Source organism: Mucilaginibacter sp. GW822-FHT03E02 (assembly GCF_058801545.1).
Genome location: NZ_JBXANJ010000001.1, coordinates 5,995,079 through 6,225,764, shown reverse-complemented (window position 1 = coordinate 6,225,764; position 230,686 = coordinate 5,995,079). Strand labels below are relative to the sequence as shown.

The 230,686-nt window shown below is 43.2% G+C and carries 210 protein-coding genes, 1 tRNA gene, 1 pseudogene and 1 riboswitch (1 of these 213 only partly in view); of the genes and pseudogenes, 103 read left to right on the top strand and 109 right to left on the bottom strand.

Annotation, left to right across the window (positions count from 1 at the left end):
- Positions 1 to 203, top strand: partial view of a C1 family peptidase gene (locus AC1RM2_RS26075; protein WP_492988040.1) — the 3' portion only. It extends 922 nt beyond the left edge of the window; 203 of the gene's 1,125 nt are visible here — the last part of the coding sequence; its start codon lies off the left edge, out of view; its stop codon occupies positions 201 to 203.
- A 45-nt stretch (positions 204 to 248) separates the two neighbouring features.
- On the opposite strand, the gene AC1RM2_RS26070 is transcribed toward AC1RM2_RS26075, so the two are convergent.
- Together AC1RM2_RS26070 and AC1RM2_RS26065 are read right to left on the bottom strand one after the other, a co-directional pair.
- Positions 249 to 623: a DUF779 domain-containing protein gene (locus AC1RM2_RS26070; protein ID WP_492988039.1), complete on the bottom strand. Its 375-nt coding sequence runs from the start codon at positions 621 to 623 to the stop codon at positions 249 to 251.
- A gap of 372 nt (positions 624 to 995) precedes the next feature.
- Entirely contained in the window at positions 996 to 2,498 is a 1,503-nt protein-coding gene (locus tag AC1RM2_RS26065; protein WP_492988038.1) for an aldehyde dehydrogenase family protein, read from the bottom strand.
- Between the two features lie 156 nt (positions 2,499 to 2,654).
- Here AC1RM2_RS26065 and AC1RM2_RS26060 point away from each other — a divergent pair, with 156 nt between their 5' ends.
- Positions 2,655 to 3,581 (top strand): AraC family transcriptional regulator, encoded by a 927-nt coding sequence (locus tag AC1RM2_RS26060; protein WP_492988037.1) that lies wholly within the window; start codon positions 2,655 to 2,657, stop codon positions 3,579 to 3,581.
- A gap of 100 nt (positions 3,582 to 3,681) precedes the next feature.
- On the opposite strand, the gene AC1RM2_RS26055 is transcribed toward AC1RM2_RS26060, so the two are convergent.
- Entirely contained in the window at positions 3,682 to 3,918 is a 237-nt protein-coding gene (locus AC1RM2_RS26055) for a helix-turn-helix domain-containing protein (RefSeq protein WP_492988036.1), read from the bottom strand.
- A 311-nt stretch (positions 3,919 to 4,229) separates the two neighbouring features.
- On the opposite strand from AC1RM2_RS26055, the gene AC1RM2_RS26050 reads away from it, so the two are divergent.
- Positions 4,230 to 4,547, top strand: coding sequence for a hypothetical protein (locus tag AC1RM2_RS26050; protein WP_492988034.1), 318 nt, complete (start codon positions 4,230 to 4,232; stop codon positions 4,545 to 4,547).
- 127 nt (positions 4,548 to 4,674) lie between these two features.
- Here AC1RM2_RS26050 and AC1RM2_RS26045 read toward each other — a convergent pair whose 3' ends face one another.
- The 6 genes from AC1RM2_RS26045 to AC1RM2_RS26020 all read right to left on the bottom strand — a co-directional run bounded on the left by AC1RM2_RS26045 (position 4,675) and on the right by AC1RM2_RS26020 (position 13,442).
- The gene (locus tag AC1RM2_RS26045) at positions 4,675 to 7,035 is read right to left on the bottom strand and encodes an ABC transporter permease (protein WP_492988033.1); all 2,361 of its coding nucleotides are present in this window, start codon (positions 7,033 to 7,035) and stop codon (positions 4,675 to 4,677) included.
- Between the two features lie 157 nt (positions 7,036 to 7,192).
- Positions 7,193 to 8,005 carry a DUF4097 family beta strand repeat-containing protein gene (locus tag AC1RM2_RS26040; RefSeq protein WP_492988032.1) on the bottom strand — a complete coding sequence of 271 codons (813 nt, stop codon included), beginning with the start codon at positions 8,003 to 8,005 and terminating at the stop codon, positions 7,193 to 7,195.
- An 11-nt stretch (positions 8,006 to 8,016) separates the two neighbouring features.
- Entirely contained in the window at positions 8,017 to 8,868 is an 852-nt protein-coding gene (locus tag AC1RM2_RS26035; protein WP_492988031.1) for a DUF4097 family beta strand repeat-containing protein, read from the bottom strand.
- Positions 8,869 to 8,879: 11 nt separating this feature from the next.
- The gene (locus tag AC1RM2_RS26030) at positions 8,880 to 9,698 is read right to left on the bottom strand and encodes a zf-HC2 domain-containing protein (RefSeq protein WP_492988030.1); all 819 of its coding nucleotides are present in this window, start codon (positions 9,696 to 9,698) and stop codon (positions 8,880 to 8,882) included.
- A gap of 4 nt (positions 9,699 to 9,702) precedes the next feature.
- Positions 9,703 to 10,254, bottom strand: a complete 552-nt coding sequence (locus tag AC1RM2_RS26025; protein ID WP_492988029.1) for an RNA polymerase sigma factor — start codon at positions 10,252 to 10,254, stop codon at positions 9,703 to 9,705.
- Between the two features lie 602 nt (positions 10,255 to 10,856).
- Entirely contained in the window at positions 10,857 to 13,442 is a 2,586-nt protein-coding gene (locus tag AC1RM2_RS26020) for an ATP-binding protein (protein ID WP_492988028.1), read from the bottom strand.
- Positions 13,443 to 13,612: 170 nt separating this feature from the next.
- On the opposite strand from AC1RM2_RS26020, the gene AC1RM2_RS26015 reads away from it, so the two are divergent.
- On the top strand, positions 13,613 to 14,035 hold the full coding sequence (locus AC1RM2_RS26015) for a secondary thiamine-phosphate synthase enzyme YjbQ (protein ID WP_274209034.1): 423 nt from the start codon (positions 13,613 to 13,615) through the stop codon (positions 14,033 to 14,035).
- Between the two features lie 182 nt (positions 14,036 to 14,217).
- Positions 14,218 to 14,919 (top strand): NUDIX hydrolase, encoded by a 702-nt coding sequence (locus AC1RM2_RS26010; protein WP_492988027.1) that lies wholly within the window; start codon positions 14,218 to 14,220, stop codon positions 14,917 to 14,919.
- A 94-nt stretch (positions 14,920 to 15,013) separates the two neighbouring features.
- On the opposite strand, the gene AC1RM2_RS26005 is transcribed toward AC1RM2_RS26010, so the two are convergent.
- Positions 15,014 to 15,952, bottom strand: a complete 939-nt coding sequence (locus tag AC1RM2_RS26005) for a TolB family protein (protein ID WP_492988026.1) — start codon at positions 15,950 to 15,952, stop codon at positions 15,014 to 15,016.
- A 114-nt stretch (positions 15,953 to 16,066) separates the two neighbouring features.
- On the opposite strand from AC1RM2_RS26005, the gene AC1RM2_RS26000 reads away from it, so the two are divergent.
- Positions 16,067 to 17,356: a DUF885 domain-containing protein gene (locus AC1RM2_RS26000; RefSeq protein ID WP_492988025.1), complete on the top strand. Its 1,290-nt coding sequence runs from the start codon at positions 16,067 to 16,069 to the stop codon at positions 17,354 to 17,356.
- A 50-nt stretch (positions 17,357 to 17,406) separates the two neighbouring features.
- Here AC1RM2_RS26000 and AC1RM2_RS25995 read toward each other — a convergent pair whose 3' ends face one another.
- A complete protein-coding gene (locus tag AC1RM2_RS25995; RefSeq protein ID WP_492988024.1) occupies positions 17,407 to 18,354 on the bottom strand; it encodes a Smr/MutS family protein in 948 nt (315 codons plus the stop codon).
- Between the two features lie 132 nt (positions 18,355 to 18,486).
- On the opposite strand from AC1RM2_RS25995, the gene AC1RM2_RS25990 reads away from it, so the two are divergent.
- Positions 18,487 to 18,993: a DUF892 family protein gene (locus tag AC1RM2_RS25990; protein ID WP_492988023.1), complete on the top strand. Its 507-nt coding sequence runs from the start codon at positions 18,487 to 18,489 to the stop codon at positions 18,991 to 18,993.
- Positions 18,994 to 19,269: 276 nt separating this feature from the next.
- Entirely contained in the window at positions 19,270 to 21,150 is a 1,881-nt protein-coding gene (locus AC1RM2_RS25985; protein ID WP_492988022.1) for a M1 family metallopeptidase, read from the top strand.
- A 76-nt stretch (positions 21,151 to 21,226) separates the two neighbouring features.
- Here AC1RM2_RS25985 and AC1RM2_RS25980 read toward each other — a convergent pair whose 3' ends face one another.
- Entirely contained in the window at positions 21,227 to 21,625 is a 399-nt protein-coding gene (locus AC1RM2_RS25980; RefSeq protein ID WP_492988021.1) for a YtxH domain-containing protein, read from the bottom strand.
- A gap of 244 nt (positions 21,626 to 21,869) precedes the next feature.
- A complete protein-coding gene (locus tag AC1RM2_RS25975) occupies positions 21,870 to 22,064 on the bottom strand; it encodes a cold-shock protein (protein WP_090644815.1) in 195 nt (64 codons plus the stop codon).
- Between the two features lie 393 nt (positions 22,065 to 22,457).
- Between AC1RM2_RS25975 and AC1RM2_RS25970 the strand changes: the two genes are divergently transcribed.
- From AC1RM2_RS25970 to AC1RM2_RS25955, 4 genes are all read left to right on the top strand, one after another.
- On the top strand, positions 22,458 to 22,886 hold the full coding sequence (locus AC1RM2_RS25970; RefSeq protein ID WP_492988020.1) for a hypothetical protein: 429 nt from the start codon (positions 22,458 to 22,460) through the stop codon (positions 22,884 to 22,886).
- 164 nt (positions 22,887 to 23,050) lie between these two features.
- Positions 23,051 to 23,947, top strand: a complete 897-nt coding sequence (locus AC1RM2_RS25965) for a hypothetical protein (protein ID WP_492988019.1) — start codon at positions 23,051 to 23,053, stop codon at positions 23,945 to 23,947.
- A gap of 253 nt (positions 23,948 to 24,200) precedes the next feature.
- Positions 24,201 to 24,854, top strand: a complete 654-nt coding sequence (locus AC1RM2_RS25960; protein ID WP_492988018.1) for an HAD family hydrolase — start codon at positions 24,201 to 24,203, stop codon at positions 24,852 to 24,854.
- 102 nt (positions 24,855 to 24,956) lie between these two features.
- Entirely contained in the window at positions 24,957 to 25,721 is a 765-nt protein-coding gene (locus AC1RM2_RS25955; protein WP_492988017.1) for a hypothetical protein, read from the top strand.
- A 96-nt stretch (positions 25,722 to 25,817) separates the two neighbouring features.
- Here the strand turns inward: AC1RM2_RS25955 and lysA are convergent, their stop codons facing one another.
- Both lysA and AC1RM2_RS25945 read right to left on the bottom strand, forming a co-directional pair.
- Positions 25,818 to 27,023, bottom strand: coding sequence for a diaminopimelate decarboxylase (gene lysA, locus AC1RM2_RS25950; protein ID WP_492988016.1), 1,206 nt, complete (start codon positions 27,021 to 27,023; stop codon positions 25,818 to 25,820).
- A gap of 223 nt (positions 27,024 to 27,246) precedes the next feature.
- Complete coding sequence (locus AC1RM2_RS25945) at positions 27,247 to 28,557, bottom strand: aspartate kinase (RefSeq protein ID WP_492988015.1); 1,311 nt, start codon at positions 28,555 to 28,557, stop codon at positions 27,247 to 27,249.
- Positions 28,558 to 28,740: 183 nt separating this feature from the next.
- Here AC1RM2_RS25945 and AC1RM2_RS25940 point away from each other — a divergent pair, with 183 nt between their 5' ends.
- The gene (locus AC1RM2_RS25940; protein ID WP_492988014.1) at positions 28,741 to 29,835 is read left to right on the top strand and encodes a hypothetical protein; all 1,095 of its coding nucleotides are present in this window, start codon (positions 28,741 to 28,743) and stop codon (positions 29,833 to 29,835) included.
- Positions 29,836 to 29,905: 70 nt separating this feature from the next.
- Here AC1RM2_RS25940 and AC1RM2_RS25935 read toward each other — a convergent pair whose 3' ends face one another.
- The 7 genes from AC1RM2_RS25935 to AC1RM2_RS25905 all read right to left on the bottom strand — a co-directional run bounded on the left by AC1RM2_RS25935 (position 29,906) and on the right by AC1RM2_RS25905 (position 38,141).
- Positions 29,906 to 30,115 carry a hypothetical protein gene (locus tag AC1RM2_RS25935; protein WP_492988013.1) on the bottom strand — a complete coding sequence of 70 codons (210 nt, stop codon included), beginning with the start codon at positions 30,113 to 30,115 and terminating at the stop codon, positions 29,906 to 29,908.
- On the bottom strand, positions 30,115 to 31,011 hold the full coding sequence (locus AC1RM2_RS25930) for an Rpn family recombination-promoting nuclease/putative transposase (protein WP_492988274.1): 897 nt from the start codon (positions 31,009 to 31,011) through the stop codon (positions 30,115 to 30,117). The genes AC1RM2_RS25935 and AC1RM2_RS25930 overlap by 1 nt, the downstream gene beginning before the upstream one ends.
- Before the next feature lie 222 nt (positions 31,012 to 31,233).
- Complete coding sequence (locus AC1RM2_RS25925) at positions 31,234 to 32,505, bottom strand: glycoside hydrolase family 27 protein (RefSeq protein WP_492988012.1); 1,272 nt, start codon at positions 32,503 to 32,505, stop codon at positions 31,234 to 31,236.
- The gene (locus AC1RM2_RS25920; RefSeq protein WP_492988011.1) at positions 32,502 to 33,728 is read right to left on the bottom strand and encodes an AGE family epimerase/isomerase; all 1,227 of its coding nucleotides are present in this window, start codon (positions 33,726 to 33,728) and stop codon (positions 32,502 to 32,504) included. The genes AC1RM2_RS25925 and AC1RM2_RS25920 overlap by 4 nt, the downstream gene beginning before the upstream one ends.
- A gap of 51 nt (positions 33,729 to 33,779) precedes the next feature.
- Entirely contained in the window at positions 33,780 to 34,955 is a 1,176-nt protein-coding gene (locus AC1RM2_RS25915) for a glycoside hydrolase family 130 protein (protein ID WP_492988010.1), read from the bottom strand.
- A gap of 13 nt (positions 34,956 to 34,968) precedes the next feature.
- The gene (locus AC1RM2_RS25910) at positions 34,969 to 36,801 is read right to left on the bottom strand and encodes a sodium:solute symporter family protein (protein WP_492988009.1); all 1,833 of its coding nucleotides are present in this window, start codon (positions 36,799 to 36,801) and stop codon (positions 34,969 to 34,971) included.
- 461 nt (positions 36,802 to 37,262) lie between these two features.
- Positions 37,263 to 38,141, bottom strand: coding sequence for an AraC family transcriptional regulator (locus AC1RM2_RS25905; RefSeq protein ID WP_492988008.1), 879 nt, complete (start codon positions 38,139 to 38,141; stop codon positions 37,263 to 37,265).
- Between the two features lie 576 nt (positions 38,142 to 38,717).
- On the opposite strand from AC1RM2_RS25905, the gene AC1RM2_RS25900 reads away from it, so the two are divergent.
- From AC1RM2_RS25900 to AC1RM2_RS25880, 5 genes are all read left to right on the top strand, one after another.
- Positions 38,718 to 39,527: an MlaE family ABC transporter permease gene (locus AC1RM2_RS25900; protein ID WP_492988007.1), complete on the top strand. Its 810-nt coding sequence runs from the start codon at positions 38,718 to 38,720 to the stop codon at positions 39,525 to 39,527.
- A gap of 10 nt (positions 39,528 to 39,537) precedes the next feature.
- Positions 39,538 to 40,311, top strand: a complete 774-nt coding sequence (locus tag AC1RM2_RS25895; RefSeq protein WP_492988006.1) for an ABC transporter ATP-binding protein — start codon at positions 39,538 to 39,540, stop codon at positions 40,309 to 40,311.
- Positions 40,312 to 40,335: 24 nt separating this feature from the next.
- Complete coding sequence (locus AC1RM2_RS25890) at positions 40,336 to 41,331, top strand: MlaD family protein (protein ID WP_492988005.1); 996 nt, start codon at positions 40,336 to 40,338, stop codon at positions 41,329 to 41,331.
- A gap of 449 nt (positions 41,332 to 41,780) precedes the next feature.
- Positions 41,781 to 42,275, top strand: a complete 495-nt coding sequence (locus AC1RM2_RS25885; protein WP_492988004.1) for a hypothetical protein — start codon at positions 41,781 to 41,783, stop codon at positions 42,273 to 42,275.
- 97 nt (positions 42,276 to 42,372) lie between these two features.
- Positions 42,373 to 42,648: a hypothetical protein gene (locus AC1RM2_RS25880; RefSeq protein WP_477450833.1), complete on the top strand. Its 276-nt coding sequence runs from the start codon at positions 42,373 to 42,375 to the stop codon at positions 42,646 to 42,648.
- Between the two features lie 186 nt (positions 42,649 to 42,834).
- Here AC1RM2_RS25880 and AC1RM2_RS25875 read toward each other — a convergent pair whose 3' ends face one another.
- Entirely contained in the window at positions 42,835 to 43,761 is a 927-nt protein-coding gene (locus AC1RM2_RS25875; protein WP_492988003.1) for a DUF6268 family outer membrane beta-barrel protein, read from the bottom strand.
- Between the two features lie 39 nt (positions 43,762 to 43,800).
- Complete coding sequence (locus tag AC1RM2_RS25870) at positions 43,801 to 44,250, bottom strand: MarR family winged helix-turn-helix transcriptional regulator (RefSeq protein ID WP_492988002.1); 450 nt, start codon at positions 44,248 to 44,250, stop codon at positions 43,801 to 43,803.
- 481 nt (positions 44,251 to 44,731) lie between these two features.
- Here AC1RM2_RS25870 and AC1RM2_RS25865 point away from each other — a divergent pair, with 481 nt between their 5' ends.
- Entirely contained in the window at positions 44,732 to 46,282 is a 1,551-nt protein-coding gene (locus AC1RM2_RS25865) for an LA2681 family HEPN domain-containing protein (protein WP_492988001.1), read from the top strand.
- 1 nt (position 46,283) lies between these two features.
- Entirely contained in the window at positions 46,284 to 47,228 is a 945-nt protein-coding gene (locus AC1RM2_RS25860) for a hypothetical protein (RefSeq protein ID WP_492988000.1), read from the top strand.
- 20 nt (positions 47,229 to 47,248) lie between these two features.
- Here the strand turns inward: AC1RM2_RS25860 and AC1RM2_RS25855 are convergent, their stop codons facing one another.
- Positions 47,249 to 48,586 (bottom strand): hypothetical protein, encoded by a 1,338-nt coding sequence (locus AC1RM2_RS25855; protein ID WP_492987999.1) that lies wholly within the window; start codon positions 48,584 to 48,586, stop codon positions 47,249 to 47,251.
- Between the two features lie 381 nt (positions 48,587 to 48,967).
- On the opposite strand from AC1RM2_RS25855, the gene AC1RM2_RS25850 reads away from it, so the two are divergent.
- Positions 48,968 to 49,792 (top strand): hypothetical protein, encoded by an 825-nt coding sequence (locus AC1RM2_RS25850; RefSeq protein WP_492987998.1) that lies wholly within the window; start codon positions 48,968 to 48,970, stop codon positions 49,790 to 49,792.
- A 226-nt stretch (positions 49,793 to 50,018) separates the two neighbouring features.
- Here the strand turns inward: AC1RM2_RS25850 and AC1RM2_RS25845 are convergent, their stop codons facing one another.
- Positions 50,019 to 50,963, bottom strand: coding sequence for a prolyl oligopeptidase family serine peptidase (locus AC1RM2_RS25845; RefSeq protein ID WP_492987997.1), 945 nt, complete (start codon positions 50,961 to 50,963; stop codon positions 50,019 to 50,021).
- Positions 50,964 to 51,417: 454 nt separating this feature from the next.
- On the opposite strand from AC1RM2_RS25845, the gene AC1RM2_RS25840 reads away from it, so the two are divergent.
- The gene (locus AC1RM2_RS25840; RefSeq protein WP_492987996.1) at positions 51,418 to 52,575 is read left to right on the top strand and encodes an acetyltransferase domain-containing protein; all 1,158 of its coding nucleotides are present in this window, start codon (positions 51,418 to 51,420) and stop codon (positions 52,573 to 52,575) included.
- A 134-nt stretch (positions 52,576 to 52,709) separates the two neighbouring features.
- Here AC1RM2_RS25840 and AC1RM2_RS25835 read toward each other — a convergent pair whose 3' ends face one another.
- On the bottom strand, positions 52,710 to 53,603 hold the full coding sequence (locus tag AC1RM2_RS25835) for a flavin reductase family protein (protein ID WP_492987995.1): 894 nt from the start codon (positions 53,601 to 53,603) through the stop codon (positions 52,710 to 52,712).
- A 54-nt stretch (positions 53,604 to 53,657) separates the two neighbouring features.
- Complete coding sequence (locus tag AC1RM2_RS25830) at positions 53,658 to 54,902, bottom strand: sensor histidine kinase (RefSeq protein WP_492987994.1); 1,245 nt, start codon at positions 54,900 to 54,902, stop codon at positions 53,658 to 53,660.
- A gap of 416 nt (positions 54,903 to 55,318) precedes the next feature.
- Between AC1RM2_RS25830 and AC1RM2_RS25825 the strand changes: the two genes are divergently transcribed.
- Together AC1RM2_RS25825 and AC1RM2_RS25820 are read left to right on the top strand one after the other, a co-directional pair.
- The gene (locus AC1RM2_RS25825; protein ID WP_492987993.1) at positions 55,319 to 55,495 is read left to right on the top strand and encodes a hypothetical protein; all 177 of its coding nucleotides are present in this window, start codon (positions 55,319 to 55,321) and stop codon (positions 55,493 to 55,495) included.
- Complete coding sequence (locus AC1RM2_RS25820; protein WP_492987992.1) at positions 55,479 to 55,952, top strand: DUF6169 family protein; 474 nt, start codon at positions 55,479 to 55,481, stop codon at positions 55,950 to 55,952. Before AC1RM2_RS25825 ends, AC1RM2_RS25820 begins: the two co-directional genes overlap by 17 nt.
- 263 nt (positions 55,953 to 56,215) lie before the next feature.
- On the opposite strand, the gene AC1RM2_RS25815 is transcribed toward AC1RM2_RS25820, so the two are convergent.
- The 4 genes from AC1RM2_RS25815 to AC1RM2_RS25800 form a co-directional block, all read right to left on the bottom strand.
- Positions 56,216 to 57,859, bottom strand: a complete 1,644-nt coding sequence (locus tag AC1RM2_RS25815) for a SusD/RagB family nutrient-binding outer membrane lipoprotein (protein WP_492987991.1) — start codon at positions 57,857 to 57,859, stop codon at positions 56,216 to 56,218.
- Positions 57,860 to 57,889: 30 nt separating this feature from the next.
- Positions 57,890 to 61,651, bottom strand: coding sequence for a SusC/RagA family TonB-linked outer membrane protein (locus AC1RM2_RS25810; protein WP_492987990.1), 3,762 nt, complete (start codon positions 61,649 to 61,651; stop codon positions 57,890 to 57,892).
- Between the two features lie 200 nt (positions 61,652 to 61,851).
- Positions 61,852 to 63,009, bottom strand: coding sequence for a FecR family protein (locus AC1RM2_RS25805; RefSeq protein WP_492987989.1), 1,158 nt, complete (start codon positions 63,007 to 63,009; stop codon positions 61,852 to 61,854).
- A 233-nt stretch (positions 63,010 to 63,242) separates the two neighbouring features.
- A complete protein-coding gene (locus AC1RM2_RS25800) occupies positions 63,243 to 63,869 on the bottom strand; it encodes a winged helix-turn-helix domain-containing protein (RefSeq protein ID WP_492987988.1) in 627 nt (208 codons plus the stop codon).
- A 109-nt stretch (positions 63,870 to 63,978) separates the two neighbouring features.
- Between AC1RM2_RS25800 and AC1RM2_RS25795 the strand changes: the two genes are divergently transcribed.
- Entirely contained in the window at positions 63,979 to 65,400 is a 1,422-nt protein-coding gene (locus tag AC1RM2_RS25795; RefSeq protein ID WP_492987987.1) for a serine hydrolase, read from the top strand.
- 3 nt (positions 65,401 to 65,403) lie between these two features.
- On the top strand, positions 65,404 to 66,876 hold the full coding sequence (locus tag AC1RM2_RS25790) for a serine hydrolase domain-containing protein (protein WP_492987986.1): 1,473 nt from the start codon (positions 65,404 to 65,406) through the stop codon (positions 66,874 to 66,876).
- A gap of 176 nt (positions 66,877 to 67,052) precedes the next feature.
- Here AC1RM2_RS25790 and AC1RM2_RS25785 read toward each other — a convergent pair whose 3' ends face one another.
- Positions 67,053 to 67,640, bottom strand: a complete 588-nt coding sequence (locus AC1RM2_RS25785; RefSeq protein ID WP_492987985.1) for an RNA polymerase sigma factor — start codon at positions 67,638 to 67,640, stop codon at positions 67,053 to 67,055.
- 333 nt (positions 67,641 to 67,973) lie between these two features.
- Positions 67,974 to 69,704: an SWIM zinc finger family protein gene (locus tag AC1RM2_RS25780; protein ID WP_492987984.1), complete on the bottom strand. Its 1,731-nt coding sequence runs from the start codon at positions 69,702 to 69,704 to the stop codon at positions 67,974 to 67,976.
- Positions 69,705 to 69,813: 109 nt separating this feature from the next.
- On the opposite strand from AC1RM2_RS25780, the gene AC1RM2_RS25775 reads away from it, so the two are divergent.
- A complete protein-coding gene (locus tag AC1RM2_RS25775; RefSeq protein ID WP_492987983.1) occupies positions 69,814 to 70,236 on the top strand; it encodes a UPF0158 family protein in 423 nt (140 codons plus the stop codon).
- A 42-nt stretch (positions 70,237 to 70,278) separates the two neighbouring features.
- Here the strand turns inward: AC1RM2_RS25775 and AC1RM2_RS25770 are convergent, their stop codons facing one another.
- On the bottom strand, positions 70,279 to 71,025 hold the full coding sequence (locus AC1RM2_RS25770; RefSeq protein WP_492987982.1) for a DUF434 domain-containing protein: 747 nt from the start codon (positions 71,023 to 71,025) through the stop codon (positions 70,279 to 70,281).
- Between the two features lie 136 nt (positions 71,026 to 71,161).
- Complete coding sequence (locus tag AC1RM2_RS25765; protein WP_492987981.1) at positions 71,162 to 71,503, bottom strand: HopJ type III effector protein; 342 nt, start codon at positions 71,501 to 71,503, stop codon at positions 71,162 to 71,164.
- A gap of 168 nt (positions 71,504 to 71,671) precedes the next feature.
- Here AC1RM2_RS25765 and AC1RM2_RS25760 point away from each other — a divergent pair, with 168 nt between their 5' ends.
- From AC1RM2_RS25760 to AC1RM2_RS25750, 3 genes are all read left to right on the top strand, one after another.
- Entirely contained in the window at positions 71,672 to 75,601 is a 3,930-nt protein-coding gene (locus tag AC1RM2_RS25760; RefSeq protein WP_492987980.1) for a response regulator, read from the top strand.
- Positions 75,602 to 75,759: 158 nt separating this feature from the next.
- Positions 75,760 to 76,719, top strand: a complete 960-nt coding sequence (locus tag AC1RM2_RS25755; RefSeq protein ID WP_492987979.1) for a bifunctional helix-turn-helix transcriptional regulator/GNAT family N-acetyltransferase — start codon at positions 75,760 to 75,762, stop codon at positions 76,717 to 76,719.
- Positions 76,720 to 76,771: 52 nt separating this feature from the next.
- Complete coding sequence (locus AC1RM2_RS25750; RefSeq protein WP_492987978.1) at positions 76,772 to 76,966, top strand: hypothetical protein; 195 nt, start codon at positions 76,772 to 76,774, stop codon at positions 76,964 to 76,966.
- Between the two features lie 149 nt (positions 76,967 to 77,115).
- On the opposite strand, the gene AC1RM2_RS25745 is transcribed toward AC1RM2_RS25750, so the two are convergent.
- Positions 77,116 to 77,361, bottom strand: coding sequence for a hypothetical protein (locus AC1RM2_RS25745; protein WP_492987977.1), 246 nt, complete (start codon positions 77,359 to 77,361; stop codon positions 77,116 to 77,118).
- 4 nt (positions 77,362 to 77,365) lie between these two features.
- Here AC1RM2_RS25745 and AC1RM2_RS25740 point away from each other — a divergent pair, with 4 nt between their 5' ends.
- The 3 genes from AC1RM2_RS25740 (at position 77,366) to AC1RM2_RS25730 (ending at position 79,244) form a co-directional block, all read left to right on the top strand.
- Positions 77,366 to 77,719: a ketopantoate reductase family protein gene (locus AC1RM2_RS25740; RefSeq protein WP_492987976.1), complete on the top strand. Its 354-nt coding sequence runs from the start codon at positions 77,366 to 77,368 to the stop codon at positions 77,717 to 77,719.
- 82 nt (positions 77,720 to 77,801) lie between these two features.
- A complete protein-coding gene (locus tag AC1RM2_RS25735; protein WP_492987975.1) occupies positions 77,802 to 78,677 on the top strand; it encodes a diacylglycerol/lipid kinase family protein in 876 nt (291 codons plus the stop codon).
- Positions 78,678 to 78,692: 15 nt separating this feature from the next.
- Positions 78,693 to 79,244: a protein-tyrosine phosphatase family protein gene (locus tag AC1RM2_RS25730; RefSeq protein WP_492987974.1), complete on the top strand. Its 552-nt coding sequence runs from the start codon at positions 78,693 to 78,695 to the stop codon at positions 79,242 to 79,244.
- Between the two features lie 106 nt (positions 79,245 to 79,350).
- Here AC1RM2_RS25730 and galA read toward each other — a convergent pair whose 3' ends face one another.
- Together galA and AC1RM2_RS25720 are read right to left on the bottom strand one after the other, a co-directional pair.
- A complete protein-coding gene (gene galA, locus AC1RM2_RS25725; protein WP_492987973.1) occupies positions 79,351 to 82,203 on the bottom strand; it encodes a beta-galactosidase GalA in 2,853 nt (950 codons plus the stop codon).
- A 200-nt stretch (positions 82,204 to 82,403) separates the two neighbouring features.
- The gene (locus AC1RM2_RS25720) at positions 82,404 to 82,688 is read right to left on the bottom strand and encodes a DUF6958 family protein (protein ID WP_492987972.1); all 285 of its coding nucleotides are present in this window, start codon (positions 82,686 to 82,688) and stop codon (positions 82,404 to 82,406) included.
- A 230-nt stretch (positions 82,689 to 82,918) separates the two neighbouring features.
- Between AC1RM2_RS25720 and AC1RM2_RS25715 the strand changes: the two genes are divergently transcribed.
- The 4 genes from AC1RM2_RS25715 to AC1RM2_RS25700 all read left to right on the top strand — a co-directional run bounded on the left by AC1RM2_RS25715 (position 82,919) and on the right by AC1RM2_RS25700 (position 85,436).
- The gene (locus AC1RM2_RS25715; RefSeq protein ID WP_492987971.1) at positions 82,919 to 83,488 is read left to right on the top strand and encodes a hypothetical protein; all 570 of its coding nucleotides are present in this window, start codon (positions 82,919 to 82,921) and stop codon (positions 83,486 to 83,488) included.
- A 38-nt stretch (positions 83,489 to 83,526) separates the two neighbouring features.
- A complete protein-coding gene (locus AC1RM2_RS25710; RefSeq protein ID WP_492987970.1) occupies positions 83,527 to 83,979 on the top strand; it encodes a hypothetical protein in 453 nt (150 codons plus the stop codon).
- A 457-nt stretch (positions 83,980 to 84,436) separates the two neighbouring features.
- Complete coding sequence (locus tag AC1RM2_RS25705; protein ID WP_492987969.1) at positions 84,437 to 84,862, top strand: hypothetical protein; 426 nt, start codon at positions 84,437 to 84,439, stop codon at positions 84,860 to 84,862.
- A gap of 13 nt (positions 84,863 to 84,875) precedes the next feature.
- Positions 84,876 to 85,436: a globin family protein gene (locus tag AC1RM2_RS25700; protein ID WP_492987968.1), complete on the top strand. Its 561-nt coding sequence runs from the start codon at positions 84,876 to 84,878 to the stop codon at positions 85,434 to 85,436.
- Between the two features lie 52 nt (positions 85,437 to 85,488).
- On the opposite strand, the gene AC1RM2_RS25695 is transcribed toward AC1RM2_RS25700, so the two are convergent.
- The 10 genes from AC1RM2_RS25695 to AC1RM2_RS25650 form a co-directional block, all read right to left on the bottom strand.
- Positions 85,489 to 85,845 carry a hypothetical protein gene (locus AC1RM2_RS25695; protein ID WP_492987967.1) on the bottom strand — a complete coding sequence of 119 codons (357 nt, stop codon included), beginning with the start codon at positions 85,843 to 85,845 and terminating at the stop codon, positions 85,489 to 85,491.
- Positions 85,846 to 86,389: 544 nt separating this feature from the next.
- Entirely contained in the window at positions 86,390 to 87,079 is a 690-nt protein-coding gene (locus tag AC1RM2_RS25690) for a response regulator transcription factor (protein ID WP_147057003.1), read from the bottom strand.
- A gap of 106 nt (positions 87,080 to 87,185) precedes the next feature.
- A complete protein-coding gene (locus AC1RM2_RS25685) occupies positions 87,186 to 88,337 on the bottom strand; it encodes a redoxin domain-containing protein (protein ID WP_492987966.1) in 1,152 nt (383 codons plus the stop codon).
- A gap of 2 nt (positions 88,338 to 88,339) precedes the next feature.
- A complete protein-coding gene (gene gatB / locus AC1RM2_RS25680) occupies positions 88,340 to 89,806 on the bottom strand; it encodes an Asp-tRNA(Asn)/Glu-tRNA(Gln) amidotransferase subunit GatB (RefSeq protein WP_492987965.1) in 1,467 nt (488 codons plus the stop codon).
- An 827-nt stretch (positions 89,807 to 90,633) separates the two neighbouring features.
- Positions 90,634 to 90,987 carry a hypothetical protein gene (locus tag AC1RM2_RS25675; RefSeq protein WP_492987964.1) on the bottom strand — a complete coding sequence of 118 codons (354 nt, stop codon included), beginning with the start codon at positions 90,985 to 90,987 and terminating at the stop codon, positions 90,634 to 90,636.
- A complete protein-coding gene (locus AC1RM2_RS25670; protein WP_492987963.1) occupies positions 90,987 to 91,541 on the bottom strand; it encodes an ADP-ribosyltransferase in 555 nt (184 codons plus the stop codon). Before AC1RM2_RS25670 ends, AC1RM2_RS25675 begins: the two co-directional genes overlap by 1 nt.
- 8 nt (positions 91,542 to 91,549) lie before the next feature.
- A complete protein-coding gene (gene alaS, locus AC1RM2_RS25665; RefSeq protein ID WP_492987962.1) occupies positions 91,550 to 94,375 on the bottom strand; it encodes an alanine--tRNA ligase in 2,826 nt (941 codons plus the stop codon).
- 295 nt (positions 94,376 to 94,670) lie between these two features.
- On the bottom strand, positions 94,671 to 96,857 hold the full coding sequence (locus AC1RM2_RS25660; protein WP_492987961.1) for a DUF3858 domain-containing protein: 2,187 nt from the start codon (positions 96,855 to 96,857) through the stop codon (positions 94,671 to 94,673).
- Positions 96,858 to 96,865: 8 nt separating this feature from the next.
- The gene (locus tag AC1RM2_RS25655) at positions 96,866 to 98,743 is read right to left on the bottom strand and encodes a transglutaminase-like domain-containing protein (RefSeq protein WP_492987960.1); all 1,878 of its coding nucleotides are present in this window, start codon (positions 98,741 to 98,743) and stop codon (positions 96,866 to 96,868) included.
- A 94-nt stretch (positions 98,744 to 98,837) separates the two neighbouring features.
- A complete protein-coding gene (locus tag AC1RM2_RS25650) occupies positions 98,838 to 99,563 on the bottom strand; it encodes a hypothetical protein (RefSeq protein ID WP_492987959.1) in 726 nt (241 codons plus the stop codon).
- A 303-nt stretch (positions 99,564 to 99,866) separates the two neighbouring features.
- Here AC1RM2_RS25650 and AC1RM2_RS25645 point away from each other — a divergent pair, with 303 nt between their 5' ends.
- The 5 genes from AC1RM2_RS25645 (at position 99,867) to AC1RM2_RS25625 (ending at position 105,691) form a co-directional block, all read left to right on the top strand.
- On the top strand, positions 99,867 to 100,202 hold the full coding sequence (locus AC1RM2_RS25645; RefSeq protein WP_090653238.1) for a MerR family transcriptional regulator: 336 nt from the start codon (positions 99,867 to 99,869) through the stop codon (positions 100,200 to 100,202).
- Positions 100,203 to 100,606: 404 nt separating this feature from the next.
- Positions 100,607 to 102,709 carry a ComEC/Rec2 family competence protein gene (locus tag AC1RM2_RS25640; protein WP_492987958.1) on the top strand — a complete coding sequence of 701 codons (2,103 nt, stop codon included), beginning with the start codon at positions 100,607 to 100,609 and terminating at the stop codon, positions 102,707 to 102,709.
- 74 nt (positions 102,710 to 102,783) lie between these two features.
- Positions 102,784 to 103,428: a hypothetical protein gene (locus AC1RM2_RS25635; protein WP_492987957.1), complete on the top strand. Its 645-nt coding sequence runs from the start codon at positions 102,784 to 102,786 to the stop codon at positions 103,426 to 103,428.
- A gap of 68 nt (positions 103,429 to 103,496) precedes the next feature.
- A complete protein-coding gene (locus tag AC1RM2_RS25630) occupies positions 103,497 to 105,377 on the top strand; it encodes an LTA synthase family protein (RefSeq protein ID WP_492987956.1) in 1,881 nt (626 codons plus the stop codon).
- Positions 105,378 to 105,526: 149 nt separating this feature from the next.
- Complete coding sequence (locus tag AC1RM2_RS25625; RefSeq protein ID WP_177183959.1) at positions 105,527 to 105,691, top strand: hypothetical protein; 165 nt, start codon at positions 105,527 to 105,529, stop codon at positions 105,689 to 105,691.
- Positions 105,692 to 105,728: 37 nt separating this feature from the next.
- On the opposite strand, the gene AC1RM2_RS25620 is transcribed toward AC1RM2_RS25625, so the two are convergent.
- From AC1RM2_RS25620 to AC1RM2_RS25605, 4 genes are read right to left on the bottom strand one after another with little or no spacing between them, the layout of a single operon-like run.
- Entirely contained in the window at positions 105,729 to 106,349 is a 621-nt protein-coding gene (locus AC1RM2_RS25620) for a hypothetical protein (RefSeq protein WP_274209536.1), read from the bottom strand.
- Between the two features lies 1 nt (position 106,350).
- Positions 106,351 to 107,616, bottom strand: coding sequence for an adenosylmethionine--8-amino-7-oxononanoate transaminase (gene bioA, locus AC1RM2_RS25615; RefSeq protein ID WP_492987955.1), 1,266 nt, complete (start codon positions 107,614 to 107,616; stop codon positions 106,351 to 106,353).
- A complete protein-coding gene (locus tag AC1RM2_RS25610; protein ID WP_492987954.1) occupies positions 107,613 to 108,053 on the bottom strand; it encodes an NUDIX domain-containing protein in 441 nt (146 codons plus the stop codon). Before AC1RM2_RS25610 ends, bioA begins: the two co-directional genes overlap by 4 nt.
- Entirely contained in the window at positions 108,053 to 109,027 is a 975-nt protein-coding gene (locus AC1RM2_RS25605; RefSeq protein ID WP_492987953.1) for a cation diffusion facilitator family transporter, read from the bottom strand. Before AC1RM2_RS25605 ends, AC1RM2_RS25610 begins: the two co-directional genes overlap by 1 nt.
- A 90-nt stretch (positions 109,028 to 109,117) precedes the next feature.
- On the opposite strand from AC1RM2_RS25605, the gene AC1RM2_RS25600 reads away from it, so the two are divergent.
- Complete coding sequence (locus AC1RM2_RS25600) at positions 109,118 to 110,311, top strand: pyridoxal phosphate-dependent aminotransferase (protein WP_492987952.1); 1,194 nt, start codon at positions 109,118 to 109,120, stop codon at positions 110,309 to 110,311.
- A 195-nt stretch (positions 110,312 to 110,506) separates the two neighbouring features.
- Here the strand turns inward: AC1RM2_RS25600 and AC1RM2_RS25595 are convergent, their stop codons facing one another.
- A complete protein-coding gene (locus tag AC1RM2_RS25595; RefSeq protein WP_492987951.1) occupies positions 110,507 to 111,079 on the bottom strand; it encodes a hypothetical protein in 573 nt (190 codons plus the stop codon).
- A 400-nt stretch (positions 111,080 to 111,479) separates the two neighbouring features.
- Positions 111,480 to 111,833 (bottom strand): winged helix-turn-helix transcriptional regulator, encoded by a 354-nt coding sequence (locus AC1RM2_RS25590; RefSeq protein ID WP_492987950.1) that lies wholly within the window; start codon positions 111,831 to 111,833, stop codon positions 111,480 to 111,482.
- Between the two features lie 104 nt (positions 111,834 to 111,937).
- Here AC1RM2_RS25590 and AC1RM2_RS25585 point away from each other — a divergent pair, with 104 nt between their 5' ends.
- Entirely contained in the window at positions 111,938 to 112,681 is a 744-nt protein-coding gene (locus AC1RM2_RS25585; RefSeq protein ID WP_492987949.1) for an SDR family oxidoreductase, read from the top strand.
- Positions 112,682 to 112,805: 124 nt separating this feature from the next.
- Here AC1RM2_RS25585 and AC1RM2_RS25580 read toward each other — a convergent pair whose 3' ends face one another.
- The 3 genes from AC1RM2_RS25580 to AC1RM2_RS25570 all read right to left on the bottom strand — a co-directional run bounded on the left by AC1RM2_RS25580 (position 112,806) and on the right by AC1RM2_RS25570 (position 118,638).
- Positions 112,806 to 115,985, bottom strand: a complete 3,180-nt coding sequence (locus AC1RM2_RS25580) for an efflux RND transporter permease subunit (RefSeq protein ID WP_492987948.1) — start codon at positions 115,983 to 115,985, stop codon at positions 112,806 to 112,808.
- Between the two features lie 69 nt (positions 115,986 to 116,054).
- A complete protein-coding gene (locus AC1RM2_RS25575) occupies positions 116,055 to 117,233 on the bottom strand; it encodes an efflux RND transporter periplasmic adaptor subunit (RefSeq protein ID WP_492987947.1) in 1,179 nt (392 codons plus the stop codon).
- 58 nt (positions 117,234 to 117,291) lie between these two features.
- On the bottom strand, positions 117,292 to 118,638 hold the full coding sequence (locus AC1RM2_RS25570; protein ID WP_492987946.1) for a TolC family protein: 1,347 nt from the start codon (positions 118,636 to 118,638) through the stop codon (positions 117,292 to 117,294).
- A gap of 365 nt (positions 118,639 to 119,003) precedes the next feature.
- On the opposite strand from AC1RM2_RS25570, the gene spt reads away from it, so the two are divergent.
- The 10 genes from spt (at position 119,004) to AC1RM2_RS25520 (ending at position 131,559) form a co-directional block, all read left to right on the top strand.
- A complete protein-coding gene (gene spt / locus AC1RM2_RS25565) occupies positions 119,004 to 120,209 on the top strand; it encodes a serine palmitoyltransferase (protein ID WP_492987945.1) in 1,206 nt (401 codons plus the stop codon).
- A gap of 113 nt (positions 120,210 to 120,322) precedes the next feature.
- Positions 120,323 to 121,441, top strand: coding sequence for a GNAT family N-acetyltransferase (locus AC1RM2_RS25560; RefSeq protein WP_492987944.1), 1,119 nt, complete (start codon positions 120,323 to 120,325; stop codon positions 121,439 to 121,441).
- On the top strand, positions 121,438 to 122,424 hold the full coding sequence (locus tag AC1RM2_RS25555) for an NAD-dependent epimerase/dehydratase family protein (RefSeq protein WP_492987943.1): 987 nt from the start codon (positions 121,438 to 121,440) through the stop codon (positions 122,422 to 122,424). Before AC1RM2_RS25560 ends, AC1RM2_RS25555 begins: the two co-directional genes overlap by 4 nt.
- Before the next feature lie 201 nt (positions 122,425 to 122,625).
- Positions 122,626 to 123,951, top strand: coding sequence for an inositol-3-phosphate synthase (locus AC1RM2_RS25550; protein ID WP_492987942.1), 1,326 nt, complete (start codon positions 122,626 to 122,628; stop codon positions 123,949 to 123,951).
- A gap of 624 nt (positions 123,952 to 124,575) precedes the next feature.
- Entirely contained in the window at positions 124,576 to 127,134 is a 2,559-nt protein-coding gene (locus AC1RM2_RS25545; protein ID WP_492987941.1) for a DUF5686 family protein, read from the top strand.
- Between the two features lie 25 nt (positions 127,135 to 127,159).
- Positions 127,160 to 127,882: a CDP-alcohol phosphatidyltransferase family protein gene (locus tag AC1RM2_RS25540; RefSeq protein ID WP_492987940.1), complete on the top strand. Its 723-nt coding sequence runs from the start codon at positions 127,160 to 127,162 to the stop codon at positions 127,880 to 127,882.
- A gap of 319 nt (positions 127,883 to 128,201) precedes the next feature.
- Positions 128,202 to 128,828 carry a sterol desaturase family protein gene (locus tag AC1RM2_RS25535; protein ID WP_492987939.1) on the top strand — a complete coding sequence of 209 codons (627 nt, stop codon included), beginning with the start codon at positions 128,202 to 128,204 and terminating at the stop codon, positions 128,826 to 128,828.
- A gap of 1 nt (position 128,829) precedes the next feature.
- Positions 128,830 to 129,768, top strand: a complete 939-nt coding sequence (locus AC1RM2_RS25530) for a phosphatase PAP2 family protein (protein WP_492987938.1) — start codon at positions 128,830 to 128,832, stop codon at positions 129,766 to 129,768.
- Between the two features lie 242 nt (positions 129,769 to 130,010).
- Positions 130,011 to 130,778 (top strand): hypothetical protein, encoded by a 768-nt coding sequence (locus AC1RM2_RS25525; protein WP_492987937.1) that lies wholly within the window; start codon positions 130,011 to 130,013, stop codon positions 130,776 to 130,778.
- 232 nt (positions 130,779 to 131,010) lie between these two features.
- Complete coding sequence (locus AC1RM2_RS25520; protein WP_492987936.1) at positions 131,011 to 131,559, top strand: CAP domain-containing protein; 549 nt, start codon at positions 131,011 to 131,013, stop codon at positions 131,557 to 131,559.
- A gap of 198 nt (positions 131,560 to 131,757) precedes the next feature.
- Here the strand turns inward: AC1RM2_RS25520 and AC1RM2_RS25515 are convergent, their stop codons facing one another.
- Positions 131,758 to 132,819, bottom strand: coding sequence for a polysaccharide deacetylase family protein (locus AC1RM2_RS25515; protein WP_492987935.1), 1,062 nt, complete (start codon positions 132,817 to 132,819; stop codon positions 131,758 to 131,760).
- A 115-nt stretch (positions 132,820 to 132,934) separates the two neighbouring features.
- Between AC1RM2_RS25515 and AC1RM2_RS25510 the strand changes: the two genes are divergently transcribed.
- Together AC1RM2_RS25510 and AC1RM2_RS25505 are read left to right on the top strand one after the other, a co-directional pair.
- A complete protein-coding gene (locus AC1RM2_RS25510) occupies positions 132,935 to 133,207 on the top strand; it encodes a hypothetical protein (RefSeq protein WP_090653283.1) in 273 nt (90 codons plus the stop codon).
- Entirely contained in the window at positions 133,204 to 133,965 is a 762-nt protein-coding gene (locus AC1RM2_RS25505; RefSeq protein ID WP_492987934.1) for an MBL fold metallo-hydrolase, read from the top strand. The genes AC1RM2_RS25510 and AC1RM2_RS25505 overlap by 4 nt, the downstream gene beginning before the upstream one ends.
- Positions 133,966 to 134,012: 47 nt before the next feature.
- Here AC1RM2_RS25505 and AC1RM2_RS25500 read toward each other — a convergent pair whose 3' ends face one another.
- Complete coding sequence (locus AC1RM2_RS25500) at positions 134,013 to 134,483, bottom strand: hypothetical protein (RefSeq protein ID WP_492987933.1); 471 nt, start codon at positions 134,481 to 134,483, stop codon at positions 134,013 to 134,015.
- Positions 134,484 to 134,759: 276 nt separating this feature from the next.
- On the opposite strand from AC1RM2_RS25500, the gene AC1RM2_RS25495 reads away from it, so the two are divergent.
- The 5 genes from AC1RM2_RS25495 (at position 134,760) to AC1RM2_RS25475 (ending at position 139,903) form a co-directional block, all read left to right on the top strand.
- A complete protein-coding gene (locus AC1RM2_RS25495) occupies positions 134,760 to 135,266 on the top strand; it encodes a hypothetical protein (RefSeq protein WP_492987932.1) in 507 nt (168 codons plus the stop codon).
- Positions 135,267 to 135,316: 50 nt separating this feature from the next.
- Positions 135,317 to 136,171, top strand: a complete 855-nt coding sequence (locus tag AC1RM2_RS25490; protein ID WP_492987931.1) for a helix-turn-helix domain-containing protein — start codon at positions 135,317 to 135,319, stop codon at positions 136,169 to 136,171.
- 88 nt (positions 136,172 to 136,259) lie between these two features.
- Positions 136,260 to 136,802, top strand: a complete 543-nt coding sequence (locus AC1RM2_RS25485; RefSeq protein ID WP_492987930.1) for a YbhB/YbcL family Raf kinase inhibitor-like protein — start codon at positions 136,260 to 136,262, stop codon at positions 136,800 to 136,802.
- 118 nt (positions 136,803 to 136,920) lie between these two features.
- Positions 136,921 to 138,552, top strand: coding sequence for an amidase (locus AC1RM2_RS25480; RefSeq protein WP_492987929.1), 1,632 nt, complete (start codon positions 136,921 to 136,923; stop codon positions 138,550 to 138,552).
- A 421-nt stretch (positions 138,553 to 138,973) separates the two neighbouring features.
- On the top strand, positions 138,974 to 139,903 hold the full coding sequence (locus AC1RM2_RS25475) for a DUF72 domain-containing protein (RefSeq protein ID WP_492987928.1): 930 nt from the start codon (positions 138,974 to 138,976) through the stop codon (positions 139,901 to 139,903).
- Here AC1RM2_RS25475 and AC1RM2_RS25470 read toward each other — a convergent pair.
- From AC1RM2_RS25470 to AC1RM2_RS25450, 5 genes are all read right to left on the bottom strand, one after another.
- Entirely contained in the window at positions 139,900 to 140,604 is a 705-nt protein-coding gene (locus tag AC1RM2_RS25470) for a DUF1345 domain-containing protein (RefSeq protein WP_492987927.1), read from the bottom strand. The two genes, AC1RM2_RS25475 and AC1RM2_RS25470, sit on opposite strands and share 4 nt — an antisense overlap.
- A 62-nt stretch (positions 140,605 to 140,666) precedes the next feature.
- Entirely contained in the window at positions 140,667 to 140,870 is a 204-nt protein-coding gene (locus tag AC1RM2_RS25465) for a YwbE family protein (protein WP_492987926.1), read from the bottom strand.
- Between the two features lie 33 nt (positions 140,871 to 140,903).
- Positions 140,904 to 141,368, bottom strand: a complete 465-nt coding sequence (locus tag AC1RM2_RS25460) for an HAD domain-containing protein (protein WP_492987925.1) — start codon at positions 141,366 to 141,368, stop codon at positions 140,904 to 140,906.
- Between the two features lie 4 nt (positions 141,369 to 141,372).
- On the bottom strand, positions 141,373 to 142,707 hold the full coding sequence (argH, locus tag AC1RM2_RS25455; RefSeq protein WP_492987924.1) for an argininosuccinate lyase: 1,335 nt from the start codon (positions 142,705 to 142,707) through the stop codon (positions 141,373 to 141,375).
- Between the two features lie 904 nt (positions 142,708 to 143,611).
- Positions 143,612 to 144,853, bottom strand: a complete 1,242-nt coding sequence (locus AC1RM2_RS25450) for a glycoside hydrolase family 76 protein (protein ID WP_492987923.1) — start codon at positions 144,851 to 144,853, stop codon at positions 143,612 to 143,614.
- Between the two features lie 1,366 nt (positions 144,854 to 146,219).
- Between AC1RM2_RS25450 and AC1RM2_RS25445 the strand changes: the two genes are divergently transcribed.
- Positions 146,220 to 146,408 (top strand): hypothetical protein, encoded by a 189-nt coding sequence (locus AC1RM2_RS25445; protein WP_492987922.1) that lies wholly within the window; start codon positions 146,220 to 146,222, stop codon positions 146,406 to 146,408.
- A 51-nt stretch (positions 146,409 to 146,459) separates the two neighbouring features.
- Positions 146,460 to 146,771: a dihydrofolate reductase family protein gene (locus AC1RM2_RS25440; RefSeq protein ID WP_492988273.1), complete on the top strand. Its 312-nt coding sequence runs from the start codon at positions 146,460 to 146,462 to the stop codon at positions 146,769 to 146,771.
- An 82-nt stretch (positions 146,772 to 146,853) separates the two neighbouring features.
- Here the strand turns inward: AC1RM2_RS25440 and AC1RM2_RS25435 are convergent, their stop codons facing one another.
- Positions 146,854 to 147,069 (bottom strand): hypothetical protein, encoded by a 216-nt coding sequence (locus AC1RM2_RS25435; protein ID WP_492987921.1) that lies wholly within the window; start codon positions 147,067 to 147,069, stop codon positions 146,854 to 146,856.
- A 724-nt stretch (positions 147,070 to 147,793) separates the two neighbouring features.
- On the opposite strand from AC1RM2_RS25435, the gene AC1RM2_RS25430 reads away from it, so the two are divergent.
- Positions 147,794 to 148,678, top strand: a complete 885-nt coding sequence (locus AC1RM2_RS25430; protein ID WP_492987920.1) for an AbiTii domain-containing protein — start codon at positions 147,794 to 147,796, stop codon at positions 148,676 to 148,678.
- Between the two features lie 264 nt (positions 148,679 to 148,942).
- Here the strand turns inward: AC1RM2_RS25430 and AC1RM2_RS25425 are convergent, their stop codons facing one another.
- The 6 genes and pseudogenes from AC1RM2_RS25425 to AC1RM2_RS25400 all read right to left on the bottom strand — a co-directional run bounded on the left by AC1RM2_RS25425 (position 148,943) and on the right by AC1RM2_RS25400 (position 152,179).
- Positions 148,943 to 149,545, bottom strand: coding sequence for a restriction endonuclease (locus AC1RM2_RS25425; protein ID WP_492987919.1), 603 nt, complete (start codon positions 149,543 to 149,545; stop codon positions 148,943 to 148,945).
- A gap of 54 nt (positions 149,546 to 149,599) precedes the next feature.
- Positions 149,600 to 150,574, bottom strand: a complete 975-nt coding sequence (locus AC1RM2_RS25420) for a phage exclusion protein Lit family protein (RefSeq protein WP_492987918.1) — start codon at positions 150,572 to 150,574, stop codon at positions 149,600 to 149,602.
- Positions 150,571 to 150,789, bottom strand: a pseudogene (locus tag AC1RM2_RS25415) (Shedu anti-phage system protein SduA domain-containing protein); the annotation flags it as partial. The pseudogene AC1RM2_RS25415 and the gene AC1RM2_RS25420, both read right to left, overlap by 4 nt.
- A gap of 153 nt (positions 150,790 to 150,942) precedes the next feature.
- Positions 150,943 to 151,173 carry a hypothetical protein gene (locus AC1RM2_RS25410; RefSeq protein WP_492987917.1) on the bottom strand — a complete coding sequence of 77 codons (231 nt, stop codon included), beginning with the start codon at positions 151,171 to 151,173 and terminating at the stop codon, positions 150,943 to 150,945.
- Between the two features lie 11 nt (positions 151,174 to 151,184).
- The gene (locus AC1RM2_RS25405; protein WP_492987916.1) at positions 151,185 to 151,868 is read right to left on the bottom strand and encodes a hypothetical protein; all 684 of its coding nucleotides are present in this window, start codon (positions 151,866 to 151,868) and stop codon (positions 151,185 to 151,187) included.
- 158 nt (positions 151,869 to 152,026) lie between these two features.
- Complete coding sequence (locus tag AC1RM2_RS25400) at positions 152,027 to 152,179, bottom strand: hypothetical protein (protein ID WP_492987915.1); 153 nt, start codon at positions 152,177 to 152,179, stop codon at positions 152,027 to 152,029.
- A 54-nt stretch (positions 152,180 to 152,233) separates the two neighbouring features.
- Between AC1RM2_RS25400 and AC1RM2_RS25395 the strand changes: the two genes are divergently transcribed.
- Positions 152,234 to 153,232 carry a hypothetical protein gene (locus AC1RM2_RS25395; RefSeq protein ID WP_492987914.1) on the top strand — a complete coding sequence of 333 codons (999 nt, stop codon included), beginning with the start codon at positions 152,234 to 152,236 and terminating at the stop codon, positions 153,230 to 153,232.
- Between the two features lie 469 nt (positions 153,233 to 153,701).
- On the opposite strand, the gene AC1RM2_RS25390 is transcribed toward AC1RM2_RS25395, so the two are convergent.
- Both AC1RM2_RS25390 and AC1RM2_RS25385 read right to left on the bottom strand, forming a co-directional pair.
- A complete protein-coding gene (locus tag AC1RM2_RS25390) occupies positions 153,702 to 156,416 on the bottom strand; it encodes a glycoside hydrolase family 38 N-terminal domain-containing protein (RefSeq protein ID WP_492987913.1) in 2,715 nt (904 codons plus the stop codon).
- Between the two features lie 351 nt (positions 156,417 to 156,767).
- Entirely contained in the window at positions 156,768 to 157,460 is a 693-nt protein-coding gene (locus AC1RM2_RS25385; protein ID WP_492987912.1) for an MBL fold metallo-hydrolase, read from the bottom strand.
- Between the two features lie 146 nt (positions 157,461 to 157,606).
- On the opposite strand from AC1RM2_RS25385, the gene AC1RM2_RS25380 reads away from it, so the two are divergent.
- Positions 157,607 to 157,987 (top strand): winged helix-turn-helix transcriptional regulator, encoded by a 381-nt coding sequence (locus AC1RM2_RS25380; protein WP_492987911.1) that lies wholly within the window; start codon positions 157,607 to 157,609, stop codon positions 157,985 to 157,987.
- A gap of 244 nt (positions 157,988 to 158,231) precedes the next feature.
- Here the strand turns inward: AC1RM2_RS25380 and AC1RM2_RS25375 are convergent, their stop codons facing one another.
- From AC1RM2_RS25375 to AC1RM2_RS25355, 5 genes are all read right to left on the bottom strand, one after another.
- Positions 158,232 to 158,606, bottom strand: a complete 375-nt coding sequence (locus AC1RM2_RS25375; protein WP_492987910.1) for a hypothetical protein — start codon at positions 158,604 to 158,606, stop codon at positions 158,232 to 158,234.
- Between the two features lie 76 nt (positions 158,607 to 158,682).
- On the bottom strand, positions 158,683 to 158,952 hold the full coding sequence (locus AC1RM2_RS25370) for a hypothetical protein (protein WP_492987909.1): 270 nt from the start codon (positions 158,950 to 158,952) through the stop codon (positions 158,683 to 158,685).
- Positions 158,953 to 159,054: 102 nt separating this feature from the next.
- Positions 159,055 to 160,095 carry a type IV toxin-antitoxin system AbiEi family antitoxin gene (locus tag AC1RM2_RS25365; RefSeq protein WP_492987908.1) on the bottom strand — a complete coding sequence of 347 codons (1,041 nt, stop codon included), beginning with the start codon at positions 160,093 to 160,095 and terminating at the stop codon, positions 159,055 to 159,057.
- A 209-nt stretch (positions 160,096 to 160,304) separates the two neighbouring features.
- Positions 160,305 to 161,201: a slipin family protein gene (locus AC1RM2_RS25360; RefSeq protein WP_492987907.1), complete on the bottom strand. Its 897-nt coding sequence runs from the start codon at positions 161,199 to 161,201 to the stop codon at positions 160,305 to 160,307.
- Position 161,202: 1 nt separating this feature from the next.
- Positions 161,203 to 161,568, bottom strand: coding sequence for a GntR family transcriptional regulator (locus AC1RM2_RS25355; protein WP_090643767.1), 366 nt, complete (start codon positions 161,566 to 161,568; stop codon positions 161,203 to 161,205).
- Positions 161,569 to 161,853: 285 nt separating this feature from the next.
- On the opposite strand from AC1RM2_RS25355, the gene AC1RM2_RS25350 reads away from it, so the two are divergent.
- The 7 genes from AC1RM2_RS25350 (at position 161,854) to AC1RM2_RS25320 (ending at position 169,405) form a co-directional block, all read left to right on the top strand.
- Complete coding sequence (locus AC1RM2_RS25350) at positions 161,854 to 163,686, top strand: PQQ-dependent sugar dehydrogenase (RefSeq protein WP_492987906.1); 1,833 nt, start codon at positions 161,854 to 161,856, stop codon at positions 163,684 to 163,686.
- Positions 163,676 to 164,122, top strand: coding sequence for a c-type cytochrome (locus AC1RM2_RS25345; RefSeq protein ID WP_492987905.1), 447 nt, complete (start codon positions 163,676 to 163,678; stop codon positions 164,120 to 164,122). The genes AC1RM2_RS25350 and AC1RM2_RS25345 overlap by 11 nt, the downstream gene beginning before the upstream one ends.
- A 47-nt stretch (positions 164,123 to 164,169) precedes the next feature.
- The gene (locus AC1RM2_RS25340; RefSeq protein WP_492987904.1) at positions 164,170 to 164,631 is read left to right on the top strand and encodes a RidA family protein; all 462 of its coding nucleotides are present in this window, start codon (positions 164,170 to 164,172) and stop codon (positions 164,629 to 164,631) included.
- Between the two features lie 10 nt (positions 164,632 to 164,641).
- Positions 164,642 to 165,847: an aminotransferase class V-fold PLP-dependent enzyme gene (locus AC1RM2_RS25335; protein WP_492987903.1), complete on the top strand. Its 1,206-nt coding sequence runs from the start codon at positions 164,642 to 164,644 to the stop codon at positions 165,845 to 165,847.
- 81 nt (positions 165,848 to 165,928) lie between these two features.
- A complete protein-coding gene (locus tag AC1RM2_RS25330) occupies positions 165,929 to 167,221 on the top strand; it encodes an amidohydrolase/deacetylase family metallohydrolase (RefSeq protein WP_492987902.1) in 1,293 nt (430 codons plus the stop codon).
- A 28-nt stretch (positions 167,222 to 167,249) separates the two neighbouring features.
- Positions 167,250 to 168,179: an RraA family protein gene (locus tag AC1RM2_RS25325; protein WP_492987901.1), complete on the top strand. Its 930-nt coding sequence runs from the start codon at positions 167,250 to 167,252 to the stop codon at positions 168,177 to 168,179.
- A gap of 134 nt (positions 168,180 to 168,313) precedes the next feature.
- On the top strand, positions 168,314 to 169,405 hold the full coding sequence (locus tag AC1RM2_RS25320) for a bile acid:sodium symporter family protein (RefSeq protein ID WP_492987900.1): 1,092 nt from the start codon (positions 168,314 to 168,316) through the stop codon (positions 169,403 to 169,405).
- Positions 169,406 to 170,004: 599 nt separating this feature from the next.
- Here AC1RM2_RS25320 and AC1RM2_RS25315 read toward each other — a convergent pair.
- The gene (locus AC1RM2_RS25315) at positions 170,005 to 170,157 is read right to left on the bottom strand and encodes a hypothetical protein (protein ID WP_492987899.1); all 153 of its coding nucleotides are present in this window, start codon (positions 170,155 to 170,157) and stop codon (positions 170,005 to 170,007) included.
- A 743-nt stretch (positions 170,158 to 170,900) separates the two neighbouring features.
- Between AC1RM2_RS25315 and map the strand changes: the two genes are divergently transcribed.
- From map to AC1RM2_RS25300, 3 genes are all read left to right on the top strand, one after another.
- Complete coding sequence (gene map / locus AC1RM2_RS25310; protein WP_492987898.1) at positions 170,901 to 171,665, top strand: type I methionyl aminopeptidase; 765 nt, start codon at positions 170,901 to 170,903, stop codon at positions 171,663 to 171,665.
- A gap of 169 nt (positions 171,666 to 171,834) precedes the next feature.
- On the top strand, positions 171,835 to 172,446 hold the full coding sequence (locus AC1RM2_RS25305; protein ID WP_492987897.1) for a methyltransferase domain-containing protein: 612 nt from the start codon (positions 171,835 to 171,837) through the stop codon (positions 172,444 to 172,446).
- 164 nt (positions 172,447 to 172,610) lie between these two features.
- On the top strand, positions 172,611 to 172,772 hold the full coding sequence (locus AC1RM2_RS25300) for a hypothetical protein (RefSeq protein ID WP_492987896.1): 162 nt from the start codon (positions 172,611 to 172,613) through the stop codon (positions 172,770 to 172,772).
- A gap of 83 nt (positions 172,773 to 172,855) precedes the next feature.
- Here the strand turns inward: AC1RM2_RS25300 and AC1RM2_RS25295 are convergent, their stop codons facing one another.
- Genes AC1RM2_RS25295 through AC1RM2_RS25280 form a run of 4 tightly spaced genes read right to left on the bottom strand, consistent with a single transcriptional unit; the run spans position 172,856 to position 175,600 of the window.
- Positions 172,856 to 173,509, bottom strand: coding sequence for a response regulator (locus AC1RM2_RS25295; RefSeq protein WP_492987895.1), 654 nt, complete (start codon positions 173,507 to 173,509; stop codon positions 172,856 to 172,858).
- Positions 173,510 to 173,568: 59 nt separating this feature from the next.
- Positions 173,569 to 174,378: a sensor histidine kinase gene (locus AC1RM2_RS25290; protein WP_492987894.1), complete on the bottom strand. Its 810-nt coding sequence runs from the start codon at positions 174,376 to 174,378 to the stop codon at positions 173,569 to 173,571.
- Positions 174,362 to 175,027 (bottom strand): hypothetical protein, encoded by a 666-nt coding sequence (locus tag AC1RM2_RS25285; RefSeq protein ID WP_492987893.1) that lies wholly within the window; start codon positions 175,025 to 175,027, stop codon positions 174,362 to 174,364. The genes AC1RM2_RS25290 and AC1RM2_RS25285 overlap by 17 nt, the downstream gene beginning before the upstream one ends.
- 15 nt (positions 175,028 to 175,042) lie before the next feature.
- Positions 175,043 to 175,600 (bottom strand): hypothetical protein, encoded by a 558-nt coding sequence (locus AC1RM2_RS25280; RefSeq protein WP_492987892.1) that lies wholly within the window; start codon positions 175,598 to 175,600, stop codon positions 175,043 to 175,045.
- Between the two features lie 340 nt (positions 175,601 to 175,940).
- Here AC1RM2_RS25280 and AC1RM2_RS25275 point away from each other — a divergent pair, with 340 nt between their 5' ends.
- Complete coding sequence (locus tag AC1RM2_RS25275) at positions 175,941 to 176,492, top strand: inclusion body family protein (RefSeq protein ID WP_492987891.1); 552 nt, start codon at positions 175,941 to 175,943, stop codon at positions 176,490 to 176,492.
- A 217-nt stretch (positions 176,493 to 176,709) separates the two neighbouring features.
- On the opposite strand, the gene AC1RM2_RS25270 is transcribed toward AC1RM2_RS25275, so the two are convergent.
- Both AC1RM2_RS25270 and AC1RM2_RS25265 read right to left on the bottom strand, forming a co-directional pair.
- Positions 176,710 to 177,069 (bottom strand): hypothetical protein, encoded by a 360-nt coding sequence (locus AC1RM2_RS25270; protein ID WP_492987890.1) that lies wholly within the window; start codon positions 177,067 to 177,069, stop codon positions 176,710 to 176,712.
- Complete coding sequence (locus AC1RM2_RS25265; protein WP_492987889.1) at positions 177,066 to 177,707, bottom strand: TNT domain-containing protein; 642 nt, start codon at positions 177,705 to 177,707, stop codon at positions 177,066 to 177,068. The genes AC1RM2_RS25270 and AC1RM2_RS25265 overlap by 4 nt, the downstream gene beginning before the upstream one ends.
- Before the next feature lie 240 nt (positions 177,708 to 177,947).
- On the opposite strand from AC1RM2_RS25265, the gene AC1RM2_RS25260 reads away from it, so the two are divergent.
- Positions 177,948 to 178,517 (top strand): C40 family peptidase, encoded by a 570-nt coding sequence (locus AC1RM2_RS25260; protein ID WP_492987888.1) that lies wholly within the window; start codon positions 177,948 to 177,950, stop codon positions 178,515 to 178,517.
- Positions 178,518 to 178,751: 234 nt separating this feature from the next.
- Here the strand turns inward: AC1RM2_RS25260 and AC1RM2_RS25255 are convergent, their stop codons facing one another.
- From AC1RM2_RS25255 to AC1RM2_RS25235, 5 genes are all read right to left on the bottom strand, one after another.
- The gene (locus AC1RM2_RS25255; RefSeq protein WP_492987887.1) at positions 178,752 to 179,396 is read right to left on the bottom strand and encodes an START domain-containing protein; all 645 of its coding nucleotides are present in this window, start codon (positions 179,394 to 179,396) and stop codon (positions 178,752 to 178,754) included.
- Between the two features lie 285 nt (positions 179,397 to 179,681).
- The gene (locus AC1RM2_RS25250; RefSeq protein ID WP_492987886.1) at positions 179,682 to 180,326 is read right to left on the bottom strand and encodes an START domain-containing protein; all 645 of its coding nucleotides are present in this window, start codon (positions 180,324 to 180,326) and stop codon (positions 179,682 to 179,684) included.
- A gap of 140 nt (positions 180,327 to 180,466) precedes the next feature.
- Positions 180,467 to 183,151 carry an alpha-L-rhamnosidase gene (locus tag AC1RM2_RS25245; protein WP_492987885.1) on the bottom strand — a complete coding sequence of 895 codons (2,685 nt, stop codon included), beginning with the start codon at positions 183,149 to 183,151 and terminating at the stop codon, positions 180,467 to 180,469.
- Between the two features lie 186 nt (positions 183,152 to 183,337).
- The gene (locus AC1RM2_RS25240; RefSeq protein WP_492987884.1) at positions 183,338 to 183,901 is read right to left on the bottom strand and encodes an arylesterase; all 564 of its coding nucleotides are present in this window, start codon (positions 183,899 to 183,901) and stop codon (positions 183,338 to 183,340) included.
- A gap of 87 nt (positions 183,902 to 183,988) precedes the next feature.
- On the bottom strand, positions 183,989 to 184,225 hold the full coding sequence (locus AC1RM2_RS25235; RefSeq protein ID WP_492987883.1) for a YtxH domain-containing protein: 237 nt from the start codon (positions 184,223 to 184,225) through the stop codon (positions 183,989 to 183,991).
- A 149-nt stretch (positions 184,226 to 184,374) separates the two neighbouring features.
- Here AC1RM2_RS25235 and AC1RM2_RS25230 point away from each other — a divergent pair, with 149 nt between their 5' ends.
- A complete protein-coding gene (locus tag AC1RM2_RS25230; RefSeq protein ID WP_492987882.1) occupies positions 184,375 to 185,130 on the top strand; it encodes a YdcF family protein in 756 nt (251 codons plus the stop codon).
- Here AC1RM2_RS25230 and AC1RM2_RS25225 read toward each other — a convergent pair.
- Positions 185,127 to 185,351, bottom strand: coding sequence for a hypothetical protein (locus AC1RM2_RS25225; protein ID WP_492987881.1), 225 nt, complete (start codon positions 185,349 to 185,351; stop codon positions 185,127 to 185,129). The two genes, AC1RM2_RS25230 and AC1RM2_RS25225, sit on opposite strands and share 4 nt — an antisense overlap.
- A gap of 229 nt (positions 185,352 to 185,580) precedes the next feature.
- Between AC1RM2_RS25225 and AC1RM2_RS25220 the strand changes: the two genes are divergently transcribed.
- From AC1RM2_RS25220 to AC1RM2_RS25195, 6 genes are all read left to right on the top strand, one after another.
- Complete coding sequence (locus AC1RM2_RS25220) at positions 185,581 to 186,279, top strand: response regulator transcription factor (RefSeq protein ID WP_492987880.1); 699 nt, start codon at positions 185,581 to 185,583, stop codon at positions 186,277 to 186,279.
- Positions 186,263 to 187,645 carry a sensor histidine kinase gene (locus AC1RM2_RS25215; RefSeq protein ID WP_492987879.1) on the top strand — a complete coding sequence of 461 codons (1,383 nt, stop codon included), beginning with the start codon at positions 186,263 to 186,265 and terminating at the stop codon, positions 187,643 to 187,645. Before AC1RM2_RS25220 ends, AC1RM2_RS25215 begins: the two co-directional genes overlap by 17 nt.
- 237 nt (positions 187,646 to 187,882) lie before the next feature.
- On the top strand, positions 187,883 to 188,365 hold the full coding sequence (locus tag AC1RM2_RS25210) for a hypothetical protein (protein WP_492987878.1): 483 nt from the start codon (positions 187,883 to 187,885) through the stop codon (positions 188,363 to 188,365).
- Between the two features lie 18 nt (positions 188,366 to 188,383).
- Entirely contained in the window at positions 188,384 to 189,316 is a 933-nt protein-coding gene (locus AC1RM2_RS25205) for a bestrophin family protein (protein WP_090652851.1), read from the top strand.
- A 555-nt stretch (positions 189,317 to 189,871) separates the two neighbouring features.
- Positions 189,872 to 190,609, top strand: coding sequence for a proteasome-type protease (locus AC1RM2_RS25200; RefSeq protein ID WP_492987877.1), 738 nt, complete (start codon positions 189,872 to 189,874; stop codon positions 190,607 to 190,609).
- Between the two features lie 3 nt (positions 190,610 to 190,612).
- Positions 190,613 to 191,464, top strand: coding sequence for a transglutaminase-like domain-containing protein (locus tag AC1RM2_RS25195; protein WP_274209379.1), 852 nt, complete (start codon positions 190,613 to 190,615; stop codon positions 191,462 to 191,464).
- Between the two features lie 41 nt (positions 191,465 to 191,505).
- Here the strand turns inward: AC1RM2_RS25195 and AC1RM2_RS25190 are convergent, their stop codons facing one another.
- Positions 191,506 to 191,886: a transmembrane 220 family protein gene (locus AC1RM2_RS25190; protein ID WP_492987876.1), complete on the bottom strand. Its 381-nt coding sequence runs from the start codon at positions 191,884 to 191,886 to the stop codon at positions 191,506 to 191,508.
- A 479-nt stretch (positions 191,887 to 192,365) separates the two neighbouring features.
- Here AC1RM2_RS25190 and AC1RM2_RS25185 point away from each other — a divergent pair, with 479 nt between their 5' ends.
- Complete coding sequence (locus AC1RM2_RS25185) at positions 192,366 to 193,796, top strand: DUF3943 domain-containing protein (RefSeq protein ID WP_492987875.1); 1,431 nt, start codon at positions 192,366 to 192,368, stop codon at positions 193,794 to 193,796.
- A 116-nt stretch (positions 193,797 to 193,912) separates the two neighbouring features.
- On the opposite strand, the gene AC1RM2_RS25180 is transcribed toward AC1RM2_RS25185, so the two are convergent.
- Positions 193,913 to 193,983: transfer RNA gene (locus AC1RM2_RS25180), tRNA-Cys, on the bottom strand.
- 51 nt (positions 193,984 to 194,034) lie between these two features.
- Positions 194,035 to 194,145, bottom strand: a riboswitch (SAM riboswitch).
- 482 nt (positions 194,146 to 194,627) lie between these two features.
- Here AC1RM2_RS25180 and AC1RM2_RS25175 point away from each other — a divergent pair.
- The 3 genes from AC1RM2_RS25175 to AC1RM2_RS25165 are packed head-to-tail and all read left to right on the top strand — an operon-like array spanning position 194,628 to position 197,343.
- Complete coding sequence (locus tag AC1RM2_RS25175) at positions 194,628 to 195,368, top strand: (Fe-S)-binding protein (RefSeq protein ID WP_492987874.1); 741 nt, start codon at positions 194,628 to 194,630, stop codon at positions 195,366 to 195,368.
- Positions 195,365 to 196,750 (top strand): lactate utilization protein B, encoded by a 1,386-nt coding sequence (locus AC1RM2_RS25170; protein WP_492987873.1) that lies wholly within the window; start codon positions 195,365 to 195,367, stop codon positions 196,748 to 196,750. Before AC1RM2_RS25175 ends, AC1RM2_RS25170 begins: the two co-directional genes overlap by 4 nt.
- Entirely contained in the window at positions 196,747 to 197,343 is a 597-nt protein-coding gene (locus tag AC1RM2_RS25165) for a LutC/YkgG family protein (RefSeq protein WP_492987872.1), read from the top strand. The genes AC1RM2_RS25170 and AC1RM2_RS25165 overlap by 4 nt, the downstream gene beginning before the upstream one ends.
- 373 nt (positions 197,344 to 197,716) lie before the next feature.
- Here the strand turns inward: AC1RM2_RS25165 and AC1RM2_RS25160 are convergent, their stop codons facing one another.
- A complete protein-coding gene (locus AC1RM2_RS25160; RefSeq protein WP_492987870.1) occupies positions 197,717 to 198,184 on the bottom strand; it encodes a rhodanese-like domain-containing protein in 468 nt (155 codons plus the stop codon).
- A gap of 54 nt (positions 198,185 to 198,238) precedes the next feature.
- Here AC1RM2_RS25160 and AC1RM2_RS25155 point away from each other — a divergent pair, with 54 nt between their 5' ends.
- The 5 genes from AC1RM2_RS25155 to AC1RM2_RS25135 all read left to right on the top strand — a co-directional run bounded on the left by AC1RM2_RS25155 (position 198,239) and on the right by AC1RM2_RS25135 (position 202,977).
- Positions 198,239 to 198,856: a class I SAM-dependent methyltransferase gene (locus AC1RM2_RS25155; protein WP_492987869.1), complete on the top strand. Its 618-nt coding sequence runs from the start codon at positions 198,239 to 198,241 to the stop codon at positions 198,854 to 198,856.
- Positions 198,857 to 198,967: 111 nt separating this feature from the next.
- Positions 198,968 to 199,708 (top strand): SDR family oxidoreductase, encoded by a 741-nt coding sequence (locus AC1RM2_RS25150; RefSeq protein ID WP_492987868.1) that lies wholly within the window; start codon positions 198,968 to 198,970, stop codon positions 199,706 to 199,708.
- Between the two features lie 70 nt (positions 199,709 to 199,778).
- Complete coding sequence (locus tag AC1RM2_RS25145; RefSeq protein WP_492987867.1) at positions 199,779 to 201,320, top strand: DHA2 family efflux MFS transporter permease subunit; 1,542 nt, start codon at positions 199,779 to 199,781, stop codon at positions 201,318 to 201,320.
- Between the two features lie 481 nt (positions 201,321 to 201,801).
- The gene (locus AC1RM2_RS25140) at positions 201,802 to 202,407 is read left to right on the top strand and encodes a TetR/AcrR family transcriptional regulator (RefSeq protein WP_492987866.1); all 606 of its coding nucleotides are present in this window, start codon (positions 201,802 to 201,804) and stop codon (positions 202,405 to 202,407) included.
- A 180-nt stretch (positions 202,408 to 202,587) separates the two neighbouring features.
- On the top strand, positions 202,588 to 202,977 hold the full coding sequence (locus tag AC1RM2_RS25135; RefSeq protein ID WP_492987865.1) for a response regulator: 390 nt from the start codon (positions 202,588 to 202,590) through the stop codon (positions 202,975 to 202,977).
- Positions 202,978 to 203,070: 93 nt separating this feature from the next.
- Here AC1RM2_RS25135 and AC1RM2_RS25130 read toward each other — a convergent pair whose 3' ends face one another.
- A complete protein-coding gene (locus tag AC1RM2_RS25130; protein ID WP_492987864.1) occupies positions 203,071 to 203,367 on the bottom strand; it encodes a hypothetical protein in 297 nt (98 codons plus the stop codon).
- Between the two features lie 86 nt (positions 203,368 to 203,453).
- Positions 203,454 to 204,131 carry a pseudouridine synthase gene (locus AC1RM2_RS25125; RefSeq protein WP_492987863.1) on the bottom strand — a complete coding sequence of 226 codons (678 nt, stop codon included), beginning with the start codon at positions 204,129 to 204,131 and terminating at the stop codon, positions 203,454 to 203,456.
- 215 nt (positions 204,132 to 204,346) lie between these two features.
- Here AC1RM2_RS25125 and AC1RM2_RS25120 point away from each other — a divergent pair, with 215 nt between their 5' ends.
- Positions 204,347 to 205,498 carry an acyltransferase family protein gene (locus tag AC1RM2_RS25120; protein WP_492987862.1) on the top strand — a complete coding sequence of 384 codons (1,152 nt, stop codon included), beginning with the start codon at positions 204,347 to 204,349 and terminating at the stop codon, positions 205,496 to 205,498.
- Between the two features lie 157 nt (positions 205,499 to 205,655).
- Here the strand turns inward: AC1RM2_RS25120 and AC1RM2_RS25115 are convergent, their stop codons facing one another.
- The 4 genes from AC1RM2_RS25115 to AC1RM2_RS25100 all read right to left on the bottom strand — a co-directional run bounded on the left by AC1RM2_RS25115 (position 205,656) and on the right by AC1RM2_RS25100 (position 210,894).
- Entirely contained in the window at positions 205,656 to 206,528 is an 873-nt protein-coding gene (locus AC1RM2_RS25115) for a 3-keto-disaccharide hydrolase (protein WP_492987861.1), read from the bottom strand.
- Between the two features lie 535 nt (positions 206,529 to 207,063).
- Positions 207,064 to 209,133: a M13 family metallopeptidase gene (locus tag AC1RM2_RS25110; RefSeq protein ID WP_492987860.1), complete on the bottom strand. Its 2,070-nt coding sequence runs from the start codon at positions 209,131 to 209,133 to the stop codon at positions 207,064 to 207,066.
- Positions 209,134 to 209,411: 278 nt separating this feature from the next.
- Entirely contained in the window at positions 209,412 to 210,371 is a 960-nt protein-coding gene (gene rlmF / locus AC1RM2_RS25105; RefSeq protein WP_492987859.1) for a 23S rRNA (adenine(1618)-N(6))-methyltransferase RlmF, read from the bottom strand.
- 49 nt (positions 210,372 to 210,420) lie between these two features.
- A complete protein-coding gene (locus AC1RM2_RS25100) occupies positions 210,421 to 210,894 on the bottom strand; it encodes a pyrophosphohydrolase domain-containing protein (protein WP_492987858.1) in 474 nt (157 codons plus the stop codon).
- 322 nt (positions 210,895 to 211,216) lie between these two features.
- Here AC1RM2_RS25100 and AC1RM2_RS25095 point away from each other — a divergent pair, with 322 nt between their 5' ends.
- From AC1RM2_RS25095 to AC1RM2_RS25080, 4 genes are all read left to right on the top strand, one after another.
- Positions 211,217 to 211,597, top strand: coding sequence for a hypothetical protein (locus tag AC1RM2_RS25095; protein WP_492987857.1), 381 nt, complete (start codon positions 211,217 to 211,219; stop codon positions 211,595 to 211,597).
- A 158-nt stretch (positions 211,598 to 211,755) separates the two neighbouring features.
- On the top strand, positions 211,756 to 213,366 hold the full coding sequence (locus AC1RM2_RS25090) for a sensor histidine kinase (RefSeq protein WP_492987856.1): 1,611 nt from the start codon (positions 211,756 to 211,758) through the stop codon (positions 213,364 to 213,366).
- Positions 213,353 to 213,754, top strand: coding sequence for a response regulator (locus tag AC1RM2_RS25085; RefSeq protein ID WP_492987855.1), 402 nt, complete (start codon positions 213,353 to 213,355; stop codon positions 213,752 to 213,754). The genes AC1RM2_RS25090 and AC1RM2_RS25085 overlap by 14 nt, the downstream gene beginning before the upstream one ends.
- Positions 213,755 to 213,873: 119 nt before the next feature.
- The gene (locus AC1RM2_RS25080; protein WP_492987854.1) at positions 213,874 to 215,301 is read left to right on the top strand and encodes a DUF2142 domain-containing protein; all 1,428 of its coding nucleotides are present in this window, start codon (positions 213,874 to 213,876) and stop codon (positions 215,299 to 215,301) included.
- 120 nt (positions 215,302 to 215,421) lie between these two features.
- Here AC1RM2_RS25080 and AC1RM2_RS25075 read toward each other — a convergent pair whose 3' ends face one another.
- The 3 genes from AC1RM2_RS25075 to AC1RM2_RS25065 form a co-directional block, all read right to left on the bottom strand.
- Positions 215,422 to 215,835 (bottom strand): VOC family protein, encoded by a 414-nt coding sequence (locus AC1RM2_RS25075; RefSeq protein WP_492987853.1) that lies wholly within the window; start codon positions 215,833 to 215,835, stop codon positions 215,422 to 215,424.
- A gap of 69 nt (positions 215,836 to 215,904) precedes the next feature.
- Positions 215,905 to 216,330 (bottom strand): helix-turn-helix domain-containing protein, encoded by a 426-nt coding sequence (locus tag AC1RM2_RS25070; protein ID WP_492987852.1) that lies wholly within the window; start codon positions 216,328 to 216,330, stop codon positions 215,905 to 215,907.
- 247 nt (positions 216,331 to 216,577) lie between these two features.
- Positions 216,578 to 216,934 carry a VOC family protein gene (locus AC1RM2_RS25065; protein ID WP_492987851.1) on the bottom strand — a complete coding sequence of 119 codons (357 nt, stop codon included), beginning with the start codon at positions 216,932 to 216,934 and terminating at the stop codon, positions 216,578 to 216,580.
- Between the two features lie 212 nt (positions 216,935 to 217,146).
- Here AC1RM2_RS25065 and AC1RM2_RS25060 point away from each other — a divergent pair, with 212 nt between their 5' ends.
- Complete coding sequence (locus AC1RM2_RS25060) at positions 217,147 to 218,295, top strand: DUF3095 family protein (RefSeq protein WP_492987850.1); 1,149 nt, start codon at positions 217,147 to 217,149, stop codon at positions 218,293 to 218,295.
- A gap of 107 nt (positions 218,296 to 218,402) precedes the next feature.
- On the opposite strand, the gene AC1RM2_RS25055 is transcribed toward AC1RM2_RS25060, so the two are convergent.
- The 3 genes from AC1RM2_RS25055 to AC1RM2_RS25045 form a co-directional block, all read right to left on the bottom strand.
- Positions 218,403 to 221,519, bottom strand: a complete 3,117-nt coding sequence (locus tag AC1RM2_RS25055; RefSeq protein WP_492987849.1) for an AsmA family protein — start codon at positions 221,517 to 221,519, stop codon at positions 218,403 to 218,405.
- 118 nt (positions 221,520 to 221,637) lie between these two features.
- Positions 221,638 to 222,528 (bottom strand): ankyrin repeat domain-containing protein, encoded by an 891-nt coding sequence (locus AC1RM2_RS25050; protein WP_492987848.1) that lies wholly within the window; start codon positions 222,526 to 222,528, stop codon positions 221,638 to 221,640.
- A gap of 79 nt (positions 222,529 to 222,607) precedes the next feature.
- Positions 222,608 to 225,076, bottom strand: a complete 2,469-nt coding sequence (locus AC1RM2_RS25045) for a TonB-dependent receptor (RefSeq protein WP_492987847.1) — start codon at positions 225,074 to 225,076, stop codon at positions 222,608 to 222,610.
- 496 nt (positions 225,077 to 225,572) lie between these two features.
- On the opposite strand from AC1RM2_RS25045, the gene AC1RM2_RS25040 reads away from it, so the two are divergent.
- Complete coding sequence (locus tag AC1RM2_RS25040; protein WP_492987846.1) at positions 225,573 to 225,983, top strand: response regulator; 411 nt, start codon at positions 225,573 to 225,575, stop codon at positions 225,981 to 225,983.
- A 50-nt stretch (positions 225,984 to 226,033) separates the two neighbouring features.
- Positions 226,034 to 226,393, top strand: a complete 360-nt coding sequence (locus AC1RM2_RS25035) for a response regulator (protein ID WP_492987845.1) — start codon at positions 226,034 to 226,036, stop codon at positions 226,391 to 226,393.
- 125 nt (positions 226,394 to 226,518) lie between these two features.
- On the opposite strand, the gene AC1RM2_RS25030 is transcribed toward AC1RM2_RS25035, so the two are convergent.
- Both AC1RM2_RS25030 and AC1RM2_RS25025 read right to left on the bottom strand, forming a co-directional pair.
- Positions 226,519 to 228,342, bottom strand: coding sequence for a PAS domain S-box protein (locus tag AC1RM2_RS25030; RefSeq protein ID WP_492987844.1), 1,824 nt, complete (start codon positions 228,340 to 228,342; stop codon positions 226,519 to 226,521).
- A gap of 20 nt (positions 228,343 to 228,362) precedes the next feature.
- Positions 228,363 to 229,928 carry an ATP-binding protein gene (locus tag AC1RM2_RS25025; protein WP_492987843.1) on the bottom strand — a complete coding sequence of 522 codons (1,566 nt, stop codon included), beginning with the start codon at positions 229,926 to 229,928 and terminating at the stop codon, positions 228,363 to 228,365.
- A gap of 298 nt (positions 229,929 to 230,226) precedes the next feature.
- Here AC1RM2_RS25025 and AC1RM2_RS25020 point away from each other — a divergent pair, with 298 nt between their 5' ends.
- Positions 230,227 to 230,664, top strand: a complete 438-nt coding sequence (locus tag AC1RM2_RS25020) for a hypothetical protein (RefSeq protein WP_492987842.1) — start codon at positions 230,227 to 230,229, stop codon at positions 230,662 to 230,664.
- Positions 230,665 to 230,686 lie beyond the last annotated feature (22 nt).

Sequence of the window (230,686 nt, the reverse complement as noted above, 5' to 3'; positions counted from 1 at the left end):
TAGGTATCGCCAAAAGCAAAGCCGGCAAATTATTTTTTATCCTAAAAGATTCTGGAGGCGATCATTACGGGCCGTTTAAAGGGTACGACTATGTATCGGTAAATTACTTTGCCATTAATGCGCTAAGTATTACTGTGCCGGTAAATTCCCTGGATGAAAAGTACGCTAAACTGGTAAAGGCCCCGGTACCGCTTATTAATTAAAAACGGGAGACAACGCAATAGACAGAAAGCCGGTAAAAAGCCGGATCAGGATTCAAAATATTCCACCGGCTCCAAATCGCCCAGTTCTTCATCGGTAAATAACCTGGAGCGGATAATGAACCTGATGCCCATAGGAATTTCGATAGAAAAGCTGCTGCCGCGGCCAGGGGTAACATCCAGTGTAAGATGCGTATGCTTCCAGTATTCAAACTGATCAATACTCATGAAAAATTCGCAGCCTGCAACTTCTCCTATTTTCACATCACTGCTTCCAATTTTAAAGTCGCCCTTTTCAAAACACATGGGCGATGAGCCATCGCAGCAGCCGCCACTTTGATGAAACATCAATTCGCCAAACCGGGCTTTTAGCTCAGCTATTACTTTTTCGGCTTCGGGGGTAATGGATACTCTTTTGGTCATGGTGGGATGGTTGTTTTCAATTCCCGTCTTGAGGGCTATTGTGTATACACAGTTTTTTTGGAAACGTATCAATAAACAAAAAACGGTGTCATTTCGAACGAATCAGAGGTGGATTTAAGCGATGGGGTGAGGAGAAATCCTGTACGCCCTGCATTCCGAGTGAATAACGGTGCTGCAGGGCGTACAAGATTTCTCTTTCGCACTCCACGCCACCCCTCGCTTGCTCCATCGAAATGACATTTTCTTTTTGCTGAAAAAAGGTGTCCCCACAGTAGTTCTATCCTACTTTCTGTCACTTTTTGATTTGAAATAAACTAATAAAAGGCGCCGCAAAATCCCAAACATTTTGCGGTCGCCTTTAACATTACGGGGCTAAAAGAAACCCAGTTTGTTCTTATTATAGGAGATCAGCATATTTTTGGTTTGCCGGTAGTAGTTCAGCATCATTTTATGATTTTCGCGACCAAAGCCCGATTTTTTGTAACCACCAAAGGGCGCATGAGCAGGGTAAGCATGATAATTGTTAACCCAAACCCGGCCTGCCTGTATGGCGCGGGGCACCTGGTAAATTTCGTGGGCATCACGTGTCCATACACCGGCACCTAATCCGTAAAGGGTATCGTTGGCAATTTCAATAGCCTCTTCAGTAGTTTTAAAGGTAGTAACCGATACTACCGGACCAAAAATTTCTTCCTGGAAAATGCGCATCTTATTGTGGCCTTTAAAGATGGTTGGCTGTATGTAATAGCCCCCACCCAACTCCTCAGGAAGCTTTTGGGCATTGCCGCCGGCCAATACTTCTGCCCCTTCCTTTTTGCCAATATCCAGGTAGCTCAGAATTTTCTCATATTGATCGTTGGAAGCCTGCGCGCCCATCATCGTTTCAGAATCAAGCGGGCTTCCCATTTTTATAGCTTTTGTACGTTCGATAACACGCTCTATAAATTTATCGTAAATATTCTCGTGCACCAGCATACGCGATGGGCAGGTACAAACTTCACCCTGGTTTAAGGCAAATAATACGGCGCCCTCAACTGCTTTATCAAAAAACTCGTCGTCGGCATCGCCTACAGACTCGAAGAAGATATTTGGCGATTTACCGCCCAACTCCATGGTGACGGGAATTAAATTTTCTGAGGCGTATTGCATAATCAGCCTGCCGGTTGTGGTTTCGCCGGTGAAGGCCACCTTGCTGATACGTGGATTAGTAGCCAGCGGCTTACCAGCCTCGGGGCCAAAACCTGTAACAATGTTTAAAACACCGGGAGGCAAAACATCGCCAATGAGTTCCATTAGCACCATAATACTGGTTGGGGTTTGCTCGGCGGGCTTTACAACCACACAACAGCCGGCTGCTAAAGCAGGTGCTATTTTCCATGTGGCCATTAATAATGGAAAATTCCATGGAATAATCTGGCCCACTACGCCAAGGGGCTCCTGCAGGTTAATACTTACAGTAAACTCGTCATGCTCAGATATGCTGCTTTCCTCGGCGCGAATGGCACCCGCGAAATAACGAAAGTGGTCAACACATAGCGGCAAATCGGCCGCCATGGTTTCGCGGATGGCTTTACCGTTATCAATGGTTTCTACGGTAGCCAGGTAGCTTAGGTTATCTTCAATTATCTGCGCAATTTTAAGTAATAAGTTGCTGCGGGTAGTTGCTGCGGTTTTGCTCCAGGTTTTAAATGCTTCTGTAGCGGCATCAACAGCTGCTTCAATATCTTCTTTGGTTGATCGGGCGGCTTTGGTAAAAACTTTGCCATCAATAGGCGAAATATTATCAAAATACTCGCCTTTAACGGGCGGAACAAATTTACCGCCAATAAAATTGTCGTACTTATCCTTAAAGGATGGTCTTTGGGCTAAACTCATGATGGTTTTATTTTTTAATTGGTTAAGCTAAGTTAGCGGCCGCCTGCATCGGGCATTTGCACTATACTCTCAATTGGGTGCATTATAATTTCAATTTTAAAATGAATTATAAACTACGGATTAGTATGTCTAATTTTATTTATTAATAAACCAATTATGAACGAGAGAAACCTGGTATCTCCGTTTGCCCTTAGCGGCAAACGCGAGTTGCAAACGCTGGTAGAAAATCGCCGTGCATATACGTTAAACCATTGCGAACTAAATATTTACGAAACCTATCAGCGCAGCGAACTGGTTCCGCTTACTTTTGATGACCTGGTAATTACCAGTATGCTGCGCGGTAAAAAAGTAATGCACCTGTTTGATAAGCCCGGCTTTGATTACCTGCCCGGCGAAACAGTGATAGTGCCACCCAATGTTACCATGACTATTGATTTTCCCGAGGCATCTGAGCTTAACCCCTCGCAATGCACAGCCCTGGCCATTAATCACCACGAAATAAAAAGCACGCTTGATTTTTTGAACGAGAATTATCCCCGTGCCGATGACGTTTGGAAGCTAAACTACCAGCAATTTCACTTCTTTAATAACCATGAACTGGCCCAGCTAATTAATAAGCTCATCAGCATAAGCACGGGCGATGTGTTAACCAAAGATGTACTGGCCAATTTAACGCTAAAAGAACTTTTGATACGTATAATGCAAATGCAAAACCTGCATATTGTACAAGATAATATGCAGCAACTATCAACAGGGAACCGCTTTGCTTATATTTTACAATACATTAAAAACCACCTTACCGAAAAGCTGAACATTGATGCCCTGAGCCAAATGGCTTATATGAGCAAGGCCAGCTTTTTCAGGGCATTTAAGCATGAAATGGGAATTTCGCCGGTTGATTATATTATTAAAGAGCGGATACAGTTTGCTAAACAGCTATTGCATAATCCTTATTGCAGCATTGCCGATGCCTGTTTTAAAGCCGGATTTAACAACCAACATTATTTCAGCCGGGCATTCCGTAAAATTGCCGGTACAACACCAAGTTTTTATAAGGCGGGTATTGTAAGGGAGATGAATTAGACTTTGCGCTACCTAAGCCTCGGGCTTTCGGGATCCCACACATAAGACGGCAGACTTTTTCACAACCTAACCCACTGTTATGGATGACAAGGATAACAGCTTAGGCCGCTACGCCATCAGCATTAATAACGTCGGCCGGATCGATTTCTAATATGCGGCAAATCTTAAAAAACCGCTCTAAGGTTAGTTTAACATAGCCTAATTCAATTTTACTGTAGGTATTTTGCGATACATTCAACTTGGCAGCAAGATATTCCTGCGAGTAAGCCAGCCGTATCCTGGTATTACGGATGTTTTCGGCTATGGCTTTCACGCTGTGGTTTACTAAGGCACTCATTGGTTATGGCTTATTATTTATTATATAAACGTAATAAACAATAAGTTGGATTTATAAATTGTGCACTTAATCAATAAAAAGTAGCCGCATAGTTGTACCTCTTTTAGGAGTATTCATGGGGTGCGACGGTAGTTATAACGAGCAATTACCCATTTTGAATTCCACAGCAGGCAGGCACTGCGCGAAAGCGTACATCTGCTGTATCAAAAGTGAACGAAGCCGAACACACATATAACATAACACACTGATATACAATAAAATAAAAGCATGGCATTTGGTTTGCTTTGTACTTTTTACTAAGGGGAAGCACCATGAAGCACCATAAACAACTGGAACGGCGCACATTTTTACAAGACCGTTTTGACATTTTAATTAAACGACAAAAAAATGGTACAGCCACCTTTAACGAGCTTACCGAACTTGACGATATTGTAAACCGCGACCCCGCCATCCGCGAAAGTATCCTTGTAGAAATGCAGGAAGGAGATGCATCTGATGATCATGCACTGCCTGTTGAAAAAGCAGCTATTGAGCCGGTAAAAAAACAGGGGCTGCTTGATTTGATCCGCGGATTTATTAACAGATGGTTTGTGGCAGAACCTGTTGGAATGAAAACGGTATTGATTTAGAGCGATATTACAGGCCACAGCTGTTTTAGCATGGCCAATTTTAACTACCGCTTATCGGGAGAGCAAAATAAAGGGTAAAAAGCATAGCAATACCTTTTGCCTTTCACCCTTTACCTTTCACCTTCGCCTATTCGCTCCTCAAACTTTTTACGGGGTTCATTAATGCGGCTTTAACCGCCTGGAAGCTTACGGTAGCAAAGGCAATAAGTATGGCCATAAAACCCGCAGTTACAAATACCAGCCAGCTTACATTTATTTTGTAGGCAAAATCCTGCAGCCATTTATACATGGCGTACCACGCCAGCGGCGACGCAATGGTGATAGCAATGAGCACCAGTTTGATAAAATCGCGCGCCAGCAAACTTACTATCCCGCTTACACTTGCACCTAATACCTTGCGCACGCCAATTTCGCGGGTGCGTACCTGGGCCGTATATGCTGCCAAACCTAATAAACCAAGACAGGATATAAAAACAGCAATGCCCGCGAAATAGCTGAAGAGCTTACCCTCCTGCTGCTCGCTTTGGTACATTTTATTGAAAATATCATCCAGGAAATTAAAAGTGAAGGGATACTCGCCGTTATATTGCTTAAACTGTTTTTCGGCGGCCTTAATAGCTTTTTGGGCGTCGCGGCGGGTGGTTTTAATATAGATGGTGTTGAGGTATCGGGGCTTATACCAAAACATAGCAGGCGCAATTTTCACTTTCATTGATGCGTAGTGAAAATCTTTTACCACACCTATAATGGTGCCCTTAACACCTTCCATAGTAAAACTTTTGCCTATGGGATTTGCAATACCCATTTCTTTTATAGCAGCTTCATTTAACACATAATGCGAAGTATCAGTTATCGAACCGGTAAATGTGGAGCCCTCTTTCATGTTCATTTTAAAAAAGGATACCATGTCTTTATCCACAACAATGGGATGAATCATCATATTTTGTTTAGGGTCTTTACCATCCCAATCCAGCCAGCCTGTAAAACCGCCAAAACGCACTATATTCTGGTTCGACCGGGTGACAGCCAATACGCCGGGTTGTTTCAACAGTTCGGCTTTCACCGCATCATAGTGCGACGCCATATCGCGCATCCAGAAGCTGATCACATTCTCTTTATCATAGCCCAAATTCTTCTGCCGGATGTAGTTTAACTGGCCCGTAATAACCATGGTGCCGATGATGAGCACTATCGAAAACACAAACTGGGTTACCACCAATATTTTGCGGAATAGCGCATCGCCAAGACCTGCGGAGATCTTCCCTTTTAAAGCCTTCAAAGGCTCAAAAGATGACAACAGCAAAGCCGGGTAAATGCTGGATAAAGCAAGCGTACCTGCTATAGCGCCAAGCAATATCAGCCATATATGATAGTCGGCCAGGTTAAAAACCATCTCTTTATTGAGCAAATGGTTAAACAGAGGCATCAATATAAAAATCAGCCCAATGGCTAATAAGGCTGCAAATGAAAACAATAGCGCTGTTTCTACAATAAACTGCATAAACAACTGCATTTTTGCCGCGCCGATAATTTTACGCATACTGATCTCTTTTGACCGCAGCATTGACCGTGCAGTTGAAAGGTTTACATAATTGATACAGGCGATAACCAGTATAAGCAGTGCTATAATTATAAAAATACGTACGGTGGATATCCCCTTATCACTCATATCGGCATTGTACAAATGCATTTTTGCTATGGGCAGCAACAGGTATTCGGCATCGGTATCATCAGCCTTATGGTTAAGGTGAATCTGCCTTATTTTTGTTGTAAGCGCTTTGGTTGCAGCCCCCGGTTTAAGCTGTAAATAGGTTTCGTAATTAAAAAAGCTAAAATTATTACTCAGGTCGTTTTTGTTTGCCAGCATCGCCTTTTCGTGAAAGCTCATGGGCATTAGCATATCGTAATTGATACTGGAATTTTTAGGAAAATCAGCTATTACGCCGCTAACTGTAAAATTGGCTTTGTTCCCATCGGCAATAATGACTTTACCAATGGGATCCTGATTGAAGAAAAATTTTTGCGCAGTTTTTTGGGTAATAACAACTGAATTATCATCATTAAATGGCTTGCCCGCGTTGCCCTTTATCAAATGAAAATCGAACATCGAAAAAAAAGAAGGATCGGTAAAGGCGGCATTCTCGTCCCCAAAAACCTTATCCTTGTATTTATACAGCGAAAAATTGTAGTTGCCGGAAATGCGTACACACTCCTTCACCTCGGGCAACTGCTGCTTGGCCATAGGGCCGATTGGCGCTACGCCCACACTATATATCTGCCTGCTGGCGCCCGTGCCGCCAAACAACTCCAGCCGGTAAATATCCGGCGCTTTTGCATGGAAACCATCAAAACTTAATTCATCCTGCACCCAAATGAGTATCAGGATACCAATAGCCAAACCAAGCGTTAAGCCCGCAATATTGATAACCGAATAAAACTTATTCTTGACCAAATTGCGCCAGGCTGTTTTTATGTAGTTTTTGAACATGGGAGGATGATTTGAAAATTAATATCGATTTGAAAATTTGAGGATTTGAAAATTTGAAAATGAGTTTGATGATTATTGCAATGGGAATAAACCTTCGCCGCCAGGCGCTTCATTTACATTTTCAAATCCTCAAATTTTCAAATCTTCAAATTAAAAACTACTTCGCTTTCCTGATATACACCGCGCCAAAGGTGGTTTTCATCATTAGTTCGGGGCCGCCGCCGGCTATTTTGCCGTATACCCATTCGTCAATTTTCAGGCCGTACATGCCGTCTTTATTTGTGCGGGTTACGTTGGGCTTTTGTTGCTCGGTGGCTACATCAAAATCGGTAAAAATATCACCTCTGTCCGATTTTAATTTTACATTGGCCTTCAGGCTTGCCGGAAAGGTGACATCTATTTTGCCATTCAGGGTCGAAAATGCCATGGCTGCTTTTGGGTCGATGGATTTAAAAGTAACTATTACCGGGCCGTTAACTGTGGTGGCTACCACCGAGCCGGAGATATCTGTTAGTTTGATACTGCCATTTACGTTGCTCACTTCCAACTCCCCATCCAGGTTGCTGCCTGTAATATCGCCGCCATTTACAGTTGATATTTTAAAAGTGGAAGTAGTTTTAGGAACCTTTATGATTAAATTAACCTGTTTGCCCATGCTGCTGTGCACCGTTACCTGGTTGTTATTTTCCTGGGCGCTTATATCCATGCCGTTGCTGTTTAAGCGGCGCATGCCCGCAGTTTTTTCCTTTTCTTTATCACGCTCCTTATGTTTTTCGTCCAGTTGTCCTTCAACTACAATGCTTTTGCCTTCGTAGCCTATAACGGTGATCGATCCGTCTATCAAACCTACATTTAATTTAAAGGGTTTGCCAGGATCGCTTAGCGGAACGGTCAGTTGCTCCTGTGCCCACAATCTGCCAGTTACCAACAGAGCTACCGCGAATACACTTAAAAATTTTATCGTTTTCATCTTATCGTTTGTTATTGTTGTTTTTTGATATAAATATTCCCGTTAAGGGTCTCGAATTTGAATAGTTTACCGCCCGAGCCAATGCGCACATCAGAATTTGAGCTGAGTTTATAGGTGGTGCCGGCACCGCTTTTTGCCTCGGTTTTTACTACTTTGCTGGGCATTACCTGGGCATCCGGAAAATCGGTAAAAAACTGCCCGTTCATGCTTTTAAAGGTCAGGTCGGCCGATAGGTTGGCAGGATAGGTAATATTCATTTGCCCGTTGATAGTGTGATACGATGATTCGCCGGGAGGCACAGCCAAATAATTCACTGTAACCGGGCCATTTACAGTATGCGCAATGGTGGTTCCTTTAGCGTTGATGATCTCTAACGAGCCGTTTACGTTGTTTACTTTTAATGATCCGTATACATCTTTAACGGTAATGTGTCCATCGTTTACTGTTGATACTGTCAGGCTTGCATTAAAGGGCACTTTGATGGTATAATCCAGGTGTACAATATAATCTCTCCGGTGGCCTTCATCATTACGGTTCCAGGTATGCGGCCGGGTATCATAAGGTTCGGCTGTGTACGCAATCACGCTATCAGCTTTCTGGTCAAAGCCCAGCTTAACTTCTTTTTTAGCAACGTCGACATCGGCCTGGGTTTTGCCTTTGATGGTTTCGTCAATCTCCATCAATACTTTATCGCCGCTGTAGCCTTCAACCTTAATGGTTCCCCAAATGTTGTATACTGCTATTGTGCCGCCGCTCACTGTAAATTGTTTGGTAATATGCTCTTTATACTCCTGTGCCTGCGCAGCATTTTGAGCAAGGCATAGCCCGAGTGCCGCAAATACGGCAATTAAAACTGGTTTCATAATGGTTGTTTTTAAATGAGTTGTGTTATGGTTTGTTTGATTTTGTCTTTTACACCGGGGTTTAGTCCTTTTTGTTTCAGTAACTCTTTGAACGAATTAACCGACTTTTTTTCCTGCAGCTTCAGCATCACATCGGCAATGGCCGATTGCAGCAGCGGCGAATCCTGCTGAACGATGGATGCTATCAGCCCCTGCCGCACTTCCGGGTGCGCGGCCATCTGGGTTAAAGCATCAAGCGTACTTAAGCGTACATTCACATTCGGATCGTTGTTAAGGGTGGCAAATAAAGCATCAATAACCTCCTTATCGGCATGTTTAATCTCGCTGGTATAGCTTACCGCTTTAATCCGTTCAGATGCCGATGGATTTTCGAGCATTGCCAGCATCATAGTTTGTTTCAGTTCATGTACCTGCGATGTAAGGTCTTTCAACTGCTCGTCTTGTTTGCCGGCGGTGCTTCCCTTAAAAGCCAGGTACCCCGTGCCAAAACTAACCAGTACTATAAGCAGGCTATAAGCCAGCGGCCGGCGCTGCTGCCATTGCCATAAGCGGGCAAATTGTTCTTTTATGCTAAAGGCTGGCTTGCTTTCTTCAACCGATTCCTTGTAAGTATCAAGCATGGCTTTAAACTTTAGTTCCATGTGGGCACCCGGTTCCGGTGCCTGCATATTGCCCATTAAAGCCCAAACCTGCTGCATTTCGGCGAGTTCCTGCATACAATCCTGGCAGCCTGATACGTGTTTTTCAAACTCATCACGCTCGGCAGCGGTTAACTCATTGCTTATATAGCCGCTAAATTTTTCTTCGTATTGCGCACAATTCATCTTCATCTGTTTAACGTTCCATTTTGGCGTAAATATCTTTTAACTCCTGCATAGCCCTAAAGGCGCGTACTTTAGCGGCCCCTTCGGTAATACCTAAAATTTGCCCTATCTCCTGGTACTTCAGCTCCTGGAAACGACTGAGCGTTAGTATCTCCCGGTTATCATCGCTCAGCTTTTCCATAGCCTTATATAACCCGGCATTGGCCTGCTTTTTTTCCAGGTGCTCATCGGCGCTGGTGCCCCCCGGCAACCTGTCGGCCAATTCGCCTATGTCCTGGTATACACCTTGTTTGCCACCTTTTTTGGCATTATCTTTTAACACATTGCGGGCTATCTGGTACATCCAGGCCATAAACTCGCCCTCGCCTGTAAAGCTGCTACGATACCTGAGCATTTTGTAAAACACGGTTTGTACCATATCCTCGCTTGCCTCGCGCTGATAGGTCATGTGGAACAGGAAGCCGTATAAGGCACGGTAATGCCTTTGGAACAGCAGCCCCATCCTATCCAAATCTCCGGCCTTTACCCGGAGCATAATCGTGTTATCACTTAGTGCGTTCAAAAAGGCCTGGTTGCGTTAGTTATATATTGGAGACCGCCGTAATTTTAATTGGTTACAGGAAATTTAAAGTTTTTTTTGGGAAAAGGTTAAAGGTGAAGGGTAAAAGGTGAAAGGTAAAAGTGAAAGCAGGGCAAACGTGTCTAAATAGTCAATAAACAACGCGGGCGGATATTTCTGGTACTTTAAGTATTTGACAGCTGCAATTGGTAATCCATATAAAAAGAGCCAAAAGATTGTCTTTCCAATGTTAACCATGATAAAATATAAAATGTTTATTATCAAATATTTGCAAATATCTTATCTGAAATATGTTAAGTTATATTAACCCAAAACGTAAAGTACTAAACAACGGCTTGAACGCAGCCGACGACTCACCCCGACATCGCTGCGCTTGTCACCCCTCTCTCCGCTTCGCGCATAGAGGGGAGATAAAAAAATTGGGGTTCACCCTCTATGCGGCGCAAGCCGGAGAGAGGGTCGGCCAGCGTAGCGTAGCCGGGGTGAGTCGTAGCCGCCATGCGATATACGTCATTCCCCCCTTTATAATTTCGCAAATTTCATCACACAAGACGACTCAGTTTGTCCCCCTAACTACCGCGCCCTTACTCCAGCGGCAATGTAAACCAAAACGTACTCCCCTGCCCTAATTCACTCTCCACCCCAATTTCGCCACCATGGCGTTTGACAATTTCAGAGCTGATATACAAGCCAAGGCCAAGGCCCGCGTTTTGGTAACTGGCAGGCTCGGCCCGGTAGTAACGATCAAAAAGATGGCCTATTTTTTCTTTTGACATACCCGGGCCGGTATCCTTTACTGATATTCTGGCAAAGCCATCGGGTTTTTCGATAACAATGTAGATTTGTTTTGACTCGGGCGCGTATTTTACAGAATTGTTTACCAGGTTTACCAATACCTTGTCTATCTGTTCTTCATCGGCATAAACAATTAAACTTTCGTCGCCCTGAACTATAAGTTCATGTTTACCGGTTATACGCACGTGGTTGCAGCAAACATTCAGCATCGCTGCAATATTAAAGGGCTCTTTATGAAGTTGCAGTTTTGTTTCGTTCATCCGGCTCACATTCAGCAAGTCTTCAACCAATGCACTTATTTTGCCCATGCTCCTGCTCGATTGCTCTATCAACCTTGGCAGCATTTGTGACGATGGATCATCCTTGATCCGCTCAAGCAATTGCAACGATGCTTTAAGACTTGTAATGGGGGTTTTAAGTTCGTGGCTGGCTATACTTATAAAATCATCTTTCCGTTGTTCCTGCTCGCGGCGGTCGCTTATATCAAACATTACACCCGAAAAATGCGAAGGCTTGCCCGGTTCAGCTTCGTACAGCTTGCCGGTGGCTTTTACCCACCTTGTTTGCTTATCATGATAACCAATAATCGGATGCTCAATCTGATGCAGCGCACCCGTTGCTATAGAATGCTCGATGGAGCCGAGTACCCTTTCGCGATATGGCTCGGGTATTTGCAGGGCAGCAGCGTCGTATGGCATTTCCTCATCGGCATTAAAACCAAACAACTGCCTAAGCCGGCCATTTGTAACTAATTCCCTTGTAGTTGCATTAATGTACCAGGTACCCATATCGGCAGCCTCTACAGCAATACGTTGCTTCTCTTCGGCCAGTTCAATGGCTTTGCGGGCTTTTACCTGCTCGGTTACTACGTGGGCAAGCAGCATAATGCTGGTAGTTTTACCTGCCGGGTTTTTTAACGGCTGATAAACAAAATTGGAGTATACTTCCTCAATTTTCCCATCCTGCTCCAACAAGGTTTTAACTTCGTTGCCGTAATAAGGTTTGCCGCTGTCGTATACATTTTCAAGCAAATTCAAATACTTCCTTCCAATCCACTCTGGTATTGCTTCTTGCAGGGGCTTACCAATAATATTGTCGGTTTTCCCCCACACCGCTAAAACTTTTTTATTGGCCGATTCAACAATAAAATCACGGCCTTTCAATACCGCAATTGCAACAGGCGCGTCGGCCAGCATATAACTTAGCTTAGCCTCACGCTCGGCCAGTTCAACAATGTTAGCACTTAAATTCGCCTTCGCTTGTATCAGTTCCTCGTTGGTGGCCAGCAACTCTTCATTTGCAGCAGCTAACTCCTCGTTTGATGCGCCTATCTCTTCATTAAGCACTTTTTGCTCGTCATAGCTTTTTTCTAACAACTGCCGGGCTTCAACAAGCCCTGTAATATCGTTAGCGGCAACTACTACGCCTGTTACATTTCCGTCTGTATCAAACAAAGGGTCGTAGTAAAAGCTTATATATTTAACAACAGTACCGTCCGGCGTATCCAGGTAAAATATTTCTTCATCCTCGCCGTAGCTAACGCCGGTATTATAAACCCTGGCCAATAAAGCAGCAAAGGGCTGGCCTTCTAACTCGGGCAGTATTTTCAGTAACTGCTTCCCGATAATATCACCGGTAACTTTACCCCAGATATCGGCAATTGCCTGGTTTGCTATTTCAACTGTCCAGTTGCGCCCCCTTAATATGGCCAGCGGGTTTCGTGCAGTTGCTATCAGGGTACGTAAATTCAATTCACTTTCAAATAACTGTTTGGTACGCCTGGTTACCCGCTCTTCTAATAATATGTTGGTGTGCTGCAATTGCTCCCGTATTGCCGATAGCTCTTCGTTACTGGCCTCCAACTCTTCTACCGTTGCCTGTATTTCATGATTGGCCTCGTTCAATTTATGATTAAGCGATATCAGCTCTTCTTTTGACAGTGCAAGATGCTCATCGGCCAATACCTTATCGGTTACGTTGGTAACCATATGAATAATGTACTGGATATGATGACCATCGTCAAAAACAGGTGTATTTAAAGGTTCCCAATATCGTGTTATAAACTGCCCTGCAACCATAGGGTTCGGCACATCATAACGCTGTATAGCCATTTTATGGGGTTGCTTGTTGCGCAAAACCGACTGTAGCGAGGCATTTAAGTTAAATACCCCCATAGCCTCCGGCGTATCGGGATTATCCGGAAAAACGTCAAAAACATTGCGACCCACTATGTTTTCACGGATGGTTTCTGTTTCCCTTAAATATTGATCACTTGCGGTTAGTATCAGCAATTGCGGCGACAGGATAGCTATAGAAACCGGAACGGTTTCCAATGCTTTAAGCGTTTGGGCAGACGGACCAATATTTGCTGACATAGATAGGTTATAAGACGCAATTTACTTTGCGTTTTGCGAAATTTAAAGTAATAATTAAAATAAACCTAAAGATTAATTTGTTTTGGCAAAACAATATTATAGCTATTCAGAATAATACATTCTTAACTTAATACTCCCTAAATTTGTTACCTAACTACAGTTTTAAAAAAATGCAGATACATCAGCAAGCTATCCGACTACGCGAACGCAAACGAGGTTTCCATTTAATAACCGCCGAGGTACTGCAGGCGCTGCCGCAAATAGCCAGTATGAGGGTAGGTATGTTACAGGTTTTTATTCAACATACTTCGGCATCGCTCACCATTAATGAAAATGCCGATCCAACCGTGCGCATGGATTTTGAGATGTATTTTAACAAAGCCGTGCCCGAAAACGATCCCGACTACCGGCACGATGATGAAGGACCAGACGATATGCCTGCCCATTTAAAAGCCGCCATGCTGGGTAGTTCGGTAACAGTACCAATCCGCAACGGCCGGCCGGCGTTTGGTACCTGGCAAGGTATTTATTTATGCGAACACCGTAATTATGGCGGCAGCCGCGATCTGGTAATTACTGCCTGGGGAGAATAGCCTTATCCGCTCCCGCCAAAGTTTCGCCAAAAAATCCATTGCAGATTTTTCTTTATTTTTTGTCAAATTACCGTCTTAAACACACTAATTAAACCTTATCCGCAAGCAAGGGCTTAGCCAAGACTTCACATATCCCAAATGTTATTATATATTTGTTTTTGTTATAAACCTTTACAATAAAAATGCAGAAGTATTCGAAACAAACCAGGTTATTATTAGCTGTAGATTGTATAATTTTTGGCTTTGACGGGGAGGTTTTAAAAATATTACTGATCAAAAGAGGATTCCAGCCCGAAAAAGGTAACTGGAGCTTGATGGGTGGTTTTGTTCAGAATGAAGAGAGCCTTGACCAGGCTGCCAACCGTATCCTGAAGCAGCTTACCGGCCTTGAAGGCGTGTACCTTGAACAATTATACACCTTCGGCGATCCGAACCGCGATCCATTGGAACGCACCGTTTCTGTGGCTTATTTTGCTTTGATTGACATTCATAAATATGAAACCCAGATAAGCGCCGATTATCATGCCGAATGGTTTCAGCTTAAACGGGCTCCAAAACTGATATTCGACCAGCAGGAAATGGTTGAACAGGCACGCAAGCGCATCCGTTACAAAGCGGCCATGCACCCCATCCTGTTTGAGTTGCTTCCTACAAAATTCACCATACCACAATTACAGATCCTGTACGAGAGTGTTTTTAATACTACGATTGATAAGCGAAACTTTAGTAAACGGGTACTGGCTACAGGCCTGCTTATTAAACTGGCCGATAAGGATAAAGCGGGATCCAAACGGGGCGCGTACTATTACCAGTTAAACATGCAAAATTATTATGCCAAATTCCAGGCGTTCATGAATTTTATTCCGAATCCGGATAGCTTGTAAGGGTAATACAGGTTCTTCGCCCCGGCTTATCAAAATTCGAAAGATTCCAGACTTACGAAGTTTTAAAAACTTCGCAAGTCTCCCCATTCCATTGTTACCAATCGGGGTTGAATTTTACCCAATAAATGTCATCCCAGCCATTTCCCGCACCACTTAACAGTTTTTTTAATTGCTCGTAAGTTTTGGATTTACCATTTGTAAAATCCTTATTTAACCTGCTGCTGGTAAATACCAGGTACCTTTTATCCCATGTTACAAAAGGGCAGTAATCAATAGCGATAGAATTAATAGGCCCGGGCAGATGCTTTACGGGCTGCCAGTTACCTGCTTTATCTTTACGACTTATATATAAATCTCCGCGGCCAAGGTTATCCGGCCGGCCATCCGAACTAAAGAGGATAAATTCCTCGTCGGGGTCAACAAAAGCGTTAAATTCATCATATTTGGTATTGATGTCTTCGGGCAGGCTCTCTGGCTTGCCAAAACCGCCCGCTGCTACCGGTTTACAAATTACAATATCCTCGCTGCCCTTGCCATAGTCGGCTTCTACCGTAAAATACAAGTTGCCGCTGCGGGTTATGCTGGGGTAAAATTCATTTTTATCTGTGTTAACCGTCGGACCTAAGTTCTCCGGTCCTGTCCATGTACCGTTCGGCTTGCGCTTAACCCGCCAAATGTCAAAGTCCTTTTTTGTGGGGTTGCTTGCCGTAGGCCTGTCTGACGAGAAATAAACCGTCTGCCCATCGGGCGAAAACGCTGCTTCCAAATCCTTATACCGGCCCGAAAATGGGGCAACCTGTGGCTTGCTCCATTTACCATTATTTTTAACCAGGTGTAAAATAGTGCTGGTTACAAAACGGGGCTGTTGTAAAGTATAAAATATCTCGTCGCCTTTTGGCGATATGGTAAAGTCGCGGTTGCTGAGTCCGTCTGTTAGTAGTCCTTTAGCAAAAAGCCTTGGGGTGTCAGTTGGTAATATCGCATCGGGATAATTTACCTGCGCGATGGTTTTATTGCCTATAATTAGAAGCAAAATAATAAAGATGCATTTATACATAGCGGTTACAATTTACATTATAAAGCGCATGTTTTTGTAACATCAGCGCCAAAATATCATCGAATATACTAACCATTCAAATACCAGTTGATGAAGATAAGTTTATGCTGCTTTTACTTTTTAATGCTGTGCGTATTTAGTGCGGATGCGCAAGAAAAGTTTGATGCTTTTTCGGACAAATTTGTAAAGGATTACAATGCCCTTAACCTGCCGCAGCTTGAACTGAGTTATGTAAGCGGGATGGAACACATTGGCACTGCCGAAAGCATACAAAAGCAAGTTGCTTTTTTTACCTGGGCGCAGTCGGGCCTTTTAAATTATAAAGCCGACAAACTAACGCCGGCACAAAAGCTGGACTATAACCTGATTACTTATGAAACCGGCATAAACCGGGAGCGCCTGGCGCTGGAACAGGAATGGGTAAAACATCGCCCGGACAAAATATCCGCGGGCGGCATTATAACTATCCCGAACGGTAAAGCATGGTATGCCTATTTATTAAAACGATGGGTAAGCGCGGATGTAACACCCGACGAGATTTACAAATTTGGCCTGACAGAAGTGGCCCGCGTACAGCGACACATTGAATTAGTACGGCAACAAACCGGCTTATCAGATGACGCTTTTTATAAACATTTAAATGATGCTGTTTTTTTTGAAAGCGACCCCAAAGTAGTGCAACAAAGCTTTGAGCACACCAAAGCAATTATATATACCAACCTGCCTAAGTTATTTAATGATGCACAGCCAAACCCTTTAAAAATCAAGGCAGGCGAAAGCAGGCAACTTGCGCAAACACCCGGCTATTACGATAACAACACTTTTTACTATAATCTTTTTGATAAGCCCTATAACAAGCGCCAATACGATTGGCTGTTTATACACGAAGCCGTGCCGGGGCACCACTACCAGGCAAGTGTTGAAAGTAAAACCAAAACATCGGCTGTACAGCAGCTTTTTTATTACATGGGCTTTGCCGAAGGATGGGGTGCTTATACCGAAGAATTAGGCAAACAACTGGGGGTATACCAAACGCCTTATGATGAGTTGGGCAAGTGGGAATGGGATATCGTACGCTCGGTACGCGTACCACTTGATGTTGGCCTAAACTATTATGGCTGGACAGATGAACAGGCTCTTGCCTTCTGGAAAAAGAACATCCGCAACCAGGATGATATTGCCTTGCGCGAAATTGCCCGCATGCGCCGCTGGCCCGCCCAGGTAGTTACCTACAAATACGGCGCGCTACAAATACTGCACTGGAAAGAGGAATTGCAAAAAAAGCAGGGCAAGGATTTTAACATCAGGGACTTTCACTCACGCGTGTTAGATCATGGCTCACTGCCCTTGTTTTTAGTAAAAGAAAATGTATTCAGGTAAATAAAACCCGCAATCTTATTTACACTACCGCGGGTTTTATCTACGTGGTTTTATTTCAGGATCACCTTCGTGGCACCGTAGCCGAATTTCTCCTTACGTGCATCCATAAAGGTTTGCACTTTGGGGTGTTTGCCCAATAGTTTATGTAGTTCGTGCCGTAATATGCCGTTGCCTGCCCCATGAATAAATGTAATATCAGGTAGCTGATGAACTATGGCCGAGTCAAGCGCTTTGTGAAAGTGGGCCAGCTGAATCTGAATCATTTCGCTGGCCTGTAAAAACTGGTGGTCATCGCGCAGCTTCTCGATATGCAAATCAACCTCGCTTACCGGCTTTTCAAATACAGCCTTTTCTTCGGCAGGCTTAAAAAAGCTTTCTTTTAGTTTTTGGGCATCTATTACCAAATCCGGCTCGTCAAGCCTTATCAGCCAGCCGGCCTGGTTTAATAAAGGAATCTGTTTTTTGGTTGATGCAAAATCTTTTGCCTTAAATTTTTCCTTTACAACCAATGGTAAAGGAGGTTCGATATTCTGTTTGGTGTTATAAACAATATGGAAAGTAAACAATGGCCACAATTGCAAATCGGCCAATTGAGCCGAGTAAATTTTTTCTGTGGATGATGGAGCTATTATTCCGGCAAACTCGCCTTTAAATATCTGTTGCTTTTCGGTGTTAAAGGCTGCCAATAACTGGAACGATGTGGTATTAACCAAATGAAAATGAACTACCGAAGGAGCTTTTAAATCGGCTACGACCCCAATATAAATGCCTTTTTTGTCAAATAATCCCAAATCAACAGGCTTTTCATCAGCTATAGCTGCCTTTTTTGTCCCTGCAGGTTCATAGCCATGTACCGTTGTTACTTTGCTGGCCAGCACCGGTATTTCAAATTCGTCATCTCCGGTTACGCCTATCATTTGGTCGTCAATAATGCGGGTTACAAAACCTTCCATTTTTTCGTCAACAAACCGAACAAAATCGCCTAATTTATATTTCATAGTTATGCTTATCAGCAGGCAAAGTTAGCTTATATAGGCACATTAAAATATAAATTTAACGCTGTTAGTGTTAATTTTGGACATACTGCCGGCAAGTAAATCCAATTTTCACGATATCTTATTTAAAAAAACATGAGCTATAGTACCCCTAATCACTTAAACCATTATTCGTTAAAACAGGTATTTTTACACAACCTTAACCGCATTTATTTTGGCAAGTGTTATCTTAATAATAACATGGAGCACATTATAAGCCTGGCTTCTTTCAATAATTTACAGCTGGCCATACACGAGTTTTGGGGAGATATTAAAAAACAGATAGCCCGTATGGACGAAGTTTATGCCTATATGGGCGAAACGCCATCGGGTAAAAATTGCAACCCCATAAAATCAATTGTCAAAGATGAGTTTTGCCTGGATGAAAAACAGGAAATAACTATTTTGAGCGACATGGACATCATCATGTACCTCCAATTGCTTGAGCATATCAATATTACATCCTGCCGAATGCTGATGATGGTTGCCAAATTGTTGAAATACGATAAGGTTAACCAATTACTTACAGAATGTTTTGACGAATCGACAGACAACGACCGCCTGTTTGTGCTTATATCAAAGGAGTACCTTACCGAGGAGTAAATAGCCTTTAAAAGCTCATTATGAAAAAATAAAGCCACCCGAACAAGTTCGGATGGCTTAAATATTAGTTATTTAATACCCCTATTAAAATAACTTGAACAAATAAAAAAAATATTTCCCATAATCGCAAACTATTTACTCTCAATTAAAAAGATGTTACAATTTTGTTACGAAAAACTGACCAGTAAGTAGGTGCGCTAAATTTTTATTTAGTTTGTAACTATTTGATGTTAAAAGCATCTTTACAAAAGTTGACACACTGAATTTATTTATATTATGAAACTGATCAAACCAATCGCGTTATGCGCGTTATCTTGTTTTGCGTTGACGCAGGTAAGGGCCCAATCCTTGTACATGCCACGCGATATTCAAAAGGCGTTTACAAAAGGAACACGCCAGGCCGATGGCAAACCCGGGCAAAAATACTGGCAAAACCACGGCACCTATAACATCACCATCACAGCCCTGCCGCCAGACCGGAATATCAAGGGATCAGAAACAATAAGTTACGTAAATAACAGCACTGATACACTGAAAAGGCTTAATATGAAGCTGATTCTGAATATTCACAAACCAGGTGTTGCCCGGTTTGGAGATGCAGGCGAAGATTACCTGACCAGCGGCATTCAGTTTGATAAGTTTTTGATTAATGGCGAGGCCAAAAAAGTTAATAGTAAGGGGGCTTCAACCAATATGGCAGTAAGTTTAACAAAACCTTTAATGCCGCATGATTCGGTGAAACTGGATATCGACTGGCACTTCCAGATCTCGTTACAAAGCGGCCGCGAGGGTATGATAGACTCTACCTCTTATTACCTGGCTTATTTTTACCCGCGTGTATCGGTTTATGACGATTATAACGGCTGGGATAGGCTGCCTTTTTTAGATGCACAGGAGTTTTATAACGATTTTAACGATTACACCCTTACCGTAAATGCCCCTAAAAACTATATAGTTTGGGCAACAGGCACTTTGCAAAACCCTAACCAGGTTTTACAACCAGAATACGCCAAACGCCTGGCAATATCCATGACCAGCGATTCGACCATACATGTAGCAACTGCCGCCGACCTTGCCAAAAAAGAAATTACAGCACAAAAAGACCAAAACAGCTGGGTTTGGAAAGCCAATGACATCAGCGATATGGCAGTTGGCATCAGCGATCATTATGTATGGGATGCTGCAAGCGCCATTGTTGACGATGCCACACACCGCAGGGCAAGCATGCAAGCTGCCTTTTTAGATAAATCAGAAGATTTTCATCATGCCGTGCAGGCTGGCCGTCATTCGTTAAGCTGGTTATCGCACAACTGGCCGGGCGTACCTTATCCTTTCCCTAAGATGACAGCTTTCCAAGGTTTTGCCGATATGGAATACCCTATGATGGTTAATGACAGTCATACCGATGACATTCAGTTTGCCGCCTTTGTTCAAGATCATGAAATTGCACATACTTATTTCCCATTCTATATGGGTATTAACGAAAGCCGTTATGCCTTTATGGATGAAGGCTGGGCCACAACTTTTGAACGTTTGATTGGTACCGACGAAGTGGGCGCCGAAAAAGCCGATGCACTTTATAAAAACTTCAGGATAAACGGATGGATTCATGATGCATCATCTGCCGAAGACCAACCTATCATCACCATGTCGAACGAATTGAGGGGCGGCTATGGTAATAACTCGTACGGTAAGCCTTCATTAAGTTATTTCGCTTTGAAAGATATGCTTGGCGACGACCTGTTTAAAAAAGCCCTGCATGGCTATATGGACCGTTGGCACGGTAAGCATCCGATACCATGGGATTACTTTAACTCCATGAGCAATATATCCGGCGCTAACCTCAATTGGTTTTTTAATAACTGGTTTTTCACCAATTACTACATCGACCTTAACCTGGTAAAAGTTGGCAAGGTTAAAGATGGTTATACTGCTGATATAAAAAACGTTGGCGGTTTTGCCATTCCGTTTGATGTGAAAATAACTTATGCCGATGGGACGACTGAAACCAAACACCAGACGCCTGCCGTTTGGCAAAAAAATGAAAAACAGATTTTGGTAAACATTAAAACTGCCAAAACAATTCAAACTGTAACCTTAGACGGTGGCATTTTCATGGACGCAACCGAGAATAATAACACGTTCACTATTAAATAAGATCAATAATATTTCAAACAAAAAAAACCGGCTATTTCTGGCCGGTTTTTTTTTGTTTTTAGCTTAGTACTAAAAATTATGCATTTTGTATAGTATTGTTCCAGTTGTTTGCGGTAGTCTTTACTTTTGCTTTAGCGTCATCAACAACCTCTTCGGCTACATGTTGTACCTTTTCTGTAGCAGCCCTTGCCTTTGATTTTGCTGCTTCCAAAGCATCATCTTTATAATCGTAAAGATCGCTTACGGTGCCATTAAATTTTGATTTGGCCCTTTCAACGGCATCACTACTATATTGTTTTATGCCACTGGCAGTTGTTTGCGCCTTGTTTTTAGCTGTATCAACCAGGTCGTTTATATAGTCGGCAATATCGTCTCTAAGTTCGTTGCCTTTTTCGGGCGCCAACAATAAACCCAACGCAGCTCCTGCTGCTGCACCTACTAACAGTGCGGCTATAATTTTTGCTTGATCTTTCATGGTTACTTTTTGTTTTTGTAGATATGATTTAACTTGAATAAGTTAGAACAACAACAATGCCAGTTTTGGGAGGAAGAAGAATCAAGAGTTAAGACTTTTGTACCTTGGAATCTTTGGACATTGAAATACCGATGACTAATGACGGCGCAGCCTTATAACAACGCAGCGAAATGCCCAATGACTAAAAAAAGAAAGGCATCCACTGAAAAGCGGATGCCTGGTATGCTTAATGGTTATATTATACTTAGATAACTTTTACATTTACCGCATTTAAACCTTTTCTGCCGTTTTCAACTTCAAATTCAACTTTGTCGTTTTCGCGGATCTCATCGATCAGGCCTGTTGAATGAACAAAAATGTCCTGGCCACCACTTGTAGGTGTAATAAATCCAAAACCTTTTGTTTCATTAAAAAATTTTACTGTTCCTTCTTTTTGCATTATGTTATTTATTAAAGGCGCCAAGGTAGGGAAAATTTTATTGATTTGAAGATTTGAGAATCTGAAGATTCAGGAACGAAAATACCTGTTTTGAAAAACAAAGCACATCAACAACAATTAAATAATTAAAAATCAGATGCTTTGAAAGCCTAAATACTAATTTTTAAATCTTCAAATTCTCAAATTTTCAAATTAAATTTACGCCACTGTGGCAAGAAACCTGCATGTAATGGCATATCCAACAATACAATTGTTTTGAAAATTAAGCACCAGAAATATTATATTTGTGGCCAGTTGCACTTAAACCTTTTGATAATCGTTACGTCATATGCGTGTAACTAAGTAGTTGCAAAAAACGTAAACAACCATAACCAACTCTAACCAAAAAAAGTCATGAAAAGCATAATCCTGTTAACGCTATGTACGTTATTTTCGGCCGTGGCTTTCGCTCAAACGCCAAGCCCCGCTGCATCCGTAAAAGCAGACGAAAAGGTGACGCTTGTTGCTGCCAAAACCGAAGTAACATCAGCTAAAACAGAAGTAGTAACCTCGAAAACAAACTTAACAGCTGCCGAGTCTGAACTGGCCGCCGCCCAGGCAACACTGGATGCAGCCATTGCTCAAAAAGCAGATAAAGTAACTATAGCCGCCGCCAAAGCCAACCTTGCAACTGCAAAAGAGGATGTAAAAGCTGCAAGGAAAAATATTAAAACTGCCAGAGAAGTACGCCTGACAGCCAAGGAAGAAGTAAAAGATATAAAGAAAGAAATAAGGCAGACCAAACATGACGTGGTAAAACACCACGCAACACATGTAAGGTAAAATGTAATTTTGATACAAAAAAGCTGCTTTTAAACGAGCAGCTTTTTTTATATCAAATCGTATTCCCTATCCTGCCGCAGGGAGCCGGGCCAACAACTGGTATTCCCATTTTTATAATTAAGGCAAAGCCAAATAGCAGCCATTTGATCGATGTATAAAAAAGAATGAAAATTATATACGCCTCACTATTGATAACTACTTTTTGTTTGCTTTGCACAAATCGAATTCTCGCTCAAAGTAACCCAACCGATAAAGTTGATAAAACAGACAAGAGTGATAAAAATGACAAAGCAGGCGCTTTCAAATTTGGTATTAGTTATTTGAGCAACAATGTAATTATGGGGCGTGCAGATACCATAAAAACCCCGATGCTAATACCTGATATTAAGTATACTTTTAGCAACGGCATATATTTTTCGGGCAGTGTTACTTATATACCCAACCGAATTACCGGCAAACTTGACGAAGGAAACCTTACAGGGGGGTATGATTTTGATATTACCGATAACCTGAGCGCCGAAACCTCATTTTCAAAATTATTTTACAATAAAAACAGTACCCAAATAGGTTCGTCAATAAATAGTACTATCAACACAAGCCTTGATTATGACATTTCAGGTATTATAACCCCTACTATAGGCGCCGATTATAACTTTGTGAGCAAAGGGTTTAAAAACGATATTTTTGTAAATGCAGGCTTATCCCACGATTTCATAACTACAGGTATTATCAACGATGACGATTTTTTTGTTATCTCGCCATTGGCCGAGGTGAACGGAGGTACGCAAAATTTTTACGACGCCTATCTTACACAAAAAAAATACAAACTTGCAGCCAATACCTCAAAAGCGCTGGCTAAACAAAAAGCCAGGCTGAGTAAATTTAACCTGCTTGATTACGAGTTTTTGGTACCAATGGCCTACAAAATGGGCGTACTGATACTTCATGCTACGCCTTCATATGCCATCTCGCAAAATAAGCTGCCGGCAAATATCACCGGCAGCATGATAAGCAAACCCGGTATATTTTATTTTGATATTGGTGCTACCATCAAACTTTAGCGTGAGCGCGGCACGATAGCCAAACCAGCTATCAATAAAAAAGCCCTCCGGCCTTTTGGGCCAATGGGCTTGCTAAAATTAATAATCACGCAAAAACAACCACAACACAGTCCTTATTATTTTAGCTACGCTTTAAATATCACATTAACTATGTGGTTAACTAAAATTCTGCCGGTGTACTATATGAATATACGTGGGGAAGCAATTTTTAGTTTTTATAAAGTGTATTTTGCGCCAAAATTCAAAAGATACTATGAAGGCCTTTATATTCGACCTTAATGGCACCATGATAAATGACATGCCCTACCATACCAAAGCCTGGCAAACGCTTTTAAACGACCAGTTAGGCGGCAATTTTTCCTGGGATGAAGTAAAAAAAGAGATGTACGGCAAGAATCCCGAAGTACTGGTAAGGATGTTTGGCGCCAACCGCTTTACTGTTGATGAGATGAACGATCTATCTTACAAAAAAGAGCAAAAATACCAGCAGGAATTTTTACCCCATTTGGCACTTTTACCCGGTTTAAGAGCGTTTTTAGAAGCTGCATATCAAAATGGTATCCCGATGGCTATAGGTTCGGCCGCAATCCCGTTCAATATCGACTTTGTGCTGGATAACCTGAACATAAGGCATTATTTTGCGGCAATAGTAAGCGCCGATGACGTGCTTTTAAGTAAGCCCCATCCCGAAACCTTTTTAAAGGCAGCGCAGCTTTTAAATGCCGAACCAGCCAACTGTATAGTATTTGAAGATGTACCCAAGGGTGTTGAAGCAGCAGCCAACGCAGGTATGAAAGCTGTGGTGCTTACTACCACCCATGTTGCCAAAGAGTTTGAACACCTGGATAATGTACTCCATTTTTCAGAAGATTTTAATGACCCGTACATAGAAGCCCTGGCATTTTAGGCAGAACGCTATTTATTAGCAGGGCTTTGTTACATAACTTAGGTTTTTAGCGTATTATTGGTAAAGATTTTTCAGTCCTAAATTCTTAACCAATATACCTTTATGAAAATAAAATACTATTTACCGTCGGCAGCGCTTCTTTTGGGTTTGTTAAGTTCATGCAGCGATCATGTTTACGGCCCGGCGCTGCATAAAAGCGATATTGCTTACATGCCTAAACCGATGTCGATGGATAGTGTTAAATCGGCTACCTATGTATCTGCGGGCCTCGTGCTCGATTTTGGCAATAACCTTAGCGATCAGCTTACCAGTGGCCAGTTAAACATCAGCGAAGCCCACACTTTCAAAAACTTTAACCTGGCTTATGGTGCATTTACATCGTTGGGCAATTACTCCAATTATGATTTACAGCAGGGCGACCCCCATTACTTTAAAGACAAATTCTTTGGCGCGGTAGGTGGCCGTTTATCGGGCAACTTCTATATCAATAATGATGGGCGTACCGATATCAGGATTATTGGTTTTGAAGCGGCTTATAGCCATGAGTTTGGCGATTATGCCAAATTCAGGAAGGACGTAACCGGCGATCCTAACTTTTATACCGATACCCGTACCGAATTGTTCACAGGAGGCTTAACCAGCGAAATTGTTTTTCACGGCCGCAAGCCTAATACCCAGATGGGTTTCAGGATATTTGTTGGCGAAACATTTGGCAACGATAACATTTACAACAACAATAAAAATGACTATGTAACTTACAAAACGCCTACTTATGTTGCATTCTCCTATTTCATACAATTGAAACAATATTTTGCCGTAGTTGAAGGCGGTACCTATGTACAGTTTAGGGTTGGCTTAAAGTTTTAAGAAGTCTATGGTAGAAAGTCTTTAGTCAGGAGTCAGAAGAAAAATTCAAACTCAGGGCTTAAGACTCATAACTTAAGGCTTTTTACTTAACGGCAATTATTCTGAATAAATACTACCCACCCTATCGCGCAGGTTATAACCTGAAGCCATAACTTCACCATATGCTCCTGCAGTGCGCACGGCAATTAGGTCGCCACGGAATGATTCCGGCAGGTCAACATCCTTCTGAAAACAATCTGTGCTTTCGCAGATAGGACCTACTACATCATATTTTAAGTTGTGAGTTGTGAGTTGCGAGTTGTGAGTGAGGCTGCCATTATCCAGGTTTTGACTTTTGACTTTTGACTTTTGACTTATATTTTCTATCTGGTGATAAGCCTGGTAAAGCATCGGGCGTATCAGTTCGGTCATGCCGGCATCCAATACCAGGAAGTTTTTCTTTTTGCCATTTTTCACATACAGTACCCTCGATATCAGCGATGCGCTTTGGGCAACCAGCGCACGGCCAAGCTCAAAGTGTACCTCCTGCCCTGGTTTAACATTCAGGAAGTTTTTAAATACCTGGAAATAATTTTCAAAATCGGCAATGTTGGTGTCGGGGCTGTAATAATCAACACCTAAGCCACCGCCTGTATTTAGTACTTTAACCGGGAAACCATGGTCTTCAAACCAGTCCTGCATTTCGTTAATGCGGGTGCAAAGGCTTTTATAAACCTCCAGATCGGTAATTTGTGAGCCTATATGGAAGTGAATACCTAAAAATTGCAGGCTGGCACATTTGCGCAAGGCCGTAGCCACATCGGGTAGCTGCCATATATTGATTCCGAATTTATTCTCATCTAAACCTGTGGTAATAAAATGGTGTGTATGTGCATCAACATTAGGGTTAATGCGGATGGCTACATTGGCCTTTTTGCCTTTGGCCGCAGCCAGTTCATTAATCACCTCCAGCTCCTGAACCGACTCAACATTGAAACAAAAAATATCGGCATCAAGCGCGTAGTTTATTTCGCGGTCTGATTTTCCTACTCCCGCAAAAACTACTTTGCCTATGTCAAAACCATGTTCAATGGCAGCCCTAACCTCGTTACCACTCACACAATCGGCACCAAAACCAAAGGATTGGATCATATCCAGCACCTTGGGGTTAAAGTTTGCCTTCATGGCATAATGTACATGAAAGCCATGTTTTACCGAGGCATCACGGCAGGCTTCCAAAGTTTGGCGCAATACACCCATGTCGTAATAATAGAAAGGGGTATCTAACTCTTGAAATTTATTTATATTAGCTTTACTAAACATAGTAATGAAGAATAATCTGTCGGTTATATTATGTGTATCTGTTTGTGTATTTGCCGGTCTTTTATCCAGCTATAAATTGTATCATGACAGAAAGCTTACCTTAAAACTTTTTGTATTAAATACCTGTATTTCGGCAGCAATTGCCGCCTTTTGTATCTGCATCTTATTAAGATAAAATTTACTTTCTGAATTAAATCCAAAATCGAAAACCCCAATTCCGAAATCAAAACAGCCTATTGTGCAAGCTTCTCAGCGTTTCCACCTTATCATCGGTTTTAACCAGTAATGATAAGTTATGGTCGCTGCCACCGTACGATATCATTCTTAACGGGATATGTTTTACGGCTTCCAGCACTCTTGCCGCATAGCCGTGTTTTTCGGCACCAAAATCGCCCACTACGCAAATGATCGTATGGTTTACATCCAACTCTACCGAACCAAATATGTTAAGTTCGCTGGTTATCTCGCCAAGGTAAGTGGTGTCATCTATGGTTAACGAAACTGCCACCTCCGATGTGGTTATCATATCTATAGAAGTTTTATATCGTTCAAATACCTCAAATACCTTTCTCAAAAAACCATGTGCCAGCAACATCCGGCTGCTTTGTATTTTGATGGCTGTAATGCCATCTTTAGCGGCTATAGATTTTATCTTGTCTTTCTCGCTGGTGTTGGTTATCAACGTACCTTTTGCCTGCGGATCCATGGTGTTGAGCAAGCGTACCGGTATCTTATACTTTTGTGCCGGGAACACGCTTTGCGGGTGCAATATTTTAGCACCAAAATAAGCCAGCTCGGCAGCTTCATCAAATGATAGCTGGGCTATGGGTTGCGTACCCTTTACAATCCGCGGATCGTTGTTGTGCATCCCATCAATATCCGTCCAAATCTGTACCTCTTCGCTGCGGATGCCGGCCCCTATAAGCGATGCTGTATAATCGCTGCCGCCACGGCGAAGGTTGTCAATTTCGCCAAAAGCATTCCGGCAAATAAACCCTTGCGTTATAAATAAATTAACCTCTGGCTGTTTATCAAGTAGCGGAGTTATTTTTTCGGTGATGTAATCAACAATAGGCTCATTGTCCTCATCTATTTTCATGAAGCTTAAAGCAGGCAGTAATGCCGATGGCACACCTATCTCTTTTAAGTAAACATGATATAATGTGGTAGATAGCAGTTCGCCCTGGGCTAAAACTATTTTCTCTTCTATAGTTGTAAAATTATTATTGGCCAGGTTATTAAGTAAAGCAAAGTGATAGTCAATTACTTCCTTACCTTGCTTTAGATATTCAGCATTGGCAAAAAGTTCCTTTATAAATAATTCGTACTTATCCTTTAATGCGCTTATCAGGATAATTGCTTTCTTTTTATCCCCGGTTAGATAAGCCTGTCCAATTTCAACCAGGTTGTTTGTTGTACCTGATACTGCCGAAAGTACAACAATTTGTCTTTCTGTAGGGTCAATAATGTCAAGCAGTGCTTTCATGCGGGCCGGACTGCCTACAGATGTACCGCCAAATTTTAAAACTTTCATTGCTGTTTTGTTAACCTAAAATAAAGGGCGGGTAGGTGCCCTTATTTGCGGCGCTAAAAATAGGGTTTTAAAATTCTTATAGCTAATAAAATTTAGCTGGTTTTCAGAAACACCGGTTTTTATCAAATTGGCAAAATTTACTAATGCATTTTAACCATAATGATTATCTGTTATATTTGTTATATGGCCTTATCATTAAAACCGAAATTGTTAACAATTAGCGCTTTATGTGCTTTATTGCTGCTTGCAAACAATACCGTTAAAGCACAGGAGGTAACTACCCTTTATTATGATAAAAACGGAAAGGGTTTGGATGATAAAAAGAACGCTTTTTTTTACAGGAGGGTAAAATTTAACACCAGCGATAAACCAATAGGCACCGTTGAAGATTTTTATATGAGCGGCAAAACCTACAATAAAGGCGAAGCGCTTTATATTGATAAGCGCAACGATGCCAAAAGCAGGTGGACCGGTACTATTATTACGTATAATGAAAAAGGACGGCAGATAAAACAAGGCAGTTTTGATGCCGAAGGGCTGTTAGACGGCAAGCAACTACTATTTGATAAAGAAGGAACTAAAATACAGGAGAACGATTTTGTTCATGGCAACCCCATTGATAGCTTTTACAAGGTTTACATGCCCGATGGCGTTGCGGTAAACTATTCCTATCTTACTAAAATGCCCGTAAACCTGGCTACAACAGATAAAAAACTTGGCAGGTTTACTGATAAAAATGTCATATTCCAGGATGGCCAGCCGGTTCAGTTTTACACTACAGCCAGCGGTTTAAGTATAGCCGCCAGGTTTTCGATGCAGCAGTTATGGGGCGATTATTTTGAGATTTATATTACCATCGAAAACGGGACAAAGGAGCAGTTTAATTTTGATCCGGCAGAGGTAACAGCTATCCTGCAGAAGGACGATAAAATGATCCCGGTTGATGTACTGTCATCTGATGTCTACGCATCGCGGGTAAGCCATAAGCAAAAATGGAGCCCGGGCTTTAGCGCTTTTGCAAATGCAGCTTTGTTAAACCCCGAAGGGTACCAGTTAATAGCAAATAAAGCTTTCGCGGCTCATGCCGATTCAACTTCGGGTTATAAACTTTATGTGATGAAGCAAAACATAAACGAGGGTTATCTGAAACTAAACACTTTGCTCCCCGGTACACGGCTAATTGGCTTTTTGAATGTGAAGTATAAGCGTGCAGATCATTTTTTGCTAAACGTACCGGTAAACGGCTATGTTTACCAGTTTGAATTTAGCACAATTTAAGGATTCTACCAGATTGGCACTTTATTTTCCTTATTTTTTACTTGTAGTTAAGCAACTATTAGATAGCACGTTAAAGTTTTTCTATTTCTTCGATAGAAAGTTTAGTGCCTTTGGCAATGCCTTCTAAACACATACCCATTTTTTTTAATTCACGGGCGATGTCTATAGCTTTTTCAAGTCTGCCTTGTGCTATACCTTTTTCTATGCCTTCTTTCACAGCATAATCCAACACATTCTTATTATCCCACTTGTATTTTAAGCTGCTATCGTACATCTTCATTAAAGCTTTTCTATTTCTTCGATAGAAAGTTTAGTGGTTTTTGCAATAAATTCGATGGTTAAGCCTTCTTTTTTGAGTTCACGTGCAATGGCTATAGCTTCTTCAAGTTTACCTTGTGCCATACCTTGTGCTATACCTTTTTCTATGCCTTCTTTCACAGCATAATCCAGCACATTCTTATTATCCCATTTGTATTTTAAGCTGCTATCGTACATCGTTTTTTCCTCCTTTGTAAGGTTGGTATATTCTGCAATACTGAACAATTTCTCAAATATAGGTTTCCGCAGGTAAACCGGAATTTTATCCATTTGGCTAAGGTGCTTTAAAACATACAGCCATCTATCAAGGTCAGTCTCCAGTTCGGTGTCCTTTTTTACAAATTTAATCAATTCCACATAAGTGTATCCCAGTTTATCGTAAAATATTTCACCCGTATCCCTGTTACACAGGCAAATATCATGGAGGTATTCATGTGCAGGGCTTACCTGAAGAGTAAAATCCTCCAGTAAGGCAACCAGGTACACTTCTGTGAGATAGTAAGCCCATTCGCTGCGTTTACCTTTGGGTGCCTGGTCGCTTATAAGCCGGCTGGTATAAAACAACGCCCTTTCCTTAAAGTAACCTTGTCTGCCACGTTGTATTTCTATTATAAAGCGTTCGCCTTTATCTCCTGTACACAGCAAATCGAATATGGCTGCACCTTCGTCCCTTAAATCACCGGGGTGCTCATTTTTGTTATAAACCAAGTCGACAATATGCTTGCGCCCCCTGAACACTTCATTTAAAAAAGCAATCAGTAAATCTTTATTAGGCTCACTGCCAAATATCTTCTTAAAAGCAAAGTCAACCAAAGGGTCAATATATTTCCCGGCGACAGGTGGTTTATAATCAGGTATAGCCAAATATAAAGCATTGTTTTGTTATAAAGAACCCTTTTAAGGTTTAAGCGTAAGCAAGCTATAATCCTGTAATTTCTTAATTCGCCGTTACAACAAAATCAGCCAATGCCGGGCTAAAAACCATCACTACCTGCCAACTGGTAACCTATCATAGCTATACAATATAGCAATCCTGGTTCCCATAATCATCTGGAATCTGCACATCTGAAATCTGCACATCTAATTCTTCGTCAGCCTTACCACAATCACACTATGTCCGGCCAATGTTTGTTTAAATTCCTTTTTGGTATTACCCAGATCCTTATTCGCCCAAATATCGTGCAGCTTGTATGATGCTTTTGCAAAATCTATATCGATATTATTGGCTTCGTTCTTTACAGCGTGATCGTTCCAGTTGTAGGTTACCTGTTTTACAGATGTAGATCTGTTTAAAAAGCAAATGGCAACTTCATTGTTTGCCAGCGGCTTTACCCAAACCTCTAAACTATCGGCCTGGTAAATGCGCGATGCGGCAATGCCAAGCACGTCCTGATCAATAGCTATGGCTGCTTTATTAGTAAGGATTGACTGTGTTTGGGGCGACATTTTGCGCAGATCGTTACCTGCCGCTAAGGGGGCAGCCAGCATACACCAAAGCGAGAAATGTGCTTTGTCCTCGTTAAAACTCATACCGTTGCCTACCTCCAGCATGTCCGGATCATTCCAGTGGTTGGGGCCGTTATATTTGGCAATGGCGGGTTGTTTATCAACTATAGACATAACACTAAGCGCTGTCCAGGTGCCATTGTGTTTGTCTTTATCAAAACTGGCGGTAATATCGCCGGTGGTACGATAAAGCTCGCCCACGCCGCCTGCCCAAAGCCATGGCTGGTGATTGCCCCATTCGCAAAGGCTAAAAGTAATTTCCCGGCCCGATGCTTTTAGCGCCTGGCTCATGGTGATATAAGCTTCGCGAGCATTCAGGCTATCGGTATTACACCAATCGTACTTTAAAAAATCTACACCGTAGGATGCGTATAAACGGGCATCCTGGTATTCATGCCCGCGGCTGCCGGGATAACCCGCGCAGGTTTTGCTGCCTGCACAGTTATAAATACCAAACTTAAGCCCCTTGGAGTGTACATAATCGGCAAAGGCCTTCATTCCGTTAGGGAATTTTTTAGGATCGGCCACCAGATCGCCATTTTTGTCGCGCTCCATGGTCATCCAGCCATCATCCAGCACAAAGTATTTGTACCCGGCATCGCGCATGCCCGACGATACATAGGCATCAACCATGCCTTTCAGCAAGGGTTCGTCAATGTTGGTCTGGAAAGTGTTCCAGGTATTCCAACCCATGGGGGGCGTTGGCGCCAAATTACCGGCCTTATTTGGCGAAGCCTCTTTTGCTATCGCGACAGGGGCCGCGGCATCTGTAGTTTGGGCTATAGCATTTCCGTAAGCTCCAATACTTAGCAGTACAACAGCCGTTAATTGTTTATATATTTTCATATGATGGTACTATGATTAATTCGTTTAATAAGCTCTATACAAGCCCGACTATTGTGATAGGGGCATTTCCACAGGCCAACTTTATCTTCGCCGGGCATTATACTGCCATCGGCTTTTATTCCCCAAAACCACTCGCCATTTTGATGATCGAGGATCTTATCTTTTACAAATGCCCAGTTTTTTACAACTATATCGAGATATTTTTGATCCCGGCTTATCTGCCACGCATTAAAAAAACCTACCATCGCCTCCGCTTGTACCCACCAGTGTTTTTCTTTAACCAGGTGGCCTTCGATTCGTTGATATTCGTACCATAAGCCGCCGTCTGTATCTAAAGCGGTTATAGTAGCATCGGCTACCAGTATGCACATTTCTTCAATATCCTCCTCCCATTCAATATCATTTATTACCTCGGCAGCTTCCAGCAAAAGCCAGGTAGCCTCAATATCATGCCCGTACGATATGGTGTTTGATTTACGGTTCCAGTCTTCATCAAAAAACAATACCAGATGATTGGTTTCCGGGTCGATAAAATGATCAAAAAAATTGGCTATCAAGGTTTGTATTTGAACCCTCAGCTTCTTATCCGGCCAGATGCGGTATAGGTTGGTGTAAGCTTCCAGTACATGCAAATGGGTGTTCATGGTCTTTTTTTCGTTGGCATCCTTAGCGCTCAGTCGCAGGTCGCCAATGGGCTGCCAGTCGCGGGTAAAGGCCTCCATGTAACCCGTTCTATCAGCATCATAGCTTTTGTCAACCAATAAATGATATAGGCTGATAGCCCGATCCCTGGCTTCTTTTAAGCCTGAAGCCCTATAGTATTCACTCAGCGCGTAAATGGTAAAGGCACTGGCATAAACCTGTTTTTTGGTATCCAATTTTTCGCCTTTAAAATCAACCGACCAGTATACCCCGCCAAATTCAGCATCGATAAAATACCGGCAGATGTACTCATAAGCCCGGTGCGCCATTTGCAACGCTGCATCATCGGGTTGCAGGTTATAAGCCGCCGAAAAGCTCCACAGTATCCTTGCGTTTAATACGGAACCTTTGGGTGCATCGGGAGCAGCGTTATTGTCGTTATCTATTTGGCCTAAAAAACCACCGTGCGTTTCGTCGGGTGTATATTTTTGCCAGTAGGCGATGATGTTATCCAACTCAACGATGAGCTCGGCCTGGAGATTGGGCAATATTATTTCGGGGCCTTCCCTGTATATATGCATTTTCATCGGTTGTAATCTACCACTAAGTTACTAAGGCTAAAACCCATGTTTCTAAGCGATCTCCTTATTCCTGTCAATAATCCCATAAATCGCATCTACCGAAGTTGACGACTTAAAGCCATCTGCCGGTGTATTCACCAGGTAATCAATCAACTTATCAACAGTAGTGGTAGCCACATGCATGCGGGTATCTGACGATGCATAGTAAATATACACCGAACCATCTTCATCGGCAATCCAACCGTTGCAAAAAACTACGTTTGATACATCGCCTACACGTTCCTCGCCCTCAGGTGCCAAAAAATAACCACCTGGTTTGTGCAAAACTTTGGTCAGGTTATGTAAATCGGTCATAAACATGTACAGTACATAACGCAGGCCGGCAGCAGTGTTACGCACACCATGCGCCAGGTGCAGCCATCCCCTGTCGGTCTTAATGGGTGTCGGGCCTTGTCCGTTTTTGGCTTCGTAAACGGTATGGTAGTTTTTATTATCGATGATGGTTTCCTGGTTTATCACGGCATTTTCCATTGTTTCGGCTAAGCCAAAACCGATGCCACCGCCGGTACCCGCGCTGATAAAACCATCCTGCGGGCGGGTGTACAGGGCGTATTTACCATCCACAAACTCGGGGTGCAATACCACGTTGCGTTGCTGGGGCGAGTTGGTTATCAAATCGGGCAGGCGCTCCCATTTCAGCATATCCTTAGTACGGGCTATACCACAGGCCGCTACGGCCATTGATTGATCATAAGCGGGGGCTGCCGGGTCGCGTCTTTCAGTACAAAAAAGGCCATAAATGTAGCCATCCTGGTGTTGGGTGAGGCGCATATCATACACATTGGTATCCGGCTCCTGGGTTTGCGGCAGGTTGATGGGGTAATCCCAAAAAGTAAAATTGCTGATGCCATCAGGGCTTTCGGCTACGGCGAAAAACGACTTGCGATCTGCCCCCTCTACCCTAACCACCATAAGGTATTTGTTATTGAATTTAATAGCCCCGGCATTAAAAGCGGCGTTAATGCCAAAGCGCTCCATTAGGTACGGATTGGTGTCGGGATTTAAATCATACCGCCAGTTGATGGGGGTATGCGCGGCAGTAAGCACCGGGTTTTTATAGCGGTTAAAAATACCATTGCCGGTACCGGCTACCTGGTTTGGCTTGCTTATGAGTTGTTGCTGTTCCTGTTGTAACAGGGCCAGCCTTTGTTTAAATTCAGGGGTCATAGGGGTTAATTTATCAATATTCTTTTAGTTTATTCCACCATGTTTTTTTCAGGATCAGCATGGTAATTGCCAGTAAGCCTATGGTAACCGCCAAGGGCAACTTTTGGTTGAGGATGAGGTACATGGGCAATATAGTGAGGCATAGCTGGGTGATTGTACCTATAACTACGTTGAACATGTTAAGCTTAAAGTTTTTGTTGGGCGTAAAACTTTCATCATCGGCCATTACCAGTTTTTTTACGGGCTCCCAAAAACCCCAGGGGCGTACATTGCTGTAGAAAGCCTTTAACACCACTATATCTGTAGGCTCGGTTGCAAGTGATCCTATAACCGAACCGGCCAGCGAGATAAGGAACAATACCGGGAACCAGTACAACAACTCGTTATTGGATACATACAACGAGAAAACCATTGCCGACAAAATGCCCGATAGCATTCCCCAGAAAAAGCCGCCGGCATTAAAGCGCCACCAATGCCACTTTAACACATTTGATGCCACGTAGCCACCATATAAAGCCGAAACGATCCATTGCAGCACCGTATTTACGTTATGCGCAAAAAAGCCAAGGATAACCCCGATAGCTACCACAATGATGCCCACCAGGTAATTCATGGTAATGATATTTTTGTTGGATGCAGCCGGGTTAACGTATTTGAGGTATATATCGTTAACAATGTAAGCCTGGGCCGCATTCATGGTGCCACTAAAGGTGCTCATAAACGCGCCTAATAAACCGGCCAGCAACAAGCCTACCAGGCCAACGGGTAAAAAATTATTGATAACTGCCGGTAATATCCGTTCAAAATCGATGTCGCCGGTGGCATCCTTCAGGTTCATTTGGTGATAGTAGATTAAACCTAAAATGGTGAGGCTTACAATGAGCGAATACCTGATGGGCAGCAAAACGATGTTCACAAAACCACTCATTTTACTGGCATCTTCGGGCGAGCGGGTTGACAATATCTTCTGCATATCGTAATTAGGTGCAGGTCCCGCCAGGGCCGCGAAAAAGCCTTTGAAGGTCATCATCATAAAGAACAACCCGAACAGCGAGTAGCCATCGTCTTTTATCTTTTTGTTTACCTCGGTAATAATGCCCGACCAGTTCATGTTCAAGTGGGTGCCAAAAAACGGACTAAACCAACCATCAGGCACATTAAGGCTATGGTCGGCCAGTTTATGGGCAGCGATGAACCCTATCCAGATACAGGCAACCGTCATCACGCCGTACTTAACCATGTCGCCCAAAACGATGCTGTGCATCCCGCCTAAAATGGAATAAAACATGGCAAACAACGTGAATATAATACCATAAACATGCGGTACATATTGCGGGGCAACGTTAAACGGCACATAGCTTTTCACCAGGTCCCAGGGTATAAATATCTCGATGAATTTACCCAGCCCGATGAACCCGTAAGCCAGGAAACCGAAGCAGCTTAACAATGCAAAAGCGATAACTACCATGTGTGAAGCGCCAACCCAGGTACCCGTTTTACCAAAACGGGTTGCCAGCCATTCGGCTCCGGTGGCGGCGTTTGAGCGGCGCAGCCAGCGCGACAGGTACATCATCAAAAACACCTGGTTAAATACCGGCCACAGCCAGGGAATCCAGATGCTTTTCATGCCGTATACAAAGCACAGGCTTACCATCCACATGGTGCCGCTGATATCAAACATATCCGAGGCATCGCTAAGCCCCAACTTGTACCAGGGCAGCGACTTGCCGCCAAGCATGTAGCTTTCCTTGTTTTCGCGGGCTTTTTTACGGTACCACAAACCAATAAAAATGGTACTCAGCAGGTACAGAACGATGATAATAATATCGGCTAAGTGTAGCTTCATTTTTTTTGTCGGAATCAGAATTTTCAGAATTTAGGAATTTTCAGAATATTGACGATTTGAAAACTTCGCAATTTTCAATTTCTGTAAATCCTGATCATAATTGGTGCACTCAAAAGTGGGTTTATAAAAGTCATTTTTGTAATACTTTTTTAACCTAATCTTTTACTTATTGATATTGTATATAACAAAGGTCAAGAACTATCGCTTTTTTTTGGCTTACAATAACCATTCGTTTTCGGGGGTACTTTCAGGGTGCTACGGGTGTTGTTTTGGTAACTTTCGGGTGCTTGGCAAGGTGTTTGGGAGTATCTTTAACGGCTGACAGGTGCGTTACTGTGTACCTTGATAAAACGGCAATAACCTGCAACAAAAGCGGCTTAATTTTACATCGAAAACATTATTCATTAATAGCGCATCCGCCACCCGGAAATACCGCATTTTCAAATTTTAAAATCCTCAAATTAAATAAACACCCTGTTCCCGGTATAAGTTTCCCTGAATTCTTTGGGGATGCAGAGCTTTTTGCGTTTAAAAATGCGGTTAAAGTTGGAGATATTGTTGAAACCGCATTTGTAAGCAATCTCGGCCACGGTGGCTGTCGAGTCTATCAGCATGCGGGAGGCGTGACCCAGGCGAATCTCGTTCAGGCTGTCAATGAAGGTTTTACCGGTGCGTTTTTTGATAAACCTACTGAACGAGGCCTCGGGCATGTTGGCTATTTTGGCTACTTCGGCAAGGGTTACCTGCTTGTTGTAGTTTACGTTCATGTGCTCAAACACCTTCTCAATCCGGCGGCTGTTGTAATAAAATTTATCGTTGGCAAAGCTGGGATCTGACAACATTTTCATATTACGGGAGATAGACAGATCATGCAGTATCGACATCAGCTCCAGCACCGAATCAAACCCGCTTTTTTTATCAAGGCCCTGGATGCGGTCACGTAAAGCCATGATGGTATCGGGCGAAAACACAATGCCCCGCTGCGACCGCTCCAGCATGCTTTTTACAAAACTTAACTGGTTGCGTTTCAGTAGTTTTTCATCAAACAAATCCTTATGAAACTGGATGGTTACTTCGGTAATCTCTTCGCTTTGGCATTGGTGGGTAAACCAGGCGTGGTACAGGTTGGGGCCTATAAGCGCCAGCTCCAGCTCGTCTATCATCTCAATATGGCCGCCTACAACGCGCTTGGCGCCTTTGGCGTTGATAATCAAGTTCAATTCATACTCATCGTGGTAATGCAGCGGAAAATCAAACTTCTTTTTAACCCTCGAAAAAATGGTAAAACAGTCGCTGGGGGTTAGCGGCGTAATCTCGCGCATTACATTATTGGTGATCATGATTCTGAACCGGTTAAAAAAGGTAACCAATGATACATATTTAACATCACGATATCAAATATTTTACATTTTTATAAAGTTTTGAATAACATCTGCTCGGACATCACTCCCACTAAAATATTAAATTAAGTCGCCACCACACCCCAAAACGCTCTCAAACACCATCAAATAAGGTCAATAAAGTCCGGCTAACTACCAAAAACATCTAACTAAAATGAAAAAATATTCAAAAAAATTACAAAAAAATAACGCTTTTTTTAACTGCCTGTTACATTGATATAAATTTTAACTTTTAGGTTTGCACAAGGTAAATTTTAACTTTTAACCTTTTGAGTCAGTTCATAAAATATGCCCCGTTCGGGCTAAAATTAAATTAAGGATAGTCATAGTAATTGATGGCATTATAATTGACTTGTTTCAAGTCTGAAGTCGAAAGTCCAAAGCCGAAAAGTCTGAAGCTGACATTTGCAGACTTTAAATTTAAGACTCAGAACTTAAGACTTAGTACTCAGAACTTAGTACTCAGAACCTAAGACTTTAACTCATAACTTAAGACTTAGAACTCATAACTATATAATGGATACCGCACAAAGCACCAAACCTACCATACGCAAAAGGGTAAACAAGTTTAAGCAAAGCATTACCGACTTTTTGATAAGCCTGTACCGCATAAACCAGTTTATCCTGCGCTTTTTCAGGGAGGCCTTTATGCCGCCGTTTGAGTTTAAAGAGGTTATGCGCCAGTGTTATGAAGTTGGCGTGCGGTCCTTTACCCTCATCACGGTTACGGGCTTTATTGTGGGTCTTATATTTACCAAGCAATCGCGCCCCTCGCTTTCGCAGTTTGGGGCTACATCGTGGCTTCCATCGTTGGTATCTATAGCCATTATGCGGGCGCTGGCGCCATTGGTTACGGCGCTTATCGCATCGGGCAAGGTAGGCTCGGGCATTGGGGCCGAGTTGGGTTCTATGCGGGTAACCGAGCAGATTGACGCCATGGAGGTATCGGGCACCAAACCTTTTAAATTCCTGGTGTGCACCCGGGTACTGGCCACTACGCTTACCATCCCCATCCTATCTACCTACACTGGCTTTATAGCCATGTTTGGCGGCTATTTAAACGTGGCCCAAAACGAGGGCACCACCTGGACAACCTTTATACAGGAGTTTTTTGACCCGCTCACGTATACCGATTTTGTGGCCTCGCTTATCAAATCCATCGTGTTTGGGTTTACCATAGGAATTGTGGGCTGCTACCAGGGCTATAACAGCAGCAAGGGCACCGAAGGCGTGGGCAAGGCCGCCAACGGCGCGGTGGTTACCGCCATGTTCCTGGTGTTTATTGAAGAAGTAATTATTGTACAGATAACCAGCTGGTTCCGTTAATCGATTTAACATGGAAAAGAAAATTGTAAACGCCGACCACAACAATCCGGTAATCACCATCCGAGGGCTTGAAAAAGCCTTTGAAGATTACCACGTGCTGCGCGGCATCGACCTTGACCTGTACCAGGGCGAAAACCTGGTGGTACTGGGCCGCTCGGGCACCGGCAAATCTGTATTAATAAAAATCATATCCGGCCTGTTAACGCCCGATAAAGGCGACATCACGGTATTGGGCCATAACTATGCCCAAATAAGCGAAAAGGAACTACAGGAACTGCGTATCCGCATTGGTTTCTCGTTCCAGAACAGTGCTTTGTATGATAGCATGACGGTGCGCAAAAACCTCGAATTTCCGCTGGTGCGCAACCGCAGGGGCATTAGCCGCCATGAAATTGATACTGCGGTTGAAACCGTGCTGGATGCCGTTGGCCTGTCGCAAACTATTAACCAGATGCCATCCGAACTTTCGGGCGGGCAGCGCAAGCGTATCGGCATTGCCCGTACGCTGATCCTGAACCCCGAAATTATGCTGTATGATGAACCAACCGCCGGCCTCGACCCTATTACCTGCATCGAGATTAACGACCTGATTAACGAGGTACAGCAGCGCTTCAACACTTCATCTATCATTATTACACATGATTTAACCTGCGCCAAACATACCGGCGACCGTATAGCTATGCTCCTTGACGGACAGTTTCAGCGCACCGGCACCTTCGACGAGGTATTTGATACCAACGACAGCCGGGTTAAACCATTTTACGACTATAACTTTATCCAATAACAAAAAAGATATTATACCATTATTATGGACGCATCAGAAAATAAAAAAGCAATCACCGTAGGCCTGTTCCTGGGCCTCGGCCTCATATTGTTTATCCTTGGCATTTTTACCCTTGGCGGCCAGCAAAAGGCCTTTGTGAAAAACATCCGGCTCAGCTCGGTCTTCAGCGATGTGGCCGGGCTTAAAAAAGGCAATAACGTTTGGTTTTCGGGGGTAAAGGTGGGCACCATCAGCTCCGTGCGCTTTGAAGGACCATCGCAGGTGCGGGTATCCATGAGTGTGGACCAGGCTACCCAGCAATACATCCACCGCAACGCGCAGGCCAAAATAAGCAGCGACGGGTTAATAGGTAACAAGATCATCGTAATTGATGGCGGCAGCCCCCAGGCCCCCGAAGTACAGGACGGCGACGTACTACAGGCCGAAAAACTGCTCTCGACAGATGATATCATGAAAACCCTGCAGGATAACAACCAAAACCTGCTGGCCATAACCGGCGACTTTAAAACCCTTAGCCACCAGATTTTACAAGGCAAAGGCACCATTGGCGCGCTGATGGCCGATAATACCATGGCCCTGCAACTGCGCGCCGCCATGAAAAACCTGCAAACAGCCACCCAAAACGCAGCGGTAATGGCCGCCTCGTTAAATGCCTTTAGCAATAAGCTAAACACCAAAGGCGGTTTGGCCGATAAAATGCTGACCGATACGGCCACCTTTAACCACATCCGCCTGGCCGTAAACCAGCTGCAGCAGGCCGCCAACAACGCCAGCACCCTCACCAACAACCTGAACAAAGCCAGCGACAAACTGAACCGTACCGATAACGCCCTCGGCGTACTCCTAAACGACCCCAAAGCCGCCGTTAAAGTACAAACCACCCTTGATAACCTGCAGCAAAGCTCTATCAAACTCAACGACGACCTGGAAGCCGCCCAACACAACTTTTTCCTGAAAGGTTTTTTTAAGGACAAAGCCAAAAAGGCGAAGGCAGATAGTTTGAAAAAGGCGGGGCAATAAGCCCCAACCTATGATTCCCCTCTCGAGAGGGGGTGCGATGGATGCGCGCGGTGGTAGGGGTGTGTTATGCGTCAGAAAATCAAAGCTGTAGAGTTTAGTGGAGTAAAATTTTGCGAAATTCTGAAGGGAGAATCACTTTCATCGCATGTCGGCGACGACTCACCCCGACGACCCCGATAAATATCGGGGCGCCTGCCCCTCCTCCGACTGCGTCGCATAGAGGGGCGAAAAAATCTTTTTTTATTTTCTCAACTCTCTTTGCGGCGTAAGCCGAAGAGAGATTCGGCCAGCGCAGCGTAGCCGGGGTGAGTCGTGGCAAGCGTTCAAAGCCAATGGTTGTAAAAGCCAATACAAGCATCGAAATTCAGTTTTAACAGATTAATAATTACTATTGTAGTATAATATGGTATACAAATTGCATTATCTTTGCATAGTACTTTAAATCCTACATGAATAAAGCAGAAGCTGTAACAGGTATATCATTAAGCCAATGGGAAGTTGTTAAACCTAACGACACTTCATTGTACTATGATTGTGATGCCATTATTGAAGCCTATTTTAAAGGTAAGGCCGATGGCCTTGCCCAGCAAGACAAGCTATCTTTACACCAATTTTCTGAAAATTTTGAATTAGCTCAAAAAAATGTAATTGAAACGCTAAATCAGGTCGAAAAAAATGGCTTTATTCCTCTTGGTGCATATCTCAAATTCAGATCGTTATTTTCTTTTAAAGCTATCCTTTTAGTAAAAGAGGAAGACTTTATTAACGGGTTGTTTTTAAAAAACTACGATTTTTTGGCAAAATTTGAAAAAGAAATCCAATCAGATTTTTATACTTTAAAGTTTTCTTTTTTGAATGGTATCCCGGATGCTTTAGACGAAGATTTAATGAGCGATGGATTTAAGATAAAATTTACCCCAGTACATGAGGCTGAAGCACGCTGAACATAACGAAGAATTATGTTTAATCATAAACGCACTTCCTGGTAATAAATATAATGATTGGGTTGTAACCACAGCCTTTTATTCGTGTATACATCTTGTGGAACACAAGTTATTTCCACTTGAAGTAAATGGAAAAACGTACAAAAATTTCAACTCCTATTATCACGCTTTTTTTGTAAACACCAACAATTCATTAAGTAAGCACGAAGCAAAAATTGAATTGGTAGATGTTTACATAGCAACCGTTTCAAGTAATTACCGGTGGCTGTTTGATGCCTGCATGAATGCAAGGTATAAGAACTATATCGTAAGCGATATGATAGCTACTATCGCAATTCAAACTTTAACACTCATAAAAAAAGCTTGTATTTAGTATTTCGCACCCATTAGCGTTACTAACCTCCCTCTGTTGCGTGTTGTCACCAACAGGCCAATTATTGTTGATAAAGAATTGTTTTGGGGATACCTTTTAGTGAATTTGCTCCCCCCGCTGTCCGAAGTCTCACCCGAACAACGACGACAAAAAAGCACATCAAACAACCCTGGCTTATCACATTTTTCAAAACTCATAACTAAGCCCGCCCTGGAATATAAACGAATTCTGACGATAGGCTACATTGGCTACCCGGTTGTTTAATTTGCCGAATCCGTCGAATGGTACTTTTTGATCCATATTAAATGTTTCCAGCCTTTGCGAAAAAGTATGGCCGGCAACCAGGTTCAATTTCCATCGCCGGCTAAGTTTAAGGTCGTAAATGAGTCCCGCACTATTTTGCCGCAAATGTATATATTGATCTTTCGCGTCTCCGTTCAGGCGGTACATGCTGCCATTGAGCGACGCTGTAATTCCCAGTGATTGCATTGCGGATAGCTTATACTTTAAAGAAGCCCTGGCAGGTATAATGCCCGTGAGGCTTAGCCTGTTGCTAATCGTCCAGTCGATATCAGGTAATGGCAGCAGGAACTTACCGGTATAGTTACTGGTATAAACCAGCGTGACGCCGTATTTGAAAGCCTTGCCCTGACGAAAGCCTATCCGCACACCGGCAGTATACAGAATATCCTCTGCGCTGATACTTCGTTTAAAGTCGGAACCGACAGTTGCCAAACCCACAACACTGATACTGGTGGAGCGCGAAAGCGAATAATTTACCAGCAAGGGAATGGTGAGGGAATGAAATTCATTGCCGCCTATATTTTGCCCGCCCGAAAGAAAAAGACCCTGGTAGCGGACGCCTGTTTTTATCAAAATAGGATGAGGTGCCGAAAAATCTTTATACACAGGTAAACCCACATCTACAATAGGTTGCTGTATGGTAAGGGTATTTGCGCCGGCATCAACCGGGGCTACACTATTGGTTACCGTGATGCCGCCCAGCAGGGGTGCTGTAGTAGTTATTTTTTTGTGCATACTGCTGCTATCAACGCTTTGGCAATAGCTGAGTACAGGCAATAGCATGCCCATAAGAAAAAAGCTTCTTTTCATTTTTTGTCGATATGTTTGTTGGATGAAAGGGTAGTTACGTTAGCCGGGGGTAACTATTCCGATTAATTTCAGCATTGTTTTGTCAAATTCTTTTCTTTCCTGTTCTGTTAGTTCCGCAGATAGCACCGCATCAAATCTCGCCAGGATACCGTCGGCCTGTTTTGCCACACTATCGCCGCTTGCCGTCAGTTTTACATAGGTTTTGCGCTTATCAACGGTATCAGGGATTACCTCCACAAAATTTTTTTTGAGTAAAACTGATATCGTTCTGTTAACTGATGCTTTATCGCGCCCCAGGTCTGTACTGATCGTTTTTTGAGATGCCCCGCCCGAGTAATACAGTACCATCAAAACCGGCACCTGGTCCATCTGAAGGGGAAAGTTGTGTCCGCTGAAAATTTTGTCACATTCTTTATATACCCTATGATAAAGGGCGCCTATTTGTGCCACCAGCGAAGGCGGGGCAGGATGTTCAACTTTGCGATTCATGATACAAATGTATAAATATTGGTTGATATATCAACCAATATTGAAAAAAACTTCCCACAACATCACTCCCTCCGTTGATACTGAGGGGCGAAGCATTTAAAATATCGAATGCGTCTTAATTCTTGATCTTACATCTTGACTCTTTTCCCTGCCGTTGCCTGCGGCCCGCGCTTTACACCCATACGCGCACAAGGCCTTAGGCGCAGGCCGGTATCCGTTTCAATCGCTAACGGAATAAACAATAACAGTAACCAACATGCGCATTACTAGCAAAGTCACGAGTGAGTGAGCAAACCAACGGACAGCCGCACAACACTTGCATCAGGCGGGATAAACCTTGACGTGTTTCACCTGTATCGAATCATAAATAAAAAAACATTTGTGTATCCTGCGCAGATAGATTGCGCAGGATATGTTTTACTTTGTATTATGTCAATCATAATACACCGGGATATTAGGGAAAATAAATTAACCTTTAGAAATGAACTTGTCACAAACTATTAATGGCTTTTTAAACATAGGGGACCATGCTTCGGCAAGACACGTAGTAGCAACTGAACTCACGAAGCTAGATAAATTAATTGGCGACGATAAAATCATCGCACAAAGTAAGCTTTATGGCTTTTTAATAGACATCGGCAATGAAAGCAAAACGGAAAGTGATTTAATAGATGCCATCCTTTTTATGAAGGCAAATCAGGAATTACTAAGCAAAGGAACGAACAAGCCATATTATTATTACAATCTGGGCAATGCGGTAGATGGGGCTGCGCGGATATTCTATTTCCACAATCGCGGCATTCATCCACTTGATGTCCAGAAGCAGCGATTCCAAGAATCTATTCAATATTTTTGGACAGCTTTAAATAACGTTCCGAAAAACAATATTTTAAGTTTGCAAATATCGATTAATCTGTCCAATGCTTTGATTGTTGTAGGACGAGGGGTTGAAGCTATACAATTTCAGGATGAAGTTCTCACAGTTTCGCCAGAGTTTCCGCAAGCCTTGATATCCCGAGCTGACCATTTGAGTTGGATTTGGCAATACACCAATTGCGCATCTACCATTGCAATGTTCATGCAGATATATTACAATTACTTAGATGGAATTGATACGGGAATATTGCCACCTCACATATTACAAAGATCAACAGCTCAATGTACCATCCTACGGAAAGAGATTGAAGATCGAGGTTTTAGCATGAAGGATAGCGCAAAGGAAATGTTGCAAACCAAAATTGAATTTGATCAGCATACTTCCTTTCGTAAGTACTGTATTCAAAAGCATCTAACATTGAATGAACATGGTGTTTATTGCGGCTGCGTTGCAAATGAAAAAGATGACCTACAGATAGGCGTGAAACATGGTGTCTTTTGTTCGGAAATTTTACCAAAGTTAGAATTGTTGCTTAACCGCCTGAAATCCGAATTTGGTTTTGCTCGCTGGTCTTACTACAATTCACTGGATCATGAGATGCAGTTGGAATTTGACGTACTTTATTCAGACCTACTGGAAAACGAAGTTATCACACCGAAGATGGAACTGATGCGTTCCAGTTTCCGCATTTGCTATGGTATTCTGGATAAAATCGCACTTGGTATTTGCAAATTGTTCAATGTACCTGTTAAGCGGATTCATTTTGAAACTTTTTGGGAAGATTCTAAAATAAAACCATTGCTAAATCACACCAAAAACCTCCACCTCAATGCACTTTACAGTATTGCCTGCGACTTAAATACCGTGACTGGCGAACTAAGGCATTTCAAAAATTGGCGAAATAAATTAGAACATAATCTTCTTATTGTTAAGAATACACTGAGCGACGACCCGGACTATCTTAAAGTTTTTGAAGACAAAGAATTTGTTGCTGTAGTGGATATCAAAGAATTTCAAGCAAAAACACTTCATCTTCTACAACTCACCCGCGCCGCCATTTTCAGCTTCGTTTATTGCGTTCGTCTTCAAATAATTGAACATCCCAACGAAGGAAATAAACAAAAAGGATTTCCGATAAACTTCAAATCAAATTAAAATGACTAACGATAAATTATTTTATTCCCATTATCTCAAGGAATATCATGCTGTAAAAGCGATATATCTTAAAACACTTTTAAGCAATCTTGAAAAGTTAAACAAGGAGTTAATCAAGTTTGAATTTGGTCAAAGTCTTACAAGCAACTCCAAATTCATAATTCAAGCCGATATGCGGCAAAATTATTTCCATTGCATAGAAACTTTCTTTGAGTTAACTTTCGCCTTTTTACCTAAGAACGGAATTATTCCGGATCACCACAAAATCATAAAGAGTCTGGTAAAATCCGACTGGAAAAAGAACTACAAATTGATTCAGGACATAGCAGAAGAAACACTTTCTTTAGACATATTTGATGAACATATAGATTTTTTAGGGTATAATATTTCCGTTGGTCAGTACTTATTCTATCCGGGGATGTTTGATCGCACGAAGTTTCCAGACGAGTTTTTTAAGCAAGTAAATAAAAGCATCATCGCCATAAAGGCCGGAATAAAGTCCCTTGCGATTGACTTTTCACAAAGGGATGAATATAATGCCTACAAACATGGTATAAGGATCTTTCCGACATACAGATCAATCCATATGGTTGATGCTGATACTATGGAGCAGCATATGGAATGGGATCTGTCTAACTCTGTTTCATATTACACATTCAATGACAAACTAAATGAAACTAAGATTACAACCAAAGTATTTGATTCCGAGCGAGATTTTTTAATGACTCGTTTAGGAAGCAATCTTATTTTCACCCTAATTAATTATCGTGACATCATGATCAACACAGAAGCCAGAAAAAAAGACGATAAAGTTGCTATCCGCTTTTTTGATCTAAATTCGGTAGAAAACTGTAAGCAACACCATGTGGATATCCAGGACATTGTTTTTTCTGAACAGATGATACCGAAACACGATAATGGCGAAATTATTAAAGCGAATAAATAAAAAAAGTACCGGATCGCATCTCATAAGTTAATTTCAAGTGTATTTTGCCATAAGCCGAAAGAATGGGCAGCCATGCCGTATTGGCAAATAGCTTTATCGATTCCTTTGATAACCTCCCATGGCGTCATCTTGCAAGTGTATTCCTCGCTTAATTGTTCTTTTACCTTGCAATTCGCAAATAATGGGCACTGGCACCTTGAATTAATAGCTTCACCGTCTTCCGAACATAATAAGTCATATAAAATCCTGTGCGACCAAATGGTACTTGCTGCATCAAAGTTCTTTATGAATTCGGCATCTTCAACTTCCGAAGTGGCCGAAACAGTTCTATATAAAACACCGTCTTTTAAATAAACGGGGGCGGGGTAACATTGAAAAAACAACGCAAATTCTTTCCAATTCATGATAAATGACATCGAAAAAAAAGTAGCTGAAGTTATTTCTTTTAACGCATAAACTGTTTCAATTTGATTTACATACCAGACCAATGCTTCCGATAGGTATTTTCTGCCTGGCCCACTCGACCACATTTTCAGGTCGGGAAGTATATTTTCCAAAGCTTCCTTGGTCGAGTAAGAGCACTTTTTTGTTGCTTTGTCGACAATTCCCAGCAGTTGTTCTCTTGTTCCACCGAAGTAAGTGAACTTTCCACCTTTCATTAACTCTAAAACTTCGAGAAAGACTGAAGTCGCTTGAACCGTATCTAGGCAAAGGTCAAGCAATAAAAATTTGGACTCCAGATCTATTTCTATTTTATTTTGTTCGAAAAGAAAATCACCAAACTTATATGGATAGCTCGGCAAGTTTTCACTATAAATCGAAAATTCAACTCCAGGCAATTTGTTTTCTGCTAATTGCTGCGCATAAAATGCTTGTATCTCTTGAAGGACAATCAAACCAAAAAACAATTTTTCTACGTGGCCGGATAGTTCAATTTCGTTAATCGCCAGCTTTTGCATCCGACCATCAAGTGAGATATCTTTTATAGTTAAATGCCTTTTAACAGAAAATATTTTAGAATAATCAATATCTAAAACAACAGTCGGGTCGCCACAATATAAATTGTAATACTTTCGAAATTTATTGATCGTTTCGCCATATTGGTCTCGATCAAGGGGTATACTTATTTTCCTTTGAGTTCCATCAGAAAAAATTCTAGTCATATTTACAACATCTCTCATCCATAGGGAAAATCCGAAAATAGACGATATTGTGGTTATATCCTGAATATAGTGGCAATACTCATGAACAAAGGCTGGCATGTCTTTTTGCTCAAAAAATTTATCGGCAATAGTCAGATTAGAAATATCAATTGAAAAGGTTCCGGCTTTGTAAGCGGCAAAATTATGTAGTGGCATATAGTAAATCTAGTAAAGATTACGAACTTGTTTTGCTGTTTAAATTAAAATTGCAGCAATAATGATTATGGAATCTCAACTAACGCACGCGTGCAACATTCATCCACCGCTACCGCAAGGGTCCACCCTTGTGGTAGGCATGCTAAGTACGTGCGATGCATACCCCCCCCCCCGCTACCGCAAGGGTCCACCCTTGTGGTCCGCATGCTAAGTATACGCCAGGCATAGCAGCCATGCTCCCGCTGTTCGAAGTCTTTAGCTTATGGTTGGTGTTATCACCACGCCATATTTGCAATCAATTCGTCCTATACGCCGCCACGTTATACAAAATCCGTAAGGTTATTTATATTCACAAAATATTCACCAACCTTTCCACCATCTATGAAAAAGCTGTTTACATTAATTACCCTATTTACACTGGCGCAAAATGCAACAGCACAAGAAAAAGAGCTGAGACGCATCGCTGACAGCATTTACACAGAGGGGGATATGCTCTATCGTTCTGAATGGGCATCAGGACATAGTACACAAATCTTCGCCTCCAACTTCGGAGGGAAGAAGCTTTTATCTGGTGGATATTTTTCTTATGAGATTAATAAAGAAATGACCACTATCTTTTTTTCTAAAAATGAGGATCCAGTAGTATTAGCGACAGTTAAGTTCGATCATGGTTTAGATTCGTCCAAATACAGGATAGATACTAATACAAGAAAATTCACCGAAAATGAAAAAGAATTCTATACCATCCGGTCAAAAGCTGCACAGGCTGTTTTAAACGATACACTTTTTAAATTTTATCAACATACCAGTTTAAATCTGGTTCCTATTATAAAAAATGGGACAAAAAAGGTATATATCATCACTGCGCAAACTGTACCGGATGAAGTATTATTAGGAAATGATTACTTGATCAATTTCGATAAAGACAATGATATAATTAAAAAAGCAAAACTTCATAACAATCTTATCCCCTTGGGAACTGGCGGTAGCGACCCGATAAAAGCATCCTCACATCAACATTTAGGTGAAACAAGTCCTTTTATTACCGCGACAGATATTTGTGCATTTAAATTATGGAAGGCAAAGACAACTTGGGTGATCTCTTTTGTTGTCTCAATTGGATATGTATCTGCATGGCACTTTCGCGATGAATTTTTAGAAATTCTAACCCAAGACGAATGGCAAAAAACAATGAAAAACAAATAGCATAAAGCTACCCACGCACTTTAAATTCGCTGCGTGTGGTCGGTGTTATCACCGCACCACTTCCAGTTGGCCTCTCGGAAACCCGGTGTTGCATTGATTTGCAACTAAAGCATTTGTAAAATACAAGCTTTGGCTGGTGCGGTGATAACGCCGACCAGAAACTAAACGGGACTATTCAATTGGTATGGGAGGCCACTAAGGGCAAAGAGACGATTAAAGTGCTGTACTATTTTTTTTGAGCTTCTTTTAAAAAGAAATCTGTCATTTTATGAAAAGTATTTTCATTGAATGTAATCGGTCCGTGCTGACCTTGAGGAACAGAAATAAACTCAGTTAATATTCCCTGTTCTTTCAATGCTTTGGCAAAAAGCTCACTTTGGCAATAAGGTACAACATGATCAGCATCGCCATGAATTACCATAAAATGAGGATCCGTTTTGTCCAGAAAGGTGATGGGGTTGAGCAGGGCTATCATATCAAGATTATCAACCGGATTGCCTCTAATAAGCGCACCTTCGGGAGAGTCGGCTCCTTTAGGTTTCTTACACTCATCCATCAGCGCCATGTCGATAGGGCCAAACCAATCAACTACCGCATTCACAGAACTGCTGGCTGCGGTATAATTTCCTACGTTTCCCTCTATGTCAACCTTCACTTTCCCCACTGTAAATTCTTTAACAGAATTTGATGTTCCGGCGAGCGAGGCAAGATGTCCACCTGATGAATAGCCTGTAATGCCAATAAATGAAGCATCAATTTGATATTTACCAGCATTTGCCCTTATATATCGTACCGCAGCTTTCACATCATTGATTTGGGCTGGGTAAGGAGCATCGCCACTTGACCTGTGGTTAATGGCTATAACCGCAAAACCGCTGTCGAGCAATGGTTTTCCAAGGGCATCAAACGCAGCTTGTTTCAAATTATTGCCATACCATGCGCTACCGTATATTACAATAATTGCCTTATAGGTGGGTTTTGCTACGTTAGGCAAATGGATGTCGAGGTTATGATACTCTTTGCCATCATCGGCATAATTCAAATTGAGCCATTGCTTAACCGGAACAATTACGCTATCTTTTTGAGTGGTTTCTTTTGTTAATTGTTGATTTTTTTTGCAGTTAAAAAAAAATATAATAAGAACTGAAAAGGCTAATTTTAAAGTGGTCATTTAGTATAATTTAGATCAAAAATATTACTATTATTCCGTATGCTCAGGCTTCACCCAAAATAAAATAAGCCTGTTGTTCATAGAGTTCCCCTCGCTACCGCAGGTCCACCTTTGTGGTCCGCGTGCTAAGTATAGGCCATGCATAACCGCCATGCACAGCCCAGAGATTGCTTCGTTCCTCGCAATGACATGGTGGTGATAACACTTAGTATAATACCCAAAAAGCCACCTAAGTCGGGGCTTGTCAACGTAAGCGCTTCTGACAGCGGCTAACCTCGTTGTCCGTAGAGTTCTCTGCCTTCAAATTACGATGCCCGTAGTCTCCACACTAAGGGCCCTATTCCCGCTTCCATAATCAGTAGCAAAAAAGCCGTCATACAATGCTTGTTTAAAAATCGGGATAAGGAAGATACCTTATGGAAAAAGGCTAACGTTTTGTACTATCTTTATTTTGATGAAAGAACGTATACAGTCGATAGACATTGTGCGCGGATTAATCATGATTATCATGACGCTTGACCATACCCGCGATTTTTTGCACCTGGCCGGGCCGCCCCCGCTTGATGTACAGCGCACCACGGTGATACTGTTTTTTACGCGCTGGATAACACATTTTTGCGCACCCACCTTTGTTTTTTTGAGCGGCGTATCGGCATGCCTTGCCGCTCAGCGCCGAACAACCGGCCAGATGACCACTTTTTTACTAAAACGAGGTGCCTGGCTCATATTATCCGACCTGGCAATTATCAGCCTCATCTTTAGCTTCGATGTGCATTACCATTTCCCGGTGCTGGAGGTTTTATGGGCCATTGGCTTTGGCATGATTGTTTTGGCCTTGCTAATTCGCGCTCCTAAACAAATTATAGCTGTGGTTGCAATACTGATTATTGCCGGCCATAATTTACTCGACAACGTTGATTTGCCAAAGAGCGGCATACCTGGCAACCTTATTACGCTATTACTGAATGGCGTAGGGGCATTGATCCCTATCGGCGCCAACCGGTTTATATTTGCTATTTATGCCGCCATCCCGTGGACGGGGGCTTTATTGTTAGGCTACGTTTTTGGCCATCTTTACAAAAAGGGCTATAACGCGGCAAAGCGGCAGAAAATATTAAAGATTTCGGGCTGCGCCCTGATTGTGCTGTTTGTTACCCTGCGCGTCATCAATCATTACGGCGACCCTGCACCCTGGGCCGTTCAGCGGAATACGGCGCATACCCTGCTTTCGTTCCTGAACGGGAGAAAGCAAACGCCCTCGCTCCTGTTTATGTTGATGACGCTTGGGCCGGTATTGCTATTGTTGTCGGTTACCGAGGGCATAAGCAACCGCGTTACCCGGTTTTGCACTGTATATGGAAATGTGCCTTACTTTTATTTTATAGCACATTTGGTGTTGCTGCGCATAATCAATGTAGCGGGCGTTGTAATCGCCCGCACTCCGTTTGACTTTCAGAAGCCTGCACCGGTATGGGCCGCGCCGGGTTTCGGTATTCCGCTTTGGGGGGTGTACCTGTGCTGGATAACCGTTATTGCGCTGATGTATTACCCCTGCCGTCAGTATGGCCGGTATAAGCAAACACACAGCGGGTGGTGGTTATCGTATATATAGGACTGGGATATCTGGTTGTCGCAAATCAGCAAAAACCGCCCAGGTAGGCCATGCCTGACAGTTGCCAACTACAGTAATAAGGGATCGAAGTCAGACAATCGAACAGCATAGAAATGACAAGGTCAATAAATAAACTACATCAACAACGCCTTCCAGGCATCCATTACCCGGCCGTTTTCTAACAATTGCTTAGCTTTTAAATGCAGGTGTTGGGTGCGGGTTTCACCGATGGTAGCATCAGCCAGTTGTTTCATTTCATCGGTTTCACTAAAAGCTTTTACCTCCGCATCAGATGGCAGCGTTTCAACAAGTCCCAATAATCCCAGGTTATTCCCGGTTAATACTGTGGAGTATTTAACCTCTTTGGGGAAAGCATCTACGCCGATACCTATTCCGGCACTGCCTGTTGGTTTAGCAATTTTAAATAAGTTATCGCTGGTTACCCTGCAATACCAATCGCCGCCTAAACGGGCCACCAGGTCTATTTTATGCGGGTCTATTTTGCCATTAGCATCCAAAATAGCTTCATTGATATGCATCCGTTTCACCTCGGCAATCACCAAATTACCTGCGCCCCCGTTTTTTCCTAACGATATCACATCATTCACTACACATTCCAATTGAACGGTGGATTCCGCTACCCTCGGTGGCTTTACCGTCTCCGAAGCCAATTCAGTAAAACCCGCTTTCGAAAATTCATTTACGCCTTTTTGGTAATCCAGACTGGTTAAATAGGTTTGTTGAACCATATCATAGTTCACAATATTTATCACACATTCAGGTACTTCCAAAACGTTTTCAAGCGTGTGTTTAGTGGTATTGTCCCGCGCCCTGCTTGTGGGCGAAAAAACACATATTGGTGGATTGATACTAAAAACATTAAAAAAACTAAACGGACTTAAATTAACCTGGCCATTTTTGTCGATAGTGGATACAAAGCATATTGGCCGGGGTGCAATGGCATGGTGCAAATAAGCCTGCATTTCGGCCGGTGTTAACGATGATGCATCAATAGTTTTTAACTTCATTCAAATTTTTATTTAAAGCTTATTCAGCCTGACAGCTATTTTCTTTCGTCCCTGTTAAATAATAAACCAAAATATAGTTCCATTTGCCCCATTATCTGTTACACCAATTTGCCCGCCATGAGCTGCTATAATTTGGGACGAAATATATAAACCCAATCCAATACCTGAGTATTTATGGGATGTATTTTCAACCCTGAAAAATCTGTCGAAAATATTATCTTTTTTATCGTCCGGAATTCCAATTCCCAGGTCGGCTACACTTAGTTTGATCTTTCCATTATCCTCAGGGCTGATATTTACTTCTACTAAGGTGTGCTCTGGCGAGTATTTAAAAGCATTTGTCAGGAAGTTGCATAACACCTGGTCAATCCGGTTGTAATCTGCAAATACCGTCAGGTTTTCATCTCCCTGTATAGTAACCGGGTGCCTTCCATCCACCGATTGGCATTGCTCAACACATTCGGCAGCCATTTTCATAATATTGAAGTCTTCTTTGTGTAATTGCAGCTGTCCGGCCTGTATACGGGTTACATCAAGTAATTCATCAATTAAACTGGTAAGCTTATTTATTTGTTTGGATGAACGGTGTACAAAAGGCGCAATAACTGCCAGCTCGTCATTTTGGGCCAGAATTCGCTCGAGCACCTGTAAAGATGCTTTTACGGTAGTTATCGGTGTTTTTAACTCATGGCTTGCTATACTCATAAATTCGTCTTTTTTTGCCATCAAATCTTCTGCGGCCTTTGTCAGTACCTGCTGGTGACGGCTTTCTTCTTCCGCCTTTTTCCGTTCCTCAATTTCTGCCTCCAATTCGCCGAGTGTTCTTAACCGGTAAATCATCGGAAGCAATCTGTATAATGCAAAAACCGTAAACACAGATATAATTGCAGTGAATAACCTGACCAAGGCACTAACGCGGTAAGCCGGCCACCAAAATATAATGGCATCTAATAAATGGGTAGTGCCACACAACAGGATAAAACCGATAAAAAGCCAAAGTATTTTAGGAAAAGGGATATCCTTCCGTTTACTGATAATCCGAAAAAGCAGGAAGGGGATTGCGAAGTATGCTGCCCAGATAGCTATGTCTGACAATATATATAACCATCCATGAAAATCTGACCAGTTGCCGCAATGCCATCTTGCGGGCCAATCGGCAGTATCAAAAAGTTTTGCAAAAAAACTTTTTACCTGGCTTATAAATCCGTCTTTGCCCAAATCAGGCTGTATGCGGTGAGCATAACATGATGGGCCACACTTTACGGGCACTTTATTTACCAGGCTTACCTTATCTTTCATATCGAAAAAATATTTCTGTTAACGGAACTAAAGATAGTATTCCCGCCGATTTTTCCAATGGCCGTTAAGCCATTTTAGCTTCTGGTTGGTGTTATCGGAGCACCGGCCAAAGCTATTATTTTACCCGCTTCGACTCCGACTTCGAATTACGATATCCGTAGTCTCCAGACTACAGGGTGCCTAAACAATCAATACCGCGTAATTTAGATGTGATTGCATATAACCAGGTAAACCAGATCAGGCCCAACAGGGTTACGGTAGTTGCAAACTACAGTCATAAGGGAGCGAAGTCAGAGAATCGAACAGCAGGCGTGCCCACAATCACAACGGAAAATTTTACCTCCTCATTTTGCATTGACCCGGAAGCCATATTGTTAAATTTTGTTTTAAATCAACTTTTAACGATATTTGCTATTATGAAAGCAGTAAAAAAAGCAACTACAGGCATGTCTGTCAGCGGTAAAAAGGCTGCTGACCAAAAGACGAATCCATTCGTTAAATTAATGGAAGACAAGAAACGTATTACACAAGCAGTAAAAAATAAGGTTTCTTTGGCAACTCTTAAGGATATTAAGTTTGTCCGCCCGCTATGAGATAGCACCGGGCGACGACGGAGCCTCCTATCGGTTTACTACTATCTCCGGCTTAACTTATATAGCGTATTTTACCGAGTTTTTCATGATGAATGAGGATCAAGAGGAAATTACAACCTATTCTTTTGGTTTTACGTGTGACCGTATGGAGGATATCCAGCGACATGATACCCGAGTTAAACAAACCATTATTTATATAATACAGGACTTTTTTGATAACCAGCCTGAAGATGTCCTTTTGTATATGTGTATGACCGACGACGGCCGCGCGCGAAATCGTCATATTGCATTTGGCCGATGGTTTAGAGATGTTAATGAAAGTCTCGAAAAGCATAACTTCATTTATCGTGACGATAACAGCGAATTTTATAGTTCGATCCTTTTAAAAACAACTAATCCGAATAAAAAACGATTTATAGACGCGTTTTATTTTACCAACCAATACTGGGCCGATTGAAGCCTGAAGAGAATTTAATATTAAACAACCCACTTAGCGCAACCCTTGAACGACCGAACGGTGGGCTGATGACTTGTGATCATTTAATCGTTTAACGATCACAAGTCCCCCTGCACAAGGTCCAATACAGCAGACTTGCGCTAAATGGTGATGATTTTAAATTAAAAAAGCCGCCCTGCTAACAGGGCGGCTCATACATGTACTTTTATGTCAGGTGTTGCATCACATTGGTGATATTCGGTGTAATGCCGTTTTGCATTTTCTTATTTGGTAATCCAGATTTTAGTGCTGGTCAGATCACTACCACCGGTTGCTGCTTTCCAGTTGGCCGTGTTCAGTTGCGCTTCATCGGCCGGATATTGGTAACGTTGTAAGCTGCCATAATTTTGTTTATAGCCCGCCGGGTTATTGGTATCCATTGGTGTTGCGCCGCTAGTTCTTCTTAGCAGGGTCCACGCTAACCAGGGCTGGCGAAACATATCAACCCATTCCTGCGCATAGATCTGGCTAAGTGCATTTGTGGAGTTAAAGGCAACTTTGGGGTTGGCCAATATAGCGTTGATAGTTGCAGTAGATGGTGTTTCTGAAGTAGGTTTGTTTACAACCCAAACGGATGAATTGTACGCCACACTATTCCAAAAGGTAAGTGATGCGGTAACGCCTGCATTATATTCACTTTGTGCCGACGATGTGCTTTGCGCTACACCCGCAACGCCACGTGCATAAACTTCAGCTTTTAAAAAGTGTACCTCGGCCGGTGTAATGAAAATTTCAGGACATGCACCTGTTGAGCCGGCAACAACTCCATCCCTGCCCCAGTAATAATTATAATCGGAATACAAATTGCCATCTTTATGAGCTGCCCAACCTTTATTATCAGCATCTCTTTCGGTGTTATAAGGGTCGCCGCCATCTGTTATAGGCGTAACCGGGTTTTGTGGATAAGGCACCCAATTACCTGCCCCGTTAACTTCAAAAAATATTTTACACCTTAAGTCAAATATCCCGCTGCCGTCGGTATTGTTATTGCTGCTGAATAAGTTCCATAGGGTGCTGCCCATTCTTGCGCGGCTTTCCTGGTGGAAGAAGAAACCCCTTCCTGCTCCGTCAATATCAAAGGATATGCCCGGAATATTAGCTTGTTTAAAGCCAACAACATCGGTAAGCGGGTTGCTGGATAGCTTGGTTATGGCATCGGCTATTATTGGCGCCGCATCTGTATTGTCTTTATCATACATGGTAAGCGCGTAGCGCAAACGCAGCGAATTGGCAAACGCTTTCCATTGGCCGATATCGTTGTTTAAAAGAAATTCCGAACCAAACGAAAACTGGGTACTGCTGGTAGTAAAGTGGTTTGCAGCCCAGGTAAGATCGGCCAGGCAGGATAAATATACAGCCTGCTGTTTATCATACGGCACTTTAAGATCGGCAGTAGAGCCCGAAAATGCCTTTCCTGCTTTAGAATATGGCATATCGCCATATAGGTTGGATACTTCAAGCGCCTCGTAAGCCCGCAATACTTTTACCATACCTATAGCATTAGTGTATGTTGCCGAATCGGGACTGCTGGCCATAGTGGCAAGCATTTGATCCATAGCCGGTAAATTGGAGTAAAACAAGCTCCAGTTTTGTCCTTCTACAAAACCGAAATCCGATACGGCGTATACAGCGCCCAATTGGGTTACAGGGTATAGCCATCTTGCTTCGGCCCAGTTGCCTATGTTAGCCGCACGATCCAGGTTAGCCCCGATACCCGTGTAAAGCTGTTGCAAGGTGGCCGATGCCGGACCGCTATAAGGCGCGTTTTCCTTTTGAAAATTCTTGGTACATGACGCAAGAACTGCAGTAATGAACAATGTAGTAGTTACCACCATTGCCCATTGTTTTATATCATGATACTTAATCATAAGTTTCGTTCTTAATTTTTAACAATCCTATTAAAATCCCGCTTTTACCGAAAAACCGTAGGAGCGTACGCCAGGTAAGCCACCAAACTGAATACCCTGAACGTTTCCTGTACCTACAACACTTTCAGGGTTTATCCTGTCGGGCAATGTATTGAACAGGTAAAACAGGTCGCGGCCGATTAACGATACCGACAGGTTTTGGAGCAACTTTGTTTTTTGTACAAATTCTTTCGGCAGGTTATAAGTGATTGATACCTCACGCAGCTTACCCCATGAATCATTGAATATAGAGTTGGTACGTACAATAGGATCATTATCCCATGATTGGTAATTACCAGCGTATTTCCACCAGGCATTTACAACATTGGTGTTTGGTGTATAGGTACCCGCTGTTGAGCCCTGTACCACGCCAGGTAAAATTACACCAACGTTGGCCTTTGTTCCGTCGGGATAAGTATAAGCTAAGCCGTGTCCGTCCCTTTCGTAAACAGTTTCAGGGGCCATACCCTGCCCCATAAGGGTAGCGTAATCGCCAGACCAGATCTGTCCGCCCACCTTAAAGTCTGTCAGAACATATAAGCTGAAGTTTTTGTAACGGAAACTCTGCGAAATACCGCCAGTCAGTTTTGGCGTAGCATCGCCTATTTTAACCAAATTGTCTGATGTGGCGTATTGTGAGCCCAGTACTGGGCCATTTCCGGTGTTTGTGCCATCAGCGTATATCAGGTTAACAATTTTTTGGCCATTTGGTGCATATTTGTAATCGGACCCGTAAATGCTGCCATAATTTTGGCCTACATCAACTTTCATCAAAACCCCGTTGCTGCCAAACCATGAACCTAACTGCAATGAGTTGAGCCCTGGCTCCAGCGCAATAACTTTATTTTGATTATGTGCCGCGTTTAAAGTTACGTTCCATGAAAAATCACTTGATTTAATCACCTTTGCATTCACGGTTAATTCAAAGCCCCTGTTGCGTAATGCGCCGGAGTTTATTAAAACGTTTGGAACACCTGATGAACCAGCTACTGGGATTGTTATTTCCTGGTTGTCTGAGTAGGTGTTATAGTAAGTGAAATTCACATCCAACCGGTCGTTAAAAAAACCCAGGTCGGGCCCGATTTCAAAAGACCGGGAACGTTGCGGTTGTATGTTGGTAGGGTACGAACTTGGCAAATTCAACCCGCTTGTGAAACCTGGCGTGCTTGAAGTTGGGCGGTAGGTAAATCCGTTTTGATAAGGCAAATAGGCATTTGCACTTTTGGCCTCGCTTACACGTATCTTTCCGTAAGTGAACCAGCTTTTTACCGAACTCATATCAAACGCATCTGTAAACACAAAGCTTAAACTTGCCGATGGGTAAAAATAACTCCAGTTTGTTGGGCGCAGGGTAGACGACCAGTCATTTGTTCCTGCCAGATCCAAAAACAGGTAATTTTTGTAAGAAAGATTAAGCAAGCCATAAACTGTATTTATTTGCTGCACATACCTGTTTTCAGACGCATTAAGTGCCGTTGTTGAATTGCCGGCGTAATTGCTCAGGTTAAATAAAAACGGGTAATTAAATGGCCCTGGGTTAGTTTGAGCAATGTCATACATGTTCCGGTAGTAGTGCCTTGCACCTACAGAAAGACTGGCATTAAAATCGGGAAGTAAACTGGTTTTATGAAATATCAAACGACCATCGAGGTTGTTGGTTGCATTTTTGGCCAGGTCATATCCGTAGCTGCCAATTAACCCTGCGGCATCTGTAGGATAATTTTTAGTTACATACTCGTTGGTGTAATAATCCAAACCAACGTTGCCCACTGCCTTTAACCAGGGTGTAACTTCGGCATTTAATGATATGGAGCCCACAAACTGGTTTTGTGTAAGCGTGGTAATATCATTAAATGTATTCCACCAGTAATACTGCTGACCATACTCAAACGGCGATTGCTTTAGTATAGGATTTTGTGATCCGTCGGCCAACGTAGTCAGCCCTCTTTCAATCGGCTTATAATCTGCAGGCAAGTTGTACACAGTCATATAACCCAGGCCGATATTACCCGCCCCTCCGTTTTCACCGTATATATTTGGTGGATTAAATTTGGTCAGGTTAATATAACTGGCTGTAGCGTCAACCTTAACTTTGGGGCTGATATTTATCGATGAGCCTATATTAAATGTATTGGTGGCATTATTACTATTGTAAGTAATAGCCTCATTTGTTGATCGTGTGTAGGAAACGCGCAGGGTACCAAGTTCCCCACCGCCCGAAAGGGCAATGTTATGGGTTTGTGTATTACCGGTTCTGTAAAAGCTTTTGAAAATATTTGAATTACCGGTATAAGGCCTGGTTGTACCATCCCACCAAACAAGCGGCTGCCCTTCCATTTTAGGCCCCCATGATGCACCATCGCCGGGAAAACCAATATAATTATAAAACGGCCCGCCGGCGGCACTGGTAACACCCGGGCTAACATAAGCCCCTGGTATGTTGCCCAGAGAGCCATACGGGTCGCCGCCTATCTGTTCCTGCCTGTTTTTACCATTGGCATCTTTATAAAAGAAAGGATTTGCCGAGTAAAGGTCTTCTGTCATCCCGTTACCGTATTCACTTTGCGTTTTTATAAAACGATAAGGATCATTAGCGCGATAGGTGTAGCCATAATCAACACCAAAACCTTTCTTTTTGTTGCCTTTTTTAGTTACGATAAGTATTACGCCGTTGGCGCCGCGTGCACCATATAACGCTGCCGCAGTTGGGCCCTTCAATACATCCAGGCTTTCAATATCATCAGGGTTAAGGCTGTTTAAAAAAGATCCGTTATCTACCGGCGGTTGCGAAACGTCGGTACCGCCGTTACTGAGTGATAAGGCATCATTGAAAGACTGTACTCCCCCTTTTGGCTGTACAGGTTCATTATCAATAATAACATTATCAACCACTATCAGCGCCTGGTTGTTCCCGGCCAGATTGTTATTACCCCTGATAACTATGCGGTTTGAAGAACCTTCCACACCGTTTGGCTGGGTAATATTCAAGCCTGCTATTTTACCCATTAAGCCCGATGCTATATTTGGCGGGTTAACTTTATTCATATCAGCACCTGATATTGTCTGAGCGGCGTAGCCTAACGATCTTGCTTCGCGTTTTATACCCAAAGCGGTAACAACTACTTCATTTAACGAACCTGCGCTTTTTTTCAGTTCGATAACTAAATTTGTACTGGTGCCTACTTTTATTTCCTTGCCTTCATAGCCAACATACCTTATTATTAAAATGTCGCCTGCCGACGCGTTCAAGCTAAAGTTACCATTTACATCGGTTTGCGTGCCATTGGTTGTTCCCTTCAGGCCGACGGAAGCGCCGGGAAGAGGCATCCCGGTTGAATCAACTACTTTTCCGGTAATAGGCGGAGCTTCATCCGCCGCGTCTTTTTTTAATTTTTGCTCGTACCGGATCAATATGGTTTTGTCGTCGATACTGTAAGTCAGCGATTGACCATGCAGCACCTTATCTAAAACATCGGCCAATGGCGTGTTTATAAAATCAACGGCCTGCGGCTGGATGTTTTTAATTTTATTGGATGCAACAAGAACATTATAGCCAGTTTGCTTCCTGATCTCCTTGAAAATTTGTTCAAGAGAAGCGGAATTATTTTTGTAGGTAATTTTCTGAGCAATGCTCATTGCGCTAACATGTAAGATGGTAACCGTCAAAATAATAGAGGTAAGTCTCATAATCAGCAGGAATTTGCGGATATACCCCTTCCGGGTACAAAAAAATCCGTTGAACTTTTTATACATTTGAATGTCTGTTTTACGTGAAATATTGGTTCAAAGCAATTTTATCGTTTGCCGGCTGGCAAACGATGTGAGCAGGCTATTAAGCAGGGGCACAGCGAATGCCTCTGCTATTTTTTCCTTTTCACTTTTCTGGAGTTTATAGTTATTGTTTCTTCATATTTCTTTGGGTTTAATTTATAATTAGTTAATAATCAAGTCAGTTATTTTTTCTCTATAAAAATTTTCTTTCCTTCAATCCTGAATTTTACATCGCCGGTTATTTCCAGCATCTTTAAAACTTTAGATACGTTGTCATACCTGGTGATGCTGCCCCAGTATTCAACATTGGTATTCTGATCTTGCGGATAAACAATATCAACATCATACCACCTTGATATCTTTCGCATTATGCTTTCCAGCTTCTCGTTATTAAAAAGGAAGTAGCCATTTTTCCAGGCGGTAACTTCTTCGGTATCTGTTTCTTTTATCCGGATATTGGTTTTATCAGCAACAGTTATAGCTTGCTGACCAGGCCGTAATGTAGCCGTTGAATTTCCTCTTGTTATTTTTATACCGCCGCTAATCAATGTAGTTTTTATAACCGGCTCGTCATCGTAAGCGTTGATGTTAAATACAGTACCGATATCTTCAATGGTTTGACCTTTTACATCTACCCTAAAAGGTTTTGAAGCATTGTGCCTTACATCAAAGTACACCTGCCCGGTTACTTCAACCCGCCGTTCTTTAGATTTAGAAAAATCAACCGGAAACCTGACAGATGATTGCGCATCAAGGTAGGCCACTGTTCCGTCTGCCAAGGTTATGGACGACTGGCCGCCCCGCGGTGTAGAAAGCGTGTTGTATTTTGCCGGGCCCTGGTTATCTGTATTCTTAGGGTCAATCAAGCTTTTGTTTATGGTGTAGGCAAGCACTCCGTTGTTATTACGGGTTACCTGTAAAGCACCTTGCCGGTAAATAATCCCTTTTTTTATACCGGTTATGTAAATTTTTTGCCCGTTGGCAAGGGCTAATACAGCCTTATTTTGCCCCGGCGGAATATCGTGGTGTGTAGTTGCAGTAAGTTCGTTTTTAGTAACGTTCTTTCTAAGAAAATAAAAACTACCAAAGCCTAATAACACTACAACACATGCTGCCGCACTTATCCGCAACGGAAGTGATATTAACCGGCCTATCCTGAATTGACGTTTCAGATTTTCACGAACGGCTGCAGCATCCTGAAGGCGCTCATCAAGTGAATAATCGGGCAATTCCGATTCCTGATGATGCAAATACCAGCTTTCAAGCAGCGATTTCTCATCTTCAGTGGCCGTATCGTTTCCGTATTTATGTAATAGATCCCTGAGCTCCTGATCGTTCATACTACTATTTATTTCCCTTATTTTAGTAAGACAAACAACGCGTACCGTACAGGTAAATAAAAATAAAATATTTTATAAGAGATGTGATTTTCATGAGATGATGCGACACTTTTGCAGCAGTTCGCGCGACATTATTTAAAATAATTTTCTCGTTTAATGAGACTTCTTTTCACGTTTGATAAGACTTAATACCAACTGGCCGGTCTCTCAGGTGAAATGTCAATGAATAGGGTTTAGATACTGTCCCTGGGTTTTAGTGTATCTCTTGGTGGTAAATTAGGTATAGGTTTGATGGTTAAGTCGGGTTTGACTTCCGTCTTTATATTGGGCATAGGCTTAATGCTTAATACAGGGAGCGTGTCGTTATCCGATGTCCAAAAGTAATAGGACACAGCAGCAATAATAACGATCAATGCTGCTATCCAAATGATTTTCCTGTTATTTTTCTTGATCCTGGCCGTGCTGTTTTTTGGCTTAACTACAGTATGCGATTCTTTTTCCGGGCTGGTTTCGTTTGCTACTTTTTCACGTTCAATAAGGGCATCAGTAATCGCAGCATTCAGGAGGTAGCCTTTTGTGGGGATGGTTTCAATGATCTTTTTATCGGGATCGTCCAAAAGTTTTCTTAGAAAAGAGATCGCCTGATTGAGTCCTTCGTCCGCGCCGCCATAATTGTTCCATACGGCTGTGATCAGTTGCTCCCTGCTGACCAGCTGGCCCGCATTTGCTGCCAAAAAACAAAGTACATTCATGAGCCGCGGCTCCAGCCTTACCTCCTTACCGGTTTTCTTATCGCTCAAATTATTGACGATGGGATTAACCAGGAAACGGTTATTCAAAACAAATGGCGTGTTTTTCATGAATAGAATGGTGAAATCAATCAAATATAAAGGATTTCTAAACCTTTTCTATAGGTGATATCAGAAAACCCAACTCTACTTTTACAGAAAAATCACAGCGGCAAACTCAATGAAAAAACTAAAATCACTCGCATCGGTACTGTTAATCTGTATAGTCATATTATATAGCATCCCCTGCCCCGCGCAGGACAAGCCATTATTATCAACCGGGGAAGCTATCCACAAATTGGAATGCGATATCCCACGGTTAATGAAAGTATCCAATGTACCGGGACTTTCCGTAGCGCTCATCCGCAATGGCAAGGTGGTTTGGCACAAAGGCTTCGGGGTGATGAATGCAGCAACCGGACAAGCGGTTAACGACGGGACCATCTTTGAAGCCAATTCATTAAGTAAGCCGGTATTCTCCTATGCGGTGCTGATTTTGGTTAGCCAGGGGCAGCTCAACCTGGATACCCCTGTTTTTAAATATATGGGAAGCGATTATCATCCAAGCGACAATCCCCGGTTCAGTTTCATTACGGCCAGGATGATCCTCAGTAATTCGAGCGGTATTGTTTCATCCAAAACAGACCCGGAAAATAAGGTGGATCTTGCATTTGGTCCTGGCGAAAAGTTCCAGTATTCACCAGTTGGCTTTCAGCTACTTTCCAAAGTAGTAGAAAAGATCACAGGGCTTAAAATAGAGGACTTTATTAATCAGTCGGTATTGCAGCCCTTAGGCATGAAAAGCAGCAGCTATGTATGGCAACCTGCCTACGACAGCTTAAAAGTGTACGGCCATAACTGGACGGGGCAGCCGAAGACGGAGCGGGATACTCCCACACGTGGTAAAGCCTGCTGCAGCCTGCAAACTACCCCCGAAGATTATGCCAGGTTCGTCATTGCTGTGATGAACGGTAAATTAGTGCAAAATGTGATCTGGAAGGAGATGCTTCAACCCCAGATTAAGGTCGGTGACCGTTATCCTGCGTTGTTTTGGGGTCTGGGCTGGGGGCTGGAAAAATCGGCTAAGGGGGAAAGTTTCTGGCATTGGGGCGATGGCGGGGACTCGAAGGACTATATCAAGGCTGACTTAAATACCAAAAATGCTGTCGTGTTTTTTGCCAATAGCGAAAACGGACAATTTTTTACACGGGAAATTTTGGATGATGCAATAGGCGGTGAACACCCCGGCTTAGTATGGCTGGACTATCAGCGCTATGATTCGCCCTCCTGGGTATTGTTAAAAGCCATCCTCGCAACCAGCGCAGAAAAAGCATTGCAAAAAAAACATAAACAACTTACCGAAATCGAAATGAACCAACTCGGCTACCAATTATTGAACGCGCAAAAATTAGCGGATGCAATCCGTGTGTTCAAGCAAAATACCGACGACTTCCCCAAATCAGGAAATGCCTGGGATAGCCTGGCAGAAGCCTATATGGATAAGGGGAACAAAGCATTAGCTATCGAATGTTACCAAAAATCATTAGCGCTCGATTCCACGAATACCAACGCCGTTCAAATGATCCAAAAACTGAAACAATAAAACATGAAAAAAAGCTTCTTTATCACCGTATCATTCATTGCATTTGGTTTGACTGCCTTTGCGCAGCAGCATGCTAAATTAGATACCATAATCCGTCATGCGACCCGGTCACTGATCAATAACCGCCCCTGGATGGGCTATTCTGTTGCGATAGTAAAAAACGGTAAAACCTATTTTTACTATGGCGGAAACGTGAACGGACAAACACTATACGAGATCGGCTCGGTCAGTAAATCATTCAGCAGCCTGATCCTTGCCCACGCGGTTTTGGAAAAAAGGGTAAAATTAACGGATGACATTCGTAAATACCTTAAAGGTAACTATCCTAACCTGGCTTACCTGGGGCGACCGATTACATTGCTACACCTGGTTAATTTGACTTCCGGCCTGCCTAACAATATACCGGACCTACCTGACGACTTTAAGAAATTGAACGACGAGACCATGCCATTTGCCTTTGTAAAAAGCCACGAAAACTATACACCTGAAGATTTGCTCCGGGATCTGCACCAAGTTAAGCCCGACACGGTTCCCGGTTTTAAACCGGGCCATTCCAACTCAGCGGCCAAATTACTCGTTTATCTTTTGGAAAATATTTATCATCAGCCTTACGCGGTTTTATTAAAACGTTATATCCTCGAGCCGCTCCACATGGACCATACTTACCTAAATGTTCCCGATGACCAACGGCAATACCTGGCAAAAGGCTATACGGGAGGAGGCGTGCAAATGCCCTATATTCCCAAATATGACGTGCCGGGCATCGGCCTGAAATCAACAATTACCGATATAGCCAAATATACCCGGTATCAACTGGACGAAAAAGACCCCGCCGTCCGGATGGCACACCGCGCTGCCTGGGGCGATCCGCAGCATTTTGCCCTGGGCATGAACTGGTTCCTGAATGTTACCGGAGATGGAAAAAGACAGGTCAACGCCGACGGCACCACCTTTGGCTTTACGACCTATATCCTGCTTTATCCAGGCCTGAAATACGGCCTTGCACTGCTCAGCAATGAATATGATAATGATTCCAATACCAAGCTTGGCGACCTGGCCGAGCGGATATTCGAAGAAGATCACTATACGCCAGCTCAACGCGCTTCCGACGGCTTTGGCTATTCAGCATCGATCGGCTGGCTGCTCAAATGCATGAACCGGCAAGGTTTCGATCACGCAATTGCCATAGCGGCGGCACTAAAAGCGCGCAATTCGCAATTCCATCTCGATGAGCGAGAGGTCAACAACTGGGCATATGCGTTACTGGCAAAAGGAAAAAAAGCGGAAGCGCTGGAAGTCTTTAAACTCAATGTCAGTCTTAATCCGGGCGGCTGGAATACCTATGACAGCCTTGGCGACGGATATGTGGCGGCGGGCGACACCGCACTGGCTATCAAAAATTATCAGCGTTCACTTGAACTAAACCCGAAAAATCAAAATGCCCTGGAGCAAATCAAAAAATTAAGCAAAAATTAGTTCACTCCCGGATAATTCAGCTTTCCAAATAAACGAGAAATACTTTTATGATACCTGTTCTTGAAATATTGTTACTTCTCATCAAAAGTGGAAAAACTGTCCCATTAAATGAGAAAATTCACTTTAAATAATGCCGCACAAACTACTGCAAAATGCGTCGCATCATCTCCTGAAAATCACAAGAGCCGAAAAAGCATTAACACGTAGATAAAAAAGCCGAGGCGAACCCTTAACGTTTTTAAGGCGTTAGTAACATGCTTACTTACGGTTTGCTCGGAAATATCCAGTTGCGCTGCGATTTGTTTATGTGAGAGATGTTGTTTGCGGCTAAGTTCAAATACCTGGCGCATTTTTGGCGGAAGAGCGGCAATCTCTTTTTCAATAAGCATCGCAAGCTCGTGTTCACGCACCAGATGATCTGTGATAACCTGGCTTGTTTCGGTTTGAATAAACTGTATTAACGAGGTGGTGTATTTTTCAAGTATTGATTGTCGCGCAATTCTGTTCAAAATATTGTTACGTAACGACGTATATAAATAACCCGAAAGATTAGATTGGCAATTGATTTGGTCGCGTTTGGCCCACAAAGTTGTAAAAACTTCCTGAACAACATCTTTGGCTTCTTCCCTGTTCCTGGTTTTATTATAGGCGTGATTAAATAATGTGAGTGTGTACCTATCGTATATTTCTACATAAGCAGCCTTATCCCCCGACTTAAACAAGTCAACCAATTCGCTGTCCGAAAAGTGCTTTAGGGTGGTCATTTTAAAGAAGTTGATAACGAATGTATGAAATTTAAGAATATAAATATAAAAACAAGAAAATTATCAGCTGCAGCGTACACTGCGCTTCAATAGGTTTACTAACCGCCCCCTGTTGCGTGTTGTCACCAACAGGCCAATTATTGTCGATAAAAAATAGTTTTTACGATACATTTAGCGAATTTGCCTCCGAAAAAAAGTCATTGGTGCGCCCAAGCGCTACCGCACGGCCCCCTTCTGTTCGGAGACTTCAAACAGCTGGAAACCCTGAGTGGAGGTAAACAATTATCGCACCGGAATATGTAACCCATTAATTACCCCCAACACCTCACGTCCTCAATAAATCACCCTGTTTAATTCTTCAATCATAGCAGGGCGGCGGGGATATTTTTGCTTCATTTTTTGTGCAAGCTCAATTACTTGCTCTTTACCGAAGGCGAGGGCTTTCATGATCTTCTTCATATTCCCGGCTAACTGTGCGTAATGGCTCCGGTTGTCGGCTTTATCAGCCTGCCGTTCCAGGGCCGGGATATAAAGCTGTAATAACTCGTGGGCATATGAAAACACCAGGTGTTCATGGTATACCATAAGGCGGTCAATATCCTTTTCATTTTTTACCAGTTCAAACAGCCGGTCGGTAAACCTTTCTTCAATATAAATTGGTGATAGCGCCGAAAGTAAATAGCTGTCAAGCGGAAGCCAGGTACTTTTACCATGCTTTTTTGTGGTTTCGGTTTTAATGCCGGCGATAATATCCTCAACTATGTTCCCCCATTCCCCGGCATCATAAGTTGCTTTTAACGCCCGGTAATATGTAACATCAAACTGACGGTCGAAAGCAAACACTCTGTAATATTTACGCGTTAAGGGCACATCATTTTCTAACAATGCTATACGCAACAGTTGCTTCTCCCACTGCGAAACGGTACCCGGATGCCTTTTATCTTCTGCTATTTTTATACCATCGTTTATCAGCTTTTTTGCCCGCTCATAATCTTTGTCGTTTATTACTTTATCAACCTCGGCCTGCCTCACTTCCACAATTTCCATGTTTAGCTCAATCAGTGCTTCGGCATCGGTGTGCCTGCCTATGGCTTCCAAAAAATCAATTTTGGTTGTCTTAAAATGCTCCAGCCGGTAACTGCTATGCTGTCCTGCTAACCGGGGCAACCAGGCATCAATCCAGGCTAAAAACTCCTGGTGCAGGTTTAGCTCAATTGCTAAAGTTTGAAAAACATCCATCAGCTCATATCCAAAATCGCCATAATCAAAGTATACCGCATCGTTGAGCTCCGTTTGTAAAAACTTAAACACGCGCGTTTGCATATCCATAACGGCATCGACAGATAAAGCTATTTGATCTATAAGTTGGATGCTGCCAATAATAGCATCGCCTAAAGCACCGCTTGAATCGTCGCCATAAGTTATTACCTGCATCATTTCCTTTAACACCACACAGGCTATTACAAAAGCCTCTACAAAGTTCCTTTTATTGGCAAAATCAAAACCCTTATCAATTAGCTGATTTACTTCTTTGGCTAAACCGGCCGCCGAGCGGTAATCCATATACCCTTTGGCCATATGTTTTTTAATGAGCTTTTTAATTGAATCGGCATATAGTTTACCGGTATCAATACGGCCGTCTTTTTCTGCAAAAAACAGTTCAAATGCCCTTTTAAAATCCTTGTTGGTTAACGCGTAGTCTTTAATAAAAACCCGGTATTCGTCGGCGCTAATCTTCAACAACAAATCTTCAAACTGATTTTTCTTCGCGCCCTTTTTTGGTACTATTATACGTGTTGCTAATTCATCTCTTATTTCAAAAAGCGCTGCTATTACATGCTTACAGATGGCGCCATCATATGGGCAATCACAATTGTAGGCTACAATTTCCTTATCGTTTTTAAGCGTTACCGATATGTTGTATGTTTCAGTTCCTTCAACTTCCGCCGTCCAGCGGCCTGCGTTTTCTTCCAGGTCGGCAACTGCGCCCTCTTCATGGTACTGCTTTCCTCTTTGCAGCATTACCGCATTTAGTTGTTTCTCAAAATTTTGCAGGGTAAACATATTTCAATTTGGCTTTATCCAGGCTAATGGTATTTACAATAAACTTTTACTTTTGTATTGCCTATCGTGGTTATACAACATATTAACAGTACTAAACTACATTTATAATATGCATTTGGTAAAAGAAATAACATCCGAAATTATAAAAGATATCGCCGAAATGCTGGATATGGGCATGGTTTGTTTTTATCATAAACCAACAGGCACCATGGATTATTACCCGGATGAAATGAAGAATCCTGGCTATGACGAAGAACCGTGGGCAGAAATTATTGATAAAATTGCCGGAAACTACGGCGATTATCAACGTTTTGAGGGAATGAGCAGCCGCGAGGCATTTAAAGTTATGGAAGATTTTATTGCCGGTATTAATCATATACCCACACACAACAAATTTATTGATGCTATATCGCGTAAAAAGCCGTTTGGCAATTTCAATCACCTGCTGCAATATCATCCCGACTTGCGCGAGGAATGGTTTAAATATAAATTGGCGCGGGGAATTGAATATGTAAAGGACCAAATAGAATAGAAATTCGCCGTTTGGTTTATAACCTCACAACCATTGCTCGCCTCACCCGCCCTCCTGGTTGATAATATTCACGGTCGCGTTATTATCCATAAAGTGGTTAATAACGTAATAGGCAAGGTTAAACCAAGCGTAGCAACCGTTAAGCACCCATGCATCTGAACTTACGATGAGCCGGTTTTCGGCAATTAAAAATTTGTCGGGGGCGTTGTCTAAATAAATATCCCATGAAAAGCCCTGTTGCGCCGCTATTTCATAACAAAGTGTTTTAAGCCGGCCGCTGTTGGATACCGGTGCGTCAAATATCCAGTTCACCCGTTCGGCACCAAGCTCATGCAATGCCTTGCCCAGCATAATGAGCACTTCTTCGGTTTGCCTAACCCGTTTATATGATCCGTGTACCGACGAGATATCGCGGTAGCAACCGTCTAATCCCTTAAAAACATACCCGCCCGATAAAAGAGATTCCAGTATAATAACAATATTGAAACCATCTACATAAATGGTTTTACCCCGGATGCCTGTAGCTGCTACTTCTTTATTTTTACGATTTTGGATATCCGTTGCCGAACAAGCCATACCCTGCAGCGCCAGGATCTGCCGCTGCCTTAGCCGGTACCTGTTGCCAACCAACGCCAGCGTTGCCCGTGGCGGATAATCTTTACTGAGCAAATAATGCATATCCTGCAAAGCCTGTAACAGTTTTTCAAGCTCTTTTGGCCTGCCAAAAAGCGCTTCGTCGTTCGGGTCTTTGCCCCGGTTTCGGCGGGTTTCGGGTTGTTGGTCGCTCATCGGTGAAAACAAAAGTGTATTGCAATATACTTGTTTTGCCGGTTGCTGCAACATAGGCCAGGGGTGCGCTCCATGCCGGCGCACGAGTAACGCGCAACTATTTGTTTTTAAGCGAATCCGGGTATCGGACCCTCCACTATTTCGCGCTCAGCGCCTTACCCTCAAAAGCAACACCATCCCAGCCATTCGCCATAAATTGCCTTATATTTTGATGGTCTGTTGCATCTGGGTTAGCCAATACCGACTGGTAATGTTCGGCAAATAACCACAGTGTGTCCGTCGCACTTATGTTGTTCAGTTGGGCACAGTAAAAAACTTTTGCACTCCCCTGGTTTTGTGTGGCCTGGTTATATACGTCGCCATTTTTAAAGCCAGTTGGCTGATGATTGTAATAAGTTTCAATCAAATTTATAACTTCGTTAAACGGCAACTTTCCTTGTTTGGATGCGGTAATTAATGTCAGTAATTGCTCTTTCATTCAGATTAATTTTCGGCGAAAGTAAAAAAGAAAAATCAATTCCGGCTGTTTAGGGCGGAGCGCTCAACCACCAGGGACCCAACTTCAAATTAATACAAATCATCTACTGCTAAATTTAGTATTTTTGTTTTCCACTTATTAAACATACTAATAAACTTAATAGCCGGCATGCCCAGTTCTGAACTTAAAAAACACCAATTGAACGGCCCGGCCCAGCATGAGCCATTGCTTTCTTTCGGCGAACCAGGATTTGAGTTTATCACCCGGCTGGCTGCACTCACCTGTGGAGCGCCAGTAGCAATGGTTTCCCTGCTCGACGAAAACAACGATTGGTCACATGCTAAAACACTCCCCGAATCACCCGAAAGCCACGGATACTCTGCCTTTTGCGACTATGCCGTAAAAGCACACACACTGTTCGAAGTGCCCGATACCCAAAACGATGAGCATTTTAAACTAAACCCGCTGGCCACTGGGCGGCATGCGGTAAAATTTTACGCAGGCTTGCCGTTAATCAATAATGAAGGTAATACCCTGGGCATTTTAAGTGTGCTGGGATATGAACCAGGGCAGCTATCAGAAGCGCAGCAGGAATCGCTGCAACTGCTGGCACAGGAAGCCACAACAGTAATAACAGAGCGCCGGCAAAAACAGGAGCTTCAAAATTTCGAAAAGCTGTTTAATTTATCGGCCGACCTGATTTGCATCGCGGGGACAGATGGATATTTTAAAAGGATTAACCCCGCTTTTGAATCAACTTTTGGATGGGACGATGCCTATATTTTAGCTACCCCCTACCTGGAGCTTGTTCACCCCGACGACCTGAAAGCCGCCGAAGAGGATGTGACCGGGATGATATCGGATAAAAAAGTACGGCAGGTAACCTACCGTACCAGGACTAAATCCGGAATATACAAATCCATCCGCTGGGAAACCACGCCCGACCCCAATACTGGCAACCTGTTTTGCATAGGGCGCGATGTAACCGACGAAGAATTAAAAGAGCAGCAACTGGCCATCAGCGAGGAAAGGCTGCGCGTTTTTTTTGAAAACTCGCAGGGGCTCATGTGCACCCATGACTTGTCTGGCCGTTTCCTGTCGGTAAATATGGCCGGGGCTTCGCTTTTGGGTTATACGCTTGCCGAAATTTTAACTTTAAGTTTGTTTGATATCGTACCACTTAATAGGCATCCGCAGTTAACCGGGTACTTAAAAGAGATAAAGGAGAAGGGGGGCGCCAGGGGCCAGATGGTTACCCGGCATAAGGATGGCAGCCCCCGGATCTGGATGTTTAACAACATCCTGGAACAACAGGGAGACCAGGCCTACGTGATAGGTAATGCCATTGATATTACCGAAAAACATTTCCTGGAAAGGAACCTGGAGCGCACCCGGCAAATGCTGGAAGAAACCGGCAAGGTAGCCCGTATTGGCGGCTGGGAATATAATGTGCAGCGGCAAAAAATTGAATGGACAACAGTTACCAAACAGATATATGGTGTGCCTGCGGATTATGAACCTGATTTGAGCGGCATCATCAATTTTTATAAAGCAGGCGAAAGCCGGGATAAAATTTCGGCCGCTGCCAACCTTGCCATGGCCGATGGCCCGCCCTGGGACCTGGAGATACAAATTGTAACCCCCGGCGGCGAAGAGCTTTGGGTAAGGAGTTTAGGCCAGGCCGAATTTGCCAACGGCGTTTGCCAGCGGCTGTTTGGCACTATCCAGGATATTGAACAGCAAAAAAAAGCGGAGACCGAATTGCTGAACGAAAAAGCCATTTTATCGGCCTTTGTTGAACATTCGCCTTCGCCTATTGCCATGGCCGACACCAGCATGAGGTTTATTGCCGTAAGCAGGCAGTATCTGCAGGATTATGCCTTGGGCGACAGGAACATTATAGGTTTAACGCCTTATGAAGTATTTGGCCCTCCGAGCGAGGCAAACCGGGCAACACATCAACGGGTTTTAAACGGCGAGGTGATAAGACGGGAGGAAGTAAGGATTAAACTTCCGGGCATGCAGGAAGAACAATACCTGAACATTGAAATGAGGCCCTGGTACCGGTTTGATGGGGCAATAGGTGGCATCATGACTTCCTCCGAGATGATTACCTCTATCGTAAAACAAAGGGATGAACTGAAAGAAGCCAAACAACTGGCAGACCAGGCCAGCATTGCCAAATCGGAATTCCTGGCCAATATGAGCCATGAAATCCGGACCCCGTTGAACGGTGTTATCGGATTTACCGACCTTGTTTTAAAAACGCAGCTGAACGAAACCCAGCACCAGTATCTTTCCATTGTCAATCAATCGGCCAATGCCTTATTAAGCATTATTAATGATATCCTGGATTTTTCAAAAATAGAAGCAGGGAAACTGGAACTGGACATCGAAAAATGCGATCTGTACGATATCGGTTCGCAATCAACAGATATTATTACCTACCAGGTTCAAAAAAAGGGGCTGGAAATGCTCCTGAACATATCTTATAACCTCCCCAGATTTATGTGGGTGGATTCGGTGCGGCTAAAGCAAATCCTGATTAACCTGCTCAGCAACGCAGCAAAGTTTACCGCAACAGGCGAGATTGAGTTAAAGATAGAGGAAGTAGCAGCAGCAACACCGGTACCCGGTACTACGTTACGCTTTAGTGTAAGGGATACTGGTATTGGGATAAAACCCGAAAAACAGGGAAAAATATTTGAAGCGTTTTCACAGGAAGATGGGTCGACCACCAAAAAATATGGCGGCACAGGTTTAGGCCTTACCATTTCTAATAAACTCCTGGGGTTAATGAATAGCAAACTGCAGCTGGAAAGTTCACCGGGTAAAGGCAGCACCTTTTATTTTGATATCCATGTACAAACCGAACAGGGCGAGCCCGTTAGCTGGGAAAACATTGGCCTGATTAAAAAAGTACTTGTTGTTGATGACAACGACAACAACCGGCTAATTATCAAACAAATGCTGTTGTTGCGGCAAATTTTAACTACAGAGGCAAAAAATGGCTTCGAAGCTTTACAGCTACTGGCGGCCGGCGAGTGTTATGATGTAATTGTGATGGATTACCACATGCCCTATATGGATGGGCTGGAAACGATCAGAAAAATTCGCGAAAGCTTTAGCGATTCGCCAACCGGCCAGCCTATTATTTTATTACACAGTTCATCTGACGATGAAAAGATGATCAGGTCATGCGAAGAATTGAAGGTGAACCACCGGATGGTGAAACCTATCAAAACCGAGGATATATATAACGCCTTATCCCGTTTGCATCAGAAAACTACCATCGAAACTAAGCCTGATGAACCCGCTGCAACTGTTGCAGAATTAACCGGCAACCTAACCATCCTGGTTGCCGAGGATAACGCTGTGAATATGTTGCTTGCCAAAACTATCATCCGGCGGATTGCCCCGAATGCCCTGATCCTGGAAGCGGGGAATGGCCTGGAAGCCCTTGCCTGTTGCCGGTTACACTGGCCCGATTTAATTTTAATGGATATCCAGATGCCCGAGATGAATGGGTACGAAGCCACCCGGCAAATCCGTGCGATACAGCAGGGCCGCCAAATACCTATTATTGCCTTAACCGCAGGCAATGTAAAAAGCGAAAAGGAAAAATGCCTGGAAGCAGGTATGGATGACTTTATTGTTAAACCGGTGATTGAAGAAACCATATTGGCGGTGTTTCAAAAATGGCTTAGCTCCTTCGGCTCTTCCGAAGCGCCCGAAGCAGCTCTGGATTTACCGGTTAGCACGCCTGTACACTTTGATGTACAACACGTAAAGAGCTATTTTGGTGATGACGATGAGATTTTAAAGGAATTACTTAGCCTTACAAAAGTTGAGTTGACAGATTCAATTTCAATATTACAATTGGACTTGAAAGCCGCTGATTTGAAAAAATTAAATTTACATGGCCACAAATTGTACGGCACCGCGGTAACAGCCGGCTTAAACCACCTGGCCAAACTGGCCAGGGAACTGGAGCATATGCCTGTTTTTATAGTGGAAAACGCGCAAACACTTGTAAAGGAAATTGAGGAAGAGATTAAGCTGATTATTGGCTTGTTGGAAAAGGAAATAATTAGCTAACCGCAATTTCATCTACGCATCCTGTAGGGCGATATGCTCCCCATTTTACAGGCGGCCTGATTAAATAAATCTATTTTAAAACTTTATTTTGATACCAGTTAGTTTGCTGTTATAATTATAGTTTGCAAGTTACGTAATTAGTTACGTAATTTGTTTTAATGGAAAACTCATTCTTTAATTCAGTTGGAAAAGCGGGCATTGGCAGCAGGCTGCGGATGCTCCAGGAAAAGATTACGGACGATGCTGCAAACATTTACCGGATGTTCGGAATTGACATGCAGCCCAAGTGGTTTCCTGTTTTTTATACCTTATCACAAGGGAGCTTCACCATAACCGAAATTGCCCAGCATATTGGGCACTCCCACCCTTCTGTCAGCAAAATTGTATCCGAGATGGTGAAGAAGGGACTGGTAACGGAAGGTAAAGACGCCAATGACGGCCGCAGGAATGTACTGTCGTTATCTGACAAGGGAAAACAGGTTAATGAAAAGCTGCAGTACCAGTTGGTTGATGTTAAAAACGCGGTAGAAAGCATTTTGGATAATACGCGGCACAATCTGTGGGAAGCTATCGGTGAGTGGGAATTTATGCTCGAACAAAAATCGCTGTTAAAGAGGGTTCAGGACGAGAAAAAATTAAGAGAGGGCCGCGACGTTACGATTGTCCCTTTTGAAGAGCAATATAGTAAGGCATTCCGCGAACTTAACGTGGAGTGGATAAGCACGTACTTTAAAATGGAAGAAAAAGACTACCAATCGCTCGACCATCCGCAGGAATACATTTTAAACAAGGGCGGCGAAATACTGGTTGCCCTGTACAAAGGCGAACCCGTGGGCGTGTGTGCATTGCTAAAAATGGACGATCCCGAATATGATTATGAATTGGCAAAAATGGCGGTTTCGCCCAAAGCACATGGCAAAGGCATAGGATGGTTGTTGGGCAAAGCTATTGCCGAACGCGCCAAAGCCCGGGGTGGCAACACGCTGTACCTTGAAAGTAATACCATGCTTAAACAAGCCATCAGCCTGTATCAAAAGTTAGGGTTTAAAAAAGTGGTTGGCCGGTTTACGCCTTACGAGCGTTGCAATATCCAGATGGAATTGCAGCTGAATAACTAATAAGGGGGATCTGTTAAAACTATAAAAACAAAAACGCGCAAATTAAAACGTTATGGTATCAGTATCTGAGCAAACTATAAAGGTTGATACAAACATATACATTATAGGTAATGGCGTTGTTGCCAAGGCTTTGGCAGTGGCCCTAACCCTAAAAGGTAAAAAGGTTACCATACTGCGCGGCAGCGTAGATGATCAGCCCGCCAGCCGGGAGTTGCTGGAGATAGAAACGGAAAACAATACACTGTAGGCCGAAGTAACCATCAGCACCCTAAATAATTATACGCAACTTGACGGGCTTATCCTGTTAACCAACAAATCATTCGGCAACCAGGAACTTGCCGAAAAGCTCAAAATCAAAGCAAAGCATTCACCAGTCGTATTCCTTCAAAACGGACTTCATATTGAAGATGGTTTTATCGACGCGGGCTTTACCGAATTATACCGGTGTGTACTATTTGTAACCAGCCAATCGGTATCAAATAATAAAGTAAGGTTCAGGCCGGTTGCCTCATCACCCATAGGGGTTATTAAAAGCTCATTTGATAACCTTGATGGTATTGTTGATGAACTGAATACCGATGTATTTTCTTTTAGGGCCGAGGCGAACATCCAAACAGTCATCTGGAAAAAAGCAATCAGCAATTGCGTGTTTAATTCGATATGCCCATTGCTCGAGATTGATAATGGGGTATTTCACCGCAATGAAGCTGCCTTGCATATAGCCAAAACAGTAATTGCTGAATGCGTTGCGATAGCCAACCAGAACAACATCCAGTTAACAGAGCACGATGTATTGGAAAACGTGCTGATGATAAGTAAAATGTCCGACGGGCAAAAGATATCTACCTGCCAGGATATCCTCAACAAACGGGAAACAGAGATTGAAACGTTAAATTTTGCAGTAGCCAAAGTAGCACAAGTGTCTGGCAGCGCTAAAGTTCCGGTTACTGCTTTATTAGGCGAAATGACAAAACTTAAGTCGGAGCTATTCAGGATGTAGGGCTGTATACAAAAGCTTTATTGCCGCCCAAATAAATCAAACTATTACCTATCTTCCGTGTTGAAAAGCCGAAGGTTAAGCAATGAAATTTAAACACATCCACTTTATTATCAACCCGGCATCAGGTAAGGAAGAGCCTATACTCACCTACATTAACCAGGCTTTTGACAACAGCGCCATCAAATGGGATGTATCTGTTACCCAGCGCCACAAAAACCCCTGCGATATTGCAAAAAAACTTATCGGCAAAACTGATTTAATTGTTGTATATGGCGGCGATGGGTCTGTAACAGATACGGCCGGCGCGTTACACGGAACGGCTACACCAATGGCCATCATTCCTGGCGGCACGGCCAACGTTATGGCAAAACAGCTACAAATTCCCCTGGATACCATTTCTGCTCTTGAACTCATAAAAAGCCGTCACAAATTAAAAGCTGTTGACATGGGCCTGGTAAACGGGCACCCTTTTTTATTACGGGTTAACCTGGGTATTATGGCCGATATGATTTTACAGGCCGGCCGCGGGCTAAAAGATACCATTGGCCAGCTGGCCTACGGTTATACTGCTATTAAAACCATGGTAAATGCCACGCCGGTAAAATACAAACTAAAGATAGATGGTAAGGAGATAGAAGAAACGGCCGTTTCGCTCACGATAACCAATTCGGGTAATATTGGCTTTGCCGGTTTAGATATGCTGCCCGGCATCAGCATAACAGACGGCTTGTTGGATGTAATACTGATGGGTGATAACGATTTAACCTCGGTATTAAAAATTGCGGGCAACACCTTACTGCAAAACCAAACCGAAGCTTTAAAGCATTGGCGGTGTAAAAATATAGTTATACAAATGGATGCCGCACAGGCTTTTATCCGGGATGATTGCGAACAAAAGGCAAAAAAGTTAACCATTAAAGTTGTACCGGCGGCTATCAATATAGTAGTGCCGCGTTAAAAACAGCAAAACAATATGCTTGCAAAAATTAAAAGTATTTTAAAGGTGGTTTATTTATCGGGCCAAATGGCTTATGATAATGCTTACCGCATAATAACCGGGCTTCCCCAGCTTAAGCGCTGCCAGATAACGGCCAACCTGTACTTAGGCAGCCAATATAATTTGGTGGGTTTGCGCAAACTAAAATCTTTAGGTGTTACAGCAATTATAAATATGCGGATGCATTCCATTTATAACGGCGCACAATATAAGGGCTTCCGTTACCTGCATTTGCCCACGCCCGATAATACCCCACCGCCACTTGATGTGTTAAAGGAAGGGGCCAATTTTGCCGATGCAGCCATAAAAAGCGGCGGCAAGGTATACATCCATTGCCGCCAGGGCCTCGGCCGCGGCCCAACCATGACTATTGCCTATTTGCTTAAAACAGGCCTGACTTTTGATGATGCCCTTGCGATGGTAAAAAAAGTGCGCACATTTATTAACCCGCGCAAAAGCCAGGTTGAAGTGCTGAAGCAACTGGAACAATTTTACCAGGAGCACCCGGCCGAACAAAGCATTATTTAAGGAATCATGTTCAGAATTTAGTCAGAGGTCTTAAGTTCTCAGTCAGAAGTCGAAATTTGCCCTTTTCAGACTCAGAACTTAAGACTTAAGACTCCAGACTATCCTTCTACTTATCGGCATTGATAACGATTTTCTTTTCCTTCAACCCTGCCGAAGTTGCGGTTAAAGTGATTGGCCCGGCATGGCTTCCGTCTGATTGGATTATAACCTGGGCCAGGCCGTTAAACAGCTTTCTTTTCCAGCCTGCCGCAGGGGCTTGAAACTGAATTACGCCGGGGTCCTGGTTAGGGTTATCCCAGGGGTGCAGTTTTTTGATAGGTAAGGCAACAATAACAATGCTGTTTTTACCCGGCTTTAAAAAGGCCTTGCTGATGTTAAACACATCCTGGTCTTTATGATAATCAACATTGGCAGCCAGCAAGTGGCCATTAAAATATACCGATTGCTTGCGGCCGATACTTTTATAAAAAAAGGTGAGCGGCTGTCGCGTTAAATCATCGGTTAAATTAATACTGCCGCGATAAACCCAGGCTTTTACGCTGGTATCGCTTATATTGGTAAACGCCTTTTTCCAGCCACTATCATCAAAGGTTTCGGCTGTTTCGCTTTTGTGGATGGTATCGGGTACCGGCAACTCTTTCAAGGCTTCAACGGGCATATTGACAATCGTTTCCAGGTACTTATCAGGCTCAAGCGAGGTTGGGTTGCCGTTGCCTACCCCTATAATTCTGCCGGGCCCTTCAATTTTAAAACTTATTTCATTATTGGCATCGGGCACCGCCAGTCCTTTTTTGTCAAGCAGGCTAACCTTAATTACGGCTACATCCTGCGCATCGGCTTTCAGGGTATTCTTATGGGCTTCAAGGGCGATGGCTTGTGGGGTACCGGTAGTTTGCACGGTTTCGGTTAATACCTGTTTGCCGCCGGTATAGCCAATTGCCTTTAGCGTTCCGGAACTGTACGGAACCGTCCATTCCAGGTGCCCATTTTTGGCCATGGCTTTTTTGCCCTGGGTTTTACCGTTTAAAAACAGTTCCACTTCGTCGCAATTGCTATAGGCCCAAACGTTTATGGACTGGTTTTCTTTGCCTTTCCAGTTCCAGTGCGGCAACAAGTGCAGCACCGGCTTGCTGCCCCACCAGGCCTGCAGGTACCAGGCATCATCCTTAGCAAAACCGCACTGATCGAGCATACCAAAGTACGACCCTATTGATGGCCATCCGTAAGGCGTTGGCTCGCCCCGGTAATCAAATCCCGTCCAGATAAACATACCTGCCAAAAATGGCCGTTTGGCATAGTAATTCCAACCCTCTTCAATGCTGTAGGCATTGGGCCTTGGCTTGGCATCGTACGCAGATTTATAATGGAGCGAATCGTTGGTAAAATAAACCCCGCGGGTAGCAAAGGTCGATCCTTCCTCGGTGCCCCAACCCTTTTGCTGCGGGAATTTCTGGTGCTGCGCGTCGGGGTTTTCCTGTGCTATGTAGTTAAAGCCTATTAAGTCCATCACACCCGATAAGCCCTGCCCCCAGCCGCCGCTAAACGCCGCCGTAACCGCGCGGGTGGTATCCAGGCTTTTTACAAAGGCCTGCATGGTGGTCGCAATTCGTGCGCCTGTCTCCGAGTTTTCTATCCCCCACTCCTCGTTACCTACCGACCAACTGATTACACTTGGATGGTTGCGGTCGCGGTCAATCATTTTTTTCAGGTTACCCAGGTGGTAATCATCTATGCCCATCAGCCGGTTTTCGTCAATCACCAGCATGCCCAAGCTATCGCAGGCATCCAGCAATTGGGGCGCTGGCGGGTTATGCGAGCAGCGGTAAGCGTTGCTGCCCATTTCTTTTAAACGGGCAATTCTATAGTACTGCAATTCGTCGGGCATGGCTGTTCCTACTCCGGCATGCTCCTGGTGGTTATTGGTGCCCTTTATTTCCAGCCGCTTACCATTCAGGTAAAAGCCGGTGTTGGCATCAAAACGCAGTGTACGTATGCCAAAGCGTGTTACATATTCATCAACAGGCACATTATTTACCAAAATGGTGGTAACCAAACGGTGCAGGTACGGCGTATCAACCGACCATAATTTAGGGTGCGCTATTTCCAATTGGCTGCTATACTCCCCCGTTTTAAAAGGTTGCAGGCTATTGCCATCAGTTTGCTTGGTAGCCAGCAAACGGCCTTCGCGGTCGTAAACTTTTTGTACAATGGCAAAATTATCTGCCCCGGTATCGTAATTGCTTACATCGGTTTTAACAGTTAATTGCGCCTTATCATCCCCAACAGTGCTACTCACAAATGTACCGTTGGCAGCAATATGCAGCGGCGATGTTTTATTGAGCCACACATGCCTGTAAATGCCGGCCCCTTCATAAAACCAGCCCTCTTCCATGGTAGCGTCTACCCTTACGGCGATGGTATTATCGCCGCCGTAGTTTAAAAGCTGTGTAATATCGTACTCAAAACCGTTATAGCCGCTTGGCTCGGTACCCAGGTAGTGCCCGTTTACCCAAACTGTCGAGTTGCGAAAAACACCATCAAAAGCAATGGTGATATGCCGGCCATAATCCTCCTTTGTTACAGTAAACTTTTTACGGTACCAACCTACGCTGCTTTCCGGAAAATTCCGGCCGAGGGCTTTAAAACCATGGCTATAACTTCCTTTTTCGCTAAAACCAAGTTCGGCAGCCCAGTCATGCGGCAAATCAAGCTTGCGCCAGGGCCTGTCGTCAAAGTCAGCGGCGGCGGCGCCATCGCCATAGCCCGCTTTGGCAAAATAAGAGAAATAGCCGGTGGCGTTGTTAAAATCTTTAGCGGCATCAAACGGATGGCCATAAGCAAACCGCCAGCCGGTATCTATACAAATATGAGCCCTCGATTTTTGCCTGGCGCCAGCCGTTTGTGCTGACACAATGAAAGGGCAAACAGATAACAACAGCAAAAGGCGCAACGTTTTCATATATATTGGATAAGTACTGATTTTGAATTGGGGTTTATAATGTGCCCCTAAAAATAAATGTTAAAAACACAGCTATCTAAAAAAACAGCTCCGATGAAATTATCTGAGCACATTTTGGTAAAATAGTATCGATATGAAGCTAAAAGCAAAATGCTTAAAGCCTAAAGCCAACGTTTTAATTTACTGTGATGCGCTGGTGTTTAAAGTTTATTAATACTATAAACCGGGGGCTTAGCCGTATTTCGTTTTATTATTTCGCGTGCTTCAAGGTCCAGCTTCACGGTTTCGCCATACCAGTGAGCGTTGCCGGCGAAAGTGACATGCACTTTATCATGCAGCGCCTGCATCAGTTGGGTATGGGTTAGACTTTGCTCCTGCAAAATTTGCAGTACGGCCGTTTTAATTATTTCATATTTATCGGCCGAAATAATTTTGTTCTGTTTATCCTTATCGGGATGCAAGGTTTGGATTTTGGCTTCTTTCATGTCATTGGGGATGCAATAGTTGCGCAGCGATAAATTCTATTGCGATTAAAGTTAAAAAAAATACAGAATTAACCTTTAGTTCGCACGCATAAACTATTTGGTTAAAGGTAAACTGAAATGCTGTCAGTTATCCAACATTGCACAATTGGCCATTAATAGCCGTGCAGTATTCCACAATCCAACATAAAACTTATATTTGACTACTGCACTGTACTTATAACCTTAATACAATGAAACAAAAAAATACCTTTTATTTAGCAACCGTCCTTGTTATCGGGTTACTTGCCTTTAAAATAGCAGACAGTACCCTATTTGAATTCGCTTATCCTAAAAGAACAGGCACCACGTTTACCCTGGCAAGCAGCCGGTTTAAAAAATTCAAAAAAGAATGGCGCGGTACCGATTACTACTATTACGCCGAGCAGGACGGCTTCATTTGCTCAGTTTTATATTACAAACTTAATGACAATGAAAAACTGCAGCTGGTTGATGCACTAAAAGTGGCCATTGGCGGCCCCGATATCAGCCCGGCATATCCATTCGCTTATTTTTCAAACTACTCCAACCTGAAAACAATGGAACGTAACAATGAAGATTGGGGGAAACCTACGGATGATTTTATGTTCCGGCAAAATAATGTGGTTGTAGATGGCACTAATTTTTCCCAAAAACATATGTATGGCTATGCCATGCTTGGCAAGGACTTGTTTGTTAATATACACCTATCAAAAGTGGCCTGCAGCAGTGCAGACTCGGTAGAGATGAGGTCGATTCTAACATCACTGACTGTAAAGCCTTAAGGTAAAGGTATCTGACGATCTTAACCATCATAGTACAAATGAAATATTTATTAGTGATATTCTTCGTCTCTGTTTTTGCCAATATCTGCATTGGCCAACAATTGGGTACGAAAGCCGAAAACACCTTAAAACAAGCCAGGTTTATTGATTTATATAAAATGCAGCGCAATACGCATGATTGCCTCGATTCAAAAGACCCACCAATTATTGCCAACAATAAGATCGACTCTTGTTTTCATAAGGTAAAGGCATTAAGCATTGCCGAAATAAATACGTTAAGGGAAATTTTGCTGAACAAGCACTCCTATCAAAAAGCGGATTTAGATTGCTTTGCTTCAGAATTTGGCGTAGTTATATTTGATGAAAAACATGTAATAACAGGTTTCATAACGTTTTGTTTGGGCTGCAACAACCTGGATATGAGCGACACTAATAAAATATTGACAGTAACGGATAAAGCAAAAAGAAGATTACGAAAAATAATCCATTGATCGTATTAGCGGGGCGGTTAAGCCCGTTATTAACTTAAGAAAACAAACACCACCTCAAACAAGCGCCTTAAGGACAAAACCGGGTAGCCGCCACGCTTACGCACGTATGAACGAATGGCCCGGCCAAAGGCAATCGCCGGCGACAGATCAACAGCTTAGGATTAAGTATTTTCTGTACTTTTTCACCTTCACTAATAGCAGCTGACAATAAATTTATCGCTAAAAATTAATCTGCACAGCGCATCCTTAGTCCTCTATAAAAATACGCAGCCACACCTTTCCTTTTTAAGCCACTTTCCCAACATCTTTTTACACCTATTCGGAGTACTCTAATTTAAAGTGGATTATTTATCGACATGTAAAAACCGCGGGAATTAAAGTGCCGTATTTCATAATAGAAATGTAAAATTTCGCTATAAATCAAATTCAAGATACTTAAAATCAAAAGCCTATCCTCATGAAAAAAAGCGCAGTAAAAAAAATCGTCATTTATGGTTTATCAACCTTCGTGTTCCTGCTTTTTGTTTTGGCCATCCACATTTATTTTGTTTACCGGCCCGCACCCGATGCCTTTACCAAAGTAATGGCCCGCATTGATATTAAACAGCCCATAACAACCAGGGATGCCAATAACATTGCCGGCTGGATGTACAAGCAAAAGGGAATTGACCATGTAATGGTTAACCCCGAATCGAACACCGTTATCTTTACTTTTTTCCCGGTTAAAACCAGTGGCACACAAGTAGTTGATAACCTTAAAAAAGCCCTTAACCTAAAAGCCGACCGCTACATGCCCGATGCCCAAAGCTTAAAAAGCGGCTGCCCGGTAGCCAAATCATCATACACTTATAAAATTTACAAGCTAATAACCCAGGTAATCTAATCTTTAAAAAAACATGAAAAAACTACTAAACACTTCCACGTTAATCGCGCTATCCGTTAGCGCAATGTTCGCGCTGCAGGCTTGCAGCAGTAATTCGTCGGTGACACCGGTAAAAGCTACTTTATATGATTCGTTAGGCGGATCGGTAATGGTATCCGACCCGGCAAAACCAGGTACCACCATCGAAAAAGGACGCTTAGGCATCCGCTCGGTTATTGACAGCACCATATTTGTTATCGCGGGCGATAGCAGGATAAACGGCCATTTTACTGTGTTGCTATCCGAAGTAACCAAAGGCAACCTATCGGGCTTTACCGAGTTGAGTGGCAACCTAACTACTTTTGTAGCTGTTGCCACTGGCGCAAAAAACTTCACTTACACCGGCGACAACATGGTTGATGCCCATGACCCTGCAAAAAATCCGCGCATGAATGGTAAAGCCACCGCTGCCGATTTCGACGCCTTTGTTGACGATGTTGTTAAAGGCGCCAATAAAAATAAACTGCCATCAAACTTAATAGGCTCACTGGGCAAAATTATTGTGAGCCTAAAAGCACAGGTAGTACAAAAATAATTTTTTTTCGATCAGAGGGGGCGAAGGTCCGCAGGGTAACTTGCGGGCCTTTTTAGTTAACCCTTTTCAGTGTAGCCGCCAAATGCTGCCCTTCGTAAACCAGGTGCAGGGTAATGCTATCAGCATACAGTTTGCCGGTGTGCGGGGCGTTGCCATTAGGCACGGGTACATTAAATGAAAAATCGTCGCCGTTTATCATACCGTCGGTAATAATCACCTCTCCGGCCGGGGTTAGTGCGGTACCGGTAAGCTTGCCGCTATCCACTTTAAAATTGTAACCAAGCTGAAAGGGCTTGTTCCCGGGCAATGTAACCGGACCTGCCCATTTGCCTGTAAGGCTGTTTATGGTAGCGAAACAAACGCTAAGTATCAGCACAAATGCTATGGTTATGGATGCTGTTTTTTTCATCGCGGGAAATTTTGTTAACTGGTATACAAATTGGGCACCAATTAGTTTTATTTTTTGATTTGGGGAGGGTTGTATCGCTATTTTTCTGAACCGGGATTCGTCGGATTTATCAGATTTTTTGGATTTGATTTGCTGGTGGATGAATTGAATACTGGCGATTTTGCGGCACATGCCGTTTTAGCTGAATGTTGACCTTCATCGCTATTTTTCTGAACCGGGATTAAGCGGATTAGTCAGATTTTTTGGATTTGATTGCATGGATTGATAAAGACATTTACTAATCCAAGATGACCGCACGCAAATCAAATCCAAATAATCCAAAAAATCTGCTTAATCCAAGTTCAGACAATTGCGTTAGGGACAAAAGTGGATACCGGCCCGCGCCTAACGCCTTGTGCGCGTATGAACGGATGGCCCGGCCGCAGGCAACGCCCAAAACAAGCCAAAAGCTTTTCGCCCAAAAAACAAAGCTTCGGTTTTCTTTAGGAAAACCGAAGCTTCAAATATGCTAATCAAAAGTTCCCCCTTCAGGGGGTTAGGGGGCTTACGCTTCAAACTTATACCCTACACCTTTAACAGTTGCAACTACCTCGTCACCAAGCTTTTCGCGCAATTTGCGGATATGAACGTCGATGGTACGGTTGGTTACTACTACCGAGTCTTCCCAGATGTTTTTCAGGATTACCTCGCGGGTGTATACTTTGCCGGGTTTTGAGGCCAGCAGGTATAGCAGTTCAAACTCTTTTTTGGCCAAAACCACTTTAACACCTTTTTGATATACCAGGTAGGCTTCGCGGTCGATAACCAGGTCGCCAATTTCAAGTTTGTTGTCGGGTGTTTCTTCGGTCGGCGAGTTGCGGCGCAATATGGCGTTTATACGGCTTACCAGGGCACGGGGCTTTATCGGTTTAGCTATATAATCATCGGCGCCTACGTTAAAGCCTGCAATTTCTGAATATTCTTCACTGCGGGCGGTTAAAAACACCATAAAGGTATTTTTAAACTCGGGCATGGTACGCATAATGCGACAGGCCTCGATGCCATCCATTTTAGGCATCATAATGTCGAGTACAATAAGATCAGGTAGTGATTTCTTGGCTTCGGCTACAGCCTCCTGGCCGTTGCGGGCCAAAAACACCTGGTAGCCTTCTTTTTTAAGGTTGTATTCTATCAACTCTAAAATATCCGGTTCATCATCAACAATAAGAATTTTCTGTTTTGGAGAGCTGCTCATGATGCGTTAATTTTTTTGTATAAAAGTATACACTTTACAACACCCCAAAGTTACCCAAATATTAACAAATTGTTAATGGTTACCTTTTGTTAACGATAAATTGAACCTATTTGAACGTTTTGGTTAAAAAAGCTTCCAAATCGGCGCCGGTAATATTTTTGGCAACGATATTTCCGGCCGGATCGATGATGAAATTCGACGGGATAGCCTCGATATTGTACAGCCTTTCTGTTGGCCCTTCAAAGCTGTTTAAATCGGATGCATGAGCCCATTCCAACTTATCATCGTTAATAGCTTTTTGCCATGCGGCCTTATCCTTATCTAATGATACGCCTAAAATATTAAAGCCTTTTGAATGAAACGCGGCATATTGTTTTACCACGTTAGGGTTTTCCTGGCGGCAAGGCGCACACCATGATGCCCAAAAATCAATCATTACATATTTGCCTTTATAGTCGGCAAGGCTAACTTGTTTACCATCTATACCGGTGGTTGTAAAATCGGGGGCTTTATGACCAATGGATATTGGCTTAATTTTATTCATCTGTTTGACGAACGATTGCACCGCGGGGTTATCTTTAAAATTATCTTTAATATCATCGGCATAGGCCACCAGCTGCGGTTCAAACTTATACACATCTAATGATGTTGCGCCATAAAAAGCCGCCAGCGACGATTTGTTATCGTTAACAAACTTTAAAACAGCAACGCCATAATCGGCCACATTTTTCTGGAAGGTAGGCATGTAAACCTTCAGCAATGAATCTGATTGTTTGCCCAGGGCCTGTGATTTTTCCTGGTACTCGGCCACAAGCTTTGAATTTTTCTCGCCGTAAAAATTACTGATCTTGTTAAACTCTTTTATCTTGTCCGAATCGTCAGAGCCTTTGATAATATAAATATGCGTGGCATCTTTACTGTCGGTTTCAAAATCAATATCGTCACCGTTTTTTGCTATCAGGTCGTACACGTTATTGGCTGCTGCCGATTGATCGCCGCCGCCCGCGCCGCCTATACGCAGCTTGTATAAATTAGCATAAGGCGCCACGTGTTTAAATTTGAATTTACCATCTTCGCTCAGCGTGGTTGAGTCTACCACTTTAAGCTGGCTGCTATCGGCCTCAATTAAATAAACCAGTTTTATACTGCCCGGATTTTTAATGGTACCGTTAATGGTAAACTGCGAATTATCTTTACATGAATAAACAAATGCAGTTAAAAACAGTAAACTGTAAACTGCCAGATTTTTTAATTTCATTACTACTTTACTTCTAATTCCTTGATCAATAACTGGTTTGTTTTCTGCGGATCTATTTTACCTTTCGATAGCTTCATAATCTCGCCCATAAACAAGCCCAACACGCCTTTTTTTCCTTTTTGGTACTCTTTTACCTTATCCGGAAACTTGGCAATGGCGGCCTTGATAAACTGGTTTACATCGTCATTATCCGCACTGATTAACAGGTTAAGCTCTTTAGCCAGTTCATCGGCTTTTTTGCCCGGTTCTTTAACCATGGCGGGGAATAACTTGTGCGAAGCTACAGAATTATTTATCACGCCCGCGTCAATTAGTTTAATGAGGCCGGCAAGGTTGGCCGGGGTAACAGCAAAGTTACTGATGGTCACGTCATGATCATTCAGGTATGATTTTACCGCGCCCATGATCCAGTTGGCGGCGGCTTTGTAATGGTCGGTAGCTTTTATCAGCTCTTCAAAATAATGGGCCACGTCCTTATCGGCAGTAATAACCGATGCATCATAGGCCGACAAGCCCAATTCAAGGTATTTATGATAAAGCTGGCTGGGCAGTGCCGGCAAACTTTTGCGGATGTTATCAACGTATTGCTCGGTAAGCACCAAGGGCATTAAATCCGGCTCGGGGAAATAGCGGTAATCGTTGGCCATTTCCTTGCTGCGCAATACCGATGTTTCGCCGGTATCGGCATTAAAATTAAGCGTGTTTTGATCTATATGGCCGCCGGCTTCAATCACGGCTACCTGCCTGGCAAACTCGTGCTCAATGGCGCGCTGCACGTTACGGATAGAGTTGAGGTTTTTTACCTCGCAACGGTTACCATATTCGGTAGCCCCACGCAGGCGAACGGAGATATTGGCATCGCAGCGCATGCTGCCTTCTTCCATGTTGCCGTCGCAAATATCAAGGTAGCGCAGTATTTTACGGGTTTCGGTCAAAAACTGGCCCGCCTCTTCGGCGCTGCGCATATCGGGCTGGGTAACAATTTCCAGCAGGGGCACACCGGCACGGTTCAAGTCGATAAGCGAATCGGCATGGTGCTGGTCGTGCATACTTTTGCCCGCATCCTCTTCCATGTGGATGTGGTGGATGGCTAAGTTTTTTTCGGTACCATCGGCCAGTTTTACAGGCACATAACCACCCAGGCAAATGGGCGCATGATCCTGCGTTATCTGGTAACCTTTGGGCAAATCGGCGTAGAAATAATTTTTGCGGGCGAAACTGTTATTCAGGTTGATGCTGCAATTACAGGCCAGACCCATTTTAACGGCATACTCCACCGCGCGTTTATTTAAAAAAGGCAAAGTACCGGGGTGTCCCAAAGATATGGCACTTACATGCTGATTAGGCCCGGCACCAAAAGCGGCAGAATCGGCCGAGAAAACCTTACTTAAAGTGGATAGCTGGGCATGTACCTCGAGGCCTACAACCAATTCGTACTTTTCACCTATCCCGTTTGCGAGAACTGTCATAAAAATAAATTCAGCTGTGATTTGCTGATTGTAAGGTCAAATATATAAAAGTTAATACAGTATAGGTAGGTTTTGGGGTTTAATGGTCAGGAAAAATGTAGCGGTGAGTGGTGAATGGTGAGCGGTGAGTGGTTTTGTAAGGCCTTGGTGACCCTTGGGGCGGTCTCAAATCTCACATCTAATATCTCATATCTATGATGGCGTTCCCTGCGGGCCGGGCTTTTTGCTCATACTACACGGGCCTTAGCCAGATTGGCCGGTATCCGCGCCAATCCCTAACGCAATTGTCTGAACCGGAATTTTCAGAATTAAAGAATGGGAAGAATTTTTAGCTGCGGTTTGTGATTAATTTCAAGGCGCGCAGGGCCTGTCAGTCTGAGCCTGTCGAAGACTCGCGCGGAGAGGCCTTGCCCGCTATCCTGCAACGGGCTACCTATGACATATTGAAATTTACACAAACAATGGCTTTGAACGCTGGCCACAACTCACCCCGGCTATGCTACGCTGGCCGACCTCTCCGGCTGAAGCCGCAAAGAGGGTGTAGCTCACTTTTTTATATTTTTAGCCCCTCTATGCGCGAAGCGGAGAGAGGGGCAGACGGGCGTAGCCTCGTCGGGGTGAGTCGACTCGCCGACATGCGATGTACGTCGTTCCTCCTTCAGAATTTCGCCAAATTTTACTGCTTAGGATAACAGCATTTTTATAACGTCATTATACTTCTATTCTGCTCCCGCAGTCTTTGTCACCACAGAACGCTATCAAAAGGCTTTGTTGCGTTTGGCCGGAAAATCTCAATTGTGGGGTACAATCATCCGAGGATAAATTTCTTATTTAGTTTCAAAAGCTGATTGGGCTTTTTTAGACAACCTCTTCGATGCCTGCTGGATATCAGCTACGGAAATATTCGATTTAATCAAATCTAAATTTTCTTTCTGAGTTTTAAGTTTATCCAATAAGTTAATAACGTTTAGCCTGGACTCCTTAGTCATCGTTGTATCCTGAACAAGCATTTTTTTGAAAAGATCGGCAATGGTATCTATCACGTATTCACTATAATTAACTACAGACTCGTTTTTATAGCTTCTTTTTAAAGACATAGATTCGAACAAAACCATACTGATTTTGCTTAAATCGCTTTCTTCAATAGCATTAATCCGATCTATGTTTTCTAACGTAATCATTATTTAACCTCTTCTAACGTTACTAACGTCTTACTGTCCCGTTTTGTTACTTCTAATACCTCAAACTTACAATTTGGACGAAATAGCACTTCTTTTTCATTTTGAGGGTGATGCATCCCATATTTTGCAAACGCTTCGATATCTTTTCCACTGCGGCTAAATATCCTGAACTGACAACTATTTCCAAATTCATAAGCCACAGCTTTGGATTTACTTGCCGAAATAAACGAATGTTCTACTAATATACTATTATTAGCATGAGCATCTAAATATTTTTGCATTTCGAAAGGTGTTAAATTAACGGCGCGATAGGCAATATCTTCATAATCTGGCAGCTTAGCTAATGTTCGATCCAAGAATTTACCAAAATCTGAATAATCCCGTCCATCGCTAAGCCTTAATTTTTCATTAACCGACTCATAACCATCTTCGGTATATTTATAAATTAAAGCATGTTCTTCGGAACTCAAGTAGCCAATAGTAGCCGACTTTTTCCTCGCCTCAATTAACTCCCTTGAACAATAATTACGAACATATTCCTCCAGCTTTGTCATAGCAAAATCTACCCCACAAAACTCCTCGCCTTTGCCAATGCATTATCCAGGCCGCTTACATCGCTGCCGCCGGCGGTTGCGAAAAATGGCTGGCCGCCGCCGCCGCCTTTTACTTCTTTGGCAAGCTCTTTTACGATGTTGCCGGCGTGCAGGCCTTTTTCTTTTACCAGGTTTTCGGCTATCATAACCGTTAGGCTGGGTTTGCCGTCAAAATCGGCGGCGAGTACCAGGAACAGGTTGGGTACGATATCTTTTAACTGGTAGGCCAGGTTTTTAATGGCCTCGGCATTGGGCAGGGCTACTTTTTGGGCAATGAAGTTGATGCCGTTGATAGCCTCGGCTTTTTGTGCCAGTTCGTTTTTTAAGCCTGATGATTTTTCGAGGATGGCTTTCTCAATTTCTTTTTTTAGCTTGCTATTTTCGTCCAGCAGACTTTCGATGCTTTTTGGCAGGTCTTTAGGATTTTTAAGCAAATCTTTAAGCTGATCTACCATGCGGCTTTGGTTGGTGATAAACATCTCGGCGGCAACACCGGTAATGGCTTCAATGCGGCGTACACCTGCGGCTACGGCGCTTTCAGCAATTATTTTGAAGAAGCCTATCTGTCCGGTAGCCTGTACGTGGGTACCGCCACAAAGTTCCTTGCTAAACTCATCTTCGAAAGTGATTACGCGTACGTACTCACCATATTTTTCGCCAAACAGGGCGGTTACGCCGCTGGTAATAGCTTCGGCATAAAGCACGCTGCGTTCTTCCTTTAGCGGGATGTTCTGGCGCACCTTTTGGTTTACGATGGCTTCAATCTGCGCCAGTTCCTCGTCGGTAACTTTGGCAAAGTGTGAAAAATCGAACCTCAGGTAATCGCTGTTTACCAATGATCCTTTTTGGTTTACGTGGCCGCCCAATACCTGTTTCATAGCGGCATGCAGCAGGTGCGTGGCCGAGTGGTTGGCATTGGTTTGCCCGCGCAAAGCAGGGTCAACAATCGCGGTTAAAGCATCCTCAATATCTTCGGGCAGGTTATCTACATAATGAACGGTTAAACCGTTTTCTTTTTTGGTATCGGTAACCAAAATGATGGTACCATCCGGGAAAACCAATTCGCCCTTATCCCCTACCTGGCCACCGCTTTCGGCGTAAAAAGGAGTTTTATCCAAAACAATTTGGTATTGCTCTTTACCTTTGGCTGTTACTTTACGGTATTTTACAATGTGAGAAATGGTTTCGGTTTCATCGTAACCGGTGAAGATGGAGGTTTCGTCGTCTTTTAGGGTTATCCAATCGCCAGTATTAACAGCACTGGCAGCACGAGATCTGGTTTTTTGCTGCTGAAGAGCATTTTCAAAACCAGCAATATCTACAGCCCATCCTTTCTCACGAGCCATCAACTCCGTTAAATCGATAGGAAAACCGTAAGTATCAGATAACTCAAAGGCAAAATCACCTCGAATATTTTTATTTGCGATTGAACTAAGATACTTAATTTGAAAACTTGACAAGGGAACGATTCGACCAGCAGCGTCCTCAGTTATCCAATCTATACCCGCGTTAGTAATTTGAGTGGTATATTCATTAAATATTCTAATACCGGCTGAAAGCGTTCTTAAAAAAGAAATTTCTTCTTCTAAAATAACCTTTTGTACAAAATCTTTCTGACTGTATAAATTATCAAATACTCCCTTAAACTGCTCGGCCAATAAAGGCACCAGCTGGTTAAAGAAAGGTTCTTTAAAGCCTAAAGTTTGATAACTGTAACGCACTGCACGGCGCAGGATTCTGCGGATCACGTAACCCGCTTTATTACTTGCAGGTAATTCTCCATCAGCAATAGCAAAGCTAATCGCACGGATGTGATCGGCCAGTACCCGCATGGCAACGGCTTCGTTCCAGCCGGCATCACCGGGTTTGGCATCGCTGTTGTATTTTTGACCGCTTTTCTCCGCAATAAACTGGATTATCGGCTGAAAAACATCGCTATCATAATTTGACGTTTTACCTTGCAACACCCTTACCAAACGCTCGAAACCCATCCCGGTATCTACGTGTTTAGCTGGCAGGTTATTTAAGGTTGTATAAGCCCAAAGATTTTCCCCTTTCCATTTTTTTTCGTCAATTCCTCCAAAGGTTATTGAATCTCTTAAAAATTCAATTTGCCCTCCTTTGCTACCACCCCACACCCGGTTAAACTGCATGAACACGTTGTTCCATATCTCTATAACCTGGTCGTGGTCGGCATTAACCAGCTTAGCACCGCTTACTTCGGCACGCTCGCTATCGGGGCGACTATCATAATGAATCTCCGAGCACGGACCACATGGACCAGTTTCACCCATTTCCCAAAAGTTATCCTTTTTGTTGCCGGGCAATATGTGGGCTTCGTCTACAAACTGCTTCCACAGGTCGTAAGTTTCGGTATCTTTTTCAAGGCCTTCCTTTTCGTCACCTTCAAAATAGGTAACGTACAGGCGGTCTTTTGGTAATTTGTATACTTCGGTTAACAGCTCCCAGCTCCAGGCTATGGCTTCCTTTTTAAAGTAGTCGCCAAAGCTCCAGTTGCCCAGCATTTCAAACATGGTGTGGTGGTAGGTATCAATACCTACTTCTTCCAAATCGTTATGCTTGCCGCTTACGCGCAGGCAGCGTTGGGTATCGGCTACACGGGTTGCCTTGGCTGCTGCTTCACCCAAAAATATATCTTTAAACTGGTTCATCCCCGCGTTGGTGAACATCAGGGTAGGGTCGTTTTTAATTACAATTGGTGCCGAAGGAACGATAACGTGTCCCTTTGAAACAAAAAAATCAAGAAAAGCCTGGCGTATTTCGGTAGCTGTCATGGAGTAGTACTTTGTAATATCGAAAACAAAATCGAAGTGCAAAAGTGTGAAATTTTGTGTAGACTACACAGAATTATACAATATTACACGTTTGGCCTTTAGCGAAGCTGTGGGGGCGAATACGAAAGGTAGTACAAAAGCAGATCGAAGATCAATAAAAATCGTCATTGCGAGGTACGAAGCAATCCCCTACATGCTAAGTCCCACATAGTTCGGGATTGCTTCGTGCCTCGCAATGACGGTTCTTTTTTAAAGTTCGTTCAAGATATTTTATGATCTTCCTCTAACTCAAACCCTACTTCTTCTCCAGCAAAATCTTCTTGGCGTTATAAGCCGAGGCGGCATCAATCATTTCAACAAGCGCGGGCCAGTCGGCGGCTTTTTCGAAGTTGTGGGCGTAGGCACGGGTTACTACAATATTTAGTGTATTACCGTTGATGTTTGCGGTTGATGAGAATGAACCTGTTTTGTTCTCTTTTTTAATGTTCAGCTCTTCTACTCCTTTGGCTGTATAGCCCTGCGGGATAGCCAGCGATATAGTATATTTAAAACTGCGGGCGCAGGGCATGTAAACGTCAATAGTGCGCTTGCGTTCGGCATCGTCCAGTTTGTAAAAACCGCCGGTGAGTTTGCCTACATCAACCAGGTAATTGTTGCCGGCCTTTTTCACCAGGTTGTTGAGCACAAATGACGAACTGTATTTAAACGCAGGGTTAGTGTTTTCAATCGCCGGATCGATGATTTTGCAATCCTTTACTTCGGTTGGTTCCTGGTCGTATTTACCTTTAATTTCGGCCGTAAAGGCTTTTAACTGGTCTTTACGTTGTTGCTCAAAGGCATTCGAGTACTCGTCGGCTTTGTGTTTGCCTTTTATCCTTTTTGATAGTTCTTCGCCTTTTATCAAGGTTTGTAAACCTTTGTCAATATCGCCGGCCGGCAACAGGGATTTTTGGTCTTCAAGACGCATGGAACCGCTTTCGCTTACCTGCCGGGCAATTTTTAGCTTTTGCATGTCCGCTGGCAGCAGGTTCACTTGTAGCTGTTCGTCAATAAAATTTTTATCGCTGGTTGAAACTGATAAAGAATCGTCCTTTTCGGTAAAGGTGTAGTACTTGTTGGTGATGCGGTCGGGATTCAGGGCAATTACCTTTTCGCCTTCAAAGCGCTCCGGCACTTCGCCAAAATGGGTAACCACATTATCAAAGCTCATAAAATAGGTTTTGGCCCTTTTTATGCGGATGATAGCATCAAAATCGTTAAATGTAAACATGTTATCGAGCGTATTGCTCATACGCGATGCCACCATCAATACATCATGGTTAATGCCCAATTGGGTAAGCATCATACTCATGCCTATGGCAGCCGGCACACTGCGGGCGCTGCGGTAATTCATCCCGTCGATATTTTCCAGTTCATCGCCATCGTAGTTGCAAAACACCTGGAATTTCCATATATCATACAACACCTTGAGTACGCTATCCGCGGCATTATTTTTAAATGGTTTGCCGGTGTTAAAATAATCTTTGGTGCGTTTTTCGGCTTCATTAAAGCCGGAGTACTCCTCGAACGAATATTTGAACGCCTTTTTAATAGCTACAGCACGCGTATCATATGATGCATCGGCGCCGTTGTTAAACGTGCTGCCAATTTCGATATAAGGATACTGGCGCAGGGCCGATACCCAGATGTTACTTTGGTATTTAGGCATGTTGTGCAGCTTAAGGCTCAGCACCAGGTCGCCATCGGCGTTACGGCCGCCATCAAAATGCGGGGCGCCATTGGCGTAAATATATTTTACATCGGTTTTTTTATTGTACTGAAAATCCAGGCTGTAATACAAAACTGGGTACTCATCGGCCAGTACAAAAATATCGTCGTTATTTTTATAGGATGCGTTTTTGCTGTTTTCGTCAACATCAACTGTACTCACATAATAATCTAAAATATCGCCCACCTGCAAACCGGGGATGGCCAGTTTGCCTTTTTGGTCTTTGGTTTCGTTTTTGGTTAAAACCTCTTCGCCGGTATTAACAATTACCTCGCTACCGTTGGGCTTAACAATTTTTGCGCCGATAAAAGTGTTATTGGTACTCACAAATTTGGTAAGGAAGAAGGACACCGTTTTATCCAGCTTTTTTTGATACTCCAGGGTTGAGTAGTCTTCCAGCGATACTTTATCGTTAATTTTCACACGCTCGTGAAAGGTTTTGAGTTTCACGGTACGCAGGCTTGCAGCGGCGGTAATAATCAAAAATTTTATTTTGGTATTTGATGTACGGTTAAGGCTAAACGACCGTGCCAGCACAACAGCACTCTCTTTGCTCAGGCTATCGGGCACTTTGGTAACTTTAAACTCGGGCGCGGTGGTGCCCCAGATTTCTTTTTGCAGTTGGGCGGCCTTTTCGGCGTAAGGCACATTGTCCTGCGCGAAGGTTAAAGTAGTGATGAATAAAAAAAATAGCGACAGGTAAAGTGGTTTCATTTAATATATCAGTTTGTAGGTTTTAGGATCAGGGTATCGTTGTAGGCCTTGCCCAGCAGCTCCACATCGTGGTTCCATTGCTCAAACCGGGTTTTGGGCAGGCTGGTATTTTTAATAAGCAGGCTTTTTTTGTACACCAGTTTATTGGGCAGCTGGGTGTAGCTGATGTGAAATTCATAATCGGGGTTCACAATATTCAAATCGGCAGGTACGGTTGCGGCTTTATAGTTGGCAGGAATATCCAGCTCGGTTTGACTGTTGATGTTCATTTTATAGGCAAACCAATAATCAAGCTTGCGCACGGCGGGTTTAAAAGTAAAATCGGCCAGTTCCTTCTGGCTGTCGATGTTGATGTAATAATCCTTGCTAAACACGTTTACAGCGTTTTTATGCTCCAGGTCAAACGCGGCTGTCAAGTCCTTATCAGGGTTGGCAATGCTGCTTAGCTTCAGGTTGTTAATGGTGTAATCGTTATTATCATCAGCCAGGTATTTCACCATTGCCTTATCGGTATTTTCGTGTTTAATGCTGTTTAAACCGCTTAAAATACTCTCCTTATCCTCACCCCTCCATGTATAATTTACCTTGCCTACCAGGCTGGTGCCGCTTACACTCAGCTTGCTCAGCTGATTGGTTGAGTTTTGCAAAGGCGGGGCATAAGGTATTTTATTCAGGATGTATTTATCGCCGTCTTCCATTAAAACCTGCCGGCCCTGTATGCGCTCGGCATATTCATTAAGGCTAAGGTAGCTTTCGGTTGCATCAAGGTAATATATTTTCCCTTTGTAATTTAAAGCGCATATCATGTGGTTATCAACCGCCATTGATGGGGTTTGGTAATCATAGGCAATATGTTTGGTACCCAGCCAGCATAGCCGGGCATCATAACCCTGCGATACCAGCAGCGCCTTGGTTAAATTGGCCATACCTTTACAATCGCCATATTTTTTGCGCAGCACTTCGTCGGCCTTCTCGGGCTTAAAGCCTGCCATGCCATCTTCAAAGGCAATGTACCTGATGTTATCCTGTACATAATAAAACATGGCTTTTACTTTATCCATATCGGCAGTAAGGCCGGCAGTTAACTCCTTTGCTTTCGCGCTGATTACGGCTTGATCGCCCGCTACGTTTTTAACCAGCTCGCGGTACCAGGCATACTGATCGGCAAGGGAGCCGAAATAGGTGATCTGCTTGCCGCCCGGCGCCGCCGACTTACACAACACCAGCAGGTGCGGGTAAATATAGGTTGGGCCGGGACTATTGGCCTCGCGTTTCATGGCCGGTATATTTGTAAACGAATAGGTGATAACATCGGCATCTTCGCCAGAGATGTATTCGGTAGTTTTTTTTATGCCGAAGGAATTAAAGTTCATTTCTTTAATATCCACCTTCATCCAGCGTGGTATTTTAAGGCTCACCTCGCCCTGCTGCACTATGGCCGCATCCGAAAAGTAGATGGAGGTGAAATACCGCGGATCATTCAGGGTTTCTTCAAAGGTGACCGTGCCAATGCTCCCTTTTTTGGGCATATCCATCGGGAAGTAGCAAATTTTTGCATCCGAGTAAAAAACATCGTCCTGGCTGTAGTAGGTGTAGGTTGGCTTAAACGACCGTAAGTTATGCCCATCAACCTTGCAAGTAACGGCATCAATGCTGGTGTTATCGTTATAAAATTCAGATACCGAGTAACTTACACCATAGGTATTGCTGACATAAGTATTGCTCAGTTTCTCTTTTATCTCAACCCTGTTGGTCTGGCCGTTCCATTTAAACTGGTACTCATTTTTTAAGGCGGTTATAGTTACCAGCGAATCGCCTTCTAAAGCAAACGCCCCCAGGGTAAACAGCGTACAGCAGGCGCACGCAATCAATCGTTTAAAAATCATATTATAATCAGAGGATGAAATATAATACTATTATTTGGATTTGGGAATTTGGATGAGGGTAAAAATAACGGGGGAACAATTAAATTAAAACCAGCTACCTCCTGCCAGGTTTACGTATATCTTTTGCCTTATCAAAAGTTACCAAACAACTATCCAGTGGTTGGCCTTTCTTATAAATGCAGTCGCAGAAAACCTGGCAAGCCTGGGGATTTTTGCTGGAAGCGCATTGGTTTCTGCACTCATCTTCGGCATTGCCCGGTATAATATCATATAAATAGAAAGTACCGACGATGATAAAAGCCACCAATGCAAAGGAGCCTCCAAAAAACATGACCCGAAGTCGCATCCCCAGGGGCTTCTTCACCACATGAGGATCTGTTTTGGGCTGTTGCTTAACTGGTAAAATGTGTTTTAAGCGGTCATAATCCCAAATCAATAAAAACAGGCTTGCCAGCAGCATCATCGTGGTACCGCGGGTACCGTCAAACCGGGTAGCATAAGTAAGCACACAAATATTAACGATGATGGGAAAATACATCAATGCACCAAGAAGGGAAGTTCTGGGGAAAAGTAACAATATAGCTGTTACAACCTGGACAATCCCGATAAAAGTATAGTAGTATCCGGTAAGTTGCAAGGCATCAAAATAATGCCCTAAAGGGTTATTGTGGGGCAGGCCGGCGGCAAATCGTTCGCCCATGATCTTTACGAAGCCCGCTATTAAAAACCCGGCTGCTAAAGCAATGCGGCAAAAAACGGCAAACCGTTTAAACCATTTGTCGGCCCTTGCCTCGTAGTATAGTTCTTCAAATCTGTTCATATCAGTATATTATATTGTCTGATTCCTATTGAGTTTTTATTGTAAATAAAAGTACTTTGAAATATAAAGTTAAATAAGTCAAACTGTATTTCAAAGTATTTTAAGAAAATAAACTGAGACACCAATTTTGGTTTCGCAATGGTTTGCAAACAACGCTGGTTACGCGCAACTTTAGACTTACGGCTTAGTACTGTTGACTTAAGATGATGTTTTGTTGAAGTGCATCCATGCATCTACATTTTGCTGACAAAAATCCGAAATCGAAATTCCCAATTCCGAATTCAAAAAGATACCTTTGCATATATGGCTTACAAAGAACGCGAAATAAGCAAAATGTATTACACCATGGGCGAGGTATCGGCCATGTTTGATGTAAACCAATCGCTTATCCGTTTTTATGAAAAGGAGTTTGATGTATTGCAGCCTAAAAAGAACAAAAAAGGCAACCGCTATTTTACTCCGGAGGACATCGAGAATTTTAAGATCATCTTCCACCTCATCCGCGATAAAGGCTATACCCTGAACGGCGCCAAAGAACACCTGAAAAGCAACCTTGGCGATCACAAAGAAAACCAACGGGTGATCGACTCTCTCGAAAACATTAAAAAATTCCTGTTGGAAGTAAGGGACCAGCTGTAGGTATCCGCCCGACATTATTCGGTTGCTAAGCAAGAGGCGTAGCCTCGGCCAATATTGTAGCCCCGGGTTTCAACCCGGGGAATAACAAACAAAGGATAAAAGAGAGCCGTGGGCTCGGCCCATATGATCAACGCGTTTCCTTAACATTCCCAATATCACCGTGCATTAAATGAACCGTGCCTATGGCACTCATTTCGGCTGGGCTTTATAACAACGGGTTGAAACCCGTTGCTACAACATGCCCCGAGCCCATGGCTCTTGAGCTGCAACAAGCCGATAGCCCTTCAATTCCGGCAATTAAAAAGCGCAATATTCTGATATCGATCAATCTGCTGATTTATTTCAACTCATTTATTTGACGTATCCGCCTAAAACATATCTTTATTGCTTTTACCATATCATAAATGATCGCGAACCATAAAGGCGAGATCCCTTTTGTTGTATTGCTCCTACCCTTTTTGTTGGGGGTAGCCTCAGGTATCAGCTTTATTACAGCCGCATACCTGCCTTTACTTTGGATCATTTTCGGCGGCTTGGGTAGTGCCTTTATCCTGCTGAATTTAAGCTATCAGCGGCTGGCCATTTATAAAACCAGGTGGCTTGGCGGGTTATTGATCACATTCATCCTGTTTGCGGCAGGCTGCATCAGCGCCATCAACAATAACGAACTGAACGATACCCGGCATTTTTCGAGGTCACCGGCCCGATATCTATCCATAAAAATCAATACCGAACCGCAGCTTAAAAACGGGCTTCTCCGTTTTACGGCAACGGTAGGGCAAAGCGTTAACTACAAACAATCAATGCCCGTTACCGGCACACTGCTGGTGACCATTAAAGACAGCGCAGCCATATCCCTGCAATATGGCGACGAGTTGGTTATCCCGGCGAAGTACACTCCTATCGATCCCCCCTTTACCCCCGGCGAATTCAACCATAAACAATACCTGGCGCATCAAAATATTTACTACCAGGCATTTTTATACCCGGGTATGTATAGGGTTATAAAACATGGCACGGGCAACCCGCTCATCGCATTTTCGCTGCGGCTACGGCAGCAAATGATTAACAGGTTTAAGCAGCAAATGCATGATCCCGGCGCTATAGCAGTAGCATCAACCCTGATACTGGGTTACAAAGCCGATTTGAGCAGCGATATTTTGCAGGCCTATTCCAAAACAGGCACTGTTCATGTATTATCGGTTTCAGGCGCGCATGTGGCCATCATTTATATTTTGCTGCAATTTACCCTTGGTTTTTTGAATAGCAACCGGCATGGCCGGGTAATAAAAGCAGTTATCATTATCGCGCTTATCTGGTACTATTCGCTGCTCAGCGGCTTCTCGCCTGCCGTGTGCCGGGCGGCGGTGATGATCAGCATGGTTATCATCGGCAAAACATATGCCCGGTATATCAATTTGCTTAATATCCTGGCCGTATCGGCGTTCGCCCTGCTGTTGTACAACCCGCTTTTAATAACCGATGTTGGTTTCCAGTTGTCATACCTGGCAGTAGCCGGGCTGGTGGTTTTACAGCCGATTGTATATAGATGGGTGGTGTTTAAAAATAAATGGGCAGATAAAATCTGGATGGCTTGCTCGGTGTCAATAGCCGCGCAGGTTATCACGTTTCCGCTGAGTGCATTGTATTTTCACCAGTTCCCGGTTTATTTTTTACTGACTAACCTGCTTATTATTATACCCACATCGGTTATCATGTACAGTGGTGTGACCTACCTGGCGCTTTCATGGGTGCCCTTGCTATCAACTTTACTGGCGCGGTTATTGGAGTATACCATACTGTTCATGAACAAAGCGCTGGCAATTATTGAATATGCGCCCTTTGCCAGCATTGGTAAAATATGGCTTACAGTGCCGGAGTATTTGCTGCTTTACCTGATCATGATATGCGCGTTTTACTATTTGTACAATAAAAAAACATGGCTTGTAAAGCTTAGCCTGGCCGGCCTGCTGCTATTTGCCATAAGCATCAGCCTGAAAAGGTACCGGGCCGAAAGTACCCACTCTATCGCGTTTTTAAACCTGCGCAAAAACACAGGTATTGTATTTAAAAACGGCGGCAGCGCGGTTATACTTACCAACCTTGCAGATACCGATAAAAATTATAAATATTCGGTGCAGCCGTATTTAGATAGTGCAAAGGTGGGGCATACCATCACTGTAGGCTTAAGCCAAAACATCAGTTTAACATGGTTTAAAAAACAGGGAGCATTAATGCAGTTTTATAATAAAAGGATAATTATATTTGATAAGCAATTACAAAACCAACAGCTACCAGGCAAACTGATAACCAGCTATTTATATATTACCGGCAATCCGCACACCAATTTACAAGCAGTAAATAGTAACTATGATTACCAAACATTGATTATTGATGGCAGCAACAGTAACCAAACCATTGAAAGATTTGCCGAAGGTGCAAAGGCACTGAATGTAAACTTTAAATTTTTAAAACGTAACAATTCGCTGATTATAGTATCTAATTAACAACATTAAACTAACTACCAATAAATTTGTCTTTAAGTTAAAAACAGGTAAATTGGTATAATCAAATTAAAACAATGAGGATAAAATTTTTAAGTGTTGCCTTAGGCCTTGCCCTTACCGCAACTGTAATGAGTGCAAGCGCACAAAAAAAATACACCGAAGGCGTAGTAAACTTTACTACAGCCATGATGGGGCAGCAAATAAATGCTAAAAGTTATTTCCGGGCAGATTCAAATGCCTTTGCTTTTTCAAACGGTCCCGCCAACATCAAAATTTTGACTGATGCCGGTGCTAAATCCATGGTAGTTTTGGTTGATGTACCTGTTGCCAATATCAAAAAGGCGGCCGTTGCAACACCAGATGATATTGACCAGATAATGGCTGGTTTACCTCAGTTTACGTTTGCACCAGGCACCGAAACTAAGGTTATCAATGGCTTTAACTGTAAAAAAGTGGTTGCCACTGATAAAAAAACCAGCAAAACTTACGATATCTGGATCACCAATGATGTTGAAATACCATTGGCCGGTGTAGCTAAGTACTACCAGGGCATTGGCGGTTTCCCGGTTCAATACACATCATTTAGCCAGGGCCAGTCAACCGAGGTTACCGTTACCGGTGTAACCGAGCAAAAAGTTCCTGCAGGCACATTTGGCATCCCTGCTGATTTTGACAGGATAACTCTTGACGATTTGAAGGCCATGCGCGGCGGCAGGTAAGCCATTGCTTTAACAATTAACTAAAGGTTTCTTAACATTGCAGTAAAGTACTACTTTTGTACCCCTGTATGTTAAGAAACCTTTTCAGTTTAGTCAGATTTTTTTTATTCTGGTTATTGTTCTTCGCAATAACCCGGCTGGCGTTCGAACTATATTTTCTGCCTAAACTTAAAGATGCCGGCCTAAGCGACATCATACAAACCTATTTTTACGGTCTCCGGCTTGATGCTTCGGCAGCAGCCTACATCAGTGCCATCCCCCTTTTGGTTTTCCTGGTTAACTGGTGCATACCAAATACACACATCAAACCCATCTGGCTTAAAGTATATGTTTGGGTTTGCCTGTTTTTTATCTCGTTAAATACGGGTCTCAATTTCAACATTTTCCGCGAGTGGGGCACCAAAGTGGTGTTCAGGGTTTTTAAATCATTATACGATGCGCCGTCCGAAGCATTTGCCTCAACAGGCTCTTCGCCGGTGGGCCGCACTGTTACCATTTGCCTGGTACTATTAGCCTCGGGTATATATCTGTCATTAAAGATCATTGACTTTAAATTTAAAAAGCCGGCGGTGGAGCCCAGGCTAAAAACGATAATTATCATTTTGCTCCTTTTCTTCAACTTTTTGCTGATGCGGGGCGGTTTACAACCTGTACCCGTAGATCAAAATTCAGCCTATTTTTCCGACCGTGAATTCCTCAACCAGGCAGCCCTTAATACCGAATGGAACCTGTTTAACAACGTAGTTGAAAACCTTGGCCGCCCATATAACCCGTTTGTGTTCATGCAGCCAGGCAGCGCTACCCAGCTTGTGCAGGAAGCTTATAGCTATAATGGTGACAGCACAAGAAACATACTTACCACCAACAGGCCCAACATTGTCATTATCCAGATAGAAAGCTATACTGCCGATGTGATTGAGTCATTAGGCGGCGATAAAGGCGTAGCACCCAACTTTGAAAAATTCATTAAAAACGGCATCCTGTTCAATAACATTTACTCATCTGCCGACAGGACCGACAAAGGCATCGTATCTATCATGAGCGGCTTTCCGTCGCAGGCCATTCGTACCATTGTTGCCGATACTTTAAAAAATAAAAAGCTGCCGGCCATAGCGTCATCACTTAAGACGGCGGGCTATCCAACGTCATATTTTTACGGCGGAAAAAGCAATTACATGCATTTTGACCTGTTTATGAAAAACCACCAGGTTGATCATATTACCGACGAGGCCGCCTTTGATAAAAGCCTGGTTAAAACCCAATGGGGTATTTATGACGATGTGCTTTTTGCTAAACATCTGGATTTTGCCCAACAACAAAAGCAGCATTTTTTTACCTACCTGCAAACATCAACCAATCACGAGCCTTTTGTGCTGCCCGTAAAAGGACATTTTCCGGAAGACGATGAGGCGGGTGATGCCAGCAACAAGTTCAGGAGTACCGCCTACTTTACCGACTCATGCCTCAACGCCTATTTTGAACAAGCCAAAAAGCAGGCCTGGTATAAAAACACCCTGTTTATTTTAGTAGCCGACCATGGGCACCGTCTGCCGCGCAATGTATCCGAAGCTTATAACCCGGTAAAATACCACATCCCCCTGCTGTTTTTTGGCGACGTGATAAAGCCCGAATACCGCGGCAAAAAAATCAATAAACTGGGCGGGCAAACAGATATTGCCGCCACCCTGCTTACCCAGCTTGGCCTGCCCCATCACCAGTTCAAGTGGTCGAAAGATCTGCTAAACCCTACTACCAAAGATTTTGCTTTTTTTGACTGGGACAATGGCTTTTGTTTTATGACACCCCAACAAGTGGTATCGTACGATAACTCCGGCCGCAGGGTAGTTTACACCGGCAATAAAAACGCGGATGCGAAGACTACTGATAACGTGCTTTTATACGGCAAGGCCTTTTTGCAGGAGGTATATACGGAGTATATGAGTTACTAAACACGATTTTCAGGATTTTGCGGGATTAACAGGATTTTTTCTGAACCGGAATTTTTAGAATTAAAGAATTGGCAGAATTTAGATTAATAAATGCGCTATATTGATTGCTCCAGGTTTGCTTTTTTATTTTTAATAGCCGTAATTTGAATATGCCTACAGAAGAAGAATTAGACGAATTGGAAGATATTCGGTTATATGACGAAGTGAAATTACTTAACGAACCCTCCATCCCAATTGAAGACGCATTCAAAATACTCGATGAAAAACGTCGGATTTCGTCAGCAGGCCAATTAAAAAATTCTGCACATTCCTAAATTCAACAAATTCCGGTTCAGAAATAAATTTTGAATTTTAACTTTTGAATTTTGAATTTAACGAAGCTCCCAACTGCTTCACCCACATTTCAAACAACCTGGTTTCAAAAGCTACCGCTTTATTGGCGTGTTTTTCCCAATCGGGCGAGAATTTGTGCAGCTGGTTAAGCATTTCTTCCAGGTGCCCTTCTTCTTCCAGGATAATTGATTTTACGTTTACCTTGCTGCCGGCTTCGTCAAGGGCCGATTGGTAAATGGGGTAAAGTTCATCGGCACGAACTTCAATAGCATATGTTACCAGCAAATAAGCCGCAAAACGAAGTTCGGGGCCTGTAAGGTTCAATTCGCTTTTCAGGTAGCGGCAAACATCAATATCCAGCTGGTTTAAGTAGTATTTGCTTGAGCCGGGGGCCAGCAGGTATTCGGCGGCGTAGGTTGGCAGCTCAACACCTGTTTTTTCCAGTTGTTTTTTGAGGTAGAAAGCATGGCGATGCTCTTCGGCAGCATGTTTCAGGATAATATAAGTCACCGTAAGCGGGTCTTCACTGGCCGAAATTTTGCGGGCCCCGGTGTTTTCCATCAGCGACAGCGTGTTCAGCCAGCGGGAGTGCAACTGGTTATCGGCTATTATTTGCGGTAGAAGTTTGTTTAATAACATGTTATATCTCTTGTAATGCCTGCTCTATTTTGCTGTAAACATACTGTAGTTCATCATCAGTAATGCAATACGGCGGTAAAATGTAAATTACGTTGCCCAGGGGGCGTAATATAACACCGGCAGCTAAAAAGTAATGGTATAATTTATCGCGAAGTGAACTGAAATAAGAGGTATTATCTCCCGTTTCCCATTCCATAGCTAAAATAGTACCCGTTTGCCTTATGGTTTTTATTTTAGGGTGATGTTTAATTTTACCTGCAAATAATGTATGCGCGTCAACAATCCGCTGGATATTTGCAGCTGTTTGGGGCTGTTCAAACAAATCCAGGCTTGCCAGTGCCGATGCGCAGGCTACCGGGTTGGCCGTGAACGAATGGCCGTGAAAAAGGGTTTTCAAGCGATCATCGGATAAAAAGGCATCGTAGATGTGTTGGGTACAAGTTGTTAAGCCTAATGCCATGGTGCCGCCCGTTAAGCCTTTAGAGAAGCACATGATATCGGGTTGTACCTGCAAATAATCACAAGCAAATGATTTACCGGTACGTCCAAAACCGGTAAAAATTTCGTCATCAATCATCAGCACACCCTCCTGTTTGCAGTGGGCCATCAGCGCATTCAAGTATTCAGCCTCATACATCAACATGCCTGCAGATCCCTGCACCAATGGCTCAAAAATAAAACAAGCCAGTTGATATTTGAGATTTGAGATTTGAGATTTGAGATTTTGGATGTTATCTGCGTTGGGCGTATCAATAAACTCAACCTCGAACAATAAACTATCAAAGGCTTTGGTAAATGCGCTGCGGCCGCTTACAGCCATGGCACCAAAGGTATCGCCGTGGTAGGCATTGTTAAAAGCCAGTATTTTGGCGCGCTGCTGCCCTTTGTTATTCCAGTATTGCAGGCACATTTTTATAGCTACCTCGATGGCGGTTGAGCCATTATCTGAGTAAAATGCTTTTTCCTGGTTATCGGGTAAATGGGTCAATAACCGCTCGGCTAATTCAACAGCGCCTTCATGGGTAAAGCCCGCGAAGATCACATGCTCCAGTTTTTGCAGTTGCTCCGCTACTTTCTGTGCGATATACGGATGCGCGTGTCCATGAATGTTTACCCACCAGGACGATACGGCATCAATATATTGTTTGCCCGTTTCATCAAACAATAAAGCACCCGCCCCCCTTACAATGGGTACAGGCGGCGCCGCGGTTTTCATTTGGGTATAGGGGTGCCATATTACTTTAAGGTCGCGTTCGGTAAGGCTCATAGCTCATCCTGTAAAAGTTCAACTACCCGCTTATCTGTAGGGAATGCAAAATCGGCTATACTTAGGGCAGTTAAGTTTATCCACCTGAATGACTGCAGCACTTCGCCTTCGCCGTCAAAATCAAAGGCTATAGTTTTGGTAACTAAATTCACCGGGCTTATGCTCCGTACCAAATAGTAAACGCTGATGACCTGCGAATTGTTAAAGGCCGATTTCACAAAAAAATCAGTTGTATAAAAATGTCCTACAATCTCAATTTCCAGGTTGCACTCCTCCATAAATTCACGCTTAAGCCCATCAACCAGGCCTTCGCCCAGTTCAAGGCCACCGCCGGGGAATTTGGTAAACTGCATCCCATATTCCTGCTCATCGCTTACCAGCAATTCGTCGTTATCATTAAGCAACAGGCCGTAAACCCTTACATTAAAATACGTCATTATTCAAAGTGTTTTTTATTTCGTACTACAATATCCATGGTCCACTCAATAGTTTCTGTTTTGGCCTCGCTCCTGATGGGGCAATTGGGCATGCTGCAATAGTGGCAGCAATTGGGCAAACACGGGTCGGTATGGATAAACAGTTCGGTTTTTATACCTACCTCCTGGTTAATCATTTTATCAACCAAGGATACCTCGGTATGCACCGTATTCAAATCAAAATAACTGGGTAGGGTAAGGTGGCAGTCAATATGCAGTTCGTGACCATATTTTTGAGCACGCAGGTTATGTACATCTATCCAGGCATCGCGGCGTTTATCGCTTAGTACTTTTATTACCTCGTTAACTACATCTATGTCGGCCTCGTCCATAAGTCCGCCTACAGAGCGGCGTACCAGTTTGTATGCGCTATAAATTAAATACAATGCTACCAAAATAGATAAAGCACTATCAAGCCATACCAGGCCCACAAAATGGATCAATAGTAAACCTGCCACCAGGCCAATGCTGGTTACCATATCGGCTATTAAATGATGCCCATCTGCATCAAGCGTTATTGATCGTAATACTTTCCCTTTATGGATCATATAATACCCCAAAGCGCCGTTAACAGCGCCGGTTGCGCCAATAATAACCGCGCCGGTGAGCAAATCATGAATATTTTCGGGATGAATTAAACTATAAACCGATTTTCCGATAATGATGAGCCCTGCAATGCCTATAAGCGATCCTTCGATAAATACCGAAAAGTACTCTACCTTGCCATGCCCGTAGGGGTGATTTTCATCGCGTGGCTGTGCAGCAAGGTATATACTAAAGAAAGCGAAGGAACTGGCTATTACATTAACAATACTTTCGGCGGCATCACTTAATACAAAATTGGAACCGGTTAAAAAGTAAGCCCCGAATTTCGCCATCATCAACACAATACCCGTGATCAGCGAAATTAATATGATCCTTTTTTGTTCCTTCAAGGCAATCTTTATTAGGCCACAAATTTATAAATAACAAGCGTAAGTAGCAGTAAAGTTATTTTCTATATTTGCCGCGATAACATAATTTATATGAGCGCATTAAGTAACCGGATAAATAACCTATCCGAATCAGCAACAATTAAAATGGCCAAATTGGGCCGTGAACTTGCCGCAAAAGGCGTGGATGTAATCAGTTTGAGCTTTGGCGAGCCTGATTTTCATACACCAGAACACATCAAAGAAGCTGCCAAGCAGGCCATGGATAAAAACTTTACCTACTACACTCCGGTAGCGGGCTATCCTGAACTGCGCAAGGCGGTTGTTGCCAAGCTAAAGAATGAGAATAACCTTGATTATGATTTTAGCCAGATAGTAGTTTCAACCGGTGCCAAACAAGCCATTGCCAACGCGGTATTATGTTTGGTTAACCCGGGCGAGGAAGTAATTATCCCTACCCCTTACTGGGTATCGTATAGCGAAGTGGTTAAACTTGCCGAAGGTGTAAGTGTTTTTATCAATACTACTGTTGAGGAAAATTTTAAAATTACCCCCGAACAATTAGAAGCTGCTATAACCCCTAAAACCAAATTGTTTATGTTCTCGTCGCCTTGTAACCCTACAGGCAGCGTTTACAGTAAAGATGAACTGGAAGGTTTGGCAAAGGTATTTGAAAAGCACCCGGATGTTTACATTTTAAGCGATGAGATTTATGAGCACATCAACTACGTTGATAAACATGAATCAATAGCGCAGTTTGATTATATTAAAGACCGTGTGATCATCATCAACGGCTGGTCGAAAGCATTTGCCATGACCGGTTGGAGAATTGGTTACACGGCGTCAAATAAAGAGATAGCCATTGCCTGCGATAAAATGCAGGGACAAATAACCTCCGGTACCTGTTCAATCACCCAGCGTGCCGGTGTTGCCGCTTACGAAGGTGGTTTAGAAACCGTACTGGAAATGCGCGCCGCATTTAAAAAACGCCGCGATATAGTGTATAAATTACTGAGCGAAATTGAAGGACTAAAAGTAAACCTGCCCGATGGCGCTTTCTATTTCTTCCCTGAAGTAACTTCATTCTTTGGTAAAAGCTATAATGGCAGAACCATTAAAGATGCTGATGAACTGAGTATTTATCTTTTAGAAGAAGCCCATGTTGCCACCGTTGGCGGCGATTCATTCGGCGATCCTACCGCTATCCGTTTATCCTACGCTGCGGCCGAAGATAAGCTGATTGAAGCGGTAAGAAGGATTAAAGAAGCGTTGGGGAAACTGGTGTAAGATGTGCAGATTTCAGATTTTAAATGTGCAGATGAAATAATTAATTTGAAGATTTGAAAATGAAGAACGTTTCAACTTAAATTCTGCTAATTCTGCTAATTCACTAATTGTGTAAATTCTGATTCAGACAATAAACAAGAAAGCCCCTCATCATCACGACGAGGGGCTTTCTTGTTATTATTGGAGTTTTTGATATTACAACCCAAACCCGTAAGCTAAACGTAAACCTACCAGGCCATAGTTACTGCCCTGGCCCGAGAAGTTTTCGTAACGTGCGCCTATATCCCATGATTTGGTTGCATAACCTAAACCAGGTGAAAGGATAAGTTTGGTGTTTTTATCACCGCCTGCTACTGTTGGGTGAACTTCAAAACCTGCGCCAGCCTCGCCCGAAAGGTAGAAACCATCCGAAACGAATGCTTTAAGACCAGCTTTAACGGGGATCATACCCAACGACCTGGCTTTAAAAGTAGATGTGGCAGTACCCGTTGGTGTAGTTACCGAAGTAGTGTAAGTTTTACCAAAGAAATTATAGTAACCCGAAGTTAGCGTTAAGGCCACATTGTTGTTTACACCATATTGTAAACGTCCTGTACCACCTAATTCAAATTTTGAATAATCATGAATGTCGCCGGTTGGTATACCAGCTTCAACACCGATACCAAAGCGTAATTTGTTGGCTGGGGTTGTTTGAGCATTAACATTTGTTCCGACGAATATAGCTGCTGCTGTAAAAGCGCCTGCTATAACTTTTGTCACTGTTTTCATAGTTGTAATTTTTAGTAAATAGTCCGCAGTTTTATTGCCGCGTTGATACCCCTTTTACAAATACTTTGCCATTGTAGCATTTTTTGGCGCTTGTGAGATTGGCATGACTATTCAAAAATCAATTCTTACAACAGGTATGTTACAAAAAACATGTGCTTAGATATTGATTATCAGCACACTATTTCACTCTCAAATACCAACTTTTTATCTATTTATGAAATAAACTTAACATCAAATTAATGTTCAGAAAACAGGAGCACTACTGTTCAGCATAGTGTATCCTATTAAAGAATTTCTGTTTGGTTTAAACTAAAATGATGTAAAAACAGCCGTCCGCAGCGAGCTATATGGCTTTGCCAAAAACAAAAAAGAGAGGTTTTGAGCCTCTCCTATTTTAATTTTACATATCATCTATAATTACCTGTCGGTGTTTCATTCCCCAATCGGCCAGGTTGTTGATAATAGTCTGCAGTGTTTGTCCGTACTCGGTCAGGTTATATTGAACGGTTACAGGCTGAGTGTCTAAAACAGTCCGCTTTATCAGCTTATTTATTTCCAGCTCCTTTAATTCCTTACTCAGCATTTTGTTTGATATGCCGTTTACATCGTTCAAAATATCAGAGAACCTTCTTTTATTATAATAGCAAATAGACGAAATAATAGAGATTTTCCATTTGCCGTTCAGCACGTCCATTGCATCATGCACGGCCATAATTTCTTTTTTGTGTCCTGGCACACATACATTGTCTGTCATAAGTTACCTTGTTACCCAAATGTTACTGTTACTTTTAGTTACAAAGTAACTAAAATAAATTTCTATATCCTAAGTTTGCTCCGTAAATATTAAAAAATTAAGTCATGAACTTTAAAGGTAAAAATGTAGTTATAACCGGGGGTAGCACCGGAATTGGATTAGCAACCGCAAAAGCATTTATCAATGCCGGGGCAAACGTTTGGATTACCAGCAGAAGTGCCGTTAATATGCAAAAAGCTGCCACAGAGATCGACAGCCCAAATTTGCAAACCGTAGTGTCGGATACTTCAAAACTGGTAGAGATTTCGATTCTTGAAAAAGCAGTTACTGCAAGCGGAAACAAATTAGACGTACTTTTCCTTAACGCAGGAATAGCTGTTTTTGCCCCAATTGAACAGGCAACAGAAGCAGATTTTGACGCCCAATTTAACACCAATGTGAAAGGCCTATTTTTCACGCTGCAAAAATTAATTCCGCACCTGGTAAATGGGGCATCTGTAATATTCACTTCCTCAACGGTAGCAACAGCTTCAAATTTAGGCACCAGCGTGTATTCTGCCACCAAGGGGGCGTTAAATAAAATTGCCCAGATTGCCGCAAATGAATTGGCCGACAGAAAGATCCGCGTAAATATTATTAGCCCGGGGCCAGTTCAAACACCAGGATTAGATTATGCAGTACCTCCTGAAGCAAAGACATATTTAGCTGCCGCCACGGCGCTGCAAAGGTTGGGCGATGCCGATGAAATTGCGAAGGCGGTGTTGTTCCTCGCCTCGGACGATGCAAGCTTTATAAACGGTGCAGAGCTATTGGCCGATGGTGGCTATATTAACTATGCGCTAAAATAAATTAGACCTCTGCATTAGATTGCTAAATCGTTTTTAATTAGTTGCTAAAATTACGCTCGTTTTTTTAGCAAAAATGGCCGGAATTTCTTCCGGCCATTTTTGTGTATTAGCTTTTGCTAATTTATCAAGCTTGTGGCTCGTGCCCATTTTCGGGTTTGTAATTTTTTTCCATCTCGGCAAGCTTCTCTTTACCGTAAGCAAATTTGGTTATCAGGTAATACAACACCGGCACTATAAATATAGCCAGCGACGTAGCGGTTAACATCCCCCCAAATACCGTCCACCCAATGGTTTTCCGGGCTTCGGCACCCGCGCCGGAAGCTATCATCAGTGGCACAACGCCCAATATAAAAGCCATTGATGTCATGATGATTGGTCTCAGCCTTAGCCTTACCGCCTCGAGAGTAGCTTTTTCAAGGTTCATCCCTCTATCTACCCGTTCTTTGGCAAACTCAACAATCAGGATGGCGTTTTTGGCCGCCAGCCCAATCAAGGTTATCAAACCAATCTGGGCGTAAACGTTATTAGTAAGGTCGGGCCAGAAACTAAGGAAAAGGATAGCCCCAAACGCGCCTAACGGCACCGATAGCAATACCGAGAATGGCACCGACCAGCTTTCATACAAAGCAGCAAGAAACAGGAATACAAACCCAATTGAGAGGGCAAATATGTAAACCGTTTTTGATCCCGATAGTAATTCCTCGCGGCTTAAGCCCGAAAACTCGTACCCAAAACCCTGGGGCAGCGATTTGGCCGCAACTTCTTTTAAGGCAGTTATAGCATCACCACTACTGTAACCCGGTTTGGTACTGCCATTTATCTCGGCCGAACGGAACAGGTTATAATGCGCAATTAAGGGCGAGTTTTCAATAACCTTATAGGACGTAAGGGTACTTAAGGGGACCATAGTACCAAACTGGTTACGCACAAAGTACTGCCCAATGTTACTTACGTTGGTCCTAAAGGCAGTATCGGCTTGCGCAAGCACCCTGAAATTTCGCCCGTAAATGGTAAAATCGTTAATATAGGTACTGCCCAGGTACGTTTGCAGGGCGCTGTTAACATCAGATATGGATACCCCTAATTTCTTGGCCTTTTCCCTATCGATGGTTAATTGATAAGCCGGTGTACTTGCTGTAAAAAAGGTAAAGGCCCTGGCAATTTCCGGTCGTTTATTAACCTCTCCAACAAAATTCCTCAGTGTTTTTTCAAACACTTTAATATCGCCCCCGGCTTGCTTTTCTTCCAGGATAAATGAAAATCCACCAGTGCTGCCCAAACCTGGAATAGCAGGCGGTTGAATAACAATTACGTTAGCTTCTTTAAACCGCGCCAGTTTTTTGGTTAGTTTGGCAACAAGAGCGGTAATTTGCTGCGATTTTTCTTTACGCTCGTCCCAGGGCTTAAGCTGCACAAACATGGTTGCGCTATTGGCCTTACTGGCAAAACTAATGGCGTTTAAGCCTCCCAAAGCAGCATAATGGGCAATTTCGGGAACACTGTCAAGCGTTTTCATCATCTGGTGCAGTACAGCAACTGTACGTACTGTTGACGAAGCTTCGGGCAGGTCATACGTAATATAAACACGGCCATCATCCTCCAATGGTATAAAGCCCGATGGTTTATTATGAAAGAGCAGAATAGCGCCAACAATAATACATACCAGGATAATAATAACAAATTTAGAGTTTTTGATCCCCTTATCAACTGTGTTGCGGTACCGGCCGGTTACACGGGTAAACCATTCATTAAATACAAAGAAGAATTTATTAAGCCCCTTTGATTTATTATCTATTTTATGCGGGCGAAGCAGCAGCGTACACAAAGCCGGAGTTAATGAAAGTGCAACAAAAGCCGATATCAATACCGATATTGCTATAGTGATAGCAAATTGCTGATAAAGCCGCCCTACAATGCCTGGCACAAAACCTACCGGCACAAATACAGCCGCTAATATTAAAGCGATGGCAATTACCGGTGCCGATATATCGGCCATGGCGTGTTTGGTAGCCTCTGTCGGCGTCATGCCTTCCTCATCCATATAATGTTGCACAGCCTCAACCACCACAATGGCATCGTCAACTACTATACCAATAGCCAGTACAAACCCAAACAAGGTTAGGGTATTGATAGTGAAGTGCAGGGGTATAAAAAATATGAAAGTACCTATAATAGATACCGGTATGGCCAAAACAGGAATTAACGTAGAGCGCCAGTTTTGCAGGAATAAAAATACTACCACAATAACCAGCCCCAAAGCAATAAGTAAGGTATCAACCACTTCGCCTACTGATACTTTTACCACGGTAACCGCTTCAAAAGGCACTACATAATCAATATCGGCAGGGAAGCTTTTTTTTAGCTCGTTCATGGTGTCATAAACGTTTTGGGCAGTCTCGAGCGAGTTGCTGTTTGGCGCCTGGTAAACCAGCAGGTATGATGCCCTTTTGCCATCAACAAACGAATTACCCGAGTAGTTAAACTTACCCAGCTCAATACGTGCCACATCCTTTAAGTGCACAATGGCACCGGTAGCGGGCACCGTTTTAATAATTACGTTACCAAACTCTTCAGGTTTGCTTAAACGGCCTTTAACCAGTACCGAATATTCAAAGGTTTGCGACGCTTGTTGCGGCGTGGCGCCAACCGTGCCGGGGGCTACCTGGGCGTTCTGCTCGGCCAGGGCAGCGGTAACATCGGCGGCGCTCATGCCTAATGAAGCCAGCTTGGCAGGGTTAAGCCAGATACGCATACTAAAATCATCGGCACGGCTCACAACATCACCTACGCCCTTGGTACGCAGTATAGCATCTTTTATAAAAACGTTGGCATAGTTGTCAGTAAATGTAACGTCATGCGTCCCTTTTGGCGAAAACATGGCCACCAGCATTAATATACTGGGGTTACGTTTACGCACCACAAGGCCCAGGCGCTGCACCTCCTGCGGTAAAGTGGGTGTAGCAATACCAACCCGGTTTTGCACATCAAGCGCGGCTATATTAATATCGGTACCTACATCAAAGTTAACGGTCATGCTCATCTGGCCGTTGCTGCTGCTGTTACTTTGCAGGTAGGTCATGCCGGGTACACCATTTACCTGCACCTCTACAGGGGTAGCAACAGTTTGCTCAACAGTGAGGGCATCGGCACCGGTATAAGTACCTGTAACCGAAACCGTGGGCGGGGTTATATCAGGATATTGCCCGATAGGCAGGCTGCTCATTGACAGTAAACCAACAATAACAATCACCAGGGAGATCACTATCGCGGTAACCGGTCGTTTTATAAAAGTATCTGCAATCATTCTTTTTATTATTAAGTTTTGCAGGGGATTATCCTGCCAATCGCTTAAATTTTTCCTTATCTGTTCATACTATTTTTTGGCTGCTGCACCAGCCGGCGGGCCACCTGCGCCAAGTGTAATGCGGCCGCCATCGCGCAAACGCTGGAAACCGTCAGTTACCACCTTATCGCCTGCTTTAATACCTTCCATTACTACAATACTGGTATTTACACGCGGGCCAAGCTTCACTTTTACTTGTTTGGCAATAGTATCCCGCCTGTCTTTTATCGTTTTATCGTCGGCGGTATCTTTAACTGTGGTATCCCTGGTTACAAAAACAAAAAACTCGCCCATTTGCTCGGTCACGGCTTTATTAGGTATTTGAACCCTGTTACCCGATTGGTTGTTGAGCACCTGTAAAACGCAGCTCATGCCATCTTTCAATACATCATCTTCGTTCGGGAACTGGATCCTTACTTTGATGCTGCCGGTACCACTGCTTACTCCCCTGTCAATAGCTAAAACTTTGCCTGTTTTATTGTAGGTTTTACCATCGGGCAATTGTAATTTAAAAGTGGTATCGCTGCTTGATTTTTGCAGGCCATAAAAACGGTTAATATCCTGCTCGTTAATCACCACATCCACGCCAATAGGGTGCTCGGCCGATATGGTGTTCATCAGCGTGGTACCAACTGCAACCTGTGCTCCTAACCTTACCTGCGATATGCCGATACGGCCTGTAAATGGCGCACGTATGGTAGCGTACGAAAGATCGGTGGCTGCCGATGCAAGGCCTGCTTTGGCCACAGCAACCGAACTTTTATTGGTTTCATAAGCCGCAACAGCCTGGTCGACGGTTTGCCGTGCGATGGCATCGTTTTTCAACAACATATTGTAACGGTCAACATCTTTTTGGGCTTTGGTAAGGTTGGCCTGCGCACTCAAAACATTGGCTGCCGCCTGCTGATAGGCTGCATCATATTTGCGCTTATCAATTTCATAAAGCACTTTTCCTTTTTCAACAATATCGCCTTCTTTAAAAAATATACCGGTTACAAATCCTGGTACCTGGCTGCGCAGTTCAACGGTATTAATGGATATAACCGTTCCCTGGTAGCTATCATAATAGGTAGCGTTACCAACAGTGGCATCGGCAATTGAAACCGGGGTTGGCGGCGGGGCGGCCGCGCCTTTTTTATCCTGTTTGCCGCATGATGCCCATACCAATAATGCTGCAGGGGCCAACCAATATATATATCTGTTCTTCATTATAGTGATTTGTTCGTTTGAGTGTCTTTTTTAAAAATATCCTAAGTGCTAAACTTATTTATTGTACGGGCAATGTGCCTAATGCCTTTTGCAGGTCAATTTTCCTGGCCAGCAGCTGGAACAGTGCATTATAATAATTTAGTTCAGCTGTACGCAGGTCCGATTGTGCTACAATAACATCAAGGTAAGTTTTAACGCCTTCGCGGTATTGCAGGCTTACTATTTTATATACGTCTTTTGCAAGGTCAACATTTTCGCGTACCAGTTTATAGCTGGTAAAATTGCTTTTGTAACCGGCAAGGGCTTGTACATACTCGGTATTAAGGCTGTTTTTGGTATTTACAATGTCAAGGTCGGTACGTTCAACCTGTAAACGCGCCTTGCTTAAATTCTGAAGTCGCTTACCGCCCTGAAAAATGGGCAGGTTTAATGTTAGGCCTACATAACCTGTAGGGTAGGCATTACTATATAGTGGGCTAAAATTGTGGTTAAAGTAGGCATAATTATAACTACCCACCGCCGATAGCGAAGGCAAGAAGCCATAATGGTAATAATCAACATTTAAAATCTTCAGCGCTTTACTGGCTTGCAGCAGCCGGTACTCAATACGGTTATTTACATCAAGCACCTGGTTGGTATCTATAGCAACCTCCTGCTCATAGCGGGATGAATCATAAGCCAGCGTGAGTGTATTGGGCCCGGCTACACCCATAATTTGTTTTAAATAAGCAGTTTTACTTTTGATAGACTCTTCGGTTGATTTACGGGTGGCAATTGAATTATTAAGGGCGATGGTTGCCTGTTTAAAATCTGTTTTATCGGATACGCCTGCCTGATACCGGTTGGTGGCATCCTTTAAACTCCGTTGCAGCCTGGTAATATCTTCATTGGTAATATCCAGTTGTTTTTGTGATAACAGCACATCAAAAAAGGCCTTGCTTACGTCGGTTACCACATTTATCTGGCTGCTTAGTGTATTATCTTTATAGTACTCCCGCGAATATTTTGAAGCCTTTGAAGCCAGCAGCACATCATTATTGTAAATAACCTGCGATGCGGTAACGCCCAGGGTTGACAGGTTACGGATACTGCCCGCGTTTGAAGGAATGTTTGCCCCTGACGCGCCCGCCTGCGGCTGCCCTTTAAAATAGTAATTATAAAGACCCGATGAATTTACCTGGGGCAGCCATCCCGATAAGCCAATCCTGATATCGCGCTCGTTTATTTGCTCGTCAATAGCGGCCTGCCTTACAGCCGGCTGGTTGCGCAGCGCGTAGTCAACAGCTTGCTTAAGCGTGACTGGCCCGGTAATTGTATCAACACCTGTTTGTGCGAAAGCCGGTAAATGTAAAATTAATGTTAAATTGACTATCGTTAAGAGGGATAAGTACTTTAGTTTTTTCATACGGAAGAAATAGATGTCAATGGTCGCCAACCTAAACTACAAATGCTGCAGCACTTAGTTTTAGTCAAAATTATATAGGGAATGTGCGAATATGTGGTTAATATTAGCAAATTAGCACCAACCACAAAAATTTTACGTAAACTTTATAAAAATGCTACAAAAAACATGTTTTGGCCGTTTTTACAAAAAAATGAAAATAAGGCATAGCAAATAAATAAAAATTTTAATTAATTTGCCATGTGGTTTAATACGGCTTTGTCAGAACTTATACGTTCTGTAGGCTTATTTTAAAAAAATTACATTTACCGTATAAGTTATACACTTATTCATGGTATTTTTACGCAAAATTAAAGCAGAGTTAATACATGGTTAAAAAACTACATGGGAAGATCGCCGAGTTCCAGGTTGCAAATATGCTCCGGGAGAAGGGATTGTATCCTTATTTCAGGCCTATTGAGTCTGCTCAGGACACTGAAGTATTAATTGACAACAAAAGGGTATTAATGTTTGGATCTAACTCATACTTAGGCCTTACCAATCACCCCAAAATTAAAGAAGCTTCAAAAAAAGCGATTGATAAATATGGCACAGGCTGTGCCGGATCGCGTTTTTTAAATGGTACACTGGATATTCATATTGAGTTAGAAAACAGGCTTGCCGCTTTAGTTGGCAAAGAGGCCGCCGTTTTATTCAGCACAGGCTACCAGGTAAATCTTGGCGTACTATCCTGCATTACGGGCCGTAATGATTACATTATTTTAGACGAGTACGATCATGCCTGCATCATTGACGGCAGCCGCCTTTCGTTTTCAAAAGTGTTAAAATACGCCCACAACGACATGAACGACCTGCAGCGCAAACTGGCATTATTGCCCGAAGAGGCTGTAAAGGTTATTGCTGTTGATGGTATTTTCAGCATGGAAGGTGATATAGTCAAGCTACCTGAAATAGTGCAGCTTGCCGACCAATATGGTGCAAACATCATGGTTGATGATGCGCATAGCCTGGGGGTTATCGGTCATAATGGAGCAGGTACGGCATCGCACTTTGGCCTTACTAAGGATGTTGACCTCATTATGGGTACGTTTAGTAAGTCATTAGCTTCATTAGGTGGTTTCATAGCTGCCGATAAGGATACTGTTGACTTTATTAAGCACCGCGGCCGTTCGTTAATGTTTAGCGCGAGTATGACACCCGGATCTGTTGGCAGCGTAATTGCAGCATTGGATATCATGGAATCAGAACCCGAAAGGATTCAGAAACTTTGGGATAATACCAATTATGCTATGAAACTTTTGCTGGACGAAGGTTTTGACCTTGGCCCAACCGAAAGCCCGATATTGCCTATCTACGTTCGCGATAACGAGAAAACTTTCCTGGTAACCAAACAACTGCAGGCGGCCGGAATATTTGTTAACCCTGTTGTGTCGCCGGCGGTACCTTCAGATTCATCGTTATTGCGTTTCTCATTAATGGCTACCCATACATTTGAGCAAATTGAGGAAGCTGTTGAAAAACTGACTAAAGTATTTAAAGACGTAGGCGTTACTTCTGTTAAAGAAAAAATATAATCATATAAAGTGTCCGTGTGTATAACTGGCTGCTGTTTTATTAAAAGCAAGCCTGTACACACGGACTTTTACGTTCATATAGCCTTAGGGCAACCAATTAGTGCAAACCACTCATGATAAAAATTGTAACAGTTAGTTCAAAAAAGGAACTGGCTTCATTTATTGATTTTCCGCATGATTTGTATGAGGGCGACCCAAACTATGTTCCAGAACTGTTTATAGCCCAGCGCGACCTGCTAACCATTCACCCTTTTCATAAGCATAACAAACTACAGCCATTTTTAGCCTACGACGGCGATAAAATTGTAGGCCGTATCGCTGCCATCCTGAATAACGCCCACAACGAATACAACCATAAAAACGATGGTTTTTTTGGTTTTTTTGATTGTATAGATAGCACCGAGGTTTCAAACCTGCTGTTTGATGTAGTTACCGGCTGGCTTAAAAACAAAGGTGTAACCGGCCAGCTTTTAGGCCCGGTAAACTTTAGCACCAATGAAGCTTGCGGATTATTGATTAAAGGCTTTGATAGCCCGGCGTTTTTAATGAACACCTACAATAAACCGTATTACGCCAACCTTATTGAAAGCTATGGCTTTGGTAAGGATGTTGACATGATAGCATGGCACTGGGACGGGCAGGAATATGATGATAAATCGGTAAGGTTATTAAACTCTTTAGAGGAGCGTTTAAAACGGAGCAATATCATTATCCGCAAAGTAAATTTAAAAAAATTCAAAGAGGAAGCAGCCAAGCTTCGCGAAGTATATAACTCGGCCTGGGATAGTAATACCGGCTTTGTTCCCTTAACCGACGAGGAATTTGATTATCTGGCCAAAGATCTTAAACTCATCCTCGATCCTGATTTTGCATTGGTTGCCGAGCAAAATGGCAAAATAGTAGCCTTTGGTTTGGCCCTGCCAAACTATAACGAGATTTTTCAGAAAATAAAACGTGGCCGTTTGTTGCCAACCGGCATTTTTAAACTGCTGTTTGGTAAAAAAAACATACAAAGCATTCGCATTTATGCGTTAGGGGTAATAGATGGTTACCGCAAAATGGGTATTGAAGCCTGTTTATATGGTACTATTATCAGAGAGTATAAGGCCAAAGGCTTTAAACACGCCGAAGCCGGCTGGACTTTAGAGCACAACGATATGGTAAACCGGGCTATAGAAGCCATCAAAGGCGATCCGTATAAAACATACAGGATGTACCAAAAAGCGTTATGAGGGAAAGGGTTTTAATAACCGGGGCAAGCGGTTTTGCGGGATTTCATATTATCGAAGAGGCATTACACAACAACCTTGAGGTATATGCCGCCGTGCGCAGAAGCAGCAAAACAGATCACCTGCAAAATCTCGATATCAAATTTGTCAACCTTAATTACCGCGACCTTACTACGCTAAAACAACAACTTGCAGATATTAAGCCCGACTATATTATCCACGCGGCCGGTGTTACGGCAGCAAAATCACAGGCAGCCTATAACTATATTAATGCCACCCATACCTTCAACCTCGCCTCCGCTGCGGTACAGGCGGGCATTAACCTGAAAAAATTTGTGCTCATCAGCAGCCTGGCGGCGCTTGGGCCGCTTAAAACATTATCCGGCACCATCAGCGAAACTATCAAGCCCAACCCGGTTACTGCTTATGGGCGCAGCAAGCTACTGGCCGAAGAACAGTTAAGGACGGTTGAAAATTTAAACTATACTATATTGCGGCCAACGGCTATTTACGGCCCAAGGGATACAGGGATATTTATATTTTTTAAGCAGCTTACCCGCGGCCTTGAGCCCTATATGGGCAAAGCCGACCAAAAACTAACCTTTATATATGTAAAGGACGTTGCCAAAGCCTCCATAAAATCGCTGTACGACGGAAACAATACAGATTATAATTTGAGCGACGGCAATTTTTACAATAAATATGAGTTAGCTAACTTAGCCAAGGAAGCTTTGAGTTTAAAAACCTTTAAATTTCATTTACCTGTAATATTTGTAAAAATAATAGCCTTTGTATCAGAAAAAGTGAGTTCTTTGAGCAATAAAGCCGCCATTATAAATATGGAAAAGCTTGACGAACTCATGGCCGTTAACTGGTCGGTTGATATCGAGAAAGCAAAGTCGCAGCTGGGGTTTTATCCGGCCTACAATTTGCAAACCGGCTTAATAGAAACACTAAAGTGGTATAGGGCCAACGACTGGTTGTAACACACCCAGCGAAAAACATGATTACATACAGTAGTAAAATTGAGTAAAACATAAATAACATCAAATTACTTAAACGTTTAAGTAATTTGACAATCAATAACTTACCAGTAAACACAGCTTTAAAAACAACAAAAGGTAAAACGGCGAAAAATCATTTAAACAGCCCTTTTGCCCCCAACAATTAAACAATAAATAAGTATAATGAAAATCAAAATTTCTCCAGCCGAAGGTAAACTGGGTATCCTTATCCCTGGTTTGGGCGCAGTAGCCACCACGTTGATTGCCGGCGTTGAAGCCGTAAAAAAAGGCATTTCGCAACCAATCGGCTCGCTTACACAAATGGGGCACATCCGTTTAGGCAAACGTACCGAAAACCGCAATCCCAAAATTAACGAATTTGTGCCGCTTGCCCAGCTAAACGATATTGTTTTTGGCGGATGGGATGTTTACGAAGATAACGTTTACCAGGCTGCATCAAACGCAAAGGTGTTGGAATCGTCGTTACTGGATGCTGTAAAACCGGCCCTGGAAGCGATAGTACCGATGAAGGCCGCTTTTGATCAAAACTACGCTAAAAACCTAAGAGGTACCCACGTTAAAACCGGAACACGCTATGAACTGGCGCAACAGGTAATGGAGGATATCCAAAACTTTAAAGAGCAAAACGGTTTAGACCGTGTTGTATTGGTATGGTGCGGATCAACAGAGATCTATTACGAGGCATCGGCTATCCACCAATCGCTTGCCGCATTTGAACAAGCGTTAAAAGATGACGACAAACTGATAGCGCCAAGCATGATATACGCTTACGCGGCTTTAAAATTAGGTGTGCCTTTCTCAAACGGCGCCCCTAACTTAACCGTTGATATACCAGCTTTAATTGAGCTATCAAAATTAACCAAAACACCTATTGCAGGTAAAGATTTTAAAACTGGCCAAACTTTAATGAAAACAGTTTTGGCTCCGGGCCTTGCTGCACGTTCATTAGGCGTACACGGCTGGTTCTCTACCAATATATTAGGCAACCGCGATGGTTTGGTATTGGATGATCCGGATAATTTTAAAACCAAAGAGGTATCAAAATTAGGTGTACTGGAAGATATTTTTAAACCTGAAGATAACCAGGAGCTTTATGGTAACATTTACCACAAAATCCGTATCAATTACTACCCGCCACATGGCGATAACAAAGAAAGCTGGGACAACATTGATATTTTTGGCTGGTTGGGTTACAAAATGCAAATCAAAATTAACTTCCTTTGCCGCGACTCTATTCTTGCCGCCCCTATCGCGCTTGACCTTGCTTTATTTAGCGACATGGCCAAGCGTGCCGGCATGAGCGGTATCCAGGAGTGGTTGTCATTTTATCTTAAATCGCCGCAAACTGCAGCCGGTTTACATCCGGAAAATGACATATTTAAACAATTGATCAAGTTAGAGAACACACTTCGTTATTTAATGGGCGAAGATTTGATAACCCACCTTGGTTTAGATTATTATGACGATATGTTTGCCCAGGAAGCATAATAAATTGCAATAAATTTAAAATCAGCCGTATAAAGTCCGATCTTTATGCGGCTGATTTGTTTATAAGCCATCCTTAAACCTAAGTTTATTAATTGCTAAGCAGCCAAATATCAATTAAGCTGTTAATAAATGTTAAATACTTATGGTAGCTGTACAGCGGGCCTGCAATTTTTAGTACTCTTGTAACAGATTTTTTTTGTTAAAGACTGTACTTCTACAGGTTACGTATATGCAAATACTGATTAGTATACCCTGCTATGTATTTATTATCATTATTTAGCTATTAGTATAATTTCAAGGTAATTTATTTAAATGATTACCGTTGTTGTAACTGCCACAGACAATATTTGACTTTTTGACCACATTAGTCTGTAGGGATTTTTTTTACCTTTGGAACGCAGTTACAAGCGTGATGTAGGAGTTATAAAAGGTGCATTAAACCTATTTAAAACAGGTTTACCACCTAAATAAGCCGACGAGTGGGATCAGGGTGTATGATTGATCGGCGTGATAATTTAAACTGATAATTAATAATATCGGTAACCAAAAGGTTAGCTAAATAGCGGGGCGAAATTATTTTATCAATCAAAAAAAGGTTTGTATTTGCATAATTGCATAAAGTACATGAAGTTTAAAAAAATTTACAAAAGTCTATTCTTTTCAATATTCTTTTTTTCCGTTACATCAATATTTGCTCAAACCACTATTATTACTGGCAAGGTTACTGATGCGGGCAATAAACAAACCCTTCCTTACGTAGTAGTTGGCTTTACCGGCACCACCACCGGGATTACTACCGATAATAATGGAAATTACCGCCTGTCAACAACCAACCAAACTTACAAGCAAATAAAAATATCTTTTTTAGGATATAAAGACGCGTTTTTGGCCGTAGTTCCAGGTAAAGAGCAGGTTATTAACGTAAAGCTTTTCCCCTCGGCCCAGCAACTGGCCCAGGTTACTATTAAAGCCGGCAAAAAACCTAAATACCGTAATAAAGACAACCCCGCGGTTGAACTGATACGTAAGGTTATTGAAAATAAAGAAAAAAATCGCCCGGAGGCCTATGACTATGTTGAGTACCGCGAGTACGATAAAATGATGTTTGGCGCAGCCAACGTTTCGGCAAAATTTTCGGATCGCAAATTTTTCAGGAAATATAAGTTCATCCTCGATAACAGGGATTCAACCACCGTTCCCGGAAAATCCATCTTACCTATTTTCCTGAACGAAAAAATATCGCAGAATTACTATCGTAAAAATCCGGAAAAAAACAGGGAAATTGTCCTGGGCGAAAAAAATGTAAACTTTGGCCCTGCTGTTGATAACGCCGGCCTTACACAATATTTTAAGCACTTATATACCAAGGTTAATATCTATGATAACAATGTGCTGTTAATAACCAGCCAGTTTTTAAGCCCGATATCAGATAACTCACCTAACTACTACAAATTCTTCATCACCGATACCATTACCGATGAGCATAACCATAAACTGGTTGAGTTAAGCTTTACTCCAAGAAACACTACCGATGTATTATTTGAGGGACGGATTTATATTACCCTTGACGGTAATTATGCCGTTCAAAAGGCCAACCTTATTGTAAACAAAAATATCAACATCAACTTTATCCGGTCGATACAGGTAGATTTAACGTTTGAACAAAATCCGGACGGGCGTTACCACATGAGTAAGAGTACCACCACTGCCGATTTTGGAGCATCTAAAAAAGAAGCAAAAAGCAGCCTGTTTGGTACCCGTACCATTACGCTGGGTAACTATGTTGTAAACAAGCCCCGGCCGGATACGGCTTACAATAAACAATCAGAAGAAGCCTCGGATGAAGCCAAAAACAGACCGGACGCTTTTTGGCAAAAAAACAGGCTTGATACGCTTACCACAGCCGAATCAAAAGTTTACAAAAACATTGATAGCTTAAAGGATATGCCATCGTATAAGCGTACGGTTGATATTGCTACGCTGTTACTTGCAGGTTACAAAGGCTTTGGTAAATTTGAAATTGGCCCTGCAAACACTTTTTACAGCTTTAACCCGGTAGAAGGTTTCAAACTGAGGTTTGGTGGCCGTACCACGCCTGCATTAAGTAAGCGCTACTATTTTGAAACTTACGCGGCTTACGGTTTTAAGGATGAACGCTGGAAGTACTTCCTGAGTGCCACCTACTCGCTCAACAATAAATCTATCTACAAATTCCCGCAGAATTACATTCGTGCAAGTTTTCAGCGCGATACAAAAATACCGGGTGCCAACCTTCAGTTTGTACAGGAGGATAACTTCCTGTTGTCATTCAAACGTGGGGTAAATGACAAATACCTGTACAACGATAACTACAGGATTGATTATGTACACGAGTTTGAAAGTCATTTTTCATACAGCGCCGGTTTTAACAACTGGAAACAGGAGCCGGCCGGTTCGTTATATTTCAGGCCGATGGATGACCTTACCCACCCTGTTCATGATTTAACGTCTACAGAGATAACTGCCGGGTTAAGGTACGCTCCAAACGAAGAGTTTTACCAGGGCAAAATTTATCGTACACCGCTCCCTAACAAATACCCTATTTACCAGGTACAATTTACTGCAGGCCTGAAAAATGTTTTTGGCGGCGAATATAATTACCAGAAAATTGATGCCCGTATTGATAAGCGTGTTTACGAATCGCAGTTAGGTTATGCCGATGTGGCCGTGTATGGCGGTAAAGTTTTTGGTACAGTTCCGTATCCGTTATTGTCAATTCCGCGCGCCAATCAAACTTATGCTTATGATATTGACTCGTATAACCTAATGAACTTTTTGGAATTTGTGTACGATCATTACGAAGGAATAAGGATTGATCAGCACTTTATGGGTTTCTTCTTTAATAAAGTGCCGCTATTTAAAAAATTAAAATGGCGCGAAACGGCTTCCTTTAAAGTGCTATGGGGCGGACTGAGCGATGGAAATAATCCATCTATACACCCGTCATTGTACCAGCTGCCTGTTGATGCCAATGGGGTACCGCTTACTTATTCATTAGGCCGTACACCATATGTTGAGGGAAGTGTAGGTATCGAAAACATATTTAAGCTAATTCGTGTTGATTTTGTGGAAAGGTTTAACTACCTTAATCATCCGAATGTAGCAAATTGGGGTATACGCACCAGAATTAAATTTGATTTTTAATTTTGTACATCAAACTATTACAAAAATGGAACAAAAAATATCGCTTAGAACAAACCTTCAATTAGGTATTTACCGGGTGATTGATCCCGTTGTAAAAATTCTGATCAAGGTTGGCTTAACACCAAACGCGGTTACATCAATTGGGTTTGTGCTGAACGTGGGTGTTGCGGCCATTTTTATTTTAGGTGCCGAAGAAGGTAACCGCGGCGATTTACGTTATGTGGGCTGGGCTGGTGGTTTGATACTGTTTGCAGGCTTATTTGATATGCTTGATGGCCAGGTAGCCCGCTTGGGCAACATGAAATCTACCTTTGGCGCACTGTATGATTCTGTTCTTGACCGTTACAGCGAGTTAATCATGTTTCTGGGTATTTGCTATTACCTGGTTGGGCATCACTATTTTATAAGTTCGATAGCTGCGTTTATAGCACTCATAGGCTCCATGATGGTAAGTTACGTAAGGGCGCGTGCCGAAGGCCTTGGTGTTGAAGTGAAAGGCGGCCTGATGCAAAGGCCAGAGCGTGTGGTTACCATTGGCGTGTGCGCTTTAATAAGCGGCATAGTTGCGCAATATATTGGCGGCAATTATAAGTTGTTTATACCAGGTGTTAAATTTCACATATTTGAACCGATATCGATATTTACTTTCCCATTGGTATTACTGGCTGTGCTAACCAATATTACCGCTTTTAACCGGTTAAGAGAAGCAAAAAAAGCCTTAATAAAACAAGAGGAAGAGGGTTCGTAAGTCTTAAGTCGGTAGTCTTGAGTCACAAGTTGAATTTTAGCACTGGTGATTAAAAATTAAGCCTTCTTCAATTTAAGACTTTAAACTAACAACTTGAGACCCCGGTTAAAATATTGTACCTTCGCGCAGGGGTTGGATTACAGTTCCGGGTATTGTGCCGATGACAAAATGACGATTAGTTTTAAGCCGGAAAAAGACAAATTTCGACTTATGGCTTCCGACTAAAGACTGTTGACTTAATACTGTAATAAATTATATCAAAACAAAACTTTAAAATAACAGGCGAAGAAATAGTTAAAAATTTTAAACCTGATATATTATGGCGACAAAGAATTATGTATCTAACTCACAGGAGTCTGTGAGGATGTTTAAAAGCAACTTTTTAGAGGGTTTATCAAAGGTGCATTATACCGTACCCTTGTATATTTTTGTACCGGTTATCATTTACTCAACCTACCTGTCCTTTAATGCAGGTATTGGTTTTATAAAATATACGGAACTGTTTATCCTGGGCTTATTTATCTGGACAATTACCGAGTATATTATGCACCGCTTTGTTTTTCACCTTAAGCCCAATGAAAACTGGGAATGGGCAAAAAGGCTGCATTTTATTATGCACGGTGTACACCACGATTATCCGAGTGATGCCAAGCGTTTGGTATTGCCGCCATCGTTGAGCATTCCGCTGGCTACCGGCTTCTTCTTTTTATTTAAATGGATACTGCCCGCCGATAATGTTTTTGGCTTTTTTCCCGGCTTTATATTAGGCTATCTGTTTTATGATATATCGCACTATGCGATGCATCATTTTAACTTTAAAAGCGGCCTGTTTAAAAAAATAAAGCAACACCATATGCTGCACCACTACCAGGATCCCGATAGGGGCTACGGAGTAAGCTCGCCGCTGTGGGACAAAATATTCCGTTCCGGATTCTTAAAAAAATAAGTTGAATACTGCCGCGCATAACAGTGTAACAATTAATACCAAAACGGTACTTATTGTTTCGCTCATCTCGATAGGGTATTTAGTACTCTCCTACTTTTTAATCGGTTACAAAAGCGATGAGTTAACGCTTGTACTGATATTTAACTCCCTTTTTTACGCATCGGCAGTTACCCGCAAATTTATACTCGGCTTCAGCATCTTCATTGTATACTGGATCATATTTGATTATATGAAGGCCTTCCCCAACTACAATTTCAATACTGTACACATAGCCGATATTTATAATTTCGAGAAACGCGTATTCGGCATCCATTACAAAGGCAGCCTGCTTACCCCAAATGAATACTGGCGGGCAAACGGCAACACGGTTATTGATGTGATGGCCGGTATATTTTACCTGTGCTGGATTCCGGTACCGCTTGCTTTTGCTACCTTTTTGTTCTTTAAAAACAAAAAGCAGTTCCTTAAATTTTCACTCACCTTTGTACTGGTTAATTTATTGGGTTTTGTGGTATACTACGCCTTCCCGGCTGCGCCGCCCTGGTATGTGCAGTACCATGGCCTGCAATTTCATCCCTTAACCCAGGGCAACACAGCTGGCCTGGCTAAATTTGATGAATTTTTTCACGCAGGCGTTTTTAAGTCTATTTATGCCAAAGGTTCAAATGTATTTGCGGCAATGCCATCATTACACTCATCGTACCCGGTTATTGTTTTGTATTATGGCATTAAAAACCGCCTTGGCAAAGCAAATTTATTTTTTGCTGTGGTAATGCTGGGCATCTGGTTTACCGCCGTATACGCGAGCCACCACTACGTGCTTGATGTACTGGCGGGCATCACCTGCGCATCAACCGGCATTTTCCTTTTCAATTTTATGCTAAAGCGATCAAAGGCCTTACAGCACTTCATCACCCGTTACGAACAGACTATTGTTTAGTACATAATACTTATACGGCGCTAAAATGCTGTCCTGTTTTGTGTACCAAATTAAATGTTCAAAAAAAAAACGCCGCTGTTTTAAAAAAAACTCGCCCATGTTTAGTGCAAAAAGCGCCCGTACAGCGCAGGAATTAATATTTCATATCAATTTTATTCGGCCATGCAGGCAATTTTGGGTAGTCAGGCACATTATTTGACTAAGTATTATTAAAATATATTGCTATATTCGGTAACCCCTATATGAAGAAACTGCTTACTTGCCTCATCTTTACGTTATTAGCCGGATCAAAATTATCAGCCTACGCTGGTGACCTGGATAGCCTCAAGCAAAAATTACAGCTGACAAGCGATTCATTAAAGGGCCCAATCTACAATGCCATTGCCGAAGAGTACATGCACTATGATACGGTTAGCAACCGGAACTTAAGACACTATTACAAAAACGAAGCAGTAAATTACTCCATGCTTGCGTTGCATGTGTACTCAAGTATGAACGATTCTTTAGGCCAGCGTACCTGCTACAACAACCTGTCAAAAATTTACAGGTCTCAGCATAATTACAGCCAGGCCAAATGGTTCATACTGCAATCAAACACTATATCTCGTTTAAAACACGATGTGCCTAACATCATTTCCTCGTTAATTGAGCTTTCGGCTATCAAAAGCGACATTAAGGATTACACCCTTGCCATGGGCGACTTAAACGAAGCTTTAAAAATTGCGGTAAAAAACAAGGATCCCAGGAATGAATCGGCAGTACAGGTAGGTTATGCCGATTTATACCGGCATATGAAGAATTACGATAAAGCAGCGGTAGCCATAAAACGACATGAATTTTTGGACGACAGCATCCGAAAAGCAGAGGAAACTAAGTTGGCAATGGTCGCTAAAAAAGACTCTGTTCAGATTAAAAAACAGGACTCTATCATCGTCAAAAAAAAAGTATATACCTCCAGCTTCAAACGCGGCTCCAAACTCGCCTCGGCAAGGCATACAGTCTCGTTGTAACGCTTATCATTGCCCTTGCAGTTATGGCAATAGCAGTAATGATTTATTACGTTCGACGTAAAAAGCGAAGCCGGTGGCGTATAAGGCCCCGGAAACCCAGGCAGTAGTCACATTGTATCCAGTAATCTTATTAGGAATGCCAATTGATCACTAACGCTGCGTTCAACTATTCAACAAATTTCTTAGTTGCGCCATACTAAACCTCATTCAGTTTTGTTTGTCTGATAAGTATATGACTAAATCATTTTTAAGCGCTATATATTTAGTTGCGGTATTATTAATATGCGGCAAAGCCTACGGGCAAACCGAAGAATTTAAAAGCGAGTTTCTAACCCGGATAAACCAAACCCGGGCCAGGGGCTGCAATTGTGGCGATAAGTATTTCCCGCCCGCCCCTGCCCTAACCTGGAACGACAAGCTGTTTGATGCAGCCACCGGCCATGCAAAAGATATGGCCAAACGCAATTATTTTAGCCATACCAGTAAAGATGGCCGCAGTATGGAAGACAGGATAGTTTTAGCTGGCTATAAGTTTAAAGGTTTTAAAAGCTTTGCCATAGGCGAAAACATTGCCCAGGGTCAGCAAAGCATAGCCGAGGTGATGGACGGCTGGTTTAAAAGCGAAGGCCATTGCCGAAATTTGATGAACCCCGACTTTAAGGAAGTTGGCGTAGCAGAGTATAAAAGCTATTGGGTACAGGATTTTGGAGGCCGCACCTCCTTTTCGGCCGAGCAGCAAAAGCTAATCAAATCAGGAAAATACAAACTGATACAGAATTAGGAGATGTGCAGATTTCAAATGTGCAGATGAAAGAGTGGATATACAGATACACGTCAGATGTGCGGACGATGTAACATTTGATGTACAGATATGTAGATTTGATGTTACTTCTGAATCTGCACATCCAAAAATTGCACCCGGAATTTGCACATCTGAAATCTGCACATTTGAAATCTGCACATCTGCATATCTGCACATCTAAAGCTCCCCCACCTTCACCCTTCTTTCCATTACCTCGCGCCAGGTGGTTAGTATAAATCCCTTCTCTTTTAAAAATGCTTTTAACCGTGGATCGAGCATGGCCAGCAAGTCGCCTTTGCGTTTTTTTCCGGTATCGGATATCTGGTCAAAATTTGGCGAGGGATTGGTACAATGCATAATAACCATGGTTAACCCCGGCGACAAGCGGCCAATGCTTTCGATATAGTGATCGGTATACCATTTTTGAATTTGCGCATCGGTCATTTTATCAATATTGGGCATCTGCCAATCGTAACTTGAGTTATGTAGGTCGTCGAGTACGGGCAGCCCGGCCTTCCAGATCATAGCCCCGGTTTCCTTCACATTGGCCAACACCGCCGGATCGGGTATCGGCATACCTTCGGTATATTTACCCTGTTGTTTTAATTCGGCTATGGTAGCGGCCCGGGCTTCTGCACGATAAAATAAATCATCGCCACCGGGGAACATTACCGGAATTTGCTTTTCAATTCCAAGCTTAATATATTTTTCGGTAAATGCCGGCTTGGCAAATAGGGTGCCCATGTGCGAGTCAAGGTGCGTGGGCTTAAAGCCCATTTTTAAGGCCCTATCCAATTGCGCCCTTATTTCCTTGTCAACTTCATCTGCCGACGCATTAAAATAAACAGCTACAACACTGGGGTATAAACATCCTTGTTTATCGGTGAGGCCGGGCACAATAGTTTTGCCCGCTAATGGCCCCCAGCGATAGTTATCCCATTCGGATGTTAAGGTTAAATGCAGGCCGGCATCGGTATTGGGGTGTTTATCCAGGTATTTTACAAATTCGGGCACCCAAGGGCAGGGCATCATTACACTGGTTGAGGTAGCCACGCCTTTTTCTATAGCTGTTTCCACGCCATCGTTTGATTCATGCGACATCCCGGCATCGTCAACATGCAAAATAATTACACGCGCGCCTTTTGGCCAGCCCAGCTTTTCGGCATAGGTTTTTGTTTGCTGTGCAAAAGCTACAGTGCTGCAAATTATGCAAACAGCAAAAAGGATATTTTTTTTCATGATGGTACAGGATTACAATTGGTTTATAAATATAAATATACCGGCTATTTAAACCAAAGGCATCCATATCCAAAAATGAACCTGTAATTACACTTAATTTACTACTTTTGAAATAATGCTACCCGCTACCAACCATACACTCGAAAAATTAGAGATGCTGCTCAAAACAGCAGGTTATAAGGTGCGGTACGAGAAAGGCAACTTTAAAACCGGGGCGTGCCTGCTACTAAATAGCCGTATGGTGATTGTAAACCGGTTTTCGAACCTGGAAAGTAAAATTCTGGCCCTGGTTGAACTACTCCGCGAACTGGAGGTAGATTTTAGATTGCTTGACGAAAAACAGGTTGCATTTTTACAGGAAATAAAACAAACAAAATTGCAGCTGTGACCATAACATTTTTAGGTACCGGAACATCGCAGGGCGTGCCTGTTATTGCCTGCGGGTGCGAGGTGTGCACATCTGCCGATGCGTACGATAACCGATTACGCACCTCTATTTTAATTGAAGCCGAAGATAAAACCATCGTTATTGATTCGGGCCCCGATTTCAGGTACCAGATGCTGCGTGCAGGCGTAAAACGTTTGGATGCCATTGTATACACCCACGAGCACAAAGATCATATAGCCGGGATGGATGATATCCGGGCATTCAACTATTTCCAGCAAGGCCCAGTAGATGTTTACGCCGATTTTAGGGTGCAACGTGCGCTTGCCCGCGAATTTCCCTATGTGTTTGATGGTACAGGATACCCGGGCATCCCACAGGTTACCGTACATCCTATCGGTTTAGATCCCTTTAATATCGGCAGTGTAAAATTTATCCCCATCGAGGTTTTGCATTACATGCTACCGGTACTGGGCTTCAGGGTAAATGATTTTACTTATATCACCGATGCTAAAACGGTATCAGAGGCCGAAAAAGAAAAAATAAAGGGCTCAAAAATATTGGTGATCAATGCCCTGCAAAAGCAAACCCATATCTCGCACTTTACACTCGACGAAGCCATTGATTTCGCCATCGAAATTGGCGCCGAAACCACTTATCTTACCCATATAAGTCACCGCCTTGGCAAACACCAGGATATATCGGCCGAGCTGCCACCCAATATCCGGCTGGCTTATGATGGTTTAAAGCTGGAGATTTAAAAGAAGGGTTTATGCTCACCTTCAGTTAGAGACAACCGGACAAGAGTTCATTGTAAATCGATATAACTAATCCTCTCTATCGCACCCTTATATTGATTTAGGTGCCCGGTATCGTGGGCATCAACCCGCCCCTTTATAGTTACATGCTTATCATTTATTTGTGTAAACTGGCCGTTATTATATTGAAAAAGACCTGTTCGCGTTCCCTCTAAATAAAGCGGGCAATCGGGGTTAAAATTTATCCAGATGGCATTCCCCGCCGAGTGATCGGCAAAAAGGCTATCATTAAACAAAGCTGATTGCTCTGGTGCTTCAATATATTTACCGGTAACCTCTACATATTGCCTATCGTACTTTTTAAGGTTTTTTATCAGCTCGGTAAAAGCAACACGCTTATAAACGGGCGAGTAATCATCATTGCAATCACTTTTAAACACCTGTTTACCATGGCTGCAGCCAAGCAACCCTGCCGCTAAAATGACCGGAGATACTATTTTGATCAGACATTTTAACGCCATGAGGAAGCAGTTATGTTTTTAAATATGAAGTTACCTAAAATTAACACCACCTGCATTGTGTAATGGAATTTATACAGATTATACAGATATAGTGCGGCCTCCCTTTTGCAGCTACTATCGCTTAGGTAAAGTACCGGTTTGCAGTATTAGCAAACCTGCTTCGATATTGATAACGATGTTAAACCGCACTCAAACTAAAATATCTTTTTTATACCCTATCGAAAGCCTATATTAGATTCAAGTTGCATCCATAAAAAAGACTTTTAAATATACGCCATGAAAAAAATCATATTTCACCTGTTCGTCATTACAATTTTGCCGTTAACCGCATTAGCCCAGGACACTGCTACGGTAAAACAGCAGGCAAATATTTTGGCCCAGGCCATGATAGCCGGCGATTACGCAACTATTATAAACCATACTTATCCTAAAGCAGTGCAAATGGCGGGCGGTAAGCAAAAAATGATATCGATGGTTAATCAGGGTATGGCACAAATGAAAACCCAGGGAGTGACTTTTGAAAGCGCAACAGTAGGCTCTCCCGGAAAATTTTACAAAGCAGGTGCCGAAACCCATTGCCTTGTGCCCGAGAACTTAACCATCAAACTGCCAAATGCTCATATAATCAGCCACAGCTATCTATTGGCAATAAGTAAGGATGGCGGTAAAACATGGTCTTTTTTGGATTTAAACAACTCCACCAGCGATAAAATAAAACAGCTGATCCCTGATTTTAACCCGGCTTTACAAATCCCAAAATCAACTACCGAGCAAATACTGTAGTTGAAATTGACGGCTTTACTGCCAGATTTAGACCACAAAGAGATGAATTAATGACCAATATTTACATACCCCAGGCTACCGAAAACCAACGGCGAATAACTGCCGGTGACATTTCATTTGTACATTATACCGAAAAGGATAGCCTGCAAAACAGCAGGGTTGTATTTAACTGCTATGCCATTAGCTTTGTTATTAATGGAGAGAAAGCAATTTTTCGCCCGGCCAATAATACCTTTGTGGGCACAGGCGAGGGGATTGTGATTCCCGAAGGAAATTCCATTATGGCCGAGCATACTTTAAACAATCATCAGTACAGCAGTATATTGGTATTCTTTTCGTCGGCTTTCGCCCAGGATTTTTTAAACCGGCATAAACTGAACTCACGGCCAACCCAGGTAACACCAGACTATATTAAGTTCAGGCAAACTAATTACATTGCCGGCTATATTAAAAGTCTGAAAACGCTGATAGACGAAGGGCAAAACTTGCCATACCTGCTGGCCGCCAATAAAGTAGAAGAGCTGCTTTTAGTTTTGCTGGATAGTTACGGCATCCAATTGACCGGCCTGTTACGCAGCAATACCCCCTCGCCCGAATTGCTGCTAAAAAACGTAGTGGAGAACAACCTGTTCAATAACCTTACGCTTGATGAGCTGGCCTTTTTGGCCAACAAGAGCCTGGCATCATTTAAACGCAACTTTGAAAAGGTTTACCACATGGCCCCCGGTAAATACATTCGCGAGAGAAAGCTTGAGGTAGCCCGGCAGGAGCTGGAACAAGGTAAAAACGCCACATCACTTTATATTGACTTTGGGTACGATAACCTTTCGAACTTTTCATCGGCATTTAAAAGAAAATTTGGCGTAAGCCCAAAACAATACCAGATGAGCGTACAAGAATCATGAGCTGTTTTCAATATTTTTTGAGCTGCCGGCATTAACGCCTGTCCACGTAAACAAGCCACCTTTGGATATTATTTATATCCAAAAAATCATGAAAAAGTTCCTCTTATTTTTATTTGCAGCCCTAAGCTACGTAAGCACCAAAGCCCAAACCTTTACATTAAAAAGCGCCGACCTGGGCGGGCAATTCACTAATGAATTTGCATCAAATACATTTGGCTGCGCGGGGCTAAACAAATCGCCGCAGTTGGAATGGCAAAATGCACCACAAGGCACCAAAAGCTTCGCCATTACCATGTACGACCCCAACGCCCCTACCGGCAGCGGCTGGTGGCATTGGATTGTTTTTGATATCCCTGCCAGTGTTCATCAACTTAAACAAGGCGCGGGCAATCAGCCTGCAAATGAGTTGCCCGCTGGCGCTATACAAGGTAACACCGATTTTGGAGTTCCGGGTTATGGCGGTCCCTGCCCGCCGGTAAATGATGCTGCGCACGGGTATGTCATCACTATTTTCGCCTTAAAAACAGACAAGCTTGGTGTCGGCGATAAGGCATCACCTGCATTAGTTGGCTTTATGTTAAACCAGAATGTTATCGCGAAGGCATCGTTAATTGTATATGCCAAACGCTAACAGCTAACCGCCTCTGCATAAACCGGCTGCACCCAAATACATGTTGTAACATTTTAGGTTGATAATTTTTTATCCGGCAAATATTTTGTTACTTGTAGATGCTTTTCAACAACCGGTTATGCACAGACGAAATTTTCTTAAAACAGGGTCATTAGCTGGCCTTACGTTATCAACATTGGTTGCCGCATCATGCAGCCAGCCAGCAGCAGACGATAAAAAATCAGATACCACCGCTACAGATAGTAAGGATGATCTGTTTGAACTTTCGGAAGCTACCATAACCGATTTGCAGGAAAAAATGAAGGCAAAGCAATATACCTCGCGCCTGCTTACCGAACTTTACCTGAAACGTATTGATGAGATTGACAAGAATGGCCCTAAGCTCAACTCCGTTATTGAATTAAATAAGGACGCTTTAAACATGGCCGATGCTATGGATAAGGAGCGGGAGAAAGGCAAAGTACGCGGCCCCTTACATGGCATACCCGTGCTGATAAAAGATAATATAAACACCGGCGATAATATGCATACCACTGCCGGCTCGCTGGCATTGGGTGATAATTTTGCCAAACAAGATGCTTTTATTATCCACAAGCTACGCGAGGCCGGGGCCGTTTTATTGGGCAAAACCAACTTAAGCGAGTGGGCCAACTTCCGGTCAACACACTCCACCAGTGCATGGAGCAGCCGGGGCGGGCAAACCAAATGCCCCTATATTCTCGATCGTAACCCCAGCGGCTCAAGCGCTGGATCGGGCAGTGCTGTAGCGGCCAACTTATGTACCATAGCCATTGGCACCGAAACCGACGGCTCAATAGTATCGCCTTCATCGGTAAATGGCCTGGTGGGTATTAAACCTACTGTTGGGTTGTGGAGCAGATCGGGCATTATTCCTATCTCCAAAACGCAGGACACGGCCGGCCCTATGGCCCGCACGGTTAAGGATGCCACCATTTTTTTAGGAGCTTTGGCCGGCGTTGATCCGCAAGACAGCCTTACCCTGGCCGCCAAAGGCAAGGCCGAGGTTGATTACACCAAGTTTTTAGATGCCGATGGTTTAAAAGGTAAACGCCTTGGGGTCGAAAAATCGGCAATGGAGGGTAACCCAGGCATGGTGGCTTTACTAAAAGATGCCATTAAAACCCTGGAAAGCAAAGGCGCTACCGTAATTGAAGTTGAGCTGAATAAAGAGTTGAAAGATATCGGCAAAAGCGAGTTCCCTGTTTTATTATATGAATTTAAAGATGGGCTGAACGAGTATTTAAGCAATGCAAACAGCAAGATAAAAACCCTGGCCGATGTAATTACCTATAACAAACAAAACGAAGCCAAAGCGATGCCCTTTTTTAAACAGGAAACCCTCGAACTGGCCCAAGCCAAAGGCGACCTAAACACCGAAGAATACCTGAAAGCCGTAAAGCAAACCAATACCGGCACCCGCAAAGCGATAGATAAGATTTTAACGGATAACAAACTGGATGCCATCATAGGCCCAACCAACGGCCCGGCAGTTTGCATCGACCTTATAAATGGCGATTACGACAACGGTTTCGGCTTTTCGAGCCCGGCGGCAATGGCGGGCTATCCGCACATTACTGTACCCATGGGATTATTACATGGCTTGCCAATAGGCCTGTCGTTTTTCAGCACCGCCTGGAAAGAAGGCGACATTATTAAGTTGGGATATGCTTATGAGCAGGCGAGCAAAAAGAGGGTTAAACCTTTGTTTAAGGTGGATTTGTTGGGGTGATAGTGAATGGTTGATTAGGTGAGTGGTTGATTAGGTTTAAACTCGTTCAGTGGTAATGCGCCAGGGCAAACGCATCTATTTGGGTTAACATAACTTAACACATTTCAGATAAAATATTTTCAAATATTTGATAATCAATATTTTATATTTTATCATGGTTAACACTAAACTGATCTTATAATTTAGGCGCATCCAAATATTTGTGCCTGTTGTTGGTCAATACAAGTCCCTTTGGTACATGGATTATTTAACCAGGATCAACCAATAAAAACAAGATGTCGTTTGATACTTATATCTTCCCGACGCCACAAGCTTATTCCGTTAGCAATTTTGATGCGTTTGCCCCGGGTAATGCGCCGAACTACGCGACTTTTATTTTAACTTTTTCTAACTTAGTCCACCGTTCAATAATCAATTCATCATGGAATTTGGCAAAGTAACACCCGAAGAATTACCCTTAATAGATTTCACTCTTCCGCCCGATACAGAACTTACAACTACCGTATTAGCTACGGCTAAAGATAATGAACCAATACAGGTTCACGTCGGCTGCGCCAAATGGGGACGCAAAGAGTGGATTGGGCAAATCTATCCCCCAAAAACAAAGGATGCTAACTTTTTAGATGAATACGTAAAACATTTCGATTGCATCGAACTGAACGCCACATTTTATAACATTTACGGCCCGGATACCATTGCCAAATGGAAAGCCAAAGCCGAAAGCAACCCCGGTTTTAAATTCTGCCCCAAATTTTCGCAAAGTATCAGCCACATCCGCAGGTTAAAAAATGCCGACGATATTACCACAACTTACTATGAAGGCATCATGGCATTCGGCGAAAAGCTGGGACCACTATTTTTGCAACTAAGTGATAACTATACCCCTAAAAGCTTCCCCGAACTGAAAGCATACCTGGAAGCTTTACCCAAAGATGTACCCGTTTTTGTAGAGCTGCGGCATAAAGAATGGTTTGCCCAACAGGAAAACAGCGACAAAGTATTCAGCCTGTTTCGCGATCTTAATATTGGCGCCGTAATAACCGATGCCTCCGGACGCCGGGACGTAATACACATGAGTTTACCGACACCTCATGCCTTTATCCGGTTTGTGGGTTGTACTGATAAAATAGGCGAATACGGCATTGATGAAGCCCGCCTGGATATGTGGGTAGAAAGGATAAAAAAGTGGCAGCAGGAAGGTTTAAAATCGGTTTGGTTTTTTATGCATCAGCATGATGAAAGATTTTCACCAATATTGTCAGATTACGTGACGGAAAAATTAAACGCGGCCTTAGGTACAAACTTACTTCGGCCCAAATTTATTGAACAGCTGCAAGGCGGTTTGTTTTAATTTGATACCAGGCCTGAGATTACGTTGATGCTCAATGCCACGATAGCGGTATTAAAAGCGAAAGATATCATCCCATGGATCCAGGCCAGCCGACGGATTTGCCGGGAGGAGATCTCGATATCTGATACCTGGAAAGTCATCCCCAACACAAAAGAGAAGTAAACAAAATCAAGATAATCAGGCTCAAAACCCTTTTCATCGCCTGGAAATTCCAGTCCGCCCAAAGGTTTAGTCTTGCTATCGCCATCGGGATTGGTAGCGTAATACATGTGGGCATAACGCAGGGTAAATATGGTGTGCACCAATATCCAGGAAATGATTACTGATGCCATTCCGAGAAATACATGCCCTGTAACTACGGCAGGCGATAATTGTTTAGATGATTTAAGCAGGAAGAAGATGGCCAGCAAACTAATGACGGAGGCAATAACCACGAACGCAAATATCAGTACCCGGCTGGAATCTTCAATTTTGGCTATATGCCTAACCTCCATTGGGTGCGATGACAGGATGATAACCCAATCCATCACTATAACACTCAACCCAAATGCCGACCACGTAACCAATGTTGTTGCCGGTATGCTAAAACGCCCCCAGATAAAAATAAGTGTAGCTGTAGCAACAAGCAAGGATACTAACAAACGATGATGCGTATCTAACCGTAACCATAATTTCGATTTTCGTTGAGGGTTTGCAGGCATATTGGGCTGTACTATGGTAAGTACAAGGTAAATATGGTAAACAATTGTGTAGAAATGATGAATTAATCTTCCTCCTCAACAATCCAGGCTACGCGGCCAACCTGGCCATCATCCAGTTGTACCTTGATGCCGCGGGAATGGTATGACGAACTGGTTAACAGCCTTTTCACAATGCCGCGGGTAAGCGTGCCGGTACGCTGGTCTTTTTTTAGGATAATATCAACTTCCAGTCCGGGGTATATATCGCTTCTGTTTTGTCCGTTCATTTTTTTGGGATTACACTGATTTTTAGGGTGATTTCACCGATTATTTAAAAGGATATCCAAGGCCTTTTGTTTGGCCTCAATATCAATTCCAATATGGGGTTTGATGGTAACCCACCTTTGTTTTATAGCCTTGGGCAAGTTATTTATTGACAAATCATCATCTATAATGACGTAGTTCGCCTCACCGTTCTTATGTATCCACTCCTGAATTTCGCAACCACGATCCTGCATATCCGCCAGGGATTGCCTATCATTGAGTTTAGATAATTTATTAATAGTTATCCCTCTGATTTTGAAGATCTCCAGCCAACGTTCACAAGCGAAACTAATCCTATGTGTACCGGCTAAAACCACGTCGGCACCTGTTAGCGCCAAAATATCAGCCAGGTTTTCTGCCGATTGTTTGTTAAACAGCATGAACCCGTCGGCACCAATTTCTACCTTTTTCCAGGACGGTTCGGTTACCAATACTCCATCTATATCCAGCAGGATTACCATTTTGTTAGGCCACCAGCTCCTTTATTGCCATTTCAACTTTCTCAAAATCAAAGTTAGTAAGCAGCTTATCAAAGGCGGCGGTTATATGCTGGTTACCCAGGTTGCCTATACTGCCTTCGTGGGTGTGGTTTACAGTTTTATCGGGGTTAAAATCACCTTGTTCTATAGCTAAGCCCACCTGTTTGTAAGCATCACGGAACGGTGTTCCACTTAATACCATACGGTTAACTTCCTCAACACTAAACAGGTAGGCGTACTTGGAATCTTTTAGTATATCAGCATTCACTGTTATATTCTGGAGCATGAAGGTGGCCATATGCAGGCACTTCTTTAGGTCGGCAAAGGCGGGGAACAGGAGCTCTTTGAGTAGTTGCAGCTCGCGGTGATAGCCCGATGGCAGGTTGGTGGTCATCATGGCCACATCGGTTGGCAGGGCTTGCAAGCGGTTACATTTGCCGCGCATAATTTCCCAAACATCGGGGTTTTTTTTGTGGGGCATAATGCTGCTGCCGGTAGTTAGTGTATCGGGGTAGCTTACAAAGGCAAAGTTCTGGCTCAGGTAAAGCGCCTGGTCCATAGCCATTTTGGCAAGGGTTGCGGCTACACTTGATAACGCCTGGGCGATGATCCGCTCGGTTTTGCCGCGGCCCATCTGGGCGTATACTACGTTGTAATTCAGGCTGTCAAACCCTAATAATTGGGTAGTTAGTGTACGGTTAAGCGGGAACGACGAGCCATAACCGGCTGCCGAACCCAGGGGGTTTTTGTTGGTAATTTTATAAGCGGCCAGCACCAGTTCCAGGTCATCGGCAAGGCTTTCGGCATAGGCACCAAACCAGAGGCCGAACGAGGATGGCATGGCCACCTGCAGGTGGGTATAGCCTGGCAGCAGTACATCTTTATGCTGCTCACTTAGTGTAATCAACTGGCGGAAAAGGGTTTCGGTTTCCTCAACTACCTGTTGCAACTGGTGACGGAAGAATAATTTGAGGTCGACCAGCACCTGGTCGTTGCGGGAGCGGCCGGAATGGATCTTTTTGCCGGCATCGCCAATGCGTTGGGTAAGCAGCATTTCAACCTGCGAGTGTACGTCCTCCACCCCATCTTCAATGGTGAAATTACCGGCCTCAATATCAGCATAAATAGCTTTTAGTTCACGCTGAACAAGCTCAAGATCAGCACTATCCATCAGGCCGATGCTTTGGAGCATACGGGTATGGGCCAGCGAACCCAGCACATCAAATGCGGCCATTTCCTGGTCAAATTCCCTATCCTTGCCTACGGTGAAATCCTCTACCAGCTGATTTACATTAGTGGTTTTTTGCCATAACTTACTCATGGTGCAAATGTAAAGTTTAGTAGCAAGATTTTAGTATCAAGTCGCAAGTATCAGGTATCAAGATTTTTGAAGCGTCGGTTACAACCTGGGGCTTGATACTACTGCAGGGTGTTCGGTTTTTTATGGGGATCAACAGGTGTTCGGGGCCGAACACTTAAAATATTATATATCAGACAATTAAGTGTTCGGATAATTTCGGGGCGAGGTAAATTGGTCCTGTTTTGCCGGAGGTGGTGGCCTGTGGTTTTTTGTACCCGCGAACACCCTGCCAGGTTCTGTTAGCACCTTGTTACATCCTTATTATATACCTGCCACCCCACGTAAAGCACTCGTTGGGCACCTTAAATTCCTGCTCATTCTCAAATTCTGATTTACGAAATTACTTTGTAGAAGCTACAACATTGGCCCGCTCTTGGCCGCGGGGGGCCAGGTACTTTTGTCTTGATACAAAAGTACCCAAAAAATCAAGTCAGCAGAAATGCTTCTTTGCCGCACGGGCCTTTGCCCTGCAAAACGGCCAAAACCTGGGCTGGATTTATTTTGCCCCGGCGCGGTCGGCCCTCACACGTGCAAAAACATCCTATGCCCTGCCACCGCACAGCCCACCATCGTTTTGGCCGTTTTCGCCCGAAGCTCCCTCTGCTGACACTTTTGGGATAACAAGGTGCTTTTTCTGTAATGAAATTTGCAGCTAAAAATTCTGCTAATTCTCAAATTCTGAAAACGGCGCAGCCCTCTTGAACACCTTTGAAAAATCATTTACATGTGAAAAATTCTGATTCAGACAATTACTTGCAGCTAAAATTCCAAAAACTCTAATTATCAGTTATTTAATCTTCCGGGAGCATCAAAAACATCATCAAACAAAAAATCACAAAAACAAACAGGGACATGCTAAATTAATTTAGCGGTACCAGTAAATGCCATTCACCATGGCTACGCCGGGGGTGGTTTCAAAGGCGTTCAGGATGGTGCCGTCGGGGGTACGGGTGGCCCATTTGCCCCACATTTGTCCGCTGCTGTTGCGTATCGACCATGCCTGCGTGGCGTTGGCATCCAGCCAGCTGCCATAAGTGCTTTGCAACCCGGCCGAGTGCACATAAATGCAGGCCCAGCGGGCAAATATGCCCTTAAAGCCCTGGGTATCGGCCGTGTCGTACTCATCAAGCAAAATGCCACCGGGAGTTTGGCACATGTTGTTTTTACTGTAGTTCATTACGTTATTGGCCATGGCGGCGTAGTTTACAGCCGGGTATTGCAGGCGCAGGGCATCGCAGGCGCCTATGAAAGTGCCTTGCGTGTATGAGCGGCTGCCTTCGGTAATGGTGCCTGCCGCGTTTATGGCCCCCTTAACCTCGCCGCTGCTGGTGTACAGGGTGGCCACCATCCAATCCATCAGCAGCTTGGCCTTGGTTTGGTAGCTGGCATCGCCGGTGGCGGCGTACAGCTTCATGGCGCAGATGATGGCCGGGGCGTTTACGCAGGCATTTTTGGTTTGCTTGGCGGTAGTCCACCACAGGCCGCCGCCCAGGGCGGTATCATAGGCACGGTTCCACACAATGGCAAAGTTGTTTTTGGCCATATCCAGCATGCCGCCATCGTTGGTAATGGCATAGGCACGCACGCACATCAGGCTGCCCCAAATAATATCATCATTATAAATGTTGCTTTCCCAGGTAAGGCCGTAACCGTCGCGCATGCCGTTGTACAGGTAGCTGATTTTGTTCTTCAGGTCGGTATTGGGGTTTATGTTATAAGCGTCAATGAGGGTTTCAATGGCCTCGGCCTGCGTCCAGAAGTCCATCCGGCCGGTGTGGTTCTGGTCTTTCCAGTAGTAGGCCTTATAGCTGGGGCCGTAGGTGCCGTACTGGTTGTAAAAAGTATTGTTGTACACCTGCATAGCCACCAGCGCCTCGGCACGGGTAGGCAGGGTTGCATTGGTTACCAGCTTACGGCCGGCCACCGCCGCCGAAGTCCCCGGCGACCCAGCCGCCAACTGCTCCTCCTTTTTACAGCCCGATGCCACCGCCATACAGCCAATCGCAGCCAGCAGCAGGCCATACCCGGCCCGGCCCATCAATTTAAAAGCACGCAGCACGCCCAACGCGCCGCCGGTTTGTTTAACATTGTTTTTCATAATTTTCATAGAAATTGATTTTGTTTAATTGGTTTATATAAAGCCTGCCCCTGTTTGTTGCATCATTTTACCACTACGCCTGATTTTTCAGGTTCAAATTTGAACGCTGGCCACGACTCACCCCGACGAGGCTTACGCCCGTCTGCCCCTCTCTCCGGCTGCGCCGCATAGAGGGGCGAAAAAGTTGTCTTTCTTTCCTCAACCCTCTTTGCGGCGCAAGCCGGAGAGAGGGTCGGCCAGCGTAGCGGAGCCGGGGTGAGTCGTAACCGCCATACCCTCCCCCTGTTTGTTGCATCATTTTACCGCTACCACCATTTTCCGGCGCAAATTTGAACGCGGGCTACGACTCACCCCGACGAGGCTTACGCCCGTCTGCCCCTCTCTCCGACTGCGTCGCATAGAGGGGCGAAAAATCGTTTTACCTTCTTTAACCCTCTTTGCGGCGCAGCCGGAGAGAGGGTCGGCCAGCGTAGCGGAGCCGGGGTGAGTCGTAACCGCCATACCCTCCCCCTGTTTGTTGCATCATTTTACCGCTACCACCATTTTCCGGCGCAAATTTGAACGCGGGCTACGACTCACCCCGACGAGGCTTACGCCCGTCTGCCCCTCTCTCCGACTGCGTCGCATAGAGGGGCGAAAAATCGTTTTACCTTCTTTAACCCTCTTTGCGGCGCAGCCGGAGAGAGGGTCGGCCAGCGAAGCGGAGCCGGGGTGAGTCGTAACCGCCACGCCCTCCCCCTGTTTGTTGCATTGTTTTACCGCTACCACCATTTTCCCGCGCAAATTTGAACGCCGCCCACGACTCACCCCGACGAGGCTTACGCCCGTCTGCCCCTCTCTCCGACTGCGTCGCATAGAGGGGCGAAAAATCGTTTTATCTTAGTCAACCCTCTTTGCGGCGCAAGCCGGAGAGAGGGTCGGCCAGCGCAGCGTAGCCGGGGTGAGTCTTCGCCACCATGCCCCATACGCCACGCTCCCGCCCAGCCAGTAAAAACTGCCCCTAAAAAAATCACGAATATTGGTTTACCCCGGCTGCTGCAAACGCTAAAAGCACCCGCCTGCCCGGCTTATGGTATTGTTTTTCAATTGGTTTATAATAGTAGGATGCTGCCAGTGGGGCTCAGCCCCCAAGCGTCGGGAAGTTTTTTATAAATTTTATCTTTCAACGAAACCACTTATCAACTATGCACAGGGGGGTCTTGAGTCTAAAGCCCTAAGTCCTGAAAAATCTGACTTCCGACTAAAGACTTCGGACTTCCGACTTAAACACCCTTTATTTGTCGCACCTGGCCCTCATTGCTATGAATGCCGTATTTTATTTTTGATATTTATTTTGCAAAACCGGTCAATAAAAATTAACGCTAAAACCAACCCCATGAGAACTGTAACTTTTGGCATGAACATCAGCATAGATGGCTGTTACGAACACACCAAATTTAATGGCGATGAAGAAATTCACCAATATTTTGCCGACCTGGCGCACGACGTAGACCTGGTGGTATACGGACGTAAAATGTACGATTTGATAGTTCCGTACTGGACCGAGGTGGCCAAAACCCAGTAGGGCACGGCAGCGGGAAATGCGTTTGCGCAAACGGTTGTCGACGTTGATAAAATTGTTTTTTCGCGCACCCTCCAAAGCGTGGAAGGTAATACACGCATTCTGCGCGACAACCTGGAAGCCGAAATCCTGGACCTGAAACAGCAGCCCGGCAAAAAAATCTCCATCGCCGGCGTAAGCCTGCGTTCGCAACTCATGGCGCTCGGCCTGGTCGACGAAATGCATATTGTAATTCACCCGGTAATTATTGGCGAAGGGAAAAAGCTGATGGAAGATTTCCCGCTGCCGGAAAAACTAAACTGGAAACTGGTAGATACCAAGGTTTTTAAATCGGGATGCGTGGGGTTGCATTATTTGAGGCAGTAAATTCGGCTTGAGGCAAGAGGACATTGCCATAGTGATACAGCAGGCATTAAACACTTTGAAGTATTTTGGGGCAATAAATTCATTATTTATCGTTGGCTATTTGTTTTAATAAACCCTCCCATTCTTCTTCGGTAAAAGGCTCTGGTTCAGGCGAATTTTTAAGGGCTTTCTTAAGTGCTTCGTTATTTTTGCCTGTTTTTATCCCAAAAGCGGTAGTTCCTCCGGCGGCAATAATTTCCTCAGGAGACACACTTTTGTGAATCCGGGATGCGCCTTTACCTGTTAGGTTCGTTTTCATATTTGCCTCCTTTCTATTACCAAATATACATATATTTCAGCGTTAAAAAAGTGTAGGCTTAGTTGTGATGAGTGTGGATGCTTTCAATTCCCAGCTCAAATACATATATACTATTTCCCCGTCTTTGCCTCTTTATTCTTGGCTCCTGCCTTCCTCATGGCCGTCTTGTCTCAAATCTCATATCTCATATCTCACATCTCAAATCTAATTTTGGCGTTCCCTGCGGGCCGTGCTGTTCGTTCATACTGCACAGGCCTTAGGCGCTGGGCCGGTATCCACTGCCATCACTAACGCGGGTTGTGGGGAAGGGTTGGTGCTTTGCAACAGCATTATGATTTACATGCGGGCGCACAGGCTTGAGGGAGTGGTGAGAGCGAAAAATGCTTATTCTAGCGATCATTTAGGAGTCATAACCCTAGGGTCGGCAGTTCGATCCTTCTCCCCGCTACTCATTTACAACCCTTTACGATTAAAATCGTGAGTGGCTTTTTTCTTGTTAACGGTTTCGACTTTGCGGGCATGTTACTTGAAGATATGAAACACAGCTTATATATCCTAAATATTTCAAACTATTTCGAGACATTTTAGCACACAGTAAAAAACCAATCTAAAATCGATCAGAAATCCCGGCAAGGTAATAAAGCTGGTATTGCATTAAATATCGAATGGTAAGCCGAATTTGAAAGGAAAAAAAATAACTAAATTAGCGATTCAACTTTGATAGATGATTAAACGATTAATTGATGAATTAGCCAATGACAATATTAATCTAACGCAAGCTTTAACCCGGACTAAAATTCTGGCGTTCCAACTCGACAATCAGATATTGCAAGAATGGCTTAAGTATGAAATTGGAGGTTATGAAGGTAATGAGCAGCTATTGCCGAACTATAGAAAAATTCAATGCGAAGCCAAAATTACTGTATCAGATAGATGGGGACGCGCAAAGACTTTCCCATTGAACTTTGCAAACTGGCCAGAAATGCAGGTCTTGTTCTCTAATCGCGAAATTTTACACGGCATTCCTGCTTTGGAAAGTAATTATGTGACATTGGGGGATTCTGAAGTTGGTGTAATTGAATTTCCGGCAGGGATTATTCAGGAGTTATACGCACCTTTGAAATTGCGAGAGCAAGGATTAAAGATTGATTCTGCTGGTCAGCAAATTCATAAATTGCAGTTGAAAAACATTATTGAGCTAACACGGCAGAAGCTAATCGACACGTTGCTACAACTTAACAAAGAATTTCCAGATTTTAACGATAGTTTCAAGATGAGTGAAGAAAATAAAGATAAAGCCCAAAATATTATAACTAACAATATTTACGGGAGCAATAATCCTGTTAACCTTGCAGCTGGCCATCATGTTGAACAGAAAGATTTTACTTTCAACACTGCCGTTAGTTATAACGAGTTGGAAAAATTTGGTGTTGATCAATCGCAGATAGAAGCGTTACGCACAATTGTCGAAAAAAACCAACACGATAAACCATCACTACAAACAAATTTAATGCATTGGCTAGCCACAACTACTACTGCCATTGCCAGTAAGGGTCTTACCGAGCATTTACCAGCATTAATAGAATTTGTCCACAACTTGGTAAAATAATTTAAGGGTTAGATATCCTAGTGCGTCCTCGCCCGTGTTGGTGTTCCCCTTCGCCGTTGTTGGAGTTGTCTCCAACAACTCGTTCCCGGCGGCCCACTCGTTAAAACGTAAGCCGTATGCTAATTCCTTTTAGTTGATAACTCGGCGATTGATAACGATAAAACCGGGTGCAGGGGCTTTGGCTATTACGACGCAGTAAAGGTCCACGAGTTTGTTGGAGACAACTCCAACAAAGTGCGGTCGAGAACACCAACAAGGGCGTAGTTAAATTAGCTTATCGACTTTTAAATCTGTAAATAGTTTTTTCCAACCAGAGATTTCGTGCCCCATATAATCACCAAATATACCTCGACCCTTACTGTTATAGTTTTGATCTAAAAGTGATAGTTGATTATTTTCGGAAAATTCTTTAGTTTGTTTTCTTAGCATATCCCTAAATGAAAAGTGCAACACGAAATGGATTTGTTCTTCAGGCAAAATTCGTATAACCGCTATACCCTTGGCTTTAGCAAAGTTGAGTGCACTGATTTGTAATGATGCAGTAGTTGCAAAGATTGCTTTCACATTTAATCCTGCAATTTGACTGACTTTTGTATGAAACTCTTCCAAGTCGTCAACAGGAATTGGATGGTTATAGTTCTTACATTCTACAACTATAAGAATACCCATTTCACTTTCTCCTCCATAATTCACTTCAATCGAAATATCCGTAATAATGTTTTTTTGACGATCTCGTGAAAAATAACCTTTTTTCCGATAAATTTTGCTGTTTGCCGGGTTGACCAATAGGCGGCCTTCAATCAATTCCTTCTTTAGATTTTCGTAGACCTCTATTTCGAAATCAGTGCCTTTTTTATAAGAATTCATTTTTTGTTAGCGTCAAAACGTTGTGTTCTAAATTACAAAATCTACTTAATTGCTTTAATTTACTCTGGTACTCTTGGCTGTCTTTATCTGTGAAATGAGATCAAAAAGATATTTTTCAAGTTCCTTAAAATCTTTAAAATTAGTATTGTTTAGGTCTTGGGGAACAAAAGGCTTTCCCGAAAGATATAAAAATAATTGTAGACCTACACTTACGTGAGCCTGCAACTGTATCCGATCTGCCTCCCTTTTTAATACTGTTTGATGAATAACATTTTTCAATCGGTCGTCAAGATCGGGATATATTAATTCCCCACTAATTTCTTCTTCATCGTTGAAATAGAAATTGGATAGTTGCGCTAGTGCAGCACCAAGATATTTCATTAGGAGAACATCATCAATCACGGAGTCGGCAATCAAAGATTTTAAGGCAAAAGCGTCGGCTTCGATTTCCGCATCGTAAAACTTTTTGAAATCTTCCACGGTTGCGTGATACTCCGGATCACTCATAGCAATGTGTAATTTTTTTAAATTACTGTGTAATGTCAAATGCCCAATTTCATGAAAAAGGATGTAGGCGACACAAGCTTCAAATAGGTTTGTAGCGCTTTCCGTCCATTTATCAGGTTTATCGGGTCTTGCAGCTCCGTCCGGCCAATGGGTAACTTCAGTTATAAGTGAACGAGCCCAACTCAACGTTATGTTGATCTTATTCATTTCAGTCCGATCATTAAAAGTTACAACGTCTTGATCTAGCATGGCCTTATCGTAGTATAAACTATTGAGTGCTACCATAGTATAACTGCAGCACCATAAGAAGGCCATATGTATATCTTGTATAATGATTCGATTAGTCCCTGGCTCCGCATTGGGCGCAGCGATAGGAAGTGGTCTGTCATCATACATAAAATTGATGCCCAGTTCTAAGATATCACCCTGAACATGTTTTGGTAACCTGTTAGTGATATGGCTCATCAGTTTCTGTAAGTCAGGTTTTAAAATAACTACCGGATTATACCACTCGCGTTTCATAATTTTTGGATTTGTTTTAGGATAGTCTTCAATCTTCTAATTAGGCTATCGTAGGTAATAATATCCACCACGTTTTCGTACTTTCTTTTCACGATCTCGAAATATAAAAGCGGTGCAGCACTTCGGTCATTGTCCCACCCCATGATAATCAGGCCACTGGGATTCGTAATTTTCAATTCTATCTCTTTTGGGAGATTTCTCCCTCGGTTATTGGCATGTTTTCTGTTGACGTATTGTTAACAGTTCTTAGCTTTTCCTTTGGCTTATTTAAAAGATACGATAACTCACTTTAATATAAAAGACTTATTAAATTCATTTACAGCTTTAACGCAATCTGCAATTATTATGCTACCTGTTCCTGTGCTTCGCTATCGAAAAGTGGATTTATCTCTTAAAATAATGAGGCCTGATTGGTCTACCCACGGAACTAATTCTTCTGCCAGGAAAAGCTTGTCTATTACTTTCTTTCGCGGAGGCCGGTAATTTGTGCCATAGCAGCGATATTTACCGTCTGGCGTAACAGCCATCACTTTTAATTTAGGGTAATTATCACTTTCTTTCTGGCAGACCCAGTCTCCGATTTTGAATTTTGTTTCCATGGAATCAGTTGTTATTCGCCTGAAATAAATGTTAAAAACTCCTGCCCCAACGGTGTTGTTCTGGCCGCTAATGCACCGTCCCCGGTCATCGTTGTTCTTATACCGCTGGTATTGTGAAAGCCTGCTACTCTCAGGTCATCCCAAATAATGTCGACCAGTTCACTGTGCTCTTTTAGTTCTGGAAACGCATGACAGATAATTGTGAAAATACTTGTACCCATATAGTTCGGGATAGTAATACCGGCTTTCTGCAACCATCCGCGTGGATCGTCGATAAAATCCAACAGCTTAATGTGCCATGATGTAAATTTATCCAACTGAGTTAAAAAGATGTGGCTTTTAACTTTAGACGGCGCTTCGCCCAGCGCGGTGTGCAGTAACGCATTTTTGAAAGCCATAATTTTTTCTTCTTCGCTGGTTTTCAATGCATAGGTAGTCGCCTGTAAGACGACATCAATGAATTGGTCATTGTTACTGAGTTCATTTAAGTCGATATCTCCAGCATCTTCGAGCGCCCTTAAGCGCCCGGCTATATCATTCATCCATTCCGCCCGCCGTTTCTCCATCGGCGGCGTGATTACCAAACTGAAAATTTCAGCGGCAAGTGCGCCTAAAATTGGTATAGATCCTACTCCGCCTTTAGCAAGGCTATATAGTGCGTCTTTAGTAGTGGTTTTTTGCGGTTCAGCTGACATGGTTAAATTTATCAAATTTTGGCTTAAATGCTAAAAAATGTTTCACTTCAGCCCCCTTGACGCAAGTCTTGTGCAATCACCCAACGTCCGGATGGCTTGTGACTCCGTTAATGTGACATAAGAAGAAGCAAGAGTTTGCCATCATCCAACAATTTCGACTATAATATTTCGACAATTAATCCGTCCTGGCAGTCACTTGCCTCAGCTTCGGCATCTTCGCGATTTTCAAACACGCGATTGTTGCCGTTCACGTCTGTTACAATAATGGCATGTTCCAGGCCACCATGCATTTCAATTATTATATAACTCATGATATAAATTTAAGTGGTAATATTATTATATTCGTTGTAACTTATCACAAAACCATGCAATTGAAAACTTATTTACGCCTGTTATCCCCATTCGTTTTAGCTATTTCTTTACTTACCGCGCTATCGGGCTGCCATAAATCTGCCGGGCAAGATACTGTTGTTAAGGACATTAATAAAATAGTTTATGTTTCAGGGACTTTTGATTCTACCAAAGCAGCCAATGACCGCCGGGCAGTGTATTGGAAAGACGGACAACAATTTACCCTTCCAATAAAGCTTAATACAACAGATTACCGGCTGGCTGGAGATGTATGGGCTATGACGGCAATTGGCAAGGATATTTACATTGGTGGCACAAATTACGATCATGCGGGCTACTGGAAAAATGGCGTATTCAATTCCCTTAATGTAGGCGATGGCCTTACTGTGCGAGACATGGTTAACGATGGCACCAATGTGTACACCACCATGAATACCGGCAATGGTTACCTATGTTATAGAAACACCCAATTGCTGGGTAATGGCGGCCCCTCTATCGCCGTAGATGGCGGCAACGTTTATGTGCTGGCCCTGGTAAACGGGATGCCTTTTTTGCAGGTAAACAATGTGATAAACACAGCAGTATCTTCGGAACTGGCAATTGCCGAAACAATAGCTGTTAGCAATGGCGATGTATACATTGCCGGCGAAGGCCGCAACGGTACTGGTGGTCCATTGGTTGTTAAACTGTTGAAAAACAATAAACTCATTTACTCGGCAACCGATAACTCCGGGGTCTTTTCAATAGCTATAAGCGGAAAAGACATTTATATGGTTGGCAGCGTAACACAGGGATATCCAAGCGTTGCATTATGGAAAAACGGCGTACAAACCATAATTGAACCCAATGCCAATGCCAGGGCCATAACTATCGATGGCAACGACGTTTATTTAGCCGGCAATAAAAACGCCACAGACGGAACCTACCAGGCCTGCTATTGGAAAAACGGCGTAATTAAGATATTAAATACACATAATTCAGTTGCCAAAGGTGTGGTGATTATCAACAAGTAAGTAAAATTATTGATTCGGGTAGTTAAGTGGGTTACGGCAGGCATCATATGATTACCCGCTTCGCCCATGTTGGTGTTCCCCTACCGCTCTTTGTTGTGTGTTGTCACCAACAAATATCGGCATATAAAAAGCTTTAAGATTTACGTAACGCCATCTTACTTTCGGCTTGGCTCCTTTGGCGCAAGTCTTGTGCGATAGCCCGACGGGCGGATGACTTGTGACACGGTTAATGAGACATGGAAAGAAGCAAAAGCTTGCCATCATTCAACAATTCCGATTATAATATTTCGGCAATTAATCCGCCCTGGCAGTAACTTGCCCGGTCGGCAATTGCTGCTAACGCGGGCTGTGGGGAAATCGTGGGATTAGGGCTATACAATGAGATTGTGATTTGCATACGGGACACACGCGGCACGCGTGCGCCAGTTTTGGGGGTTTTATATCAATTCCAATTATGTGGTATTAACGGTCACGGGGCATCATCTAAAACAAAGCTGGCCGGCGCGTATGCTTTTAGCATAAACGTGAGCTTACTTCCGGTGATATTTACTGGCTTACCCATTATTTCACCGCGGAGATTTACAGGTGTTGCTTTAGTATAATTTACCCCTTTCGGCAAAGTAACTGTCACATTTCCTGAATTTCCTCCTTGTTCCCATAGCCGCAAAAGGGTTGAATTTGAATTAGCAGCGGCTGTTGCAAAAACAGGATTGCCGGCGCTATTGCGGCGGAAGGCAGTAACTTGTATGCCTTTTCTTGAAACAGAAATTCCGGTTTGCCCGGCAGGAAGATTACCGGCTTTGCCTTCAGCTTCGGCCACCAGCAAAGGGGTACGGGCTTCAAAAGAGGGCGTTACCAACCTCGATTCCGTGGTGCTGTTTTTGGTAAAAGTCCATATCCTTACTTTTGAACTCCAGGTTCCCGGATACCAGTACCGGTAATTTGTATTCCACTGGTTGTTATAAAGATTAAGGTAAATAACCGGTTTATGCGGGATAAAATCCTTAGAAAACTTCCAAATCCCCGGCCTGTCGAAGCTGATTAGCGGGTGGTCAAATGGGCAGAAACCAATGCCGGCCCCATCCTTACCGGTTATAGTAACGCCGGTTCCTACAGCGTATATATCTTTATCGGCCCCTTCCATAATATCTTTGGATGGATCCATCATCCCCAGGGAACGGCCTACACTAAATTTGGGGGAATTTATTTTAAAGGGAAAACAAAACCAGTCGGCTTCGGGCCAGTTATCTTTTGCTTTATCTTTAATGGTAAGCTCCATATCAATAAATGGCTTATCATTTTGTAAGGTTATTCGCAAAGACGAAGCAGGGAAGTGATTAGCCGTATCGGCAGGCATGTCAATAACGGCTGTTTCCTGATTGGCATCTTTGGTGATTTTCAAACTACCATTTTTAGATAACGCAGCCCGGTACGGCACCTGTTTTTCAGAAATCATTCCGGGCTTGTACATATTGGGGTGCAGCCATTCGCCTTTGGATCCAAAAGCGTGTAAACCACGTCCCTGTTGATAATCGGTTACATATTTTACTGTTTGTTCGTATGTAAACCGTTCATTCATATATTGTCCCAGGCCGCGTTTAGCTTGGGCATCAACCCATTCTCTCCCTGTTCGCTTATCAATCAGCGACGAAATAATACCACGGGCCGGATCCAGCTTAATTATGAAATACTTGTTTTCTATCTTGGCTGAGCTTAAGCCGGTTGAATTATTCGCAACCAAATCTTTTTCGGTGTAGGTTTTATAGCCGGAAGGGGGAACATTCCTGGCATAGATAAATTTGTGTTGATTGCCCACCTGTACCCACTCCGACCGGCTGTAAGGGAGCGGATTATAAACTACAAAGCGCTTACCCTGGTGGTTTACATTTTGGGCAAGAATTGCCATATTGTTTGCCAGCAGCGGTTTTATAAAATTTTCTGTTTTGCGGATATAATCGGTCTTGTCTTCCCATGATCCTTCAAGGTCTTTATAGGTTTCGGGAGATAGCTTTTTAAATGCGGCTCCGTATTCATTGATATTTTGAGCACCGCCCCAGGTATGTTCTGCATAAAGCAAAACATTTTCATATGCTTTCGAAATATCTTTGGTGATATCAGGAACGGCGATGCTCCAATTTTTTAGCTGGGTGTTTAGCCCTTCAACAGTTGGTATAAGCGGGTTAATATTACGGGAAATCTTCATTCCGCCAGGATCACTCATATTGCCGTGTATCCATGTATCGGGGGCTTCTTTTTTGATAACAGGCAACTTAGGATGGGTAGGAAGTATTGCATCAGCAAAGTCGTCAAGGCGCCCCACCCTTATTTTCACTCCCGGCATTTTTTTTTCAGCTTCGTCAAATAATGCTTTAACATCGGCAAGACTTGGCGGTCCGGAATTATCGGTGGTAACAATTATAGCAGGCCATACGGAATAAGGCCAGTCGGCCGGAGGGGTAAGATTTCTTCCGACATACGGATCCCTGCCGCCCCACTCAAATGGCCAATTTAGTGCCGTAGTAGTTCCGTAAATGGGCGAATAAAGCGTTAAAACACGACTGCCATCGGGCCCCTGCCACCAGAAAAGCGGCGGATACTTCACATCTTCGCTGGGCCAGTTGCATCCGATATGCATGAATTTTACGCCGCCTTGTGCCAATCCTGTAGCCAAAACGCTCGCCTGCGAAGGCACATCAGTCATTTTTGCGCCGCGCGGCAAAGGCAGTCCATATTTGCGGGAAACGAAAGATGATGATTCGTAGGCTCTGGCCACATCCTCGGGGAACAATATCTGCGACTGAACAGAGAAAGGCATTGCATGGGTAACAAACCGCCCCGATTTGAAAGCATCTTCCAATCTTTGGTGACGTTCAGGCGTCTGTCCCGGCCAATCTTCCAATACTTTAGCCATTACCCAGCCAGGCGCTGTCCATGAAAATTGTTGTTCCTTAGGCAAATCTTTGGTCTTGTCCATAATTTCCAAAGCTTTGTCAATCATATCTGTACGATAAAACTGTACAATGTCTTTAACCCGATGAGTATAACCTATATCGAAGTGTGTTTTGAATATTACAATAACCTCCTTAACCTTCGGATTTATATATGTGGTATCAGATCGCTTGAGCTGCCCGAATACCGATGTGCTGATAAGCAGCGAAAAGGAGATTATTGCTTTCGTTATCATTATTTTCATTGTTCCTAATTCCTGTTTCGCTGTTTATTTACCGGTATCGCAACGGCCCTGTAGTTCCATTGTTAAATTAATTATTTGTACACACATAAGTACATATTAAATACAGGAACTCCAAAATTATCTTTTATAAGTTTTAAAACCACCCAGTAATTGAAGCCAGAAAGCAATCTTTGAAATGGTTAGCGACGAGCCGGCCAAAGGGGCACAATGGACTCAGCAAATTCTCCAAAACAACATCGGAATGATTGCGTTCATGTGGTTGCAAAAAAGCCGTTCCTGCCGGGGAACGGTTTTTTTGATTTAGCCATCGCTCATCCAGGAAATACTCAAATTTAACGGAGCTTATTTAAATTTTTCTGCAATTTTTTTGTTTGCTCCTGCTAAAAGCGGATTACCATGCCCAAAACAAGCAATATCAAAATTGTATTTTGCCACTTCTTTCAAGGTTTGTTTGGCCAAAACCGGGTCTTCGTATAGGATACTATAGCTAAGCCCACCCATATTCCCGCAAATATCACCGGCAATCAGCACTTGCTCTTTTTCTAAAAGTAAAGAAATATGCCCTTCGGAATGACCTGGTGAATGAATAACCCTCACACCCGAAAGTATAGGCAGTAACTGGCCACCTTGTAAAGCCATAACCGAATCTACGGGTTTGATGATCGATTTTGCGTTTCGCATAAATAAATTAAAAATCAACCAGGGAAAAAATCCCCGCGTACGGGCCATCGGTTCCCGGCCACCAACACCTTTTCTAATCAGCCTGGCATCCGTGCTGTGTGCGTATATCGGAATTTGAAGCAGCTTTTGAATATCGGCTGCTGCGCCGGCATGATCAGGATGCAGATGGGTAAGAATAATTTGTTTAATATCAATAGGTCTCTTTCCAATTTCAGATAAAGCATCAAATATCTTTTTTTCGCTTCCGGGAAAACCAGTGTCAACCAGGGTTAATCCATCATTATCAATAATAAAACAATTAACCGCGCCCAAGCTGATCTGGTAAACATTTTCAATTATCTTTTTTATAGCCATAGGTAAGTATTCATTATTAATTACCCTGGCAAAACTACTGTTAAAGGCATGCCCTTAGGTAATGCTATACTTTAGTATACCGGTATACTTAGGGAAACCTGCTTAAAAAGAAAGTGATTCGGTATCTTTATACTTCACTCAATTTTATGGAAGTTAAAGAACAATACCTTGAAAATTTGCAGGCACAATTATCACAGGAAAAGTATGCGCAAATGTTGTTACCGCTTCAGGATGCCTTAGATATTTTGAGCGGAAAATGGAAACTGCAAATCATTTTTTCCCTTAAACTTGGACGAAAACGATTTAAGGAAATTCAGAGATCAATACCCGGCATTACGCCAAAAATGCTATCAAAAGAGTTAAAAGAGTTAGAAATAAATGAACTGGCCAAAAGATTTGTATATGATACTAAACCGATGACGGTTGAATATGAACTTACCGATTATGGACAATCGTTAAAACCTGTTGTATCAGAATTGTATAAATGGGGATCGGCCCACAGGAAAAGAATTATTGGAAAAAAGTGAGTAAACTTGAATTGACTCCATCTACCCCTTCGCTGCCGCAAGCCTCCAGGCTTGTGCGCCCGCCGACAGGTAAACGCCATGCTAAGTAATCAATATGCAAATTCCGGATGTAAGTTTCATCAGGGATTTGTACTTTTAGATTAAAGCGATTAAATAGGTGCTAATTTGAAATAACTGCCTGCATTAAAGGCATGCTAATACCCTGAAAATTAATTAAATTTAAGATGATACCGGAGCTAACGACTTATGAGGATTGGATGCAACTGTTAGAACTTGCTAACGCTTTTATGCAATCAAAAGCGGTTTTGTAAGAAAACGAGCGTGCATCTTTTAATGACAGCGCCAGCCTTGAATATTCGTCGTCGTCTGTCTCCGACAACAAAATATGCTTTATCTGCTCCAGGGCGATAAGATTCGACTTCAATAGATCGCGGATGTCTCTACCCATAATGCGGGCGGTAGTAACAAAGCGATCAAAATGTGGCTGCTCCATCAGGTCCTGGTGTTTGCTGTACAGATCTTCATACTTCATTTCGATATAATTTCCGAGTATGAATCCGAGGTCCCTTCCGTCACGGTCGTCTGTCCTGCCACGATCCTTCCACGCTAATATTTTCATCACACATATTCCTGGGATGGATGCAATTTTAAAACAGACATCGCCTGATTGGATTTCAATTGCCCCGGCGCTAACCTCAACGAATCCGGCTACATTCATGGCTTTTATGTGGTCTGGTGGCCAGGTATACTGCCCCCTCGTCGTTTTGGATCGCTCCAAACGGGACAATGTCGATTTCATAAGCATTTTTATATATTAGTTTGTGGGTAGTCTTCGTCGGCGAGAACAAGCCAGAGTCAATTAATTTTTGTATGGTTTGTTTATAGGTGTCCCATTCCGGCACATACAGCGCAAAATCTACGTCGCGGGTCATGCGGCTTACTCCAAGATCATAGATCGTGTCCATGATCAGATCGCGTGCGCTTGCCCCAATAAGCAGGAAATCGTATGACTGCGGCCAAGAACCTTTTGCAGCGAATCGATGATCTCCAGCAAATAAGATGGTATCTTATTGCTCAATATATTGTAGGTACTCATCATATATTCGTTGGGCGGTTTCCAGGTTTCTGCTGTCGCCGGTAGCTGTCAGCTCGGCGTATACTAAAAGTGGGGGCACTAAATTTGGTTCAATTTGAAACAAAGGGTGTTGCGTATCCCAAAAATAATTTAATACCTCTATTTCATGATTGTCGTCTACCGGGACAAGGCTCATTTTTTTCATCCAGCTTTTTTCGTCTTTTGGAACATACATGGTCAATTTCTCCGGTGAAAGATATTTGGTGTAGCTTGCAGTAGCGGGTTCTCCTCCCCAGTTTCCCTGCCAGTCAGCAATCGGATACTGTTCGTACCCCTTTACCATGTCCTTTTTGAAAGATTGGTAACGTCCGATTAGCAGCTTTGGCCGTAGAATTTCGTTGTATCCGTTTACCCACCTTTGCAGCAATTCACGTTTTTTTAGTAAACGCTTATTGTCATCATAGTCTTCAAACAAATAGCCGCTTTGAAGCATTTCTTTGAATATGATCGTGATCGAGGCGGGTGAAATACCCACCAGATTGGCAAGCTCCCTATATGGGAAGTTTATTACTTCCGGGTCTTGTAATAGTACAAATAATAATTTCAGGCCTGTATCACCAAATAAACGGCTTTTTGTTGGAACACCGCCGGCTTTTGTTTTTTGGCCGGTATGCCGAATATAAATGGTTTTTTCATTGAGGTAAACATTGCCGGTAGCATCCATAAAATTAACCCCGATGTCCATCAGTTTTTGCGCGATCCTGGAATAGATTACCTGGCTAAGCACCAGTGTCGGCAGGTCATCGGTCTTTCTTGCGTCGGCGGCATCGCGCTGAATATAATGCAACTGGAGGTGACTAATTTGGTGCGCATAGTAGACGTTGAATTTAAGTGACACACCATTAATGGTAAAGGTGAGGATATCTCTTTCTCCCACCGCATAAACCATTGTCATTTGTACCGTTTTAGAAGCATCTCTAAATGCCGGCGGCAACATTTTAAAACTTTGAGAAAGTACGCTTCCGTAGTGCATTGTTTACTTATTATCCTTGTTTACATTTAGTAAACAAGGATAATAAGTAAACAAAAAACACATTTGCAATTAACTTTTCTTAATCACTAAATACGATACCACAGGACCGCAAAGCAACCGCTCCCTCCTAATTCAATAATATCCCGAATATCCTCTTTGATCTACAAATAATGGCCGTGGAATCAACTGAACATCGGTTTTATGAAAGTTTACACATCCTGCTTTGGTTCGTTTGATTTTGCTAAGGAGATTAACCCGCCCATTGCGCCCAGGTTCATGGAATCTAATGCCGAGCTTGGAACTATAACCATCGATCCTTTTTCTTTCAGGCCCTCAAATAACATGTTCATCCCCCTTAGGTGTAAGGCTACGGGGTTATTGATGTATTGCTCACTTGCAACCGCGAATTTTTCGGCAATCTCCACTTCGGCGGTGCCCAGTATTACCCTTGCCCTGCGTTCTCTTTCGGCCTGGGCTTCCTTGCTCATGGCATCGGCTAATAACTGAGGGATAACAATATCTTTGATGCCTACATTCTGGCAGGTTATGCCCCAGGGGTTGGTGTGCTCATCCAGTATTCTTTGCAGTAAATCCGTCACCTTATCGCGCTCCTGCAACAGCTCGGCCAATTCATGTTTACCTATTACATCCCTTAATCCTGTTTGCGCTATGTAAGCAATAGCCACCTCGTAATCCTGCACTTCAAGCGCGGCCTTTTCAACGTCCCATACAGTCCAGTACACTACGGCATCAACATTTACCGGTACGGTATCTTTGGTAAGCGTTTGCTCGGCTTTAAACTCGGTAACCCTAACCCGCTGATCAATATAATTATCTATTTTGTCAACCAGCGGTATGGTGAAAAATAAGCCCGGGCCGCGTAGCCCGGTATATTTACCCATGCGTAAAACAATAGCCTTTTCCCACTGATCGGCTATATGCACCGCGTTGGCCAAAAACAGCGAAGCTATCAGCAACAGCCCCAGGGTTAAAGCATTAATCCATCCCAAATAATACAAACCAATAGCGCCTGCTGTTAACACAACAAATATCACGGCTGCAATTGGGTTAACGCCCAACTTGGTATTCTTTTTACTACTTATCATATTATTGTTTTTTAAGTTGATTAATAATGTCGTCTGTTGAAAAACCATAGCTGAATGCAATGGACGAAAATTCGTTACAGATCTCTTTTAATTTGGCGCTTCGCTCCTTTTCGGTTATCTGGATCCTTATTTCGCTTATAAATGTGCCTGTACCCTGCTGCGTTTCTAAAATATCCTGAATTTCCAGCTCTTTGTAGGCTTTGGCCACTGTATTCAGGTTTACCTTTAAATCCACAGCCAACGAACGCACGGTGGGTAATTGTTCGCCTGTTTTCAGGTTTCCCGCAGCTATGCCAAACGTAATCTGGTCAATTATCTGCCGGTAAAACGGGGTACCCGTTTTAGGGTCTAATTTAAATTTAATCATGCTAAAATACTATTGTACTATACATATAGTACAAACATACAACAAGTTTCTTATTTTCAAAATATTAATTCAATATCTCGAAAGCCCTTCTGTTTAACTAAAAACCGGCAGCGCGTAAATATTTCAACCTTTCGGAGGGATAAATTACCGGTAGTCATGTGTAATAGGAAATATATAATCAGATAAAAGCCAGGCAATCGCTAATCCCCCTGATGATTGTCGGGTTTTATCTGATAGCAGGCGCTGTATAGGTTATCCGGAATTGTATATAAAATTATTGTTTGCATGAATAATACTAAAGGCACAAGGGAGGCTTCGGCTGCTGCTTCGCGTTATTTTGGTTCGCGTTTATTGAAGTTTACATGCGCGGCGGCTTTGTTTTTATTTATGGGATTTGGGTGGATGGCCACCGATACCAAACTCCCCGCGGCCGATGCAGATAATGGCGGGCTGTTTTTACCGGCAGGTTTCGGCGCATTTGTGGTTGCCGATAGTTTAAAGGGCCAGGCCAGGCACATCGCTGTTAACTCCAACGGCGATATTTATGTAAAAGCCCGCGATCATTATGCCAACGATGGATACGGTAACGTGGCCCTGCGCGATACCAACGGCGACGGCCGCGCCGATGTGATAACCCCTTTTGGCAAATACGATGGCCAAACTTACGGTACGGCCATGCGTGTTCATAACGGCTACCTGTACTTCAGTTCGGAACTGATGGTTTACCGGATGAAGCTTAAACGCGGGCAACTGGTACCCGATAGCAAAATGGATACCATTGTCATTGATAATCCGCCTTATCATGAGCATCAAACCAAGCCCATTGCCTTTGATAATAAGGGTCATATTTTCGTAGGCTGGGGGGCGGGGTCAAACGCCGGGCAGGTTAACAACCGGCAGCCGGGTTCGCCGGGCGTTGGTAGTCCGGGCGAGCCGGATAACGGCAACCCTTGGTTAAAGGATCATGGTGGCATCTGGATGTTTGACGCCAATAAAACCAACCAGCACCAGGCCGATGGTGTAAAATATGCCACCGGCCTGCGAAGCATTGTCGCCATGGATTGGGATGTCAAAAGTAAATCGTTATATACAATTAACCATGGCCGCGACGATTTCAGGCTGCTGTGGCCCGATTTGTACACACCCTGGGAAAGCGCGGTGCAGCCCGCCGAGGAGTTTTTTAAAGTACAGCAAGGCCTTGACGGCGGCTGGCCCTACTATTATTACGACCCGATTAAAAACAAAAAACTGCTTAACCCCGAATTTGGCGGAGATAAAATTAAAGAGGGCGACGGCGCTAAACTAACCCAGCCGCTTATTGGCTTCCCCGCGCACTTTGCACCCAACGATTTATTGTTTTACAAAGGAAAACAGTTCCCCGATCATTACAAAAACGGCGCGTTTGTGGCTTTTCATGGCGCTACAGATAGGGCGCCTTATCCGCAGGCAGGTTACATCATTGTATTTGTTCCGTTTAAAGATGGCCGGCCATCGGGACCATGGGAGGTTTTTGCCGATGGCTTTGCGAGGGTTGATCCTATTGTAAACGTAAGCAATGCCGTATACCGCCCCATGGGCCTGGCCGAAGGGCCGGACGGCTCATTGTATGTAAGTGATACCGAAAAAGGAAGAATCTGGCGTATTATATACACCGGCGATAAAAAAAACTTCGGCCCGGCACAGCTTGCCGCCATGGAGACGCGAAAACAAACGGCATCCAACATTAAAACTCCGGATGAGATTAAAGATAACCTGTTTAAAGATGTGGCCGCCACATCGGTTGTATACAGCACCTATTGTGTGGCCTGCCACCAAAACGATGGTAAAGGCGACGGCAAGCGTTTCCCCCCGCTGGTACAATCCGAATGGGTAAATTATAATAAAAACCGGTTAATTAAAGTGATACTTAACGGGTTAAAAGGCCCGGTAAAGGTAAAAGGGCTATCATACAACGAAGTAATGCCCGCGCACGGCAGCTTTTTATCTGATAAACAGGTAGCCGAAGTGCTCACCTACATCAAATCCAATTTTAACAACATCCCCGAAATTGTAACACCGGCAGACGTAAGCGCCGTGCGAAAAATGGTGGATAAACAAATACACCAACATGAAGATTAATAAATTAAAAACCGGCGTTTTCTGTGTTGTTTTAACCATTCTGTGCTGCCAGGCCGGGGCGCAGGTAAAGAAAAAGACGGCCCTAAAAAAGAAAGCGGCTACTCCAACAGCAATATCAAAACCACCATTTGCCACCGCCCCCGAAATTGAGGCCGGTAAAACCCTTATTTCTAAATCCGACTGCCTGGCATGTCACAAGGTTGAAGAGAAACTGGTAGGGCCTGCCTACATAGCCATCGCCGGCAAATACCAACAGGACCAGGCATCTGTGGCCATGCTTTCGCAAAAGATCATCAGCGGCGGCAGCGGTGCCTGGGGGCCGGTACCTATGGCCCCACACCCGGCGGTAAGCGCCGATGAGGCTAATAAAATGGTGAAATATATCCTTACGCTGAGTACCCCAAACACCGCGGCACCCACAAATAAATCACGCTAACAAAACTAAAACAACATATACACCACATCACACAAAATAAAAACGACATGGAAAAAAGAAGATCTGTTTTAAAAAGGATACTGGCCTCGGCAGTGGGCATATCCGTATTCGGCATAAGCAAAGGCGCCATAGCTGCGCCCGCCGACGAAAAGGTAGCTAACAATGTAACATCGTTTCAGGATGTGCCATTGTTTTCCGGCTCGACCAAACTGGGCAACATGGTTTTTATAGCCGGAAAAGGCGCTCACGTTGAGCCCTTCGAGATTAAAGCCCATACCGAAATTGTACTTAAAGAGCTGGAGAAAGAACTGATAAAAGCCGGCTCATCGATGGAAAAAGTACTCAAGGTAACCGTGTTCCTCAATGATATTGCCGACTACCAGGGCATGAACGAGGTTTACAAAGGCCGTTTTGGCAAAAATCCGCCGGTACGTACCACAGTTGCTGTAGCTAAAGGTGGCGTGCCCGGAAACTCGCTGGTTGAGATGGATTGTATCGCTTACATATAATAGTCAAAAAATGAAACGCAGAGACATACTCAAAGGCCTTACCCTGCTACCGCTAACCGGCAGCCTGGTTAGCAAGGCAGCTGTTACGCTCCCCTCCTCCCCCCCAAAAAAGCCGGCGCGCGATTTGTTTAAAGAGCTTGGTGTTACACCCGTAATAAACGCCTCGGTAACGATGACATTTTTATCCGGTTCGCTGATGCTGCCCGAAGTGTTGGAGGCCATTAATTCAACATCGCACGATTTTGCCAACATGTACGAGCTGCAGGATAAAGTTGGGGCAAAAATTGCCGAAATGCTGCATGTCGAGTCGGCCATGGTGACATCGGGAGCAGCATGTGCCATATTGCTGGGTACAGCGGCTGCCATTACCGGTACCGATCATGAAAAAATAAAGCTGCTGCCTAACCTGCCAGGGCCACGGCCCGAGGTAATTATGCAAAAAACGCACAGGTACCTGTTTGACCAGGCTGTAACCACCACTGGCGCCAAAATTATTGAGGTTGAAGGCCCCGATGAAATGGAGAAAGCTATTAACGATAAAACGGTAATGGCCCTGTTTTTTAACGCCGCCGAAAAAGGCAGTATTACGCATGCCGATTTTGTGGCTATTGCCAAACGGCACAGCATACCAACCTTTTTGGATGCCGCGGCAGACGTGCCGCCGGTTGAAAACCTGTTTAAGTTTCAGAAAATCGGTTTCGACCTGGTGACCTTCTCGGGCGGTAAAATGATACGCGGGCCGCAGAGCGCAGGCTTGCTTTTTGGCCGTAAAGACCTTATTACCGCCGCCCGCCTTAACCACAGCCCTAATGAGGCGCCTATTGGCCGGCCTATGAAAGTAAACAAGGAAGAAATGTTTGGCATGTACGCCGCGCTGAAGGCCTACCTTGAACGGGACCATAAAAAAGAATGGGAAGAGTGGATGCAACGTACCAAATACATCGGCGCGCAACTGGAAGGCCTGCATAGTGTTAAAACCGAAACGGTGGTTGACCCCGGCCCGGCTAACGCCTACCCAAGCCTTAATGTTACCTGGGATACCAGCAAAATTAAAATTACGCCCGGGCAGGTAGTAACGGCTTTAAAAAACGGCACGCCAAGCATAGTGGCCAACAGCCACGGCGATAGCCTTACTATCGGTGTGGTGCTTTTGCGGCCAGACCAGGTTGATATTGTAGCCGGGAAAGTAAAAACCATTTTACAGCAAGCTGTCTGATAAAATTATCCGCTCAACCTACATCTGCATGTCAAAAATTACACCTGCAATACTTTATTATGATTTAAATATTAACCCAAAATGCAAAAAACCTACTTCTTATTATTGGTGCTGTTAAGCTTATTAAGCCCGGCGGTAATGGCACAGTCGTACGATATTGTGATTAAGGATGGCCACGTGATTGATCCTAAAAATGATATCGACGCCATCATGGATATTGCTATCATCAACAATAAAATAGCGCTGGTATCCAAAAATATCGACGCCAAACAGGCAGCAGATGTAATTGAGGCCAAAGGCATGTATGTAGTGCCCGGATTAATCGACATCCACACCCATAATTTTGGCGGTACCCAGCCCGATCATCAATACGAAAACGGGAACCTGGGCCTGGCGCCAGATGGATTTACTTTCAGGAATGGCGTAACTACGGTTGTTGATGCAGGCAGCTCGGGCTGGCGTACATTTCCGACCTTTAAATCCCAAACTATCGATAACTCCCGGACCCGGGTGCTGGCTTTTTTAAACATTGTTGGCGAAGGCATGCGCGGCGATTATGAGCAGGACCTGAATGATATGGACCCACGCATGACCGCCCTGATTGCCCGGAGATATAAAGATATCATTGTAGGCATTAAACTGGCCCATTACGAAGGGCACGACTGGACACCTACCGACCGCGCAGTAGAGGCCGGTACAGCGGCAAAAGGAATACCCGTAATGATTGATTTTGGCGGCAGCACTCCACCGTTACCCATTGAAGAATTATTTTTGAAACACCTTAGGCCCGGCGATATTTTCACCCATTGTTTTGGCCAGTTTAATGACCGCGAACCCATTGTTGACCTGGCGACTAAAAAAGTAAAACCTTTTGTATACGAAGCCCGGAAACGGGGTATTGCGTTTGATGTAGGCTACGGCAATATCAGCTTTGCGTATTCGCAGGCGCTGCCCGCCGCCAAAGAGGGTTTTTTCCCAAGCTCCATCAGTACCGATTTGCATGTGGGCAGCATGAATGATGCCATGAAGGATATGCTTACCTGCATGACCAAATTTTTAGCCATGGGCATGCCCCTGCACGATGTGATACAGGCATGTACATCAAACCCGGCGAAGGAGATTAAACACGAGGAGTTGGGAAATTTATCGGTAGGCTCGGGTGCCGATGTAGCTATTTTAAGTATTGTCGATGGTAAATTTGGCTTGTTTGATTATACGGGTTACAAGGTGGAGGCCAGCAAAAAATTTGTGTGTGAACTCACCATCAGGGCGGGTAAAATAGTTTACGATCTTAACGGGATAGCATCCCCCATATATCAGCCTAAAATTAATACCAAAAACCCGCAAACCGTTTTAATAACCGAAAATCATTAATTAATATTATCCTGTTTTAATAAAAGTTATGAGATACTGTAAACTTTTAATCCTGGGGCTTTTTGCCGGTATAAGCTGGTACAGCAGTGCCCGGGCGCAAACCATTTCAAAAGACGAACTGGTATTTTTTACGTCGGAGTGGAAAGGCGAGCGCTTTGCCGATGGCAGGCCCAAAATCCCGGATGATATTATAGAACGGGCAAAAAAAATAGGCATTGAAGAAGCCTGGACGGTATTAAAAAACGAAGGCTATAATAACCAGTTTGAAGGTGGGTGGAAACTGGTTAACGATACCCTGCCTGTTGTTGGCCGCGCCGTTACGGCCATGTTTATGCCAAGCCGCCCCGATATTGAAAAAAGTATTAAAGAGCGGGGCCTTAAACAAGGCCGAAAAGGCAACACCAATGCCTGGCCGATAGAAACTTTAACCAAAGGCGATGTGTATGTTGCCGATGGTTTTGGTAAAGTTAAAGGAGGCACGCTTATTGGCGATAACCTGGGCAACTCCATTTTCAGCAAATCGGGTAATGGTGTTATTTTTGATGGATCGGCGCGCGACCTGCAGGGGCTTAAAGAAATACATGGCTTTAATGCCTTTGTACGCGACTTTGACCCGTCGTACCTGGAAGAAATGGTACTAATGGGGCTTAACACGCCCATACGCATAGGCCGCGCGGTAGTGCTGCCCGGCGATTTGGTTATATCCGAAAAAGAAGGCGTACTATTTATACCGGCACATTTGGCCGAAAAAGTGGTGGCTACTGCCGAATTCATCGCCCTGCGCGACGAGTTTGGACATGCCATGCTCAAATCGGGCAGGTTTGCCACCGGCGAAATTGACAGCCAATGGACCAGCCAGGTGAAAGACGCATTTATGAAATGGCTTGATCAAAATCCCGGCAAAATGAAAATGACCAGGGCGCAATTAGATGCCTTTATGGAAAAGCGTACCTGGTAACAAAATTATAACCTAATGTCAAGTTAGCAGTACTAAGTCTTAAGTCAAAAGTTAGATTTAATCTTTTTAACTTAAGCCCTTTGGGTAAAGACTATCCGTCGTTACACGATTAACATAACACTAAATTTAAACAGTTGAAAAATATCGTTATTTACAAACTCATTACGGGTATTGCCGTGCTTTGCGCGCTTGCCGCAGCCTGGCAAATTTATCGGGAAGGCATTGCCCATGCCGGCCCGTTTATTATCGCATTCTTTATCATGCTATCTATAGCATGCCGCGGATGGGAGCTATTAAAGGGCTTCACCTTTACGATTATCATTTTCGCTGCTGTTACCGCGGCATTATACTATCCGGAATACTTTGTTGAAGTAAAAGGGTTTAAGCTGTCAGGGCTAATTACGCCGCTGCTACAGCTTATTATGTTCGGGATGGGCACATCTATGGGCATTAAAGATTTTGCCGGGGTTATTAAAATGCCCAAAGGCGTATTTATAGGTGTTGGCAGTCATTTTTTAATTATGCCGCTGCTGGGCTTCACGCTGGCCAAATTAAGCGGCTTTCCGCCAGAGATTGCCGCAGGTTTAATCCTCGTGGGGTGTTCGCCAAACGGTACGGCCTCCAATGTTATCTCGTACCTGGCAAAGGCCAACCTGGCGTTGTCTGTCACCATAACTGCCGTATCTACCATGCTGGCACCGTTTTTTACGCCACTGTTGATGAAACTGCTTGGCGGCGCGTTTATTAAAATAGATACACTTGGCATGATGTGGGATATTACAAAAATTGTTGTTTTACCCATCGGCGCAGGTATTCTTTTTAATAAATACCTGCTTAAACGGGCCGCATGGCTGGAAACGCTCATGCCAATAATATCCATGTTTGGTATCGCTTTTATTATCGTAATTATTACCGCCGCCGGCCGAAACAGTTTATTAAATATTGGCGCTATGCTGGTGCTGCTGGTGCTTATTCACAATTTATTGGGCTATACACTGGGTTACTGGGCTGGCCGCCTATTCAAAATGCCCGAACGCGATTGCCGTACCATGGCCATAGAAGTAGGCATGCAAAACGCCGGCCTTGCTTCCGGGCTGGCAAAAGCGATGGGAAAAATCGCGACGGTAGGCCTGGCCCCCGCGGTATTTGGTCCACTGATGAACGTGACCGGATCATTACTGGCCAACTACTGGCATCGGAAACCGTTAGAGAAGAGTATCAAGTAGCGGGTAGCAGGTATCAAGATTTTTTAAGGTTGGAATCAATTGGAAGTGGGATTCTGAAAATACGTTTGGCATCCCATTACCAGTGCAAACGCATCTAATTGGGTTAACATAACTTAACACATTTCAGATAAAACATTTATAAATATTTAATAATCAATATTTTATATTTTATCATGGTTAACACTAAACTGATTGCGCAATTTAGGCGCATCCAAATATTTGTGCCTGGTGTTGGCCAATACAAGTCACTTGGGTACCTCCATCATTTAACCAGGATCAGGCAATAAAAACAAAGTATCGCTTAATACTCATATCTTCTCCACGCCATCGGCTTATTCCGTTCGCTATTATTAAGGAACAGCTTATCGCCGTTAACTTTCGCCCGTTTTGGAGTTCTTTCACCGCGCTTTGTTGTGTGTTATCACCAACAAATATCGGCATACGAAAGGCCTTTAATTGTTACATAACACCATATTCCTTTCAACATCCTTAGCTCGTTGGTGACAAAACCAAGGAGAGCGCAATGCTTAAGTAAGTCCTACTTCCTTTCTGATCTACTTGACTTCACGGCGTCAGCTAATTCGAGCGTTGAATTTCAGCTATAATAGTTCAACAATTAATCCGTCTTGGCAGTCGCTTGCCTCGGCTTCAGCGTCTTCGCGATTTTCAAACACACGATTATTACCGTCCACGTCCGTTACGATGATGGCATATTCGGGGCCACCATGCATTTCAATCACTATATAACTCATCGTATAAAATCTAAGCGTTAAATAATATGACTACCGCACTCGTTAACGTTCCCCGCCCGTGCTTTGTAGTGTGTTGCCACCAAGAAATATTGGCATGTAAAAAGCTTTACGTAATACCATCTTCCTTTCGACTATCCTTGACTTATTGATAACAAAGGAAATGACTATGCCTAACTGTTGATATTTTGCAAAAAATTAAAATCATTAAAAAATCTTAAAAATTTGACAAATTTATTCATTAGTTACAAGGTTATTTTATATGCTATGAAAAAGCAATTTACGTTTTTCCTTAGACATTTACCTATTATTTCTCCTATACCCCAGGGAAATCGCTTTTAAAAATCTCAAGTAAAAAAGGGCGTAAAAAGGAAGGCTTATTTCACGCAAAGACGGTAAAAAGCAAAGGCGCAAAGAGATTTGCTTATTTTTCTTAGTGTCCTGGCGTCTTTGCGTGAAAAAAAATAACCGACTTAATCAAATCCGATGTCGTTCAATGCAATTATGACATAGAAGTCGCCACCGAAATCTTAAAAACGATTTCCCTGCTCCTATACCCCGTTACCGCCATTTTTAGCGTTCCATACCGCACTGTGTTGTGTGTGTCGTCACCAACAAATACCGGCATGCAAAAAAATTAATATTACAAACGCCGTCTTCCCTTCAACTATCCTTGGCTCGTTAGTGACAGCATCAACCCCTTACCTTCCTATAAAACCCCTATATTTGAGCAAAAAAAGAATACCATGTCAATCACATCTGAGGAAGAACTATTTGGGATGAAACAAGTGAGCAATGCTGTTGCCGAAACGTTAAAGCAGATGCGTGAGCATGCGGTACCGGGTATGTCGACTAAAGAGTTGGATGAGTTTGGGGGTAGTATTCTGAATCAAATGGGAGCTAAATCGGCACCAAAGCTAACCTATGGTTTTCCGGGGTGGACCTGCATCAGTGTGAACAACGAGGTGGCGCATGGTATTCCAACCGAAGCCAGGATTTTGAATGAGGGCGACCTGATCAATATCGATGTGTCTGCCGAGCTAAACGGTTTCTGGGCCGATAATGGCGGTTCATTTATACTTGGCCGCGATTTAAACCGGCTGCAACCGCTGGTTGATGTTTCTAAACAGATTTTAAAAAAGGCAATCAGTGAGATTAAAGGTGGTGTAAAAATTGCAGATATCGGCAAGCTGATTGAAATGCAGGCCAAACAAGTTGGTTATAAAGTGATCAAGAACCTTGCCGGGCACGGTGTAGGACGAAGTTTACATGAAGAACCTCATGATATACTGAACTGTTATGACAGGTACAACACCGCCCGGTTCAAAAAAAATTCGATTGTAGCCATTGAGACTTTTATTGCCACGCATTCCAGCTATGCAGACCAACAGGAAGATGGCTGGACTTTAACAGGAAACCGTGGCGGATATGTAGCCCAGCATGAGCACACCATTATGGTAACTAACGGCATGCCCATCATTCTTACCGCCGCAAACGAGATTTGGGCGTAATCTGGTTCCATTTATCAACACAAAGGATTTCAGTCCGCGTGGGCTTACAACTTGTGCATAGCACTGCAGTTTTTCAATTGTAGTTCCGCCGAAACCAAAATACCTCTCCTTTTCAAGATTTTTTTTAAGTATATATTTGGCTTTTCTTACGAAATCATCGCTTATTATTATGAAAAATCCCTGGACAAATATTCCTGCCGAAGAATATGAAAAACACATGTCAGAAGTAGGCCAGCTCCAACTAATCAACTCAACGTTCAAACATTATTTCGATTTATATCATCCTAAGGATATCGTTGTTCTTGGTGCCACGACAGGTAATGGGTTTGAAAACATTAAGAATAAAATAAATAGCATAACGGCAATAGATATCAATGGTGATTATTTGCTTGAATTGAAAAACAGGTTCCCGAATTTAGCGCACCTTAGTACTATTTGTGGGGATATCCAGAATTTAAAGTCAAACAATTTGTCTTCCGACTTTATTTACGCCGCGCTAATTTTTGAATATGTCGATTTGAGCAAAACTATACTCAATATTAAAAATTGGCTTAAAGGCCAAGGCAAATTAGTAACGGTTTTGCAAATGCCAAATGAAAAAATATCTGCAGTTTCTCCAACACAGTTTAAAAATCTTGAGCAACTTAGCGAGATAATGAAACTGGTAGACATCGCCTATTTTGAAGAAGTTATGAATGAAAATAATTTCACAAAAGAAGAGTCTAAAATTACAACGCTACAAAGTGGCAAGCAATTTTATATTAGCGTGCACTCAAAATAATCATTTATTGATAACAAAGCCGCAGCCCATTTCCACGAAAGGCATTTGGGTAAACAAAAGGGCATCGCTTAATCAATGAATAAATCGAAACAGACAGCATTGCAAAATTATTTAATTTTAAACATCATTCAGGATGCGGGAAGAAATTAGCGGCCATATCGTCGATGATCCCGCTGCGGGCAAGCCTGGTGCCGCATTTTGAGTTTAGCTTTGCTTTTTTGTTTATCATCACCGGCGTTTTCGGAACAACCATTACACCCTACATGTTTTTTTGGGAGGCCTCGCAGGAGGCTGAGGAAGAACAGGCCAAGCGGCTGGTTATCTAAAACCCTGTTATGGTCAACATTTGTGATTATGGGTGCTGCCGCAGTGGCGTTATTTTTCACATTGTAGTTCAGTAAAAGCACATTTATATTATCCCGTTTTTTACCGCAAACATTACCAGGCCGGCGGTATTCCGAACGCCTACTTTTTCAATCAGCCTTATCCTGATCCCCTCTATGGAGCGTGGGCTAAGGAAAAGTTGTTTGCCCATTTCGGTAGCTGTTTTTTCTTCACATATCAGTTTTAAAACTTCCTGCTCACGTTCGGTAAATTCAATGTTTTGGTTAAACGATGGCTTCAGGTTACCCTTTATTACTAATTTTTTCAGGAGGGCTTTGCTTACTATATCATTAAAATAGTAGCCGTTTTCATGTACGGCATAAATTGCCTTACCAATCTCATCCGAGTCGGCATTTTTTAATAAGTATCCGTTTGCGCCAATTTCCATCAGGTGGATGATAAATTTATCATCATCATACATGGTTACCACCAAAATTTTAACCGATCCAAATCTTTTTTTTACCAGTTTGGTGGCTTCTATGCCATCCATTACCGGCATTTTTAAATCCATAATAATAACATCCGGCAATTCTTTTTCCATCCCTTCTATCAAATCCTGGCCATTGCTGGCTTCCATAATTACTTCAAAATCGTTATGCTGGGCCAGGCCAACTTTTAAACCGTCTCTGAATATAGTATAGTCGTCTGCTATCGCTATTTTTATTTTATCGGGCTTCATAGTTTGTACTCATTAGATGGTGTATCGGATAAAAATATTTGCCAATGTTGCTTATTGCTTCAGGAATTCAGGTTGTCTTTTACATATATATCAATACAATACCCCCCGGCCACCTGCGAAAACGAGAGCTGGCCCTTTATCAAAATTATGCGGCTTTGTATGTTCTTTAAACCAAGTCCGTTTTTTTTAAAGCGTAACTCTTCATACTCTTTTTGGGTAAGCCCATTACCGTCGTGAAAAATGGTTAAGCTTAATGCATGGTTTTCATAAACTGAACTGATGTGCAGCGTTTTGGCGTCGGCATATTTAATGATGTTATTTACAAGCTCCTGAAATATCCTGTAAATACTGATATCATTTTCGGTTGTCGGGGCGGTATAGGAGTCGGCCAATGCAGTTGTAACCTGTATGATATTGCTGTTATGGATTATCTTTTCGGCAAAGTGCTGGATCGCGGTATTCAGGCCCAATTCTTTCAATATCCCCGAGTGAAGGTTATGCGAGATATCCCTTACCTGTCTAATGGCTTCATCCAGTAACTCTTTAGCTTTTTCATAAAGCTCTTTATTTTTTTCGTCAAAAACGTTAATTTTTATTCCCTGGAAATGCAATTTTGATGAGGATAATATAGCGCCAACCTCGTCATGTAAATCCTCGGCAATGCGGTGCCGTACGGCTTCCTCGCTGCGCACTGCCGCTTCAATTAACTGGTTCTGCTGATTTTCGCGTAAATTTTGAATGTTTTTTTGGTACTGAAATTTCTTTCGCTGAAAAAATATAAAAATCAATAAAACACTCGCAAACAGAAAAAGCATCACTGCTATCCCCATAAACAAAAAAAGCTTTATTTCTTTATAATTCTGACTCATAAAAGGCTTTGGCTATAAAAACACAGAAGATGATAAAGGTGATATTATGGATATTCCATAAGCTTACCGCAAAATTTTGCAGGTGCACCGTGAGTTTGTTATACAGCAGGAATATGAAAAAATTGACTGCAACATAAATCCCCAGCCCGGTAACAATCCATAAATCAGGCTGCTTTTTACTTATTTCCTCGTCGTCGTTTATCCTGAATAAATAATATTGAATACAATAAAACAACAGCAGTGCCGCCTCTACCGATAACAACAGGCTACTAAAATGCCAGTAGTCAAAAAAATGCTGATAAATGCTGAAGTTTACAATTACAAAACCTGCAAAAACAAGTTGAATAACCTTTTTTGTGGTGGTAAGAAACGGTTGCTTAAGCCGGATAAAATAGGAGCTGAACAACACAAACCTTACTATGGAATGGATATTATACAAATAATTATTCGACTGAAATTGAACGGGCAGTTTTGTTCTGAATTTCCAGGTCAGGTCGATAGCTATATTTAGTATCAGCGCTATCCAAACATATATTACCACAGGCTTATTAAAGGCCGGTTGTTTTTTGCGGATGTAAAGAAAAGTCAAAGGTATGAGCAATGCCCAAACCTCCGACCAATCGAGAACGTTTTTAAGAATATTTTGCACAGCCTTTATGTGTTTTTATTGCATAGTGGCCGGCGGCGAAGGGTTTGAATTTACATCGCCGGTGCCGCATTTTAAAACAACCTCTCCTTTTATAATCTGAACCTGGTACACCACATGCTGATTGGCCGGCAGTATTATAGGGGTAAGGAGAAGATAATCAAAATCCCGCTTTTTTCCACCCGAATCTTTTAACATATCGAGGATGGTTTTTTTGGAGATATAGGAGTTGCCCAATATGGCTTTACCGCTTAGCGTGGTTAAACTATCTTTTGCCAATGATAAGGTATCGGGGCTGGCCGCATTTAAATAATTCCCGGCCGTATCAATAATGTACGAGATGAGCTGGTAAGGCCGCTTTTCGTTCTCAGCAGCCGGTGTGTAAAACTGAAAAACGAAGTTATTGGTCTTGGCCGAATCGAGCCAATGGGTAACCTGCCCCGAAGTATATTTTAACGAAGCAAATTTAATGCCCCCGCCTGCCGGCGGCTTACAGGCTGTTACAAATAAAAATACACAAAAAATAAGTACAGGGTAAAGCAATCTGGTAAAATTGCCAAAGGATTGTTGTTTCATAATAAATTGGTTTACAAGGTTTACGATGCGTAGCTTAACAGTTAACGACTTTAAAGGCTGGTCAAATTAACTAAGGTTAAGTTAAGTATATTGTTTTAATAATTAATATAATAATATACATTTTTTCGCAAACACCCAATTTCTACGTATAAATACTTATTTATTTTTTTCGGTATTTCTACTCTTCCCTAATTTCTGTTTCAGCGCAATATTTGTATCGCAATAAGGGCATACGATACCGGTTAAGAAGCTTCGGTCATACGCCCCAAAAGCAGGAGTTAACTCGAAAATCCTTTTAAAGAGTAGAGACCATTTATTTAACTTTTAAATTTTACTACTTATGGCAATTTCACCAGCAAGCGATTCCAATGAAATCGTGTATATCCAAATAGTTATCGACACCGAAGCTATTATAGCCGATAACCCTGCACCAAGTACTAATGCAGATAGCCCAACCGGCCTGGCGCATAATTATATGTACATGGTAGCCACCAGGGGCAATGTATTTACCCCACAATCTGAAGGTACGGCAGACCTTAACGTAAAAGCCGTTACCGGCGATGTTGTCCGCTGGTACGCGGTATCTGAAAATGGCAATTTTGACACCGCTGTGGCCATTTACAAAATTGCAAGATATGACAGCAGCGATGATGTATTCAGCGCAGTTGACTTTAATGTATTTAACAGGACAGGTATCCTGCCAACCGACAGAACCACATTCCCGATTACATTTTCGTTACAGAGTTACTGGTTCAACAGTGCAACCATCCTTAAAACCGGAACAGAAAATTACAGTATCAGTTTTGCACTTTACCGCCACACGAGGGACCAGGCAGAGCCGGTATTATTCGGCTACTTTTGGTGGGATCCAACGCTTACCATTCAGTTTTAAACCAAGGCGCCGTAAAACGCTGCATAGTTAACAACTTTAGCAGTTTACATTACAAATTATTCGCCCTTTCCCAAGCCTTGGGCGATCGAGCCGCAAATAGCCGACCTGTGAATTGTTATGCAAAACACAGGTTGGCTATTTTATAAGGCGGCGGTAAAGTATCAAGTCGCAAGTATCAGGTATCAAGATTTTTTCGGGTAGGATCAAGATAAATAAACTATTCTATTGTCCAAAAGCCCTCCAGGTAAAGCATATAACGGGCCGGTTGAAATTCGCCGTAGGCAAAAACAATTATGGTATTACCCTTTTTGTTGTAATACAGCCTAAGGTTACTGCTACCCTTATATAAATTCAGGAAGCCACCATCGCTAACAAATGCCCCTGTTTTTACAATGAATTCAAAGTCGGCGCTACTGATAACTCCTCGCAGGTCTTCAAGTGTATTATTGGCAAAGTCATCCAGTTTTATAGTTATGCCCAGGGCGGTTTCCCGGCTCAAATCGAATAATTTGTGCTGTATCTCCTGTTCGAGGCCATCAAATATGAGTGACTTTGCCTTTTTATAGTTGATTATCATTTGGGGCTTTCTTTGTCCTTTTGTTCGGCAATATACCCTCCTTTTTTCAGATCGTTGATATTATATGGCAACTCAAACTGAATACCTAAACCGGGCTTATTAAACCAGGGGATGATCTGTCCTTTTTTAACACCGGCAATGGGCTTTACAATTTTATAAACCCTGTAAGGCGATTGTAAGGTTTTATCGGGCAAAGCGCGTTGCGGAAACGGCACGCCTACAAATGACACAAAGGTGCCCTTGTCCTGGAAAACACTGTCGGCATCGTAATAACCTCCGTAGCGGTCAACCAACAGGCCGGCCTGTAGGGTAATCATTTTTAACGACAGGGCGCCACGGTTTGGGGGCCAGCCGCCATTGAGGTTGTTGGTGCTGAAAAACTGCTCCAGTTCGGCCCATTTTTCGTGCTTCCATAGTTGCCAGGCAGTTTTGGCAAGCGTTTTTTTGGTACTGTCGGCAAAATCGGCAACGGAAGCTACAAAAACACTGTACGAAACACCCCGTACAAGACTGTCATTTTTTTGATGTTCTCTTCCTGAACCAGCTGTGTGTTTGTGTGTTTTTTTGGAGAGCTCCGTTTGCGCATTGACTACAAAAGGCAGCAGTACTGCTAACAGCAGTATTCTTATTGTTTTCATAGGACAAGATATTGGGTTTATTAATTGGTTAAAGTTAATATATGTAAATACTTTATCAATACAAACCGGCATATTTATTTTCAATAATATGTTGGTATAATTAAAAATATCAAAGCGGTTGATTTTCGTGCACAGGAGCTAATGATACTATTTCCCAACAGCCCTGTTTTTTTGTTATTTACTTCCTTACCATAACTATTTATCACCAAAACAATTACGCCGTACCCATGTATATTGTACATGTATAGCATCCCTTTCTATCTCCTTGTCTTATTGACGTTTAGCGGTTGCCGGGGTTGCGGCCACGAGGCAGTGGTGATTAACGGGCAAACGCTGCTACGCCGGGATACGCTGCCGCCACCAGCTCCGGACAGCGCGGATTTTGTTACCAGGATAGAAACCGAAGGCACAAACGCCGATAGCCTGGTGGCCTTTGCCCAAAGCCTGCGGGGTATCCCCTATCTGTATGCCTCTACCGATCCGGCGCTGGGTTTTGATTGCTCGGGCTTTATAACTTATGTGTTTAACCATTTTAAGATAGCGGTGCCCCGGCGATCTATGGATTTTGACCACATGCACCACCAGATCCCCCTAAGCCAGGCCAAAACGGGAGATCTTGTGCTGTTTACCGGTACCGACAGTACCGACCGTGTACCTGGCCATATGGGTATTTTAATTGTAAAACCCGGTCGGCCTATGGTGTTTATCCACTCCACCTCGGGCAAAGCTAAAGGTGTCACCGAAACGCCCTTTAGCCCGTATTATAATGGCAGGTATTTAAAAACAATCAGGGTATTTGAAAAGGAGTAGTAAGTAGTTAGTATCAGGTAGTAAGATTTTTTGATGCGTGTAATTTAAAAGACTTCTCCTTCAGGAGGTTGGAAATGCTATTAAGTTAAGGGATTAATTAAGGTCGATTTAATATCGAACATTGAATGTCCAATATCGAATAATAAAGGAAAAACTTCGGTGTTCGACATTCGAAATTCAATGTTCGATATTATTACACCTGTGTTTTTGCTTAACTTAATAGCATTGAGGGGGCTAATCAACTATATAAGCCAGCTTTGCATTTTTGTAGGCTGGCTTTTGTAATTGCAGCTTCAGCTTTTTAAAGCTTTCAATAGGGCCCTGGGTTACAAACATGTTTACCAGCCAGGAGGGGATATTGCCTCCGGGATCGGCATGCAGGGTATACTCTATTTTCACCTTGCCATCACCGGTTGGGGTTATAATCCATTTTCCGGTTGATTCTTCTATCCGTACGGTATTTGGCTTTCGGGGCACCATATCGGCAATGCAGGGTGCATCAACGGTGATTACCTTGGTAACCGGATCCTGCGTAACTTTTATGTGGGCAATAAAATCGCGGTTGTGCACCGGCCAGGGCACATTCACCAACGAGTAATAATATAATTCGGACGGTGACACCTGTTTGATAACATAGCTTGAAGCGGTATGGTACACCCAGCCGTCGCCATTGCTGATATCCATTAAAACCGCCACCAGTTGCGACGGGGTTGCGTCAAGACTGCACTCCACTTTAATTGCTTTAACTTTTGAGGTGGCAACGTTGCGGGTATAAACTTTAATACCGTCGTCGTTTTTATCAAGGGTCCAGCTACCATCGGGGTTTGCGAAGGCAAAATTCACAACTAACAGAAGTAGCAAGGTTAATTTTTTTTTCATGTTGTTACGGGTTACAGGATCCGTTACATCAAAACTATAAGGCTTATTTATTTTACCTGTCAGTACAAGGTCATTTGCCTTAGGGTTAATATAAATGTGAAATTGCGATGGCAATTCGCTATAGCGTAGCCCTAAGAAAAACAGAAAGACAAATAATATCGAACATTGAATTTCGAATGCCCAACACCGAAGTTTTTCCTTCATTATTCGAAATTCGAAATTCAGTATTCGATATTTAGATCGTTAGTAACCTCTTAACTTAATGCCTTCAGGGGCTGGGGAGCCTTACTCAGTTATGTAAGGCACCTTTACGTTTTTGTAAGCAGGTTTTTGCAATTGTAATTTCAGTTTCTGGAAGCTTTCGGTTGGGCCTTTGGTGGCAAACATATTGCTCAGCCACGCGGGGATACTGCCGCCGGGATTGGCATGCAGGGTGTACAATACTTTTACTTTATCTTTACCAACAGGCGTTAGTACCCATTTTCCTTTTGAATCGGCCACGCGCACCACACCGGCCTTGCGGGGTACCATATCAGGAATGCAGGGTGCATCAACAGTAATGACTTTGGTAACCGCGTCCTGCGATACTTTAATGTGGGCTATAAAATCGCGGTTACTCACCGGCCAGGGAACTTCTACCATCGAATAGTAATATAACTCCGATGGCGATACCTGTTTTATAATATAGTTTGATGAAGTATGGTAAAGCCAGTCTTCACTATTTTTTACATCCATCAAAACGGCAACCAGCCGCGATGCCGGAACATCAAAATGACACTCTACTTTAATGGCGTTTATTTTTGAGTTGGGCACCTTACGGGTATATATCTTAACGCCATCGTTACTGTTTTTTAATAACCAGCCCTCATCGTTTTGGGCAAATGCTGCATTTACAATCAGCAAGAGTAATAATGATAATTTGTAGTACATGATAGCAAAACGGGTTGCAGGCCCCGATGTAACAAAGCTATATACAAAACAGGCCGGTATTATAACCGGCCTGTCAATTTTAAGTCATAGCCTCACCTAATCCTTTTAAAAGTGAATATACCCAATCAAAGGCTCCCCCTTCAGGGGGTTGGGGGGCTTATATTAAACTCGTAATTACCCGCCACGGCTTTATATTCTTTACCAACGGGTTTACCTGATAAGGTAACCTTTCCCGCCGGGAAGGTAATACTTGCAGTTGAATTTGCCGGTACAGTTACTTTATAAGTAACGCTGCTCCCCTCCCTTTTCCATGACGATAAAATTTTGCCGTACGGGCCAACATGCGTGGCGGTAAACTCATTTAACCCAGGCACAAAATGCGGCGCCAGGATCACATTTTTAAAGCCGGGTTGACTGGCATCGGGCTGAATACCAGCAATGCCTTTGTACAACCAGGCGCCAATTTCGCCAAACATAATGTGGTTAAGGGAGATGTCCGATTTGGCATCAATCTGCCAGTTTTCGTACAGCGTTGTGGCACCGTTCACCATCCACCAACCCCATGAAGGGAAGGTTTCCTGAGATGCTATCCTGTACGCTACATCGGGGTAACCATTGTCGCTCAGGGCGTTTAAAATGGCTTTGGCACCAAGGATACCTACATCCAGGTGGTAATTATCGGCAGCAACGCGGGCGGCCAGGTTGGCAGCCACCTTGCTTTTCATATTATCGGGCACCACGCCCCAAAATAACGGAACACTCAGTTCGGTTTGAAAACCCTGACCGTAAATGCCGGTTTGCGTATTGAGGTATTTGGCATTGATGGCATTTTTTATTTTTGTAGCCAGGGCCGTATATTTTACAAAGTCGGCCTGTTTACCTAAAATATGGGCTGCTTTGGCCAATATCGTTGCATCTGTATAATAATAAACCGACGAGGTAAGTTCAACCGGCGAAACAGATTTCACCGGCACCCAATCGCCAAGTCCCCAGCTGGTAAGGCCGGTTGGGTAAAGCTCATCAATATGGTTTACATATTTTTCGATGCTGGTATAGCTATCGGCCAGTAGTTTGCTATCGCCGTAAAACAAGTAAATATTCCAGGGGATGATGGCAATAGTGCTTGTCCAATCGGGCCCGTTACCCCACTCATAACCCCAGCCGCCAGTAGGGATAATGGATGGCAATACGCCATTTGGCTGCTGCTCATCGCGATGATCGGCCAGCCATTTTTCGTAAATAGTAATGGCGTCAAAATTGTACAGCCCTGTTTCGCTGGCTATGTGGGCATCGCCTGTCCATCCGTTCTTTTCGCGTTGCGGGCAATCTGTTGGGTAGCCAAACAAGTTGCTCAGGTAGCTGTGGTTAGTGGCGCTCCAAATTTGGTTAATGGTTTGGTTTGATGAGCTTACCTCGCCTACCGGTTGTACATCGCTGTGCATAAAGTAAGCTTTCAAACTCTCTTTGGTCAGTTGGATGGGCTTGCTGCTGCTTACCTCTACATACTGAAAGCCTTTATAGTTAAACTTAGGCATAAAGGTTTCTTCGCCTTTGCCGCCAAGTATAAAAATATCGGTCTGGAAAGGGTCTTTATCATCAGTTGGGCGGTAATGCAGGTCGATATTGGATTGATCTACATGGCCGTTTTTGTTCAGCCGTTCGGCGTGTTTCAGGCGGATTACAGTGCCCGAATCACCTTTAACCGTAATCTGGCTCACGCCGGATATATTGCGGCCAATATCAAACACCCACAGATTATTATCAATTTTAGTAACGGTTTTGGTGGCTATCTCCTCTACATTACGAATAGGCTGCAGGCTTTGGGCCACAATATTGGCCGATGGTGCCGACCGGTTAATTACGTTTTTCCATCCGGAGTCAGCAAAATCGGCGGTGTTCCATCCGGGTTGTTCCTTGCGGGCATCATAATGTTCGGCAGTATAAATGCTGTTGAATACAACAGGACTTAATGATGTTTTCCATTGTGTGTTGGATGATATGGTTTCGGTAGTGCCATCGGTATAGGTTACCCTTAAATCCATACAAAAGGTTGGCCTGCCGCGCCACGGCGCCTGATGAAAAAACCATACAGCCGTGCTTTGGTGATTGTACCAGCCATTGCCCAACAGCACCCCTATAGCGTTTTTCCCGTTCTGCAGGTTGGTGGTTACATCGTAAGCCACATAAAGCGTACGCCTGTCAAACCGGGTGTACATGGGATCGAGCCTGTGGTTGCCAATTTTTTTGCCGTTAATATAAAGTTCATACAAACCGGCAACGGCTATATATGCCCTTGCCGACATGATAGTTTTGCCCACCTTAAACGTGTTACGGAAATACGGTGCAGGGTTAGTAGCAATACCATAGTTATCGCTTATCCACGATCCCTTCCAGTTGCGCATTTCCATCATACCTGTTTCAAAACTGGCAATTGCCGATGGGCTAAGTTTTTTACCACCATTACCCCACAAAACAACCCTCCAAAAATATTTAGTAAAGGGCTGTAATATTTTGCCGTTGTAAGTAACCAGGTTAGCAGCTGATAACGTTTTAGCAGTTGCCCAGCTATTGACCTTGCCAGCGGCAATAGCCACCGAATCGGTGCCTACAAAAAGCTGGTAAGCTGTTTGAGCAGCTCCCTGTTGTGCATCGGCCATTTTCCAGGTAAGGCGGGGGTGCTTGGTGTCGACGCCTATTGGGGTAGTCAGGTATTCGCACTGCAGGTTTGTAGCTGTGGGCGTTTGCGCAGCAGCCACCGAGGTTTTAAACAAACAAAAAAACACTAAAGCGATGTAAAGCGCAGGCTTACATAAAGGTTGTTTCATATTAAATAGTAGTATCCGGGTTTATAAAAGTAGTAAAAGGTTTTAGCAAAATCATAGTTAAAAGCATGCTTTCAACGTACACCCTGCAATGTAAAATGATATTTTTATTTGGGCGTCCTTTACTGTCTTGGAGGATGTGGCTTGGACCAATTGGCATAAAACAACTGGGTTCCGGAAATATCTGTATTACAACAATGCCTTCAGCACCGGCCAAACACTATCAGCCATTACTTTATAGCCGGCTGCATTGGGATGCAGTCCATCGGGAAAATTAAGATGCGCTTTGCCTGCAACACCATCTAAATAAAAAGGCACAAAAGCCATCTGGTTGACATCGGCAACGCTGCGAAAAATAGCTTTAAAATCTGCAGCAAAAGTTCCGGGGATAAAAGCCGGGATCTCCATACCCAACATTACCAGTTTGATGCCAGGATATTTTAGTTTTACCTTGTCAACAATGGCTTGTATATTTTTCGCAGTAGTTTGCGGCGGTATACCCCTGATGATATCATTTACACCTAATTCGAGCACAAAAACGTGCAATGGACGATTCATCCAATATTCCAGCCGCATTAAGCCACCAGCCGTGGTATCGCCGCTGAGGCCACCATTAATGCAGTGATATGGCAAGCCTGCAGCATCTATTTTTTGTTGTATCAAAGCAGGGAACGATTCGGCTTTATGATTGCCCAAACCGTACCCCGCCGTAAGGCTATCGCCAAAAAAAAGTATGTTTTTAACATTGGTCATTTAAGGCCAGTTTAATCGGGCCGTCGTTATTTTAAAAATTTTCAAATAATCCGCCAATGACTAATGACAGCGAAGCGAAATCACCACTTAATACCTCGTATTATCCCTGTAGTTTTGCGCACGCACTGCAATTTGCTCTAAAGTAAGCTCGCCATATTTTTTTGCGCGATCAAACCATTCCGGAGCCTCGTCGATCAGGTTATCGATGATTGATTTTCCGTCGGGTCCTTTTTTTGTAACGTAGTTTATGCCGTAGGCAACTGCTGCACCAACGGCAAGTATTTTTATAAAGCCCATATTTTTAATGTTTTGTTTAGTAATCATATGACAATGATGGTGCCAGTTTGTTACATAGCGCCAATAGTAAGAGTTAAATAACGGCGATTAGTTTAATGCCCGTATAAACAAACGCGGTGCTGTTAATTTAATTGCGATTTCCTTGTTGCCTGTTTTTACCTATTTTTACTTCTGCTATGTTTTTTATCCTATCCAAGGTACTATCGTTTTTACTATTACCTGTTTTGTATGTTTTTGTTTTGCTGCTGATAGCCGTGTTAACAAAAAAGCCCAAATTAAAACGCAGGTACCTTATCTGGGGTGTAGCCTTATTCTGGATATTTTCGGCCCCGTTGTTTTTAAATCTACTGGCCAGGGCGTGGGATATTGCTCCCGTTAAACTGCCGCCGGGCAAAACATACAGCGCGGCCATAATTTTAGGCGGCTTTGCCAGTGAAAACAAACAAGGTAAAGGAGTTTTTAACTGGGCCGCCGATAGGTTTATACAAGGCATTTTATTACAGCGAAACGGCCAGGCAAAAAAAATAGTGATATCAGGGGGTAACAGCAGCCTTGTTCCCGGCGCTTTCAGGGAAGGTGATTTTGTGCAGCAGCAGCTGCGGATACTACAGATTCCTGATAGCTGTATACTCATAGAGAACCAGGCGCGGAATACGCTCGAAAGTGCTTCATTAACTAAAGCGCTGCTACTCAAAAATAAGCAACAGGGCCCTTATCTGCTGGTTACCTCGGCCTTTCATATGCGCCGGGCTATGCAAATATTTAACAGCCAACATGTTAATGTAATCCCGTATCCCTGTAATGTAATTTCGGGCGATGTACAATGGTCGCTTTTTGAGTTAATTCCCAGTGCTGAAGTTTTAAACAGGTGGAGCCTATATATTAAAGAAATTATTGGATTTACCGTTAACTATTTATCGGGCAAGGGTTAACTCCCAACTACTTTCAATCTATCGCCATTATCCTGCACCCTGTTATTCCTGTTCCAGTCATCTACATCTATTAATCCTGGTTGGGTTTGGTAGTGAGTACTGTCTTTAGGGCACCGTACTATAAATTTGCTGCCCTTACTTTGTTCAATTACAGGTCGTTTGCCGCATATGATGCAATTTTCGCAAAATACTAAGGGTTGGATTTTAATAAATTTGGCCATTTGTATGCTAATTTGGCTACTGTTTCTTTAATTTAACATACCCGGTTATAGGTATATTTTGATATCTGCTATTAAACCGGTGTGCAAATAAATTTATATACTCCGGTGGTAATTGTAAAAAGCCCAAAAATGGAATTACAATTATAGTTTATATTTCAATAATTATATCAATCGACAAATTATTTAATTATTTTGGCAAGCACAGCAGTTAAATACCATTGGTTATTTTATGGGGATATTATTAATTGAGGATGAACCAAATGTGGTATCGGTAGTTAAACGCGGCCTTACCGATTATGGCTTTGAAGTAAGTGTTGCAGCAAATGGCGCAACGGGTTTACAAATGGCGCTTGATCATGACTTTGATCTGATTATACTCGATGTAATGCTACCCGTAATGGATGGCATACAGGTTTGCAAACGCATCAGGCAGCAAAAAAAGATGATACCCATCATTATGCTTACTGCACTTGACTCAACCGAGAACATTGTAAGCGGGCTGGACAGCGGGGCAGATGACTATATGGTAAAACCATTTAAAATTGCTGAGCTTGCTGCCCGCCTGCGCACCCTACTGCGCCGCGGCGGAAGCGAAACGTTAGCAAATAACACCTATACAATAGGCAACCTGGTGCTCAATACCGAATCGAAAATAGCTTACCGCAGCAACGAAGTATTAAAACTCACAGCTACCGAATACCGGCTACTTGAATATTTTGTAAAAAACCAGAAAAAGGTACTATCCCGGATCCAGATCCTGGAAAATGTTTGGGATATTGATTTTAATATGGGTACCAATGTGGTAGATGTGTATGTAAACTATCTGCGTAAAAAGCTGGAGAAAAACGGGGGACCTAACCTCATCCATACGGTGTTTGGTATGGGTTACCTGATGAAAGAGGGCGATACAGATGAAGATACAAAGTAAAATAACATTACTATTCCTGCTGCTATCGGGCGGTATACTTATACTGCTTAATGCATCCATTTTTTACCTGGTTTACAAATTCAACTTTGATGATTTTTATAAACGGCTGGAAGCCCGCGTAAATATAGCGGCGGAAGTGCAGCTGTCGCCAGGCGCCAAAAGTAAAGCTACCTTAGAGGTACGCAACAAGTACCTGGAGAAGCTGGATTCGGAAAAAGAATATTTTTTAGCGGTAGACAACGGCAACAAAGTGCGTGCAAGTGCAGGCATTGCCCAGGTTTTTATCGACGATATATTACTGACAGGCCAGGCCCATTACAGGCACGATAATACTTTTTATGCAGGCTCGCTGTTCAAAAAAGGCAATGCAGGTTATGTTGTTATTGTATCGGCATCAAACCCGGCTGGTTTCCAGGAGTTAAAAGACCTTCAAAAAATATTGTTATATGGCTTTTTGCTGGCCATGATATTGGTATATTTTGTGGGCAAGGTTTTTTCGTTCTACACCTTTCAGCCGGTGAGGCGCATCATCAACAATGTTAAAAACATCACCGCCAATAACCTGCATTTCCGGCTGGACGAACTAACCGGCAAAGACGAGATTGCCGAGCTATCGCTTACGTTTAATGACATGCTCAACAGGCTTGAAACTGCCTTTGAAACGCAAAACAACTTTGTAAGCAATGCATCGCATGAGTTACGCACGCCGCTAACCATCATATCATCTGAGCTTGAACTGGCTTTAAATAAGCAAGACCTGAACGCACAGCAACGCGGGGTTTTAAATACAGTGTATGCCGAATCGGAAAAACTGGGCCAGATTCTGAACAGCCTGCTTACACTGGCACAATCGGGCTTTGATGGCAAAAGGCAAAACTGGGAAAGCATCAGGATGGATGAACTGTTGCTAACCGCATCCGAATCTGTTAAACGAATAAACCCGGAGAGCAATATCTATATCGACCTTGAAAACTTACCTGCCGATGAAAGCTTGCTTTATGTAAAGGGTAACAGCAATTTGCTGCGGCTGGCCATTAACAACATTATCAGCAACGCTTGCAAATACTCCGATAACCGACCGGTAACAGTTAGTCTGTTTGCCGAAAATAAAAGAGTGATTATTGCCATTAAAGACCAGGGCATCGGCATCCCCCAAACCGAGCTTCAGCATATATTCGAGCCTTTTTTTCGCGCCTCAAATGCCCACGAGTATGAAGGCCATGGCGTTGGCCTGCCCTTAACACTTAATATTATCCGCCTGCATAAAGGTAGTTTGGGTATCAGCTCGGAGGTTGGGGTAGGTACAGAGATTAAGGTATTTTTGCCGGTGGAGCCTCACCCTGCCCTCTCTAACAGTATAAGTTAAGGCAAAACGCAGGTATAGATAATATCGAATAATGAATTTTGAATGTCCAATACTGAAGTTTTCCCTTCATTATTCGATGTTGGACGTTCAGTGTTCGATATTTAAATGCTTTGCAATTTATTAATTGGTGAGGCATTCTAATCAAATTCTAATAACTTTCTTATATCCTACTAATTATTGGCTGCTACACTTGTATCAAACAAAACATACAAGGTTTCACCATTAATTAAAATTGCCATGAAAACGTTATTAATCCCTACCGATTTTACCCAGCAGTCTATCCAGTATATCCCTGCTTTGGCCCAGGTTTTTTACCCCGAAAAAGTAAATATTGTGTTGGTACACATGCTTAAAATTACCGATAATATGAGCGAATTGCTGATGCTATCGCGCCGCAGCGTAGAGTACCGGCAAATTCCCGATAATTTTTATATCAGGTGCCGCGATATCGAAAACAAGTACAGCCATGTCATCAACAATATTGCGATCACTTTTTTTTATGGCAGCACGGTTGCAGTTTTCAATAATTTTCTGGAAGCTAATGAAATTGACGCCATTGTGCCTGCACATGACAATTACGAGTTGCTTTTTAAAAACAGCATAGCCCCGCAAATGCTTTTCGATAAATGCGATACAGCCCTTATAAAACTACCTAAAACGCCGGGCACTTTGGCCAACGTGGTAATTGAAGAACACGTTTTAACTGAACAAGAATCATAAATTAAAATCTTACACCTTATGTTATTAAAAGAAAATATACCGGTAAGCTATGTATTTGGCAAAATAAAAAAGGAAGTTTTGATGGTGGCGGTTTACGCAATTACTGTCTATTGTATTCACCAATACTATAACTTCAAAGATGTTTCGATACCACTAACAGTGCCTACCATCCTCGGAACCATTATATCGCTGCTGCTGGCCTTTCGGTCAAACCAGGCTTATGACCGGTGGTGGGAGGCCCGCATCCTTTGGGGAGGTATCGTAAATGATTGCCGCACCTTTGCACGCCAAATTTTAACTTTTGTGGATAGCAGTCATGATGGCGAGCAAAAGTGGGCGTTAAAAGAGCGCATCATCCGCAGGCAAATGGCCTGGTGCTATAGCTTAAGCTGCCATCTGCGCGGCCAAAACGCAAAGGATAACCTGGAGGCCTACCTAACCGACGATGATGTAAAAAACATCAAAAAGCTTGACCATATTCCGCTTGCAATAAACGAGCTGCAGGGTCATGACCTGCGCACACTGTATAAACTGGGCTGGATAAATGAGTACCAGCAAGTGACCCTTGATAACACACTAACCAACTTTATGAATTTGATGGGTGGCTGCGAGCGTATCAAGAATACCGTTTTTCCGGTTACTTATAGCGTATATATTCACTGGCTGGTTATGTTTTTTGTGCTGTTATTGCCTTTTAGCCTGATGGAGTTTTTCGGAATTTTCCAGGTACCGCTGGTAATAGCCATATCCTCGGCCTTTTTCCTGATCGAAAAAATGGCCATCCACCTGCAGGACCCATTTGAAAACAAACCTACAGATACACCAACAACAACCATCAGCCGCACCATCGAAAAAAACCTGAAACAGATGATGAAGGATGAGTTACCTCATGACATCGATGCAGTGATCAGTAAACAGCCTCAAAAACAGACTCAGTTTTACATACTGTAAGGTGAAACAAGAGTTAAGACCTTTTTTCTATCCGTGATGCCGTCAGTCTCCAAAAGGAGACGGCGGCTTTTTCTGTTAAGCATCCCAAAAAAAGTCTTGATACTTGATACTAACTACTTGCTACTTTTTAAGCGGCTTTACCATGGTCAACCTATCTAAATTGGGTTAACATAACTTAACACATTTCGGTTTTTTTATTTACAACTACTTAATAATTAATAACTTATATTTTTTCATAATTAACATTAAACTGATGTTTGCGCAATCAAACATGGTCATAGAAATCGCTTTTAACACTTAGGTTTAGTTTCCCATAAGCTTTGATTTGAGCAAACACAAACTTAACTACCTGCAGGATAGACTATAACGATTTTTTCGACCTAACGTTTCGAGTCGCGCTGTCGAACAATTCCAAAATTCGTGAAATTCGATTAAATTGTAGGCTGGCTGCCAGGCATTCGTGTCCAACTCAAAAAATGAAGCCGCACTAATTTCCCCAATTCTTTTTCCTACTTTGGCTATCGTAAAGTTTATAACAAATCGCACTGTATAAAAATGACTTATTGCCTCGGAATTAAGGTTAAAGAAGGTTTATTGGCTATTGCCGATACCCGTATAACCTCTGGTACGGATACCACTGTAAAAAAGAAGATCACCATTGAACAAAAAGATCATTTTTCGCTTTTTATCATGACCAGCGGTTTACGGTCGGCAAGGGATAAGGCTATTGTTTATTTTAACGAATTGCTGGAAACCAAAGAGTTTAACAAAATGTACAAAGCTGTAAACGCCTTTGGCGAGCAGGTAAAACGGGTAATTGCCGAAGACAAAGCATCGTTGGAAGCCGCAGGTTTTCGGTTTGACCTGAACACCATTATAGGCGGACAGCTAAAAGATGACGACGAGCACAAGCTTTTTTTGCTGTACCCCGAGGGAAACTGGGTTGAATTGGGGCAGGGTGCGCCTTACGTAGTTATAGGCAATTCGGGCCATGGCAAGGCGATACTAAACCGCATCCTTACCGAAGACAGCAGCCTGAAGTTGGCCCTTAAAACAGGTTTTCTGTCGTTCGATTCAACAAGGGTGAGTTCCAATAATGTGGATTTCCCGATTGATGTAGCTGTTTATAAAAAGGATAGTTTCGACATTATTCAACAGCGATACGAAAAGAAAGACCTGGAATATATATCTGCCCAGTGGGCCGAAGAACTGAAACTGGCTTTAGAGCATATATCTGAAGATTGGATGGATACGACCTTTAACAAATTAGAAGAAATTAAAAACGAAAGCTGATCAATGAAATTCAATGTGTTTACCCAAATGGAATATGTAGTACGGGCGCCGGGCACATTGATATTAAATATACATGCATTACGTACACCCAACCAAACTGTACTGAACGAGGAGTTTACGGTTGACCCTTACGTTAAAATTGAGGAGATCATATCTGCCCAGGGCGAAAACCGCTTGATGCGCTTCGAAGTATACCAACCTGGTACTATTAAAGTTACATACAATGCCCTGGTTGACAATTTTTACGAGCTTACCGACTATTCCCAGCAACAGGAAACATTAGTAGCGCAGCTCGACTCGTCTGTGCTGCCCTATTTAAACCCAAGCCGTTACTGCCAGTCGGATAAATTATACCGGCTATCGCACAACCTGTTTGGCCACATTACCAATCCGTTTGAAAAGGTAGTTACCCTTACCGACTGGATTCACAACAACGTGCAATATTTAAGCGGGTACAGCAATTCGCAAACATCAGCATTTGACACTGTTACCGAACAGATTGGCGTTTGCCGCGACTTTGCCCACCTGGGTATTGCCCTTTGCCGCGCTTTAACCATTCCGGCACGCTATTTTACAGGATACGCCTATCACCTATACCCTGCCGATTTTCATGCCTGTTTTGAGGCTTACCTTGGCGGCAAATGGATTCTTTTTGACGCCACCAAACTGGTACCCTTAAATGGCCTTATAAAAATTGCCACCGGCCGCGATGCTGCCGACACCGCCATAGCCAACATTTTTGGCGATGTAACCTTTACCACCATGCAGGTAAGCTGCGAACTTGCCCCGGACGAGCATAATTTTGAGCCGGTGTATTATATTCACGGCGGATATAACGGGTTATCGTATTTGTAGGCCTTCCATTTGGAAGTTGTTCTGATTGAAGCGCATAAATACTATGCCTTCCTTTTCAACCTGTTCCCGTAAACCCAGTTGATGCCTAATACGGCAACGCATATCAGCAAGCCAAAAAACTCCCGGGTTTCTTCTATCCACGGTTTTTCGGCCTTCATGCTTTCTACCAGGCTTTCGGAGTGGTGCTTGGTAAACCAGTCTATCAAACCATTGGCGTCAAATATTTTATAGATAGCATAAGCCAGGTAAATAAATATACCAACTGCATACCAAACCGGGTAAAATTGTTTTTGCGAAGCCTTAAAACAAAACCAGGCGCTGTAAAGATAAATAGGCACCCAAATGTAAGGGTCGGGATCGTTATACTGCAGACCCGCAAAAATGATAAACAGCACAACAAATACGATGTTAAAAACTTTCATGGTTTAAATGGGATATTGGTTTCGATTGCACTTAATGCAGGTTAAGCGCTTAAAGATAATAATTTTTGAGTTTCCTGTTAATTTGGGTTAATGGTTTACACTATTAATGGTATCGTTTCAAATCAGCAAAACAAACGTGATTAAATTTAAAAAAGCACGAAGAGTTTCGTTACCTAACTCGAATTGAGGGGACCATATATCAACAAATTCGACGACAAATTTCGGGCTAATTTTATGTAAATTGTAAGTTTATGCTATGTATTTTGTAAGTGGCAGCTATGTATTTTGTAAGTTGATGCCATGTATTTTGTAAGTAATGATGTAGTTTCTTGCGACATTGTCCTCTTCCTCAACCGTTCTTAACCTCCATCACTCCTTTTCCAAACAAACATTTAACATTATTATAACATCTATCAAAACAATTTCATTACTTAAGCGCTTCTGGATAATAGTTTTCTGCACCGCCTGATATCCTTCCTATGAGCTTAGCTGATCTTTACCCGTCAAAAAAATCAATAATAATTACTATTATATTTTTCTGCGCCGCCTGCAATCTTTTTGCCCAAAACAATATATTCGATCAAAAGCCCGAGGTGAAACTACGCTATTACCGGGATGTTCGGGATACCTCAGTAAAACGCAGGTTTGGCCGTGCGGTAGCCGAATTGGGTATAGCCGAAATTACACCCTGGATTTTTGACCGGTATGTAGCCAATAAGGATTACGCCCGTATAAACTGGAAAAGTGTGGGCCACAACCTTAACCCCGGCAACTGGGAGTTTGATAACGATCCTTTTCAAACCAATCAGTTTGGCCACCCCTATCACGGCAGCTTGTTTTATAGCGCATTCAGGAGTAATGGTTTTAGCTTCTGGCAATCGGTACCGGCAACCATGGCGGGCAGCTACCTTTGGGAAACCTTTGCAGAAACCCAGCCACCCTCCCCTAACGATTTTATAAATACCAGTTTTGGCGGCATAGTGTTGGGCGAGATGACTTTTCGCCTATCCAGCCGTATTGTAAATAACCGCCAGCGTGGTTTTAAAAGGCAGGCCAGCGAGGTAGCCGGATTAATAATTAACCCCATGCGCGGACTAAACCGCATTTTAGATGGTACCTGGGGCAAAGTTTATGGCAATAGTACCGAGCGCGACTCATCAAAAATAGGCGCCGAGTTTGACCTTGGTGGGCGGATATTTAACTCTAAATCGGTAAGCCCGTTTGAACACGGTAGGTTTGGCTGGTTCGGCCGGGCCTCATTATTGTATGGTGTGCCCAATGAAGGCTTCAGGAAGCCGTTCAGCAATATCTCGATAACCGCCGAATTTGGTAAGGACGATAGCAGCTCGGTTAATGTGATAAGCGTTTATGGATCACTTACCGGCTGGGACATTTCTGTGATTGATCAGGATAAAATGGAGAACCTGGTGATATTATCGGCAAACTATGATTACATCCGTAACCAGGCATTTTTTTACGGAGCACAAAGCGTAAAATTCAATCTATTCTCCGAGCTTAAGCTAACACATGGTATAAAAATCACCGGCAACCTTGGTGCCGGCCCGATCCTTTTGGCTGCAGTCCCCGATCAATACACCTACAATAGCCGTAATTATGATTATGGGCCTGGCTTTTCCGTTAACGGCGGCGGCACCATAAGGCTGTTAAATAAATTATCATATAGTGCAAATTACCGGGGCGGCTGGATGGTAACTGTAGACGGCAATAAATCGCATTATTTTTTGCACACATTTAGTAACGAAGTAAGCTACATGTTTATCAAAGGCCTCTCCATAGCTGCCGAATCGGGCTATTTCCGGCTGGAAGGAAACTACCATGACTATCCCGACGTGAATAAGAAATATCCTTACCTCAGGATCTCGACAAGATATTCAATAGGGAATTTGTGAAAAAGCTAAAAGCAGAAAGCTTAAGGCTTAAAGCGAGAAAATAACTTTGCGCTTTCAGTTTAACAACGCGATAAAAGGCTTTAAGCTTTCAGCCTTAGGCTTTCCGCTTAATTTAGACGTCGCGGGCAGATTCGAACTGCCGTTTAGGGTTTTGCAGACCCCCACCTATCCTCTCGGTCACGCGACTTAAAAAAAAACTATAAAATCACTTATTAGATTGGCAGGGGGCGAAGATGGTATGTTATCTTTCTCCGTTGAATGGAGCAGGAATTAGCACCTTTTACATTATGCGGATGTATAGGTTGCTAAGACGTCTTTGGGCCTTTCCCTCAGTCTTTCTTGATAAGTTAAAATAAAGAACGATTTGTCTGTGTTGACGATGCAAACATAAAACATTATTTATATAAATCCTATAGGAATAGTAGAATATTTTTAAATAATTAATTATCTCTTTAAAAATCAATATCATAAAATAAAAAAATCGCTCCCGAGAGCTTCCAGCTCGTGGGTCGCATGGTTTCAGCTTTCAGCTGAACTAAGCCAAAGGCCTGGTAATACCCACGAGTTACGCTGCACTAACCTTGCGGGAATTGGCGGAGTTAGACATTCATCTTAAACATCGCAATTCACTTTCCCTCCACCTGATGGATTATCCAACTATCCAAATACGCCAATCTCCCGCATCCTTTTGCAAAAAAAACTGAATAACAGTTACCTGTTATAACTGTATTTTGGGTACCTTAATATACACTATACTTTGCAGATACATAAGGATAGTTGTGCAAACTATAAGCGTTAATATTGCTTTAACCAATTGAAATAAACACAAAAATGAAGGTAGCTTTATTTGTTCCCTGCTATGTAGACCAATTTTATCCACAGGCTGCCATTGCAACCCTGGAATTGCTGGAAAAGCTGGGTTGCGAAGTTCATTACCCTAAAAATCAAACCTGCTGCGGGCAGCCTATGGCCAATAGCGGCTACGAGCACCTTACCGGCGGCTGCAATAATTTATTCATCGATAATTTTGCCGGTTACGATTATATTGTTTGCCCATCCGGCAGTTGCACGCTCCATATCAAAGAACACCTGCATTCACACGAAAACGAAGATAAAGCGCTCGAAATCCGTAAACGCGTTTTTGAACTTACCGAGTTTTTGGTAGATATATTACAGGTAAAAAGCCTGGAAGCCAGTTTCCCCTACAAAGTAGGCATGCACCAAAGCTGCCATGGCTTGCGGGGCCTGCGCATTTCGCAAATGACCGAACTGGTGGCCCCGCCGTTTAGTAAACCTGCGCAATTGCTGGGCATGGTTAAAGGCCTGGAACTGGTACCCTTAAGCCGGGCCGATGATTGTTGCGGCTTTGGCGGTACCTTTTGCGTGGTAGAAGAAGCTGTGTCATCCAAAATGGGTAAAGACCGTGTGGATGACCATATTGAACACGGGGCACAATACATCACCTCGGCCGATTTAAGCTGCCTGATGCACCTGGAAGGCATCCTGCGCCGCCAAAACAGCGATGTTAAAGTAATTCATGTTGCCGAAATTTTAAACCACAGCATAGTATGAGCAGCTCCGCAACAAAAGATCATCCTCAATTAGCCGCCATATTTAACCGCGACGAGCCACGGGTTGACTGGCACGACGAAACCCTGTGGTGGGTTCGCGCCAAACGCGATATTGCAGCACATAAATTGCCCGAGTGGGAGCTGCTTCGCGAAACGGCCTCACAAATTAAAAACAACGTACTATCAAACCTGAGCACTTACCTGGAGCAATTTGAGGCAAAGGCTATTAACAACGGCATAATAGTACATTGGGCAGCTAATGCCGAAGAGCATAACAAAATTATTTATACCCTGTTGGAGAAACGGGGCATCAGCCGCATGGTAAAAAGCAAATCGATGCTTACCGAGGAGTGTCACCTTAATGAATACCTGCTAAAACAGGGCATCGATGTAATCGATTCCGACCTGGGCGAACGCATTGTTCAGTTAGCCGGCGAGCCGCCAAGCCATATTGTACTGCCCTGTATCCACAAGAAAAAGGAAGAAATAGGCGACATTTTTCATGAGCATTTAGGCTCGGCCAAAGGCGAATCAGATCCTAAAATATTAACCGAAACGGCCCGCCAACACCTTCGCGAAGTATTCCTGACCCGTCGCGCGGCCCTTACCGGGGTTAATTTTGCCATTGCCGAAACCGGCGAGTTTGTAATATGCACCAACGAGGGTAACGCCGATATGGGTGCCCACCTGGCCGAAATCCATATTGCATCCATGGGTATCGAAAAGATAATCCCGGAGCGGAAACACCTTGGCGTGTTTTTGCGCCTGCTCACCCGCAGTGCCACAGGGCAACCTATTACCACCTACTCCAGCCATTTCAGCAAACCGCAGGATGGTAAAGAAATTCATATTGTGATAGTTGATAACGGCCGCAGCATCCAGCTGGGTCGCGAGGATTTCCGCAATTCGTTAAAATGCATCCGTTGCGGGGCCTGTATGAATACCTGCCCTGTATACCGCAAAAGCGGCGGCCACAGTTACCATACTGCGGTTGCCGGCCCTATAGGCAGCATCCTGGCGCCCAACCTCGACATGGAAAAATATGCCGACCTGCCCTTTGCCTCAACCCTATGCGGCTCGTGCAGCAATGTATGCCCCGTTAAAATTGATATTCACGACCAGCTATACAAATGGCGGCAGGTAATTGTTAAGGCAGGCTATACGCCCAAAGCCAAAACTTTGGCCATGAAAGGCATGGCTTTCACCTTATCCTCGCCCATGATTTACCGGGCGGCAGGCAAAATGGGGCGCCTTACGTTCAAATACGCGCCCTTCGCGGTTAATAATGGCGCTAACCCATGGTACAAACATCGCGAAATGCCCAAAGCACCCGAACAGTCATTTGGCGAATGGTATGCCAAAAGAAAGGAAAATAAGAAATGAGCAGTCGCGAAAACATATTAGCAGCCGTAAAAGCCAACCAGTTTAGCCAGGCAGATTTACCCGGTCTCGAGGTTTTAAGCACCCTGACCTCCACCAACGACAACCTGGTTGAAAAATACAAAACCATCGGCAGTGCAGGGGGCAGTTTTGTATACGAAGTGGCCGACTACACAGCCATCCAAAACATCCTGCATAAAGAGTTTAAACCCGGTGTAAAAATCATATCAGGCATCAAGGAATTAGGCGAATACACCTATGTTGCCGATATAAAACACGAGTTATCCCACAGTTTTGCCGATGTGGAATTGTGCATCCTCCGGTCGGGCCTCGGCGTTGCAGAAAACGGGGCATTATGGCTCACAGAGGAGGATATGACCGTCAGGGTACTGCCCTTTATTGCCCAGCACCTGGCAGTAGTAATCAGTAAAACTAATTTGGTGCCCACCATGGCGCAGGCTTATGAAAAAATTGGCAGCACAACGTATGGCTATGGGGCATTCATCGCCGGTCCATCAAAAACCGCCGATATTGAACAATCGCTGGTTATTGGCGCCCACGGGCCGCGCAGTTTATCGGTTTTTATATTGCCGTAAGCCCCCCTGTCATGCTGAGTGGTAAAATTTCGCGAAATTCTGAAGGAGGAATGACATACAAAAATAAAAGACTGTCATGCTGAGTGGTAAAATCCGCGGATTCTGAAGGGGAAATGACATTCAAAAATAAAAGACTGTCATCCTGAGGAACGAAGGATCTATTCGCGAACTTTTCTATCGGTCATGCACAACTGATAGATCCTTCGTTCCTCAGGATGACAGGGAAATTGAATATGTCATGGGTAGGTACGAAGCATCTATTCGCGAACTTTGCAAGGCGTAGAATAGATCCTTCACTATCGTTCAGGATGACAGTGGATATTTATACCTAAAGAGTACATACTCCTTCCATCTTTACTCCATCTACCACCTATTACTCCAACGGATAACCTTTATCAACCCAGTTGGTTTTCAAGTTGGTGGCCAGGTTAAGCAGCTTCACATCGGTAAACCCTAATTTTTGCAATTTGGAAAAAGCCGGGCGAATGTTAGGGCATTTAACAAATGGGCAGCATCCGCAGTAAATAACTATCGCGGTATTTTTGGGTAAATTAGCGACTGCCCTACTTAACTTTTCCAGGTTTTCAGGTTTGTTTACTGCGCCAATGTGGGTAGCGCCTTTAATATCTTCTACAGCACCGATGTTAAAGATAACGGAGACTGTTGTACCTGTTTTTATGTTAGCAGCTAAGGCAGCCGGTTCCAATAATTGACTTTCTGTCCAGGGATTAGTAACGCCTAACGTTGGCATAGCCATCGGCGAAGTTTGCGCCCTGGTGTTTGTACTTAATAAAACTACAAAAATCAAGCTTAGCAAAGCTCCAAAATATTTATTTTTCATGTTCCGGGTGTTTATCAGCAACTTCGTTTGCTCAAATATGAACATTAATTATCTATGGAAGCAGATAAAAAAGAACATTGGGAACGGGTATATCACACCAAAAATCCCGACCAGGTGAGTTGGACGCAAGCCGTGCCGCAAACCTCGCTTAATTTTATTCGCGGTTTCGATTTAGCAAAAACCGACAGGATAATCGACATCGGTGGCGGCGACAGCAAACTGGTTGATTTCCTGCTGCAGGAAGGTTACACCAACATTACCGTGTTGGATATTTCCGAAGCAGCCTTAGCCAAAGCCAAGGCTCGGCTTGGGGCCAAAAGCAGCCAGGTTACCTGGATAGTTTGCGATGTTACCAATTTTGAACCCACAGAAACCTACACTCTTTGGCACGACCGGGCGACCTTCCACTTCCTGACAACGCAGGATCAAATTGCCAGTTATTTAAATATTGCCACAAAAGCAGTCAGCGATTATTTAATCATCGGAACATTTTCTGAAAACGGGCCCGAAAAATGCAGTGGGTTAGTCATTAAAAAATACGCAGAACAACAATTGCAAACCATATTTGACCGGCATTTTGAAAAGGTAACCTGTATTACCGAAGACCATACTACACCTTTTGCAACAAAACAAAACTTCCTGTTTTGCAGCTTTAAAAAGCGCAAGGTATAACCAATAAAAAAAGCATCTGATAATGATGACACAAGGATGAAGATTACCTATTGCAAAAATATACCGATTGGTATATTTTTGTCGTGTTGAATTTAATCACAACGAAACACAATGAAAACTTCAAAAAACACCATACTCATTACCGGCGGCAGTGCCGGCATAGGTTTTGAGTTAGCAAAAAAATTATCGGCAGATAACCATGTTATCATTATTGGCCGTAACGAGGCTCGCTTGCAAAAAGCTGTGGCCCAATTACAAAATGTGAGCGCTATAACCGCCGATGTATCCAACGCCGAAGATGTAGAAAAACTGGTAGCCAAACTAACTACAGATTTCCCCGAACTGAACATCGTAATCAATAATGCTGGCGCAGCAAACCTTAACGACCTGCTTACCGATACCAACACCTTTGAAAAAGCCGGCGAAGAAATGCTGACCAACTACCTGTCGGTTATCCGCCTGAACGAAAAACTGCTGCCATCACTCAAAAAGCAACCTGATGCGGCTATTGTAAACGTATCATCGGTAGTTGCCTTTGCACCAAGTACCAGGCTTGCTACCTACGGCGCTACCAAAGCCGCCTTACACGCTTACACCCGCGCCTTACGCTTAGTATTGGCAGATACCAGTGTTAAAGTTTTTGAACTGATGCCGCCGCTGGTTGACACCGAATTCTCGGCCGAAATTGGTGGTAAAAATGGTATCCCGCCAGCCCAGGTTGCCGATGAGTTTTTAGCGGCATTAGCAAGCGACACCTATGAGATCCGCGTAGCCAATACCGAGCAATTTTACAGGCTGTACCTATCCAACCCAGATGAAGCTTTAAGGGTAATTAATTTACCAAGGGAATAATAGCTCATTTAAAAAATTTACCATATAATATACCGAACGGTATATTATATGGTATTTTCCCAACCCCGCTATGAAAAAAAGCATCCTCATCATCACCGTTATTACCGCCGCCATGATGGAGCTCATTGATACCTCGATAGTCAATGTAGCCTTATCGCACATGAGTGGTAATTTGGGATCAACGCTGGAAGATACCTCCTGGGTTATAACCGCCTACGCCATTGCCAATATCATCGTAATCCCCATGACCAGCTTTTTAGCCACCAAGCTGGGCAGGCGCAATTATTATATAGGCTCTATTATCGCTTTTACCTTTTTTTCGGCCATGTGCGGGCTGGCGTCAAATATCTGGACATTGGTGCTGTTCCGTTTTTTGCAAGGCATTGGCGGCGGCGCGCTGTTATCGGTATCGCAGGCAATAGTTTTTGAGGTGTATGGCAAAGCCCGCGCGGGTATTGCCAGCGCCTTATTTGGTGTAGGTGTGTTTTTAGGCCCAACAATTGGCCCAACCCTTGGCGGTTTCATCACCGAAAACTACTCCTGGCCCTGGATATTTTTTATCAATATCCCCATAGGCATCGCCGTTGCAGTATCCAGCATTTTATTGGTTACCGAACCGGAGATTAAAGTTGAACCAAAAGCCGTAGACTGGTGGGGCATCCTGCTGTTGATTATAGGCATCGGCTCGCTCCAAACAGTACTGGAACGCGGCGAAACTGATGATTGGTTTTCTGCCGGTTATATTGTAGCGTTAACGGTTATAGCCGTATTCAGCATCCTCACTTTTATCTGGTGGGAGCTTACCATCCCCAACCCGGTTATTGATTTGCGGGTACTTAAAAGCAAATCGCTGGCAGTTGCCGCAATACTTACCGCAGTAACCGGTGTGGGCCTGTTTACATCAGTGTTTTTAACACCGGTGCTGGCACAGCGGGTACTACTATTCCCGCCTACTATAACGGGGCTTACCTTGCTGCCCGGCGCTATATTAGCCATTTTTGGCCTGCTGTTTTCGGCTACCTTGCTTAAACGGGGCGTATCGCCACTAATAATTATTACCATTGGCTTTGTGTTGTTTATAATTTTCAGCTTCCTGATGTCGGGCCTAAACCTGGAAGCAACACCTGGCAACCTTGCCAGGATACTCATATTCAGGGCTTTGGGGTTGGCTTTTTTAACCGTTCCACTTACGGCATTGGCAGTATCCGGGTTGGATGCCAAAGATGTTCCGCAGGGATCGGCATTAAACAATATGATGCGGCAGCTTGGCGGCTCCTTCGGTATCGCTATGATCAATACCTATGTGGCCCATCGTTTTGGATCGCACCGTAACGATCTTATCTCTAACATCAGCATATATAATCCGCAGGCTACACAGCGCATCAATGGGCTAACCCAATACTTTGCAGCCAAAAGCGGCACCCTGATGGAGGCACAGCATAAAGCGATGGCTGTAGTAAATAACGGGATAGACAGGCAATCATTCCTGATGAGTTACCTGGATGCCTATATTTTTGTAGGGTTGTTATTTGTGTTGGCGATGCCGTTATTGCTGCTGGTGCTCGATCGTAAAAAACAGGCAGGGCCGGTGGTTTTGGTGAGCGATCATTGACAACAGTGCAATAAGAATTAAAAGCGCAGCAAGGGGGGCGAAGATTTCACGCGAATGTTGTGGACACCATCACATTTGCGCTTCCTTTTAAAAAAGCGGTGGAAAAGTGCGATTCCCCTCTTGAGAGGGGCGGAGGGGTGTGTTATGCGCGCGCAATGAAACGCGGAAAACACACCCCTGCCAACGCACCTCCCACCGCGCCCCCTCTCAAGAGGGGAATAAAAAATATACTTGATAATCAACGAATTATAATGACGCAATTGTAAGTTTCTGACTATCAATATTAAATATCCGTCATTGCGAGGTACGAAGCAATCCCCTACATGCTAAGTCCCACATAGTTCGGGATTGCTTCGTACCTCGCAATGACGGGGGGGTAGAACATTGTTTTAACTATATTTCGTTGTACGTCATAACGCTTTTTTCAGGTTTTACTTGACAGACACTCGCAATATCAAATACCAACCGGTATATTTACATTATGGAAAAGGAATTATCAAAAGCCGAACGCACCCGCAAGTTCATTGTGGAAACCACCGCGCCCATCTTCAACAAAAAAGGATATGCCGGTACGTCGCTGTCTGATTTGACGGATGCTACAGGCCTTACCAAAGGGAGTATTTACGGAAACTTTGTTAATAAAGAGGAAGTTGCCGCGGCGGCATTTGACCATAACTCGGCTATCCTGAGAAAACAGATCCAGGACCGTATTCAAAAAGCCGGCACTTATCACGATAAGCTGCTTGTTTATGCCCAGGTATACCACAGCTTTACCAGGGCTTCATTCCCGGCAGGCGGCTGCCCTATTTTGAATACTGCCGTTGATGCCGACGACACCAACCCTTTGTTAAAAGATAAGGCCGCCCAGGCGGTGCTCCGCTGGCAAAAATCGATAGAAAACCTGATCCGGGCGGGTATCGACTCAGGCGAGTTTAAACCCGATGCTGATTTAAGCGGCACAGCCCTGGCAATGATTGCGCTGATAGAAGGTGGCATTATGATAGCCAAGGTTACCAATACTCCCGCAAGCCTGGATAAGGTGCTGCAAACCGTAAAAGCTTTAATTGCAGCCCTTAAAACCACGTAACCCATATTGCCGCTGCATCTATGGCAGCCCTGGCAACGGCAGTATTGTCTGCCTAATGTAAGAAGCTTGTTACCACAAAATTTATTTGACTGTATTTCAAAATATTATAACAGGAGGCTGTAGCCGCAGGAAACAAATGGCACCGGCCATACGTTATAAGGTGCACCAATTATATAAAAAATGTCTAAAAAAATCTTGATACTCGATGATAGCGAAGATATCCTTGAGGTGATGAAAGACGTGCTCGAGATGGAGGGTTACGAGATTGAAATTTTAAATTATACAGCAGATATATGCAAATCGGTCATAACCTTTAATGCCGACCTGGTGATATTAGATTATATCCTTTTTGGCATAAACGGCGGCGAACTTTGCCATATGCTAAAAACCAACCCGCTCACGGCCCATATACCGGTAGTTATGGTATCGGCTTACCCACGGGTGCTGGAGTCATTGGGCAACTATGGCTCTGATGCCTTTGTGGCCAAGCCCTTTAGCCTTGCCGATATTGTTGGTACGGTAAAAGAGTGCTTGTTGAAGGCCGGGGATATTGAGCATAGTTTAAACTAAAATAAAGTCTGAAGTTCTAAGTCTGAAGTCTGAATTCTCATTTTTTGACTTAGAACTTCAGACTTAAGACTTCCGACTAAAGACTATCCGTCGTTACCCTATACTATGCTCGTCAAGCTCCCTGCCTTCGGCATCGGGTTCATGATAGTTTTTGATAAAACTTGCAATTTCTTCGGCCTGCAGGTGGGTAAGGTCGCCCATGCTGCTGTACTCCCACTGGTTCATGTTATCGTCAAAAACAATGTCGCCTAAATCAACCATGCCTTCGTTCAAACCAAACACACCGGTAGCTTGTATGTGGCCACCCGTTGCGGGTTGGGTTACCGGGTTAATGGTAATCAAGCGGTCGCCATTTGATGTATATAATGTATAATCTACAGGCTTTGTCATGTTTAATATATTTGCATTACCTACAAATACAACCGCTTTTTGTTTACTTTATTTAGCTAAAACGTTACCAGCATTTAGCTAAAACGTTACCAGCCCATTATTTCTATCACCCTTGCAAATTCGGGCTGAAAACCGGCATTTATAGTTATCTGCTGCCCGGTAACCGGGTGGTTAAATTGCAGGTGCGATGCATGGAGCAGCATGGTGTTCATATCCCAGGTTTCGGTAAAAAACTTATTCTGCTTGTTACAGCCATGCGTACGATCGCCAATAATGGGGTGAAATATGTGTGCAAAATGTTTTCGCAACTGGTGCATGCGCCCCGTGGTTGGTACGGCTTCAACCATGGAGTATCTGGAGGTGGGATGCGCGCCAAACGGCACATCAAGTTCGGCACGTTTAAGCGTGGTGTATGTGGTAAATGCGTCCTGCAACGTTCCGTTCTCTTTGCGTAGCGGGTAATCAATATTCTCGGTATCAACGGTATGCCCGCGTACAATGGCCAGGTATTTTTTTTGCACCTTGTTATCCATAAAAGCCTGCTGCATGGCTATCTCTACCTGCTTATCCAGCGCAAAAAGTAAAATACCGCCTGTTTTCCTGTCTATCCGGTGTACCGGGTTAACCTTCTGCCCTATCTGATCGCGCAGGATCTGCAAGGCAAACTCCGTGGCCTCCGCCGCAATAGGCGACCGGTGTACCAACAGGCCATGTGGCTTATTAACAGCAATAAGGTGTTCATCCCGATATACGATCTCTAACATCCGGCAAAGGTACTTTTTAGATTTGAGACTTTATTTTGTTCATTGGTTCACTGGTTCATTAGTTCATTGGTAACTGTCGGCGTTGGATGGTTGGCTATTGCAAACTGCTTACTCACCACTCACAACAAATTTTAAAAAGTCCATCATCTAAAAAAAATATTTTAATTAGTTTATTCTTTTTATATCTTTAGTTCATCACAATAAACCGTAAAACAATGACAGCCAAAGCAAAAACCGTTACTGGCGACACTGCGCCTGATAGTATCAACTCGGCGCCTACCAGGCTTTTCTCGTTGGATGCCCTGCGCGGGTTTGATATGTTTTGGATAATGGGTGGCGAAGAGATATTTCATACCATGGCCAAAGCCACCGGATCGCCTTTTTGGGGTTCCATTGCCAACCAGTTTACCCATCCCGACTGGAACGGCTTTCATTTATACGATCTGATATTCCCCTTGTTCCTGTTCATGGCAGGTGTATCAACCCCATTTTCGGTGGGCCGCGAACTGGAGAAAGGCAAAAGCAAGCAGCAACTGGTATTGCGCGTGATGAAAAGGGCACTAATATTAGTACTGCTGGGCCTGGTGGTAAATAACGGCTTAAAAATTATGCCTGTTAGTGAAATCCGGTTTGCAAGCGTGCTTGGCCGCATTGGTATCGCTTATATGTTTGCCAATATTATTTACCTGTATAGCAGCGAGCGTATGCAGATGGTTTGGTTTTGGGTATTCATTATAGGCTACTGGCTGCTGTTAAAATTTACATCGGCCCCGGGCTATCCGCATGGCGATTTAACCATGCAGGGCAATTTTGCATCTTACATGGATAGGGTTATCCTGCCCGGAAAACTATATTTAGGCATCCATGATCCCGAAGGATTATTCTCGACCATCCCGGCCATCAGTACCGGGCTATTGGGTATTATCACCGGTACCATCCTTAAAAAAACAGGCCTTGCACAAATGAAAAAGGTAGCCATACTTGCCATCGCCGGCGTGGCTTTCCTGATCATAGCCCAGGTTTGGAACCTCGATTTCCCTATCAACAAAAACCTGTGGACCAGCTCGTTTGTAATGCAGGTGGGCGGTTTAAGCTTATTGCTGATGGCTTTCTTTTACTATATTATTGATGTGTTGGGCTACCAAAAATGGTCGTTTTATTTTAGGGTGATAGGCATGAACTCCATCCTGATTTACGTATCGGGCCACTTCATCAAATGGAGTTATACCAATAACGGCTTCTTCGGCTGGATAGGCCAGCTCATAGGCGATCCGTTTAACGCCGTGGCCATGGCTATTACCTTTGTAATGGTGAAGTGGCTGTTTTTATATTATTTATATCAGAAGAAGACGTTTTTGCGGGTGTAAGCCGCTGATTTGGGATGATTGCGTTGATTTTTTCTGAACTCGGATTAAACGGATTTATCTGATTCTTTGGATTTGATTTGCACGCGGGCTACTATATGCAAATCAAAATCCTGTTTATCTTAATAATCTCCTTAATCCGAGTTCAGAAAGAATCAACTCAAAAGAAAGACAGATACTCCTCCGGCATTTTATCGATGCTTTTAATCTGGATATCTTTAAAATAAACTTCGGCGGCTTCGCTTTGCAGCTGGAGCTTGCCTTTGGTTAGGGGTTTGCTTTCTTTACCGTCCTGGTAGCCCAGGTTCGATAGGGCATTTACCACATGGCCATTTACAATGTAAACACTTTTATCGCCGTAGCAAATCAACTCCATGGTGTTCCATTCGCCTTTGGGGTTTTCAAAGTTTTGCCGGCGCTGGCAAAAACCCTGGTTAGGTGCGCCTACGCCCATGAAAATCTTATCCGCATTTTTATTAAACACGTAATTGGGCACGCCGTCGGGCTTGCTGGCCCTTACGGTGGCATGGGCGGTGCCCACGTTCCAGTAGTCGCCAATGCCGCCTTCCATCACCTGGAACTCTTGAGATAACATCCAGGCATGAAAATAATCTGCACCACACTCGCCCTGCGAATGGTATAACAAACCCGAATCCATAGGTTCGTTTAAACGTGGCTCCCATTTTTTGGTGCCGAATTTAGTTTTCAACCTGAGGCGGTAGTTTTGAAATTCCTGTTTGGTATAAATACAGCCATATATCTCGCCGGTGATATGCAATACAGGTTCGCCATGCTGCATCTCGACTGAAAATAAATTGCCTTCATTTTTATCGTAACCAATAGGCGGCAGCGTTTTACCATCGGCGCCTTTAGGTGCTTCACCTTTGTAGGGATAGGTTAACCGGTAGCTTTGGTAAATAGTCCATTTGCTCATCTTTTTATCCATAAGCTTTGTCCAGCCGTTATCGGGGTTAAAGGAAGTAAGGCCAGCCAAAACCAGGCAGCCAAGCGCAAGCGCTAAAGTTTTTTTCATAGTGGTGAGAAACTATAAGTTTAAGAAATCTAAATCAATCCGCAATCGATTGTAATTGCACACTAATGTAAGCAATCGGCATTGCAGAAATACCGCGGATGCTAAAAAACGATCAGGAAATGGTTAAATGTTATTAAAAAAGGGGGTGATTGCGGCAACATAAAACCGGGGACGCCGTAACATCGCATGGCGGCGAATACTCACCCCGCTTTGCTTCGCCCGCCATCCCGCTCTTCTGCTTCGCAGTAAAGAGGGACTTGAATATCAGGGAAATCACTTTTAAACGTTTTCAGCTACGACCGGTTAACCTTTACAAGGTAATACACTTTTAAGCTGCCTCGTAGGGGCTACCTGTTTGTAGAAAACAAACAGTTCAACCTTTTTTGCTCCTTAGGAGCTGCCTTTCTTCAGGATCAACTTTTAAGAGCGGTTCCTGGTACTAAGTCTTAAGTCAGAAGTAAAAGTTATTCTTTCCTGACTTAGAACTTAAGACTTTCGACTAAAGACTATCCGTCATTACACCATTAACATAACACTACCATATCTCCGTCCTGTCTTCCGGTTTTTTGTACATTTTATCGCCGGGCTTAATGTTAAATGCCTTGTACCAGCTACTAATGTTTGTTAAAGTGGCATTGGTACGATGTTGATCTGGCGAATGCGTATCTGCAAGGATACGCTGGGCCGTTGCCTCGGGGCGTTGCGAACCGCACCATATCCGCGCCCATGACAAAAAAAAGCGCTGATCGGGCGTAAAACCATCTATTTTTTTGGCCGATTGGCCTTGTTTAGTTTTCAAAAAAGCCTCGTAGGCTATACTTAAGCCGCCCAAATCGGCAATATTTTCGCCAAGGGTTAGTTTGCCGTTTATATGCAGGCTATCCAACACGGTGAGGTTGTTGTATTGCGCCACCAGTTGGTTGGCACGTACTTTAAATTTATCGGCATCGCTTTTTGTCCACCAATCGCGCAGGTTACCATCGGCATCGTATTGCCGGCCCTTATCGTCAAAGCCATGGATTATTTCGTGACCTGCTATAGCGCCTATGGCACCATAGTTTATGGCATCATCGGCCTTTAAATCAAAAAAAGGAAATTGTAGTATGCCAGCGGGGAAAACAATCTCGTTATTAATTTCATTGTAATAAGCGTTGGCGGTTTGCGGCGTCATTCCCCAATGTGTTTTATCAACAGACCTGCCAAGGTGGCTTATGCTAACACTATCACGCCATTTGCACAGATTAATTATGTTACCTGCATAATCGTCCCGTTTAATAATCACAGTATGATAAGTTACCCATTTATCAGGATATCCTATTTTTATGGTAAGGGCATTCAATTTTTTAAGTGCCTGCTCCTTTGTTTCCACGCTCATCCAATCCAGGCGTTTAATGCGTTCGCCAAGGGTTATTTTAAGGTTGTTTACAAGTTCGGCCATACGTTTTTTAGCCAATGGCGTAAAATATTTCTCTACAAACAATTGTCCTAATAATTCGCCCATGCCACTGTCAATTAACTTGCTCACGCGCTCGCGGCGTGGCGGTAGTTCCTTTTCGCCTGTTAATGCGCTGCTTAAAGCAAAGCTGGCCTTTACAAAAGGCGAACTCAAATATCCTGCGTTCCCCCTAATCATATTCCACTTTAAGAAAATTTTCCAGTTTTCAACCGGCGTAGCCACTAATAAAGAATCAACCGTTTTAAAAAATGAAGGCTGGCCTACCAGGATGCTATCCTGGTAGGGAATATTTAACCTGGCCAACAGTTTGTTCCAGTTTAAATGAGGGGTAACTTTGTTAAAGTCGGCCACCAGGAATTTGTTGTAAATAACATGCGGGTCGCGCATGGTCAAACGGCTAAGCTGCGCTTTGGCTAAAATACTTTCAAGATTGTATACTATTGCTACATTTTTTTTTGCTTCGCCAGGGCTGCTACCGGTTAGCGTGAACAAGTTTGCTATCAGCACTTTTAATGCATCCTGTACTTTTTTCGACCTCGTGTCGCTTTTTAAATAATAGTCTCTGTCGGGTAATGAAATGCCTCCCTGGCCAAGGTTCACGATATATTTTGATGCGCTTTTATTATCCGGGTCAATTCCCAGCCTAAACAGCTCAGGCATACCGTCAATACGTTCAAAAATAAGCTCGCTGATAAGGTCATCAAAATTTTTCATTTCATCAATTCGCTCCAGGACGGGTTTAATGGGCAAATATCCAAGCTTTTCGATAGTGGTGCTATCCATTCCGCTGGCATAAAGATCACCAACCCGCTGTATAAGGCTGCCTTTAGGCGCGGTTGCCGATTGCCGGCTTGCCTCGTCTAATAATCTCAAAAGCTTGTTGGTATTTTCCTGGCGCAGGACGGTAAAACTACCCCAGCGTTCTATTTTTTCAGGAATTGGGTTCTTTTTAATCCAGCCACCGTTGGCGTACTCAAAAAAATCATCACCAGGCTTAACGGAGGTATCCATATCGGCCCGGTCAATAAATTTTTTGCGTACAGTAATTTTACGTTTATGGTTTGGTGGTTTTGTTTTACTTATTGGGTGTGCGTTTACCGGCAGCCATAAGGCCCCCATGATTATCAAGCAACAAAACTTCAGTTTCATAATAAATTAAAGGTAATCAATTACCGTAAAATCTAAAGCCAATACCGGGTTCCCCGGCCGACGCATTAGAAATAGCTAATAATTTAAAAGATCCCTGTTATTCCAGGCCGTTTTTAGGCGGTTTTGTTCGGCGGCTTTAACAAAATTTAAAGTGTTTTATGATAACGCATGGCCGCAAAGGCCCATTCCCCTCTCTCCTGGTGTGCAAAAATTGAGGTTTAATATTTTTAAGTGGCAACAGCAAGGCAAAAAAATAAATTAACACATGCCGGTCACAACTATTTCTTCACCCACTCCTTTTGCTCCTCCGGGGTAAAAAATGTCCAGGCCATTATGCGGCTGGCCTTTTGGCCTTGCGACATGTTGATGGTTTGTACCTCAACTGCACCTGCTTTTTGTAGGGCATTATATAAAATACGCAGGTTCTCTTTTTTTGATACCAGGGTGGTAAACCACAGGCATTGTTTGGCAACACGGGTACTTTGGGTAGCCATTTGTTTTAAAAACGCGGCCTCGCCGCCGGGATACCATAACTCCATATTCTGGCCGCCAAAGTTCAATACGGGTTCTTCCCTTCCTGTTTTCAGGCCGAGGTTATTCCATTTGCGTTTTGATCCTTCGGCTGCTTCCCTGATAGATGCATGGAATGGCGGGTTACATAGTGTAAGATCAAACAGCTCGCCCGGTTTTATAGCGAATGTAAAAATATCTGCTTTGTGTTTTTGCAGGCGCAGTTCGATAGCGGCTTTTAATTCCTTACTCTGGTCTATTATTTTTTGTGCCGATGCCAGGGCCTCCTCATCAATATCAACCCCGATAAAGCTCCAGCCATATTCCTGGTGACCAATGATAGGATAAACACAATTGGCACCTACACCAATATCAAGCACGCGCACTTTTTTGCCTTTACGCACTACGCCATCATTAGCGGTGGCCAACAAATCGGCAGCGTAATGAATATAGTCGGCCCGGCCCGGTATAGGTGGGCACAGGTAACCTTCCGGGATATCCCAGTACTCAACCCGGTAATGGTGTTTAAGCAAGGCCCTGTTAAGCAACTTTACAGCTTCGGGATCAGAGAAGTTGATGGTTTCATTCTCGTACTTATTTACCGTAACAAAGGCACGTAACTTAGGCATCGCCTTTATAAGCGCTTTAAAATCATATCCCATACGGTGCGCGTTACGCGGGTGCATGGTTTCTTTTACTTCGGGCTTATCTGGTGTCGATTCTGGCAAAATATTTATTTTAATGTTCGATTAATTAACTGCTTTTGGCTTTCTGCTTTTAGCCTATTATCGCTCCCAAACTTGCGGGCGAGTAATTGATTGATTTAAGCGTTTTATTATCGGCGGTACGGTAAACCAAAAACAGGCCGTCAATTTCTTTGTAGTGCGATTCGGTACCGGCGGTATTGCGGTAGTGCTCAATAGTTTGGTTGGCTTCTTCAATTGTTTTGCAGGCTTTGCTCATGTTTGAGCGGTGCACCTCGTCAAACAGCTCTTTAAACTTTTCGGCAAGGCCAAATTCCAATACCGCGCCGGCCAATACATATTGTAAATCGCAAAGGGCGTCGGCAACTTCAACCAGGTTGTTATCATCAACGGCTTGTTGCAGTTCCTTCAACTCTTCGGCCAACAGTTCAATACGCAGCTGGCTGCGCTGTTTTGACGGAATGGCCGGGGCCGCTACAATTGGATGTTTAAAGGTGCTGTGAAATTCGGCTACCTGGTTTAATGAGTTTAAATCGTTAATGGTCATTTTTAATGCGAAGTGTCTGAGCCTGCTAAGTTATGAATAAGCTAAGGGCTTTCAAAAAGTCGTGGTTTAAAAAGGCTGTTCATCATTAAAACATATTCATTTGGATAATGTTGATGTTTTGATTTTAATATACAATAATGTATTTTTTTTGGCACGTAAAAACCTAATAATTAACTAAATGGCATTTATTTATGATAACATTTACTTAACATGTATTAGCTTTGTTAACATAAAGATAATATTAAAACAGCTTTTAGTTAACGTACCTTTGTGCCGAAATTGAAATTCTCGAGTCAACCTGAATTTTTCCCATCCCCAACATATGAAAGATAAAAAAGTAAAATCCGTAGCCAAAGAGGCCCAGAAAGCCCTAAAAAAACAATTAAATGATAAATTTACGGCTCAGTTAAAAACCATCGTGAGCGAATTTGAGCCCGAATTGAAAGGCCTGACCAAGGCAATTGAAAAAGCTTCCAAAAATTTAGCCAAAGCAATTGCAGCAAAAATAAGCGATAAAAAAGACGCGCCAGCCGCACCGGCAAAAAAAACCAAAGGAATTGTTGTTGAAGTTAAAGAAGCCGCTTTACCAATAGTTAAAGAAGCTGCATCACAGACACCTGTTGCTAAAGTTGCCAAAACAGCTACCAAAACAGCCGCTCCTAAGTCGCCAGCCAGCAAAAAGGAAAGTGCCCCTGTAAAATAAACCTGTAAATAAGACGGTTATTTTTACGGCAACCTGGTATTTTCTATCCATAAATAGAAATTTTATTAACTTGATTAACAAATAGTTAAATTCAATTTAACTATTGTAAGTTAAAATAAAAAATGTAAATTGTCAGTTGCGAAAACTGATAATTTACATTGATTAAACCAGACTCATTAGCATCAAAAGCGAATAGCGCTTGTGGTGCCCGATGCGGCAACGTGCAACAAGCAGCAATTGCCAAGGCAGGGCTTTACCAACAGGTAAAGGATTTTTTTGCTGGTATCTTTGACACCAGCAACTGGCCCGCCCGATGGCATTGCGGCACCTGGAGCGAATTCCATGGCTGGCTGTACATTTTTTCGGATCTGCTCATAGCGGTATCTTATTTTGCAATCCCCTTGTTGCTTATCATCCTGCTCACCAAACGTAAGGATGTACCCTTTCCAAAAATACTTTGGCTGTTTGTTGTATTTATTATTTTATGCGGTATTACCCATTTGATAGATGCCGGCATCTTTTGGTGGCCGGCATACCGGCTGAGCGCGCTGTTAAGGTTACTTACCGGCATTGTATCGGTAACAACGGTATATGCGCTATACCGCATTATGCCTACGGTGCTTTCGTTACGATCTGTAAACGAGCTGCAAAAAGAGATAAATGAGCGTAAAATTGCCGAAGAAAAGCTGGCTGCCAGCGAATTCCTGCTACTGGAAGCCGGCCGGATGGGCAAATTTGGCGGCTGGGAAATGGATTTGGTTACTAATAAAGTAACCTGGTCAAAAACTATTTTTGATATCCACGAGCTGCCCTATGATTATGATCCCACTTTTTATAATTTCAGCCAATTTTACTCCGAACCGTATTTGACAACAATAACCCAGGCTATAAATGAGTGCCGGGATACAGGCACGGGTTATGACCTGGAAGTGCAGCTGATCACGGCCAAAAACAACCGGGTGTGGGTGCGTGCCCGTGGCGAGATGTTATACGACGAGCATAGCAAGCCCACCAAATTAAGAGGTGTATTTATGGATATTGATAAATACAAACTGAATGAACTGTCGTTAAATAAAACGGTAGAAATGGTTACCAAAAATAACCAGCAACTCAAAAACTTCACGCATATCCTATCCCATAACATCCGTAACCATGCCAGCAATATCTCGCTGGTATCGTCATTAGTTGATGAAAGCACCCTGGATGAAGAGAACGGCGAGCTATTTCAGAAGATTAGAAAGATTTCGGAAGGCTTGAATACCACCCTCGAAGATTTATCATACGCCATTAAAATAAAAGACGAGATTATAGAAGCCGAGCGGATAAACTTTAAGGAAATAACTACCAAAATTCTGGGAATCATCGAGTCGGACGTAGCCGCAAACCACGCGGTAGTTACGCAGCAGTTTGAGGTTGAAGAGGTTACTTTCCCTAAAATTTATCTGGAAAGTATCCTGATGAACCTGTTAAATAATGCAATAAAATACCGTAAGCCAACCATCGAGCCAAGAGTGTTATTAAAAACATACAGCGACGAAAACGGGTACACTGTTTTAGAATGTACGGATAACGGCATCGGTATTGACCTGAAGCTGCACGAAAAAAAGATTTTTGGCCTTTATAAAACTTTTCATGACCGCAAAGACTCGCATGGGGTTGGTTTATTTTTGACCAAAACCCAGGTTGACTCACAAGGCGGACAAATAACCGTAAAAAGCAAGCCCAACAGCGGCAGTACATTTAAAATAACATTTAATGAAAAAAATTAATACCCTTTGCGTGATAGATGATGATGATATCTACACTTTTACCATCAAACGCATTATTGCCAAAGCGGAAGTTGCCGAAAAAACCATTTTTTTTCATAACGGCCAGGTCGCAATCGATTTCTTTCACAATTGCCTTGAAGTTATCAGTAATCTGCCGGATATGATCCTGCTTGACTTAAACATGCCTGTACTTGACGGCTGGCAGTTTTTGGATGAATTTATAAAACTGGTGCCCCGCCTTGGCAAAAAAATACTGATTTATATTGTAAGCTCGTCAATTGACGAAGACGACTTTAAACGCGCCAGAGCAATGGAACAGGTATCTGACTTTATTGTAAAGCCACTTAACGCCGGCGATTTAAGGAATATTGTAGATCAATGGGCGTAAAGCTTAAAGCATAAGGCACAAGGCTCAAAGCCTTGTGTTTGAAAGGTGCAGGATTTTAAGCATCCTGGCTTTTCTTCGCGCATAATCCTTAGCTTCGCTATTGATTTGTGCCGATGCCTATGTTTACTTTTAATACTTTTTACAACAGCCTTCGGCGGCGCCTGCATTACATATACCTTTTGTATGCTGTGCCGCTGGTGGTTATCATAGCCGTAATAACCCCTGCTTTTCAAAGCCCCGATGAGCCCAACCACTTTGCCCGCGCCGAACAGGTTTCAAGGCTTGAATTAGTTCCCTCCTTTGTGTACGACAAGGCGCACCCCATTACGGCCGCCGATTCGATATCAAAAGATCCGGCTATAGTTTACCCGGATAAAGGCGGCTTCAGGGTTGATAAGGGCATTTACCAGCTTGATCATATTTACAGCCCCCTTGCACGCAACAACAACGTAAAAGTGGCGGCGCTAAAATCAGATAGCGCCAAAAACTTACAGTGGCACACGGGCATCATTTATTTCAATTTTGGCAATACGGCTATTTATCCTCCGGTTGTTTATTTAATGCAGGCCCTGGGTATTACGATGGGTAAACTACTTCATTTAAGCATCCAGAATACATTATATCTTTCCAGGATACTGAATGGTTTGCTATGCGTAACGCTATGCTTCTTCGCCCTGATGCTGGCCAGGCAAAGTAATATTTTACTATTCATCGTGCTACTTTTCCCAATGACGGTATCATTATTCGCTTCGGTAAGCCAGGATGCTGTTTTAATCAGCTGTTGTTTTCTACTCGTTGGGTTTATAGACGATTTCGCCTTTGGCGATAAACATCAGCCCAAATGGAAACTGTACACTATGGTTATCCTGGTAACTATCATCGGCATTGCCAAACCGCCTTATATCATCTTCGCTTTTTTATTCCTGTTTTTAAAACTTAACCCAAAGCAAAAGGTGATTGGCATTATTGTCCCTTTTGCGATACTGGTGCTTTGGCTCATCATCAATCATGGCAGCTTCATGATCAAGTTTGCGCCTGCCGAAATGAGACTGAACTCAAAATTACAGGTATTGTACATTTTGCACCACCCCTTCAGGTTCATGGGCATGTTTTTTAATTTTGATAAAACGGCATTACAAAACGTAGCCCGTATGTTTGTAGGCGTACTGGCCTGGCTCGATGTGCAGTTACCCGATATTTATTACCGCAACGCCTACATCTGCCTCGTTTTAGGTATCCTGATCAGCCTGGGTATCAAAGGCAGCACCAGGCTCAGGATAGCTTTGCTGGTTTGCGGTATCCTCACCATCGTCGCGGTTATATCGGCCCAATATGTTACCTGGACAGCCCTCCAATCGCCAACCCTCGGCGGCATGCAGGGCAGGTACCTTATTCCTATTTTTCCGTTTATCGCGCTGGCTTTATGTGGCTATCCCGCAAACAGCAGCTTCGCTGGGTTAAAAGCAATCGTGCTACCGGTTGTTTTATTATTCCCGGTATATTCGGCCATCATCATGATACAGGTTATCTGCAGCAGGTATTATTAATGTAGTGTCAACGATGAATTGACGGATGGCCTTTAGCCAAAAGTCTTAAGTTCTAAGTCAAAAAAGAAAAAATTCACCTTTAGGCTTACCATTTTGTACTGTTGACTTAACACTATCCTTTTATTTTTGCTTTTCGCCTAAGGAAAACCAGTTGCCCGAGTCGTCTTTAAACAGTGCCTCAAAACCGTAAAACTCTTTGGTAGGCTCTTTTTTAAACTCAACGCCTTTTGCTTTCAGCTCCTCGTAAGTTGCCATTAGGTCGTTACATTCAAATACGCCAAATCCAAAGGTGCCCTGACTTACCAGGTTGCGCATTTGCTGGGCGGCATCCTTTTTAAACATCATGCCTTCGGCAATGGCCATGAGCGAAATTTCCAGTTCAGGCTGTTCCGGCGGGCATACGGTAAGCCAGCGCATCCCCGGCCCCATGGATGCATCTGTATGCACCTTGAAGCCCAGTTTATTAACGTAAAAATCATAAGCACTATCCTGGTCCAGAACAAATATGCTTACATGGTTCATTTTTGTGATCATGGCGTCAATTGTTTATTTGCCTCAAATATGGATATTAGCAATGGGCTTCACCTATCCAAAATTGCTGTTTTAAACCCAGCCGTTTTCTTGCGCAAAACAATTGGGGATGAATTTCAGCGGTGCCTTCACCATATCCGCGGCTCTTTGAAGTTCCCGCTGCTGGTATACCGATGGCGATACAAGGATTATCTTTTTAAACAAAGCCGAAAAAGAAGTAACACTATCAAAACCTACAGCATAACAAGCCCCGGTTACAGATGCGCCTTTCTGTAAAAGCAGGCGGGCCTGCTCCACCCTCACCGCTATCAGGTACTGGTGCGGGGTTTTGCCATAAGTGGTTTTAAACAGCCGGATAAAATGAAACTTCGAGAAAAAAGCTTCATCGGCAATATCATCCAGGTTAATAGCCTCGTGATAATGGCCATCAATAAAAAGCTTGGCATGCACAATACGCCTGTACAAATAAATCTTCGGGAATGATGCCATGCCACTCATTAGCTTGCTGTTACAATGCCGGTAAATATCGGGGAATTTGTTGGAATCAGAATTTGCAGAATTTGAGAATTTGCAGAATTTTGTCTGAACCCGGATTCGTCGGATTAAAGGATTATTCTGATTTTGAAAAAAATTTGTATGTCTTCTCCTTAAAAATCCAATCATCCGTTAATCCGACGAATCCCGGTTCAGACCATCTGCACATCTGAAATCTGCATATCTGCACATCTAATATCTGCATATCAATTCAGTCCCCGTGCAAGCTCATCACATTTCCATCCGGATCTTTGATACCCAGGAATTTCCCCCATGGCGTTTCGTCAACCTTACCTAATTGGATGCCTTTGGCGGTAAGGTCGGCGATATCGGCGTCAAGATCGTCGGTTTTAATTACGAAGCCGCGAACGCTGCCGGCAGGCATTTCCGGAAACCAGTTTACCAGGGTGATAGAGACTGTTGAGTTTGGGTATCCCATCTGGATCCATTGCGAACCATTGGGCCCAAAAGGAGCTTCAACAATTACTTCGAAACCCAGTTTCATGTAAAATGCCTTGGCGGCCTGCTGGTTGGTTACCGGGATAGTGATAATTTCAATTGCTTTCATGATATAACTTCGGATTAAGAGGTTTTTAGGGTTAAATATGGATTAACCAAGTTTATAGGTAACTTATGAGTTAAGCAAATAATATTTCTATGTTTTCTTAAATCGCTGCCGTGCCCTTTTTCGTAATTGGGTTAAACCGGGCAAAAACAATAAAAGCATGTTGGCAAAAACCAGGCGGTTTAAATTAATATGGTTGGTATATTTATACATTCATGTCAGCAAATCAACATCAATTTTATGGTAGCCTGCCGGTTAACAACATCCCGCTTGGCGATCTTTTTATTAGAGAAGATTTATTTAGGGATGTCCCTGATGATTGGCATGTTATCATAACCGATATTAAAGGTTCAACGCTGGCTGTACTTGCTGGCGGCTCGCAAAATGTTAATCTGATTGCTACGGGCAGCATTGTTGCCGTGCTTAACATTGCCTTAAAGGCCGGTGTTACCGTCCCTTTCTTTTTTGGCGGCGATGGCGCAACGTTTATGGTACCGCCCGTTATTTTAGATGAAGCAATGCAGGCGCTTGTACTGTACCGGGAAAACACGCTGGCTAACTTTCAGATTGACCTGCGCACCGGCACCCTGCCAATAAAACAGGTTTATGACCAGGGATATAAGCTCCGGATAGCCAAACACCGCATTTCCGAAGCTTTTTCAATCCCCATTGTTTTGGGCAATGGGTTAAGCTATGCCGAAAAGATTATTAAAGGGCACAATATGCTGCCAAACTACGAGGCCCTGTTAAATGAACTTGACCTTACCGGCATGCAATGCCGCTGGGATAAAATAGCCCCGCCCGAAAACACCAACGAAGTACTGTCGCTATTGGTTATCGCATCTGATGAAGACAGGCAACCGGAAGTTTTCAGAAAAGTAATGTGCCATATAGATGAGATTTACGGTGATGAAAAAAAGCGGACACCTATATCTGTAGCCCAGTTGAAGCTTAAAACCACCTTTAACCGCATTGGTACCGAAATGCGGGTGAGTATGGGCAGGGTACCTTTTTTTGAACTGATAATAGCCTGGCTGATCAATTTATATGGCCTTATCTTTTTCAGCACAAGGAAAGGCAAACACTACCTGGAAAAACTTGTAGAAATGTCGGACACGCTGGTAATCGACGGGAAGATAAATACCGTTATCAGCGGCACTTTATCGCAGCGAAAGAATCTACAAAGCGCGCTGGACAAAATGGAAACCGACTGTGAGCTATGCTATGGCCTGCACGTAAGCAGCGAATCTGTAATGTCGTGCTATGTACGTGACCTTGATGATGGCCACATTCACTTTGTTGATGGCGCCGAAGGCGGATACACCCAGGCCGCCAAAGTAATAAAGGCTAAGTTGAATAGGTAATAAATATCCGTTGCATTAATTTTTTTTGATTTACTTGTCCCTTAATAACGTATTGTCATTTCATTTCATATTAAATATGAATCAAATACTTATATAACAAAGCACCCCTACTCCCCTTCCGGTGTCTCCTTTAATTCATCCTCTTTTTTGCCTTTGCCTAATTTAACTATCGGTTTTTCCTGGGTACCGGTAATAGTCATCGGGATACCGAAGATACCCAACGGCGGCAGGCCAAGGCGAAATTGCAGGTTTAGCTTGCCATCAAAACTTACCTGCCCCTCAAACCTCGGACGGAAGCCGGCCATCCTCATTTTGGTACGCTGAATGGTGATGATATTGTTGGCTATGGTGGTTTTAATATCAACCTTGCTTACATCATTTTTACCACCCAGGCTATCGCGCCCGGTTGTTTTACCCACGGCACTAAATAGTTTAAAGCCTTTTACCTTTACCTTTTTAACCGAAAGCACTCCCCCACCCTTCAACGATGGATAAATGGGTTTCATATCGCCGTTAAGCTTGCCGCTTAGTTTATAATCTAACGATACAATACCCTCGGCACTTGCAGCCGATGTGGCCATATCATGAAACAACTTTACCTCTTTATAAGCCCTTTTAATGTCAAAATCTTTTGCATCAATATGGTAATCAAAATAAGCTTTTTGCGGGCTGATGCTACCATAAGTGGCATCCATTACCACCGGTGCTCCTATCATAGTAAAGCCGGTTTGTTTTAAAACTATCTGGCCTTTGCTTACGCTCATTTGTCCTTTGGCATCATTAATATCCAGGCCGTTATATTTTACTTTTTTAACATCGGCCGTAAAATTAAGATCGAGGTTGGCGGGTACCAGGATAACGCCCGATTTGGCGGCTTTCGGGGTAGATGGGCCACTGGCAAAAGCCGTAAAATCATCGGCAATGATAAGCCCACTGCTTAAATTAAACTCGCCTTTTAATGGCGAATTGGGTTTTACCGCATAATCTATCACGTTGGACAACGCGCCATTAAGCACAATAACCGATTTACCGTAATTAGCGGTAAACTGATCGAACTTCATTTTATCCTGGTTAAAGCTAAACAAGCCTGTTTTAATAAGGAATGGCTTGGGGAACAGCTCGGATGTTAAAATTAAGTCTTTCACCTTCATGGTGCCCGAGTTGGCCAATTGATCGTACCGGCCGGCCGTGGCGTCACTTTGTTTGCCTTTAAGGGACAAGTTAGTGGTGATGAGGCCTTTTACATTGTATCCTGCCATGGCAAACACCTTGTAAATTTTACCAATATCCAACGATCCGCGCGATTTAATGCTATAATCCAGGTTATCAAAGTTCTTGAGGTTGGCTTTCAGCATAAATGGCTGCCCCTCAAATGTGAAGGATACCGGTTTAATATCCACCTTCAGGCCTTTCAATGATCCGGTGCTATTGCTGATGGCTGTGCTGATCTCCAGGTTTTCAACCGGATGCGGGTAATATTTGGTTTGGATGTAGCCGCCATGCAAATCAATCTGCGCGTTGGTAACCGGGAATATTCTTTTGGCTGGGATATACCTGCCCTTGGTTTGTACATCGGCATCCAGGTTGCCACGCAAACCAATGCTATCAACCGGGTAAAACTTTTTGATATCGGCCAGGTCAAACTTTGCTTTCAGGTCGGCATCAATTAAGGCGCCTGTGGTGTTGCTTAGTTTTAAATAACCTTTTATATAATTGTTCAGCGCGTTAATATTCAGGTTGGTCATGGCCATGGTGGCATGGGCGGGGTTTTGGTCGGGGCAGGCTGCATCAAGGTTAAAGCTTACGTTTTTCATGGCCTCGGGCAGGTTGGCGTATTTAAAATATCCATCCCTAAAAGCAGAATGCAGCGTAAACTTAGGGATGCTGGTAATCACGGTGTCAATATGATGCCTGATACCGGTTTTCCTGATCCCGGTGGCGTATTTACCTTCGGCTACCATATGCAGCGAGTAGCGGCCCTTTACATCAAAAGCCTTTACTCCAAAGGCCTTGTTCCATTTCTCCAGGTCAATCTCGGTATTTATTTTGGCGAAGATTTGCGGCGATTTAACGCCTTTCACTTTAATTACCGATCCGAAGTAATCCTTGCCGATATTAAAGTACACCGAATCGATATTCAGGTTCAGGCTATCGGGATTACAACCCGGCACTTTAGCCTCCATATTCAGGTACAGATTTTTTACCGGCTCGGGCGTTTTTTTATTGGCGATATAACCATCGCGTACTTTCATGCTGAAATCAAGATCGGGCATTTGTTTGGTGGCGGCAATGTACTTACCAACAAGCGACATCGTTATCTTCCCGTTACCATTCAGTTCGGTATCATCGGTCCATTTGGCATATTGGGCAGGCAGGGCGGTAAAAATATCACTCAGGTCCTGCTGATCAGATTTTATCCTGAAATCCATATCGTAACCGTCTTTCAAAAACTCAAACTTGCCTTTAAAATCAACCGGCAAAGCATTAATCATGAGGTCGTTTTTTTGAAATACAAAAGCAAGCGATTTGGTATTGATACTGGTAACCAAATCGGCATTTACTTTTTTATGGTAGATGTAGGTTTGGCCGCCGTAGGTAAAATCGATAGAGCCTATCTCGGTATGGGTATACAAGTCAAACACATCTTTGCTCAGGTCGCCCCTGCCCTGGTAGTTAAAATCGCGGGCATCAACCAGCAGTGGCATCGATTTATCATTATACACCAGGTGACTTTTTTCAATCAGTATCTGCTCAATCCCCAATGATGCACTTGCGGTATCCGCTGCCTGAGCCGGTTGAGCGGGCTTGGCCTTGTACACGTTATAGTTGGCATGCCCCGCGCTATCAACCTGAATATTGATGGTGGCCTGGTTCAGATAAACTCTATTAATATTGATTTTGCTTTTAAATACCGAGGAAAGATCAATAGCCAGCGAAATTTCTTTTGCAGCAACCAACGTATCATTCTGAAAAGGGGCACTCCCATTGAGCGAAAAATCATTCAACGTAAGCGTAAGCGCCGGGAATTTTTTAAAGAAGGACAGGCTTGTACCCGAAAAATTGAGCTTGCCGTTAATACTGCTACCCGCCCACTGCTTTATTTTATTAGTAATGGTTTGCGGAAATAAGTATGGCAGTAAAAACATTAATGCCAACAGGCTCACTATGGTAATACCTGTAATTTTAAGCGTTTTAACGAGTATTTTTTTAATGTGGATGGGCATAAAAATATAGATGATCGGGTGCCATAAAGATAGAGCAAAAAGTTGTGCTGTTGGTAGAATTTAGCTACAAAATAGACAAGCCCCCTCTAAATCTCCCCCGGTTGGGGAGACTTTTAATTTAAAGCTCTCCCTGGCGGGAGTTTGAATGAGCTTCTTTCCTTAAATACGCCGCTATTTCCGAAAAATTCTTCCGGGCTTCTTCGTTTGGGCTTTCGTCATTTTCCATGTGCAAAGCCCAGCCAAGGGGTGTGCCGTTATATACCTTGTCGGGCACATCCAGCCTTGCCCCTGCCTCGACCAATAGTTTTACACACTCCAATGAGCCGGAATATACAGCCTGGTGTAGCGGTGTAGCATGGCTGTGGAAACCCGAGCTATTTTCCGGGTAACCATTTGGGTTGGCACCGAGGTTTAGCAGGTAGGTTATCATTTGCGGCTTGCCGTAAAAACCGGCAACGGTTAAGGCTACTAATAATTCGGCTTTATCCGCCCCGGCAGTAAAACGGATTACATCGTCCATCCTATCCAGCCCAATGGCTGCTGCCAATGTAAGCTTGCCACCGCGCTTAATTAAATGGGCCGCCGCATCAAAATTGCCGTGGGCCAATGCACCCAAACCGCCGCCTGGTGTTGCGCCGGCATCAATCAGTGCATCCATCAGGGCTATTTGCACACCGCATTCGCGGGGGATCCTTCCGGTTGCTACCAGGCCAAGGGCATAATCCAGCTGATGTTGCACGGTACCGGCAGCAAATTCTTTTACAAAGCCTATGAGTAGCTGGGTAACAGCCACAATATTTACAGGCAGCTTGCCATTGCGGATAGGGTTATCGGCCACAAACCAAAGCAGGTAAGGATTTTGGAAATAACCGGGCTCGGGAAGGTCGAGCTTATCCTGTACCAACCGTTGGTTTTCGGTTATCAAAGTGGTTAATAGTCCAATATCGCCGGTTTCAATAGCTTCCACCGCCTGCCGGAAAAGCGGATTGGTAATGTCAGAATTTTTCATCCTCCTTAATTGAATGTTAAATAGCTTTTATCAATTAAAGATACAGATGTATTTAAAAGAAATTAAAAATCTCATTCCATCAAAACGGAAATATCACTTTAAAACTCACATTGCGGCCAATGTTGTAAATACCCAGGCGGCCATTGGGCGAAGCTGTATAATATTCAAAATACTTTAACCTGTTCAGGTTTGATTGATAAGCTGTATCAAACAAATTATCTACCTGGAAAAAAACTTCGCAAAAGGTCTTTTCCGACTTCCGTTTTATTGTTGTACCCATACCAATGTTGATAAGCGTATAGCCGGGCGTGGCCGTTTCGGTATTATCCAAGGCGTAAAACCGGTTTTGAGCAGCATAAGCATCGGCCTCCGTTTTAAACCATATTTTTGAAAACACCCCATAAGCCTGCTGCAGGGTGATCTTTACCTCGCTACGCAAATGCAGCGGGGGTATAAAAGGCAGATACTTTGCCGCACCATTCGATTTTTGGATAAGCTGCTGATTTTGATTAATGCCCGTAACATACGCTACACTATTATTAAAAGCCAGCCATTTTAGCTTCTGCGGATGCAAATTAACCGTAAACTCGGCGCCATAAAGCCGGGCCTTTGATTGCTGGTACTGATAGGTGCTATTACCCGGAACAATTATTACAGGATTACCCGCCGCATCGGTTAGCTTAGCCTGGTATATATAATTATCAATCTGGTTGTTAAAAAACTCGGCAATAAAGTCTGCATCTTTCAGGTAAGCAATTATACCCAGGTCTTCCTGCAGGCTAAATTCGGGACTAAAACTCCTGTCGCCCAGGTAAACAATATGCGCGCCCGGGTCGAGGCCGTTGGAGCCAATTTCGGTGATATTGGGCGCCCGGTAGCCCCTGCCAATATTGGCTTTAAACAGCAGCCTTTCGTTAATGTTATAAGTGAGCCCCAAACTGCCCGAAAAACCTTTATATACATGCTTGAATGCCGGGAACTGGAGATGAGCACCGGTTGTATCGGGCAGTTTAACCTGGTGTTCAAAGCCATTGGCGGCATTAGGCCCTACATAAAAATCACTCCAGCTGATGTGTCGGTTGTCGTACCTCAGGCCACCCGAAACATCGAGCTTACCAAAACTTTTTTTGGCGAAGAAAAAAGCGCCGGCATCAAACAGGTTATAATCGGGTATCGGGAAATCGGTAGCGGCCTTACTGCGGTTGGCCTGGTACATACCGTTAATGCCCACAGTACTTTCAATACCTGCAAATGCGGGTAAATTATATTTCAAATCGTAATTAAGGGTATTAAGTACTACGTACAAACCGGCCTGCTGCGCTAAAGTAGGGTGGTTATACTCCCTGCGGATGCTTTGCTGCAGGCCAAGCGTGGCATCAAGGCTGCTGCCATCTGCCAGTTTTACCTGGTTGTGGGTGTAAATGCGGTAATGCTGAATGCGCTGGTGAAGCGGAGCTATAGTATATGAGTTTAATTCATTACTGCTAACCAAAGGCCTGCTTTTGATATTATCTGCAGCAAGTTCATTTACCTGTTTGGTAAACTGGCGGGTAAGTGAATCGCGGCTGCCGTCGGGAATTTCCTGCCGGTTATCATATACCGTTGCCGCTATTTGGGAGTAGCCCCATTTTTTGTCAACCCTGGCCATACCCGACAAATTGTACTCCCTGAAACCGGTATTATAAACCAGGCCGTCAATTTTATCGCGGTAATCATGCGCTGCTTTGACTGTGGCCCTAAAGGTATATTGCCAGCTTTTATTTTTGTAAGCCAGACCAAGTGATGTACCAATCATCCCGTTGTTGGTATGATAATCGGCAACGTAGTCGCCTTTTAACACACTATCTGCCCCGGTAGGTATAGCGGGAATCAGGTTAATAACACCGGCAATGGCATCCGAGCCGTAGGTTAAGCTGGCCGGGCCTTTTATCACTTCGGCCCTGCCAATGCCATACTGGTCAATCTCGATACCATGTTCATCGCCCCATTGCTGTCCCTCCTGCCTGATGCCATCATACAAGGTTAATACCCGGTTATAACCCAGTCCTCTTATAAAAGGCTTGGAGATATTAGGCCCTGTGGTAACGGCACTTACGCCGGGCACTCCCTTTACTATGGCATCAATAATATTGTTGTTCACATTCATGTTCATCTCCTTTTTTGTCATCACAGCGATAGGCACAGGACTGCGCCGCAATTCGGTAGCGCGCGATACGCCCGTTATAACCACTTCGTTCAGTTTTGAGTAACTCTCTTTCAGGTTGCTGTTTAAAATAACGGTTTGTTGTTTGGCAATAGTTACCCTTAATTTTTCGGGGAGATACCCAATTGCCGAAAAAGATACTTCATAATTACCAGGCGCTATATTTTGTAATTGATAATAACCTTTTTGGTTGGCCGTAGTGCCTATAGTTGTACCTGTTATAGTAACGGAACCATAAGCCAGCGGCTCGCTGCCGGTTGTAAGGCGGCCTTTTAAAGCCCCAACCTGGGCCAAAACGTTTATTGATGGTATTAAGAGTATTAAAATGAGGTATAATATTTTCATTTGTTTTCAGATCAATTTTAATTTAACACACAAAGCAAATAAAAATAATTAGTCTTACCTAATTTTATTAAATAAATAAAGCTAATTAATAATTATAATTACATTAATCAAGATGTTTAGCCTAATTAAAAACTGATATATCTACACCACTACGAGAAATAAAATAAAAAGAGAGAAGAGTTTAGATGAGATAAGCCTAAACAGCCAGCCGAACCATACGGCATTTACCCAGGCGGGCATTTGCAAAAACGACAACAGGATGTTAGCGGGAGGCGTAAATATGGCACCGGGCATTATACACCCCGTTAAAACACCTACTACACACCCCGTTAAAAAACGGGGTATTTTAACAATAAGTGTTTAGTTATTTTGATCTTAAATAACTAAATTAGCTTTTGCATAGTCCTGTTTTTATTCCCCCTATAATTAAAACAGTTAAAACCAAAAGGAAACTTTTTCCTTAGTAAACATTTTCGCAAATATTAGTTTAATTTCAATGGATCAAAAAAACATGGCCTCCAATATCCTGGTGATAGATGACGGCGAGATTGATAATATTATTTTTGAAAAAGTGGTAAAAAGGGTAATGTCAAATTCAAGGATTGATGCCTGTAGCGATGCCCCAAGCGCTATTGCCAAACTAATGCATATTAGCAAAACCGAACCTCATCTTTTTCCTGACTATATATTTTTAGATTTGAGGATGCCGGTTATGGATGGATGGGATTTTTTGGATGAATTTACCAGGCTAAATATCGATCCGCTTAAGCAAAGTAAAATATATCTGTTATCTTCGTCGATATCAATGAAAGACATCAAGCGGTCGCGGATGAACCCTTTGGTTTCTGATTTTATTTCAAAACCAATGAACAGGCAAAAGGCCGAGGCCATTTTTGAAGTTGCCTAAAGCATCAGCACTGTAATATTAACATTTAACGAAACTAAACTTCTTTATCCATGTTGAAAAGCATTTTGGTAATTGAGGATGATACCGACATTTTAAGTACAATTGAAAATGTTTTGGTTTACAATAATTTTGCGGTCACGGGTTTAACCCATACTGACGACATTATTCAGTCTATAAAAACCTACAAACCCGACCTTGTACTAACCGACTATATGCTCCCCGGTATGAATGGTGGTAAAATATGCCAAACCATTAAAAGCACCAGGGAAACTAACCATATCCCCGTTATACTTATTTCGGCTTATCACCGCCAGGCCATCTCATTAGCCAATTTCAACTACGATATTTATATCCCCAAGCCTTTTGATATTGATAAACTGGTACAAGCTATCAATAAGCTGTTGAATTAGGGGTAAGTTAATAGTACTAAGTCTTGAGTCAAAAGTTAGCTTTATTTTTTTGACTCAGAACTTAAGACTTTCGGCTAAAGACTATCCGTCAATACACAATTAATCAGTTCATGATTATTGTGGCACTATAAAACTGCCTTATCCTGTATAGCCACACTATTGCAAGGCAGTTTTATTGTTGTAACTGCACCAAGGTTGGGGCCATCGCTTTGTATTTGAAATGAGCCATCATGACTATCAATAATCGATTTACAATTATATAAGCCCAGTCCGGTACCGCTCTCTTTGGTTGTAAATCCTCTTTTGAAGAATTTATTCCCTGTTTCGGCATCAAAACCTTTACCATTGTCGGTCATCCTGAGTTCGAAAAAACCATTAGCGCTGCTTAAATTAATCTCGATTGCTTTTTCGGTTTTTTCAAGATCAATCGCTTCAATGCTGTTTTTCAGTACATTTAAAATAACCTGCATCAATTTGGTATGGTCGCCTTTTAAAACATATTCGCCTGGTGCAATTGCCACCTTTAACTGGATACCTTTTTTATCGGCAGATGCCAAAAGCATAGCCTTACAATCATCAATAATATTTAACAGGTTTACCATTTTACGGTCTTGCGAGCCACCATGCCCTTTAACAAACTGGCGTTGAATACTTAAAATATCCTGGATGTGCGATAGGATATTCAACAGCTCGGTAACCGCCGTTGAAATCTCACTTTTGTTTTCGGCCTGCGATTTGTGAATGCTATCTGTAAGGGATACCAGAGCCTTTGCTTTATCGGCGCCAATTGCCTGTTCAAGTGCGCTTTGCTGGCCTTTTATAAACAAAGCCAGGTTTTTGATTGTATCAATATTATACCTCTCCATTACCCGGTTAATGCGGTTAAGGTACGATCCAAAACCCACCAGCGCGTTGCCTATATCATGTAATACTTCTGATGCGATTTCAAATTTACCCTGGGCTATCGCTTTTTCCAGTTCATGCTCTTTTTGCAGTATCAACTGTTCATTTGCAAGCCTGAGGTCTTCTGCCTGGCGGCGGAGCTCTTCCGATTGCAGGTTTAATTCTTCGTTAAGCTTATTTAAAGCTTCCTCGTGCTTTTTCCGCTCCGTAATGTTATAGCCAATGCCCAATATACGTTCAACCTGCCCTTTCTCATTTCGCACCGGCACTTTTGAAGTTAGCAGCCAATGCTTATTGCCCGCTTTGTCAAAAAACAACTCTTCTTTATTAACTATCGCTTTACCTTCGCTGATTACATTTAAATCATCCTGGTAACCGCGCATGCCAATTTCATTACTAAATAACTCAAGGTCGGTTTTGCCAATAACCTCAGCTTCTGATTTGGCACCAATGTTAGCTACATCGGCAATGTTAGCTAATATCTTTCGGGCAGCGCTATCTTTTACATAGATAGGATCGGGCAAATTATCAATAAGTGTTCGTAACAATATTTTTTCAAGCTGCAATTGCTCTTCTATTGTTTTTGATGCCGTTACGTCGGTATGGGTGCCTATTATCCGTTTCGTATTACTCCCCTGCCTGCTATTTACATAACGCCCACGCGACCAGATCCACACCCAGCTGCCATCGGCATGAGCCATCCTGAAAAAATTTTCATATATTTTGTCGGTTGGATTATTCAAATATTCTTCAAACCGGGCAGTTGCTTTTTCCCTGTCTTCGGGGTGCAGCAGCTTTGTCCAGGTTTCATTTAAATTACCTTTGCCCGTAGTATCAAATTCATTAATTGACCTGCCCAACAATAAAAAGTACTCTTCATTGCAATTCAGAAAACCTGTTTCGGTAAAATATTCCCAGGCGCCTATATCAGATGCCAGCATCAACTCCCTGTAGGTTTCAATTGTTTTTGTAAGTTCTTCAATAACTTCCGGCGAATTGGAAGCATTAACAACCGGCTGGCTATCGTTCAATGCAATATCAATCATCTTGGTATATCGTTATGGTGTTATAATGGCAAGCTTATCGAAAACACAGCACCCTGATCGTTTTTTACGGTAATATCACCGCCGTGCGCGGTCATGAATTGTTTTACAATGGCAAGCCCCAAACCGGTACCATTTTTCTTTTGCCGGGTAACAAAGGGTTCAAAAAGGGTGCTCATTATTTCATCGGGGATGCCCGGGCCATTGTCGGCTACGCGTATAATAACAGAGTCGTCCTGTACTTCTGCGCTGATGTTGAGTGTGGCATTGGGGGTTTTATGGTCATGAAGCGCATCAACCGCGTTGTTTACCAGGTTGCTTAACGTTCTGCGTAATTTACTCTCATCGCCATTTACAAATAAAGGGTCGGGTACGTTAACATTTATAATAATATCAGCCGCCCCGTCCCTTATCTCTACCTGTTTCACCGCATCCCATGCAACTTTGTTGATGTTAACAGGTATCTTTTTAACAGGGGTGTTTTTTATAAAATCCAAAAAGTCATCAAAAATTAACGATGCCTGCTCGGCCGATTTATCAATCAAATCAATCAAATCGCTTTCAAGGCCATCCTCGCGCATCATTTCTGTCATCAATTTTATATTTTTAACAGGCGTACGCAGGTCATGCATTACCATACCAATTACCTGCCCTACGGCCGATAATTTTTCTTTTTGTATCAGCTTTTCATTTAACTCAGCATTTCTGATAGCCTGGGCGGCATTTTGCACAAAAAGTTTTAGCATATACATTTTTTCGGTTTTAAGCCTCTCCTGTTTTTTAAGAACCGCAAATACCGAGTAGGTATCCAGACGGGCCAAAACAAGCTCATCTACCTGTATTACTTCATCCTTTTCTATCTGTATACTTTTAACACGTGCTATCAGCTCCTGAAGGTTTATTCTTTCCTCTATCGCACCTATAGAAATTATTTTTTCGTAAGCAAAATCATCATCCAGCTTACCTATTAAAGCCAGGTCGGTGTCTAATGATCCTGCCAACTGGTCGAGGATGTTTTTCAGTAATGATGTCAGCTGCATCTTGTTTAAGCCGATGGAAGAAATAGATTCTATCAGTTTTTCAAGATTCCTGAGTTTATTATAATCGGTTACAGCTTTGGTAGCCAGCTGAATAATCTCTTCCGGTGCATAAGGTTTGCAATGATATCCTACGTTTTGCCCTGCCTGCTCAACAATTTCATCAATAGAGCGGTCGCTAAAAGCAGTAATGAAAATAATTTCGGCTTTCACGTCGTATTTCCGAATCTCCATGGCAGTTTCCAGGCCACTCCATCCCGGCATACGCATATCCAAGAATATAACAGCGTATGGGGTACCGTTTTCAACAGCTTTTTTTACCAGCTTAACGCCTTCCATCCCGTTGGGTGCTTTGGCAACAGTAAACTCCGGAATACCTCGGGTACGGGTTCCTAATAATGGCTTCGGAACGTCAAAAAGAATATTAAACGCCTGATCGATATTTTCCTGCTCTTCATCGTTATAGTTGGGCATCAATATATCTTCAATATTATCCCGAACTAATTCCTCATCATCAATGACCAGGACAGCGGTGTTAGGCTTATTCATCATTCTTTTAAATTAAATTTACTTTATGAGTATTGCTTAGGGCTTCTACGATAAAATTCAGATTATGTTCGTTTGAATTATAAAATTGGCGGCATGCAATTTGGCGGGGTTAGGACAAATACATAAAAGGCATTTTTAATAATCATAAAAAATGAAATTATTGGGTAAAACAAACTATATCCTGTTCAAACCTGTTTACAAAAAGGTTAAAAAACTAATTAATAAACAGTGGATTGGCTGTCTTTTTAAGTGAGCAGATGCGTTATATTTGGCTTTATAATTATTTAATACCAACCAAATCATGATTACAAAAGGAACCTGGAAAGGGCAATACAAATACGACAACAAGGTTCATCAACAGTTAAAAGGTGTTGAAGCTACAAATTTCGAGATCAATATTACTACTGTTGTCAATGAACAATTTAACGGCACCGTTCAAGATGATTTAGCCACTGGCGGAACAGAAGGTATTGGCGAAATTACAGGCAGCATGATTGGTAATAATCGGATTGAATTTGTAAAGCAAATGCCCGTAATGACGATACTGGATGGCAGAACAGGTGCCAGGAAAACTTTCAACAAAAAGCACAGGAAGATATATTACACTGGCACCTTCTCGGATAATGGAAAAACAATCAGCGGGCGATGGAAATTTAAGGCCGGGTTTATTTTTGCCGGGCTAATGTTAATTTTAGGAGCATCAAACGGCGGCGCATGGACTATGAAGCTAAGTGAATAAGTCTGGGATTAGCAGAAACACT

What these genes read in the sequence shown, in the direction of transcription:
- AC1RM2_RS26070 (WP_492988039.1), bottom strand. Translation starts at nt 623, where the DNA reads ATGACCAAAAGAGTATCCATTACCCCCGAAGCCGAAAAAGTAATAGCT.
- AC1RM2_RS26065 (WP_492988038.1), bottom strand. Translation starts at nt 2,498, where the DNA reads ATGAGTTTAGCCCAAAGACCATCCTTTAAGGATAAGTACGACAATTTT.
- AC1RM2_RS26060 (WP_492988037.1), top strand. Translation starts at nt 2,655, where the DNA reads ATGAACGAGAGAAACCTGGTATCTCCGTTTGCCCTTAGCGGCAAACGC.
- AC1RM2_RS26055 (WP_492988036.1), bottom strand. Translation starts at nt 3,918, where the DNA reads ATGAGTGCCTTAGTAAACCACAGCGTGAAAGCCATAGCCGAAAACATC.
- AC1RM2_RS26050 (WP_492988034.1), top strand. Translation starts at nt 4,230, where the DNA reads ATGAAGCACCATAAACAACTGGAACGGCGCACATTTTTACAAGACCGT.
- AC1RM2_RS26045 (WP_492988033.1), bottom strand. Translation starts at nt 7,035, where the DNA reads ATGTTCAAAAACTACATAAAAACAGCCTGGCGCAATTTGGTCAAGAAT.
- AC1RM2_RS26040 (WP_492988032.1), bottom strand. Translation starts at nt 8,005, where the DNA reads ATGAAAACGATAAAATTTTTAAGTGTATTCGCGGTAGCTCTGTTGGTA.
- AC1RM2_RS26035 (WP_492988031.1), bottom strand. Translation starts at nt 8,868, where the DNA reads ATGAAACCAGTTTTAATTGCCGTATTTGCGGCACTCGGGCTATGCCTT.
- AC1RM2_RS26030 (WP_492988030.1), bottom strand. Translation starts at nt 9,698, where the DNA reads ATGAAGATGAATTGTGCGCAATACGAAGAAAAATTTAGCGGCTATATA.
- AC1RM2_RS26020 (WP_492988028.1), bottom strand. Translation starts at nt 13,442, where the DNA reads ATGTCAGCAAATATTGGTCCGTCTGCCCAAACGCTTAAAGCATTGGAA.
- AC1RM2_RS26015 (WP_274209034.1), top strand. Translation starts at nt 13,613, where the DNA reads ATGCAGATACATCAGCAAGCTATCCGACTACGCGAACGCAAACGAGGT.
- AC1RM2_RS26010 (WP_492988027.1), top strand. Translation starts at nt 14,218, where the DNA reads ATGCAGAAGTATTCGAAACAAACCAGGTTATTATTAGCTGTAGATTGT.
- AC1RM2_RS26000 (WP_492988025.1), top strand. Translation starts at nt 16,067, where the DNA reads ATGAAGATAAGTTTATGCTGCTTTTACTTTTTAATGCTGTGCGTATTT.
- AC1RM2_RS25995 (WP_492988024.1), bottom strand. Translation starts at nt 18,354, where the DNA reads ATGAAATATAAATTAGGCGATTTTGTTCGGTTTGTTGACGAAAAAATG.
- AC1RM2_RS25990 (WP_492988023.1), top strand. Translation starts at nt 18,487, where the DNA reads ATGAGCTATAGTACCCCTAATCACTTAAACCATTATTCGTTAAAACAG.
- AC1RM2_RS25985 (WP_492988022.1), top strand. Translation starts at nt 19,270, where the DNA reads ATGAAACTGATCAAACCAATCGCGTTATGCGCGTTATCTTGTTTTGCG.
- AC1RM2_RS25980 (WP_492988021.1), bottom strand. Translation starts at nt 21,625, where the DNA reads ATGAAAGATCAAGCAAAAATTATAGCCGCACTGTTAGTAGGTGCAGCA.
- AC1RM2_RS25975 (WP_090644815.1), bottom strand. Translation starts at nt 22,064, where the DNA reads ATGCAAAAAGAAGGAACAGTAAAATTTTTTAATGAAACAAAAGGTTTT.
- AC1RM2_RS25970 (WP_492988020.1), top strand. Translation starts at nt 22,458, where the DNA reads ATGAAAAGCATAATCCTGTTAACGCTATGTACGTTATTTTCGGCCGTG.
- AC1RM2_RS25965 (WP_492988019.1), top strand. Translation starts at nt 23,051, where the DNA reads ATGAAAATTATATACGCCTCACTATTGATAACTACTTTTTGTTTGCTT.
- AC1RM2_RS25960 (WP_492988018.1), top strand. Translation starts at nt 24,201, where the DNA reads ATGAAGGCCTTTATATTCGACCTTAATGGCACCATGATAAATGACATG.
- AC1RM2_RS25955 (WP_492988017.1), top strand. Translation starts at nt 24,957, where the DNA reads ATGAAAATAAAATACTATTTACCGTCGGCAGCGCTTCTTTTGGGTTTG.
- lysA (WP_492988016.1), bottom strand. Translation starts at nt 27,023, where the DNA reads ATGTTTAGTAAAGCTAATATAAATAAATTTCAAGAGTTAGATACCCCT.
- AC1RM2_RS25945 (WP_492988015.1), bottom strand. Translation starts at nt 28,557, where the DNA reads ATGAAAGTTTTAAAATTTGGCGGTACATCTGTAGGCAGTCCGGCCCGC.
- AC1RM2_RS25940 (WP_492988014.1), top strand. Translation starts at nt 28,741, where the DNA reads ATGGCCTTATCATTAAAACCGAAATTGTTAACAATTAGCGCTTTATGT.
- AC1RM2_RS25935 (WP_492988013.1), bottom strand. Translation starts at nt 30,115, where the DNA reads ATGAAGATGTACGATAGCAGCTTAAAATACAAGTGGGATAATAAGAAT.
- AC1RM2_RS25925 (WP_492988012.1), bottom strand. Translation starts at nt 32,505, where the DNA reads ATGAAAATATATAAACAATTAACGGCTGTTGTACTGCTAAGTATTGGA.
- AC1RM2_RS25920 (WP_492988011.1), bottom strand. Translation starts at nt 33,728, where the DNA reads ATGCATATATACAGGGAAGGCCCCGAAATAATATTGCCCAATCTCCAG.
- AC1RM2_RS25915 (WP_492988010.1), bottom strand. Translation starts at nt 34,955, where the DNA reads ATGACCCCTGAATTTAAACAAAGGCTGGCCCTGTTACAACAGGAACAG.
- AC1RM2_RS25910 (WP_492988009.1), bottom strand. Translation starts at nt 36,801, where the DNA reads ATGAAGCTACACTTAGCCGATATTATTATCATCGTTCTGTACCTGCTG.
- AC1RM2_RS25905 (WP_492988008.1), bottom strand. Translation starts at nt 38,141, where the DNA reads ATGATCACCAATAATGTAATGCGCGAGATTACGCCGCTAACCCCCAGC.
- AC1RM2_RS25900 (WP_492988007.1), top strand. Translation starts at nt 38,718, where the DNA reads ATGGATACCGCACAAAGCACCAAACCTACCATACGCAAAAGGGTAAAC.
- AC1RM2_RS25895 (WP_492988006.1), top strand. Translation starts at nt 39,538, where the DNA reads ATGGAAAAGAAAATTGTAAACGCCGACCACAACAATCCGGTAATCACC.
- AC1RM2_RS25890 (WP_492988005.1), top strand. Translation starts at nt 40,336, where the DNA reads ATGGACGCATCAGAAAATAAAAAAGCAATCACCGTAGGCCTGTTCCTG.
- AC1RM2_RS25885 (WP_492988004.1), top strand. Translation starts at nt 41,781, where the DNA reads ATGAATAAAGCAGAAGCTGTAACAGGTATATCATTAAGCCAATGGGAA.
- AC1RM2_RS25875 (WP_492988003.1), bottom strand. Translation starts at nt 43,761, where the DNA reads ATGAAAAGAAGCTTTTTTCTTATGGGCATGCTATTGCCTGTACTCAGC.
- AC1RM2_RS25870 (WP_492988002.1), bottom strand. Translation starts at nt 44,250, where the DNA reads ATGAATCGCAAAGTTGAACATCCTGCCCCGCCTTCGCTGGTGGCACAA.
- AC1RM2_RS25865 (WP_492988001.1), top strand. Translation starts at nt 44,732, where the DNA reads ATGAACTTGTCACAAACTATTAATGGCTTTTTAAACATAGGGGACCAT.
- AC1RM2_RS25860 (WP_492988000.1), top strand. Translation starts at nt 46,284, where the DNA reads ATGACTAACGATAAATTATTTTATTCCCATTATCTCAAGGAATATCAT.
- AC1RM2_RS25855 (WP_492987999.1), bottom strand. Translation starts at nt 48,586, where the DNA reads ATGCCACTACATAATTTTGCCGCTTACAAAGCCGGAACCTTTTCAATT.
- AC1RM2_RS25850 (WP_492987998.1), top strand. Translation starts at nt 48,968, where the DNA reads ATGAAAAAGCTGTTTACATTAATTACCCTATTTACACTGGCGCAAAAT.
- AC1RM2_RS25845 (WP_492987997.1), bottom strand. Translation starts at nt 50,963, where the DNA reads ATGACCACTTTAAAATTAGCCTTTTCAGTTCTTATTATATTTTTTTTT.
- AC1RM2_RS25840 (WP_492987996.1), top strand. Translation starts at nt 51,418, where the DNA reads ATGAAAGAACGTATACAGTCGATAGACATTGTGCGCGGATTAATCATG.
- AC1RM2_RS25835 (WP_492987995.1), bottom strand. Translation starts at nt 53,603, where the DNA reads ATGAAGTTAAAAACTATTGATGCATCATCGTTAACACCGGCCGAAATG.
- AC1RM2_RS25830 (WP_492987994.1), bottom strand. Translation starts at nt 54,902, where the DNA reads ATGAAAGATAAGGTAAGCCTGGTAAATAAAGTGCCCGTAAAGTGTGGC.
- AC1RM2_RS25825 (WP_492987993.1), top strand. Translation starts at nt 55,319, where the DNA reads ATGAAAGCAGTAAAAAAAGCAACTACAGGCATGTCTGTCAGCGGTAAA.
- AC1RM2_RS25815 (WP_492987991.1), bottom strand. Translation starts at nt 57,859, where the DNA reads ATGATTAAGTATCATGATATAAAACAATGGGCAATGGTGGTAACTACT.
- AC1RM2_RS25810 (WP_492987990.1), bottom strand. Translation starts at nt 61,651, where the DNA reads ATGTATAAAAAGTTCAACGGATTTTTTTGTACCCGGAAGGGGTATATC.
- AC1RM2_RS25805 (WP_492987989.1), bottom strand. Translation starts at nt 63,009, where the DNA reads ATGAACGATCAGGAGCTCAGGGATCTATTACATAAATACGGAAACGAT.
- AC1RM2_RS25800 (WP_492987988.1), bottom strand. Translation starts at nt 63,869, where the DNA reads ATGAAAAACACGCCATTTGTTTTGAATAACCGTTTCCTGGTTAATCCC.
- AC1RM2_RS25795 (WP_492987987.1), top strand. Translation starts at nt 63,979, where the DNA reads ATGAAAAAACTAAAATCACTCGCATCGGTACTGTTAATCTGTATAGTC.
- AC1RM2_RS25790 (WP_492987986.1), top strand. Translation starts at nt 65,404, where the DNA reads ATGAAAAAAAGCTTCTTTATCACCGTATCATTCATTGCATTTGGTTTG.
- AC1RM2_RS25785 (WP_492987985.1), bottom strand. Translation starts at nt 67,640, where the DNA reads ATGACCACCCTAAAGCACTTTTCGGACAGCGAATTGGTTGACTTGTTT.
- AC1RM2_RS25780 (WP_492987984.1), bottom strand. Translation starts at nt 69,704, where the DNA reads ATGTTTACCCTGCAAAATTTTGAGAAACAACTAAATGCGGTAATGCTG.
- AC1RM2_RS25775 (WP_492987983.1), top strand. Translation starts at nt 69,814, where the DNA reads ATGCATTTGGTAAAAGAAATAACATCCGAAATTATAAAAGATATCGCC.
- AC1RM2_RS25770 (WP_492987982.1), bottom strand. Translation starts at nt 71,025, where the DNA reads ATGAGCGACCAACAACCCGAAACCCGCCGAAACCGGGGCAAAGACCCG.
- AC1RM2_RS25765 (WP_492987981.1), bottom strand. Translation starts at nt 71,503, where the DNA reads ATGAAAGAGCAATTACTGACATTAATTACCGCATCCAAACAAGGAAAG.
- AC1RM2_RS25760 (WP_492987980.1), top strand. Translation starts at nt 71,672, where the DNA reads ATGCCCAGTTCTGAACTTAAAAAACACCAATTGAACGGCCCGGCCCAG.
- AC1RM2_RS25755 (WP_492987979.1), top strand. Translation starts at nt 75,760, where the DNA reads ATGGAAAACTCATTCTTTAATTCAGTTGGAAAAGCGGGCATTGGCAGC.
- AC1RM2_RS25750 (WP_492987978.1), top strand. Translation starts at nt 76,772, where the DNA reads ATGGTATCAGTATCTGAGCAAACTATAAAGGTTGATACAAACATATAC.
- AC1RM2_RS25735 (WP_492987975.1), top strand. Translation starts at nt 77,802, where the DNA reads ATGAAATTTAAACACATCCACTTTATTATCAACCCGGCATCAGGTAAG.
- AC1RM2_RS25730 (WP_492987974.1), top strand. Translation starts at nt 78,693, where the DNA reads ATGCTTGCAAAAATTAAAAGTATTTTAAAGGTGGTTTATTTATCGGGC.
- galA (WP_492987973.1), bottom strand. Translation starts at nt 82,203, where the DNA reads ATGAAAACGTTGCGCCTTTTGCTGTTGTTATCTGTTTGCCCTTTCATT.
- AC1RM2_RS25720 (WP_492987972.1), bottom strand. Translation starts at nt 82,688, where the DNA reads ATGAAAGAAGCCAAAATCCAAACCTTGCATCCCGATAAGGATAAACAG.
- AC1RM2_RS25715 (WP_492987971.1), top strand. Translation starts at nt 82,919, where the DNA reads ATGAAACAAAAAAATACCTTTTATTTAGCAACCGTCCTTGTTATCGGG.
- AC1RM2_RS25710 (WP_492987970.1), top strand. Translation starts at nt 83,527, where the DNA reads ATGAAATATTTATTAGTGATATTCTTCGTCTCTGTTTTTGCCAATATC.
- AC1RM2_RS25705 (WP_492987969.1), top strand. Translation starts at nt 84,437, where the DNA reads ATGAAAAAAAGCGCAGTAAAAAAAATCGTCATTTATGGTTTATCAACC.
- AC1RM2_RS25700 (WP_492987968.1), top strand. Translation starts at nt 84,876, where the DNA reads ATGAAAAAACTACTAAACACTTCCACGTTAATCGCGCTATCCGTTAGC.
- AC1RM2_RS25695 (WP_492987967.1), bottom strand. Translation starts at nt 85,845, where the DNA reads ATGAAAAAAACAGCATCCATAACCATAGCATTTGTGCTGATACTTAGC.
- AC1RM2_RS25690 (WP_147057003.1), bottom strand. Translation starts at nt 87,079, where the DNA reads ATGAGCAGCTCTCCAAAACAGAAAATTCTTATTGTTGATGATGAACCG.
- AC1RM2_RS25685 (WP_492987966.1), bottom strand. Translation starts at nt 88,337, where the DNA reads ATGAAATTAAAAAATCTGGCAGTTTACAGTTTACTGTTTTTAACTGCA.
- gatB (WP_492987965.1), bottom strand. Translation starts at nt 89,806, where the DNA reads ATGACAGTTCTCGCAAACGGGATAGGTGAAAAGTACGAATTGGTTGTA.
- AC1RM2_RS25675 (WP_492987964.1), bottom strand. Translation starts at nt 90,987, where the DNA reads ATGATTACGTTAGAAAACATAGATCGGATTAATGCTATTGAAGAAAGC.
- AC1RM2_RS25670 (WP_492987963.1), bottom strand. Translation starts at nt 91,541, where the DNA reads ATGACAAAGCTGGAGGAATATGTTCGTAATTATTGTTCAAGGGAGTTA.
- alaS (WP_492987962.1), bottom strand. Translation starts at nt 94,375, where the DNA reads ATGACAGCTACCGAAATACGCCAGGCTTTTCTTGATTTTTTTGTTTCA.
- AC1RM2_RS25660 (WP_492987961.1), bottom strand. Translation starts at nt 96,857, where the DNA reads ATGAAACCACTTTACCTGTCGCTATTTTTTTTATTCATCACTACTTTA.
- AC1RM2_RS25655 (WP_492987960.1), bottom strand. Translation starts at nt 98,743, where the DNA reads ATGATTTTTAAACGATTGATTGCGTGCGCCTGCTGTACGCTGTTTACC.
- AC1RM2_RS25650 (WP_492987959.1), bottom strand. Translation starts at nt 99,563, where the DNA reads ATGAACAGATTTGAAGAACTATACTACGAGGCAAGGGCCGACAAATGG.
- AC1RM2_RS25645 (WP_090653238.1), top strand. Translation starts at nt 99,867, where the DNA reads ATGGCTTACAAAGAACGCGAAATAAGCAAAATGTATTACACCATGGGC.
- AC1RM2_RS25640 (WP_492987958.1), top strand. Translation starts at nt 100,607, where the DNA reads ATGATCGCGAACCATAAAGGCGAGATCCCTTTTGTTGTATTGCTCCTA.
- AC1RM2_RS25635 (WP_492987957.1), top strand. Translation starts at nt 102,784, where the DNA reads ATGAGGATAAAATTTTTAAGTGTTGCCTTAGGCCTTGCCCTTACCGCA.
- AC1RM2_RS25630 (WP_492987956.1), top strand. Translation starts at nt 103,497, where the DNA reads ATGTTAAGAAACCTTTTCAGTTTAGTCAGATTTTTTTTATTCTGGTTA.
- AC1RM2_RS25625 (WP_177183959.1), top strand. Translation starts at nt 105,527, where the DNA reads ATGCCTACAGAAGAAGAATTAGACGAATTGGAAGATATTCGGTTATAT.
- AC1RM2_RS25620 (WP_274209536.1), bottom strand. Translation starts at nt 106,349, where the DNA reads ATGTTATTAAACAAACTTCTACCGCAAATAATAGCCGATAACCAGTTG.
- bioA (WP_492987955.1), bottom strand. Translation starts at nt 107,616, where the DNA reads ATGAGCCTTACCGAACGCGACCTTAAAGTAATATGGCACCCCTATACC.
- AC1RM2_RS25610 (WP_492987954.1), bottom strand. Translation starts at nt 108,053, where the DNA reads ATGACGTATTTTAATGTAAGGGTTTACGGCCTGTTGCTTAATGATAAC.
- AC1RM2_RS25600 (WP_492987952.1), top strand. Translation starts at nt 109,118, where the DNA reads ATGAGCGCATTAAGTAACCGGATAAATAACCTATCCGAATCAGCAACA.
- AC1RM2_RS25595 (WP_492987951.1), bottom strand. Translation starts at nt 111,079, where the DNA reads ATGAAAACAGTGACAAAAGTTATAGCAGGCGCTTTTACAGCAGCAGCT.
- AC1RM2_RS25590 (WP_492987950.1), bottom strand. Translation starts at nt 111,833, where the DNA reads ATGACAGACAATGTATGTGTGCCAGGACACAAAAAAGAAATTATGGCC.
- AC1RM2_RS25585 (WP_492987949.1), top strand. Translation starts at nt 111,938, where the DNA reads ATGAACTTTAAAGGTAAAAATGTAGTTATAACCGGGGGTAGCACCGGA.
- AC1RM2_RS25580 (WP_492987948.1), bottom strand. Translation starts at nt 115,985, where the DNA reads ATGATTGCAGATACTTTTATAAAACGACCGGTTACCGCGATAGTGATC.
- AC1RM2_RS25575 (WP_492987947.1), bottom strand. Translation starts at nt 117,233, where the DNA reads ATGAAGAACAGATATATATATTGGTTGGCCCCTGCAGCATTATTGGTA.
- AC1RM2_RS25570 (WP_492987946.1), bottom strand. Translation starts at nt 118,638, where the DNA reads ATGAAAAAACTAAAGTACTTATCCCTCTTAACGATAGTCAATTTAACA.
- spt (WP_492987945.1), top strand. Translation starts at nt 119,004, where the DNA reads ATGGTTAAAAAACTACATGGGAAGATCGCCGAGTTCCAGGTTGCAAAT.
- AC1RM2_RS25560 (WP_492987944.1), top strand. Translation starts at nt 120,323, where the DNA reads ATGATAAAAATTGTAACAGTTAGTTCAAAAAAGGAACTGGCTTCATTT.
- AC1RM2_RS25555 (WP_492987943.1), top strand. Translation starts at nt 121,438, where the DNA reads ATGAGGGAAAGGGTTTTAATAACCGGGGCAAGCGGTTTTGCGGGATTT.
- AC1RM2_RS25550 (WP_492987942.1), top strand. Translation starts at nt 122,626, where the DNA reads ATGAAAATCAAAATTTCTCCAGCCGAAGGTAAACTGGGTATCCTTATC.
- AC1RM2_RS25545 (WP_492987941.1), top strand. Translation starts at nt 124,576, where the DNA reads ATGAAGTTTAAAAAAATTTACAAAAGTCTATTCTTTTCAATATTCTTT.
- AC1RM2_RS25540 (WP_492987940.1), top strand. Translation starts at nt 127,160, where the DNA reads ATGGAACAAAAAATATCGCTTAGAACAAACCTTCAATTAGGTATTTAC.
- AC1RM2_RS25535 (WP_492987939.1), top strand. Translation starts at nt 128,202, where the DNA reads ATGGCGACAAAGAATTATGTATCTAACTCACAGGAGTCTGTGAGGATG.
- AC1RM2_RS25525 (WP_492987937.1), top strand. Translation starts at nt 130,011, where the DNA reads ATGAAGAAACTGCTTACTTGCCTCATCTTTACGTTATTAGCCGGATCA.
- AC1RM2_RS25520 (WP_492987936.1), top strand. Translation starts at nt 131,011, where the DNA reads ATGACTAAATCATTTTTAAGCGCTATATATTTAGTTGCGGTATTATTA.
- AC1RM2_RS25515 (WP_492987935.1), bottom strand. Translation starts at nt 132,819, where the DNA reads ATGAAAAAAAATATCCTTTTTGCTGTTTGCATAATTTGCAGCACTGTA.
- AC1RM2_RS25510 (WP_090653283.1), top strand. Translation starts at nt 132,935, where the DNA reads ATGCTACCCGCTACCAACCATACACTCGAAAAATTAGAGATGCTGCTC.
- AC1RM2_RS25500 (WP_492987933.1), bottom strand. Translation starts at nt 134,483, where the DNA reads ATGGCGTTAAAATGTCTGATCAAAATAGTATCTCCGGTCATTTTAGCG.
- AC1RM2_RS25495 (WP_492987932.1), top strand. Translation starts at nt 134,760, where the DNA reads ATGAAAAAAATCATATTTCACCTGTTCGTCATTACAATTTTGCCGTTA.
- AC1RM2_RS25490 (WP_492987931.1), top strand. Translation starts at nt 135,317, where the DNA reads ATGACCAATATTTACATACCCCAGGCTACCGAAAACCAACGGCGAATA.
- AC1RM2_RS25485 (WP_492987930.1), top strand. Translation starts at nt 136,260, where the DNA reads ATGAAAAAGTTCCTCTTATTTTTATTTGCAGCCCTAAGCTACGTAAGC.
- AC1RM2_RS25480 (WP_492987929.1), top strand. Translation starts at nt 136,921, where the DNA reads ATGCACAGACGAAATTTTCTTAAAACAGGGTCATTAGCTGGCCTTACG.
- AC1RM2_RS25475 (WP_492987928.1), top strand. Translation starts at nt 138,974, where the DNA reads ATGGAATTTGGCAAAGTAACACCCGAAGAATTACCCTTAATAGATTTC.
- AC1RM2_RS25470 (WP_492987927.1), bottom strand. Translation starts at nt 140,604, where the DNA reads ATGCCTGCAAACCCTCAACGAAAATCGAAATTATGGTTACGGTTAGAT.
- AC1RM2_RS25465 (WP_492987926.1), bottom strand. Translation starts at nt 140,870, where the DNA reads ATGAACGGACAAAACAGAAGCGATATATACCCCGGACTGGAAGTTGAT.
- AC1RM2_RS25460 (WP_492987925.1), bottom strand. Translation starts at nt 141,368, where the DNA reads ATGGTAATCCTGCTGGATATAGATGGAGTATTGGTAACCGAACCGTCC.
- argH (WP_492987924.1), bottom strand. Translation starts at nt 142,707, where the DNA reads ATGAGTAAGTTATGGCAAAAAACCACTAATGTAAATCAGCTGGTAGAG.
- AC1RM2_RS25450 (WP_492987923.1), bottom strand. Translation starts at nt 144,853, where the DNA reads ATGAAAATTATGAAAAACAATGTTAAACAAACCGGCGGCGCGTTGGGC.
- AC1RM2_RS25445 (WP_492987922.1), top strand. Translation starts at nt 146,220, where the DNA reads ATGAGAACTGTAACTTTTGGCATGAACATCAGCATAGATGGCTGTTAC.
- AC1RM2_RS25435 (WP_492987921.1), bottom strand. Translation starts at nt 147,069, where the DNA reads ATGAAAACGAACCTAACAGGTAAAGGCGCATCCCGGATTCACAAAAGT.
- AC1RM2_RS25430 (WP_492987920.1), top strand. Translation starts at nt 147,794, where the DNA reads ATGATTAAACGATTAATTGATGAATTAGCCAATGACAATATTAATCTA.
- AC1RM2_RS25425 (WP_492987919.1), bottom strand. Translation starts at nt 149,545, where the DNA reads ATGAATTCTTATAAAAAAGGCACTGATTTCGAAATAGAGGTCTACGAA.
- AC1RM2_RS25420 (WP_492987918.1), bottom strand. Translation starts at nt 150,574, where the DNA reads ATGAAACGCGAGTGGTATAATCCGGTAGTTATTTTAAAACCTGACTTA.
- AC1RM2_RS25410 (WP_492987917.1), bottom strand. Translation starts at nt 151,173, where the DNA reads ATGGAAACAAAATTCAAAATCGGAGACTGGGTCTGCCAGAAAGAAAGT.
- AC1RM2_RS25405 (WP_492987916.1), bottom strand. Translation starts at nt 151,868, where the DNA reads ATGTCAGCTGAACCGCAAAAAACCACTACTAAAGACGCACTATATAGC.
- AC1RM2_RS25400 (WP_492987915.1), bottom strand. Translation starts at nt 152,179, where the DNA reads ATGAGTTATATAATAATTGAAATGCATGGTGGCCTGGAACATGCCATT.
- AC1RM2_RS25395 (WP_492987914.1), top strand. Translation starts at nt 152,234, where the DNA reads ATGCAATTGAAAACTTATTTACGCCTGTTATCCCCATTCGTTTTAGCT.
- AC1RM2_RS25390 (WP_492987913.1), bottom strand. Translation starts at nt 156,416, where the DNA reads ATGATAACGAAAGCAATAATCTCCTTTTCGCTGCTTATCAGCACATCG.
- AC1RM2_RS25385 (WP_492987912.1), bottom strand. Translation starts at nt 157,460, where the DNA reads ATGGCTATAAAAAAGATAATTGAAAATGTTTACCAGATCAGCTTGGGC.
- AC1RM2_RS25380 (WP_492987911.1), top strand. Translation starts at nt 157,607, where the DNA reads ATGGAAGTTAAAGAACAATACCTTGAAAATTTGCAGGCACAATTATCA.
- AC1RM2_RS25375 (WP_492987910.1), bottom strand. Translation starts at nt 158,606, where the DNA reads ATGAAAATATTAGCGTGGAAGGATCGTGGCAGGACAGACGACCGTGAC.
- AC1RM2_RS25370 (WP_492987909.1), bottom strand. Translation starts at nt 158,952, where the DNA reads ATGGACACGATCTATGATCTTGGAGTAAGCCGCATGACCCGCGACGTA.
- AC1RM2_RS25365 (WP_492987908.1), bottom strand. Translation starts at nt 160,095, where the DNA reads ATGCACTACGGAAGCGTACTTTCTCAAAGTTTTAAAATGTTGCCGCCG.
- AC1RM2_RS25360 (WP_492987907.1), bottom strand. Translation starts at nt 161,201, where the DNA reads ATGATAAGTAGTAAAAAGAATACCAAGTTGGGCGTTAACCCAATTGCA.
- AC1RM2_RS25355 (WP_090643767.1), bottom strand. Translation starts at nt 161,568, where the DNA reads ATGATTAAATTTAAATTAGACCCTAAAACGGGTACCCCGTTTTACCGG.
- AC1RM2_RS25350 (WP_492987906.1), top strand. Translation starts at nt 161,854, where the DNA reads ATGAATAATACTAAAGGCACAAGGGAGGCTTCGGCTGCTGCTTCGCGT.
- AC1RM2_RS25345 (WP_492987905.1), top strand. Translation starts at nt 163,676, where the DNA reads ATGAAGATTAATAAATTAAAAACCGGCGTTTTCTGTGTTGTTTTAACC.
- AC1RM2_RS25340 (WP_492987904.1), top strand. Translation starts at nt 164,170, where the DNA reads ATGGAAAAAAGAAGATCTGTTTTAAAAAGGATACTGGCCTCGGCAGTG.
- AC1RM2_RS25335 (WP_492987903.1), top strand. Translation starts at nt 164,642, where the DNA reads ATGAAACGCAGAGACATACTCAAAGGCCTTACCCTGCTACCGCTAACC.
- AC1RM2_RS25330 (WP_492987902.1), top strand. Translation starts at nt 165,929, where the DNA reads ATGCAAAAAACCTACTTCTTATTATTGGTGCTGTTAAGCTTATTAAGC.
- AC1RM2_RS25325 (WP_492987901.1), top strand. Translation starts at nt 167,250, where the DNA reads ATGAGATACTGTAAACTTTTAATCCTGGGGCTTTTTGCCGGTATAAGC.
- AC1RM2_RS25315 (WP_492987899.1), bottom strand. Translation starts at nt 170,157, where the DNA reads ATGAGTTATATAGTGATTGAAATGCATGGTGGCCCCGAATATGCCATC.
- map (WP_492987898.1), top strand. Translation starts at nt 170,901, where the DNA reads ATGTCAATCACATCTGAGGAAGAACTATTTGGGATGAAACAAGTGAGC.
- AC1RM2_RS25305 (WP_492987897.1), top strand. Translation starts at nt 171,835, where the DNA reads ATGAAAAATCCCTGGACAAATATTCCTGCCGAAGAATATGAAAAACAC.
- AC1RM2_RS25300 (WP_492987896.1), top strand. Translation starts at nt 172,611, where the DNA reads ATGATCCCGCTGCGGGCAAGCCTGGTGCCGCATTTTGAGTTTAGCTTT.
- AC1RM2_RS25295 (WP_492987895.1), bottom strand. Translation starts at nt 173,509, where the DNA reads ATGAAGCCCGATAAAATAAAAATAGCGATAGCAGACGACTATACTATA.
- AC1RM2_RS25290 (WP_492987894.1), bottom strand. Translation starts at nt 174,378, where the DNA reads ATGAGTCAGAATTATAAAGAAATAAAGCTTTTTTTGTTTATGGGGATA.
- AC1RM2_RS25280 (WP_492987892.1), bottom strand. Translation starts at nt 175,600, where the DNA reads ATGAAACAACAATCCTTTGGCAATTTTACCAGATTGCTTTACCCTGTA.
- AC1RM2_RS25275 (WP_492987891.1), top strand. Translation starts at nt 175,941, where the DNA reads ATGGCAATTTCACCAGCAAGCGATTCCAATGAAATCGTGTATATCCAA.
- AC1RM2_RS25270 (WP_492987890.1), bottom strand. Translation starts at nt 177,069, where the DNA reads ATGATAATCAACTATAAAAAGGCAAAGTCACTCATATTTGATGGCCTC.
- AC1RM2_RS25265 (WP_492987889.1), bottom strand. Translation starts at nt 177,707, where the DNA reads ATGAAAACAATAAGAATACTGCTGTTAGCAGTACTGCTGCCTTTTGTA.
- AC1RM2_RS25260 (WP_492987888.1), top strand. Translation starts at nt 177,948, where the DNA reads ATGTATAGCATCCCTTTCTATCTCCTTGTCTTATTGACGTTTAGCGGT.
- AC1RM2_RS25255 (WP_492987887.1), bottom strand. Translation starts at nt 179,396, where the DNA reads ATGAAAAAAAAATTAACCTTGCTACTTCTGTTAGTTGTGAATTTTGCC.
- AC1RM2_RS25250 (WP_492987886.1), bottom strand. Translation starts at nt 180,326, where the DNA reads ATGTACTACAAATTATCATTATTACTCTTGCTGATTGTAAATGCAGCA.
- AC1RM2_RS25245 (WP_492987885.1), bottom strand. Translation starts at nt 183,151, where the DNA reads ATGAAACAACCTTTATGTAAGCCTGCGCTTTACATCGCTTTAGTGTTT.
- AC1RM2_RS25240 (WP_492987884.1), bottom strand. Translation starts at nt 183,901, where the DNA reads ATGACCAATGTTAAAAACATACTTTTTTTTGGCGATAGCCTTACGGCG.
- AC1RM2_RS25235 (WP_492987883.1), bottom strand. Translation starts at nt 184,225, where the DNA reads ATGATTACTAAACAAAACATTAAAAATATGGGCTTTATAAAAATACTT.
- AC1RM2_RS25230 (WP_492987882.1), top strand. Translation starts at nt 184,375, where the DNA reads ATGTTTTTTATCCTATCCAAGGTACTATCGTTTTTACTATTACCTGTT.
- AC1RM2_RS25225 (WP_492987881.1), bottom strand. Translation starts at nt 185,351, where the DNA reads ATGGCCAAATTTATTAAAATCCAACCCTTAGTATTTTGCGAAAATTGC.
- AC1RM2_RS25220 (WP_492987880.1), top strand. Translation starts at nt 185,581, where the DNA reads ATGGGGATATTATTAATTGAGGATGAACCAAATGTGGTATCGGTAGTT.
- AC1RM2_RS25215 (WP_492987879.1), top strand. Translation starts at nt 186,263, where the DNA reads ATGAAGATACAAAGTAAAATAACATTACTATTCCTGCTGCTATCGGGC.
- AC1RM2_RS25210 (WP_492987878.1), top strand. Translation starts at nt 187,883, where the DNA reads ATGAAAACGTTATTAATCCCTACCGATTTTACCCAGCAGTCTATCCAG.
- AC1RM2_RS25205 (WP_090652851.1), top strand. Translation starts at nt 188,384, where the DNA reads ATGTTATTAAAAGAAAATATACCGGTAAGCTATGTATTTGGCAAAATA.
- AC1RM2_RS25200 (WP_492987877.1), top strand. Translation starts at nt 189,872, where the DNA reads ATGACTTATTGCCTCGGAATTAAGGTTAAAGAAGGTTTATTGGCTATT.
- AC1RM2_RS25195 (WP_274209379.1), top strand. Translation starts at nt 190,613, where the DNA reads ATGAAATTCAATGTGTTTACCCAAATGGAATATGTAGTACGGGCGCCG.
- AC1RM2_RS25190 (WP_492987876.1), bottom strand. Translation starts at nt 191,886, where the DNA reads ATGAAAGTTTTTAACATCGTATTTGTTGTGCTGTTTATCATTTTTGCG.
- AC1RM2_RS25185 (WP_492987875.1), top strand. Translation starts at nt 192,366, where the DNA reads ATGAGCTTAGCTGATCTTTACCCGTCAAAAAAATCAATAATAATTACT.
- AC1RM2_RS25175 (WP_492987874.1), top strand. Translation starts at nt 194,628, where the DNA reads ATGAAGGTAGCTTTATTTGTTCCCTGCTATGTAGACCAATTTTATCCA.
- AC1RM2_RS25170 (WP_492987873.1), top strand. Translation starts at nt 195,365, where the DNA reads ATGAGCAGCTCCGCAACAAAAGATCATCCTCAATTAGCCGCCATATTT.
- AC1RM2_RS25165 (WP_492987872.1), top strand. Translation starts at nt 196,747, where the DNA reads ATGAGCAGTCGCGAAAACATATTAGCAGCCGTAAAAGCCAACCAGTTT.
- AC1RM2_RS25160 (WP_492987870.1), bottom strand. Translation starts at nt 198,184, where the DNA reads ATGAAAAATAAATATTTTGGAGCTTTGCTAAGCTTGATTTTTGTAGTT.
- AC1RM2_RS25155 (WP_492987869.1), top strand. Translation starts at nt 198,239, where the DNA reads ATGGAAGCAGATAAAAAAGAACATTGGGAACGGGTATATCACACCAAA.
- AC1RM2_RS25150 (WP_492987868.1), top strand. Translation starts at nt 198,968, where the DNA reads ATGAAAACTTCAAAAAACACCATACTCATTACCGGCGGCAGTGCCGGC.
- AC1RM2_RS25145 (WP_492987867.1), top strand. Translation starts at nt 199,779, where the DNA reads ATGAAAAAAAGCATCCTCATCATCACCGTTATTACCGCCGCCATGATG.
- AC1RM2_RS25140 (WP_492987866.1), top strand. Translation starts at nt 201,802, where the DNA reads ATGGAAAAGGAATTATCAAAAGCCGAACGCACCCGCAAGTTCATTGTG.
- AC1RM2_RS25135 (WP_492987865.1), top strand. Translation starts at nt 202,588, where the DNA reads ATGTCTAAAAAAATCTTGATACTCGATGATAGCGAAGATATCCTTGAG.
- AC1RM2_RS25130 (WP_492987864.1), bottom strand. Translation starts at nt 203,367, where the DNA reads ATGACAAAGCCTGTAGATTATACATTATATACATCAAATGGCGACCGC.
- AC1RM2_RS25125 (WP_492987863.1), bottom strand. Translation starts at nt 204,131, where the DNA reads ATGTTAGAGATCGTATATCGGGATGAACACCTTATTGCTGTTAATAAG.
- AC1RM2_RS25120 (WP_492987862.1), top strand. Translation starts at nt 204,347, where the DNA reads ATGACAGCCAAAGCAAAAACCGTTACTGGCGACACTGCGCCTGATAGT.
- AC1RM2_RS25115 (WP_492987861.1), bottom strand. Translation starts at nt 206,528, where the DNA reads ATGAAAAAAACTTTAGCGCTTGCGCTTGGCTGCCTGGTTTTGGCTGGC.
- AC1RM2_RS25110 (WP_492987860.1), bottom strand. Translation starts at nt 209,133, where the DNA reads ATGAAACTGAAGTTTTGTTGCTTGATAATCATGGGGGCCTTATGGCTG.
- AC1RM2_RS25100 (WP_492987858.1), bottom strand. Translation starts at nt 210,894, where the DNA reads ATGACCATTAACGATTTAAACTCATTAAACCAGGTAGCCGAATTTCAC.
- AC1RM2_RS25095 (WP_492987857.1), top strand. Translation starts at nt 211,217, where the DNA reads ATGAAAGATAAAAAAGTAAAATCCGTAGCCAAAGAGGCCCAGAAAGCC.
- AC1RM2_RS25085 (WP_492987855.1), top strand. Translation starts at nt 213,353, where the DNA reads ATGAAAAAAATTAATACCCTTTGCGTGATAGATGATGATGATATCTAC.
- AC1RM2_RS25080 (WP_492987854.1), top strand. Translation starts at nt 213,874, where the DNA reads ATGTTTACTTTTAATACTTTTTACAACAGCCTTCGGCGGCGCCTGCAT.
- AC1RM2_RS25075 (WP_492987853.1), bottom strand. Translation starts at nt 215,835, where the DNA reads ATGATCACAAAAATGAACCATGTAAGCATATTTGTTCTGGACCAGGAT.
- AC1RM2_RS25070 (WP_492987852.1), bottom strand. Translation starts at nt 216,330, where the DNA reads ATGAGTGGCATGGCATCATTCCCGAAGATTTATTTGTACAGGCGTATT.
- AC1RM2_RS25065 (WP_492987851.1), bottom strand. Translation starts at nt 216,934, where the DNA reads ATGAAAGCAATTGAAATTATCACTATCCCGGTAACCAACCAGCAGGCC.
- AC1RM2_RS25060 (WP_492987850.1), top strand. Translation starts at nt 217,147, where the DNA reads ATGTCAGCAAATCAACATCAATTTTATGGTAGCCTGCCGGTTAACAAC.
- AC1RM2_RS25055 (WP_492987849.1), bottom strand. Translation starts at nt 221,519, where the DNA reads ATGCCCATCCACATTAAAAAAATACTCGTTAAAACGCTTAAAATTACA.
- AC1RM2_RS25050 (WP_492987848.1), bottom strand. Translation starts at nt 222,528, where the DNA reads ATGAAAAATTCTGACATTACCAATCCGCTTTTCCGGCAGGCGGTGGAA.
- AC1RM2_RS25045 (WP_492987847.1), bottom strand. Translation starts at nt 225,076, where the DNA reads ATGAAAATATTATACCTCATTTTAATACTCTTAATACCATCAATAAAC.
- AC1RM2_RS25040 (WP_492987846.1), top strand. Translation starts at nt 225,573, where the DNA reads ATGGATCAAAAAAACATGGCCTCCAATATCCTGGTGATAGATGACGGC.
- AC1RM2_RS25035 (WP_492987845.1), top strand. Translation starts at nt 226,034, where the DNA reads ATGTTGAAAAGCATTTTGGTAATTGAGGATGATACCGACATTTTAAGT.
- AC1RM2_RS25030 (WP_492987844.1), bottom strand. Translation starts at nt 228,342, where the DNA reads ATGATTGATATTGCATTGAACGATAGCCAGCCGGTTGTTAATGCTTCC.
- AC1RM2_RS25025 (WP_492987843.1), bottom strand. Translation starts at nt 229,928, where the DNA reads ATGATGAATAAGCCTAACACCGCTGTCCTGGTCATTGATGATGAGGAA.
- AC1RM2_RS25020 (WP_492987842.1), top strand. Translation starts at nt 230,227, where the DNA reads ATGATTACAAAAGGAACCTGGAAAGGGCAATACAAATACGACAACAAG.